Source organism: Enterobacter cloacae complex sp. SYL003 (assembly GCF_049236925.1).
Classification (GTDB): domain Bacteria; phylum Pseudomonadota; class Gammaproteobacteria; order Enterobacterales; family Enterobacteriaceae; genus Enterobacter; species Enterobacter intestinihominis.
Window position 1 is genome coordinate 111183 of record NZ_JBMKJK010000003.1, and the last position, 230197, is coordinate 341379.

The 230197-nt window shown below is 56.7% G+C and carries 206 protein-coding genes, 9 tRNA genes and 1 pseudogene (2 of these 216 only partly in view); 90 read left to right on the forward strand and 126 right to left on the reverse strand.

Annotation, left to right across the window (positions count from 1 at the left end; all coding sequences use genetic code 11):
• The 6 genes from ACOT1A_RS05110 to nudI form a co-directional block, all read left to right on the forward strand.
• Positions 1-197, forward strand: the 3' portion of a protein-coding gene (locus ACOT1A_RS05110; protein WP_058646216.1) for a LysR family transcriptional regulator. 721 nt of this gene lie to the left of the window's left edge; only the last 197 of its 918 coding nucleotides appear in the window; its start codon lies off the left edge, out of view; it ends in the stop codon at positions 195-197.
• A gap of 894 nt (positions 198-1091) precedes the next feature.
• Positions 1092-11891 (forward strand): BapA/Bap/LapF family large adhesin, encoded by a 10800-nt coding sequence (locus tag ACOT1A_RS05115; RefSeq protein ID WP_276169940.1) that lies wholly within the window; start codon positions 1092-1094, stop codon positions 11889-11891.
• Positions 11892-11973: 82 nt separating this feature from the next.
• Positions 11974-13377: a TolC family outer membrane protein gene (locus ACOT1A_RS05120; protein WP_046621232.1), complete on the forward strand. Its 1404-nt coding sequence runs from the start codon at positions 11974-11976 to the stop codon at positions 13375-13377.
• Positions 13374-15566, forward strand: coding sequence for a type I secretion system permease/ATPase (locus ACOT1A_RS05125; RefSeq protein ID WP_126290842.1), 2193 nt, complete (start codon positions 13374-13376; stop codon positions 15564-15566). The genes ACOT1A_RS05120 and ACOT1A_RS05125 overlap by 4 nt, the downstream gene beginning before the upstream one ends.
• Positions 15547-16746 (forward strand): HlyD family efflux transporter periplasmic adaptor subunit, encoded by a 1200-nt coding sequence (locus ACOT1A_RS05130; protein ID WP_063146930.1) that lies wholly within the window; start codon positions 15547-15549, stop codon positions 16744-16746. Before ACOT1A_RS05125 ends, ACOT1A_RS05130 begins: the two co-directional genes overlap by 20 nt.
• A gap of 133 nt (positions 16747-16879) precedes the next feature.
• The gene (gene nudI, locus ACOT1A_RS05135; protein ID WP_022649111.1) at positions 16880-17305 is read left to right on the forward strand and encodes a nucleoside triphosphatase NudI; all 426 of its coding nucleotides are present in this window, start codon (positions 16880-16882) and stop codon (positions 17303-17305) included.
• Here nudI and ACOT1A_RS05140 read toward each other — a convergent pair.
• A complete protein-coding gene (locus tag ACOT1A_RS05140; protein ID WP_063148627.1) occupies positions 17277-18008 on the reverse strand; it encodes a helix-turn-helix domain-containing protein in 732 nt (243 codons plus the stop codon). The two genes, nudI and ACOT1A_RS05140, sit on opposite strands and share 29 nt — an antisense overlap.
• A gap of 95 nt (positions 18009-18103) precedes the next feature.
• Here ACOT1A_RS05140 and ACOT1A_RS05145 point away from each other — a divergent pair, with 95 nt between their 5' ends.
• The gene (locus tag ACOT1A_RS05145; RefSeq protein WP_063152632.1) at positions 18104-18523 is read left to right on the forward strand and encodes a nuclear transport factor 2 family protein; all 420 of its coding nucleotides are present in this window, start codon (positions 18104-18106) and stop codon (positions 18521-18523) included.
• A gap of 54 nt (positions 18524-18577) precedes the next feature.
• On the opposite strand, the gene ACOT1A_RS05150 is transcribed toward ACOT1A_RS05145, so the two are convergent.
• Both ACOT1A_RS05150 and ACOT1A_RS05155 read right to left on the reverse strand, forming a co-directional pair.
• Positions 18578-19759: a PLP-dependent aminotransferase family protein gene (locus ACOT1A_RS05150; RefSeq protein WP_022649114.1), complete on the reverse strand. Its 1182-nt coding sequence runs from the start codon at positions 19757-19759 to the stop codon at positions 18578-18580.
• Positions 19760-19779: 20 nt separating this feature from the next.
• A complete protein-coding gene (locus ACOT1A_RS05155; RefSeq protein ID WP_022649115.1) occupies positions 19780-20667 on the reverse strand; it encodes a LysR substrate-binding domain-containing protein in 888 nt (295 codons plus the stop codon).
• Between the two features lie 97 nt (positions 20668-20764).
• Between ACOT1A_RS05155 and ACOT1A_RS05160 the strand changes: the two genes are divergently transcribed.
• A complete protein-coding gene (locus ACOT1A_RS05160) occupies positions 20765-21367 on the forward strand; it encodes a short chain dehydrogenase (RefSeq protein WP_023298436.1) in 603 nt (200 codons plus the stop codon).
• Here the strand turns inward: ACOT1A_RS05160 and ACOT1A_RS05165 are convergent.
• From ACOT1A_RS05165 to ACOT1A_RS05195, 7 genes are all read right to left on the reverse strand, one after another.
• Positions 21364-22095, reverse strand: a complete 732-nt coding sequence (locus ACOT1A_RS05165) for a class I SAM-dependent methyltransferase (RefSeq protein WP_023298437.1) — start codon at positions 22093-22095, stop codon at positions 21364-21366. The genes ACOT1A_RS05160 and ACOT1A_RS05165 overlap by 4 nt on opposite strands.
• A 125-nt stretch (positions 22096-22220) precedes the next feature.
• Positions 22221-23600, reverse strand: a complete 1380-nt coding sequence (locus tag ACOT1A_RS05170) for an amidohydrolase family protein (RefSeq protein ID WP_108367826.1) — start codon at positions 23598-23600, stop codon at positions 22221-22223.
• Position 23601: 1 nt separating this feature from the next.
• Positions 23602-24558, reverse strand: a complete 957-nt coding sequence (locus tag ACOT1A_RS05175) for a carbamate kinase family protein (protein ID WP_180239898.1) — start codon at positions 24556-24558, stop codon at positions 23602-23604.
• Positions 24555-26135 (reverse strand): hypothetical protein, encoded by a 1581-nt coding sequence (locus ACOT1A_RS05180; RefSeq protein WP_022649120.1) that lies wholly within the window; start codon positions 26133-26135, stop codon positions 24555-24557. The genes ACOT1A_RS05175 and ACOT1A_RS05180 overlap by 4 nt, the downstream gene beginning before the upstream one ends.
• An 11-nt stretch (positions 26136-26146) precedes the next feature.
• The gene (locus ACOT1A_RS05185; protein ID WP_023298441.1) at positions 26147-27562 is read right to left on the reverse strand and encodes a DUF1116 domain-containing protein; all 1416 of its coding nucleotides are present in this window, start codon (positions 27560-27562) and stop codon (positions 26147-26149) included.
• Entirely contained in the window at positions 27562-29103 is a 1542-nt protein-coding gene (gene fdrA / locus ACOT1A_RS05190; protein ID WP_276169939.1) for an acyl-CoA synthetase FdrA, read from the reverse strand. Before fdrA ends, ACOT1A_RS05185 begins: the two co-directional genes overlap by 1 nt.
• A 108-nt stretch (positions 29104-29211) precedes the next feature.
• On the reverse strand, positions 29212-29817 hold the full coding sequence (locus tag ACOT1A_RS05195) for an ankyrin repeat domain-containing protein (protein ID WP_022649123.1): 606 nt from the start codon (positions 29815-29817) through the stop codon (positions 29212-29214).
• 320 nt (positions 29818-30137) lie between these two features.
• On the opposite strand from ACOT1A_RS05195, the gene ACOT1A_RS05200 reads away from it, so the two are divergent.
• Positions 30138-31067 carry a LysR substrate-binding domain-containing protein gene (locus tag ACOT1A_RS05200; protein ID WP_276169938.1) on the forward strand — a complete coding sequence of 310 codons (930 nt, stop codon included), beginning with the start codon at positions 30138-30140 and terminating at the stop codon, positions 31065-31067.
• Here ACOT1A_RS05200 and ACOT1A_RS05205 read toward each other — a convergent pair.
• The gene (locus tag ACOT1A_RS05205) at positions 31064-31222 is read right to left on the reverse strand and encodes a YqaE/Pmp3 family membrane protein (RefSeq protein ID WP_003862203.1); all 159 of its coding nucleotides are present in this window, start codon (positions 31220-31222) and stop codon (positions 31064-31066) included. The genes ACOT1A_RS05200 and ACOT1A_RS05205 overlap by 4 nt on opposite strands.
• Positions 31223-31401: 179 nt before the next feature.
• On the opposite strand from ACOT1A_RS05205, the gene ACOT1A_RS05210 reads away from it, so the two are divergent.
• On the forward strand, positions 31402-31920 hold the full coding sequence (locus ACOT1A_RS05210) for a rhodanese family protein (RefSeq protein ID WP_022649125.1): 519 nt from the start codon (positions 31402-31404) through the stop codon (positions 31918-31920).
• Between the two features lie 82 nt (positions 31921-32002).
• Positions 32003-32182, forward strand: a complete 180-nt coding sequence (locus ACOT1A_RS05215) for a hypothetical protein (RefSeq protein ID WP_006811690.1) — start codon at positions 32003-32005, stop codon at positions 32180-32182.
• Between the two features lie 37 nt (positions 32183-32219).
• Here ACOT1A_RS05215 and stpA read toward each other — a convergent pair whose 3' ends face one another.
• Positions 32220-32624 carry a DNA-binding protein StpA gene (stpA, locus tag ACOT1A_RS05220; RefSeq protein WP_022649126.1) on the reverse strand — a complete coding sequence of 135 codons (405 nt, stop codon included), beginning with the start codon at positions 32622-32624 and terminating at the stop codon, positions 32220-32222.
• Positions 32625-33121: 497 nt separating this feature from the next.
• On the opposite strand from stpA, the gene alaE reads away from it, so the two are divergent.
• Complete coding sequence (alaE, locus tag ACOT1A_RS05225; protein WP_022649127.1) at positions 33122-33571, forward strand: L-alanine exporter AlaE; 450 nt, start codon at positions 33122-33124, stop codon at positions 33569-33571.
• 32 nt (positions 33572-33603) lie between these two features.
• Here alaE and ACOT1A_RS05230 read toward each other — a convergent pair whose 3' ends face one another.
• The gene (locus ACOT1A_RS05230; RefSeq protein WP_006811693.1) at positions 33604-33948 is read right to left on the reverse strand and encodes a DUF2002 family protein; all 345 of its coding nucleotides are present in this window, start codon (positions 33946-33948) and stop codon (positions 33604-33606) included.
• A gap of 158 nt (positions 33949-34106) precedes the next feature.
• Between ACOT1A_RS05230 and ACOT1A_RS05235 the strand changes: the two genes are divergently transcribed.
• The 13 genes and pseudogenes from ACOT1A_RS05235 to ACOT1A_RS05295 all read left to right on the forward strand — a co-directional run.
• Positions 34107-34433: a DUF883 domain-containing protein gene (locus tag ACOT1A_RS05235; RefSeq protein WP_017382769.1), complete on the forward strand. Its 327-nt coding sequence runs from the start codon at positions 34107-34109 to the stop codon at positions 34431-34433.
• A 243-nt stretch (positions 34434-34676) separates the two neighbouring features.
• Entirely contained in the window at positions 34677-34916 is a 240-nt protein-coding gene (gene nrdH, locus ACOT1A_RS05240; protein ID WP_017382770.1) for a glutaredoxin-like protein NrdH, read from the forward strand.
• Entirely contained in the window at positions 34913-35323 is a 411-nt protein-coding gene (gene nrdI, locus ACOT1A_RS05245) for a class Ib ribonucleoside-diphosphate reductase assembly flavoprotein NrdI (RefSeq protein WP_022649128.1), read from the forward strand. The genes nrdH and nrdI overlap by 4 nt, the downstream gene beginning before the upstream one ends.
• Positions 35296-37440 (forward strand): class 1b ribonucleoside-diphosphate reductase subunit alpha, encoded by a 2145-nt coding sequence (gene nrdE, locus ACOT1A_RS05250; protein WP_276169937.1) that lies wholly within the window; start codon positions 35296-35298, stop codon positions 37438-37440. The genes nrdI and nrdE overlap by 28 nt, the downstream gene beginning before the upstream one ends.
• Before the next feature lie 9 nt (positions 37441-37449).
• A complete protein-coding gene (gene nrdF, locus ACOT1A_RS05255) occupies positions 37450-38409 on the forward strand; it encodes a class 1b ribonucleoside-diphosphate reductase subunit beta (RefSeq protein ID WP_276169936.1) in 960 nt (319 codons plus the stop codon).
• 333 nt (positions 38410-38742) lie between these two features.
• Complete coding sequence (proV, locus tag ACOT1A_RS05260) at positions 38743-39945, forward strand: glycine betaine/L-proline ABC transporter ATP-binding protein ProV (RefSeq protein ID WP_022649131.1); 1203 nt, start codon at positions 38743-38745, stop codon at positions 39943-39945.
• Entirely contained in the window at positions 39938-41002 is a 1065-nt protein-coding gene (gene proW / locus ACOT1A_RS05265) for a glycine betaine/L-proline ABC transporter permease ProW (protein WP_022649132.1), read from the forward strand. Before proV ends, proW begins: the two co-directional genes overlap by 8 nt.
• 9 nt (positions 41003-41011) lie before the next feature.
• Complete coding sequence (proX, locus tag ACOT1A_RS05270; protein WP_276169935.1) at positions 41012-42007, forward strand: glycine betaine/L-proline ABC transporter substrate-binding protein ProX; 996 nt, start codon at positions 41012-41014, stop codon at positions 42005-42007.
• A gap of 209 nt (positions 42008-42216) precedes the next feature.
• The gene (locus tag ACOT1A_RS05275; RefSeq protein WP_017692795.1) at positions 42217-43401 is read left to right on the forward strand and encodes an MFS transporter; all 1185 of its coding nucleotides are present in this window, start codon (positions 42217-42219) and stop codon (positions 43399-43401) included.
• Positions 43402-43715: 314 nt separating this feature from the next.
• Complete coding sequence (gene emrR / locus ACOT1A_RS05280) at positions 43716-44246, forward strand: multidrug efflux transporter EmrAB transcriptional repressor EmrR (protein WP_017694792.1); 531 nt, start codon at positions 43716-43718, stop codon at positions 44244-44246.
• A gap of 128 nt (positions 44247-44374) precedes the next feature.
• Positions 44375-45547 carry a multidrug efflux MFS transporter periplasmic adaptor subunit EmrA gene (gene emrA / locus ACOT1A_RS05285; protein WP_022649133.1) on the forward strand — a complete coding sequence of 391 codons (1173 nt, stop codon included), beginning with the start codon at positions 44375-44377 and terminating at the stop codon, positions 45545-45547.
• A 16-nt stretch (positions 45548-45563) separates the two neighbouring features.
• On the forward strand, positions 45564-47111 hold the full coding sequence (emrB, locus tag ACOT1A_RS05290) for a multidrug efflux MFS transporter permease subunit EmrB (protein ID WP_022649134.1): 1548 nt from the start codon (positions 45564-45566) through the stop codon (positions 47109-47111).
• 229 nt (positions 47112-47340) lie between these two features.
• Positions 47341-47484, forward strand: a pseudogene (locus ACOT1A_RS05295) (hypothetical protein); the annotation flags it as partial.
• A 61-nt stretch (positions 47485-47545) separates the two neighbouring features.
• Here ACOT1A_RS05295 and luxS read toward each other — a convergent pair.
• From luxS to mltB, 19 genes are all read right to left on the reverse strand, one after another.
• Positions 47546-48061 carry an S-ribosylhomocysteine lyase gene (gene luxS / locus ACOT1A_RS05300; RefSeq protein WP_003862180.1) on the reverse strand — a complete coding sequence of 172 codons (516 nt, stop codon included), beginning with the start codon at positions 48059-48061 and terminating at the stop codon, positions 47546-47548.
• Positions 48062-48213: 152 nt separating this feature from the next.
• Positions 48214-49758: a glutamate--cysteine ligase gene (gshA, locus tag ACOT1A_RS05305; protein WP_038416576.1), complete on the reverse strand. Its 1545-nt coding sequence runs from the start codon at positions 49756-49758 to the stop codon at positions 48214-48216.
• A gap of 83 nt (positions 49759-49841) precedes the next feature.
• Positions 49842-50270, reverse strand: a complete 429-nt coding sequence (locus tag ACOT1A_RS05310) for a YqaA family protein (RefSeq protein ID WP_017692791.1) — start codon at positions 50268-50270, stop codon at positions 49842-49844.
• Complete coding sequence (gene yqaB, locus ACOT1A_RS05315; RefSeq protein WP_023306805.1) at positions 50267-50833, reverse strand: fructose-1-phosphate/6-phosphogluconate phosphatase; 567 nt, start codon at positions 50831-50833, stop codon at positions 50267-50269. Before yqaB ends, ACOT1A_RS05310 begins: the two co-directional genes overlap by 4 nt.
• Positions 50834-50959: 126 nt before the next feature.
• Positions 50960-51036 (reverse strand) — tRNA-Arg (locus ACOT1A_RS05320).
• Positions 51037-51100: 64 nt separating this feature from the next.
• A tRNA-Arg gene (locus ACOT1A_RS05325) sits at positions 51101-51177 on the reverse strand.
• A 64-nt stretch (positions 51178-51241) separates the two neighbouring features.
• A tRNA-Arg gene (locus ACOT1A_RS05330) sits at positions 51242-51318 on the reverse strand.
• 64 nt (positions 51319-51382) lie between these two features.
• Positions 51383-51459: transfer RNA gene (locus ACOT1A_RS05335), tRNA-Arg, on the reverse strand.
• 64 nt (positions 51460-51523) lie between these two features.
• Positions 51524-51600, reverse strand: a tRNA-Arg gene (locus ACOT1A_RS05340).
• A 4-nt stretch (positions 51601-51604) separates the two neighbouring features.
• Positions 51605-51697, reverse strand: a tRNA-Ser gene (locus tag ACOT1A_RS05345).
• Between the two features lie 342 nt (positions 51698-52039).
• The gene (csrA, locus tag ACOT1A_RS05350; RefSeq protein WP_000906486.1) at positions 52040-52225 is read right to left on the reverse strand and encodes a carbon storage regulator CsrA; all 186 of its coding nucleotides are present in this window, start codon (positions 52223-52225) and stop codon (positions 52040-52042) included.
• Positions 52226-52466: 241 nt separating this feature from the next.
• Positions 52467-55094 (reverse strand): alanine--tRNA ligase, encoded by a 2628-nt coding sequence (gene alaS, locus ACOT1A_RS05355; protein ID WP_022649139.1) that lies wholly within the window; start codon positions 55092-55094, stop codon positions 52467-52469.
• A 131-nt stretch (positions 55095-55225) separates the two neighbouring features.
• A complete protein-coding gene (gene recX, locus ACOT1A_RS05360; protein WP_017382782.1) occupies positions 55226-55726 on the reverse strand; it encodes a recombination regulator RecX in 501 nt (166 codons plus the stop codon).
• Positions 55727-55794: 68 nt separating this feature from the next.
• A complete protein-coding gene (recA, locus tag ACOT1A_RS05365; RefSeq protein WP_022649140.1) occupies positions 55795-56853 on the reverse strand; it encodes a recombinase RecA in 1059 nt (352 codons plus the stop codon).
• A gap of 89 nt (positions 56854-56942) precedes the next feature.
• Positions 56943-57440, reverse strand: coding sequence for a nicotinamide-nucleotide amidase (pncC, locus tag ACOT1A_RS05370; RefSeq protein ID WP_003862172.1), 498 nt, complete (start codon positions 57438-57440; stop codon positions 56943-56945).
• A 130-nt stretch (positions 57441-57570) separates the two neighbouring features.
• Positions 57571-58449, reverse strand: a complete 879-nt coding sequence (locus ACOT1A_RS05375; protein WP_045621630.1) for a metal ABC transporter substrate-binding protein — start codon at positions 58447-58449, stop codon at positions 57571-57573.
• Between the two features lie 14 nt (positions 58450-58463).
• Complete coding sequence (locus ACOT1A_RS05380) at positions 58464-59324, reverse strand: metal ABC transporter permease (RefSeq protein ID WP_045621628.1); 861 nt, start codon at positions 59322-59324, stop codon at positions 58464-58466.
• Complete coding sequence (locus tag ACOT1A_RS05385; protein WP_045621626.1) at positions 59321-59974, reverse strand: metal ABC transporter ATP-binding protein; 654 nt, start codon at positions 59972-59974, stop codon at positions 59321-59323. The genes ACOT1A_RS05380 and ACOT1A_RS05385 overlap by 4 nt, the downstream gene beginning before the upstream one ends.
• Positions 59975-60282: 308 nt before the next feature.
• Positions 60283-61383, reverse strand: a complete 1101-nt coding sequence (gene mltB / locus ACOT1A_RS05390; protein ID WP_022649145.1) for a lytic murein transglycosylase B — start codon at positions 61381-61383, stop codon at positions 60283-60285.
• Between the two features lie 251 nt (positions 61384-61634).
• On the opposite strand from mltB, the gene srlA reads away from it, so the two are divergent.
• The 7 genes from srlA (at position 61635) to gutQ (ending at position 66569) form a co-directional block, all read left to right on the forward strand.
• On the forward strand, positions 61635-62198 hold the full coding sequence (srlA, locus tag ACOT1A_RS05395; RefSeq protein ID WP_003862164.1) for a PTS glucitol/sorbitol transporter subunit IIC: 564 nt from the start codon (positions 61635-61637) through the stop codon (positions 62196-62198).
• Complete coding sequence (gene srlE / locus ACOT1A_RS05400; protein ID WP_023306809.1) at positions 62195-63154, forward strand: PTS glucitol/sorbitol transporter subunit IIB; 960 nt, start codon at positions 62195-62197, stop codon at positions 63152-63154. Before srlA ends, srlE begins: the two co-directional genes overlap by 4 nt.
• 12 nt (positions 63155-63166) lie before the next feature.
• Complete coding sequence (srlB, locus tag ACOT1A_RS05405; protein ID WP_063163523.1) at positions 63167-63529, forward strand: PTS glucitol/sorbitol transporter subunit IIA; 363 nt, start codon at positions 63167-63169, stop codon at positions 63527-63529.
• Positions 63530-63543: 14 nt separating this feature from the next.
• The gene (gene srlD, locus ACOT1A_RS05410; protein WP_023298456.1) at positions 63544-64323 is read left to right on the forward strand and encodes a sorbitol-6-phosphate dehydrogenase; all 780 of its coding nucleotides are present in this window, start codon (positions 63544-63546) and stop codon (positions 64321-64323) included.
• Positions 64324-64414: 91 nt separating this feature from the next.
• Positions 64415-64774, forward strand: coding sequence for a transcriptional regulator GutM (gutM, locus tag ACOT1A_RS05415; protein WP_069596895.1), 360 nt, complete (start codon positions 64415-64417; stop codon positions 64772-64774).
• A 63-nt stretch (positions 64775-64837) separates the two neighbouring features.
• On the forward strand, positions 64838-65611 hold the full coding sequence (gene srlR / locus ACOT1A_RS05420) for a glucitol operon DNA-binding transcriptional repressor SrlR (protein WP_015571676.1): 774 nt from the start codon (positions 64838-64840) through the stop codon (positions 65609-65611).
• The gene (gutQ, locus tag ACOT1A_RS05425; RefSeq protein WP_023298458.1) at positions 65604-66569 is read left to right on the forward strand and encodes an arabinose-5-phosphate isomerase GutQ; all 966 of its coding nucleotides are present in this window, start codon (positions 65604-65606) and stop codon (positions 66567-66569) included. Before srlR ends, gutQ begins: the two co-directional genes overlap by 8 nt.
• Here gutQ and norR read toward each other — a convergent pair.
• On the reverse strand, positions 66566-68080 hold the full coding sequence (norR, locus tag ACOT1A_RS05430; RefSeq protein WP_023298459.1) for a nitric oxide reductase transcriptional regulator NorR: 1515 nt from the start codon (positions 68078-68080) through the stop codon (positions 66566-66568). The genes gutQ and norR overlap by 4 nt on opposite strands.
• Before the next feature lie 187 nt (positions 68081-68267).
• On the opposite strand from norR, the gene norV reads away from it, so the two are divergent.
• Both norV and norW read left to right on the forward strand, forming a co-directional pair.
• Entirely contained in the window at positions 68268-69716 is a 1449-nt protein-coding gene (gene norV, locus ACOT1A_RS05435; protein WP_048966175.1) for an anaerobic nitric oxide reductase flavorubredoxin, read from the forward strand.
• Positions 69713-70846: an NADH:flavorubredoxin reductase NorW gene (gene norW / locus ACOT1A_RS05440; RefSeq protein ID WP_126490194.1), complete on the forward strand. Its 1134-nt coding sequence runs from the start codon at positions 69713-69715 to the stop codon at positions 70844-70846. The genes norV and norW overlap by 4 nt, the downstream gene beginning before the upstream one ends.
• 113 nt (positions 70847-70959) lie before the next feature.
• Here the strand turns inward: norW and ACOT1A_RS05445 are convergent, their stop codons facing one another.
• From ACOT1A_RS05445 to ACOT1A_RS05460, 4 genes are all read right to left on the reverse strand, one after another.
• Complete coding sequence (locus tag ACOT1A_RS05445) at positions 70960-71982, reverse strand: HoxN/HupN/NixA family nickel/cobalt transporter (RefSeq protein ID WP_126502707.1); 1023 nt, start codon at positions 71980-71982, stop codon at positions 70960-70962.
• A gap of 1 nt (position 71983) precedes the next feature.
• Positions 71984-74200, reverse strand: a complete 2217-nt coding sequence (gene hypF / locus ACOT1A_RS05450; RefSeq protein ID WP_276169933.1) for a carbamoyltransferase HypF — start codon at positions 74198-74200, stop codon at positions 71984-71986.
• 6 nt (positions 74201-74206) lie between these two features.
• On the reverse strand, positions 74207-74752 hold the full coding sequence (gene hydN / locus ACOT1A_RS05455) for an electron transport protein HydN (RefSeq protein ID WP_017382793.1): 546 nt from the start codon (positions 74750-74752) through the stop codon (positions 74207-74209).
• A gap of 133 nt (positions 74753-74885) precedes the next feature.
• Positions 74886-75899 carry a LacI family DNA-binding transcriptional regulator gene (locus ACOT1A_RS05460; RefSeq protein WP_276169932.1) on the reverse strand — a complete coding sequence of 338 codons (1014 nt, stop codon included), beginning with the start codon at positions 75897-75899 and terminating at the stop codon, positions 74886-74888.
• A gap of 214 nt (positions 75900-76113) precedes the next feature.
• On the opposite strand from ACOT1A_RS05460, the gene ascF reads away from it, so the two are divergent.
• Together ascF and ACOT1A_RS05470 are read left to right on the forward strand one after the other, a co-directional pair.
• The gene (ascF, locus tag ACOT1A_RS05465; protein WP_276169931.1) at positions 76114-77565 is read left to right on the forward strand and encodes a PTS cellobiose/arbutin/salicin transporter subunit IIBC; all 1452 of its coding nucleotides are present in this window, start codon (positions 76114-76116) and stop codon (positions 77563-77565) included.
• A gap of 18 nt (positions 77566-77583) precedes the next feature.
• Complete coding sequence (locus ACOT1A_RS05470) at positions 77584-79008, forward strand: 6-phospho-beta-glucosidase (RefSeq protein WP_206227608.1); 1425 nt, start codon at positions 77584-77586, stop codon at positions 79006-79008.
• A gap of 59 nt (positions 79009-79067) precedes the next feature.
• Here ACOT1A_RS05470 and hycI read toward each other — a convergent pair whose 3' ends face one another.
• From hycI to hycA, 9 genes are all read right to left on the reverse strand, one after another.
• The gene (gene hycI / locus ACOT1A_RS05475) at positions 79068-79553 is read right to left on the reverse strand and encodes a hydrogenase maturation peptidase HycI (protein ID WP_022649159.1); all 486 of its coding nucleotides are present in this window, start codon (positions 79551-79553) and stop codon (positions 79068-79070) included.
• Positions 79546-79956 carry a formate hydrogenlyase maturation HycH family protein gene (locus ACOT1A_RS05480; RefSeq protein ID WP_276169930.1) on the reverse strand — a complete coding sequence of 137 codons (411 nt, stop codon included), beginning with the start codon at positions 79954-79956 and terminating at the stop codon, positions 79546-79548. The genes hycI and ACOT1A_RS05480 overlap by 8 nt, the downstream gene beginning before the upstream one ends.
• Positions 79953-80720, reverse strand: a complete 768-nt coding sequence (locus ACOT1A_RS05485; RefSeq protein ID WP_022649161.1) for an NADH-quinone oxidoreductase subunit B family protein — start codon at positions 80718-80720, stop codon at positions 79953-79955. Before ACOT1A_RS05485 ends, ACOT1A_RS05480 begins: the two co-directional genes overlap by 4 nt.
• Positions 80720-81262, reverse strand: a complete 543-nt coding sequence (locus ACOT1A_RS05490; RefSeq protein ID WP_003862138.1) for a formate hydrogenlyase complex iron-sulfur subunit — start codon at positions 81260-81262, stop codon at positions 80720-80722. The genes ACOT1A_RS05485 and ACOT1A_RS05490 overlap by 1 nt, the downstream gene beginning before the upstream one ends.
• 9 nt (positions 81263-81271) lie before the next feature.
• Entirely contained in the window at positions 81272-82981 is a 1710-nt protein-coding gene (hycE, locus tag ACOT1A_RS05495) for a formate hydrogenlyase subunit HycE (RefSeq protein WP_022649163.1), read from the reverse strand.
• Positions 82982-82996: 15 nt separating this feature from the next.
• Positions 82997-83920 carry a respiratory chain complex I subunit 1 family protein gene (locus tag ACOT1A_RS05500; protein WP_032625965.1) on the reverse strand — a complete coding sequence of 308 codons (924 nt, stop codon included), beginning with the start codon at positions 83918-83920 and terminating at the stop codon, positions 82997-82999.
• A 1-nt stretch (position 83921) separates the two neighbouring features.
• Complete coding sequence (gene hycC, locus ACOT1A_RS05505) at positions 83922-85736, reverse strand: formate hydrogenlyase subunit 3 (protein ID WP_155025187.1); 1815 nt, start codon at positions 85734-85736, stop codon at positions 83922-83924.
• Positions 85733-86341 (reverse strand): 4Fe-4S dicluster domain-containing protein, encoded by a 609-nt coding sequence (locus tag ACOT1A_RS05510; protein ID WP_022649166.1) that lies wholly within the window; start codon positions 86339-86341, stop codon positions 85733-85735. The genes hycC and ACOT1A_RS05510 overlap by 4 nt, the downstream gene beginning before the upstream one ends.
• Before the next feature lie 73 nt (positions 86342-86414).
• Positions 86415-86879 (reverse strand): formate hydrogenlyase regulator HycA, encoded by a 465-nt coding sequence (hycA, locus tag ACOT1A_RS05515; protein ID WP_022649167.1) that lies wholly within the window; start codon positions 86877-86879, stop codon positions 86415-86417.
• Positions 86880-87089: 210 nt separating this feature from the next.
• Here hycA and hypA point away from each other — a divergent pair, with 210 nt between their 5' ends.
• From hypA to flhA, 6 genes are all read left to right on the forward strand, one after another.
• Positions 87090-87440, forward strand: a complete 351-nt coding sequence (hypA, locus tag ACOT1A_RS05520) for a hydrogenase maturation nickel metallochaperone HypA (protein ID WP_022649168.1) — start codon at positions 87090-87092, stop codon at positions 87438-87440.
• 3 nt (positions 87441-87443) lie between these two features.
• On the forward strand, positions 87444-88307 hold the full coding sequence (hypB, locus tag ACOT1A_RS05525; RefSeq protein ID WP_032625971.1) for a hydrogenase nickel incorporation protein HypB: 864 nt from the start codon (positions 87444-87446) through the stop codon (positions 88305-88307).
• Positions 88298-88570 (forward strand): HypC/HybG/HupF family hydrogenase formation chaperone, encoded by a 273-nt coding sequence (locus ACOT1A_RS05530; RefSeq protein ID WP_003862132.1) that lies wholly within the window; start codon positions 88298-88300, stop codon positions 88568-88570. The genes hypB and ACOT1A_RS05530 overlap by 10 nt, the downstream gene beginning before the upstream one ends.
• A gap of 3 nt (positions 88571-88573) precedes the next feature.
• Positions 88574-89695 (forward strand): hydrogenase formation protein HypD, encoded by a 1122-nt coding sequence (gene hypD, locus ACOT1A_RS05535; protein WP_045620860.1) that lies wholly within the window; start codon positions 88574-88576, stop codon positions 89693-89695.
• Complete coding sequence (gene hypE, locus ACOT1A_RS05540; RefSeq protein WP_276169929.1) at positions 89692-90702, forward strand: hydrogenase expression/formation protein HypE; 1011 nt, start codon at positions 89692-89694, stop codon at positions 90700-90702. The genes hypD and hypE overlap by 4 nt, the downstream gene beginning before the upstream one ends.
• A 63-nt stretch (positions 90703-90765) precedes the next feature.
• The gene (gene flhA / locus ACOT1A_RS05545; protein WP_063849446.1) at positions 90766-92838 is read left to right on the forward strand and encodes a formate hydrogenlyase transcriptional activator FlhA; all 2073 of its coding nucleotides are present in this window, start codon (positions 90766-90768) and stop codon (positions 92836-92838) included.
• Between the two features lie 130 nt (positions 92839-92968).
• Here flhA and ACOT1A_RS05550 read toward each other — a convergent pair whose 3' ends face one another.
• Positions 92969-93313 carry a nitrous oxide-stimulated promoter family protein gene (locus tag ACOT1A_RS05550; protein WP_022649174.1) on the reverse strand — a complete coding sequence of 115 codons (345 nt, stop codon included), beginning with the start codon at positions 93311-93313 and terminating at the stop codon, positions 92969-92971.
• A gap of 165 nt (positions 93314-93478) precedes the next feature.
• Between ACOT1A_RS05550 and ACOT1A_RS05555 the strand changes: the two genes are divergently transcribed.
• Positions 93479-93709 (forward strand): SymE family type I addiction module toxin, encoded by a 231-nt coding sequence (locus ACOT1A_RS05555; protein WP_022649175.1) that lies wholly within the window; start codon positions 93479-93481, stop codon positions 93707-93709.
• A 113-nt stretch (positions 93710-93822) separates the two neighbouring features.
• Positions 93823-96384 (forward strand): DNA mismatch repair protein MutS, encoded by a 2562-nt coding sequence (mutS, locus tag ACOT1A_RS05560; RefSeq protein WP_022649176.1) that lies wholly within the window; start codon positions 93823-93825, stop codon positions 96382-96384.
• Positions 96385-96524: 140 nt separating this feature from the next.
• Here the strand turns inward: mutS and ACOT1A_RS05565 are convergent, their stop codons facing one another.
• From ACOT1A_RS05565 to ACOT1A_RS05575, 3 genes are read right to left on the reverse strand one after another with little or no spacing between them, the layout of a single operon-like run.
• Complete coding sequence (locus ACOT1A_RS05565) at positions 96525-96746, reverse strand: non-oxidative hydroxyarylic acid decarboxylases subunit D (protein WP_003862116.1); 222 nt, start codon at positions 96744-96746, stop codon at positions 96525-96527.
• A 10-nt stretch (positions 96747-96756) separates the two neighbouring features.
• Positions 96757-98184, reverse strand: a complete 1428-nt coding sequence (locus ACOT1A_RS05570) for a non-oxidative hydroxyarylic acid decarboxylases subunit C (protein WP_157506817.1) — start codon at positions 98182-98184, stop codon at positions 96757-96759.
• Positions 98174-98776, reverse strand: a complete 603-nt coding sequence (locus ACOT1A_RS05575; RefSeq protein ID WP_276169928.1) for a non-oxidative hydroxyarylic acid decarboxylases subunit B — start codon at positions 98774-98776, stop codon at positions 98174-98176. The genes ACOT1A_RS05570 and ACOT1A_RS05575 overlap by 11 nt, the downstream gene beginning before the upstream one ends.
• 174 nt (positions 98777-98950) lie before the next feature.
• Between ACOT1A_RS05575 and ACOT1A_RS05580 the strand changes: the two genes are divergently transcribed.
• Complete coding sequence (locus ACOT1A_RS05580) at positions 98951-99358, forward strand: MarR family winged helix-turn-helix transcriptional regulator (RefSeq protein ID WP_022651767.1); 408 nt, start codon at positions 98951-98953, stop codon at positions 99356-99358.
• On the opposite strand, the gene ACOT1A_RS05585 is transcribed toward ACOT1A_RS05580, so the two are convergent.
• On the reverse strand, positions 99355-100242 hold the full coding sequence (locus ACOT1A_RS05585) for a LysR family transcriptional regulator (protein ID WP_023298477.1): 888 nt from the start codon (positions 100240-100242) through the stop codon (positions 99355-99357). The two genes, ACOT1A_RS05580 and ACOT1A_RS05585, sit on opposite strands and share 4 nt — an antisense overlap.
• Positions 100243-100351: 109 nt before the next feature.
• Between ACOT1A_RS05585 and ACOT1A_RS05590 the strand changes: the two genes are divergently transcribed.
• Together ACOT1A_RS05590 and ACOT1A_RS05595 are read left to right on the forward strand one after the other, a co-directional pair.
• Complete coding sequence (locus ACOT1A_RS05590; protein ID WP_276169927.1) at positions 100352-101554, forward strand: MFS transporter; 1203 nt, start codon at positions 100352-100354, stop codon at positions 101552-101554.
• Positions 101551-101928: a DUF4440 domain-containing protein gene (locus tag ACOT1A_RS05595; protein WP_045308747.1), complete on the forward strand. Its 378-nt coding sequence runs from the start codon at positions 101551-101553 to the stop codon at positions 101926-101928. Before ACOT1A_RS05590 ends, ACOT1A_RS05595 begins: the two co-directional genes overlap by 4 nt.
• Before the next feature lie 50 nt (positions 101929-101978).
• Here the strand turns inward: ACOT1A_RS05595 and rpoS are convergent, their stop codons facing one another.
• Positions 101979-102971, reverse strand: a complete 993-nt coding sequence (rpoS, locus tag ACOT1A_RS05600; protein ID WP_022649182.1) for an RNA polymerase sigma factor RpoS — start codon at positions 102969-102971, stop codon at positions 101979-101981.
• Between the two features lie 60 nt (positions 102972-103031).
• Entirely contained in the window at positions 103032-104105 is a 1074-nt protein-coding gene (gene nlpD, locus ACOT1A_RS05605) for a murein hydrolase activator NlpD (protein WP_306307778.1), read from the reverse strand.
• Here nlpD and ACOT1A_RS05610 point away from each other — a divergent pair.
• Positions 104047-104178: a peptidase gene (locus ACOT1A_RS05610; protein ID WP_306173474.1), complete on the forward strand. Its 132-nt coding sequence runs from the start codon at positions 104047-104049 to the stop codon at positions 104176-104178. The two genes, nlpD and ACOT1A_RS05610, sit on opposite strands and share 59 nt — an antisense overlap.
• Positions 104179-104272: 94 nt before the next feature.
• Here ACOT1A_RS05610 and ACOT1A_RS05615 read toward each other — a convergent pair whose 3' ends face one another.
• The 11 genes from ACOT1A_RS05615 to cysG all read right to left on the reverse strand — a co-directional run bounded on the left by ACOT1A_RS05615 (position 104273) and on the right by cysG (position 112981).
• Positions 104273-104899: a protein-L-isoaspartate(D-aspartate) O-methyltransferase gene (locus ACOT1A_RS05615; protein WP_022649184.1), complete on the reverse strand. Its 627-nt coding sequence runs from the start codon at positions 104897-104899 to the stop codon at positions 104273-104275.
• A complete protein-coding gene (surE, locus tag ACOT1A_RS05620; protein WP_157506808.1) occupies positions 104893-105654 on the reverse strand; it encodes a 5'/3'-nucleotidase SurE in 762 nt (253 codons plus the stop codon). The genes ACOT1A_RS05615 and surE overlap by 7 nt, the downstream gene beginning before the upstream one ends.
• Positions 105635-106684: a tRNA pseudouridine(13) synthase TruD gene (gene truD, locus ACOT1A_RS05625; protein ID WP_023298481.1), complete on the reverse strand. Its 1050-nt coding sequence runs from the start codon at positions 106682-106684 to the stop codon at positions 105635-105637. The genes surE and truD overlap by 20 nt, the downstream gene beginning before the upstream one ends.
• Complete coding sequence (ispF, locus tag ACOT1A_RS05630; RefSeq protein ID WP_003862097.1) at positions 106681-107160, reverse strand: 2-C-methyl-D-erythritol 2,4-cyclodiphosphate synthase; 480 nt, start codon at positions 107158-107160, stop codon at positions 106681-106683. Before ispF ends, truD begins: the two co-directional genes overlap by 4 nt.
• Complete coding sequence (gene ispD, locus ACOT1A_RS05635; RefSeq protein ID WP_000741569.1) at positions 107160-107870, reverse strand: 2-C-methyl-D-erythritol 4-phosphate cytidylyltransferase; 711 nt, start codon at positions 107868-107870, stop codon at positions 107160-107162. The genes ispF and ispD overlap by 1 nt, the downstream gene beginning before the upstream one ends.
• A gap of 19 nt (positions 107871-107889) precedes the next feature.
• Entirely contained in the window at positions 107890-108201 is a 312-nt protein-coding gene (gene ftsB, locus ACOT1A_RS05640; RefSeq protein WP_003862095.1) for a cell division protein FtsB, read from the reverse strand.
• A gap of 79 nt (positions 108202-108280) precedes the next feature.
• Positions 108281-108607, reverse strand: a complete 327-nt coding sequence (locus tag ACOT1A_RS05645) for a DUF3561 family protein (RefSeq protein WP_006811767.1) — start codon at positions 108605-108607, stop codon at positions 108281-108283.
• A gap of 58 nt (positions 108608-108665) precedes the next feature.
• Complete coding sequence (gene cysC, locus ACOT1A_RS05650; RefSeq protein WP_022649188.1) at positions 108666-109271, reverse strand: adenylyl-sulfate kinase; 606 nt, start codon at positions 109269-109271, stop codon at positions 108666-108668.
• The gene (cysN, locus tag ACOT1A_RS05655) at positions 109271-110695 is read right to left on the reverse strand and encodes a sulfate adenylyltransferase subunit CysN (RefSeq protein ID WP_022649189.1); all 1425 of its coding nucleotides are present in this window, start codon (positions 110693-110695) and stop codon (positions 109271-109273) included. Before cysN ends, cysC begins: the two co-directional genes overlap by 1 nt.
• A 9-nt stretch (positions 110696-110704) precedes the next feature.
• The gene (cysD, locus tag ACOT1A_RS05660) at positions 110705-111613 is read right to left on the reverse strand and encodes a sulfate adenylyltransferase subunit CysD (RefSeq protein WP_006811770.1); all 909 of its coding nucleotides are present in this window, start codon (positions 111611-111613) and stop codon (positions 110705-110707) included.
• Between the two features lie 9 nt (positions 111614-111622).
• Entirely contained in the window at positions 111623-112981 is a 1359-nt protein-coding gene (gene cysG, locus ACOT1A_RS05665) for a siroheme synthase CysG (RefSeq protein ID WP_276169926.1), read from the reverse strand.
• A 237-nt stretch (positions 112982-113218) separates the two neighbouring features.
• Between cysG and ACOT1A_RS05670 the strand changes: the two genes are divergently transcribed.
• Entirely contained in the window at positions 113219-114262 is a 1044-nt protein-coding gene (locus ACOT1A_RS05670; RefSeq protein WP_276169925.1) for an aminopeptidase, read from the forward strand.
• 93 nt (positions 114263-114355) lie between these two features.
• On the opposite strand, the gene cysH is transcribed toward ACOT1A_RS05670, so the two are convergent.
• The 3 genes from cysH to cysJ form a co-directional block, all read right to left on the reverse strand.
• The gene (gene cysH / locus ACOT1A_RS05675; protein ID WP_134348895.1) at positions 114356-115090 is read right to left on the reverse strand and encodes a phosphoadenosine phosphosulfate reductase; all 735 of its coding nucleotides are present in this window, start codon (positions 115088-115090) and stop codon (positions 114356-114358) included.
• Between the two features lie 76 nt (positions 115091-115166).
• The gene (cysI, locus tag ACOT1A_RS05680; RefSeq protein ID WP_023298486.1) at positions 115167-116879 is read right to left on the reverse strand and encodes an assimilatory sulfite reductase (NADPH) hemoprotein subunit; all 1713 of its coding nucleotides are present in this window, start codon (positions 116877-116879) and stop codon (positions 115167-115169) included.
• Positions 116879-118684 (reverse strand): NADPH-dependent assimilatory sulfite reductase flavoprotein subunit, encoded by a 1806-nt coding sequence (gene cysJ / locus ACOT1A_RS05685; RefSeq protein WP_276169924.1) that lies wholly within the window; start codon positions 118682-118684, stop codon positions 116879-116881. The genes cysI and cysJ overlap by 1 nt, the downstream gene beginning before the upstream one ends.
• Before the next feature lie 303 nt (positions 118685-118987).
• Here cysJ and queD point away from each other — a divergent pair, with 303 nt between their 5' ends.
• Entirely contained in the window at positions 118988-119353 is a 366-nt protein-coding gene (gene queD, locus ACOT1A_RS05690) for a 6-carboxytetrahydropterin synthase QueD (RefSeq protein WP_006811776.1), read from the forward strand.
• Here the strand turns inward: queD and ACOT1A_RS05695 are convergent.
• Positions 119338-121692 (reverse strand): helix-turn-helix domain-containing protein, encoded by a 2355-nt coding sequence (locus ACOT1A_RS05695; protein ID WP_276169923.1) that lies wholly within the window; start codon positions 121690-121692, stop codon positions 119338-119340. The two genes, queD and ACOT1A_RS05695, sit on opposite strands and share 16 nt — an antisense overlap.
• Positions 121693-121863: 171 nt before the next feature.
• Between ACOT1A_RS05695 and ACOT1A_RS05700 the strand changes: the two genes are divergently transcribed.
• Both ACOT1A_RS05700 and ACOT1A_RS05705 read left to right on the forward strand, forming a co-directional pair.
• Positions 121864-123033 carry a M20 aminoacylase family protein gene (locus tag ACOT1A_RS05700; protein WP_023306836.1) on the forward strand — a complete coding sequence of 390 codons (1170 nt, stop codon included), beginning with the start codon at positions 121864-121866 and terminating at the stop codon, positions 123031-123033.
• A gap of 27 nt (positions 123034-123060) precedes the next feature.
• Positions 123061-124458, forward strand: a complete 1398-nt coding sequence (locus ACOT1A_RS05705; RefSeq protein WP_063147442.1) for an MFS transporter — start codon at positions 123061-123063, stop codon at positions 124456-124458.
• Positions 124459-124475: 17 nt separating this feature from the next.
• On the opposite strand, the gene queE is transcribed toward ACOT1A_RS05705, so the two are convergent.
• The 3 genes from queE to ACOT1A_RS05720 are packed head-to-tail and all read right to left on the reverse strand — an operon-like array spanning position 124476 to position 127468.
• Positions 124476-125147 carry a 7-carboxy-7-deazaguanine synthase QueE gene (gene queE, locus ACOT1A_RS05710; protein WP_276169922.1) on the reverse strand — a complete coding sequence of 224 codons (672 nt, stop codon included), beginning with the start codon at positions 125145-125147 and terminating at the stop codon, positions 124476-124478.
• A 54-nt stretch (positions 125148-125201) separates the two neighbouring features.
• On the reverse strand, positions 125202-125909 hold the full coding sequence (locus ACOT1A_RS05715; RefSeq protein WP_063849457.1) for an N-acetylmannosamine-6-phosphate 2-epimerase: 708 nt from the start codon (positions 125907-125909) through the stop codon (positions 125202-125204).
• Positions 125909-127468 carry a maltose/glucose-specific PTS transporter subunit IIC gene (locus ACOT1A_RS05720; protein WP_276169921.1) on the reverse strand — a complete coding sequence of 520 codons (1560 nt, stop codon included), beginning with the start codon at positions 127466-127468 and terminating at the stop codon, positions 125909-125911. The genes ACOT1A_RS05715 and ACOT1A_RS05720 overlap by 1 nt, the downstream gene beginning before the upstream one ends.
• Positions 127469-127634: 166 nt before the next feature.
• Here ACOT1A_RS05720 and ACOT1A_RS05725 point away from each other — a divergent pair, with 166 nt between their 5' ends.
• Positions 127635-128459 carry a MurR/RpiR family transcriptional regulator gene (locus ACOT1A_RS05725; protein ID WP_015571725.1) on the forward strand — a complete coding sequence of 275 codons (825 nt, stop codon included), beginning with the start codon at positions 127635-127637 and terminating at the stop codon, positions 128457-128459.
• 52 nt (positions 128460-128511) lie between these two features.
• Here ACOT1A_RS05725 and eno read toward each other — a convergent pair whose 3' ends face one another.
• From eno to rlmD, 5 genes are all read right to left on the reverse strand, one after another.
• Positions 128512-129810 (reverse strand): phosphopyruvate hydratase, encoded by a 1299-nt coding sequence (eno, locus tag ACOT1A_RS05730; protein ID WP_022649201.1) that lies wholly within the window; start codon positions 129808-129810, stop codon positions 128512-128514.
• 82 nt (positions 129811-129892) lie between these two features.
• On the reverse strand, positions 129893-131530 hold the full coding sequence (pyrG, locus tag ACOT1A_RS05735; RefSeq protein ID WP_022649202.1) for a glutamine hydrolyzing CTP synthase: 1638 nt from the start codon (positions 131528-131530) through the stop codon (positions 129893-129895).
• Positions 131531-131753: 223 nt separating this feature from the next.
• Positions 131754-132545, reverse strand: coding sequence for a nucleoside triphosphate pyrophosphohydrolase (gene mazG, locus ACOT1A_RS05740; RefSeq protein WP_022649203.1), 792 nt, complete (start codon positions 132543-132545; stop codon positions 131754-131756).
• Between the two features lie 66 nt (positions 132546-132611).
• Positions 132612-134843, reverse strand: coding sequence for a GTP diphosphokinase (gene relA, locus ACOT1A_RS05745; protein ID WP_022649204.1), 2232 nt, complete (start codon positions 134841-134843; stop codon positions 132612-132614).
• Positions 134844-134894: 51 nt separating this feature from the next.
• Complete coding sequence (rlmD, locus tag ACOT1A_RS05750) at positions 134895-136193, reverse strand: 23S rRNA (uracil(1939)-C(5))-methyltransferase RlmD (protein ID WP_022649205.1); 1299 nt, start codon at positions 136191-136193, stop codon at positions 134895-134897.
• A gap of 57 nt (positions 136194-136250) precedes the next feature.
• Between rlmD and barA the strand changes: the two genes are divergently transcribed.
• Positions 136251-139010 carry a two-component sensor histidine kinase BarA gene (gene barA, locus ACOT1A_RS05755; protein ID WP_022649206.1) on the forward strand — a complete coding sequence of 920 codons (2760 nt, stop codon included), beginning with the start codon at positions 136251-136253 and terminating at the stop codon, positions 139008-139010.
• A gap of 49 nt (positions 139011-139059) precedes the next feature.
• Here the strand turns inward: barA and ACOT1A_RS05760 are convergent, their stop codons facing one another.
• The 7 genes from ACOT1A_RS05760 to ACOT1A_RS05790 all read right to left on the reverse strand — a co-directional run bounded on the left by ACOT1A_RS05760 (position 139060) and on the right by ACOT1A_RS05790 (position 146216).
• Positions 139060-140205, reverse strand: coding sequence for a glycerate kinase (locus ACOT1A_RS05760; RefSeq protein ID WP_022649207.1), 1146 nt, complete (start codon positions 140203-140205; stop codon positions 139060-139062).
• 77 nt (positions 140206-140282) lie between these two features.
• Positions 140283-141620 carry a glucarate dehydratase gene (gene gudD, locus ACOT1A_RS05765; protein WP_276169920.1) on the reverse strand — a complete coding sequence of 446 codons (1338 nt, stop codon included), beginning with the start codon at positions 141618-141620 and terminating at the stop codon, positions 140283-140285.
• Positions 141621-141635: 15 nt separating this feature from the next.
• A complete protein-coding gene (locus tag ACOT1A_RS05770; protein ID WP_421625509.1) occupies positions 141636-142976 on the reverse strand; it encodes an enolase C-terminal domain-like protein in 1341 nt (446 codons plus the stop codon).
• Positions 142976-144331 (reverse strand): galactarate/glucarate/glycerate transporter GudP, encoded by a 1356-nt coding sequence (gudP, locus tag ACOT1A_RS05775; protein WP_003862734.1) that lies wholly within the window; start codon positions 144329-144331, stop codon positions 142976-142978. The genes ACOT1A_RS05770 and gudP overlap by 1 nt, the downstream gene beginning before the upstream one ends.
• Positions 144332-144639: 308 nt before the next feature.
• Complete coding sequence (locus tag ACOT1A_RS05780) at positions 144640-145089, reverse strand: flavodoxin (protein WP_022649212.1); 450 nt, start codon at positions 145087-145089, stop codon at positions 144640-144642.
• A 15-nt stretch (positions 145090-145104) separates the two neighbouring features.
• Complete coding sequence (gene truC / locus ACOT1A_RS05785; protein ID WP_023298500.1) at positions 145105-145890, reverse strand: tRNA pseudouridine(65) synthase TruC; 786 nt, start codon at positions 145888-145890, stop codon at positions 145105-145107.
• Entirely contained in the window at positions 145887-146216 is a 330-nt protein-coding gene (locus ACOT1A_RS05790; protein WP_022649214.1) for a YqcC family protein, read from the reverse strand. Before ACOT1A_RS05790 ends, truC begins: the two co-directional genes overlap by 4 nt.
• Before the next feature lie 321 nt (positions 146217-146537).
• On the opposite strand from ACOT1A_RS05790, the gene ACOT1A_RS05795 reads away from it, so the two are divergent.
• The gene (locus ACOT1A_RS05795; RefSeq protein ID WP_154816618.1) at positions 146538-146714 is read left to right on the forward strand and encodes a hypothetical protein; all 177 of its coding nucleotides are present in this window, start codon (positions 146538-146540) and stop codon (positions 146712-146714) included.
• 134 nt (positions 146715-146848) lie between these two features.
• Here ACOT1A_RS05795 and syd read toward each other — a convergent pair whose 3' ends face one another.
• Complete coding sequence (gene syd / locus ACOT1A_RS05800; RefSeq protein WP_022649215.1) at positions 146849-147394, reverse strand: SecY-interacting protein; 546 nt, start codon at positions 147392-147394, stop codon at positions 146849-146851.
• A gap of 69 nt (positions 147395-147463) precedes the next feature.
• Here syd and queF point away from each other — a divergent pair, with 69 nt between their 5' ends.
• The 5 genes from queF to xni all read left to right on the forward strand — a co-directional run bounded on the left by queF (position 147464) and on the right by xni (position 153879).
• Complete coding sequence (queF, locus tag ACOT1A_RS05805; RefSeq protein ID WP_276169919.1) at positions 147464-148306, forward strand: NADPH-dependent 7-cyano-7-deazaguanine reductase QueF; 843 nt, start codon at positions 147464-147466, stop codon at positions 148304-148306.
• 116 nt (positions 148307-148422) lie between these two features.
• Positions 148423-149787 (forward strand): nucleotide 5'-monophosphate nucleosidase PpnN, encoded by a 1365-nt coding sequence (ppnN, locus tag ACOT1A_RS05810; RefSeq protein WP_023298502.1) that lies wholly within the window; start codon positions 148423-148425, stop codon positions 149785-149787.
• Positions 149788-150291: 504 nt separating this feature from the next.
• On the forward strand, positions 150292-151581 hold the full coding sequence (locus ACOT1A_RS05815) for an HAAAP family serine/threonine permease (RefSeq protein ID WP_022649218.1): 1290 nt from the start codon (positions 150292-150294) through the stop codon (positions 151579-151581).
• Positions 151582-151643: 62 nt separating this feature from the next.
• The gene (locus ACOT1A_RS05820) at positions 151644-153011 is read left to right on the forward strand and encodes an L-serine ammonia-lyase (protein ID WP_022649219.1); all 1368 of its coding nucleotides are present in this window, start codon (positions 151644-151646) and stop codon (positions 153009-153011) included.
• A gap of 112 nt (positions 153012-153123) precedes the next feature.
• A complete protein-coding gene (gene xni, locus ACOT1A_RS05825) occupies positions 153124-153879 on the forward strand; it encodes a flap endonuclease Xni (RefSeq protein WP_032626021.1) in 756 nt (251 codons plus the stop codon).
• 57 nt (positions 153880-153936) lie between these two features.
• Here xni and rlmM read toward each other — a convergent pair whose 3' ends face one another.
• From rlmM to ACOT1A_RS05845, 4 genes are all read right to left on the reverse strand, one after another.
• Positions 153937-155037: a 23S rRNA (cytidine(2498)-2'-O)-methyltransferase RlmM gene (rlmM, locus tag ACOT1A_RS05830; RefSeq protein WP_022649221.1), complete on the reverse strand. Its 1101-nt coding sequence runs from the start codon at positions 155035-155037 to the stop codon at positions 153937-153939.
• The gene (locus ACOT1A_RS05835; protein WP_003862756.1) at positions 155030-155425 is read right to left on the reverse strand and encodes a DUF423 domain-containing protein; all 396 of its coding nucleotides are present in this window, start codon (positions 155423-155425) and stop codon (positions 155030-155032) included. The genes rlmM and ACOT1A_RS05835 overlap by 8 nt, the downstream gene beginning before the upstream one ends.
• A 39-nt stretch (positions 155426-155464) precedes the next feature.
• The gene (gene gcvA / locus ACOT1A_RS05840; RefSeq protein WP_022649222.1) at positions 155465-156382 is read right to left on the reverse strand and encodes a glycine cleavage system transcriptional regulator GcvA; all 918 of its coding nucleotides are present in this window, start codon (positions 156380-156382) and stop codon (positions 155465-155467) included.
• Positions 156383-156732: 350 nt separating this feature from the next.
• Positions 156733-156960 (reverse strand): YgdI/YgdR family lipoprotein, encoded by a 228-nt coding sequence (locus ACOT1A_RS05845; RefSeq protein WP_015571738.1) that lies wholly within the window; start codon positions 156958-156960, stop codon positions 156733-156735.
• 192 nt (positions 156961-157152) lie between these two features.
• Between ACOT1A_RS05845 and csdA the strand changes: the two genes are divergently transcribed.
• Together csdA and csdE are read left to right on the forward strand one after the other, a co-directional pair.
• Positions 157153-158358 (forward strand): cysteine desulfurase CsdA, encoded by a 1206-nt coding sequence (gene csdA / locus ACOT1A_RS05850; RefSeq protein ID WP_276169918.1) that lies wholly within the window; start codon positions 157153-157155, stop codon positions 158356-158358.
• Positions 158358-158804 (forward strand): cysteine desulfurase sulfur acceptor subunit CsdE, encoded by a 447-nt coding sequence (csdE, locus tag ACOT1A_RS05855; RefSeq protein WP_023306844.1) that lies wholly within the window; start codon positions 158358-158360, stop codon positions 158802-158804. The genes csdA and csdE overlap by 1 nt, the downstream gene beginning before the upstream one ends.
• Here the strand turns inward: csdE and tcdA are convergent.
• Together tcdA and mltA are read right to left on the reverse strand one after the other, a co-directional pair.
• Entirely contained in the window at positions 158795-159601 is an 807-nt protein-coding gene (tcdA, locus tag ACOT1A_RS05860; protein WP_006811804.1) for a tRNA cyclic N6-threonylcarbamoyladenosine(37) synthase TcdA, read from the reverse strand. The two genes, csdE and tcdA, sit on opposite strands and share 10 nt — an antisense overlap.
• A 75-nt stretch (positions 159602-159676) precedes the next feature.
• Positions 159677-160774: a murein transglycosylase A gene (mltA, locus tag ACOT1A_RS05865; RefSeq protein WP_022649225.1), complete on the reverse strand. Its 1098-nt coding sequence runs from the start codon at positions 160772-160774 to the stop codon at positions 159677-159679.
• A 208-nt stretch (positions 160775-160982) separates the two neighbouring features.
• On the opposite strand from mltA, the gene ACOT1A_RS05870 reads away from it, so the two are divergent.
• The 3 genes from ACOT1A_RS05870 to ACOT1A_RS05880 all read left to right on the forward strand — a co-directional run bounded on the left by ACOT1A_RS05870 (position 160983) and on the right by ACOT1A_RS05880 (position 161301).
• Positions 160983-161059, forward strand: a tRNA-Met gene (locus ACOT1A_RS05870).
• A 44-nt stretch (positions 161060-161103) separates the two neighbouring features.
• Positions 161104-161180: transfer RNA gene (locus ACOT1A_RS05875), tRNA-Met, on the forward strand.
• A 44-nt stretch (positions 161181-161224) separates the two neighbouring features.
• Positions 161225-161301 (forward strand) — tRNA-Met (locus tag ACOT1A_RS05880).
• 89 nt (positions 161302-161390) lie between these two features.
• Here ACOT1A_RS05880 and amiC read toward each other — a convergent pair.
• Positions 161391-162644 carry an N-acetylmuramoyl-L-alanine amidase AmiC gene (gene amiC, locus ACOT1A_RS05885; protein ID WP_022649226.1) on the reverse strand — a complete coding sequence of 418 codons (1254 nt, stop codon included), beginning with the start codon at positions 162642-162644 and terminating at the stop codon, positions 161391-161393.
• Positions 162645-162871: 227 nt separating this feature from the next.
• On the opposite strand from amiC, the gene argA reads away from it, so the two are divergent.
• A complete protein-coding gene (argA, locus tag ACOT1A_RS05890) occupies positions 162872-164203 on the forward strand; it encodes an amino-acid N-acetyltransferase (protein ID WP_022649227.1) in 1332 nt (443 codons plus the stop codon).
• Positions 164204-164236: 33 nt separating this feature from the next.
• Here the strand turns inward: argA and recD are convergent, their stop codons facing one another.
• From recD to rppH, 12 genes are all read right to left on the reverse strand, one after another.
• The gene (gene recD / locus ACOT1A_RS05895; protein ID WP_276169917.1) at positions 164237-166057 is read right to left on the reverse strand and encodes an exodeoxyribonuclease V subunit alpha; all 1821 of its coding nucleotides are present in this window, start codon (positions 166055-166057) and stop codon (positions 164237-164239) included.
• A complete protein-coding gene (gene recB / locus ACOT1A_RS05900; protein ID WP_276169916.1) occupies positions 166054-169596 on the reverse strand; it encodes an exodeoxyribonuclease V subunit beta in 3543 nt (1180 codons plus the stop codon). Before recB ends, recD begins: the two co-directional genes overlap by 4 nt.
• A complete protein-coding gene (gene ptrA / locus ACOT1A_RS05905; protein WP_276169915.1) occupies positions 169593-172475 on the reverse strand; it encodes a pitrilysin in 2883 nt (960 codons plus the stop codon). Before ptrA ends, recB begins: the two co-directional genes overlap by 4 nt.
• Before the next feature lie 139 nt (positions 172476-172614).
• Positions 172615-175989, reverse strand: a complete 3375-nt coding sequence (recC, locus tag ACOT1A_RS05910; protein ID WP_063147432.1) for an exodeoxyribonuclease V subunit gamma — start codon at positions 175987-175989, stop codon at positions 172615-172617.
• A 12-nt stretch (positions 175990-176001) separates the two neighbouring features.
• Entirely contained in the window at positions 176002-176325 is a 324-nt protein-coding gene (locus ACOT1A_RS05915; protein ID WP_193131763.1) for a prepilin-type N-terminal cleavage/methylation domain-containing protein, read from the reverse strand.
• Positions 176310-176708 (reverse strand): DUF2509 family protein, encoded by a 399-nt coding sequence (locus ACOT1A_RS05920; protein ID WP_038416622.1) that lies wholly within the window; start codon positions 176706-176708, stop codon positions 176310-176312. The genes ACOT1A_RS05915 and ACOT1A_RS05920 overlap by 16 nt, the downstream gene beginning before the upstream one ends.
• The gene (locus tag ACOT1A_RS05925) at positions 176705-177265 is read right to left on the reverse strand and encodes a prepilin peptidase-dependent protein (protein WP_032626039.1); all 561 of its coding nucleotides are present in this window, start codon (positions 177263-177265) and stop codon (positions 176705-176707) included. Before ACOT1A_RS05925 ends, ACOT1A_RS05920 begins: the two co-directional genes overlap by 4 nt.
• Positions 177256-177720 (reverse strand): prepilin peptidase-dependent protein, encoded by a 465-nt coding sequence (locus ACOT1A_RS05930; RefSeq protein WP_045308825.1) that lies wholly within the window; start codon positions 177718-177720, stop codon positions 177256-177258. Before ACOT1A_RS05930 ends, ACOT1A_RS05925 begins: the two co-directional genes overlap by 10 nt.
• A gap of 184 nt (positions 177721-177904) precedes the next feature.
• Positions 177905-178699, reverse strand: coding sequence for a thymidylate synthase (gene thyA / locus ACOT1A_RS05935; protein ID WP_276169914.1), 795 nt, complete (start codon positions 178697-178699; stop codon positions 177905-177907).
• Positions 178700-178705: 6 nt separating this feature from the next.
• Complete coding sequence (gene lgt, locus ACOT1A_RS05940; protein WP_022649236.1) at positions 178706-179581, reverse strand: prolipoprotein diacylglyceryl transferase; 876 nt, start codon at positions 179579-179581, stop codon at positions 178706-178708.
• 227 nt (positions 179582-179808) lie between these two features.
• Positions 179809-182055: a phosphoenolpyruvate--protein phosphotransferase gene (gene ptsP, locus ACOT1A_RS05945; protein WP_023306854.1), complete on the reverse strand. Its 2247-nt coding sequence runs from the start codon at positions 182053-182055 to the stop codon at positions 179809-179811.
• Between the two features lie 12 nt (positions 182056-182067).
• The gene (gene rppH, locus ACOT1A_RS05950; RefSeq protein WP_032622373.1) at positions 182068-182598 is read right to left on the reverse strand and encodes an RNA pyrophosphohydrolase; all 531 of its coding nucleotides are present in this window, start codon (positions 182596-182598) and stop codon (positions 182068-182070) included.
• 684 nt (positions 182599-183282) lie between these two features.
• Between rppH and mutH the strand changes: the two genes are divergently transcribed.
• The 3 genes from mutH to ACOT1A_RS05965 all read left to right on the forward strand — a co-directional run bounded on the left by mutH (position 183283) and on the right by ACOT1A_RS05965 (position 185495).
• Entirely contained in the window at positions 183283-183975 is a 693-nt protein-coding gene (mutH, locus tag ACOT1A_RS05955; RefSeq protein ID WP_022649239.1) for a DNA mismatch repair endonuclease MutH, read from the forward strand.
• 128 nt (positions 183976-184103) lie between these two features.
• Positions 184104-184322, forward strand: a complete 219-nt coding sequence (locus tag ACOT1A_RS05960) for a YgdI/YgdR family lipoprotein (protein ID WP_003862794.1) — start codon at positions 184104-184106, stop codon at positions 184320-184322.
• A gap of 132 nt (positions 184323-184454) precedes the next feature.
• Complete coding sequence (locus ACOT1A_RS05965) at positions 184455-185495, forward strand: NADP(H)-dependent aldo-keto reductase (protein ID WP_015571754.1); 1041 nt, start codon at positions 184455-184457, stop codon at positions 185493-185495.
• A gap of 105 nt (positions 185496-185600) precedes the next feature.
• Here ACOT1A_RS05965 and lplT read toward each other — a convergent pair whose 3' ends face one another.
• Positions 185601-186794 carry a lysophospholipid transporter LplT gene (gene lplT, locus ACOT1A_RS05970; protein WP_276169913.1) on the reverse strand — a complete coding sequence of 398 codons (1194 nt, stop codon included), beginning with the start codon at positions 186792-186794 and terminating at the stop codon, positions 185601-185603.
• Positions 186787-188946, reverse strand: coding sequence for a bifunctional acyl-ACP--phospholipid O-acyltransferase/long-chain-fatty-acid--ACP ligase (aas, locus tag ACOT1A_RS05975; RefSeq protein WP_276169912.1), 2160 nt, complete (start codon positions 188944-188946; stop codon positions 186787-186789). Before aas ends, lplT begins: the two co-directional genes overlap by 8 nt.
• Positions 188947-189563: 617 nt before the next feature.
• Here aas and galR point away from each other — a divergent pair.
• Entirely contained in the window at positions 189564-190586 is a 1023-nt protein-coding gene (gene galR / locus ACOT1A_RS05980; protein ID WP_003862806.1) for an HTH-type transcriptional regulator GalR, read from the forward strand.
• Here galR and ACOT1A_RS05985 read toward each other — a convergent pair.
• From ACOT1A_RS05985 to ACOT1A_RS06000, 4 genes are all read right to left on the reverse strand, one after another.
• Entirely contained in the window at positions 190541-191017 is a 477-nt protein-coding gene (locus ACOT1A_RS05985; protein WP_038416627.1) for a GNAT family N-acetyltransferase, read from the reverse strand. The two genes, galR and ACOT1A_RS05985, sit on opposite strands and share 46 nt — an antisense overlap.
• Entirely contained in the window at positions 191014-191787 is a 774-nt protein-coding gene (locus ACOT1A_RS05990; protein WP_022649243.1) for a GntR family transcriptional regulator, read from the reverse strand. The genes ACOT1A_RS05985 and ACOT1A_RS05990 overlap by 4 nt, the downstream gene beginning before the upstream one ends.
• A 78-nt stretch (positions 191788-191865) precedes the next feature.
• On the reverse strand, positions 191866-193293 hold the full coding sequence (locus ACOT1A_RS05995) for a glycoside hydrolase family 1 protein (RefSeq protein WP_276169911.1): 1428 nt from the start codon (positions 193291-193293) through the stop codon (positions 191866-191868).
• Between the two features lie 7 nt (positions 193294-193300).
• Positions 193301-194626: a PTS sugar transporter subunit IIC gene (locus ACOT1A_RS06000; protein WP_276169910.1), complete on the reverse strand. Its 1326-nt coding sequence runs from the start codon at positions 194624-194626 to the stop codon at positions 193301-193303.
• Between the two features lie 299 nt (positions 194627-194925).
• Here ACOT1A_RS06000 and ACOT1A_RS06005 point away from each other — a divergent pair, with 299 nt between their 5' ends.
• Positions 194926-195963 carry a LacI family DNA-binding transcriptional regulator gene (locus ACOT1A_RS06005; protein WP_023298518.1) on the forward strand — a complete coding sequence of 346 codons (1038 nt, stop codon included), beginning with the start codon at positions 194926-194928 and terminating at the stop codon, positions 195961-195963.
• Here the strand turns inward: ACOT1A_RS06005 and lysA are convergent.
• A complete protein-coding gene (gene lysA, locus ACOT1A_RS06010) occupies positions 195933-197195 on the reverse strand; it encodes a diaminopimelate decarboxylase (RefSeq protein WP_276169909.1) in 1263 nt (420 codons plus the stop codon). The genes ACOT1A_RS06005 and lysA overlap by 31 nt on opposite strands.
• 120 nt (positions 197196-197315) lie before the next feature.
• Here lysA and ACOT1A_RS06015 point away from each other — a divergent pair, with 120 nt between their 5' ends.
• Positions 197316-198242: a LysR family transcriptional regulator gene (locus tag ACOT1A_RS06015; protein WP_022649247.1), complete on the forward strand. Its 927-nt coding sequence runs from the start codon at positions 197316-197318 to the stop codon at positions 198240-198242.
• Here ACOT1A_RS06015 and ACOT1A_RS06020 read toward each other — a convergent pair.
• Entirely contained in the window at positions 198237-198929 is a 693-nt protein-coding gene (locus tag ACOT1A_RS06020; protein ID WP_023306862.1) for an aspartate/glutamate racemase, read from the reverse strand. The two genes, ACOT1A_RS06015 and ACOT1A_RS06020, sit on opposite strands and share 6 nt — an antisense overlap.
• Positions 198930-199064: 135 nt before the next feature.
• Between ACOT1A_RS06020 and ACOT1A_RS06025 the strand changes: the two genes are divergently transcribed.
• Entirely contained in the window at positions 199065-199388 is a 324-nt protein-coding gene (locus tag ACOT1A_RS06025; RefSeq protein ID WP_045620839.1) for a cupin domain-containing protein, read from the forward strand.
• A 33-nt stretch (positions 199389-199421) separates the two neighbouring features.
• On the opposite strand, the gene wzz(fepE) is transcribed toward ACOT1A_RS06025, so the two are convergent.
• Entirely contained in the window at positions 199422-200558 is a 1137-nt protein-coding gene (gene wzz(fepE) / locus ACOT1A_RS06030; protein WP_058646262.1) for an LPS O-antigen length regulator Wzz(fepE), read from the reverse strand.
• Positions 200559-201101: 543 nt separating this feature from the next.
• On the opposite strand from wzz(fepE), the gene ACOT1A_RS06035 reads away from it, so the two are divergent.
• Genes ACOT1A_RS06035 through ACOT1A_RS06050 form a run of 4 tightly spaced genes read left to right on the forward strand, consistent with a single transcriptional unit; the run spans position 201102 to position 205327 of the window.
• Positions 201102-201992, forward strand: a complete 891-nt coding sequence (locus ACOT1A_RS06035) for a carbohydrate ABC transporter permease (RefSeq protein WP_003862825.1) — start codon at positions 201102-201104, stop codon at positions 201990-201992.
• Complete coding sequence (locus tag ACOT1A_RS06040; RefSeq protein ID WP_022649251.1) at positions 201985-202887, forward strand: carbohydrate ABC transporter permease; 903 nt, start codon at positions 201985-201987, stop codon at positions 202885-202887. Before ACOT1A_RS06035 ends, ACOT1A_RS06040 begins: the two co-directional genes overlap by 8 nt.
• 12 nt (positions 202888-202899) lie before the next feature.
• Positions 202900-204027, forward strand: a complete 1128-nt coding sequence (locus ACOT1A_RS06045) for an ABC transporter ATP-binding protein (protein ID WP_023306863.1) — start codon at positions 202900-202902, stop codon at positions 204025-204027.
• 13 nt (positions 204028-204040) lie between these two features.
• Positions 204041-205327: an ABC transporter substrate-binding protein gene (locus ACOT1A_RS06050; protein WP_023298522.1), complete on the forward strand. Its 1287-nt coding sequence runs from the start codon at positions 204041-204043 to the stop codon at positions 205325-205327.
• Between the two features lie 70 nt (positions 205328-205397).
• On the opposite strand, the gene ACOT1A_RS06055 is transcribed toward ACOT1A_RS06050, so the two are convergent.
• The 3 genes from ACOT1A_RS06055 to kduI form a co-directional block, all read right to left on the reverse strand.
• On the reverse strand, positions 205398-206813 hold the full coding sequence (locus ACOT1A_RS06055; RefSeq protein WP_023298523.1) for a sugar porter family MFS transporter: 1416 nt from the start codon (positions 206811-206813) through the stop codon (positions 205398-205400).
• A gap of 312 nt (positions 206814-207125) precedes the next feature.
• The gene (kduD, locus tag ACOT1A_RS06060) at positions 207126-207887 is read right to left on the reverse strand and encodes a 2-dehydro-3-deoxy-D-gluconate 5-dehydrogenase KduD (RefSeq protein WP_003862835.1); all 762 of its coding nucleotides are present in this window, start codon (positions 207885-207887) and stop codon (positions 207126-207128) included.
• A gap of 63 nt (positions 207888-207950) precedes the next feature.
• A complete protein-coding gene (gene kduI / locus ACOT1A_RS06065; RefSeq protein ID WP_017382863.1) occupies positions 207951-208787 on the reverse strand; it encodes a 5-dehydro-4-deoxy-D-glucuronate isomerase in 837 nt (278 codons plus the stop codon).
• A gap of 300 nt (positions 208788-209087) precedes the next feature.
• Here kduI and ACOT1A_RS06070 point away from each other — a divergent pair, with 300 nt between their 5' ends.
• Complete coding sequence (locus ACOT1A_RS06070; protein WP_022649254.1) at positions 209088-210263, forward strand: oligogalacturonate lyase family protein; 1176 nt, start codon at positions 209088-209090, stop codon at positions 210261-210263.
• 358 nt (positions 210264-210621) lie between these two features.
• Here the strand turns inward: ACOT1A_RS06070 and ACOT1A_RS06075 are convergent, their stop codons facing one another.
• From ACOT1A_RS06075 to ACOT1A_RS06085, 3 genes are all read right to left on the reverse strand, one after another.
• Positions 210622-211305 (reverse strand): oligogalacturonate-specific porin KdgM family protein, encoded by a 684-nt coding sequence (locus ACOT1A_RS06075; RefSeq protein ID WP_003862842.1) that lies wholly within the window; start codon positions 211303-211305, stop codon positions 210622-210624.
• Positions 211306-211622: 317 nt separating this feature from the next.
• Entirely contained in the window at positions 211623-212801 is a 1179-nt protein-coding gene (locus ACOT1A_RS06080) for an acetyl-CoA C-acetyltransferase (protein ID WP_022649256.1), read from the reverse strand.
• Positions 212802-212893: 92 nt separating this feature from the next.
• Positions 212894-213760, reverse strand: a complete 867-nt coding sequence (locus tag ACOT1A_RS06085; protein WP_038416634.1) for a LysR family transcriptional regulator — start codon at positions 213758-213760, stop codon at positions 212894-212896.
• Positions 213761-213861: 101 nt separating this feature from the next.
• On the opposite strand from ACOT1A_RS06085, the gene ACOT1A_RS06090 reads away from it, so the two are divergent.
• Positions 213862-214326: a multidrug/biocide efflux PACE transporter gene (locus ACOT1A_RS06090; RefSeq protein WP_032626069.1), complete on the forward strand. Its 465-nt coding sequence runs from the start codon at positions 213862-213864 to the stop codon at positions 214324-214326.
• A 116-nt stretch (positions 214327-214442) separates the two neighbouring features.
• Complete coding sequence (locus ACOT1A_RS06095; protein ID WP_022649259.1) at positions 214443-215672, forward strand: amino acid permease; 1230 nt, start codon at positions 214443-214445, stop codon at positions 215670-215672.
• A gap of 33 nt (positions 215673-215705) precedes the next feature.
• Here ACOT1A_RS06095 and ACOT1A_RS06100 read toward each other — a convergent pair whose 3' ends face one another.
• Together ACOT1A_RS06100 and ACOT1A_RS06105 are read right to left on the reverse strand one after the other, a co-directional pair.
• Entirely contained in the window at positions 215706-215978 is a 273-nt protein-coding gene (locus tag ACOT1A_RS06100) for a GNAT family N-acetyltransferase (RefSeq protein ID WP_006811846.1), read from the reverse strand.
• A gap of 10 nt (positions 215979-215988) precedes the next feature.
• Positions 215989-216219, reverse strand: coding sequence for a (4Fe-4S)-binding protein (locus ACOT1A_RS06105; RefSeq protein ID WP_276169908.1), 231 nt, complete (start codon positions 216217-216219; stop codon positions 215989-215991).
• Positions 216220-216671: 452 nt separating this feature from the next.
• Here ACOT1A_RS06105 and ACOT1A_RS06110 point away from each other — a divergent pair, with 452 nt between their 5' ends.
• The 7 genes from ACOT1A_RS06110 (at position 216672) to ACOT1A_RS06140 (ending at position 223025) form a co-directional block, all read left to right on the forward strand.
• Complete coding sequence (locus tag ACOT1A_RS06110; protein WP_022649261.1) at positions 216672-216860, forward strand: general stress protein; 189 nt, start codon at positions 216672-216674, stop codon at positions 216858-216860.
• A 90-nt stretch (positions 216861-216950) separates the two neighbouring features.
• On the forward strand, positions 216951-217448 hold the full coding sequence (locus tag ACOT1A_RS06115; RefSeq protein WP_421625508.1) for a ferritin-like domain-containing protein: 498 nt from the start codon (positions 216951-216953) through the stop codon (positions 217446-217448).
• A gap of 62 nt (positions 217449-217510) precedes the next feature.
• Positions 217511-218017, forward strand: coding sequence for a ferritin-like domain-containing protein (locus ACOT1A_RS06120; RefSeq protein WP_038416640.1), 507 nt, complete (start codon positions 217511-217513; stop codon positions 218015-218017).
• A 17-nt stretch (positions 218018-218034) separates the two neighbouring features.
• Positions 218035-218907: a manganese catalase family protein gene (locus ACOT1A_RS06125; RefSeq protein WP_022649263.1), complete on the forward strand. Its 873-nt coding sequence runs from the start codon at positions 218035-218037 to the stop codon at positions 218905-218907.
• A gap of 70 nt (positions 218908-218977) precedes the next feature.
• Complete coding sequence (locus tag ACOT1A_RS06130) at positions 218978-220381, forward strand: cytochrome ubiquinol oxidase subunit I (RefSeq protein WP_003862857.1); 1404 nt, start codon at positions 218978-218980, stop codon at positions 220379-220381.
• Entirely contained in the window at positions 220381-221391 is a 1011-nt protein-coding gene (gene cydB / locus ACOT1A_RS06135; RefSeq protein ID WP_022649265.1) for a cytochrome d ubiquinol oxidase subunit II, read from the forward strand. The genes ACOT1A_RS06130 and cydB overlap by 1 nt, the downstream gene beginning before the upstream one ends.
• A gap of 8 nt (positions 221392-221399) precedes the next feature.
• Entirely contained in the window at positions 221400-223025 is a 1626-nt protein-coding gene (locus ACOT1A_RS06140; protein WP_045622067.1) for an alpha-amylase family protein, read from the forward strand.
• Here the strand turns inward: ACOT1A_RS06140 and ACOT1A_RS06145 are convergent, their stop codons facing one another.
• The 4 genes from ACOT1A_RS06145 to ACOT1A_RS06160 are packed head-to-tail and all read right to left on the reverse strand — an operon-like array spanning position 223026 to position 225522.
• Positions 223026-224012 (reverse strand): SDR family oxidoreductase, encoded by a 987-nt coding sequence (locus tag ACOT1A_RS06145; RefSeq protein WP_023298529.1) that lies wholly within the window; start codon positions 224010-224012, stop codon positions 223026-223028.
• A gap of 16 nt (positions 224013-224028) precedes the next feature.
• On the reverse strand, positions 224029-224547 hold the full coding sequence (locus tag ACOT1A_RS06150) for a 2-oxo-tetronate isomerase (RefSeq protein WP_022649268.1): 519 nt from the start codon (positions 224545-224547) through the stop codon (positions 224029-224031).
• A 15-nt stretch (positions 224548-224562) separates the two neighbouring features.
• Positions 224563-225009 (reverse strand): DUF421 domain-containing protein, encoded by a 447-nt coding sequence (locus ACOT1A_RS06155; protein WP_276169907.1) that lies wholly within the window; start codon positions 225007-225009, stop codon positions 224563-224565.
• A 9-nt stretch (positions 225010-225018) separates the two neighbouring features.
• Positions 225019-225522, reverse strand: a complete 504-nt coding sequence (locus ACOT1A_RS06160; protein ID WP_023298530.1) for a hypothetical protein — start codon at positions 225520-225522, stop codon at positions 225019-225021.
• 139 nt (positions 225523-225661) lie between these two features.
• Between ACOT1A_RS06160 and ACOT1A_RS06165 the strand changes: the two genes are divergently transcribed.
• On the forward strand, positions 225662-226051 hold the full coding sequence (locus ACOT1A_RS06165; protein ID WP_022649271.1) for a YdeI family stress tolerance OB fold protein: 390 nt from the start codon (positions 225662-225664) through the stop codon (positions 226049-226051).
• A 61-nt stretch (positions 226052-226112) separates the two neighbouring features.
• Positions 226113-226997, forward strand: coding sequence for an SDR family oxidoreductase (locus ACOT1A_RS06170; protein ID WP_022649272.1), 885 nt, complete (start codon positions 226113-226115; stop codon positions 226995-226997).
• Between the two features lie 102 nt (positions 226998-227099).
• On the opposite strand, the gene ACOT1A_RS06175 is transcribed toward ACOT1A_RS06170, so the two are convergent.
• Entirely contained in the window at positions 227100-229082 is a 1983-nt protein-coding gene (locus ACOT1A_RS06175) for an alkyl/aryl-sulfatase (RefSeq protein ID WP_108367786.1), read from the reverse strand.
• Between the two features lie 171 nt (positions 229083-229253).
• On the opposite strand from ACOT1A_RS06175, the gene ACOT1A_RS06180 reads away from it, so the two are divergent.
• Positions 229254-229652: a hypothetical protein gene (locus ACOT1A_RS06180; protein ID WP_022649275.1), complete on the forward strand. Its 399-nt coding sequence runs from the start codon at positions 229254-229256 to the stop codon at positions 229650-229652.
• 58 nt (positions 229653-229710) lie between these two features.
• On the opposite strand, the gene ACOT1A_RS06185 is transcribed toward ACOT1A_RS06180, so the two are convergent.
• Positions 229711-230197, reverse strand: the 3' portion of a protein-coding gene (locus ACOT1A_RS06185) for an outer membrane beta-barrel protein (RefSeq protein WP_022649276.1). It continues 125 nt past the right edge of the window; the window shows 487 of its 612 coding nt (coding positions 126-612); its start codon lies off the right edge, out of view — the gene reads right to left on this strand; it ends in the stop codon at positions 229711-229713.

Genomic DNA, 230197 nt, shown 5'->3' on the forward strand with positions numbered 1-230197 from the left:
TTGCCACGGAGGACACCTTCACACCGTACATTGAATCAGGACAGCTGGTTTCCTTACTGGATGCGTTTCTTCCATCTTTTCCTGGTTTTTATCTCTATTTTCCCCAGCGCCACAATATGGCCCCCAAGCTCAGAGCCCTGATCGAGCACATCCGCCAGTGGCGACAGCTCCCCGCCACGCAACCCACACAGCGTTAAATGGTTCCAACCCTGAATGCAGATTTTCCTCAATCTACTGCATCCCTTTGATGAGCATCAACGACAGCACGTCATTACCATGGAAAATGACAACGGACACGATGGGCAGGACTTCACACAAGGATGGAACCTTAAAAATGTACAGACCAATAGTTGTTATCCTCTTTATTCTTTTGACATTAGCTGCCCTCGTGGAAATCGGCATAATTTCTTTAGGCTAATACCGATAGCCTCTGAAAGGCCACGCTTGCGGCCTTTTATTTATTAAACATGAGAAGAAAATACGTAATTTTTTTGAGTAGCAGAAATTAACCCGCCCGTAAAAATATATTTTATAAATGAGAGAGTTTTAAATATATCATACACCAGATATTTTACCCTAACTTAAACTACAATTAAGCAGCAATTAAACCTAACCAAAATTAGATATTTATCGCATATTATAATTATTAATATCGCCCCACCAGCACCGTTTTAAGGGTTGCACCTTTTACGCCGAAACCCTTTATCCACGCGCCCTCATAGCTAACGAAATATATTCACGCTATCAATTAATCTCCCCTGCAATAGCCGCGTTGGGTTTACGAACACTTAATTTGCGTATTCAGACATTTATAGCTATATCATTTTTATAACGAAATAATTTAATACCTGCACAAATAATAAGGCTTATAAATCGCAAACATATAAATAAACAACTATTTCCTGTGTAAATAATTAGCTTTGCCCTGAGGTTGCCACTTTTAATCCTGGCGGGCATCGGTCGCGCTAAAGAAAGTAACGGTAAATCCTGTTTATTAAACAGTATTTTCGCCGGGAGCGCGTTCATCCCTTCAGAAACGATGGCTTTGTTTGACACGCCGTAACCAATCACTCTGCTGGAGTAATAACTGTATGAGCCAAATATCTGTTATATCTAAATTAACTGGCGTGGAAACGACCACGGAAGGGACACAGATAACACTCGATCACTCCTCAATCGTTAAGCTTAACGTGGATCGAGCCAACATCGCAGATTACTCCCGCAGCGGAAACGATCTGGTGATTACCCTCAACTCGGGCGAAGTGATTACCCTCAAGAATTTCTACGTTACTGATGCGCAGGGCGTAAGCCAGCTGGTGCTTGAAGAGAGTGACGGAGCGCTGTGGTGGATTGAAGATCCAACCGGTGCCGCGACCTATGAATCCATCGCCTCCACCGATGCATTACTGGCGGCGTCAGGGAGTGATGCCGGCGGCGCCGCTGCGTGGCCCTGGGTGCTGGGTGGCCTGGCCGCCGCAGGTGGGATTGCTATTGCGGCGGGAACCGGCGGTGGAGGTGGCGGAGATGACGATAACAACAACCCGAATCCCGGTAATCCGGGAAATCCTTCCGAACCTGATACTACGCCTCCGAATGCTCCCACTAATCTTCAGGTCTCACCTGACGGCAAAACCGTAACAGGTACGGCTGAACCGGGCAGCACGATTACCCTTAAAGATGCCGATGGCAACACCATTGGAACGGGCAAGGTCGGCAGCGACGGCAAATTTACTATCGATCTCGGTACGCCGCTCACCAACGGGGAGCAGATCACCGCCACGGCCACCGACCCGTCCGGCAATACCAGCCAGGGTGGTCAGGTCACAGCACCGGATCTCACCGCGCCGGATGCACCTGCCAATCTGGAGGTTTCGCCTGACGGCAAAACCGTGTCCGGTACGGCTGAGCCGGGCAGCACCGTGACACTGAAAGATGCCGATGGCAACACCATCGGAACGGGCAAGGCTGGCAGCGACGGGAAATTTACTATCGATCTCGGCACGCCGCTCACCAACGGGGAGCAGATCACCGCCACCGCCACCGATCCGTCCGGCAATACCAGCCCGGGCGTTCAGGTCACGGCACCGGATTCAACCGCGCCGGCTGCCCCCGAGATTGTCACCGTCAATGATAACGTGGGCACCGAAGCGGGCCCGCTGAGCAACGGACAACGCACGGACGATGCACGCCCGACGTTCAGCGGCATCAGTGAAGCTGGCACCGTTATTACCTTCTATGACAACGGCAAGCCGATCGGCACCGCCACGGCCGATGCTACCGGGAAATGGAGCTTTACCCCGTCGACCAACCTGTCTGAAGGAAACCACGCCATTACCACCACCGCGACCGATGCAGCAGGCAACCAGAGCGGCCTGTCTCAGCCGATCAACTTTACCGTCGATCTTACGCCGCCAGACATGCCGGAGGCGACGCTCAATTCGACAGGCACGCAAATCACCGGTACTGCCGAGCCGGGCAGTAAAATTGTCATCACCAACAACGCCGGGGTGCAAATCGGGACCGCCACTGCCGACAGCAACGGCAACTACGTCGCCAACCTGAACCCTGCACAAGTGAACGGCGAGATCATCTCCGTGGTCGCCTCCGATGCCGCAGGCAACCAGAGTTCCCCGGCGCTGGTTAACGCAGCGGACATCACCGCGCCTGCCGCACCGGGTAACCTGGTGGTGGCGGAAGACGGGGCAAGCGTCAGCGGAACCGCCGAGCCAAACAGCACGATTATTATTAAAGCGCCGGACGGTACGATTATCGGCCAGGCCACCGCCGGTCCGGACGGCACCTTTACCATCCCGATTTCGCCAGCCCAGACCAACGGCGAAGCCCTTGAAGTGACGGCCACCGACGGCAGCGGCAACACCAGTCCGTCCGGCTTTGCCGACGCGCCAGACAGCACGCCACCGCTGGCACCGGAAAACGTGGTGATCTCTGCCGACGGCACCACGGTAACCGGTACAGCCGAGCCGGGCAGCACCGTCACCATTCGTGAAAATGGCGTTAAGGTCGGGGAAGCGGTCGCCGACGATCAGGGTAATTTCAGCGTTGATCTGATCCCGCCGAAAGCCAACGGCGAAGCCCTGACCGCAGATGCCACCGATACCGCCGGAAACACCGGCCCGACCGCGCCGTTTGACGCGCCGGACATCACCGCGGCACAAACCCCGGTCATCACAGGCGTGGAGGATGATGCGCTCGACGTCACCGGTCCTGTCAGCCAGAACGGTCTCACCAACGACAAAACCCCGACCATCAACGGAACGGGCGAGCCCGGCACGACGATCACCCTCTACAGCGGCACCACTGAAATCGGCACCGCGGTGGTTGGGCCTGACGGCCAGTGGTCCATCACGCTGGAAACGGATCTTCCCGACGGCGGGCACGTGCTGACGGCGACGGCGGTTGACGCCAACAATAACCTCAGCGGGACATCGAACACCTGGAGCATCACGGTGGATACCGCCGCGCCGGGCGCTCCAGCCATTACGCAGGTCATTGATGACGTACCGGGCCGCACGGGGCCGCTCGACAACAACCAAATCACCAACGACACGCTCCCGACGCTGAACGGTACCGGCGAGCCGGGCTCCACCGTGACGATCCGCCTGGACGGACAGGATATTGGTACTGCCATTGTGAACAACGGTGGCGCATGGACCTTCACGCCCACTACCGCATTAGGGAACGGGCAGCATACGTTCACCGTCGTCGCGAGCGATGCGGCCGGCAACACCAGCGCATCATCACCCGGCTTTACCTTTACCGTCGATACCACTCCGCCACCGGCGGCCACCCTTGACACCGTCTCCGATAAAATCGGCACTGTGCAGGTTCCGCTTAACAGCGGGGATACTACCGATGACACGCTGCCGCAGCTGCAGGGAACCGCACCGGAAGGCACCACCATCACTATCTATGATGGGACCACCCTGCTCGGCACGGCCGTGCTTGACGGTAGCGGCGGCTGGAGCTTTACGCCAACCACGCCGCTGACGGACGGCCCGCATTCGCTGACGGTCCACGCGACGGATGAGGCGGGTAATACCACCATCTCGCCACCGTTTGAGCTGGCGATCGACACGACCGCGCCTGCAACGCCGGATATTCCTGAGATCACCGTGAACCCGGACGGCGCCACACCGGGGACGGCTCTGAATCCTGGGGAGACCACCCGCGATACCACACCAACCCTGAGCGGCTCGGGCACGCCGGGAGATACCGTAAACATTTACGATGGCGCAACCAAAATAGGTGAAGCCGAGATCGATGGCGACGGTAACTGGAGCTGGACACCGGAGGATCCGCTCCCTGACGGCACCTACGATCTCTCCCTGACGGTGACCAATCAGGACAGCGCCGGGAACGAAAGCGCACCGTCCACGCCAGTGACCATTACCATTGATACCGACGCGCCGGGCCAGCCGGGGATCCCGACGGTGACAGACAGCGTAAGCCAGATCACCGGGCCAGTGGACAACGGCGGAACCACCAACGATCCGCGCCCGGTACTGAGCGGCACCGGTACGCCGAATGACGTCATTACCATCTATGACCAGGTGGGTACAGGCGAGCCGCAGGCCGTGGGCAGCGTCACGGTGGACGGTAGCGGTAACTGGAGCTGGCGTCCTGAGAGCAACATTGGCGAAGGGACGCACCAATACACGGCGACCGCCACCGATGAAGCCGGCAATGAATCTCTGCCATCAACCGGTATCACGATAACGGTCGACACCCTCGCCCCGGATACCCCGCTCATCGGTTCCATTGGCGGCGCTCAGAATGGAGGCTCAACCAACGATAATACACCTGTCATTGGCGGAGGCGGCACGACCGGCGAAACGGTGATTATCTACAACAACGGCGTGGAAGTGGATCGCGTTGAAATCGCCAATGGCGAGTGGTCATACACCCTGCCGACACAAACCGATGGCCCGCTGAATATCACCGTCGCCGCGGTGGACGACGCGGGTAACCTGAGCCCGGTCAGCCCGGTCTTTAGCGTGACGGTCGATACGCAGGCACCGACCGTGCCGCAAATTGACGCCGTCTCTGACAGCCAACTGACCAACAGCGTGCTTTACACCCGCGACGGTACCCCAACCCTCACCGGGATTGGCGAACCGGGTTCGAGCGTAACCGTTTCTGTTGATGGCACGCCGTCTCCGGTGGTCGTGGTGGTTCAGCCGAACGGGACATGGTCCTGGACAGCCGACCCCGCGCTTGCGGAAGGGCCGCACACCTTCTCGGTTGCCGCAAGTGACGCGGCGGGGAATACCTCCGCCAGCTCCGGCGATCTCAGCGTGACGGTGGATACGCTGCTTCCTGCAACGCCAACCAATATCACCATTGCCGCAGAGGGCACGCCGCTGACCGGTACGGCAGATGACGGAACCACGGTGACGGTGCGTGACGCCGGCGGCAATATCATCGGGACCGGGGTCGCGACGGGAGGCACCTTCTCCATCGCCCTCTCCCCGGCCCAACTGGATCCCGCGACGCTGACGCTGTTCGCCACGGACGCCGCAGGTAATGCAAGCCCGACAACCACCTTTGACGTACCGGACTCCCCGCTTATTCTGCCAGCGGTGCCGGTGATTACGGCAATCAACGATGATGCCGATCCCGTCACTGGCGATGTGAAAGATAAAACCACCAATGACACCACGCCTACCCTTACCGGCACCGCCGATCCGGGTAGCGTCATCACCATTTATCTGGATGGGGCGCTGGTTCCGCTGACCGAAATTGTTGCGGATACAGACGGCAACTGGAGCTACACGCCGCTGCTGCCGCTCGCGGAAGGCCCACACACCTTCGCCGTCACCGCCACGAATACCGGCACCGGCGCGACCAGCGGGCAGTCGCCGATCGCGACCGTCACCGTCGACCTCACCGATCCGACCGCACCAGCCATCGGTGCGGTGACCGATGACGTAGGCCCGGTCACCGGCCCAATCGCTGACGGGCAGAGCACCAACGACAACCGTCCTACCCTGACCGGAACAGGCACGGCCGGGGACACCATTACGGTGTACGATGACGGCGACCCGCTGGGCACCGTTGTTGTCGGTCCGACCGGCACCTGGAGCTACACGCCGCCTGCGCTGGACGACGGCAGCCACACCCTGACCGTGACCGCCACCGACCCGGCAGGCAATGAGAGCGCCCCGTCGGCCGGGATCACCATCGTTGTCGACACCGTTTCCACCACGCCGGTAATTACCAGCGTGACGGATAACGCAGGGAATGCGGCAACGCCTGTCCCAAGCGGCGATCCAACCAACGACACTACGCCAACCCTGACCGGTAGCGCCGAGCCGAACAGCGTCGTCGCCATTTTTGATGGCGCTACGCAAATTGGTACGGTGGCAGCAGACGGCACCGGTGCCTGGACATTTACCCCTGAAACCGCCCTCGGCGAAGGGACGCATGACTTTACTGTCAGAGCGACGGATCCGCAGGGCAACGTCAGCCAGCCGTCCAACGCCTGGAGCGTCGAAATCGATCTGACTGCGCCACAGGTGCCGACGATCGTTACGGTCAGCGACAACGCCCCGGGAGGCGCAACCGGCCCGCTTACCGCCGGGCAGGTGACCAATGACACCACGCCAACCCTCAGCGGCACCGGCCAGGCGGGTACCATCATTCACGTGCTGAATAACGGCGTGGAGATTGGCACCACCACGGTCGACGGCAGCGGCAACTGGACCTTTACGCCGGATCCGGTACTGACTGACGGGACGTATAACCTGCGCGTTAACGCCAGCGATGATGTCGGAAACGTCTCCGCCAACTCGCCAGTGTTCGCCTTTACGGTGGATACCGCCGGGCCTGCGGCCCCGGTGGTTACCACGGTAATAGACGATGTCAGCCCGGGAACGGGAACCCTCGCCAGCGACGGCTCCACGAACGACACCCGTCCAACCTTCAACGGTACGGGGGAAGTGGGCGCAACGGTACACGTTATTGTCGATGATGTGGAAATCGGCACGGCGGTCGTCAACGCCCAGGGTAACTGGACCTTCACGCCGACCACTGAACTGGGCGAAGGGCCGCACGTTATTACCTTCAACGCCACCGATGCCGCAGGCAATACCGGGGTCACCTCACCACCGTTCAACCTGACGGTGGATACCTCGGTGCCTGAGGCACCGGTCTTTACCCCGGCCACTGACGATGCTGGTACCGTGCTGGGCCCGGTCGCCTCGGGACAAAGCACAGACGACACCACGCCAACGCTGAACGGCACCGCGGCGGCCAACGCGACCATCACCATTTTTGAAAGTGGCCGTGAAGTGGGTACCGCCGTGGCGGACGCAAACGGCGTATGGAGCTTTACCACCGGTACGCTGGCAAACGGCAGCCACACCTGGACCGCCACGGTAACCGATGCCGCGGGCAACGTCAGCCCTGCCTCACCAGGCTTTACGCTGGTGGTAGATACGGCTGCGCCTGTCGCGCCGGTTATCACCCAGGCGATTGACGACGTTGGCACCATCACCGGGGCAATAGGTTCCGGCCAGACCACCAACGATCCTCTCCCGCGTCTGGTGGGGACCAGCGAGCCGCTGGCCACCGTGAATATTTATGAGGGCACCACGCTGGTGGGCACCGGTACTGCCGATGCCGATGGCAACTGGACCGTCGATATCACCGTGCCGCTGGACAGTGGGTCACACACCTTTACCGCAGAAGCAACGGATCAGGCGGGTAACACCAGCACGTCGTCCGCCGACTTCAGCCTGACCATTGACACCACACCGCCAGCGCTGCCGGTGCTGACCAGCATCACCGACGATGTCGGTAACGTCGCTGCGCCTGTCGCCAACGGCGGGTTAACCAACGACGCGCGGCCAACGCTCACCGGTACGGCAGAAGCCGGCGCGACGGTCACCATCTTTGATAATGGGGTACAGATTGGCACCGCAGTCGCCACCGGCGGCGCGTGGAGCTTTACGCCTTCCACCCCGCTGGCTGACGGGCCGCATAATCTGACCTTCTCCGCTACCGACGCGGTGGGCAACGCCAGCGCGCAGACCGGCGGTTACACCATTAATGTGGATGCCACCGCCCCTGTCGTACCGGCAATCACCTCGATTGAGGATGATGTGGGGACCGTCACCGGACCTGTTACTGGCACCAACCCAACCAACGACACCCGTCCGACCTTAAACGGTACGGCAGAAGCCAATGCCACCGTACGTATTTACGACGGCACGACGCTGGTGGGGACCGTCACTGCCGATGCCAACGGCAACTGGACGCTGCCGCAAACCAGCACCACGCTGACGGAAGGCGCGCATAACTTCACCGCAACCGCCACCGATGCCGCGGGCAATACCAGCGTGGCTTCACCGATTATCACGATTAACGTTGACCTGACGCCGCCACCAGCCCCAACCGGGCTGGCGGTGATCACCAACGGGACGCAGGTTACCGGTACAGCGGAAGCGGGAAGCACCGTCACCATCACCAGCAGCACCGGAACCGTGCTTGGAACGGCCGTCGCGGACGGTAGCGGAAGCTTCAGCGCCACCATCACCCCTGCACAGACCGCCGGTGAATCCCTGATCGTCTTTGCTACCGATAAGGCCGGTAACGCGGGTATCACCACCTCCGTGATTGCCCCGATCACCACAATCCCGAACGCGCCTGTTATCGCCAATATTGACGATAACGTTGGCACGGTGACGGGCAACCTGACCAACGGGAATACCACCGATGACACCACGCCAACCCTGAGCGGCACGGCGCAGCCGAACACGACCATCACCCTCTATAACAACGGGGTGCTGATGGGCACGGTCACCGCGAATGCCAGCGGCAACTGGAGCTTCACCACGCCGGTGCTGAGTGAAGGCCCGCATGCCTTCACCGCCACGGCGAGCAACGGCTCGGGCACCAGCCCGATTTCCACGTCAACCACCGTCATTGTCGATCTCACTGCGCCAACGGCTCCAACCGGGACCTTCAACGCAGACGGCAGCGTACTGACCGGTAGCGCTGAAGCGGGCAGCACCGTCACCATCCGCCTGGCGGATAATTCAACGGTCACCGCCACGGCGGACAGCAACGGTTCCTGGAGCTACACCTTCCTCAATAAACAGACGGAAGGTCAGACGCTGCAAATCACCGCCACCGATGCGGCAGGCAACGTTTCGCTGCCCGGCTCAGCCCTTGCGCCGGTGGTGCCGCTCTCTGCCAGCACCAACGCTGAAGAACTGGCGCTCACGACCACCGCCACGGTGACCAATTCGCAGTACAGCGACTATGGTTTCCTGCTGGTAGGCGCCTTAGGTAACGTGCTGACGCTGCTCGGCAACGACACCGCGCAGGTAGGTTTCACCGTCGGCAACGGCGGCAGTGCGGATATTGCCGTGAACGCCAACGCCACGGGTGCCGTTCTTTCCCTGCTCAATACCCTTGAGCTGGTGGTACAGCGCTTCGACGCCGCCAACAACACCTGGACCACCGTGGTCGATACCGGGCAGCCGCAGTTCGCTGACCTGTTGACCCTCGGCGCGACGGGGGTATCGCTGAACCTGAACGGGCTGGCGAATGGTCAGTATCGCGTCCTGAGCTACAACACTAACCTGCTGGCAACCGGCTCTTACACCAGCCTCGATGTGGCGGTGAAAGAGACCAGCGCAGGCACCGTGTCCGGCGAGACCAGCGTTGCCGGGAACGTCATCACTGACGTGGATCCAACCGCAGGCAGCGACAACGCCCCGGCGGGCACCACCGTCACTACGGTCACCAACGCCCAGGGCACCACCACCAGCGTTACGGCTGACGGCACGGTGATTCAGGGGCAATACGGCACGCTGACCATCAACCTGGACGGCAGCTATACCTATAACCTGACCAACACCAGCGCCGCCGTCATTGGCCGCACGGAGAACTTTACCTACACCATCACCCATAACGGCACCAGCGCCTCGGCAAATCTGGTTCTGTCGCTGGGCGAAGGCACTACCAGCAGCGGGATCGTGGCCGTGGACGATACCGCCTCGCTGACCTTCGACACCACTGTGGAGGCGATCAACAACGGCACCTCGTCGCAGGGCGGCTTTACCCTGGTGGGGATCAACCTTGGCAATACCCTGGGGCTGAACCTGCTGGACGATCTGGCCAACCCGATCATCTATAACGTGGAAGAAGGCACCACCCGCACCATGACCGTTCAGGCGTCCGTGGGCGGCGTCGCGCTGGCCTCGGTTTTCGACCTCTACATCTATAAGTTCAACAATGCGACGCAGACCTTCGAGCAGATGCGCGTTGAACCCGGCTGGCTGCGCGCGCCGCTGCTGGGCGGCACCTCCCCGCAGCTGACGTTGAACCTGCCCGCTGGCGAGTACCTGTTCCTGCTCAATACGGCGGCGGGGATCACCGCGCTGACGGCCTACACGCTGAACGTCTTGCAGGATCATGTCTACAGCGTGGCAAGCGTGAGCGAGAGCACGACCGGGGATGTGCTGGCGGATGATATTGCGCCAGCAGGTACCGTGGTCTCCGACGTTAACGGCGTGGCGGTGAACAGCAGCGGCCTGACGGAGATCACTGGCGAGTACGGTACGCTGCGGATCAACGCAGCCGGGGAGTACACTTACACCCTGGACAGCGGAGTCGGCGCTGACAACATCAGCACCCCGGATACCTTCGTCTACACCATCACCGCGCCGAACGGCTCGAAAGACACGGCATCGCTGAACATCACCCCGACCGCGCAGCCAATGGACGCGGTGAACGATGTCAGCACGGCGATGGACGTGAACTCGGTGCACCGCACCGCCGCATACTCGGATACCACCGTCGGGTCGGCGAGCTGGAACGCCGCGCTGCTTGCCTCAACCCAGGGCAGCGGAAGCGGGACCTTCGTGGTGGATCCTAATACTGCACTGCATAACGTGGTTCTGTCGTTTAACGTCGCCTCGCTGCTGACCCTTACCGGGTTAACGGTCGACTGGACGCTGACCAACGGCACCACCACCCTCAGATCCGGCTCATTTAACGGCGGGCTGCTGCTGGGCGGCACGGCGACCATCAACCTGACGGGTCTCGATCTGGAGGCGGGAACCTATACGCTGAACTATACCGGCAGAATGGGACCGCTGGGGGTGGGAAATATCACCGTTACCCCAAGCGTCACCGGGACCAGCTACTCCCTGTCGCAGTTTGACGCCACGGGCACCCACACCGTTGACGGCAATATCTTTGACGGCACCGGCTCCGCGGGCGCGATGGACCAGCTGCACTCGGTGGATACCCGTCTCAGCATTACCGGCTACGACGGCGTAACCACCACGCTGGATCCTTACACCGGCAGCACGCAGGTAAACATCACGGGCCACTACGGCACGCTGGCAATTGCCGCAGACGGCAGTTACACCTACACACTCAACCCTGGGATATCGTTCTCTACCATCACCAGCAAGGAGGTCTTTAACTACACCCTGACCGACGCCAACGGCACCCGGGATACCGCCTCGCTGACCATCAATATGGCACCGAAATTTGTCAGTTCGGAACATAACGATGTGATTAGCGGCACGGCCTACGGCGACACGCTGATTTATCAGGTGTTGAACACTACGGCGGGTAACGCCACCGCAGGTAACAGCACGGGTGACCACTGGACGAACTTCTCCCTGTCGCAGGGAGACAAGATCGACATTGGCGATCTGCTGGTGGGCTGGAACGGTAGCGCGTCGACGCTGGGGAACTATGTCTCTGTTTCACAAAGCGGTAACAATACTGTGATCTCCATCGACCGTGACGGCACGGGAGCCGCCTACACTAAATCTACGCTCGTTACGCTGGACAATGTTCAGACCACCTACGACGAGCTTGTAAACCAGCAACACATCATTACCTGATAGCACCTGCAAGAAATGACCCGGGCGCGCATAGCGCCCGGGCATAAACAATAAAGCAGTACTTTTTTATTAGGGACAAGACATGGGAAAGAAGATGCCTTACTGGTGGCTCTCGTGCTGCCTGATATCTGTGCCCGCTATCGCGGCAAACCCTGCGGCGATGATTAATACCGGACAATTAAGCGAAACGCAGGAACTCCCCTCTTTAAATGGCCGCGTGGCGCCCGTAGCCAGCAAAGCCGCCCCCGGCACGCTACAGCTGAATGAAGCGGTTAACCGCGCCGTGACCTGGCATCCGGCCATCAGTGAAGCCGTCGGCAAACTCTATCAGCAGAGCGAAAATGTGGACGTCGCCAAATCAAAATATTATCCGCAAATTAACGCTGGCATGGATAACGGCTATAGCCACGACGGCGACGATAATGGCTTTACCCCCTCGCTGGTGCTTTCGCTTTCGCAAATGCTTTACGACTTCGGCAAAGTCGCAAGCCAGGTGCGCGCCGAAAACGCGGGCGTCGCCCAGCAGCAGGCCAACGTGCTGGTGAGCATCGACACTATCGCCCACGATACCGCCATCGCTATGGTGCAGGTGCAGACCTGGCAGCAGATGGTCGAGACCGCTAAAGAACAGCTGGACGCCCTGACCTCCATCGGCACACTGACGAAGCTGCGTAATGACGAAGGCGCCACGTCGCTCTCTGACGTGGTGCAGACCGATGCCCGTATCGAAGGCGCGCGAGCGCAGCTGATGCAGTATCAGGCCAGCCTCGACAGCTCACGCGCCACGCTGATGAGCATGCTGGGCTGGGACGGCCTGAACGCGGTCAGCAATGAATTTCCGCAAAGTCTCGCCCGCAGCTGCGATATTGCCGAGCCGGACGATCGCCTGGTACCCTCGGTTTTAGCGGCCTGGGCGCAGGCCAACGTCGCGCAGGCCAATCTCGACTATGCCAACGCGCAGATGACCCCTACCGTCTCGCTGGAGCCGGAAGTCCGCCACTATCTTAACGACCGTTACTCAGGCAACGAAACGCGGGACCGCACCCAGTACTCCGCGTGGGTAAAAGTGCAGATGCCGCTCTATCAGGGCGGCGGCCTCACCGCCCGGCGTAATGCCGCCGGACACGCGGTGGAATCGGCCCAGTCCACCATTCAGCGCACCCGTCTTGAGGTGCGGCAAAAACTGCTGGAAGCGCGCAGCCAGGTGATGAGCCTGATGAGCACGCTTCAGATCCAGGGCCGCCAGGAAGCGCTCAGCGCCCGTACCCGCGAGCTGTATCAGCAGCAGTATCTCGATCTTGGTTCCCGCCCGCTGCTCGACGTGCTCAACGCCGAGCAGGAGGTGTATCAGGCGCGCTTTACCCAGCAGCAAACCGCCGGACAGCTCCGCCAGCTTCAGCTGAACTGTCTCTACCAAACCGGGCGCATACGTCAGGCGTTCGATCTTGAAAACCGCACCATCCAGACCGTGGAGATCCAGCCATGAAGCAACGCGATATTCCGCAGGGTGAAAACATGACGGATGAGGCGCTGGAGCAGTGGGCGCAGGCGTTTGGCTATGTGGCGACGCGCTATCGCGTTGCCTGCTCGCCAGGCTCGCTGATCGCGGGCGCGCCGTGGCTGAAAGGCAAACCGATGGTGCCCGCGCTGACGCAGCTCGCCCGTGAAGCCGGGCTGACGTTCCAGCTGCTGACGGCCGATCAGCACGCCATCAACAGCTGGCGTCTGCCGGTGGTGGTAGAGCTAAACGACGGTAAAATCGGCGTGATCGACAATTTCGACGGCGAGGATACGCTTGAGGTCAGCTTTTTCGACGACAACACGCACACCAACCGCCTGTCGATGAGTGCGATGCTGCCTGCCATCCGCCACGTCATCGCCCTGCGTCCGCTGGCGGCGCTGAAGGACAGCCGCGTGGACGCCTATATCTCAAAATACCGCCCGGACTGGCTCTACCGGCTGGTGATGCGCGACCTTCGCCCTTACAGCTGGGTGATGCTGGCGGCGCTGTTTATCAACGTGCTCTCCCTCTCCGGCATTGTCTTTTCCATGCAGGTGTATGACCGGGTGATCCCCGCCCAGTCCTACCCGACGCTCTACGTACTGACCATTGGGGTACTGATCGCCACGCTGTTTGGTTTTGTGCTGCGCGTGGCGCGCGGGCACATTATGGATCTGCTGGGCAAACGCTCGGATATGCGCGTCTCGGATCGGGTCTTCGGCCACGCGCTGCGGCTACGCCACAGCGCCATTCCGCGCTCCACCGGCAGCTTTATCTCCCAGTTGCGCGAGCTGGAGCAGATCCGCGAGATGGTCACCTCCTCCACCATTTCCACCATCGTCGATCTGCCGTTCTTTATCCTGTTTGTGATTGTGCTGGCGATCATCGCCCCGCAGCTGGCGTGGATCGCCCCGGTGGCGGCGGTGATTATGATCCTGCCTGGCCTGCTGCTGCAAAAGAAGCTGGCAGAGCTGGCGAAGCAGTCGGCGCATGAATCTACCCTGCGCAACGCGGTGCTGGTGGAGAGCGTGCAGGGGCTGGAGGACATCAAGCTGATGCAGGCGGAGAACCGCTTTTTGCAGCAGTGGAACAGCTATATCCAGATCACCGCCGAATCCGGCCTGCGCACCCGCGAACTGACGCAGAACCTGATCAGCTGGGGGATGACCATTCAGAGCCTGGTCTATGCCGGGGTGATCGTGGTGGGCGCGCCGATGGTGATCGACGGCACCTTAACCACCGGTTCAGTGGTGGCCGCCTCAATGCTCGCCTCACGGATGATCGCCCCGATGGCGACGCTGTGCGGCGTGCTGGCCCGCTGGCAGCAGGTGAAGGCGGCCAAAGAGGGGCTGGACAGCATTATGCAGCTGCCGACCGAGAATCAGCGCGAAGAGACGCCGATCCGTCAGGACGTGCTGCGCGGACATTACCTGTTCGAGCAGGCGCAGTTCCGCTATCACCCGGAAGATCCGCGCATGGCGCTGCGCATTAACCGCCTGGAGATCAAAGCGGGCGAAAAAGTGGCGATCCTCGGGCGCAACGGCGCGGGCAAATCAACCCTGTTGCAGGCGATGGCGGGCGGGATGGATCTGGCGGGCGGTGAACTGCGGCTCGACAACCTCAGCCTGCCGCATCTGGACGTGGCTGACGTGCGGAGAAACGTCGGCTTTATGACCCAAAACGCCCGGCTGTTTTACGGCACACTGCGCGAGAACATCACGCTCGGCATGCCCCGCGCCACCGATGAAGAGATCTTCGAGGTGCTGGAGATGTGCGGCGCGGCCAGCTTTGTGCAGAAGCTGCCAAAGGGGCTGGATTACCCGATTATGGAAAATGGCGTCGGGCTGTCCGGCGGGCAGCGGCAGTCTATTCTGCTGGCGCGGATGCTGCTGCGCGACCCGAATATCGTGCTGATGGATGAACCGACCGCCTCCCTTGATGAACATACCGAGCGGGAATTTATTCAACGTCTCGGGGCGTGGCTCGGCAACCGCACGCTGGTTGTCGCGACCCACCGCGTGCCGGTACTGGAGCTGGTGGAGCGCGTGGTAGTACTCAAAGATGGCATGCTGGTGATGGACGCGCCAAAAGCGCAGGCGCTGAACAACAGCCGTATGCAGCAACAGCAGCAGGCAACCGGACGGGAGTGGAACAATGAAAATCAATCAGCGTGACGTTGCCGCAGTAGAAGATCTGGATAACGCGCTCGACTCCGAGAGCGGTTATACCGGTGCCCGGCGCATCGTTTTCTTCTCCCTGCTGATGTTTGTGGTGCTCGGCGTCTGGGCGTGGCTCGGGGTGCTGGATGAAGTCTCAACCGGCACCGGAAAAGTGATCCCCAGTTCACGCGAGCAGGTATTGCAGTCGCTGGATGGGGGGATCCTCACCGAGCTGAACGTACACGAAGGGGATCAGGTGCAGGCCGGACAGGTGCTGGCGCGGCTGGATCCTACCCGCTCGGAATCTAACGTCGGCGAAAGCGCGGCGCGTTACCGCGCGTCGCTGGCCTCCAGCGTGCGCCTGTACGCCGAGGTGAACGATCTCCCGCTGAAATTCCCGCCTTCCCTGGCGAAATGGACCGACCTGACCGCCGCAGAAACGCGGCTTTACAACTCTCGCCGCGCCCAGCTGGAGGATACGCAGCGTGAACTCCGCTCCGCGTTAGCGCTCGCCAATAAAGAACTGGCGATCACTCAACGGCTGGTGAAAACCGGTGCCGCCAGCCACGTGGAAGTGCTACGCCTGCAACGGCAGAAAAGCGACCTGGAGCTGAAGCTCACCGACGTGCGTTCCCAGTATTACGTGCAGGCCCGTGAAGCGCTGTCGAAGGCCAACGCCGAGGTGGATATGGTGTCAGCGATCCTGAAAGGCCGCGAGGATTCCGTTACCCGCCTGACGGTGAAGTCGCCGGTGCGCGGGATCGTGAAAAACATCAAGGTGACCACCATCGGCGGCGTCATACCGCCCAACGGCGAGTTAATGGAAATTGTGCCGGTGGACGATCACCTGCTGATTGAAACCCGCCTCTCGCCCCGGGATATCGCCTTTATCCATCCTAATCAGGAGGCGCTGGTGAAAATCACCGCCTACGATTACGCGATTTACGGCGGGCTGCACGGGGTGGTGGAGACCATTTCGCCGGACACCATTCAGGACGAAGCGAAGCCGGAGGTGTTCTACTACCGTGTATTCATTCGCACCAGCCAGGATTATCTGGTGAACAAGGCGGGCAGGCACTTTTCGATTGTGCCGGGGATGATTGCGACGGTGGATATTAAGACCGGGGAGAAAACGGTGCTGGATTATCTGATTAAGCCGTTTAACCGGGCGAAGGAGGCGCTGAGGGAGCGGTAGTCAAACGCCGGGTGGCGGCTTCGCCTTACCCGGCCTACACCGCTGTTCCGAGTGATGAGGATCCAACACACCTAACATGATCTCCATCACCAATCTGCTATAGTAGCCCAAATTCATTTTTCAGGAAGAAATCATGCGCCAACGAACCATTGTCTGCCCCATCATCCAGAATGACGGAGCCTACCTGCTATGTAAAATGGCCGACGATCGCGGTGTATTCCCCGGTCAGTGGGCACTCTGCGGTGGTGGAATGGAACCAGGCGAAACCATGGAACAGGCGCTGCGCCGTGAAGTCCGTGAGGAGCTGGGCGACGCGCTGGACATTATCGACGTCAAGCCCTGGGCTTTTCGCGATGACATCAGGGTCAAAACTTACGCCGATGGTACCACCGAGGAAATTTATATGATTTATCTGATCTTCGACTGCATCAGCGCCAATCGGGATGTTACGTTTAACGACGAGTTTCAGGAGATCGCCTGGGTTTATCCGGAATCGTTAAGAGAGCTGGATCTCAACGAGGCCACGCGCATTACCTTTGCGCAAAAGGGCCTTCTTTAATCGCCCACTGCCCCGGCGTTTTACCGGTCCACGTTCTGAAAACTTCAATAAATGCGCTGACGCTGCTGTATCCGCACGAGAGCGCAATCCACCCCACCGGCTTCCCCGCCGCCAGCCACTCCATCGCCTGCATGACGCGCGCCAGCTGGCGCCAGTTGACGAAGTTCATCCCCGTCTCCGCGCTAAACCGCCGGTTGAATGTACGTACGCTCATCCCGGCACGGCTGGCATGGCTTTCCACCGTCTGATTATCATCGACGGATTGCAGCAGTTTTCTGACCACATTTTTCAGCCGGGGATCGGTCGGTACGGGCAGATAAAAGCGGACCTGAGACGCCAGAGCCAACTCCTCCAGCAGCAGGATGAGCTTTCGGGGATCGTATTCACTCCCGGCAACGCTTAAACGGGAAAACAGTGCATCGGTAAAATCGTCAGACTCGAAAAGCGTGGCCTCTTCCGGAAGCCCTTCACAATCGGCAGGGTCAAGATAGACAGCGCAACCTTCAATCGCACTTTCCGAAAAGGCAGCGTGCTGCTGACCAGGCGGGATCCAGCCGATATGTTTTGCGGGTACCACCGAACGCCCCAGCGGCGTCTCAATCACCAGCAGCCCCGCAGCAATGCGCCAGAGCTGGCCGGCATGATGGCTGTGCCACGGGGTGTGATAGCCGCCGGGATGAACAAGCCTCTCAGTTGTCAGCATGAATTTGACCGAAAATCGTTATTCTTCGACTTATTACAGAAACTACGCCTTATGCTGTCAAGGATAATAGCGGCTCAACATCACGAGGAGCTAACATGACCATCATTACATCCCTGATAAACCAGCCCGACAACACCGCGCAGCGCGAGCAAATGGCCTGTCTGTTAACCCGCTTATTCAATGGCAATGTAGATCCGGCAGAGGTGTTTACGCCCGATTACCAGCAGGTTACGGACGGTCACATGCTTGATTATCAGGGATTTATGAAACACCTGAACCATGTGCGTGCGCAGATCCGCGAGATTACGTTTAGCGTGGAAGCGTTATGTTGCCATAACGAATGTGTGGCAGACCGGCACAGAGTGGCCGTGACATATCCGGATGGTCGCCAGGCAGAATTAGAGGTGTATATGTTTGCCACGCTGCGCGAGGGGAAAATTTGTCGGATCCATGAAGTCACACAGGCGCCAGACGACGATGCATTTGACCGCACCCTCGCCCACGCCATGCAATAACCTTACCCTACACGGGAACAGCGCATAACGGCATCTGCCATTATGCGCATCCGCTTACAGGGAAATTTTCAGACGTCGAACCGCTTCTTTAAGCTGCTCATCCGTTGGGGTAACGAAAGACATGCGCAGCGTGGTGTGGTCCGGCTCGTTGCAGTAGAAGAACTCACCCGGCACAAACACGACGCCGTTGCTCAACGTTTTTTCCAGCCATTTCGTCGTATTGATGCCGTTATTCATTTTCGCCCACAGGAACATGCCGCCCTTTGGCTTGTGGAACGACATCACATCGCCCAGCTCCGCTTCCAGTTCACTGGCAAAGGTCTGGTATTTCTGGCGATAGGCTTCGCGGATCATTTTAATCTGATTCGCCAGACGACCGGTTTTCAGATATTCGTACGTCATCAGCTGCGACAGCGTGCTGGTGTGCAGATCGGTGGTTTGCTTGAGGTTCACCACCGCACGCTTCAGCCACTCCGGCACCAGCACCCAGCCCACGCGGGTGCCCGGCGCGAGGATTTTAGAGAAGGTGGAGGTGTACACCACGTTATCCTCATTGCCGATATCTTTGGCATGAGCAATCAGCGGGCGGAACGCTTCCTCGGTATAGTTGATTTCGCTGTACGGATCGTCTTCGATAATCACGAAGTCATAGCGCTTCGATAATTCCACCAGCTGTTTACGACGCGCCTCGGAGAGCGTCACGCCGCCCGGGTTACCAAAGGTTGGCACGATATAAACCGCTTTGATGGTTTTGGTTGCCACCAGCGCTTCAAGTTCATCTACTTTCATGCCGTCGCCGTCGGTGCCGACGGATTCAAAATTCGCCTGTGCCAGGCCAAAGACCTGCAACGCGGCGAGGTAGGTCGGACGCTCAACGACGACCGTATCGCCCGGGTTAATTAACGCACGCGCCAGCACGTCAAGCGACTGTTGAGAGCCGGATGTAATGACCACGTCATCGGCTTTACAGGCGATGCCGCGACCTTCACAGATGCGTTGGATCTCTTCGCGCAGCCCCGGGACGCCTTCCGTCAGGCCGTACTGGAACGCTTCGCCAAAATGCTGAGACAGCACGGCATCAGCGGCAATTTTTAAACCTTCATGATCGAACAGATCCGGGTTTGGAATACCGCCCCCCAGCGAAATCACGCCTGCCATTTTGCTATGTTTTAATAATTCACGGATGGCAGAGGATTGCAGGCCCTGCGCGCTGCTGGCGAGTTTGTTTGCAGACATTCTTTACTTACCTTCTTTTTTTATATTGTGCCCAATCTTAGCAGAATATGGGCAATAAATTCCGTTAGCTTAGGCAGCGGACGCAAATCCTGGCGCCACAATAAATGCACCGGCCTCGGCGCGGGCGTAAACGCTTCCAGAACCCGAACCAGCCTGCCGTTTGCCAGCTCTTCAGCCACCAGCACTTCCGGTTGCAGCAATAGTCCTGCCCCGGCTCGCGCCGCCATGCGTAAGCCGTAGCCGTCATTGCATCGTAAGACGGCATCACGCTTCCAGCGCACCTCGCCTTCCACACCGGGCAGCCGCCACTCGTTACGCGCCGTCCATACCGTGTGCGACAGACACAGGTGATCCACCAGATCGGCTGGCGTTTGCGGCGTACCGTGACGCGCCAGATATTCCGGCGCGGCGCAGATCGTCATGTTGTAGGGACACAGGTATTTCGCCACCAGATCCTCATTTCGGATCTCCCCGATGCGAATGGCCAGATCGACCCCTTCCTCCACCAGATCCACCATTCGGTTGGTGAGATCCAGTTCGATGCGCACTTGCGGGTAGCGCTGTAAAAACGTGGCCGTCAGAGGCGCGATAACGCAGCCGCCAAACGAGGTGGGTGCCGTCACGCGCAGGGTGCCGGCGGGCGTGGCTCGCAGACGTTCAACTGCGTTTTCAGCAATGGAGACCTGCTCCAGCACGCGCCTGGCCTCTTCGAAATAAACGCGTCCGGCGTCGGTCAGGCTCTGGCGTCGGGTGTTGCGTTCCAGTAGCCGCGTGCCGAGCTGCGATTCCAGCAGCGCAATATACTTCCCGACCATCACCGCCGACATCTCCAGCCGGGCCGCCGCGCCGGTGAAGCTGCCGCTTTCCACCACCGCGATGAACGTCTCCATCCCGCGAAGCTTATCCATATTCCAAACCTCTGGTTAGTAATCTTCTAACGTTAGCCCAGTTTATCTGAGTTTTTATTTATTAAAGAATGAAGACTCACAACATAAGGAGTCTGCTATGAAAATCGTCATTATTGGTGCCAGCGGTACGGTCGGTCGTGCAGTCACAGAAGAGTTAAGCCAACGCCACGAGACGATCCGCGTGGGTCGCACGCAGGGCGAGCATCAGGTGGATATCACCTCGCAGGCGAGCGTACAGGCGCTGTTCGAAAAGATCGGCCCGGTGGATGCGATTGTCTCCGCCAGCGGTGGGGTACACTTCGGCCCGCTCGCAACCATGACCGACGGCGAGTTCAACCGGGGCTTGCAGGATAAGCTACTGGGGCAGGTTCGTCTGGCGCTGACCGGCCAGCACTTCCTGAACGAAGGCGGCTCGATCACGCTGATAAGCGGGATTGTGGCGCACGAACCGATTGCTCAGGGCGTCAATGCCACCACCGTAAACGCGGCGCTGGAAGGGTTTGTGCGCGCCGCGGCCTGTGAACTGCCGCGCGGGATCCGCATTAACCTGATCAGCCCGACGGTGCTGACGGAATCCGTCGAAGCATATGATGGCTTCTTCCCGGGCTTTGAAAGCGTTCCCGCTGCGACCGTTGCGCAGGCCTACCGCCGCAGCGTGGAAGGGGTACAGAGCGGGCGGGTATATAAAGTCGGCTATTAAGCCTTACGGGCGGCGATCAGCACCAGCATCGGGCGTTCCGCCTCTTCGGCCAGCGCGGGCCAGGCGTCAACCTGCGCCTGCGTTGGTCCCCACTCATTGACTTCACTTATCGTCAATCCGGCCTTGATCAGCGCGTTAAGCGTGGTACCCAGCGTGCGGTGGTATTTGATTACCCCCTCTGCCAGCCAGTTGCTGACGCGCTTGCCTTCGTCCTGATAATGGTTCACGCCCCAGAACCGCTCACCGTTGTCGTCGGTGAGCCAGCCCTGACGGGTGGCGCAGGTATAAATCGGGTGCTCCATCGAGAAAACCAGGCTGCCGCCGGGTTTAAGCGCACGCTGCACCCTGGCGAATAACGCGTCCAGTTCCGGCAGATAGTGCAGCGCCAGCGAGCTGTAGACCAGATCGAGACTGTTTTCGCGAAGCTGAAGAGATTCCAGATCGCTACGCTGATAGTGGATCTGCGTGTCATCCGTCAGTTCTGCCGCGCGGGCGAGCATCTTTTCAGAGATATCGACGCCCGTGACGTCGCAAGCGCCCAGCTCGCGCGCCACGCGGCAGAACCAGCCGTAGCCGCACCCAAGATCGATAACCGATGTGCCGGTTAAATCCGGCAGCATCGCCTTAAGCGCAGGCCACTCTGGCGCGCCGTCCAGCCCCTGCACGGAGCGCGGAAGCTGGGCGTAGCCTTCGAAAAACGCCGGATTGTCGTAGATGTTTTGTGCCATGGCAGATCCCTGTTTAAGAATGTGCATAGCAGTATACTGCATTGTCGGGTGGCGGCTTCGCCTTACCCGACCTACAAAATCTCCGAACCGTAGGCCGGGTAAGCGCAGCGCCACCCGGCACCACATTAGCCCACAGAGCCCCAGACCAGATTCCCCTTGTGGAACGTCGCGGTACGCGGAGAGATACGCGCCACGGCCTCAGCGGAACAGGAGGCATCCACCAGCACGAAGCTGGCGTCGTCCTGCGCTTTAGGCCACACGCGCTCACCTTTGTCGTTCAGCGGCAGCACGTCGCCGGTGGCGATGCCCAGCGCCCGCGAAAGCGTCTGTTCGTTCGGGCGAATATAGAGCTGGGCGTAGAGGTTGGCTTTCTCCAGCATGTCCCCCAGACCGTACGGGGACCAGTGGTCAATCACGCTATCGGTACCGGTCATGACAAACACGCCTTTTTCACGCAGCTGCTTCAGCGGCATGTGCAGGGTGCCAATCGGCACGGTCGAGGCGATGGTCACCTGCTGCGCCGCCATGCGGGTGGAGATCTCATCCACCTGCTGTTCGTTAAGCGTCGCCAGCGCGAAGGCGTGGCTGATGGTCAGCTTCCCCTTCAGCGCCGGCGTTTTCTCCACGGTTTCTACCATGTAGTTCACCGCCGCCACGCCCGCCGGGCTGGTTTCGTGCAGATGGATATCCACCCCTTTGTCATAATCCAGCGCAATCTGGAACATGGTGTCGAGGGATTTCTCCATCGCGCCGTCGACGCTGGTTGGGTCCAGCCCGCCCACATAATGCGCCCCCGCCTGCATCGCCTCGCGCATCAGCTTTTCAGAATTCGACAGCAGCAGACCGTGCTGCGGGAAGGCAACGATTTCACAGTCAAAACCTGGGCTTCGGCGCGCCAGTACCGCCTGCAAATTTTCCAGGTTTTTCAGGCTGGAAACCGGCTCTATGTTGCAGTGGCTGCGGGCGATGGTGGACCCTTTGGACTGGATCAGGTCGATCAGCTTTTCGGCGCGTTCTTGCGTGTAAGGCTGTAATTCCGGCAGCAACTTCTGCTCCAGGCTGATCATGTCCTGAATGGTGGTACCCGCCGGACGGTTCAGGGAGCGCCACGGGCCGCCATAGAAGGTTTTGTCCAGATGGATGTGCATATCGCGCATCGCCGGGAGCATCAGCTTTTTGCCCGCATCGAAGTGCGGCAGGGCCGCGTCGGCGTGGCTGTTGTTATCGCGCAGGGCGACGATTTTCCCGTCTTTTATCTCAAGCGTTTTCAGCTCGGTGCGGGTACTTGTCACCACGCTGCCGTCGAAGTTAAACCCGGCTTCCAGCAGCACGTTGTCGAGATAGTAATGTTTTGCGGTGATGTTCATCGGTTTACCCGTCTCGCAGGTTGCCTTAGCAGAATCGGCAGCATACGCGACGGAACCCGTGGCGCCAAAAAGCGCGCAGGCGGTAACCATTTTACCGCTCTGGCTAATAAACTCGCGGCGGCTTTTATTCTCACTCATCTTATCTTCCTTCGTTAACAATGTGGGTACCCGTTTCACCGCGCAGCGCTGCGGGCAGGCATTCCGGCGAGGTGATGATCACGCGCCTGCCGCCATGGCGTAAAAATTCCAGCGAAGCGACGATTTTTGGCAACATGCTGCCCGCCGGGAAGTGGCCTTCATCCCTGTAGCGCGTCATCTGCGCCACGTTGACGGTATCCAGCGCCTGCTGGTTCGGCTTGCCGAAGTTCACGCACACTTTCTCCACGCCGGTGGTGATCACCAGCACGTCGGCGCCGATCTCGCGCGCCAGCAGCGCGGTGGAGAGATCTTTATCTATCACCGCGTCCACGCTCTGATAATCGCCCTGGTCACTGCGCACCACAGGAATGCCTCCGCCGCCTGCGCCGATCACCACAAATCCTTTCTGCGTCAGCGCCTTGATGGCATCCGCCTCAACAATGCGCCGCGGCTGCGGTGAAGCTACCACGCGGCGATAGCCCCGGCCTGAATCCTCGACAAAATGCCAGTCCGGATGCGCAAGTTGCAGATCGTCGCGCTGCGCCTCGCTGAAGAACGCGCCGATGGGTTTCGTCGGGTGCATAAAGCCAGGATCATTTTTATCCACCTCCACCTGCGTGACGACCGTGACCGCTTTTTGTTCCCCGCGCGCCGCCAGGCGGTTGTTGAGCGCCTGCTGGATCAGGTAGCCGATCCCACCCTGGGTATCTGCCACGCAGTTTGCCAGCGGGGTCAGCGGCAGCCCTTCCCGCTCGTGGGCGATCTCGGCGCGGCGCAGATCCAGCCCCACCTGAGGGCCGTTGCCGTGGGTGAGCACGATGTCATAGTCCGAGGCCAGCATTTCGAGCACCGACTCAGCCACCGCTTTGACCGCCTGCGCCTGATGCTCAATCGACTGGCTGGCGTTGTCTTTGATAATGCTGTTGCCGCCGATGGCAACGACCATAAGCTCTTTCATTTTGTTTCCTTTAGAAGGTGCGTTCTGGCGCCCTCACCCTGGCCCTCTCCCACTGGGAGAGGGGGATTAACAGAGATATCGAGAACATGCTTCACCACAAACATCCCGCCCATCATCAGGTAGGCCGTGACGAACATCAGGGAACTGCCCTCGGCAAAGCCCACCACCGGCGCGTGGATCACGCCAAACAGCGCCAGCAGCGCGCCACCGGCCGCCGCGACGGCCCCGCGCAGCGGTTTGTTGATGATGGCGAAGATGGCGATACAGCCCCAGAGCATGCTGGCGAGCGGCGCGCCGTTGCCGAGATGCATCAGGCCTTCGTAGTAGATCCCCTTGCTGTGCAGCACGTCGGTGCCAATTTTCGCCGCGCTGGTCCCCGCCGCGCTCATCACGCTGTTCATCATGGTCAGCGCCCAGTTGGCAATCCACGGGAACAGGCAGATGAAGATGACGGGCACCTCCACTTTCGGGGTTTCCCTCACCACCTGGTTGGCGGTGACGACGCCGATAAACACCAGAATCGGCACGATGGCGGTCATCGGGATGATGGCGAGCATAAAGGCCCCCAGCCCGAACAGCGGCACGATGAACATGGTCACGCCGGACGCCAGGGTGTAGCCGATGCTGGCGCCCATCGCTTTCCAGCCAGGATGGCCGACGTAGACCGTGACCGGGAACGGATTGCCCATCAGGCAGCCGAGCATGGAGGCCAGACCGTTCGCCAGCATTACCTTGCGGGTCGGGTATTCATCCCCCGCCGCATGGGCGCTTTCGATGTTCTCCAGGTCAAAGATGTAGTTCGCCAGCCCCAGCGGTACGGCGGACGCCAGATACGGCAGCGCATGCGGCAACCCCTGCATAAAGCTGTCCACATGCACTTCCGGCGGGTTAAAGCCGAAGGATGACATGGACGCTTTAATGGCATCCGGGCTTTGCAGGCCGGAGATCCACGCAAGCAGAGTACCGGCAATCAACAACAGCAGGCCGGTCGGGATGCGGGCGAAAATCGGCTTTTTACCGAACCAGTTAATGAAGATCAGCAGCAGGACGATAAACGACACGGTCGGCGCTTCGAACGCCTGCAACATCGGGTTCATCGCCAGCAGGAGCAGGCCAAGACCGGACAGGCACGACAGCAGCACGGTACGCGGGATCATCTTGCGGATGGTTTCCCCCAGGAAGGAACCGCCCGCGAGGATCATCGCTTCCACAAAGCACCACACCAGGCCAATCTGAATCGCGAAATCCGCATCGCCGGTTTGCTGGTAAACCGGCATTAAGACCAGGAAGGTCACGGTAAAAATCGACGGCGCGCTCGGGCCGGACGGCAGCGCGGTGACGTCCGTTCGTCCGGTGGCGCGCGCCATTTGCAGGCCAAACCACGTATAGCAAAGACTCGCCACCAGCACCGCCAGACCGAAGGCTGGCGCGATGCGTCCATAAACAATCTCCTTCGGGATGCCGACGACAAAAATGAGCAACCCCATCATGGTCAGCAAATTGGTCAGGTTGTTGGTCATCAACCCGAAATAAGCTGCCCAGTCACCTCTTTTCCACTCCAGTTTCATGTTTTTCATGGATGCATACCTTATAGAACGTAGCGATCGCGGAAGGTTAACAGCGCCTTTTCAAAACAGCTAAACGGCGGGTGAACGATGCCCGCCCCAATCATGCCGATACCGGCGTCCTTATGGGCAATGGCGGTATTAATGACCGGCAGAATGCCGCTGCCCGCGACCTTCGTGATGTCGATGGCGGACGGGATGCCCATAAACGACAGCAGCGGAATGGTGACGTTCGGGTTTTCGCCGAGAGTGATTTCGCGCATCTGGCGGGAGAAATCGATGGCTTCCTCCACCGTGCCGCCCACCAGCGCCACGATTGCCGGTGCCGTCGCCATCGCAAAGCCGCCGATGCCGTAGGTTTCGGTGATGGCGCTGTCGCCGATATCCAGCCCGGAGTCTTCCGGCTTATAGCCCGCGAACATCGGGCCGATCACCTGCTGCGCCGGGCCGGTGAACCACTGCCCCGGTAGGCCGGAGACGCGCAGGCCGAACTCGTAGCCGTTGCGCGCCATGGTGGTGACGACGGTGCTGTACTCAATGCCGTGGGCGGCATCCAGCGCGGCCTTACACATTGCCATCCACGTCGGACCGGAGAAGTAGTCGCTGCTGGCGACAAACTCGAACACTTCACGCTGCTGCGCCACCGGATAGCCCGCCTGGATCAGCCCCGGCGTCAGCGCCTGGATAAGCAGCGTGGTGCCCGCGTTGTTGCGGTTGTGGCACTCGTCGCCCATGTGCAGCGCCTGGGCCAGCATCAGGCGCAGGTCGATTTCGCCGATAATCTTCATCGCGTCGCGCAGCATTGGGCCGAGCACGTCGCGCATCCAGTTCAGGCGGTCGATCACGCTCTGATCGTTAGCCCCCATGCGCAGGATCTTCGCCATCTGCTCGCTGAGATTGGTGAAGGCGCGGTTGCCGTAGGTTTTGTTCTCAACGATGTGCATAAACATCGACGCGGAGGTGACGCCCGCCATAGAGCCCACACAGTCGTGCTCGTGGCACGGCGAGAAGGTGATCTTCCCTGAAGCCGCCAGCCTTGCGGCGTCCTCCAGATCCGTCGCCAGCCCTTCAAACACCAGCGCGCCGGTAACCGCGCCCTTCATCGCCCCACACATGTTTTCCCAGGTAACAGGCGGACCGGCATGCAGAATGGTGGTGCGAGTCATGCCCGGCACCACGTTGATGGCCTGGTCATAGCCCACCAGCACCGGATGGGACTGAATAATGCGCTCAAGGGCAATGTTGTTCGCGGCGGCAATTTTCTCCGCCAGCGGTTTTTCCGCCAGCCGGTCCAGCGCGTCCACCACCTGCATATTGCCCTGCCCCGGCGGCGTCCAGTCGAGCTGGGTCACGGGAACGTGCTGTTTTTTGAGGTCGTCGCTGAACATCGCAATCCCGACGTTAATCACGTTCAGCGGTTGGTTGAATAAGGTCGTCATTATGCTCTCTCCCCTTTGCAGACAAATTCGCGTGCCAGTAATCCGGTATTGGTGCTGCTGCTGGCCCAGATGACGCCTGCGTCGGTCAGCAGCTGGCACTGCTGGGCCAGCGACTGCGGATCCTGATCGGTGCCGAGCACGTAGCCGAGAATTTCCAGCGGACGGTTGTCGGCTTTCGCGATTGCCTGTGCCTCTTTGATCGCCTCGATCATCACCCCCACCGGATCCTCGTGTGCGCCAAAGCCCAGCACGAAGTCCATCACGATGACGCCCACCTGCGGATCGCGCGCCTCCTGTAGCAGGCGGCTGATGCGGTTGGTCGGGTCGATCATCGGGTGTGGTTTGCCGTTGGTGAAATCGTCGTCACCGAAATCAAGGAAGGTGTGGGCCTGGCTGACGCTGATGTCCTTCAGACGCCTGGCCGGATCCGGCTGGATGTTGCTGTAAACATCGTCAAACTTCTCCAGCGCGGCAAACATCGCTTCGTCGCACAGGGTGCCGCCGCAGAACAGGCCGCGAATGTACTTCTGCCGCGGCGTCAGGCGGGCGCGCACCTCTTCGATCAGCGGCCAGTTGAGCGGATGTAAATCCAGGGAGTCTTTTTTAATGCCGGTAAGCAGCACCGCTTTCAGGGCCGCCTCTTTGGTGCCACGAGCAAACTGCAAGCCGTCTTCATCGGCTGGCGGTTCGTTGCGGCCCAGGAAGCACACAACCACAGGTTTGCGGCAGGCGCGTGCCCGGGCCAGCACCTTCTCTGCCACCGCGGGTGCAGGCGGTTTGGAGATGAGCGCTATCACCCGGGTCGCGCCGTCCGCCTCCAGCATGTCGATGGCGTCGAGCATCATCAGGCCGCCAATCTTCTCGCTGAGATCGCGCCCGCCGGTGCCGATCAGCTGCGACACGCCGCCGCCGAACTCGTGAATGCGCACGCTCAGCTCCTGGCTACCGGTGCCGGAGGCGCCAACGATGCCAATCGGCCCGCGACGTACCGCGTTGGCAAAGCACAGCCCCGCGCCGTTGATAATGGCGGTGCCGCAGTCCGGCCCCATCATTAGCAATCCTTTGTCATGCGCCAGCTGCTTCAGCGCCAGCTCGTCGTCGAGCGACACATTATCGGAAAACAGCATCACGTTGAGATCGTTTTCCAGCGCCTGGCGCGCTTCGCGGGCGGCGAAGGTGCCGTTGACGGATATCACCGCAAGGTTGCTGTCCGGACGATGGGTTTTGGCGCTGGCAATCGTCGCGTAGCGTGCTTCATGGGAGCCAGCGCTCTCTTTACGCGTGAATAACGCTTCAATGGCGGCAAGGGTTTCCTCATTCGCCGCGTCGCCTTTAATAACGATCATCAGGTCGCCGTTTTTCGCGTCCGCTAATTCCGGCGTTAATAGCCCGAGGTTTTTTAATACCCCTTTGTTCATTTCCGTCGCCATCGCCACAAACGCCTGCTCGATGCCCGGCAATTTATTGGCTTTGGTGGAAACCGACATTAGGGAAACCGAATCGAAATACGTATTCTTTTTTATGACGATTTTGGTTGGCATTATTTTCACCTGTTTAAGATAAAAGGGGGCCGCCGTCGTGCTAAATGCACGTCGGTAACAATGCGTTTTTTGATTCACGGCCAGCCAGGGGAAGGCTGACCGAATGCGCTATGCGCCTGCCGCCAGCAGCAGGTCTGCGATCGCGTTGAAGCCTTTTTCCCGCGCCAGTTCGAGCGGGGTTTTGCCGTATTTATCAGTCATGTGCGGATTCGCGCCGTGATCCAGCAGCAGCTTCACAATTTCCTGCTGCTTTGCGCCGCCGTCGTTTAACACGATGGCCTCCAGCAGCGGCGTCCAGCCGACAAAATTGGTGTGGTTGACGTTAATGTCGGTTTTTTCCAGCAGCTCGCGCACGATTTCAACGTGCCCTTTTTCACTGGCAGGGGTAATGCCCACGCCGCCAAAGCGCGTCAGACGGTCGAGATCCGGATCCGCCGGAAGGACAATGCGCAGCAGGGTTAAATCATTGGTCAGGCAGCCGATCAGGAAGGGGTTAAAACAGGTCTGGTCCTGTTTATCAATATCCGCCCCGGCGGCAATTAAAAATTCCACACAGGCGTAATGCTTTTTCAGGCTGGCAATAATAATGGCGGTTCTTTTCTGGCGGTTGGTCGCGTTAATATCCACGCCTTTTTCCAGGCAGGCTTTTAGCGCGTCGATATTACCCTCTTCTGCCGCCAGCAAAAATTCTGTAACCAGTGCAGTTGCAGACATATTCAGACTCCCTATGTTTCACTTCTGATGACCTGAGAATAGCAACAGCCTGGTCATAAAAGAATCCGCTTAAAAATGATTCATCGACACGCAATTCATTGTTGAGTTAAATTCAACAGTCCGGCAAAAACGTGCGTCTGTGCAACCTTTTTCTTATGGTTTACCGCTTTTACGCGCCTCGGGCTGCATTATCCTTATGAATGAAAAAGCCTTACACAGCGCGGCTCTACGTAAAAACCCAGAACTGTGACCGACATCAACTATGATGTAACGCCGGTGTTAAAATATGTTCAAAACTGATGGTAACCAGGAGCCATAATATGAATTCCATCTTTACCGAAGAGAATTTGCTGGCCTTCACCACCGCGGCACGTTTTGGCAGTTTTAGCAAAGCGGCTGCCGAGCTGGGCGTCACCACTTCCGCCATCAGTTACACCATCAAACGTATGGAGACCGGGCTGGACGTGGTGCTGTTTGTACGCAACACGCGCAGCATTGAGCTGACCGAATCCGGTTTTTATTTTTATCGTAAAGCGACCGACCTGCTGAATGACTTTCATGCCATCAAGCGCGGGATTGATACCATTTCGCAGGGCATTGAGACGCGGGTGCGCATCTGCATTAATCAGCTTTTGTATACGCCACGCCATACCGCGCGTTTGCTCCAGGTGCTGAAAAAACAGTTTCCTACCTGCCAAATCACGGTGACGACCGAGGTGTATAACGGCGTCTGGGATTCCATCATTAATAATCAGGCCAACATCGCCATTGGCGCGCCGGATACGCTGCTGGATGGCGGGGGCATCGATTACACCGAGATAGGCGCGATCCGCTGGGTATTTGCCATCGCGCCCACGCATCCGCTGGCGTTCGCCCCGGAGCCCATTTCCGAAAGTCAGCTGCGTCTGTATCCCAATATCATGGTCGAGGACACCGCGCATACCATCAACAAGAAGGTCGGCTGGCTGCTTCACGGTCAGGAGGCGATTCAGGTACCGGACTTTAACACCAAGTGTCAGTGTCAGATCCTGGGGGAGGGTATTGGATTTTTACCGGAGTATATGACGCGTGAGGCGGTGGAGGACGGGCTGCTGGTAAAGCGGCGAATCAATAATCCGCGCCAGGACTCGCGCATGCTGCTCGCCACGCAGCATGCGGCGACCGGTCAGGTCACGCGCTGGATCAAACAGCAGTTTGGCCCCGAGGGCGCGCTGACCCGGATCTACAGTGATCTATTGTGGCGTACCTAGCTTTTCGTCTGAACCCAAAACGCGTGGATAAGACCCGGGAAGTAACCCAGGATGGTCAGAAGGATGTTCAGGATAAACGCCCAGCCCAGTCCCTTGCCAAGCAGCACGCCCAGCGGCGGGAGAATAATCGTAAAAACAACGCGCCAAAAACCCATAAATAACTCCGTGCAAGCTAACCAATTGAAAATTATAAAAGACACTTCTCTAAGCGTAGCCAGTTTACGGGTAACTGCCATTCGTCTCTCGCGCTTTTACCTGCCTTTACCCTCTTTACACTGGCTGAAACCCTGCCTTAAATGCTCTACTGTTCTGAAATTGACCGTAAGGAAACACAATGTCTCTTCCTCTTATTTCGCCGCAGCAGGCAAACGCGCTTATTGCTGAAGGCGCCAAACTTATCGATATTCGCGACCCCGACGAGTATGCCCGCGAGCATATTCCAGCGGCGCACTCCATTCCGCTGGATTCGTTACCCGGCGGGCTTAACGCAGCGCCGGGAGAAACGGTGATTTTCCACTGTCAGTCTGGCGCAAGAACCGCAAACAATGATGCTCGTCTTGCCCGGGCAGCGTCCCCTGCGAACGCCTTTGTGGTTGAGGGAGGCATTCAGGGCTGGAAGCAGGCCGGGCTGCTGACCGTTGAAGATAAATCGCAGCCGCTTCCGCTGATGCGTCAGGTGCAGATCGCCGCCGGGCTGCTGATTCTCTGCGGCGTGGTGCTGGGTTACAGCGTCTCCAGCGGCTTTTTCCTGCTAAGCGGTTTTGTGGGCGCCGGGCTGCTGTTCGCCGGAGTGACAGGTTTTTGCGGTATGGCGCGACTGCTGAAAGTGATGCCGTGGAACCGACGTACCTGATAAGGGGTATCTGAAAGATTAGGCTGTACCCCGCCCCGGACGTGGGCTATGGTGAAGATCGTGACAATGATGAGGAGGTGCTATGTTTTCTGTCGGTGATTATGTCCAACCGCGTCAGGGCGGTCCGAAACTGAAAGTGCTCGAAGTGAATGGTGAAAACATTGTGGCCGTACAGGCCAGCAATGAGCAGGGCGAGAAATATCACCTGAAAGCGGCGGACGTAGTTCTGTACTCCGAAGAAGGTGACTTTGGCGTCTGCTAAGTCAATAATCGGGCGGAATACACCGCCCGAATAATCATCAGATCAGGAAATCGTCCAGCGATTTACCGTTTGCCAGTGCGTTCGCAATTGGCTTTGGCGTACGTCCCTGACCGGTCCACGTTTTCTCTTCACCGTTCGCGTCGATGAAACGATATTTCGCCGCACGCGCTTTACGTTTTTTAGCCGGCTGGCCCGCATGAGCCAGTTCTCCGCCTAACAGATCGCTCGGGGAAATACCGTCTGCCTTCATCAGTTCCAGCAGAGCATTAATTTTATCCTGCTGTTCAGCGCGCTGGCGCTCTAATTCAGCCTGCTCGCTGCGTTTTTCTTCTGTGACAATCCGAACTTTTTCCAGCACTTCTTCCAGAACATCCATGGATAATTCACGCGCCAGCGCCCGGAGGGTACGGATATTATTAAGATTCTGTAACGTTAAAGCCATAATAATGAGAAACCTTTCTTCGTGTGTATAACATAAATCAGGCAACAGAATAATTGATTTTTGTTCTGATATCTACCCACTCTGTCGTTTTGACATTATTGTAAATGTTTTAGAATATCCCGTTAATATAACCCCGAATTACCTGTCAGTTTTAATGCGTAATATTCCGTCCTGCACCTGGTCAAAAATCCCTGTTTAATGCCGTTCAAAAAACCGCCCGGCATCCTCCGAATAACAAACGTTATACGCTTGCTCAGATAAGCTAATATTTTGATTTCGTTTAATAAAACGGTGAATGGGAAAGAAAATAACGACTCGCACAAAAAACAGCCAACTTTAGAGAATTTTATGGACAAAGCGCCCATAAATAAAAATTAATAACTACTTGTTAGTTAAAAGCCAGAGGGATACGCTATACACTCAAAACAAACCAACCTAAAGCACTAAACGCCGCAGGTAAAAACGCCACTTTTTTGTCCTGTTCGAGGAGTTCAGACATGTTCTCACCGCAGTCTCGCCTGCGCCATGCGGTAGCGGATACGTTCGCGATGGTCGTTTACTGTTCCGTCGTAAACATGCTGATTGAAATTTTCCTGTCCGGAATGACCTTTGAGCAGTCCCTCTCATCGCGCCTGGTGGCCATTCCGGTGAATATCATGATTGCCTGGCCGTACGGAATGTATCGCGATGCGGTGATGCGTTTCGCCCGGCGTATTAGCCCGGCAGGTTGGGTAAAAAACCTGGCGGACGTGCTGGCTTACGTGACGTTCCAGTCCCCGGTGTATGTGGTTATTTTGCTGACGGTGGGCGCAGACTGGCATCAAATCGCCGCCGCGGTAAGTTCAAATATCGTGGTATCTATGCTGATGGGTGCGGTGTACGGTTACTTCCTTGACTACTGCCGCCGCCTGTTTAAAGTCAGCCCTTATAGCCAGGCAAAAGCGTAAGATAAGGCGACTGGCTCATGCCAGTCGCTGATTTATTGTACGTCGCCAAACAGCCCTTTCAGGAAACGCTCCAGCGCCATACGCGAGCTGAAACCGTGCGGAATACCATAATGTTCATGCGTCTCGCCGCCTAAATAGAGCGGAAATTGCTGATAATGATCGCAGGTTTTAATATCCGAGGCGGGCTCAGCAAATGACAGGCTTCTGTCTTTGAGTGTCGGGTGAATAATGAGAGCAGTACGCCCCATTCTTGCTTCACGGTTGACGTAAACATAATTCTCACCACGGCGATATCCGTACGCTTTTGATGTTACCTCATCCATGGTGAACCCTTCTTTTTCAAGAACGCGCGCCACCTCATCGGGTCGTAAATACATATCTTTTCCTCATTATCATACCTGCCGGGCAACCTTACAGTATTCAGCATTAGCAGGGCTTTCAGAATATTCCATAAACTGCCCGATAAGCCGTGACTCGCTTCAGATATTACATTTCTGGACTAAACTAAACGGGAACACAAATTATGGAGGATCGTATGTTTAACAGACCGAACCGAAACGATATTAACGACGACACCCAGGATATCCGTAACGATGTCAGCCAATTAGCGGACACGCTGGAAGCCGTATTGAAATCCTGGGGCTCTGACGCGAAGGACGAAGCAGATGCCGCGAAACGTAAGGCTCAGTCTCTGCTGCGTGAAACGCGAGCAAGGATGAATGGCCGCTCACGTACCACTCAGGCGGCCTGCGATATGGCAAGCTGCGCCACCACCTTCGTACGTGAAAAACCGCTGTGTACGTTGGGAACGGTCGCGGCAGTCGGGATTTTTGTCGGCGCCCTGCTTAGCCTGCGTAAGTAAGCACACGTTTTCAGCCCCGGTAGCCTCAGGCGCCGGGGCTTTTCTTTGCCTGAAAGCCTGAAAAACCCGCGCAGTTCGCCCTGCCCCGCCAGGCTCATCATTGGGACCTTATCAATCTGAATTTCCCATATCTTGTGTGGTTGAAAGTTATCTCAACTACATCTAGTATTCCCTTTAGCAAGACAGATACAACATGACGCGTTTACTCGCGCCGTTCCCTCATTCTAAATGGAAATACGAATCATGAGCATTATTATTTACACTCGTAACGATTGTGTTCAGTGCCACGCCACGAAACGGGCGATGGAGAGTCGCGGCGTGGCATTTGAGATGGTCAATATAGATCAGGTGCCTGACGCGGCAGACACCCTGCGGGCGCAAGGTTTCCGTCAGCTTCCGGTTGTGGTTGCCGGCGACACCAGCTGGTCTGGCTTTCGTCCGGACATGATCAACCGCCTTGCCGCTCAGGGCGTCAGTGCATGAGCAGGCTGGTCTACTTTTCCAGCAGCTCGGAAAACACGCTTCGGTTTATGGAGCGTCTCGGGCTGCCCGCGATTCGCATTCCGCTGAACGAGCGGGAGCGTATTCAGGTAGACGAACCCTACATTCTGGTAGTGCCCAGCTATGGCGGTGGCGGCACCGCGGGGGCTGTGCCTCGTCAGGTGATCCGCTTTCTGAACGATCCCCATAACCGGCAGCTGATTCGCGGCGTGATCGCGGCAGGCAATCGTAACTTCGGCGAGGCCTTTGCCCGCGCCGGGGATGTCATCTCTCAAAAATGCGGCGTGCCGTATCTCTATCGTTTTGAACTGATGGGGACACAGCAGGACGTAGAGAACGTGCGTAAAGGAGTGAACGAATTTTGGCAACGACAACCGCAGAGCGCGTGATTCAGGCGACGCCGGATTACCATGCATTAAACGCCATGCTAAACCTCTATGACCGGGAGGGGCGCATTCAGTTTGGCAAAGATCGTGAGGCGGTGGACGCCTTTTTTGCCGCTCATGTACGCCCGAACAGCGTCGTCTTTGGCAGCCAGCAGGAACGCCTCGACTGGCTGGTAAAAGAGGGTTATTACGAAGAGCGCGTCCTGACCCGCTACGACCGCGCCTTCGCGGTGGCATTGTTTGAACGGGCGCACGCCAGCGGTTTTCGCTTCCAGACGTTTCTCGGCGCGTGGAAGTATTACACCAGCTACACCCTGAAAACCTTCGACGGCAAACGCTATTTAGAAAGCTTTGAAGATCGGGTGGTGATGGTAGCCCTGACGCTGGCGCAGGGCGATGAAGCCCTGGCCGAAAGACTGACGGAGGAGATCCTCTCCGGTCGCTTCCAGCCCGCCACGCCAACGTTCCTTAACTGCGGCAAAGCCCAGCGCGGCGAGCTGGTCTCCTGCTTCCTGCTGCGTATTGAAGACAATATGGAGTCGATTGGCCGTGCGGTAAATTCGGCGCTACAGCTTTCGAAACGCGGCGGCGGCGTGGCATTTCTGCTTTCGAACCTGCGGGAAGCGGGCGCGCCGATCAAGCGCATCGAAAATCAGTCCTCCGGCGTCATCCCGGTGATGAAGATGCTGGAAGATGCCTTCTCATACGCCAACCAGCTTGGCGCACGTCAGGGCGCGGGTGCGGTTTATCTGCACGCGCATCATCCGGACATTCTGCGTTTTCTGGATACCAAACGTGAAAACGCCGACGAAAAGATCCGCATTAAAACCCTGTCGCTCGGCGTGGTGATCCCGGATATCACGTTTAAGCTGGCCAAAGAAAATGCCGACATGGCGCTTTTCTCGCCGTATGACGTCGAGCGTATCTACGGCAATGCCTTTGGCGATGTGGCCATCAGCGAACTTTATGACGAACTGGTGACGGACGAGCGCATTCGTAAGAAATACATTAACGCCCGCGACTTTTTCCAGACGCTTGCCGAAATTCAGTTTGAGTCCGGGTACCCGTACATCATGTACGAGGATACGGTGAACCGCGCCAACCCGATTGCCGGGCGCATCAACATGAGCAATCTGTGCTCGGAGATTTTGCAGGTCAACAGCGCGTCCAGTTACGACGAGAACCTCGACTACGCGGATATCGGCAAAGATATCTCCTGCAATCTCGGTTCGCTGAATATTGCCCACACCATGGATTCCCCCGATTTTGGCCGCACGGTAGAGACCGCCATTCGCGGGCTGACGGCGGTATCGGACATGAGTCACATCCGCAGCGTACCGTCCATTGAGGCGGGCAACGCCGCGTCGCATGCCATCGGCCTTGGGCAGATGAACCTGCACGGCTATCTGGCGCGTGAGGGTATCGCCTACGGCAGCCCGGAAGGGCTGGATTTCACCAACCTTTATTTCTATACCATCACCTGGCATGCGCTGCATACCTCGATGATGCTGGCGCGCGAACGCAACCAGCGGTTCGCAGGCTTTGAGCAGTCCCGCTACGCCAGCGGAGAGTATTTCAGCCAGTATCTGGAAGGCGACTGGCAGCCGAAAACCGAAAAAGTACGCGCGCTTTTCGACCGCGCCGGCATTACCCTGCCGACGCGTGAGATGTGGCAACAGCTGCGTGAGGATGTGATGCACTACGGCATCTATAACCAGAACCTTCAGGCGGTTCCGCCAACCGGCTCCATTTCCTATATAAATCATGCCACGTCGAGCATCCATCCGATCGTGTCGAAGATTGAAATCCGCAAGGAAGGCAAAACCGGACGCGTCTACTACCCTGCCCCGTTTATGACTAACGAGAATCTGGCTCTGTACCAGGACGCCTATGAGATCGGCCCGGAAAAGATCATTGATACCTACGCCGAGGCGACCAGACATGTGGACCAGGGGCTGTCGCTGACGCTCTTCTTCCCGGACACCGCCACCACGCGGGATATCAATAAAGCGCAGATCTACGCCTGGAAGAGAGGCATCAAAACGCTGTACTACATTCGCCTGCGCCAGCTCGCGCTGGAAGGTACCGAAATTGAAGGCTGCGTGTCCTGCGCGCTGTAAGGAGAAAGGATGAAACTGTCACGCGTAAGTGCCGTTAACTGGAACAAAATTCAGGATGATAAAGACCTGGAGGTCTGGAACCGCCTGACCAGCAACTTCTGGCTGCCGGAAAAGGTGCCGCTCTCCAACGATATTCCGGCCTGGCAAACCCTGAGCCATGCCGAGCAGCAGCTGACAATCCGCGTCTTTACCGGCCTGACGCTGCTGGACACCATTCAGAATACCGTGGGTGCGCCCGCGCTGATGAGTGATGCGCTGACCCCGCACGAAGAGGCGGTAATGTCGAATATCAGCTTTATGGAGGCGGTCCATGCCCGCTCTTACAGCTCGATTTTCTCCACCCTGTGCCAGACCAGAGACGTGGACGCGGCCTACGCCTGGAGCGAAGAGAGCGCGTCATTGCAGCGCAAGGCAGATCTGGTGCTGGAATATTACCGGGCCGACGAGCCGCTGAAGAAGAAGATCGCCAGCGTGTTCCTGGAATCTTTTCTCTTCTATTCCGGCTTCTGGCTGCCCATGTACTGGTCGAGCCGGGGCAAGCTCACCAATACCGCCGATTTGATTCGCCTCATCATCCGCGATGAAGCGGTACACGGGTATTACATCGGCTATAAGTACCAGAAAGGACTGGAGAAAGTCACCCCGGAAAAACGCGAGGAACTCAAAGGTTTTGCCCTCGATTTACTGATGGATCTGTATGACAACGAGCTGAGCTATACCGAGGAGCTGTACGCCGGAACGGGCTGGGAAGAGGACGTAAAAGCCTTCCTCTGCTACAACGCCAACAAGGCGCTGATGAACCTGGGCTACGAAGCGTTATTCCCACCGGAAATGGCGGAAGTGAACCCGGCGATCCTCGCGGCGCTGTCGCCCAACGCCGATGAAAACCACGACTTCTTTTCCGGGGCCGGCTCGTCGTACGTGATGGGTAAAGCGGTGGAGACGCAAGACGAGGACTGGGATTTTTAATGAATGAATTAACGTTCATTAATTAACTCTACATTTCATTATTTCCAGCCGAATATTCCACTACGTACTACACTGTAATTTCCCCTTCATATTCGCCTGAATCACACCGATTCAGGCGAAATTCTCCCATGCAGTAGCAAAAAATTGAGAAAAATTCAAAGCGCCCTCAGCCCTTTATTCATGGGAAATTCAGCCGTTTCGCTTGCGGTAAAATTCCGACCTCAGGCAGGTCCAGGGTTGTCTCAGATTCTGAGTATGTTAGGGTAATGCCAGTTAACTATTTACCATGGTAATCATATCGACATAAACAAATAACAGGACACTCTCTATTGCATGGCAATTAAATTAGAAGTGAAAAATCTTTATAAAGTATTTGGCGAGCACCCGCAGCGTGCTTTCAAATATATTGAGAAAGGCCTTTCGAAAGAGCAAATTCTGGAAAAAACCGGGCTGTCGCTTGGCGTTAAAGACGCCAGTCTGGCCATTGAAGAAGGCGAGATTTTTGTCATCATGGGATTATCCGGTTCGGGTAAATCCACTATGGTTCGCCTTCTCAATCGCCTGATTGAACCCACCCGCGGACAGGTGCTGATTGACGGCGTTGATATCGCCAGAATATCAGACGCGGAACTCCGCGAGGTGCGCAGAAAGAAAATTGCGATGGTGTTTCAGTCATTTGCACTGATGCCGCACATGACGGTACTCGATAATACCGCCTTTGGCATGGAGTTAGCCGGCACGCCCGCTCAGGAACGTCAGGAAAAAGCCCTTGATGCATTGCGTCAGGTCGGGCTGGAAAATTATGCTCATGCGTATCCGGATGAGCTCTCCGGCGGTATGCGTCAGCGCGTAGGATTAGCGCGCGCATTAGCGATTAATCCGGATATTTTATTAATGGACGAAGCCTTCTCGGCGCTCGATCCCTTAATTCGCACCGAGATGCAGGATGAGTTGGTAAAATTACAGGCCAAACATCAGCGCACCATTGTTTTTATTTCTCACGATCTGGATGAAGCCATGCGTATTGGCGACCGTATCGCCATTATGCAAAATGGTGAAGTGGTGCAGGTCGGCACACCGGATGAAATTCTCAATAATCCGGCGAATGATTATGTGCGCACCTTCTTCCGCGGCGTGGATATTAGCCACGTATTCAGTGCGAAAGATATTGCCCGTCGAACACCAAACGGCATTATTCGAAAAACGCCAGGTTTTGGTCCGCGCTCCGCGCTGAAGCTGTTGCAGGACGAAGACCGTGAATACGGTTATCTGGTTGAACGCGGCAATAAATTTGTCGGCGTTGTCTCCATCGACTCCCTGAAAACCGCCCTGAGCGAAAACCAGGGAATCGATGCGGCGTTGATTGACGCTCCGCTTGCCGTGGACGCCGAAACGCCGCTCAGCGAGTTGCTCTCTCACGTGGGTCAGGCGCCGTGCGCCGTGCCGGTTGTCGGTGAAGAACAACAGTACGTTGGCATCATCTCAAAACGGATGCTGCTACAGGCTTTAGATCGCGAGGGGACAAACAATGGCTGATCAATCAAACCCATGGGGCACCACTGAAGCAGCGGACAGCGCGGCGCAATCTGCCGATGCGTGGGGGTCGACGCCTGCGCCTGCCGATGGCGGCGGCGCGGCAGACTGGCTCAACAGCGCACCGGCGCCTGCCCCAGAGCATTTCAATATTATGGATCCGTTCCACAAGACGCTGATCCCGCTGGATAGCTGGGTAACGGAGGGGATCGACTGGGTCGTTACCCACTTCCGTCCGGTGTTCCAGGGGATCCGTATCCCGGTGGATTACATCCTGAACGGCTTCCAGCAGCTGATGCTGGGCATGCCCGCGCCGGTGGCGATTATCCTGTTCTCGCTGATCGCATGGCAGTTCGGCAGCGCGGGTATGGGGATCGCCACGCTGATCTCCCTGATTGCCATCGGCGCGATTGGCGCGTGGTCTCAGGCGATGATCACCCTGGCGCTGGTGCTGACCGCCCTGCTGTTCTGCGTGGCGATCGGCCTGCCGATGGGGATCTGGCTGGCGCGCAGCCCGCGGGCCGCAAAAATTATCCGCCCGCTGCTGGATGCGATGCAGACCACGCCAGCGTTCGTTTACCTGGTGCCTATCGTGATGCTGTTCGGCATCGGTAACGTACCGGGGGTGGTCGTGACCATTATCTTTGCCCTGCCGCCGATTATTCGCCTGACCATTCTGGGCATTAACCAGGTGCCTGCGGATCTGATAGAGGCATCACGCTCGTTTGGCGCCAGCCCGCGTCAGATGCTGTTTAAGGTTCAGCTTCCGCTGGCGATGCCGACCATTATGGCAGGTGTTAACCAGACGCTGATGCTGGCGCTGTCGATGGTGGTGATCGCCTCAATGATTGCCGTTGGCGGGTTAGGTCAGATGGTACTGCGCGGCATTGGCCGTCTCGATATGGGGCTGGCGACCGTCGGCGGCGTCGGGATTGTGATCCTCGCCATCATTCTTGACCGCCTGACCCAGGCTGTCGGTCGTGATTCACGCAGTCGCGGCAACCGTCGCTGGTATACCACCGGCCCTGTCGGGTTACTCACCCGCCCATTCACAAAATAAGGAACAACGATGCGACATAACGTACTTTTTGCCACAGCGTTTGCGACCCTTGTCTCCTCCAGCGCAGTTGCCGCTGACCTGCCGGGCAAAGGCATTACCGTGCAGCCGGTGCAGAGCACCATTTCGGAAGAGTCCTTCCAGACCCAGATTGTCAGCCGTGCGCTGGAGAAACTGGGCTATACGGTGAATACCGCCAGTGAAGTGGATTACAACGTGGGCTATACCTCTATTGCCTCCGGCGATGCCACCTTTACCGCCGTGAACTGGCAGCCGCTGCACGACGATATGTATGCCGCCGCAGGCGGTGACAAGAAATTCTACCGCGAAGGCATCTTTGTGACCGGCGCTGCACAGGGATATTTGATCGACAAGAAAACCGCCGATAAGTATCACATCACCAATATTGAACAGCTGAAAGATCCGAAGATCGCCAAACTCTTTGATACCAACGGTGACGGCAAAGCCGACATGATGGGCTGCTCGCCGGGCTGGGGCTGTGAAGCGGTGATTAACCACCAGAACAAAGCCTTCGATCTGGCGAAGACCGTCGACGTGAGCCACGGCAATTACTCTGCGATGATGGCTGACACCATCGCCCGCTTTAAAGAAGGCAAGCCGGTGATCTACTACACCTGGACGCCGTACTGGGTGAGCGACGTGCTGAAGCCGGGCAAAGACGTGGTGTGGTTGCAGGTGCCCTTCTCCTCCCTGCCGGGCGAGCAGAAAGATATCGACACCAAACTGCCAAACGGCATGAACTATGGCTTCCCGGTGAATACCATGCATATCGTGGCGAACAAAGCCTGGGCCGAGAAAAACCCGGCGGCGGCGAAGCTGTTCTCGGTGATGAAACTGCCGCTGGCAGACATTAACGCCCAGAACGCGATGATGCATGCGGGTAAATCATCCGAAGCTGATATCAAAGGCCACGTGGATGGCTGGATCAAAGCCCACCAGCAGCAGTTCGATGGCTGGGTGAAAGAGGCGCTTGAGGCGCAGAAGTAAAAATACTACCCCTCACCCTGCCCTCTCCCCAAAGGGGAGAGGGTGTATAAAATCCCCTCTCCCCTTTGGGGAGAGGGATAGGGTGAGGGGATCAAACCGCACCCAACCTAAACCGCACAATCCACCACGTAACAATCCCCCAACATTCACAATCATTGGTTATTATGTTTCCGGAAAAATAATCACTTAACTTACGATTCCTGAAACAAATGACAAAAACAACTCAAGGGCTTAGCCCCGCACTCATCCTTTTAATGTCCGTGGCAACGGGACTGGCCGTCGCCAGCAACTATTACGCGCAACCTCTGCTTGATACTATCGCGCGTGCTTTCGATCTTTCAGCCAGCTCCGCCGGCTTTATCGTCACCGCTGCGCAGCTCGGCTATGCGGCCGGGCTGCTGTTCCTGGTGCCATTAGGCGATATGTTTGAGCGCCGGATGCTTATCGTCTCCATGACGCTGCTGGCCGCAGGCGGGATGTTGATCACCGCCAGCAGCCAGTCGTTAACGATGATGATTATCGGTACCGCGCTGACGGGGCTGTTCTCGGTGGTGGCACAAATTCTGGTTCCCCTCGCGGCGACGTTGGCTTCCCCGGAAAAACGCGGCAAAGTGGTTGGCACTATTATGAGCGGCCTGCTGCTGGGCATCCTGCTGGCGCGAACCGTTGCCGGGCTGCTGGCGAGCCTCGGCGGCTGGCGCACCGTTTACTGGGTGGCAAGCGTACTGATGGTTATCATGGCGCTGGCCCTGTGGCGCGGCCTGCCAAAGGTGAAGCAGGAGAATCACCTGAACTATCCGCAGCTCCTCGCCTCCGTTTTCAGCCTCTTCACCCGGGATAAACTCCTGCGCACACGCGCCGTTCTGGGGTGTCTCACCTTCGCCAACTTCAGCATCTTATGGACGTCGATGGCGTTTCTGCTCGCCGCGCCGCCGTTTAACTACTCAGAAGGCGTGATTGGCCTGTTCGGGCTGGCAGGCGCGGCTGGCGCACTGGGCGCGCGCCCGGCGGGTGGCCTGGCCGACAAAGGTAAATCTCATATGACCACCTCCGCAGGGCTGGTTTTACTCCTGCTCTCATGGGCGGCTATCTGGTACGGACACGTCTCAGTGCTGGCGCTAATTGTCGGTATTCTGGTACTCGACCTCACCGTGCAGGGCGTACATATCACCAACCAGACCGTGATTTACCGCGTGAAACCAGACGCCCGTAACCGTCTGACGGCCGGGTACATGACCAGCTACTTTATCGGCGGCGCGGCGGGCTCGCTAATCTCAGCCTCCGCCTGGCAGCATGCGGGCTGGACGGGCGTGTGCGCAATCGGCGCCATCGTGGCGGCGATAAATCTGCTGGTATGGTGGCGCGGCTATCACCGCCAGGAAGCAATTCACTAAGTTTTACATTGCTTTGGGCCCCCTGGGGTGTAAAGGGGGCCTGCATCTGTTAAGGTAACGGTAATCATTTATCCCAGAAATTTTACTGTGGGTGACATATTTACTACCGGCATGAATAGTTCAGACCCCTGTCCTCACATCCCCTCTTTCGCGGGTACACACCCCACACTTTCTGTGCTCACCGGGTCACGGATTTACCCGGCGCTTTCTGATGGTGACATACGTTTGGCGGATATAACCGCACAAATAATTCATTTACATTATTTGTCACTATCGTTACTATATCGGCTGTAATTAATGAGGTTATGCCCAAAATGGATAGTTCGTTTACGCCCATTGAACAAATGCTTAAGTTCCGCGCCAGTCGTCATGAGGACTTCCCGTATCAGGAGATCCTGCTGACCCGCCTGTGCATGCACATGCAGGGTAAGCTGCTGGAAAATCGTAACAAGATGCTGAAAGCGCAAGGGATTAACGAGACGTTGTTTATGGCGTTGATTACGCTTGAGTCTCAGGAAAACCACAGCATTCAGCCGTCTGAACTGAGCTGCGCGCTGGGTTCATCCCGTACCAATGCAACCCGTATTGCTGATGAGTTGGAGAAGCGCGGCTGGATAGAGCGCCGTGAGAGCGATAACGATCGCCGCTGCCTGCATCTGCAACTGACCGAGAAAGGTCACGAATTCCTGCGCGAAGTGCTGCCACCGCAGCATAACTGCCTGCACCAGCTTTGGTCTGCCCTCAGCACCGCCGAGCGCGACCAGCTTGAGCACATTACTCGCAAGCTGCTCACCCGTCTGGACCAGATGGATGAAGATGGCGTCATTCTTGAGGCGCTGCGCTAACGCGACGATCCGCTCAACATTCCAGATTGCAAAAGAAAAACTGACAGGCCAGCACGTGAAACTGCTGGCCTTTCTGACAACAGGTCGGCTCAGCCGATGTGAAAATAAAAAGATCGTGGAGAACAACAATGAGCGCAAATGCGGAGAACACCCCCCCGCAGCAACCGGTCAACAAGAAGGGCAAACGTAAGAGCGCCCTTATTCTGCTGACCTTGCTCTTTATTATTATTGCCGTGGCATATGGGATCTATTGGTTTTTAGTCTTGCGTCATGTTGAAGAGACAGACGATGCATACGTGGCAGGGAATCAGGTTCAAATCATGGCCCAGGTGTCAGGCAGCGTGACGAAAGTCTGGGCTGACAACACCGACTTTGTGAAAAAAGGGGATGTGCTGGTCACGCTTGATCCGACCGACGCCCAACAGGCGTTTGAAAAAGCACAGACGGCGCTGGCCTCCAGCGTTCGCCAGACCCGCCAGCTGATGATCAACAGCAAACAGCTTCAGGCCAATATCGACGTGCAGAAAACGGCCCTGGCCCAGGCGCAGAGCGACCTCAAGCGTCGTGTTCCTCTCGGCACCGCCAACCTGATTGGCCGTGAAGAGTTGCAGCACGCACGCGATGCGGTGGCAAGCGCACAGGCGCAGCTGGACGTGGCGATCCAACAGTACAACGCCAACCAGGCGATGGTGCTGGGCACCTCTCTGGAAAACCAGCCGGCGGTGAAACAGGCGGCGACCGAAGTGCGTAACGCATGGCTTGCCCTGCAACGTACCAAAATCGTCAGCCCGATGACCGGTTACGTTTCCCGTCGTTCCGTGCAGCCGGGTGCGCAAATTAGCACCACCACGCCGCTGATGGCGGTCGTTCCGGCGAACAACCTGTGGGTGGACGCGAACTTCAAAGAGACCCAGCTGGCGCATATGCGTATCGGCCAGACCGCAACCGTGGTCAGCGATATCTACGGCGATGACGTGAAGTACACCGGTAAAGTAGTCGGTCTGGACATGGGGACCGGCAGCGCCTTCAGCCTGCTGCCTGCACAGAACGCCACCGGCAACTGGATCAAAGTGGTACAGCGCTTGCCTGTACGTATCGAGCTGGATCCTAAGCAGCTGGCAGACCATCCGCTGCGAATTGGCCTTTCCACGCTGGTGACGGTCGATACCGCCAACCGCGACGGTCAGATCCTCGCAAGCCAGGTGCGCAGCACGCCAGCTTATGAAAGTAACGCCCGTGAAATTAGCCTCGATCCGGTCAATAAGCTGATCGATGACATCGTGAAGGCAAACGCCGGTTAAGCCGAAGGTGAGCGTTATGCAACAGCAAAAGCCGCAAAAACCGCTTGAGGGGGCGCAGCTGGTCATTATGACCATTGCGCTGTCGCTGGCGACATTCATGCAGGTGCTGGACTCCACCATCGCAAACGTGGCGATCCCTACGATCGCCGGGAACCTTGGCTCATCGCTGAGCCAGGGGACCTGGGTCATTACCTCATTCGGGGTGGCGAACGCCATCTCTATTCCCATCACCGGCTGGCTGGCGAAGCGCGTCGGTGAAGTGAAGCTGTTCCTCTGGTCGACGATCCTGTTCGTGCTGGCCTCCTGGGCTTGCGGCATGTCCAGCAGCCTGACGATGCTGATTTTCTTCCGCGTCATCCAGGGGATTGTCGCCGGGCCGTTGATTCCGCTGTCGCAGAGTTTACTGCTGAACAACTATCCGCCCGCCAAGCGCTCCATCGCGCTCGCGCTGTGGTCGATGACGGTGATTGTCGCCCCAATTTGCGGGCCAATCCTCGGCGGCTATATCAGCGATAACTATCACTGGGGCTGGATCTTCTTCATCAACGTACCCATCGGTGCGCTGGTGGTGCTGATGACGCTACAGTCTCTGCGTGGTCGCGAAACGCGGACCGAACAGCGGCGGATCGACGGCATCGGGCTGGCACTGCTGGTTGTCGGCATCGGCAGCCTGCAAATCATGCTCGACCGCGGCAAAGAGCTGGACTGGTTCGCCTCTACGGAAATCATCGTGCTGACGGTGGTCGCCGTGGTTGCCATCAGCTTCCTGATTGTCTGGGAACTGACGGACGAAAATCCGATAGTCGACCTCTCGCTGTTTAAATCGCGAAACTTCACCATCGGCTGCCTCTGTATCAGCCTCGCCTATATGCTCTACTTCGGCGCGATTGTTCTGCTGCCGCAGCTGTTGCAGGAGGTGTACGGCTATACCGCAACCTGGGCGGGGCTGGCCTCCGCGCCGGTGGGGTTAATTCCGGTTCTGCTGTCGCCGATTATTGGCCGTTTCGCCCATAAGCTCGACATGCGCAGGCTGGTGACGTTCAGCTTCATCATGTACGCCGTGTGCTTCTACTGGCGCGCGTATACGTTTGAACCGGGAATGGACTTTGGCGCCTCCGCGTGGCCGCAGTTTATTCAGGGCTTTGCTGTGGCGTGCTTCTTTATGCCACTGACCACCATTACGCTTTCCGGCTTGCCGCCTGAGCGGATGGCGGCGGCATCGAGCCTGTCGAACTTCACCCGTACGCTGGCGGGCTCCATCGGGACATCGATCACCACCACGCTGTGGACCAACCGGGAAGCGATGCACCATGCCCAGCTGACCGAAGCGGTGAACCCGTTCAACCCTAACGCTCAGCAGATGTATAGCCAGCTTGAGGGGATGGGGATGACGGAGCAGCAGGCGTCCGGCTGGCTTGCCCAGCAGATCACCAACCAGGGGCTGATTATCTCGGCAAACGAGATTTTCTGGATATCGGCGGGGATCTTCATCGTCCTGCTGGGGCTGGTGTGGTTTGCCAAACCACCGTTTGGTGCCGGTAGCGGGGGCGGTGGAGCGCACTAGCCCTGTGCACGGGTTGCCCGGTGGCGCTACGCTTACCGGGCCTACGAACGTAGGCCGGATAAGGCGTAGCCGCCATCCGGCAAAACACCGCACCGTGTCCAAAACGCGACAGCGATTGTCAGTTCCGATAAAGCAGCGCGCCTGAAATTGATTCACGAGAGTGAAAAGACAACAGGAGCGTACCATGCTGAACACACCCGCGCCACGCGCTGGCTCTCGACAGACTTACGTCGAAGTGAGCACGCCGAACGTCTATCTCGACCAGATCGAATATTTCTGCCACCACTTCAGCCGCCGCAGCGACGTCTGTATCAGCGTGCATCCGCAAAACGATCGCGATACCGGCGTCGCCAGCGCGGAGCTGGCCGTGGTTGTCGTCATCAGTATTGTAGGCCCGGTCAGCGAAGCGCCACCGGGCATCCACAGGCACAATACTAAATGTGCAGTTCCTGAAGTTTTTCTTTTGGCAGGGCCAGCTCGTCGTTGCTGTTTACACGAACATCACGTTCGATGATATGGCGGGCAATCTCCTGAGCTTCTTCCAGAGAGTGCATCTGGTAAGTACCGCACTGGTAAACGTTCAGCTCTGGGATCTGGTTCTGCTCTTTCACCTTCAGCACGTCTTCCATGGCCGCTTTCCACGCATCCGCGACGCGTTTCTCTTCAGGCTGACCAATCAGGCTCATGTAGAAACCGGTGCGGCAGCCCATCGGAGAGATATCGATGATCTCCACGCCGTTGCCGTTCAGGTGGTCGCGCATGAATCCGGCGAAAAGGTGTTCCAGCGTGTGAATGCCTTTCTCTGGCATCACTTCTTTATTCGGCACGCAGAAGCGCAGGTCGAAAACGGTGATCGTGTCGCCGTGCGGCGTGTTCATGGTCTTCGCCACGCGGACTGCTGGTGCTTCCATACGGGTATGGTCGACAGTAAAGCTATCTAATAACGGCATACGTCACCTCCGATAGTGATTTTTTTTAAAATAAACTGAACTCTTCTACAGAATGCGCGTCTGAGTATATGAAAGACGCGCATTTGTTATCATCATCCCTGAATTCAGAGATGTATATTTTGGCCACAGCGATGTGGCCTTTTTCTTTTGGTTCAGGCCTGCTTCGCCAGAAACGCCTCAAACGACTCCGTATCCGCCGCTTCGACCTCTTTCTGACGCACAACGGACGCATCGCGCTCTGCCACAAAATCCGCTTCGCTCAGGATCTCTAACGGCTCCTGCATCAGCATCTCACGGTACTCCGCTGAGAGTGAACGCCCTGTGCCACCAATTCCCTGTTCAATCATAGAACGCAGAATACGTGCTGAGAATGTCAGTTCCGGGTTATCAAAGCTTTCAATCAGTTCGTCGCAGACCTTCTGGTAAGCTTCGCCGCCGTACACGCTATCCAGCGTCTGGGCTACGCGCTTCAGGTCATGGAACAGATCCTTCCCTACCTTAGACAGTGGGAACTGGGCCGTTTCACAGCCAATACCTAACGTCAGACCCGGCTTGCGCCCTTCCAGAATCACGCGATTCCAGTTGGCACGAGTACACAGCAGTTCGTCGGAACTCATTTCCGGCGCATCCGCCAGTACGCACCAGACCATAAACAGGTCAAGGAAGCGAACCTGCTGCTCGTCAACGCCAATCGGTGAGAACGGGTTAATATCCAGTGAGCGCACTTCAATGTATTCGATCCCGCCGCGCTGTAGCGCATCAGACGGCGTTTCACCGCTGCGCGTCACGCGCTTCGGACGAATCGGCGCATACAGTTCATTTTCAATCTGCAATACGTTGGTGTTAATTTGCAGGCGCTTGCCGTCTTTTTCGAGGCCGATTTTTTCGTACTCTTCCGACGGGGTTTTTATCGCCCGCTTCAGGCCTGCCACATATTCGTGCAGATCGTTAAACGTAATTCCGAGATTGCTTTGCGACTTATTGGTATAGCCAAGGTCGCTCAGGCGCAGCGAGGTCGCGTACGGCAGATAGTACATGCCACACTCAGTCTTCTCGAACGGCAGCGTGGTCGGTTTCCCTTGCAGGAACGATGAACAGATAGCCGGGGACGCGCCGAACAGATACGGAATAACCCAGCCAAAACGGTAGTAGTTGCGGATCAGGCGGAAGTAGCCCGCGGAGATCGCTTCTTTATCCGTTTCACCGCACTTCGCCTGCCAGAACGCCATCGGCAGAGAGAAATTGTAGTGCACGCCAGAGATCGTCTGCATCAGTGCGCCGTAGCGGTTTTTCAGTCCTTCGCGATACAGCGTTTTCAGCCGTCCAATATTCGAGGTGCCGTACTGAGCCAGCTCGATATCCTGCCCCTGCTCGATATAGCACGGCATGCTGAGCGGCCACATACGCTCGTCGCCGAGGTTGCGGGCGGTGAAGCGATGCACGTCGCGCATGATCGTCAGCATATGATCAATATCACCGTCTACTGGCGTAATGAACTCCAGCAGCGCTTCGGCGAAATCGGTTGTGATCCATTTATGTGTCAGCGCCGAGCCTAACGCCTTCGGGTGTCCCGTAGTCGCTAAGCTACCATCCGCATTTACGCGCAGCGTTTCGCGCTCAAGCCCACGCTGAATCCCCTTCAGTGCCTGAGGGTGATTTTCCAGCCAGGCCAGCGCCTGTGATACGTCCGGGATCAATTTGACCTCCCGCCTGTCAAAAAATTGTCACTCAGCATAATTGTAATGGTTGACGATTGAAGGTCGCGAATTCATTCCACCAATTAGTGCCACCACGTCATACCCTGTAGTGTTACCCATGCCAGTAAAACATAGCGTAACGCCTTGCCAAGGCACAAAAAAAAGAGTACCGGTCCCCAGGAGATGCGCATCCATCCCGCCAGCAGACACAGTAAATCGCCTATTACAGGCATCCAGCTTAATAACAGCGTGGCAGCGCCATAGCGTTTTAGCCAGCCCACTGCCTTTTCCTGCCAGCGAGATTTTTCGCGTAGCGGAAAGAAACGTCCAAGAATAACGTTAGTCAGCCCTCCAAGGCTATTACCCATTGTTGCTATTAAGACCAGCAACCAGGGCTGACTCACGCCGGACAACAGCATCGCCACCAGCACCACTTCCGAATTCCCCGGTAAGAGGGTGGAGCTTAAAAAACTGCTGGCGAATAATGAAGCGAGTGACAGCGCGTCACTCACAGTAAGCGAACATCCACCGCCGCCATTCCGGCATCACGCGCGGCCTGAATGCCAAAATCAGCATCTTCAAACACCACGCATTTTGCAGGTGGTACACCCATTAATTCTGCACAGCGCAGGAAGGTATCCGGTGCGGGTTTGTGATGTTTAACATGATCGGCGGCAACGACGGCAGAAAAATAGTGGCGCAGGCCAAGGTGTTTGAGTAGCGCTTCAGCAATCGCGCTCTCGCTGCCCGTACCGACAGACATAGGACGAAGGCCGTGCCACTCCTTGACAACGTCAATGAGTGGTAAAGGCTGCACGGTGTCTAACAGTATGGCTTTTACCGCGTCGGTTTTTTCACGCGCGAGCTGGTGCGGGTCGAGATCGGCCTGATTCAGCTCAATCACGGCCTGTGCGATACGCCAGGTGGGCGATCCGTTGAGGGCAATCATCGCCTGTAAATCGAAGCGCATACCGTAACGGCCCAGGACTTCGGTCCAGGCCTGACGATGCGTGGGTTCGGTATCCAGGAGGGTGCCGTCCATGTCGAAGATCAAACCGTCATACTGTGCGTACATCGTGCTCTCGCTAAACGATTAACAAAGCATTACTTTATCGTAAAAGGGGATTTTTGTCGCTGATTGCGAAGTGATAACAATGAGAGTGATTAAGAACTAAACATCGAAGGGGATCACAAGAAGAGATGGTGCATCCGGGAGGATTCGAACCTCCGACCGCTCGGTTCGTAGCCGAGTACTCTATCCAGCTGAGCTACGGATGCATCGGGATTTGCTGCTGTACTTCTCGATACTCATATCACTTCAAAAGCAATATGAATTAAAAAATGGTGCATCCGGGAGGATTCGAACCTCCGACCGCTCGGTTCGTAGCCGAGTACTCTATCCAGCTGAGCTACGGATGCATCGGGATTTACTACTGTACTGCTCGATATTCATATCACTTCGAAAGCAATATGAAGTAATAGATGGTGCATCCGGGAGGATTCGAACCTCCGACCGCTCGGTTCGTAGCCGAGTACTCTATCCAGCTGAGCTACGGATGCATCGGGATTTACTACTATACTGCTCGATATTCATATCACTTCGAAAGCAATATGAAGTAATAGATGGTGCATCCGGGAGGATTCGAACCTCCGACCGCTCGGTTCGTAGCCGAGTACTCTATCCAGCTGAGCTACGGATGCATCGGGATTTACTACTGTACTGCTCGATATTCATATCACTTCGAAAGCAATATGAAGTAATAGATGGTGCATCCGGGAGGATTCGAACCTCCGACCGCTCGGTTCGTAGCCGAGTACTCTATCCAGCTGAGCTACGGATGCAAAATGGCGGTGAGGCGGGGATTCGAACCCCGGATGCAGCTTTTGACCGCATACTCCCTTAGCAGGGGAGCGCCTTCAGCCTCTCGGCCACCTCACCACACAACGCCTCTTTCGAGTGCTTCGAGCAACTCGTTAAGAGCTTCTCGTCGCTGCGTGGCGCATATATTACTTTCTGGGACTTATAAGTCAAACAATTTTCCACATGCTTTTTTCGTTTGCACAATTCGCACGCAATTCGCATGTAAAAGCCGCAAAGAGAGTGTTTTATAAGCGGATTTTGCAGGCATCTTCACAGACTTGTGTTGAGAGAAGCGTGTCATTTGGATGAGATAAGATTATGAGAGTGGTCAAAAACGAAGCGTTTGAAATAGAACGGTAACTTTATGCAGGAAAAATAGCGGGAGGGTTGCGTCTCGCCCGACAGCGAGACGCGACAATATCAGTAACTGGACTGCTGGGATTTTTCAGCCTGGATACGCTGGTAGATCTCTTCACGGTGGACAGATACTTCTTTAGGAGCGTTAACACCAATACGTACCTGGTTACCCTTTACCCCTAAAACTGTCACGGTGACCTCATCCCCAATCATGAGGGTCTCACCAACTCGACGAGTCAGAATCAGCATTCTTTGCTCCTTGAAAGATTAAAAGAGTCGGGTCTCTTGTATCCCGGCATTATCCATCATATAACGCCAAAAAGTAAGCGATGACAAACACGTAAAGTGTAAGCAGTCACGGCATCACATTCTGTTAAACGTAAGTTTAGCCGATATACACAAACTCAACCTGACTTTATCGTTATCGATAGCGCAGTGAGCAAGACGCCATAACGTTACCGCTATGGCGTCTGCTTGTGCTTTGTAGTTATTACAGTTTCGCGCTTACCCAGCTTTCAACGCTGGCTAATGCCGCGGGAAGTGCCGCCGCATCCGTACCACCGGCTTGCGCCATGTCCGGACGACCGCCACCTTTGCCACCCACCTGCTGGGCGACCATGCCAATCAGTTCCCCTGCTTTGACACGATCCGTCACATCCTTAGAGACGCCCGCAATCAGAGAAACCTTACCCTCTGCGACCGTTGCCAGCACGATAACCGTCGAACCAAGCTGGTTCTTCAGATCGTCGACCATGGTACGCAGCATCTTAGGCTCAACGCCCGCCAGGTCGCTGACCAGCAGTTTGACGCCCTTAATGTCTACCGCTTTGCTGGAGAGGTTTGCGCTCTCCTGCGCCGCAGCCTGTTCTTTCAGCTGCTGGAGTTCTTTTTCCAGCTGACGGGTACGATCCAGCGCGACACGCACTTTCTCGCCCAGGTTCTGGCTATCGCCTTTCAGCAGCTGCGCGATCTCGTGCAGCTGGTCGCTCTGCGCATGCAGGCTGGCAATTGCACCTTCCCCGGTCACCGCCTCAATACGACGCACGCCTGCCGCCGTACCCGACTCGGAAACGATGCGGAACAAGCCGATGTCACCGGTGCGGGATGCGTGAGTACCGCCACACAGTTCGGTAGAGAAGTCGCCCATGCTCAGCACGCGAACGCGGTCGTCATATTTCTCGCCAAACAGCGCCATCGCACCTTTCTTCTTCGCTGCCTCAAGATCCATGATGTGGGTTTCGATTGGCAGGTTGCGGCGGATCTGGGCATTCACCAGGTCTTCCACCGCACGAATTTCAGACGGCTTCATCGCTTCAAAATGCGAGAAGTCGAAACGCAGCACTTTGTCGTTAACCAGAGAACCTTTCTGTGCAACGTGCGTACCCAGCACTTCGCGCAGGGCTGCGTGCATCAGGTGGGTTGCCGAGTGGTTCAGACGGATGCGCGCGCGGCGAGCTTCGTCAACGTTGGCCTGAACGCCCTCGCCCACTTTCAGAGAACCGGAAACCAGTTTGCCCTGGTGACCAATTGCCTGACCGTATTTCTGGGTATCGCTTACGCTGAAGCTGAAGCCATTGCCTTTCAGTTCGCCTTTATCGCCAACCTGGCCGCCGGATTCCGCATAGAAAGGTGTTTTATCCAGGATAACAACCGCGTCCTGACCTGCGCTAATGCTGTCTACGGCTTTACCGTCAACAAACAGCGCGGTCACGTTGCTGGTCAGAGCCAGCTCTTCGTAGCCTTTAAATTCAGACGCGCTATCAACGCGGATCATCGCGTTGTAGTCCGCGCCAAAACCGCTGGATTCACGCGCACGACGACGCTGCTCTTCCATTGCGGCTTCAAAGCCTGCTTCGTCAACTTTGATGTTGCGCTCGCGGCAAACGTCCGCCGTCAGGTCAACCGGGAAGCCGTAGGTGTCGTACAGGCGGAAAGCGGTTTCGCCATCCAGCGTGTCGCCCTTGAGTTTCGCCAGCTCGTCGTCCAGCAGCGCCAGTCCGCGCTCCAGCGTACGGGCAAACTGCTCTTCTTCGGTTTTCAGAACCTGTTCAACCTGCGCCTGCTGGCGTTTCAGCTCGTCACCGGCAGAGCCCATCACGCCAATCAGTGGCCCAACGAGTTTATAGAAGAAGGTGTCCTTCGCGCCCAGCATGTTGCCATGACGGATCGCACGACGAATGATACGACGCAGCACATAGCCACGGTTTTCATTCGACGGGATAACGCCGTCAGCAATCAGGAACGCACAGGAACGAATATGGTCTGCGATAACGCGCAGTGATTTGTTGTTCAGATCGGTTGCGCCCGTCACTTCGGCAACGGCTTTGATCAGGGTGCTGAACAGGTCAATCTCATAGTTGGAGTTAACGTGTTGCAGAACGGCCGCGATACGCTCAAGACCCATACCGGTATCTACGGACGGTTTTGGCAGCGGCTCCATGGTGCCGTCGGCCTGACGGTTGAACTGCATGAAGACAATGTTCCAGATCTCAATGTAGCGATCGCCATCTTCTTCCGCGCTTCCCGGAGGGCCGCCCCAGATGTGGTCACCATGATCGTAGAAGATCTCGGTGCACGGACCGCAAGGGCCGGTGTCACCCATCTGCCAGAAGTTATCAGACGCGTAAGGCGCGCCTTTGTTGTCACCGATACGGATGATACGTTCGCGAGGGATACCCACTTCTTTTTCCCAGATGTCGAACGCTTCGTCATCGGTCTCATACACGGTCACCCACAGACGCTCTTTCGGCAGATTAAACCAGTTTTCACCGGTCAGCAGTTCCCACGCATATTGAATGGCGTCGTGTTTGAAGTAGTCGCCGAAGCTGAAGTTACCCAGCATTTCGAAGAAAGTGTGGTGGCGCGCGGTGTAACCGACGTTTTCCAGATCGTTGTGTTTACCGCCCGCACGCACGCAACGCTGTGAGGTTGTGGCGCGGGAATAATTACGCTTGTCGAGACCAAGGAACACATCCTTGAACTGGTTCATCCCGGCGTTGGTAAACAGCAGAGTCGGGTCATTGTTCGGTACCAGGGAGCTGCTGGCAACAACCTGGTGTCCCTTACTATGGAAAAAATCGAGAAACGCCTGACGGATCTCAGCGGTGCTCTTGCTCATAATTATCCTGAAATCAAGCTAACGAAATGTCGCAGCAGATCTGTATCTGTAAACAGTTGGACGGACCAGCTACTGGAAAAAGTGGGAATAAGATAAGTTTTCTTTAGTGGGAAGTAAAATCCCGCATGCGTTCAATCGGTAAAATTACGCCAGATATCCTGAATATCTTCCATCAGGAAGCCGCGGTAGAGTAAAAAGCGCTGGATTTTAACTTTTTCTGAAAATTCACGCGGCAGCGGCTCACCGTACTTTCGTACCGCCTGCTCACGCGCCAGTTCGCACCAGTCGATTTCACTTTCGCGCATGGCTTTTTCAATCGATTCACGGGCTACACCTTTCTGGTTCAGCTCCTGGCGGATACGCGCTGGCCCATAGCCTTTACGACCACGGCTGGCAAGAAAGCGAGCGGCAAAACGGCCATCATCCAGATAGTGATGCTCGTAGCACCAGGCAACCACGCGGTCATAATCTTCCGCGGTGGCATCAATGTCTTCCGGACCGTTTTTGCTCATGACGGGCGCTGACAGTTTCCGCCGCAGCTCCTGTTCGCTATGGTCACGCACGGCAAGAATACGCACGGCCCGATCCAGCAAGCGTGAGTAGGCTGGTCGGCGTGATGTCGGTTCACTCATAAAAAACCTGTCGATTCAGAAATGCAAAAAGGGCCGCATCAGCAGCCCTTCATTTTTATCCGAGAGGATTAAAAGTCTTCGTTGGTTTCTTCAGCATCCGCGCCGTCGACCACGAAATCAGGTTTAGAGTCCTGGTTGCTCAGCAGGAGTTCACGCACCTTCTTCTCAATCTCTTTCGCCGCCGCCGGGTTCTCTTTCAGCCAGGAGATAGCATTCGCTTTACCCTGACCAATCTTGTCACCGTTGTAGCTGTACCATGCGCCCGCTTTTTCAATCAGCTTCTCTTTCACGCCCAGGTCAACCAGCTCGCCGAGGAAGTTGATACCTTCGCCGTAGAGGATCTGGAATTCAGCCTGTTTGAACGGTGCTGCGATTTTGTTCTTCACAACCTTCACGCGGGTTTCGCTACCGACGACGTTATCCCCCTCTTTCACCGCGCCGATACGGCGGATATCCAGACGGACAGAAGCGTAGAATTTCAGAGCGTTACCGCCGGTGGTGGTTTCCGGGTTACCGAACATTACACCAATTTTCATACGGATCTGGTTGATGAAGATCAGCAGCGTATTGGACTGCTTCAGGTTACCCGCCAGCTTACGCATCGCCTGGCTCATCATACGTGCCGCGAGGCCCATGTGAGAGTCACCGATTTCACCTTCAATTTCCGCTTTTGGCGTCAGCGCCGCAACGGAGTCGACGATGATCACGTCAACCGCACCTGAGCGCGCCAGCGCGTCACAAATTTCCAGGGCCTGCTCGCCGGTGTCCGGCTGTGAGCACAGCAGGTTGTCGATATCAACGCCCAGTTTACGGGCATAGACCGGGTCCAGCGCGTGCTCGGCATCGATAAACGCACAGGTTTTACCTTCGCGCTGTGCCGCCGCAACAACCTGCAACGTCAGGGTGGTTTTACCCGAGGATTCCGGACCGTAGATTTCTACGATACGGCCCATCGGCAAACCGCCAGCGCCCAGTGCGATATCAAGAGAAAGCGAACCAGTGGAGATAGTTTCCACGTCCATGGAACGGTCTTCACCCAGGCGCATGATGGAGCCTTTACCGAATTGCTTTTCGATCTGGCCCAGTGCTGCCGCCAACGCTTTCTGTTTGTTTTCGTCGATAGCCATTATTACTCCTGTCATGCCGGGAGAAGCAACTGCGCTTCACCATGGACTTCTGTTCTGTTGAGGCAATTATACTGTATAATCATACAGTATCAAGTATTTTGTAGAAATTGTTGCCAGAGCGTTTTTAACGCGTATTCCGTTGCCTGACGACGCACGCTTTCGCGATCGCCGCTGAAGCATTCCCGGCGGGTGATCCCTTCACCTTTTGAGGTGGCAAAGCCAAACCAGACGGTGCCGACAGGCTTCACGTCGCTGCCGCCGTCCGGCCCCGCGATACCGCTGATGGAGATAGCGTAATCTGCGCGCGCCTCTTTCAGCGCGCCAATCGCCATTTCGATCACCACCGGCTCGCTGACCGCGCCATGCTGCTCAAGCGTGGCTTCACGCACGCCAATCATCTGCGCTTTAGCCTCGTTACTGTAGGTCACAAAGCCGCGTTCAAACCAGGCGGAACTGCCAGCAATATCGGTAATTGCTTTCGCCACCCAGCCGCCGGTGCAGGATTCTGCGGTCGTGAGAGTCGCGCCGCGCTGTTTCAGCGCCAGCCCCACCACTTCGCTTAGCTGCATCAATTCATGGTCAGTCATTCTCGCTCCAGGCCTTAGAAAAACATGCAGCACAAGATAGCACTTTCTCATCAAATATGGGGATGCGCGTCGGGTTTTACGAGGGGGCTTCAGAAAAAAGCCGATGCGGGCGCATCGGCCAGAGAGACGCTTATTTCATGCTGTTAGCGAGGGTATCCACATTGTGGCGAAACGCCTTGACGTAGGTGTCCGCCACGCCGCCCTTCGCGGACAGCGCTTCCGGGTAAAGTTCACCGCCCGGCTGGGCGCCCGTGGCGGTCGCAATCTGCTTCACCAGGCGCGGATCAAGCTGGTTTTCCATAAACCAGGTTTTCACACCGTCAGCTTTAATCTGATTGATGATCTCCGCTACCTGCGCCGCGCTGGCTTCACTCTCAGACGACAGCCCCTGCGGCGCCATAAACGTCACGCCGTAGGCGCGGCTGAAATAGCCGAAAGCGTCGTGGCTGGTCAGCACTTTGCGCTTCGCCTGTGGGATGTCGCTGAAACGCTTTTTAGCCCAACCGTCCAGCTGAGAGAGATGCGCAATATAGGGTTTACCGGTAGCTTCAAGCGCCGCCGTATCTTCAGGATCGGCCTTCACCAGCCCTGAGAGAATATTTTGCGCATACAGCGCGCCGTTCGCCGCGCTGTTCCACGCGTGCGGATCGGTCACGGTTTTACCGTCCTCTTCCAGAGTGTGCGTTTTCACGCCGTCCGAAGCAACCACCAGCTGGCCTTTGAATCCGGAGGCTTTCACCAGACGATCGAGCCAGCCTTCCAGCCCCAGCCCATTGACCACCACCACGTCGGCTTTACTCAGCGCCGCGCTGTCTTTGGGCGAGGGTTCGAAAGTATGGGGATCACCGTCCGGCCCCACCAGCGTCGTCACCTTCACACGATCGCCGCCAACCTGCTGCGTGATGTCTCCCAGGATGGAAAAGCTGGTCACCACATTAAGCGTTTTCGCCATTACGCCGTGCGTCATCATGCCGAGCGCGAGCGCCACGGCTAACCCTGTACGTTTCATCGTTTCCCCTTGCGTTAAAAAAGCGCCCGCAGGCTATCCGCCAGCCTGCTGCGCGTGCCAAATAAAACGGAAATAAAGAACAATGCGCTGGCGGTCAGCACAATGGAGGGCCCGGCGGGCAGACTCACTGCCCAGGAAAGGCTTAAGCCCAGCCACGCGCAAAAAATACCGCTGATACCCGCCATCAGAAGTAACCCTGGCAGGGTGCGCACCCAGCAGCGTGCCGCCACGGCGGGTAACATCATCAGCCCGACGGCCATCAACGTGCCGAGCACCTGAAAACCGGCCACCAGGTTGAGCACCAGCAGCGCCAGAAACAGACCGTGTAACATCCCGGGCAGCCAGCGCGCGTTCACCTGCAACCACGCGGTATCGAACGCTTCGCTGACCAGCCCACGATAAAACATCGCCAGCGTGAGGAGCGTGAACATGCAAACGCCCGTCACGAACAGGGCTGACGCGCTATCCACGGCGAGAATGGAGCCAAACAGAAGATGAAGCAGATCGACATTTGAACCGCGCAGCGACACCAGCGTGACGCCCAGCGCCAGGGAACCCAGGTAAAACCCCGCGAAGCTGGCATCCTCTTTAAGGGGCGTGCGGCGGCTGACCAGCCCGGCCACCAGCGCAACGGCGATCCCGGCAATAAACCCGCCGACAGTCATTGCCAGAAGCGACATACCGCTGAGCAGATAGCCCACCGCGACACCCGGCAAAATGGCATGAGAAAGGGCGTCCCCCATCAGGCTCATCCGACGCAGCTGAAGGAATACCCCCAGCGCAGTGGTGCTGACGGAGAGCGCCAGGCAAACCACCAGCGCGCGCCGCATAAAGCCGTACTCAATAAACGGCTGGAAGAAGAGATGCCAGATCATGCCACCCTCACCCGCTCGGTTTTCCAGTGCGGCGTATCAGCATCCAGCCGCAGCGTTTGTGGGAAGTGGCGCGAGACGCGTTCGCTGTCGTGCAGTACCGCCAGCAGGGTCTGCCCCTGCATATACATCTCCAGCATCAGATCCATCAGCACGTTGCAGGTCGCTTCATCGACGCCGGTGAAAGGCTCATCCAGCATCACCAGCGGCGCCTGCTGCACCAAAACGCGGGCAAACAGCATGCGCTGAAACTGGCCGCCGGAAAGTTCATCTATGGTAGAGAACGCCATGGACGCCAGCCCCACGCGCTCAAGCGCGCCGGCAATGCGCATGCGGGTATCCCGACGAAAACTGGCAAATAGCGAGATTGCTGGCCAGCAGCCCATGCTCACCACGTCCTGCACGGTCAGAGGAAATTGCGCCTCCAGCGCGTGACGCTGCGCCAGCCAGCCCACCACCGGACGTCTCCCCTGCCAGCGAAACGTACCGCTGACGGGCGGAAGAAAGCCAGCGAGCGTTTTCAGCAGCGTGGATTTGCCGCAGCCGTTGGCCCCGACGATGGCGGTCATGCTCCCGCGTTCAATCACGCCGGACAGTGCGCGCGTAACGGGCTGGCGATCGTAACCCGCCACCAGGTCGTTCATCACGATCATGGCAACGCCACCGCCCAGCGCACGGCCAGGCCGAGAAACAGAATGAGCACCAGCGCCAGCAGCAGCCGAAGCGAGGATGAGAGAGAAAACAGGGACATGGATATCTCAATTCAATAATGTTATAACATAACAATAATGAAAGGCGATTGAGATGTAAACGGCGGGAGTGAAATGAGAATGTGGCGAAATGTTTCTGCAAACTTCCCTCTCCCGTGGGAGAGGGTCAGGGTGAGGGCATCAGGCCGCACCGTGCGGGCAGCCATGCCGGGTGGCGGCGTTGCCTTACCCGGCTTACCCGTCGGGGTAACTTACTGGCTAAACGGTGACGCTGCCGGCACACGCGCCTGAGACACCGCCAGCCCCAGCTGCCACACCGCCATCGCATAGTGCGTGCTGTGGTTGTAGCGGGTAATGGTGTAGAAGTTCGGCAGTCCGAACCAGTACTGATAACCGGTTCCGACATCCAGGCGCAGCAGGCTCACCTGGTCAACATTGCCCAGCGGCTGCGACGGCGTTAAGCCTGCCGCTGCAAGCTGCGCAACGCTGTATTTGGTTTTAAATCCGTTTTCCAGACCAAACGCCTCGCCGTTCGCCTGCACCGCCACCTGGCCGCCCGGCGTCCAGCCGTGCGCTTTGAAGTAGTTGGCCACGCTGCCAATGGCGTCTTCGGGATCCCACAGGTTGATGTGACCATCCCCGTTAAAATCTACCGCGTACTGCTTATAGGAGGACGGCATAAACTGGCCGTAGCCCATCGCACCGGCGAACGACCCTTTCAGATCTAACGGATCGTCCTGTTCGTCTCGCGCCATCAGCAGGAAGGTTTCCAGTTCAGAGGAGAAATACTCGGCGCGGCGCGGGTAGTTGAAGGAGAGCGTCGCCAGCGCATCGAGGATGCGGGTTTTACCCATAATGCGTCCCCAGCGAGTCTCGACCCCAATAATACCGACGATGATCTCCGGCGGCACGCCATAGACCTGCCACGCACGATTCAGGGCGTCTTCATACTGATTCCAGAACACCACGCCATTTTGCACGTTGTCCGGGGTAATAAACTGTTTGCGATAGCGCAGCCACGCCCCGTTTGGCCCGGTCGGCACCTGGGCCGTCGGCGCCTGCCTGTCCATCAGGCGCAGCACGTAGTCCAGACGCTTCGCCTGAGACAAAATGGCATGCAGCTGCTGGCGATCAAAACCGTGCTTGCTCACCATTTTATCGATGAACTGTTCGGCCGCAGGGTTATTCGCGAAGTCGCCGCCCATCTGCATCATATTGTGCTGCGGCTCAAGCAGAAACCCGCCGGAAGGCGCGCCCGCCGTTTGTTGAACAGCTTCAGTCCTGGGTTTGCTACTACAGGCGGACAGGAGAATAAGCGCAGGTAACAGCGCTGCATAACGACGCTTGAACATGTGGCATCCATTTAACGAGTTCGGTAAGAACCCAGTATGGTAAAGCATCCGCAACACCTCAAGGAAGCGGTACACACCTCCCCAACGCAAATCCGCGCTTTTTTCCATCGAAAATCATTCGCCCCACCAATTATCTTTCAAATTAATCCATTTTTCTTTCATTGTGAGATCTAATTAACACTTTAAAAGCTTTCAATTTGATTATTATTAGCCCCGAACAGACAAAAACAAACGCCCTACAGGAGAGAAGAATGATAGAAACCATCACCCACGGCGCCGAGTGGTTCATCGGGCTTTTTCAGAAAGGCGGCGAGGTATTCACCGGCATGGTGACCGGGATCCTGCCCCTGCTGATCAGCCTGCTGGTAATCATGAACGCGCTGATTAACTTTATCGGCCAGCAGCGTATTGAACGCTTCGCCCAGCGCTGCGCCGGAAACCCGCTGTCCCGCTACCTGATCCTGCCCTTCATCGGCACCTTTGTGTTCTGCAACCCGATGACCTTAAGCCTCGGCCGCTTTATGCCAGAGAAGTACAAGCCGAGCTATTACGCCGCCGCCTCCTACAGCTGCCATTCCATGAACGGCCTGTTCCCGCACATCAACCCCGGCGAGCTGTTCGTTTATCTCGGGATCGCCAGCGGCCTTACCACGCTTGGCCTGCCGCTCGGCCCGCTGGCGGTGAGCTACCTGCTGGTCGGTCTGGTCACCAACTTCTTCCGCGGCTGGGTGACGGATCTCACCACCGCCATTTTTGAGAAAAAAATGGGCATCCAGCTTGAACAGAAAGTCCATCTTTCAGGAGCTACAGCATGAACCGGATCCGCATTGAGAAAGGCACGGGCGGCTGGGGCGGCCCGCTGGAGTTCGACGCCACCGAAGGCAAAAAGATTGTGTACATCACCGCAGGCACGCGCCCGGCGATCGTCGACAGGCTGCACGAGCTGACGGGTTGGGAAGCGGTCGACGGCTTCAAGGAAGGCGAACCGCCGGAAGCGGAAATCGGCGTGGCGGTGATCGACTGCGGCGGCACGCTGCGCTGCGGCATCTATCCGAAGCGCCGCATTCCGACGGTAAATATTCACTCCACCGGGAAATCCGGCCCGCTGGCGCAGTACATCCTTGAGGATATTTATGTCTCTGGGGTGAAGGAGGACAACATCACGCTGGTGAATGGCACATCCGCGCCGCAAAAAGCGGCCTCGCGCGAGTACGACACCAGCAAAAAAATCACCGAGCAGAGCGATGGCCTGCTGGCGAAGGTCGGGATGGGGATGGGGTCCGCCGTGGCGGTGCTGTTCCAGTCCGGGCGCGACACCATCGACACGGTGCTGAAAACCATTCTGCCGTTTATGGCGTTCGTCTCGGCGCTGATCGGTATCATCATGGCCTCCGGCCTCGGCGACTGGATTGCCCACGGCCTCGCCCCGCTCGCCAGCCACCCGCTCGGCCTGGTGACGCTGGCGCTGATCTGCTCCTTCCCGCTGCTGTCGCCGTTTCTCGGCCCGGGCGCGGTGATTGCCCAGGTCATCGGCGTGCTGATTGGCGTACAGATTGGTCTGGGCAACATTCCCCCGCACCTCGCTCTGCCAGCCCTTTTCGCCATTAACGCTCAGGCGGCGTGCGACTTCATCCCCGTCGGGCTGTCGCTGGCCGAAGCACGTCAGGACACCGTGCGCGTGGGCGTCCCCTCCGTGCTGGTGAGCCGCTTCCTGACGGGCGCGCCAACGGTGCTGATTGCCTGGTTTGTCTCCGGCTTTATTTATCAATAAGAGGTTCCTGCCATGACCGTGATTTACCAGACCACCATTACCCGCATCGGCCTGAGCGCGGCCGATGCGCTGAGCGACCAGATGCTGATCACCTTCCGCGAAGGGGCGCCTGCGGATATCGAAGAGTTTTGCTTTATCCACTGCCACGGCGAGCTAAACGGCGAGCTGAAGGCCGGGAGCCAGCTTGAGCTGGGCGAGGCGCGCTATGCCGTGACCGCCGTCGGCGACGTCGCTGAACAAAACCTGCGCGAGCTGGGGCACATCACCCTGCGTTTTGACGGGCAGCCGCAGGCGGAGTATCCCGGCACGGTTCACGTTGAGGGGCCGGTTCCGCAGGCTGTCACACCAGGCTGTACGTTAAAATTTGTTGCGTAATTAAGGAGAAACACATGAGTCAGGTTGCCGTTGTCATTGGTGGGGGACAAACCTTAGGCGAGTTCCTCTGCCGTGGGCTTGCCGCAGAGGGTTACCGCGTGGCGGTTGTGGACATTCAGAGTGAAAAAGCCGCCCGCGTGGCGGACGCCATCAACACCGAGTTTGGCGAAGGGATGGCGTACGGATTTGGTGCCGACGCCACCAGCGAGCAGAGCGTGATGGCACTGGCCCGCGGCGTGGATGAGATATTTGGGCGTATCGACCTGCTGGTCTACAGCGCGGGGATCGCGAAAGCGGCCTTTATCAGCGATTTCGAACTGGGGGATTTTGACCGCTCGTTGCAGGTGAATCTGGTGGGCTATTTCCTCTGCGCCCGTGAGTTTTCCCGGCTGATGATCCGCGATGGTATTCAGGGGCGCATCATTCAGATCAACTCGAAATCCGGGAAAGTGGGCAGCAAGCACAACTCCGGCTACAGCGCGGCGAAGTTTGGCGGCGTGGGGCTGACGCAGTCTCTGGCGCTGGATCTGGCCGAATACGGCATCACCGTTCACTCGCTGATGCTGGGTAACCTGTTGAAATCACCGATGTTCCAGTCCCTGCTGCCGCAGTACGCCTCCAAGCTCGGCATCAAAGCTGAAGAAGTGGAGCAGTACTACATCGACAAAGTGCCGCTCAAGCGCGGATGTGATTATCAGGACGTGCTGAACATGCTGCTGTTTTACGCCAGCCCGAAAGCCTCGTACTGCACCGGGCAGTCGATTAACGTCACCGGTGGGCAGGTGATGTTCTGAGTTTAATCCCCGGTGGCGCTGCACTTACCGGGGCTACAACCCCCGTAGGCCGGGTAAGGCGCAGCCGCCACCCGGCAATTAAGGAGTCGATATGGTAACCGCATTAATCACCTTCGCCGCCCTCGCCTGGATCTGCCAGATGGCGTTTGGCGGCTGGCAGATCCATCAGTTTAACCGCGCGTTTGACGCCCTGTGCCAGAAAGGCCGTGTGGGCGTCGGGCGTTCCGGCGGACGCTTCAAACCGCGGGTTGTCGTCGCTGTTGCGCTGGATGAAAACAATAAGGTCTGCGATTCCCTCATCATGCGCGGCATGACCGTCTTTGCCCGCCCGGTGAAAATCCAGGCGATCAACGGCATGTTGCTGCATGAATTACAACCTGATGTGATCTTCCCCCATGATTCACTCTGTCAGAATGCACTATCATTAGCGCTTAATCTGAAACATGGATAATTTCGTTGTGAAAGTTATAAACTTGCGGAATTATCATTTCGCAACGTAAGGAACGAAGCGCCTATGAAACCACGTCAGCGGCAGGCGGCCATACTTGAGCATCTGCAAAAGCAGGGAAAGTGCTCGGTAGAGGATCTGGCCCACTACTTTGACACCACCGGCACGACAATACGCAAGGACCTGGTGTTGCTCGAAAACTCCGGCGCCGTCATTCGTACCTACGGCGGCGTGGTGCTCAATAAAGACGAAGCCGACCCGCCTATCGATCACAAGACGCTGATTAATACGCACCAGAAAGCGCTGATTGCCGAAGCCGCGGTCAAATTTATCCAGGACGGCGATTCCATCATCCTCGACGCTGGCAGTACCGTCCTGCAGATGATCCCGCTGCTCAGCCGCTTTAATAACATCACCGTGATGACCAACAGCCTGCACATCGTCAATGCCCTGTCAGAGTTCGACAGCGAGCAGACCATCCTGATGCCCGGTGGCACCTTCCGTAAAAAATCCGCGTCGTTTCACGGGCAGCTGGCGGAGAATGCCTTCGACCACTTCAGCTTCGATAAGCTGTTTATGGGCACGGACGGCATCGACCTCAACGCGGGCGTGACCACCTTCAACGAGGTGTTCAGCGTCAGCAAAGCGATGTGCAACGCCGCGCGGGAAGTGATTTTGATGGCGGACTCGTCGAAGTTTGGCCGTAAAAGCCCCAACATTGTCTGTAGCCTTGAAAGCGTCGATAAGCTGATTACCGACGCAGGTATCGATCCGGCATTTAAAAAAGCGCTGGAAGCGAAGGGCATCGACGTGATCGTAACCGGAGAGAAAAATGAGTGATTTTCTGTTAAACGCAGGCCGCCAGACTCTGCTGCTGGAGCTACAGGAAGCCAGCCGCCTGCCGGAGCGTCTGGGTGAGGATTTTGTTCGTGCAGCCAACACCATTATCCACTGCGAGGGCAAAGTGATCGTGGCGGGTATCGGTAAATCCGGTCATATCGGCAAGAAGATTGCCGCGACGCTTGCCAGCACCGGCACACCGGCGTTCTTCGTGCATCCTGCCGAAGCGCTGCACGGCGATCTGGGGATGATCGAAAGCCGCGACGTGATGCTGTTTATCTCCTACTCCGGTTCAGCCAAAGAGCTGGATCTCATCATCCCTCGCCTGCAAGAAAAATCGGTGGCCCTGTTAGCGATGACCGGCAAATCCCGTTCGCCGCTGGCGCTGGCCGCGAAAGCAACGCTGGATATTTCCGTTGAGCGCGAAGCCTGCCCGATGCACCTGGCACCGACCTCCAGCACCGTCAACACGCTGATGATGGGCGACGCGCTGGCGATGGCGGTTATGCAGGCCCGCGGCTTTAACGAAGAGGATTTCGCCCGTTCCCATCCTGCTGGCGCGCTTGGGGCACGTCTGCTCAACAAGGTTCACCATCTGATGCGCACGGACGATGCCATTCCTCAGGTCAAACTCGACACCAGCGTGATGGACGCCATGCTGGAGCTGAGCCGCACCGGGCTGGGGCTGGTTGCGGTATGCGACAACGACCGCCAGGTGAAGGGCGTCTTCACCGACGGCGACCTGCGCCGCTGGCTGGTGGGCGGCGGCAAGCTGGAGGCGCGGGTATCCGAAGCAATGACCCGGGGCGGGCTGACGCTGAATGCCGACAGCCGCGCCATTGAAGCCAAAGAGGTGCTGATGAAGCGCAAAATCACCGCCGCGCCGGTGGTGGACGAGCACGGCAGGCTGTGCGGCGCGATCAACCTGCAAGACTTCTACCAGGCGGGGATTATTTAACCCTTAAGCCCCAGACGTTTCGCCAGCCTGTGAAGGTTGGCGACGTCCATCTCCAGCGCCCGCGCGCATGCCGCCCAGCTGCGGTTATTCTGCTCCAGGGCGCGGGTGATCATCTGACGCTGGAACGCATCCGTCGCCTCGCGCAGGTTTTCGTTCACGCTCTCAGGTATCACTGGCTTCACGGACGGCGTCGTTTCCTCATGCAGCGCGAAATGGCGCGCATGGATAACCACTTCATCCCCCGAACGCGTAGCCCGCGCCAGCACCACCGCGCGGTGAATCGCATGTTCCAGTTCACGCACGTTACCCGGCCAGCCGTAGCTCAGCAGGTGCGTCCTCGCGCCGGGGCTTAGCACCACGCGGGAAAGCCCCATTTTGAGCCGACACTGTTCGCAGAAAAAGCCCGCCAGCAGCACCACATCATCGCCCCGCTCGCGCAGCGGCGGCACCGTGAGCGGGAACACGCTCAGACGGTGGAACAGATCGGCGCGGAAATTGCCCGCCAGCACCTCTTCGCGCAGATCGCGGTTCGTCGCCGCCAGCACGCGCACATCCACGCGTAAGCTGCGATCGTCACCCACGCGTTGAATATCGCCATACTGCAACACCCGCAGCAGTTTGGCCTGGAGCGAAAGGGAGAGTTCGCCAATTTCATCGAGGAACAGCGTGCCGTTATCAGCCATTTCGAACTTGCCGCTGCGGTTGCTGATCGCCCCGGTAAAGGCCCCTTTGACGTGTCCGAACAGCTCGCTTTCCGCCACGCTTTCCGGCAGCGCCGCGCAGTTGAGATACACCAGCGGGTTCACCGCACGGGGCGAGGCTTCGTGGATCGCTTTCGCCACCAGCTCTTTACCGGTGCCGGTCTCCCCGAAGATCAGCACGTTCAAATCAGACGCGGCGACAATCTCAATCTCTTTTTTAAGCTGCGCCATGCCCGGCGAAAGGCCAATCATTTCGGTGTGCGCCACCTGCTCAAACGCCGTCGGGCTACCCGGAAGAATATTCTGGCTCTCCAGCTGTTCTATCAGCAGGGCGTTGTTCAGCGCCCCGGCCGCCAGCGCGGCAATCAGCCGTAGCTCTTCGTCGCTGAAGGTATCGAACTGATCCGGCGACATGCCATCGAGGGTTAACGCGCCAATCAGGTTCTGCCCGGCAAACAGCGGCAGGCCGATACAGGCGTGAACCTTCAGGCTCTCCTGGCCGGGGATCAGGCCGTCGTACGGATCGGGCAGATCGCTGTCTGCCGGGAAACGCACCACGTCACCCGCACGGGCGATGGTTTCCAGACGCGGGTGGCCCTCCAGGGTAAAGCGCCGCCCGAGTACGTCCTTCGCCAGACCGTCGATAGCCAGCGGAATAAACTGCCGCCCTTCGTAACGCAGCAGCGCCGAGGCATCGCAATCCAGCACGTGACGCAACGTGGAGATCAGCCGTTGAAAGCGGTCCTGATGACCAATACCGGTTTGCAGTTCTATGGCGATCTTCGCCAGCACATCTACGGAAAAGCTCATCTCTGCCTCACTGTCATTTTGACAATACATAGTGTCATATTGACAATTTTTAAGATAGTCAAAATGACTACCAATTAGGGAGAATCAAAACACAAATTCATTATTTTCAATAAGTTAAAAAACTGGCACGCAACTTGATATATGACAGTCATCTTATTTGAAAACGCCGTATTAAGTTGAGGTTGCTATGTCTATTCTGGTTAAAAATAACATTCATTGGGTGGGTCAACGTGACTGGGAAGTACGTGATTTTCACGGGACGGAATACAAAACGCTGCGCGGCAGCAGCTACAACAGCTACCTCATTCGCGAAGGTAAAAACGTCCTGATCGATACCGTCGATCACAAATTCAGCCGCGAGTTCGTGCAGAACCTGCGCAGCGAAATCGATCTGAACGACATCGACTACATCATCATCAACCACGCGGAAGAGGATCACGCCGGGGCGCTGACCGAGCTGATGTCCCACATTCCGGATACCCCGATCTACTGCACCACCAATGCCATTGACTCCATCAACGGCCACCACCACCATCCAGAGTGGAACTTCCACACTGTAAAAACCGGCGACACGCTGGATATCGGCAACGGCAAACAGCTGATCTTCGTGGAAACCCCAATGCTGCACTGGCCGGACAGCATGATGACCTACATGACCGGTGACGCGGTGCTGTTCAGCAACGACGCCTTCGGCCAGCACTACTGCGACGAACGTCTGTTCAACGACGAAGTGGATCAGACCGAGCTGTTCGAACAGTGCCAGCGCTACTACGCCAACATCCTGACGCCGTTCAGCCGTCTGGTCACGCCAAAAATCACCGAGATCCTCGGCTTCAACCTGCCGGTGGATATGATTGCCACCTCCCACGGCGTGGTATGGCGTGAAAATCCAACCCAGATCGTCGAGCTGTACCTGAAGTGGGCGGCGGACTATCAGGAAGACCGCATCACCATCTTCTACGACACCATGTCCAACAACACCCGCATGATGGCGGACGCCATTGCCCAGGGCATCAACGAAGTGGACCCGAACGTGGCAGTGAAAATCTTCAACGTGGCGCGCAGCGATAAGAATGAGGTATTGACCAACGTCTTCCGCTCCAAAGGCGTGCTGGTGGGTACCTCCACCATGAATAACGTGATGATGCCGAAAATTGCCGGACTGGTGGAAGAGATGACCGGCCTGCGCTTCCGTAACAAACGCGCCAGCGCCTTTGGTTCACACGGCTGGAGCGGCGGCGCGGTAGACCGTCTCTCCACCCGTTTACAGGATGCCGGTTTTGAGATGTCCCTGAGCCTGAAGGCGAAATGGCGTCCGGATCTCGACGCGCTGGAAATCTGTCGCCAGCACGGTCGCGACATTGCCCGCCAGTGGGCGCTTGCGCCGCTGCCGGAAACCGCACCCGCCGCGGCTGCTGCGCCGGAAGCCGTAGCAGAAGCCGCTCCTGCCGCTGCCGACCTCGGCCCCTGCATGCAGTGCAGCGTCTGCCAGTGGATTTACGATCCCGAGCTGGGCGAGCCGTTGCAGGATGTCGCGCCGGGTACACCGTGGAGCGAGGTGCCGGACAACTTCCTCTGCCCGGAATGTTCCCTCGGAAAAGACGTCTTTGATGTTCTGGCAACGGAGGCAAAATGAGCCACGGCATCGTCATTATCGGCTCGGGCTTTGCCGCCCGCCAGCTGGTGAAAAATATCCGCAAACAGGATGCTAACGTGCCGTTGACGGTGATCGCCGCCGACAGCATGGATGAGTACAACAAGCCTGATTTAAGCCACGTCATTAGCCAAAATCAGCGCGCCGACGATCTCACCCGCCAGACGGCGGGGGAGTTTGCAGAACAATTTAATCTGCGTCTGTTTCCGTACACCTGGGTCACCGATATCGACGCCGACGCCCACGTGGTGAACGCGAAAGATAAAACCTGGCAGTACGACAAGCTGGTGCTGGCGACGGGGGCATCGGCGTTTGTGCCGCCGGTTGAGGGCCGCGAGCTGATGGTCACGCTCAACAGTCAGCAGGAGTATCAGGCCAGCGAGACCCTGTTACGCGACGCCATGCGGGTGATGATTGTCGGCGGCGGGCTGATTGGCACCGAGCTGGCGATGGACTTCTGCCGGGCGGGAAAATCCGTCACCCTGGTTGACCACGCGGCCAGCATTCTGTCAGCGCTGATGCCGGCAGAAGTAAGCAGTCGCTTACAGCATCGTCTGACCGACATGGGCGTGCATCTGCTGCTGAAATCGCAGTTGCAGAGCCTGAGCAAAACCGAAACCGGCATTTGTGCGACGCTCGACCGCACCCGCAGGGTGGAAGTGGATGTGGTTATTGCGGCGACGGGGCTGCGCCCGGAAACCGCGCTGGCGCACCGCGCAGGCGCAGAGATCAATCGCGGCGTGAAGGTAGACAGCTACCTGCAAACCACCCAGCCGGACATTTATGCCCTGGGCGACTGCGCGGAAATTAACGGCCAGGTGCTGCCGTTCCTGCAACCGATTCAGTTAAGCGCCATGTTCCTGGCGAAAAACCTGCTCGGCGGCAACGCCCCGGTGAAATTACCCGCCATGCTGGTGAAGGTAAAAACGCCGGAACTACCGCTGCATCTCGCAGGTGAAACGCAGCGTCAGGATCTGAACTGGGAGATTGTCCTTTCGCCTCAGGGCATGGTGGCGCGCGGCACCGATACTGTCGGTCAGATGCGCGCCTTTGTGGTCAGCGAAGACAGAATGAAGGAGGCCTTCGCGCTGCTGAAATCGTTACCTGCTTAACCCTCGTCATGCCGGGTGGCGCTCCGCTTACCCGGCCTACTTAACACCATAACGGTAAACCTTGTAGGCCCGCGCAAGCGTAGCGCCGCCGGGTAAAAACAGGGCTGCGTGGTTCAGGACCGCACCACCAGCGCGTCATAACCGCGCCAGCGGTAGTTCGCCATTGAGATCAGCCAGCAGGCGACAAACAGCCCGACCACCACAAACCCGGCGTCGCCCAGGTTATCGTTCACCGCGCCAATCATATCCCACACGCCGCCGCTGAGGGCGAACTTGTCCATCAGCAGACCCAGCGCTTCCAGCCCGCCGATAAACAGCGCCACCACCACCGAAGTGCCGGTGATGGTCATGTTGTAGTACAGCTTGCGCTGTGGCTTGTTAAACGCCCAGCCATAGGCACCCACCATCAGCAGGTTATCGAGCGTATCCACCAGCGCCATGCCGCTGGCGAAGAGCGCCGGGAAGATCATGATCGACCACACCGACATCCCGCTGGAGGCGCTGGCGGCGGAGATCCCCAGCACGCCGATTTCGGTGGCCGTGTCAAAGCCGAGGCCAAACAGGAAGCCCACCAGATACATCTGCCAGCTTTTATTGACGAGGCGGAAGGTTTTGCCGAACAGCCAGTTCATGACGCCACCCTGGGCAGGCAGCGTGATGTCGCCCTGCACGGGCCTGCCGTGTTTCAGTGCCTGAAAACTGCGCCAGACGCCGCGCAGGATCACCATATTCACCAGCGCCATCGCCAGCAGGAAGGTGGCGGAGACGGCGGTGCCAATCAGGCTGCCGGTTTCGTGGAACCATTCCATATTTTTCTGAAACGCCGTGGCGGTGGCGGCGATGGCAATGGAGGCCAGCACCACGATGGTGGAGTGTCCGAGGGAAAACCATGCGCCCACGCCGGACGGGCGCTTGCCCTGCTGCATCATCTTACGCGTCACGGTATCAATCGCGGCGATATGGTCGGCATCCACCGCATGACGCAGTCCGTAACACCAGGCCAGCAGGCTGGCCGCCATCAGCGCCGTACTGCCGCTAAAGGTGTGCCACGCCAGCCCCCAGGCCAGCAGGTTAGCCATCACCAGAGCCAGCAGCAGGCACGCTGCACGAGGTTCATTGCGTAAAAGTCGTAACATTTTAAATCCTTTGTGAACATGATCGGGCGGCAGCAACCACCGCCTGCCCGAAGGAGATCGCTCCGTCGCCTGCGGGCAGGCGCGAAGGAAAAAGAAGCGTGAAATCAGAAAGGTAATGACGAAGGCGCGCGCGTAGCAGGCGGTTGTGAAGGACACCTCCGCTGAAGCACACCGTAGAGAGCGACCGTCGGCGCGCATGCGTTGCCGCCAGTTCGCTCAGCCCTTTTGCCAGCGCATCGTGAAAGGCCCAGGCGCGCTCGCCGGGCTCCGCCCGCCAGGCCAGCCACTGCTGCCAGAACAGCGCAAGGTTATCCGTCTTGAGCGTCACCGGATGATCAACCCCTGGACAGCGTTCGGCCAGCGCCTCCAGCCGGCATGCGGCTTCGCCCTCATAGCGTTGCGTTTCAATGCCCAGCGCACAGGCCACGGCGTCAAACAGACGACCACAGGAGGAGGCCCGCGGCGCATTGATACCGCGCGACACTGCCGTTGCCAGCAGCGGCCAGTTTTGACACTGTACCGCCTCTGTTTCCGGGTACTGCTGCCAGTCAGGTAGGAACGCCAGACAGTGGGCGAGCAAATTGCGCCACGGCTGTTTTGCCGCCAGATCGCCCCCCGGCAGCGCAACGGCTGGCAGACCGCCCAGCCGTTCGCAGTCGCGATAGTTCACCCGCAGGCACTCGCCGCCCCACATCGCGCCGTTCTCACCCATACCGATCCCATCCAGCGTCAGGGCAATAACATCCCCGCCGTCGAGCGGCCAGCCATTCTCCGCCAGACACGCCGCTGCATGCGCATGATGATGCAGCACGGTCTCAACGGGCAGCGCCTGCGCCCGGGCCCACTGTCGGGCGTGATATCCCGGATGGGCATCGCACACCACGCGCTCTGGCTGGAAGGCGTAGATGTCCTGCATCGTCGAGAGCGCACTGCGCCACTGCGCCTCTACGCCCTCGTCGCTCAGATCGCCAAAATGCTGGCTCGGCACCGCCTGGTTGCCACGTACCAGGCAGAAGGTATTTTTCATCTCCGCGCCGGTGCATAACATGGGCGAGATGTCGCGGAATCCGGCGGGCAATGTGATGGCATCCGGCACAAAACCGCGTGCGCGACGCAGCATCGCACCGTCCCGATCCATTACTGAATCATCCATCCGTTGAAGAATATCGCGGTTGTGCAGCAGGAAGCCGTCAGCGATGTCACTGAGTTCTTCCAGCGCCTGCTGGTTGCTTATGGCGGGTGGATGGCCGCTGAGGTTGCCGGAGGTCATCACCAGCGGGCGCTGGCAGTCCAACATCAGCAAATGCTGGAGCGGGTTCGCAGGTAGCATTACGCCGACCGTAGTCAGCCCCGGCGCAATCTCCTCAGGAAACGCAGGAAGGCAGGCTTTTGGCGTCAGCACAATCGGCGCAGCGGGTGAACGTAACAGCGTCTGGATGGCCTCCGGCAGATCGTTCGCATGCGGGATCATCACCGCCAGCGGCTTGGTCGGGCGCTGCTTGCGTGCCCGCAATTTCCGAATCGCCTGTGGGTTAAGCGCGTCGCAGACCAGGTGAAATCCGCCCAGCCCTTTGACCGCCACAATCCCGCCGTTTTTCAATCTCTCCACCGCCGCGCTTAACGCCGATTCGCGGGTGGTGGCAGCATCCCCGGCTTGCCACTCCAGCTGCGGCCCGCAGTCCGGGCAGGCCACCGGCTGGGCGTGAAAACGCCGGTCAGCCGGGTTGCGGTACTCCGTTTCACAGGGCACACAGAGCGGGAATGGCGCCATTGACGTGGCCGGGCGGTCATAGGGCATGGCGCGGATAATGGTAAACCGCGGCCCGCAGTGGGTGCAGTTGATAAACGGGTAGCGATAACGGCGCTCGCGCGGATCGCGCATCTCCGCCAGGCACGCGGGACAGGTGGCGGCATCCGGGACGATTTGCGTATCCATCGCCCCGCTCTCGCTGTGGCGGATGACAAACTCATCCGGCAGCGTATTCCAGCTGTACGGCTGCGTTTCAACGCGATCGATGCGCGCCAGCGGTGGGCAGTCCTGGCGCAGTCTCGCGGTAAAGTCACCCCCACTACCCGCGAGACGCACCAGGACACCCTCTCCGTCGTTGCACACGTCGCCCGCCAGCCCCAGCTGGTGTGCAAGCTGCCAGACGAAGGGACGAAATCCTACCCCCTGCACCTTGCCGCGCACCCGAAGCTGTACGCCGTTAACGCGCATTGCAGCTTAAAACAGCAGCGATGACGAGGTGTCGAACGCCGCACGGCGGCGTTTTTCGGCACTCATCTGTTCGAGCTTATCGCGATCGACGCAGACCAGCGCATGCGTCGGACAGGCTTCCATACACGCCGGACCGGCGTCGCGGTGGTAGCAGAGGTCACATTTATTGGCTTCGGCTTTCTCCGCGCGCACGCTGAGCCCGATACCGCTGTTGCGCACCACCGGGCGAACGACCACCTCCATCGCGCCATACGGACACGCCACCACACAGGTTTTGCACCCGATGCAGCGCTCCTGCATCACATGCACGAAGCCTTTCTCGCGCTTAATCGCCCCGTTCGGACAGACGTTGGCGCACGGCGCGTCTTCGCACTGGCGACAGATAGCGGCAGTGGAAATATTCACGCCTTTAATGACGTGGATGCGCGGCAGGAAGGTATCGGGGGTCAGGGAGGCGCAATCCTGCTCCGCCTGATGGGAAACCACGCACGCCACTTCACAGGTACGGCAACCAATGCATTTGCTGGCATCGGCCATAATAAAACGGTTCATCTGCTTCTCCGGCATAACTGTTATGCGCGAAGCTATTCATAAACCGTGCCAATATTTAATACATTGATTTTAAAGCGAAATAAAAAAGAAGAGGATCTGTCATCGTCATTTGTGACGATGACAGATGTCGACGTCAGCGATGCGGGCCGTCAATGACGGAGCCGCGCAGGATAAGCTCGCCGGAAAAAGTTTGCTGAGGCTTAAACTCACCGCCGTCGAGCATGAAGATCAGGCGGCTGATGGTCTCCTGGATCATCTCCGTTACCGGAATACGCACGCTGGAGAGGGACGGCACGATATAGGGCGCGATTGCCACGTCGTCAAAGCCGATGACGGACACCGCGCCCGGCGTGGCGACGCCGCTCTCGTGCAACTGCCTGATGGCACCAATCGCCATATCGTCGTTACTCGCCACCAGCGCGGTAAACGTTTCGCCGCGGGTGAGCAGCTGAGAGACCGCCGCCGCGCCGCTGGCCGGGCTCCACTTCCCTTCGGCGATCAGCGCGTCACGCAGGGCAATGCCGTGTTGCGCCAGCGCGTCCTTGTAGCCGGAAAGACGCTCCACCCCGGTGGGGGAATCCAGCGAACCGGTGATAAACGCAATCTCCCGGTGGCCTTTCTCAATCAGCTGCGATACTGCGTCCTGACACGACGCTTTATGATCGGACCAGACGCTGTGGCTGCTGTTTTTCCGCAAACGGCGGTTGAGCACCATAATCGGCTGCTCGCATTTCTCAATAATTTGGTCCAGCGCTTCCACGCTCAGAAAACGCGGGTAGATGATCACCGCGTCGCAGCGCATGTCGAGCAGGTACTGGATCGCCTCGCGCTCCTCTTCGGCGCTGTGCTTGCCGTCCGCCAGGATCAGCTGACGCCCCTTCTCTTCCGTCATCCGCGCGGCGTTAAACAGCAGCTCGCTAAAGTAGACCCCATGGTACAGGGTGTTTGTCACCACCAGCCCCAGGGTCTGGGTGCGTTTGGTCGCCAGGTTTCGCGCCAGCAGATTGGGGCGATACCCGCTCTCTTCGATGGCCTGAAACACGCGGTCTTTCGTCTCCTGGCTGACGTAACCGTTCCCCGACAGCACCCGGGAGACCGTCGCTTTCGACACGCCTGCCCGCTTCGCCACTTCCAGCATCGTGGTCATAGTGTTATTCCATTCAAAACCGATGAGCCGCAGTGTACTTCACCGCAGAAAAATTGTCGCAGCGGCGTTATCACGCTTTTTACGGCCACGAGTGATCGTCATCACGAAACGAAAAAATGCATAAAAAGTGGTCTTGTTTCATTAAAAGAAACTCATGATGATTGTGTGAAACCGGTTTCCTACACTTCTCACAACGATAACAGGATCACATCCGATGGCAAAAAATTACGCTGCGCTGGCAAATGACGTGGTTAGCGCGCTGGGCGGTAAAGAGAACATCGTCGCCGTCACCCACTGCATGACGCGCCTGCGCTTCGTTCTGAAAGACGAAAGCCTTACCGACGCCGCGCGTCTGAAAAGCATCAGCGGCGTGCTCGGCGTGGTGCGCAACGACAACCAGTGCCAGGTGATCATCGGCAACACCGTATCCCAGGCATACCGTGAAGTGGTGAGCCTGCTGCCCGCCAACCTGCAACCTGCCGTAGCGGAAGGTCCACAGAAGCTTACGCTGCGCCGGATTGGCGCCGGGATCCTCGACGCGCTGATCGGCACCATGTCTCCGCTGATCCCGGCGATCATCGGCGGGTCGATGGTCAAGCTGCTGGCGATGATCCTTGAGATGACCGGCGTGATGGGCAAAGGTGACCCGACGCTGACGATCCTGACCGTTATCGGCGATGGCGCGTTCTTCTTCCTGCCGCTGATGGTGGCGGCTTCCGCAGCGGTGAAGTTCAAAACCAACATGTCCCTGGCGATAGCCATTGCGGGCGTACTGGTTCACCCGAGCTTTATCGAGCTGATGGCGAAAGCGGCGCAGGGCGAGCATGTAGAATTCGCCTTAATTCCGGTGACGGCGGTGAAATACACCTATACCGTTATCCCGGCCCTGGTGATGACCTGGTGCCTGTCGTATATCGAACGCTGGGTGGATCGCATCACCCCGGCGGTGACCAAAAACTTCCTCAAGCCGATGCTGATCGTGCTGATTGCCGCCCCGCTCGCCATCGTACTGATTGGCCCGCTCGGGATCTGGATCGGTAGCGCCATCTCCGCGCTGGTCTACACCATTCACGGCTATCTGGGCTGGCTCTCCGTTGCCATTATGGGCGCGCTGTGGCCGCTGCTGGTGATGACCGGGATGCACCGCGTGTTTACGCCGACCATCATCCAGACCATTGCCGAAACGGGCAAAGAAGGGATGGTGATGCCGTCGGAAATCGGCGCCAACCTGTCGCTCGGCGGTTCATCGCTGGCGGTGGCGTGGAAAACCAAAAACCCGGAGCTGCGCCAGACGGCGCTGGCGGCTGCGGCCTCCGCCATCATGGCGGGGATCTCTGAACCGGCGCTGTACGGCGTGGCGGTACGCCTGAAGCGTCCGCTGATTGCAAGCCTGATCAGCGGCTTTATCTGCGGCGCGGTGGCCGGCATGGCCGGTCTTGCCAGCCACTCCATGGCGGCGCCGGGGCTGTTCACCAGCGTGCAGTTCTTCGACCCGGCCAACCCGATGACCATCGTCTGGGTGTTTGGTGTGATGGGTCTGGCGGTGGTGCTGTCGTTCGTGCTGACCCTGCTGTTAGGGTTTGAAGATATCCCGGTAGAAGACGAAGCCGAAAAAGCACGCGCCCTGCAAACCGCACCGGTACAGAACAAAGCAGCAGAAGCATAAACTGAAAGCGAGGTAAGAATGTCTGTTTTTCCACAAGGATTTTTATGGGGCGGCGCGCTTGCCGCCAACCAGAGTGAAGGGGCTTACCGTGAAGGCGGCAAAGGACTGACGACGGTCGATATGATCCCCCACGGCGCAAACCGTCTGGCGGTAAAAGTCGGCAAGGAAAAACGGTTTTCGTTGCGTGACGACGAATTTTACCCGAGCCACGAGGCGATTGATTTTTACCATCGTTACAAAGAAGACATTGCCCTGATGGCGGAGATGGGCTTTACGGTGTTCCGCACCTCGATTGCCTGGAGCCGCCTCTACCCGAACGGCGACGAACCGTTGCCAAATCGGGAGGGCATTGCCTTCTACCGCGCGGTGTTCGAGGAGTGCAAAAAGTACAACATCGAGCCGCTGGTGACCCTCTGCCATTTCGACGTGCCGATGCACCTGGTGACGGAGTACGGCTCCTGGCGCAACCGTAAGATGGTGGATTTCTTCGCCCGCTACGCCCGCACCTGCTTCGAGGCGTTTAACGGGCTGGTGAAATACTGGCTGACCTTCAACGAAATCAACATCATGCTGCACAGCCCGTTCTCCGGCGCGGGGCTGGTGTTTGAGGAAGGGGAAAACGAAGACCAGGTGAAATACCAGGCCGCGCACCACGAGCTGGTGGCGAGCGCGCTGGCGACCAAAATCGCCCACGAGGTGAACCCGGAAAACCAGGTCGGCTGCATGCTGGCGGGCGGTAACTTCTACCCCTACTCCTGCAAGCCGGAAGACGTGTGGATGGCACTGGAGAAAGACCGCGAGAACCTGTTCTTTATCGACGTGCAGGCGCGCGGCAGCTATCCGGCCTACTCCGCCCGCGTGTTCCGCGAGAAAGGGGTAGTGATTGTGAAAGACCCCGGCGACGACGACCTGCTGAAAAACACCGTCGACTTTGTCTCGTTCAGTTATTACGCCTCGCGCTGCGCGTCGGCGGATATGAACGCGGGCAACACCAGCGCGGCGAACATCGTGAAGTCCCTGCGCAACCCGCATATTCAGGTGAGCGAGTGGGGCTGGGGCATCGACCCGCTCGGGCTGCGCATCACCATGAACATGATGTATGACCGCTACCAGAAGCCGCTGTTCCTGGTGGAAAACGGCCTCGGGGCGAAGGACGTCATTGATGAAAACGGCGAGATCAACGACGACTACCGCATCAGCTACCTGCGCGAGCATATCCGTGCGATGGGTGACGCGATTGAGGACGGCGTCCCGCTGATGGGCTACACCACCTGGGGCTGCATTGACCTGGTCTCGGCCTCAACCGGGGAGATGAGTAAGCGCTACGGGTTTGTCTACGTCGACCGCGACGACGCCGGGAACGGCACGCTGGACCGCAAGCGCAAGAAATCGTTCTGGTGGTATAAGAAGGTGATTGCGAGTAACGGGGCGGATCTGGCGTAGCCTGTTTTGCCGGGTGGCGGCGTTGCCTTACCCGGCCTACACACTGCTCGATGCGGTTTTCACCCTCTCCCCTCTGGGGAGAGGGCCGGGGTGAGGGGCTGAAAACCCCCGTCCCCAACCCACCCTGCAAGCCGTGAATACACCACGTCCACCGCCTCTTTCACCGGCGGCGTCATCGGATAATAAAACCCGACGATGTCCGGCTGAATGCCCAGAAACAGCACCTCACCCACGTCGTCTTTAATTTGATCGACCAGGTAGTTCAGCGGCATGTTGTGGGTGGTCATCATAAACATCTCGGCGATGTCGTCCGGGTCAATCAGGCGGATCTCGCCGGGGTTGAGCCCCATATCGGTGGCATCGACGATTAACAACCTGTCCGGGCGCAGCTCGCGAATGGCCACCACGTCGTTTTCCGGCGCGCTGCCGCCGTCAATCACCACCCAGTTGCCCGGCGGGTTCGCGGCGCACATCTCCGCCAGCAGCGGGCCCGCGCCGTCGTCGCCCATCATGCTGTTGCCGACACACAGTAAAACGTCAGTCACGTAATCTCCTCACCATCAGGTAGATGGCGCTCTCCTGATGAATATCGTGCAGCATGCCGAGCAGCGTTTTGCTCCACGCCTGCTGCGCCGGGGTTTGTACGCTCAGCGCCGCGTCAAAGGCGTTGGCGAGCATCGTGATATGGTTGGCGTCGATGACGATCTCACCGTACTTAGGCACGCCCTCCATTTTGCGCCGCGCCGTGCTGCCCTCCTCCAGCGTGGCGATCCACGCCAGGTACTCGGGCCACGGGCAGCTTAACGCCGCCTCCAGGCAGTCGATCACCCCGAGGTGGTGCCCAATCGCCAGGCTGTAATAGACCACCTGCTGCGCCGCATCCGGCGTGGCATCGTTCTCATCAATAAACTTACGGCTCAGCTGGCTGAACACCACCTTTTCACTCATCGGATACGCGCCTCATCCACAATACTGTTCAGGTTTGCCACGATCTCATTGAGACGCGGATCGTTTTCCGCCTCCAGCCAGCGCGCCACCTGATGGTCGCCCTGGCTCAGCAGGCGCAGATAATCGTCGGCAATCTGACGGCCATAGCGGTAACCCGCCAGCCTGCGCGCCGTGCGGTCGATCTTCACACGCAGCGGCTGCACCATATCCGGGTGCAGGAGAGTGGCTGGCTGGTTGTCCAGCTCGCCCGGCTCGCGGGCGTGGATCTTCTGCTCCAGCAGGCCGAGCGCCATGGCAAAACCGTACAGCGTGGCGGCGGGCGTCGGCGGGCAGCCCGGAATGTAAACGTCCACCGGCACGATTTTGTCGGTGCCGCCCCAGACGCAGTAAAGATCGTGGAAGATGCCGCCGCTGTTGCCGCAGGCGCCGTAGGAGATGCAGATTTTCGGATCCGGCGCAGACTGCCAGGCGCGCAGCGCAGGCGAGCGCATCGCGCGGGTGACCGCGCCGGTGAACAGCAGGATATCCGCGTGGCGCGGGGACGGCACCACTTTGATGCCGAAGCGTTCGGCGTCAAACAGCGGCGACAGGGTGGCGAAGATTTCGATCTCACAGCCGTTGCAGCCGCCGCAGTCCACGCGATAGACGTAGGCCGAGCGTTTGATTTTTTTCAGCAGCGACGCCTTCATGCTGGCGATGGACTCCTCCACCGTCAGCGGTACCGGAATGCCGTTAGCGTCGCGCGGGCCGAGTAAGTTTTCCATCAGCTGGCCTCTCTCATATGACGGGTTAAATCGATGCGGTCAGACGGCAGCAGGCATTTCTGACGTTTGCACTCCGGGCAGGTTTCGAAGCTTTCACGGTGATGCTCCGCACGCACGTCGCCGTTGTGCTTCAGCAGCGCGATGGCGTAGTCGATCTCTTTTTGCACGGCGAACGGACGCTTGCAGACGCGGCAGTTGCACAGCGCAAAGCGCGACTGCTGGAGGAAATCCTCTTTTTTCCACACCGCCAGCTCGTACTCCTGAGACAGGCGAATGGCTACCGTCGGGCAGACCTCCTCGCAGCGGCCGCAGAAGATGCAGCGCCCGAGGTTAAACTGCCAGGCCAGCTCGCCGGTTTTCAGGTCCGTTTCCACCGTTAAGGCATTCGACGGGCAGGCGTTGACGCAGGCCGCGCAGCCGATGCACTGCTGCGGGTTGTGCTCCGGCTTGCCGCGAAAGTTTTTATCCACCGGGATCGGCTCCAGCGGATAACTGCTGGTCTGCGCGCCGGTTTTGATCACTTTTTTGATAAAGGTAAACATGACGAGTCCTTATTTCAGCGGCGAGTTCTTACGCTCGATGCTGTAGCGCTCAAGCTCTTTGTACGGCACCACCTGGCTTTTCTTCTTGCGCACGTCCACGACGGTCATGCGGTCGGTGCAGGAGTAGCACGGGTCGAGGCTGCCGATGATCAGCGGCGCGTCAGAGACGGTGTTACCGCGCAGCATGTAGCGCAGGGTTGGCCAGTTGGCGTAGGTCGCCGCACGGCAGCGCCAGCGGTAGAGCTTCTGGTTGTCGCCGGTCATGCTCCAGTGAATGTCATCCCCGCGCGGCGCTTCGGCGAATCCGAGGGCAAAGCGGTTTGGAATGTAGGTGAAGCCTTCCACCATCAGCGGGCCGCCCGGCAGGTTATCGAGGCCGTAGTCGATCATGTTCAGCGCGGTAAACACCTCGTTGATGCGCACCTTCAGGCGGGAGATGACGTCGCAGCCCTGCTCGCTGTGCACGGTCATCGGCAGCAGGCCGTAGCCGACGAACGGGTGATCGGCGCGGGTGTCGCGGGCGTGGCCGCTGGCGCGCACCATCGGGCCGACGTTGCTGAAGTCGCGGGCGATTTCCGGGTCAAGACGACCAATCCCGACGGTGCGCTGCTCGATGTTTGGCGTGCTGAGCAGCATGTCCACCAGCTCCTGCACGTCGCGGCGCATCTGCTGCGCCAGCTGGCGGGTCTGGATCATGTCGTCTTTCAGCAGGTCGCGGCGGATCCCGCCGATCAGGTTCAGGCCGTAGGTTTTACGCGCCCCGGTGAGGATCTCCGCCATCTTCATTGATGCCTCACGCACGCGGAAGAACTGCATAAACCCGGAGTCAAAGCCGACGAAGTGGCAGGCCAGGCCGAGGTTCAGCAGGTGTGAGTGCAGGCGTTCCACCTCCAGCAGAATGGCGCGGATCATCTGCGCGCGTTCCGGCACCACGATCCCCATGCCGTTCTCCACCGAGGTGGTGTAGGCGGTGCTGTGGGCAAAGCCGCAGATGCCGCACACGCGGTCAGAAAGAAACGTGACTTCGTTGTAGCCCATGCGGGTCTCCGCCAGCTTCTCCATGCCGCGGTGGACGTAGAACAGGCGGTAGTCGGCGTCGATAATGTTTTCGCCGTCGACGAACAGGCGGAAGTGGCCCGGTTCGTCAGAGGTGACGTGCAGCGGGCCGATCGGCACCACATTATTCTTCTTGCTGCCCAGCTCGTTGATGAACTCGTAGGTTTCGCTGTCGGTTGTCGGGGCCGGACGCTGGCGGTAGTCCATGCTGTCCTTGCGCAGCGGATAGAGTTCATCCGGCCAGTCGTCCGGCAGCACCAGGCGACGCTCGTCAGGCAGACCAACCGGCACCAGGCCGTACATGTCGCGCACTTCGCGCTCGCCCCAGACGGCGGCGGGTACGCGCGGCGTGACGGACGGGTACTCCGGCTTGTTCGGGTCAACTTCGACGCGCACGGTGAGCCAGCACTTCTCGCCCTGCTCCATCGACATCACGTAGTACACCGCATAGTTGCCGCACAGCTGACGCTCGTCGTTGCCGAACAGCACCGACAGCCAGCCGCCCTGCTGGTAGTAGAGAAACTCCACCACTTCCGGCAGGTAGTTCACCTTAATGGTGACGGTTACCTGGTCTTTGGTTTGCCAGGACTCCTCCAGCACCACGCCCGGGAAAGCCTGATGCAACGCGGCGAGATACTGCTGACCTTTCTTTTCTTCAGACATAAACACTCTCTTTAATCACGCCACCAGCAAGGAGACGAACGCTAAAAATGCAAAACCAAAACCAGCCCAGGTAATGCGTGACGTTTCGACAAAACGCAGGCGCGCCATGCTGTTTTCAAACAGGGCAATCACCAGCACGCCGATAAGCAGCTTGAGCGCAGCCACCACAACGGCCAGCAGCAGGCCGCCCGCAGAGAAGTGCGTCATCTGCCCCCACGGGAAGAAAACGCCGACGAACATCTGCAACACCACCAGCTGCTTGAGGCTGATGCCCCACTTCAGCACCGCAAAGCCGTAGCCGCTGTACTCGGTGAGTGGCCCCTCCTGCAATTCCTGCTCCGCTTCCGCGAGATCGAACGGCAGCTTGCCCATCTCGATAAAGGTGGCGAACGCGCAGGCGCAGAGCGCCAGCACCAGCGGGAGCGAACGTGAAACCGGCCAGTGGTAAACGGTGTCGGTGATGAAACTGATGTGGGTCGAGCCAGCAACCTGCGCGGCGACCCACAGCCCCAGCAGCAGAATTGGCTCAACCAGCACGCCGAGCATCGCCTCACGACTGGCGCCGATACCCGTAAACGGGCTGCCGGTGTCCAGGCCCGCAATCGCAAAGAAGAAACGCGCGATGGCGAAGAGGTAGATCAGCGTAATCAGATCGCCAAGCACGGGCAGCGGCGAGCCCACCGTCACTACCGGCAGCGCGGTGGCGATGGTCAGCATCACGCCGACCATCACGAACGGCGTCAGGCGGAACACCCAACCTGCGGCATCCGGAGCGACGCTCTGACGGGAGAGCAGCTTGAAGAGATCGCGGTACTCCTGGAGCACGCCAGGCCCGCGACGGTTGTGTAGCCGGGCGCGCGCCACGCGCGTGATGCCCGACAGCAGCGGCGCGGCGGCAAACAGCACCAGCGCCTGAAGAATTGCCAGTAACAAACTCATGTCAGGCTCCTCGTGAAATGACAATCACCACCAGCACCGCCAGCTCGATCAGCGCCAGGCGGCGGAACAGCACGGGCACGGCGGCACTCTGCCAGCCCGGCACCCAGCCCACCGGGTTCAGCCAGTGGCGCAGCTTCAGCACGGCGGCGAAGTTCTCCTTCACCGGCATGGCGAAACCGTGGGCGGTGATGACCATCGACTGCTCGTGTTCGTAGCCGCAGGCCCACGCCGCGCCGCGCGAGCGGGAGGCGAGACGGTCGCGTCTGAAGAACAGCATCAGCACGAACGGCAGGAGCGGCGCGGCAATCAGCAGCAGCGCCATCATCGGCTGGGACACGACGGTATGCGCCGTAGCCAGCGGCAGCGGAATGGCGTGGCCCAGAAGCGGCAGCAGCCACGGCGCGGCAACCCCACCTGCGATACAGCACAGCGCCAGCGCGACCACGCTGGTGGCCATCAGCACCGGGGCGCAACAGGCGTTTTCCGCTTCGCGGGTGCGCGGCGCGCCCAGGAAGGTGACGCCGTAAACCTTCGCCATACACATCACCGCCAGCGCCCCGGTAATCGCCAGCCCAACCGCCAGCAGCGGGCCGAGCAGCCGCGCGATAAACGCGTCGCTCTGGCCGAGCGCGAAGAAGGATTGATAGATCACCCACTCCCCGGCAAAGCCGTTCAGCGGCGGAAGCGCGGCCATCGCCATCAGCCCGACCAGCATCGCCAGCGAAATGACGGGCATTTTTTTGCCAATCCCGCCGAGCTTTTCAATATCGCGGTGACCGGTGCGGAACCAGATGCTGCCCGCCCCGAGGAACAGGGTGCTTTTAAACAGGCTGTGGTTGATAAGGTGATACAGACCGCCAATAAACCCGGCGGCAATCAGCGCCGGCTGGTTGAGCGCCAGCCCGCTGACGCCCGCGCCCATGCCGAGCAGGATGATGCCGATATTCTCCAGGGTGTGGTACGCCAGCAGGCGCTGGATGTTATGCTCCATCAGGGCGTACAGCCCGCCGACAAATGCGGTGATCATCCCCGCAATCAGCAGCGCCACGCCCCACCACAGCGGCGGCTGGCCGCCCGTCAGGGTTATCGTCAGAATGCCGAACAGACCGACCTTCATTACCACGGTGGAGAACAGCGCGGCAGCCGGGGCCGAGGCATTGGCATGCGCCTGCGGCACCCAGCCGTGCAGCGGGATAATCCCGGCCAGCAGGCCAAAACCGACTACGCCCAACAGCCAGACGTCATTCCCCAGCGGCTGGCCGTTAAGCACGGCAAAGTCCAGCGTGCCGAAACGCTGCCACACCAGCCAGCAGGCCAGCGCCAGCAGCAGCGTGCCGAGTCGTCCGAGCGCAAACCACAGCTTGCCGGAGGCACTGCATCCGGTCAGGAACACGCCGCACAGGGCCATGATTTCAGCCATCACCACCAGCGCGCCGAGGTTGCTGGCGACAACAGTGCAGACCGCGGCGGCCATCAACAGGTTGACCAGCAGGCCGTTGGCGTTGGTATGCTGATGGCGGTGCCAGTCGATATTAAACAGGCTGATAAACAGCCCACACAGACCAAAGGTGACCAGCCAGATGGCATTTAGCGGCGTAAGCTCAACGGCGTGGTGAATCAGCGGGATGAGGGTGTCGACGGATTGGCCGTCGATCAGGACAACGCCGCCCGCCGCCAGCGTCATCAGGCTGCCGACCGCCCCGCCGATACCGGCGATCCAGCCGCTCAGCGTTTTATGGAAGGAGAGGAGCAGCGCCAGGACAGCGGCGGCGGCAAACCAGGCCACGCCGCTGGTCATCATAACTATCGCGTTCATTTCGCCCCCTCGTTAAGCGCCCGCAGCAGCGAAAGATCGCCGACGTCAGTATTGATGGTCAGCTCGCGCTTGCGTTTGCTGGTGCGGGCGATGTCGCGAATATTAACCAGAATTAACGCTTTGGTCGGACAGGTGCGCACGCAGGCCGGACCTTGTTCATCGAAGCTGCACAGGTCGCACTTCACCGCGACGGCGCGAATGCCCGGCACCCAGTCCAGCAGCGTGCTCACGCGTGCCGGTGCCGGTGGCGCAGGCGGCGCTTTCGGGGTGTTGGCATTCGCCGGAATATGCAGCGGACGGCTGCCGGAAAACTCAATGGCACCGAACGGACAGGCGATGCCGCACAGCTTGCAGCTCACGCACAGGCTTTCGTTCAGCTGTACCGCGCCGTCAACGCGGGTGATGGCATTGACGGGACAGACGCCTGCGCATGGCGCGTCTTCACAGTGGTGACAGAGCTGCGGGGCAGACTCTTTCTCATTACGCATGACGCGCAGGCGCGGCATGGACTGTAGCCCGTGCAGGCGGTGCGTTTCCGAGCACGCCGCCTCACAGGTTCGACAGCCAATACAGACCGTCGAGTCAGCAATTACAAAACGGTTCACCGGGTCATCCTCTGGTGATGGTCATTTTTGACGAAAAAAAACTGTCTTATCGACACTTCTCGACACTCGCTCTTCAGGCCACGTTCGCGGAGGATTTTCCGTCGATCAGCTGTTTCAGGTTGATCGGCTGATCGTGCTCAACGGCAGCGTAGAGGCCGTTATAAACCGGCGCGATTTTCTCCAGATAGTGCTCCAGCACCTGCTGGCGATCGCGGGTGCTGACGTGACCGTCCACCATGCCGTCGGCCATCAGTTGGGCTTTCGCAATACACTGTTTTTCACCCTCTTTTGTCTCAACGTAATACTCAATGGTGTGGCTGTTGAAGCTCTCCGCCAGGGTGACAAAAATCGTGAAGTGTCCAAACAACACAAAGCGCATATCCCCCTGCGCCGCGCAGCTCATGGCATGGTGCAGACGGGCTTTTGACAGGGTGATCCCCTGAATCAGAGAGTTGCAGTAGAGGTGCCACTGATCCTGAAGCTGCTGATGACGTTGCGCGATGTAATCCGCTTTTTCGCTAATTTCCCAAATAGTCATAAAAGGTATCCGGTTAATGGAGTTAGCGGCTGTTAAGCAGATTTCGTGCCAGTTTTTAATTTATTGATTTAAATGGATTTTAAAGAGATGCACACTGTCACCGCTGCGGTGTCGACGTGTCATTTCGACAGCGTTGACATCGTCACGCCGTAACGCAAATCAAGCTGGCACTGTTATTGCATTAAAGGGGCAATTCATTAAGGAGGCGTCATGCACGAAATCACCCTCTGCCAGCGGGCACTGGAACTTATCGAACAGCAGGCTGTGCAGAACCATGCGAAGCGCGTGACCGGCGTCTGGCTGAAGGTCGGGGCGTTTTCCTGCGTCGAGACCAGCGCCCTCACCTTCTGTTTTGAGCTGGTGTGCCGCGGCACGCTGGCGGAGGGTTGCGCACTGCATATCGAGGAGCAGCAGGCGGAGTGCTGGTGCGAGCAGTGTCAGCAGTACGTCACGCTGCTGTCATCGAAGGTACAGCGCTGTCCGCAGTGCCAGAGCAGCGGGCTGCGCATCGTGGCGGATGACGGTATGCAGATCCAACGCCTCGAAATCGAGAAGGAGTAATGTATGTGTAGTACCTGCGGTTGCGCTGAAGGCAACCTGTATATAGAAGGGGATGAACACCGTCCCCACTCCGCGTTTCGCTCCGCGCCCTTTTCCCCTGCCCCGCGTCCCGCTGCGGCACTGACCGGCATCACCTTTGCGCCGCAGCGTTCAGACGCGGGCGACCTGCATTACGGCCACGGCGAAGCGGGCACCCACGCGCCGGGCATCAGCCAGCGCGAGATGCTGGAGGTGGAGATCAATGTGCTGGACAAAAATAACCAGCTCGCCGCCCGCAATCGTGCCCGCTTTGCCGCCCGTCAACAGCTGGTACTGAACCTGGTCTCCAGCCCCGGCTCCGGTAAAACCACCCTGCTGACCGAAACCCTCAAACGACTGAATAAACGAGTCTCCTGCGCCGTTATCGAAGGCGATCAGCAAACGGTAAACGACGCGGCGCGCATCCGCGAAACCGGTACGCCTGCGATTCAGGTCAACACCGGCAAGGGCTGCCACCTGGACGCGCAGATGATTGCCGACGCCGCCCCGCGCCTGCCGCTGGCGGATAACGGCATCCTGTTTATTGAAAACGTCGGCAACCTGGTCTGCCCGGCAAGCTTCGACCTCGGCGAGCGGCATAAAGTGGCGGTGCTCTCCGTGACCGAAGGGGAAGACAAGCCGCTGAAGTATCCACATATGTTTGCCGCCGCCTCCCTCATGCTGCTGAACAAAGTCGACCTGCTGCCGTACCTGAATTTCGACGTGGATAAGTGCCTGGCTTACGCCCGGGAAGTGAACCCGGACATTGAGATCCTGCTGGTTTCCGCCACGCGCGGCGACGGGATGGACGCCTGGCTGAACTGGCTGGAGAGCGAACGATGTGCATAGGCGTCCCCGGACAAATTCATTCCATCGACGGCAATCAGGCCAAAGTGGAGGTCTGCGGCATCCTGCGCGATGTCGATCTGACGCTGGTGGGCAGCCACGATGAGACCGGCGCATCGCGTCTCGGCCAGTGGGTGCTGGTCCACGTGGGGTTTGCCATGAGCGTGATTAATGAGGAAGAAGCACGCGACACGCTGGACGCGCTACAGAATATGTTCGACGTTGAGCCGGACGTGGGTGCCCTGCTGTATGGTGAGGAACGATAACACATGCGTTACGTTGATGAATATCGCGCGCCTGAGCAGGTGTTGCAGCTTATCGATCGCCTGAAAACCCGCGCGTCCCTGCTGGACTACACGAAAGAAAAACCGCTGCGGATCATGGAGGTGTGCGGCGGACACACCCACGCCATCTTTAAATTTGGCCTCGACCAGCTGCTGCCGGAGAACATCGAATTTATCCACGGCCCCGGCTGCCCGGTGTGCGTGCTGCCGATGGGGCGCATCGACAGCTGTCTCGACATCGCCAGCCGCCCCGGTGTGATTTTTTGCACCTTTGGCGACGCCATGCGCGTACCGGGAAAAAATGGCTCGCTGCTCCAGGCGAAGGCGCGCGGCGCGGACGTGCGAATCGTCTACTCACCGATGGATGCCCTTACGCTGGCGATGGCTAATCCTGAGCGTAAGGTGGTCTTTTTCGGGCTGGGTTTTGAAACCACCATGCCCGCCACCGCTATCACTCTCCAGCAGGCGAAAGCCCGCAACGTCACTAACTTTTACTTTTTCTGCCAGCACATCACGCTTATTCCCACGCTGCGTAGCCTGCTTGAAGCGCCGGACAACGGCATCGACGCCTTCCTGGCACCAGGACACGTCAGCATGGTGATCGGCACAGAAGCCTACGGTTTTATCGCTGAACAGTACAATCGTCCGTTAGTGGTGGCTGGTTTCGAGCCACTTGATCTACTGCAAGGCGTGACCATGCTGGTTGAGCAGAAAATAGCGGCCCTGAGTGTGGTGGAAAATCAGTATCGCCGCGTGGTGCCCGATGCAGGTAACAGACGGGCACAGCAGGCGATAGCCGACGTGTTTAGCGTCGAAGGCGACAGCGAGTGGCGCGGACTGGGGCTGATTGCCGAATCCGGCGTACACCTGACGCCCGCGTATCGCGCCTTCGACGCCGAAGCGCATTTCCGCCCGCAGCCGCAGAAGGTGTGCGACGATCCCCGCGCCCGCTGTGGCGACGTACTCACCGGCAAATGCAAACCTCATCACTGCCCGTTATTTGGCAACGCCTGTAACCCGCAAACCGCGTTTGGCGCGCTGATGGTCTCTTCCGAAGGGGCATGCGCCGCGTGGTATCACTATCGCAACCAGGAGTGTGAAGCATGAACACGGTGGAAATGGCGCACGGAAGCGGTGGACAGGCGATGCAGCAGTTGATTAACAGGCTGTTCATGGAAGCCTTTAACAACCCCTGGCTCGCCGAGCAGGAAGATCAGGCGCGTATTGACCTCGCGGCCCTGACTGCCCACGGCGACAGGCTGGCGTTCTCTACCGACAGCTACGTGATTGACCCGCTGTTCTTCCCGGGCGGCGATATCGGCAAGCTCGCCGTCTGCGGCACGGCAAACGACGTGGCCGTCAGCGGCGCGATCCCCCGCTACCTCTCCTGCGGGTTTATCCTCGAAGAAGGGTTTCCCATGGAGACGCTCACGGCGGTGGTCAACAGCATGGCGCACACCGCCCGCGAGGCAGGGATCGCCATCGTGACCGGGGATACCAAGGTGGTGCAGCGCGGCGCGGCGGATAAGCTCTTCATTAACACCGCCGGAATGGGGGCGATCCCCGCCGACATTCACTGGGGCGCGCAGCAGCTTTGTGCAGGCGACGTGCTGATTGTCAGCGGCACGCTGGGCTGCCACGGGGCAACCATCCTGAACCTGCGCGAAGGCTTAGGGCTGGATGGCGAGCTGCACAGTGACTGCGCGGTACTCACGCCGCTGATCCAGACGCTGCGCGACATGCCGGGTGTAAAAGCCCTGCGCGACGCCACGCGAGGCGGCGTGAATGCCGTCGTACACGAATTTGCCGCAAGCAGCGGCTGTGGAATTGAACTGACCGAGCGCGGCCTGCCCGTTAAGCCTGCTGTACGCGGGCTGTGCGAGCTATTAGGGCTAGACCCGCTTAACTTTGCCAACGAAGGTAAGCTGGTGATCGGCGTGGAACGCACGGCGGCGGAAGCCGTACTTGAACAACTGCGCGCACATCCCTTAGGGAAAGACGCGGCCATCATCGGCGACGTGGTTGAGCGCAAAGGGGTGCGCCTGACCGGGCTTTACGGCGTGAAGCGCACGCTGGATCTGCCGCACGCTGAACCGTTACCCCGAATTTGCTAGACCGCGCCAAAAGCGGTCAGCGCTGAATGTCTCTTTTTTGCCAGTTTCTATTGGAAAGCAATAATGCCGTATACACCGATGAGCGATCTTGGACAGCAGGGCCTGTTTGACATCACGCGCACACTTTTACAACAGCCCGACCTCGGCGCGCTGAGCGATGCCCTGACGCGGCTGGTCAGGCAATCAGCGCTGGCGGACAGCGCCGCCATTGTGCTCTGGCATAGCGCAACCCACCGCGCGAGCTATTTCTCAACGCGTGATAACGGCAAAATCTTCGAATATGAAGATGAAACGTTTCTGGCCCACGGTCCGGTGCGACGTATTCTCTCCCGCCCGGAAGCGCTGCACTGCAATTTTGACCAGTTTCGCCAGGCCTGGCCGAAGCTGGCAGAGAGCAACCTTTACCACCCGTTCGGCCACTACAGCATGCTGCCGCTGGCGGTGGAAGGGCAAATTTTTGGCGGCTGCGAGTTTATCCGTAATAACGACCAGCCCTGGACCGAGGCGGAGTACGAGCGGTTGCATACCTTCACGCAGATTGTGGCCGTCGTGGCAGAGCAGATCCAAAGCCGCGTCACCAATAACGTGGATTACGACCTGTTGAGCCGCGAGCGCGATAATTTCCGCATTCTGGTCGCCATCACCAATGCCGTGCTGTCGCGTCTCGATATGGACGAACTGGTGAGCGAAGTCGCCAAAGAGATCCATCACTATTTCAGGATCGATGCCATCAGCATTGCGCTGCGCGGCAACCGTAAGGGCAAGCTGAACATCTACTCCACCCACTACCTCGACGAAGCTAACCCGGCGCACGAGCAAAGCGAAGTGGACGAAGCGGGAACCCTGTCTGAACGGGTATTTAAAAGCAAAGAGATCCTGCTGTTAAACCTCAGCGAGCAGGATCCGGTAGCGCCCTACGAGCGGATGCTGTTTAACACCTGGGGCAACAAGATCCAGACCCTGTGCCTGCTGCCGCTGATGTCCGGCAACACCATGCTCGGCGTGCTTAAACTGGCGCAGTGCGATGAAGCCGTATTTACCACCGCCAACCTGAAGCTGCTGCGCCAGATCGCCGAACGTATCTCCATTGCGCTGGATAACGCCCTCGCCTATCAGGAGATCCACCGTCTGAAAGAACGGCTGGTGGACGAAAACCTGGCGCTGACCGAGCAGCTCAACAATGTGGACAGCGAGTTTGGCGAAATCATCGGACGCAGCGATGCCATGTACAACATCCTCAAGCAGGTGGAGATGGTGGCGCAGAGCGACAGCACGGTGCTGATCCTCGGTGAAACCGGCACAGGGAAAGAGCTGATTGCCCGGGCGATCCACAACCTGAGCAACCGCAACAGCCGCCGGATGGTGAAGATGAACTGCGCGGCGATGCCTGCGGGCTTACTGGAAAGCGACCTGTTCGGCCACGAGCGCGGCGCGTTTACCGGCGCCAGCAGCCAGCGGCTGGGCCGTTTTGAACTGGCGGATAAAAGCTCATTGTTCCTCGACGAAGTGGGCGATATGCCGCTGGAGCTTCAGCCTAAGCTGCTGCGCGTTTTGCAGGAGCAGGAGTTCGAGCGTCTCGGCAGCAACAAGCTGATCCAGACCGACGTGCGTCTGATTGCCGCCACCAACCGCGATCTGAAAAAAATGGTCGCCGACCGCGAGTTTCGCAGCGATCTTTACTATCGTCTGAACGTCTTCCCGATCTGCCTGCCGCCGCTGCGCGAACGCCCGGAAGATATTCCGCTGCTGGTGAAAGCCTTTACCGCGAAGATTGCCCGCCGGATGGGGCGAAATATCGACAGTATTCCTGCCGAAACGCTACGCACCCTTTCGGCGATGGAGTGGCCGGGGAACGTGCGCGAGCTGGAAAACGTCATTGAGCGCGCGGTCCTGCTGACGCGCGGGAACGTGCTCCAGCTCTCCCTGCCAGAGGTTACTCTCTCTGAAACGACCGTGGCCGCAAGCGAGCTTGCGAAAGAGGGAGAAGATGAATATCAGCTCATTATGCGAGTGCTGAAGGAGACCAACGGCGTGGTAGCCGGACCGAGAGGTGCGGCGCAACGGCTGGGGCTGAAGCGTACCACCCTGCTCTCGCGTATGAAGCGTCTGGGAATCGATAAAGAGAGCCTGAAATAACCCGTCATTCCGTCAGCGGGTACATATCGCTCCCGCGCTGGCGCAGGGATATTTGGTGCTCTTTTTCTGTCTGCCTGCGCCACGCCGTCGCCCTGAGCGTGATTTGTCGTCCACTGCGGCGCTGAGCCGGTTATTTTTTGGGCCGATACTTTTCCGGTAATTCCGGAACCGGACGACGATCGTCGATCAGATGTCGGATGGTCAGAATCGGATGACGCCATAACATACGTGGCCCTGCCCAGCGCATCACCTGCTTCATCTCTTCCCGTCGGGCGGGCTGATAACAGTGCACCGGGCACTGTTTGCAGGCAGGTTTTTCCTCACCAAATACGCATTTATCCAGCCGCTTATCGGCATAAGCCTTAAGCGCCGAATAGTGCCCCTCTTCCTTTATGGCGTGTGGACACCTGTTTTCGTACAGGGCGATCATTCTGGCGATCGTCTTTTTTTCTCGTGAAATACGTTTACCGGACATAACGTCGTCCTCAACAATAAAGTGTATTTATAATACCTTTTTATCCGCACATTTTCAGTTATTGCATTCCGTTTTCTGAAGCGTCCTTCCAGAATTACCCCTCCCCTCGCTGCGTTTTACTGGTATTTTATACAGGTGTAAATAACCGCATTCACCGGAGAGCTTATGCAACAGATCGCGATCGCCAAACCCTATCGGCACTTAAAAGTGGGTTACTTCAGAAAACGTCATGAAGACCGTAAAACGAAAATTCCAAAACGCTACAGCGTACACGCAGCGCTGAGCCTGAAAGGCGACTGGCTTGAACAAGCGGGATTTACCACCAACTCGCAAGTTCGGGTGGGCGTCGAGCACGGAAAAATCATCATTGAATTAATAGCGGAAGATGCCTCGTAAAGTCGTGACTTTTTTCTGCGCCGCACCTTTTTTTCATGCGACAATAGAAGGAACAATCGGCCATTGAGCCGCTCAAAGCGTAATATTTTCAAAGAAATGGATATCATAACTCCATGAGCACAATCGACAATTTCGACGCGCATACGCCGATGATGCAGCAGTACCTGAAGCTGAAGGCACAGCATCCGGAAATTCTGCTGTTTTACCGTATGGGCGATTTTTACGAGCTTTTTTATGACGATGCGAAACGTGCGTCTCAGCTGCTCGACATTTCTCTGACGAAACGTGGCGCGTCGGCAGGCGAGCCCATCCCGATGGCGGGTATCCCGCATCACGCGGTTGAAAACTATCTGGCGAAGCTGGTGAACCAGGGCGAGTCTGTCGCTATCTGCGAACAAATTGGCGACCCGGCCACGTCGAAAGGCCCCGTTGAGCGCAAGGTCGTACGCATCGTGACGCCGGGAACCATCAGCGATGAAGCCCTGCTTCAGGAGCGCCAGGATAACCTGCTGGCGGCGATCTGGCAGGACGGTAAAGGGTTTGGCTATGCCACGCTGGATATCAGCTCCGGTCGTTTTCGCCTGAGTGAACCGGCTGACCGTGAAACCATGGCGGCTGAACTACAGCGCACCAATCCGGCAGAACTGCTTTATGCAGAGGATTTCGCCGAGATGGCGCTGATTGAAGGTCGCCGCGGCCTGCGTCGTCGTCCACTGTGGGAGTTCGAAATTGATACCGCGCGCCAGCAGCTGAACCTGCAATTTGGCACGCGCGATTTGATTGGCTTTGGTGTGGAAAATGCCCCGCGCGGGCTATGTGCCGCAGGCTGTCTGTTGCAGTACGTGAAGGATACGCAGCGTACCGCCCTGCCCCATATCCGTTCAATTACCATGGAGCGTCAGCAGGACAGCATCATCATGGATGCCGCCACGCGCCGCAACCTGGAGATCACGCAGAACCTCGCTGGCGGCATGGAAAATACGCTGGCGTCGGTTCTTGACAGCACGGTTACCCCCATGGGCAGCCGTATGCTCAAACGCTGGCTGCATATGCCGATCCGCAACACCGAAACGCTGATTGGCCGTCAGCAAACCATTGCCGCATTGCAGGATCGTTACACCGAATTGCAGCCGGTGCTGCGTCAGGTGGGTGATCTTGAGCGTATCCTGGCGCGCCTGGCATTGCGTACCGCGCGTCCACGCGATCTCGCCCGTATGCGTCACGCTTTCCAGCAGTTGCCGGAACTGCGCGCTCAGCTGGGAGAGATTGACAGCGCGCCAGTGCAAAAGCTGCGCGAAACCATGGGCGAATTTACCGAGCTTCGCGAACTGCTGGAACGCGCCATCATTGATGCGCCGCCTGTTCTGGTGCGGGATGGCGGGGTTATTGCTCCGGGTTATAACGAAGAGCTGGACGAATGGCGTGCGCTGGCCGATGGCGCGACGGATTATCTGGATAAGCTGGAAATCCGCGAGCGTGAACGTCTGGGGCTCGACACCCTGAAAGTCGGCTACAACGCCGTACACGGTTACTATATCCAGATCAGTCGTGGGCAGAGCCACCTGGCACCGATTCACTACGTTCGCCGCCAGACGCTGAAAAATGCCGAGCGCTACATTATTCCCGAGCTGAAAGAGTACGAAGACAAAGTGCTCACGTCGAAAGGTAAAGCGCTGGCGCTGGAGAAACAGCTGTATGACGAGCTGTTCGACATCCTGATGCCGCATCTGGCTGACCTTCAAATGAGCGCCGCTGCGCTGGCCGAGCTGGATGTGCTGGTAAACCTGGCCGAGCGCGCCGAAACGCTGAACTACACCTGTCCTACCTTTACTGACAAGCCCGGCATTCGCATTACCGAAGGTCGCCATCCGGTGGTTGAGCAGGTGCTGAACGAGCCGTTTATTGCCAACCCGTTGAATCTGTCACCGCAGCGAAGAATGCTGATCATTACCGGCCCCAATATGGGCGGTAAAAGTACCTATATGCGCCAGACAGCCCTTATCGCGCTGCTCGCCTACATCGGCAGCTACGTTCCGGCGCAGAAGGTTGAGATTGGCCCTGTCGACCGTATCTTCACCCGTGTGGGTGCGGCGGACGATCTGGCGAGCGGTCGCTCTACCTTTATGGTCGAGATGACCGAAACCGCCAACATTCTGCATAACGCGACAGAGAACAGTCTGGTGTTGATGGACGAAGTAGGACGCGGTACCTCCACCTATGACGGCCTGTCCCTGGCCTGGGCGTGCGCGGAAAGTCTGGCGAATAAAATCAAGGCGCTGACGCTGTTCGCGACGCACTATTTCGAACTGACACAGCTGCCAGAGAAAATGGAAGGCGTGGCTAACGTCCACCTTGATGCGCTTGAGCACGGCGACACCATCGCCTTTATGCACACGGTGCAGGACGGCGCGGCAAGCAAGAGCTATGGCCTGGCCGTCGCCGCGCTGGCGGGTGTGCCGAAAGAGGTGATTAAGCGCGCGCGTCAGAAATTGCGTGAGCTGGAAAGTTTGTCACCGAATGCGGCAGCTACGCAGATAGATGGTACGCAGATGTCACTGCTGGCGGTGCCGGAAGAGACCTCTCCGGCTGTGGAAGCGCTGGAAAATCTCGATCCGGATTCGCTGACGCCGCGTCAGGCGCTGGAGTGGATTTATCGGTTGAAGAGTCTGGTTTAGTTCTCTGCGGTCTTTTTTGCCGGGTGGCGGCTTCGCCTTACCCGGCCTACAAAACCCGTAGGCTCGGTAAGCGTAGCGCCACCGGGCAAAAGACCGCACAATATTATCGCCCGGTAAGCGCAGCGCCTCCGGGCTTTTTATTACAGCAGCGGCGGGATCGTCGGCACCTGCGGTGCTTCATCAATATCCTTCTGCGTCATGCGGAACGCTTCCGGGTAATGCTCGCGGCTGGTACGGCGCAGCGGTTCGGTATCGCGCCAGGTATACAGACAGTGCTGACACTGGTATACCGTCCAGACACCTTTCACCGGTGATGTTGCCATCACCTCAATATGTTCATCGGCACAACGTGGACAAATCATTTTTTCCTCCTTATTGACGTGCCGCCAGCATCGCGGTCAGTTTTTCGGCCCAGGCTTTGGTTTCAGGGAGATCCTGTACCGGCTGGCTGTAGTGACCACGGTTGTCCGGAGCGACAGGGGTGGTGGCATCAATGATCAGCTTGTCAGTGATCCCCGCCGGGCTGGAGCCGGGGTCAAGCTCCAGCACAGACATATTCGGTAGCTGCACCAGATCGCCAGCCGGATTGACCTTCGATGACAGCGCCCACATCACCTGCGGCAGGTTAAACGGATCGACGTCCTCATCCACCATAATCACCATTTTCACGTAACCCAGACCGTGTGGCGTGGTCATGGCGCGGAGCCCGACCGCACGGGCAAAACCGCCGTATCGTTTTTTGGTGGAGATAATCGCCAGCAGGCCGTGGGTGTACATGGCGTTTACCGCCTGCACTTCCGGGAATTCCGCCTTCAGCTGCTGATAGAGCGGCACGCAGGTAGCGGGCCCCATCAGATAATCAATCTCGGTCCACGGCATCCCCAGGTAGAGAGATTCGAAAATGGGTTTTGTGCGGTAAGAGACTTTATCAATGCGCACGACCGTCATGTTGCGCCCGCCGGAGTAGTGTCCGGTAAACTCACCGAATGGCCCTTCAATCTCACGTTTTCGGCCTTCAATCACCCCTTCCAGGATCACTTCCGACCCCCACGGCACATCAAAACCGGTCAGCGGAGCCGTCGCAATCGGATACGGACTTTCGCGTAGCGCACCGGCCATCTCATACTCGGATTGATCGTATTTCAGCGGCGTGGCGCCCATCAGGGTGATGATCGGATCGTTACCCAACGTAATAGCAATGGGCAGATCTTCGCCGCGCTCTTCTGCTTTATGCAGATGCAGCGCGATATCATGCATCGGCACCGGTTGCAGGCCGAGCTTACGCTTGCCCTTCACTTCCATACGGTAAATCCCGACGTTCTGCTTGCCGAAGTGATCGGGGTCGAGCGGATCGCGGGAGACAACGCACGCTTTATCGAGATAAAAGCCCCCGTCACCGTCGTTCAGGCGGAACAGCGGCAGAATGTCGAACAGGTTGATGTCTTCCCCGTCCACCGTGTTCTGCGCCCAGGCCGGATGTGCACGACGCTCTGGCGAGACGGGGAATTTGTCCCAGCGACGAATAAACTCGTCGATCTGTTTTTTCACCGGGGTATTTGCTGGCAGCCCCATCGAAATAGCGTGGTTTTGCCACGAGCCGATAGTATTCATCACCACACGGGCATCGGTGAAGCCGCGAATATTATCGAACCACAGCGCAGGCGCACCATCGCCAATGCGTCCGGTAGCGTTGGCGGCGGCCGCTAAATCCGGCTCAGCGTTTACCTCTTCCTCAATTTTCAGCAGCTGCCCTTGCTCATCAAGCGCCTGCAAGAAGCTTCTCAAATCATCAAATGCCATCTTTATTCTCCTGTGAAAAATGTTTCGCTGCCTGCAAACCTTCCCAGCGTCGGGCTTTTTTATGCTCCAGACCAAACTGGTCGAGAACGCGGGTCACGATATGCTGGGTTATGTCATCGGCGGTTTGTGGGTGGTTGTAGTACGCAGGCATAGGTGGCACCATCGCCACGCCCATGCGGGAAAGGGCAAGCATGTTCTCAAGATGGATGGTGCTGAGCGGCGTCTCACGCGGAACCAGCACCAGCTTGCGTCCCTCTTTCAGCACCACGTCTGCCGCACGCCCTACCAGCCCTTCGGCGTAGCCCGCGCGGATACCCGCCAGCGTTTTCATGCTGCACGGAATGACGATCATGCCGTCGGTGCGAAACGAGCCGGAGGAGATGGTGGCAGCATGATCGGCCGGGCTATGGACGACATCCGCCAGTGCGGCAACGTCATGCGCAGTGAAGGGCGTTTCCAGCTCAATCGTGGTTTTTGCCCACTTCGACATCACCAGATGCGTTTCAACCTCCGGCATTTCCCGCAGCGCCTGCAACAACGCCACGCCTAATGGCGCACCCGTCGCGCCCGTCATTCCCACAATCAATCTCATTCAGCACCTCAATTAGTTTGTTCGTATACGAACATATTAACTAAACTACGCCTCGATCCTGCTGCTGACAAGATCGTTCGCATACGATCACACTATTCGCTAAAAAAACTCTCGCGTTAAAATTCAGCCCGAGAGCGGCTATCATAGAGGGAGTATTTTTCCGTCGGAGTGTCCATGGAGTTAAGACAAGAAGCTTTTCACCTGCTACGTCAGCTTTTTCAACAGCATACCGCCCAGTGGCAACACGCATTGCCCGAACTGACCAAACCACAATATGCGGTGATGCGGTCAATTGCTGAAAATCCTGGCATTGAGCAGGTTGCCCTGACTGAAGTCGCGGTGAGCACCAAAGCGACGCTGGCAGAAATGCTGAGCCGCATGGAAGCACGCGGCCTGGTCAGGCGCGAGCACGATCCGGCGGACAAACGCCGTCGGTTTGTCTTTCTGACGGCCGAAGGTGAGGCCCTGCTTGAGAGCAGTAAACCGATTGGAAATGAGGTGGATGAGGCGTTTTTAGGGCGCCTTAACGGCGCGGAACGAGAGCAATTTTCAGCGCTCATTAAAAAGATGATGCAGGGTTAAGTAACCCTGACGCGCATAAAATCAATAAATGTTCGCACTTTCGCGGGCACATGCCGGGCATCGGGATAAACAGCATAGATGCCCTGCTGAGCAAACGTGTACTCCGGTAACAGCGAGACCAGCTTCCCTGCATCCAGTGCGTTACGCACCAGCCACTCCGGCAACAGCGCCACGCCACATCCCGCGAGGGCAAAAGCCATCAACGCCTGGGCACTGTCTGCATACAGGCGCGGCGCTTTTCTGATCTCAAAGGAAACCGGATGCCGATCAACGCCTCTCACCTGCCAGCGCAGCGGCGACGTTAAACGCTCGTGAATGATCCAGTCCGCTTCCGCCAGCTGCTCCAGCGAGTCAACCGGATGGTTTGCCAGCCAGCATGGCGTCGCCACGGGCAGGATGGTGAAGGAGGTCATCAACGCGGCGTGGTAGCGCGAATCTGCAAGCGTGCCGAGCCGGATAGCGACATCGAAGCGCTCGGCGATAAGATCGGCATGCAAAGAGGACGAGACATGCCGCACGCGGAGATCAGGGTGCAGCTGGCTAAACTCAGCCAGCAAAGGCACCACCACCTGCGAGCCATACTCGGGCGTGGTGGTGATCCGCAGTTCTCCCGTCAGCCCGGCGTGGTTGGCGCGAACATCATCCTGCAATCGCTCTGCATCCCGTAACAGCATCACGCTTCGTTGATGAAAGAGCTTCCCCGCTTCGGTCAGCGTCAGGCGTCGGGTGGTTCGCAGCAACAGGGTGACGCCCAGCTCCTCTTCAAGCTGACGAATATGAAAGCTGACCACCGCTTTTGTCAGCCCCATCGCCTCCGCCGCGGCGGTGAAACTGCCGGTGTCCGCTACGGCGATAAACATCGCCGTACGCTGTAAATTAAGCATCGCTTGCCTGGTTAACTGTCAAAATAATGTTGACAGTATATCGTCCTTTGTCGCGTTTATCCGTAACGCGCGGGCCGATACGATACGCCACCTCACCGGAGGAACTTCCATGACGTATCGCAGCAAAATCGCCGTCGTCTTTCTGCTCGGCTTTTTCCTTGATTTGATAAACATGTTTATTGCCAGCGTCGCCTTTCCGGCGATGGCTCACGCATTCAATACCACACCTTCCGCGCTTGCCTGGGTAAGTAACGGATACATTGCCGGGCTGACGTTAGTCATCCCATTCAGCAGTATTCTGACGCGCCGCGTCGGGCCGAAGCGCGTTATTCTGCTCTCACTGCTTCTCTTTAGCGCGGCCTCCGTTGCGGCGGGTCTCTCATCTTCGCTGGAAAGTTTGATTGCCTGGCGCGTCGTGCAGGGCGCCGGAGGGGGTTTACTGATCCCGGTTGGTCAGGCGCTGACCTGGAAACAGTTTAAGCCTCATGAGCGGGCCAGACTCACCTCGGCGGTGATGCTGGTCGCGCTGCTTGCCCCCGCCTGCTCACCGGCTGTGGGCGGCATGCTGGTTCAGACATTCACCTGGCGCTGGATATTTTTTGCCACCCTGCCCGTCGCCATTGTCACCTTTGTTTTGGCCTGCGCGTGGCTTAAAACAGAACCGTCACCGATAAACACCACCAGAATAGTAAACCTGTCTTTGCTGACGGATCCGCTGTTGCGCTTATCCATGCTTATCTATGTATGCGTACCCGGCATCTTTATTGGCGTGAACGTAACGGGCATGTATTACCTTCAGAGCGAGGCCAATATGACGCCCACCGCAACGGGCATGCTTATGCTGCCGTGGTCTGTGGCATCGTTTTTGGCTATCACCGCGACAGGACGCTATTTCAACCGTATCGGCCCGCGGCCGCTGGTGGTCATCGGTTGCCTTTTGCAGGCAACGGGCATTCTGCTTTTAATCAACGTCGGCCCGGCTATGCTGTTACCTGCCGTTGCGTTTGCGTTAATGGGTGCGGGGGGAAGCCTTTGCAGCAGTACGGCTCAGAGCAGCGCGTTTTTGACAACGCGGCGGGAAGATATGCCTGATGCCAGTGCGCTATGGAATCTGAATCGTCAGTTGAGCTTTTTTGCGGGTACCCTGCTGCTGGCGCAGGCGCTGAGCTTCATGCAAGCTTATTTTACGCCGCTGGCCGCCTGGCACGGGATGTTTATTTTTGCCGCAGTTATCACTCTGCTGCCCGTACTGTACGTCTACCGTCTTAATAACACGCAGTTACTTGCGCAACTGCAACAGGAGCAACCATGACTCATTTCGAACAAGAGATCCTCGACATCCACGTCGCCCTTGAAAACTGGTTAGGTGCAGGCGAAGGCGATCGGGACACCCTGCTCGCCCGTTTTCGTCCGGATTTTCTGATGGTTCCACCGAGTGGCACCCATTTAGATCATCACGCTCTGGCCAAATTTTTATATGCGCAGCGGGGAACCCGACCCGGGCTCAGGATCGGCATTGATGCGCTAACGACGCTTCAGACATGGGACAACGGCGCGGTGCTCCATTACCGGGAGACGCAAACCCGGCCTGGCCAGCCCGTCAACGTGCGCTGGTCAACCGCGGTGCTTAATCAGGAAGGGGATAACATCACCTGGCGTTTGCTGCACGAAACGGCGCAATCGTAAGGCATAAAAAAGGCCCGTCTCACGACGGGCCTTTTCTGACGAATGGTTGCTTACTCGCGGAACAGCGCTTCGATATTCAGACCTTGCCCTTGCAGGATTTCACGCAGGCGGCGTAGCCCTTCAACCTGAATCTGACGAACACGTTCACGGGTCAGGCCAATCTCACGGCCGACATCTTCCAGTGTCGCAGCTTCATACCCCAGTAAACCGAAACGACGTGCCAGCACTTCACGCTGTTTGGCGTTCAGTTCGAACAGCCATTTGACGATGCTCTGTTTCATATCATCGTCCTGCGTGGTGTCTTCCGGGCCGTTGTCTTTTTCATCGGCCAGGATGTCCAGCAGCGCTTTTTCGGAGTCACCACCCAGCGGGGTGTCAACCGAGGTAATGCGCTCGTTGAGACGCAGCATACGGCTTACGTCATCAACCGGTTTGTCGAGTTGCTCTGCGATCTCTTCCGCACTTGGCTCGTGGTCCAGTTTATGGGACAACTCGCGCGCGGTACGCAGATAAACATTCAACTCTTTGACGATGTGGATCGGCAGTCGAATCGTACGGGTCTGGTTCATAATAGCCCGTTCGATGGTCTGACGAATCCACCAGGTCGCGTAGGTTGAGAAACGGAACCCGCGTTCCGGGTCAAACTTCTCAACTGCGCGGATGAGACCTAAGTTGCCCTCTTCAATCAGATCCAGCAGAGCCAGACCACGATTGCCGTAACGGCGGGCAATTTTCACGACCAGTCGCAGGTTACTTTCGATCATGCGACGACGCGAGGCAACATCACCACGCAAAGCACGACGTGCGAAATAGACTTCTTCTTCGGCCGTTAGCAGTGGGGAGTAACCAATCTCCCCAAGGTAAAGCTGAGTCGCGTCCAGCACACGCTGTGTGGCACCCTGCGATAACAGCTCTTCTTCAGCCAAATCGTTATCACTGGGTTCCTCTTCTACTAAGGCTTTTTCGTCAAAAGCCTCTGATCCGTTCTCATCAAATTCCGCGTCTTCATTTAAATCATGAACTTTCAGCGTATTCTGACTCATAAAGGTGGCTCCTACCCGTGATCCCTGGACGAGACACCCTGGCTGGCATGCCCCGTCAATTTATCGCTGCGGTAAATATTGCAGCGGGTTTACGGATTTCCCCTTGTAACGAATTTCAAAATGCAAGCGTGTAGAACTGGTTCCGGTGCTACCCATGGTAGCGATTTTTTGCCCCGCCTTAACTTCTTGTTGTTCCCGGACCAGCATAGTGTCGTTATGGGCGTAGGCACTCAGGTAATCATCGTTATGTTTGATGATAATAAGATTACCGTAACCGCGCAGTGCGTTACCGGCATAGACAACGCGTCCGTCTGCGGTCGCGATGATTGCCTGTCCTTTACTGCCTGCGATATCGATCCCTTTGTTGCCCCCCTCAGAGGTAGCGAAGTTCTCGATAATCTTGCCGTCAGTTGGCCAGCGCCAGGTGGTGATTGACGAGCTGGCATTCTGACTGCTTGCAGTCGGTACAGTAGAGCTAACCACAGGTGCCGTAGTCGGTGCTGTGACAACAGTCGCAGTACCTTTATTATTCGGCAACATTTTGTTAGCACTCTGATCACCTGAATCCTCAGAATACGTAATTACAGGTTGTGAAGCAACCACCGTGGTGGTTTTTTGTGCAGGAGTAACGCTGTTATTTTGCGCAGTTACGTCGGCCGCTGAAACGGTGTTGCCTGGCGTAAGCGGTGTCCCCGTCGCGTTGCCAACCTGAAGCGTTTGCCCGACTTCCAGAGCATACGGGGCCTGGACGTTGTTTCGCTGTGCAAGATCGCGGAAATCGTTCCCGGTGATCCAGGCAATATAGAACAGCGTATCGCCGCGCTTCACGGTATAGGTGCTGCCGCCGGTATAGCTACCTTTCGGAATGTTCCCATACTTACGGTTATACACTATGCGGCCATTTTCAGTCTGAACAGGCTGTTCCACTGCCTGAATCTGCGTAGGCTGCGTAACTGGACGCTGAACCGGCTGGATCTGCGGAGTTTGCTGCGCCGTTGAGGTGCCCATTTTAGGCGGAGGGGTGATCAACATTCCGCTGGACGTGTTACCCGAGCCGCTGGTTCCATTAACGGAACTGACGGGCGCAGGCGCGTTATTTGAACTTGTACAGCCTGCCAGCCAGAGCGAAACCAGTGATAATGCCGCAACACGGCTGATGGTGAATTTTGGGCTTCCCGCGCTCATTTATCCCCCAGGAATGTGTTAACTACCAGTGACTTAAAAATAACCGTGATGGCACGAATCTATCGCGCCACACCATACGCTGAATTTGCCTTAATAACCCTGGAAAAATCCGAGTCTCAGGCCAGTTCACCCTTAACCAGGGGCACAAAGCGCACGGCTTCCACGGTATCGATAATAAACTCGCCGCCGCGTCGACGAACGCGCTTCAAAAGCTGCTGCTCATCGCCGACGGGCAATACAAGAATGCCACCCTCGTCCAGCTGCGAAAGAAGCGCAGTGGGGATTTCAGGTGGCGCTGCCGTGACAATGATGGCGTCAAACGGGGCGCGAGCCTGCCAACCCTGCCATCCATCGCCGTGGCGTGTCGATACATTATGTAAATCAAGCTGTTTCAGGCGACGGCGCGCCTGCCACTGCAACCCTTTAATCCGTTCCACCGAACAGACATGGTGCACAAGGTGAGCCAGGATCGCGGTTTGATACCCTGAACCGGTGCCAATTTCCAGCACCCGGGACTCTGGCGTTAGCTCCAGAAGCTCCGTCATACGCGCCACCATGTAGGGCTGCGAAATCGTCTGGCCTTGCCCAATGGGCAGCGCCACGTTTTCCCACGCTTTGTGTTCAAACGCCTCATCTACAAACTTCTCACGGGGAACCTGGGCAAGCGCGTTCAGCACCTGCTCGTTGGCGATCCCCTGTGCGCGTAATTGTTCCAGAAGAGTTTGTACACGTTTACTTACCATTGCGCGTTCACTCCGACCCGCTCTAACCAGTCCGACACCACATCATGCGCGCTATAAGCGGTTAAATCTACGTGCAACGGCGTAACGGAAACGTACCCTTCATCCACCGCAGCGAAGTCGGTGTCTGGTCCGGCATCGCATTTAGCTCCCGGCGGGCCGATCCAGTACAGGGTATTGCCGCGCGGATCCTGCTGGGGAATAACCTGATCGGCAGGATGGCGACTGCCACAGCGCGTCACGCGGATCCCTTTGATCTCGTCCAGCGGGAGGTCCGGCACGTTAATATTGAGGATACGTCCGGTACGCAGCGGCTCGCGGCCAAGCGCACGGAGAATGGAGCAGGTCACCGCGGCGGCTGTGTCATAGTGGGTGTGACCGTTTAACGAGACCGCCAGCGCCGGAAACCCCAGGTGACGCCCTTCCATCGCCGCAGCCACGGTGCCGGAGTAAATCACATCATCGCCAAGATTTGGCCCGGCATTGATGCCGGAGACCACAACGTCCGGCCGCGGGCGCATCAGCGCGTTCACGCCCAGAAACACGCAGTCGGTCGGCGTCCCCATCTGGACGGCAATATCGCCATTCTCAAAGGTAAAGGTGCGAAGTGAAGACTCCAGCGTCAATGAGTTAGACGCGCCACTGCGGTTACGATCGGGAGCCACGACCTGCACATCCGCAAATTCGCGGAGGTGTTTCGCCAGCGTCTGAATACCTGGCGCATGGATCCCGTCATCGTTACTCAGCAATATTCGCATAATCACCCGACGTGTTGATAAGTTCCCTGACAACACTGGTGGCAAAGCTACCTGCCGGCAGCCAGAAGCGTAACTCGACGGTTACGTCATCCCACCAGTTCCAGCTCAGCTGTTGCGGGTAGAGGAGCATCGCACGACGTGCCGCCTCGACCTTTTCCCGCACCAGCAACGATTGTAATTCTGGCGCATCCGCCACCGCTGACTGCTCAGCGGCCAGCGCCTCGCCCTGGGTTCCCCAGTCGCCTGAACCCGGCAAGGCGGCGGTAATCATCAGCGTTTTAGCGTCCACGCGCGACTGGACATCGGCCATCTCTTCGGCCGTTGCCACAAACCAGCTTCCGCGTCCCGCTAATTGTAGCGCATCGCCGACAACAACTTGATTCGCGTCCGGTTTTTTCAGTCGCTCGCTCACAATCTGATTAAACAACGCACTGCGGGCCGCCGACAACCAAAAACTGCGTTTATTACGATCGCGCACCGGTGCACCGCTTTGCGCCCAGCGCAGCGCGCCCAGCAGGTTGCTGCCACCGATACCAAAGCGCTGAGCGCCGAAATAGTTTGGTACGCCGCGTTCGTTAATGGCCTTCAGGCGTTTTTCAACGTCCTCGCGTTCGGTCACTTCGCGCAACACCAGGGTAAAGGCATTACCTTTCAGTGCGCCCAGACGCAATTTGCGTTTATGGCGGGCGTACTCCAGTACCTTACAGCCCTCAAGCTCAAATTTGCTTAAATCGGGCATGGCATTGCCGGGCACGCGGGCGCAAAGCCACTGTTCGGTCACGGCATGTTTATCTTTTTGACCGGCAAAGCTCACTTCGCGGGCGTGAATATTGAGGAATTTTGCCAGCGCGTCCGCCACGAAGCGGGTGTTGCAGCCGTTTTTCAGAATGCGCACCAGGATGTGCTCGCCTTCGCCGTCCGGCTCAAAACCCAGATCTTCCACTACCACGAAATCTTCAGGGTTGGCTTTCAGCAGACCCTTGCCCTGCGGTTTACCGTGCAGATACGTCAGATTGTCGAAATCCGTCATTTGGCCGCCTTCACCAGCAGCGCCACGGCTTCACAGGCAATGCCTTCGCCACGACCGGTAAAGCCCAGCTTCTCCGTGGTGGTCGCTTTGACGTTGACGTCGTCCATATGGCAACCCAGATCTTCAGCGATAAACACGCGCATCTGAGGGATGTGCGGCAGCATCTTTGGTGCCTGAGCAATGATCGTCACATCAACGTTGCCGAGGGTGTAGCCTTTGGCCTGAATACGACGCCAGGCTTCGCGCAGCAGTTCGCGGCTGTCTGCGCCTTTAAAAGCAGGATCGGTGTCCGGGAACAGTTTGCCAATGTCGCCCAGCGCGGCGGCACCCAGCAGCGCGTCGGTCAGCGCATGCAGCGCCACGTCGCCATCAGAATGCGCCAGCAGACCTTTTTCGTAAGGAATGCGCACGCCGCCAATGATAATTGGGCCAACGCCGCCAAAGGCGTGTACATCAAAACCGTGTCCAATACGCATTATGCCTTCTCCTGAGGGGTCGTACGGGTAAGATAAAATTCCGCGAGCTGTAAGTCTTCCGGGCGCGTCACTTTTATATTATCAGCGCGTCCTTCAACAAGCGTGGGGTGGAAACCGCAATACTCCAGCGCCGAGGCTTCGTCCGTAATGGTCGCACCTTCTTTAAGCGCTCGCGTTAAGCAGTCGTGGAGTAATTCGCGGGGAAAAAATTGTGGCGTCAGCGCGTGCCATAGATCGACGCGCTCGACGGTGTGGGCAATCGCCGGTTTACCCGGTTCGGCACGCTTCATGGTGTCACGCACCGGGGCGGCCAGAATGCCGCCCACTTTACTGGTTTCACTCAGGGCCAGCAGACGCGACAGATCGTCGTGATGCAGACAGGGACGCGCGGCATCGTGCACCAGCACCCACTGCGCGTTCCCGGCAGCCTGAATGCCCGCCAGAACGGAGTCAGCCCGCTCTGCGCCGCCGTCAACGACGGTAATCTGAGGATGATTCGCCAGCGGGAGCTGCGCAAAACGTGCATCGCCGGGGCTGATGGCAATAACAACGCGTTTCACCCGGGCATGCGCCAGCAGCGCCGCCACGGCGTGCTCGAGGATCGTTTTATCGCCTATTGAGAGATACTGCTTAGGACATTCTGTCTGCATACGCCGGCCAAAACCTGCGGCCGGCACCACGGCACAGACGTCCGAAAAAGTTGCTGCCATGTCGTAATCCTGGGCCTGATTATCGATTGTTTTGTGCGGAGCCCTGATTGCGTTTAGACGCATCCGGAACCAGGCGATAAAACGTTTCGCCCGGCTTAGTCATACTAAGTTCATTGCGTGCGCGCTCCTCAATCGCCTCCTGGCCGCCATTGAGGTCATCAATTTCAGCAAAAAGTTGATCGTTACGCGCTTTAAGTTTGGCGTTTGTCGCCTGCTGTGCCGCGACGTCATCGCTCACCCGGCTGTAGTCGTGCAGTCCGTTTTTGCCGAACCACAGCGAATATTGCAGCCAGACCAGCAAAGCCAGCAACAGCAGCGTTAGTTTACCCATCCTGCCCCCTGAAAAAACGGCATCATCATCCCATAACTTTCCGCTGGACTCTACTGCGGGGTTTTAATTATGCCGTAAGTTAGCCCATCAGCCATAAAAACAGCAGGCCAAAGATGACCACAACGGTGGCGATAGTGATGAGCGTACTATACAGGAGCTTGCCGTTGAAAAGGGAGTGCAGCGCCACGCCCACCACAACCGCAACGGGCATCAGCGCGAGGAAGAAAGGCCAGGTATAGAGGAAGAAAAAGAGGGTGTTTCCACCGTAGATCAAGAACGGGATACCCAGCGCCAGTAGCCACGAAACAAAGCCGACAATCGCCCCAGGGAAGGACCAGGTCGTCTCGTCGTCGGTCGTTAACGGTTCCGACCCGGTGGTAATCATGTAGTTTTCACTGTTGCGCATAGCTAATCCTGTGACCGTGACTCATCGCTCGGGAAGACAGCTCCCGAACGATACCGTCTCAGGATCTGATAATATCGTCCCGTCTGAGCAGGTCTAATAATTGGCTTACTAAATTTGTTACCAATTGTTGACCTTCCAGATGAATCTCAGGGGATTCAGGCGCTTCGTAAACCGAGTCAATACCGGTGAAGTTTCGCAGCTCTCCCGCGCGGGCTTTTTTATACAGCCCTTTCGGATCGCGCGCTTCGCAGATTGCCAGCGGCGTATCCACAAACACTTCAATGAAGCGATTCCGGCCAACGCGCTCACGCACCATCTGACGTTCGGCGCGGTGCGGTGAGATAAACGCCGTCAGCACCACCAGCCCGGCATCCGCCATCAGGCTGGCGACTTCTCCCACCCGGCGAATGTTCTCTTTACGGTCTTCATCGCTGAACCCTAAATCGCTGCACAGTCCGTGACGCACGTTGTCGCCGTCCAGCAGGTAGGTGCTCACTCCCTGCTGATGCAGCGCTTCTTCCAGCGCGCCTGCCACCGTGGATTTACCGGAGCCAGACAGCCCGGTAAACCACAGCACAACCCCACGGTGACCGTGGAGCTGTTCGCGCTGGGCGACGGTGACCGGATGAGGATGCCAGACGACGTTCTCATCATGGGCAGCCATTACTTGCCTCCCAGCAAATCGCGTGCGCCCCAGTGCGGGAAGTGTTTACGCACCAGCGCATTCAGCTCAAGTTCAAACGCGCTGAACTCAGAGGCCACGGTAGCCTGCGCGTTTGGCTCACGGACCATCCCGGCGCCGACGGTGACGTTGGTCAGGCGGTCGATAAAGATCAGCCCGCCCGTCACCGGATTCTGCTGATACGGATCCAGCACCAGCGGCTCGTCGAAGGTCAGATCCACCAGACCGATGCCGTTCAGCGGTAGCTCGCTCACGTCACGGTGGGTCAGGTTGTTGATGTCCACCTGGAACTGAATGCCGTCCACGCGGGCGCGGGTTTTCTTGCCGGCAATTTTAATGTCATAGCTCTGGCCTGCGGTCAGGGGCTGTTCCGCCATCCACACCACGTCCACGGATGCGCCCTGCACCGCCGCCAGCGTTTCCTGCGCGTCGACCAGCAGATCGCCGCGGCTGATGTCAATCTCGTCTTTTAGCACCAGGGTTACCGCTTCACCTGCCCCTGCTTCGTCCAGATCGCCATCAAAGGTGACGATACGGGCAATGGTCGATTCCACGCCGGACGGCAGCACTTTCACGCGCTGGCCCACGTTGACCGAGCCGGACGCAAGGGTGCCGGAGAAGCCGCGGAAATCGAGGTTCGGACGGTTTACGTACTGCACCGGGAAGCGCATCGGCTGGGTCTCAACCACGCGCTGAATTTCAACGGTTTCCAGCACCTCCAGCAGCGTCGGGCCGCTGTACCACGGCATGTTCGCGCTCTGAGAGGCGACGTTATCCCCTTCCAGCGCCGACAGCGGCACAAAGCGAATATCGAGGTTGCCCGGCAGCTGTTCAGCAAAGGTCAGGTAGCTCTGGCGGATCTCGTCGAATCGCGCTTCGCTGTAGTCCACCAGATCCATTTTGTTCACCGCCACCACCAGGTGTTTGATCCCCAGCAGCGTAGAGATAAAGCTGTGACGACGCGTCTGATCCAGCACGCCTTTACGGGCGTCCATCAGCAGGATCGCCAGGTCACAGGTGGACGCGCCGGTCGCCATGTTACGGGTGTACTGCTCATGCCCCGGGGTGTCGGCGATAATAAATTTGCGCTTTTCGGTAGAGAAGTAGCGATAGGCGACATCAATGGTAATGCCCTGCTCGCGCTCCGCCTGCAAGCCGTCCACCAGCAGCGCCAGGTCGAGTTTTTCGCCCTGGGTGCCGTGGCGTTTACTGTCATTGTGCAGGGAAGAGAGCTGATCTTCGTAAATTTGTCGCGTGTCGTGCAGCAGACGACCAATCAGGGTACTTTTCCCGTCATCAACGCTGCCGCAGGTCAGGAAACGCAGCAGACTTTTGTACTGTTGGGCGTGCAGATAAGCTTCTACGCCGCCTTCATCGGCAATTTGTTGGGCAATAGTCGTATTCATGGCGGCTCCTTAGAAATAACCCTGACGTTTCTTCAGCTCCATGGAGCCTGCCTGGTCGCGGTCAATCACGCGGCCCTGTCGCTCACTGGTGGTCGACACCAGCATCTCCTCGATGATCTCCGGCAGCGTCTGCGCACTGGATTCCACCGCGCCGGTCAACGGCCAGCAGCCGAGAGTACGGAAACGGACCATCTGTTTTTTGATCACTTCACCCGGCTGTAAATCAATGCGATCGTCGTCGATCATCATCAGCATGCCGTCGCGCTCCAGGACCGGGCGCTCTGCTGCCAGATACAGCGGAACGATCTCAATATTTTCCAGATAGATGTACTGCCAGATATCCAGCTCGGTCCAGTTGGAGAGCGGGAAGACGCGAATGCTTTCGCCCTTGTTTATCTGGCCGTTGTAGTTGTGCCACAGCTCCGGACGCTGGTTTTTCGGGTCCCAGCGGTGGAAGCGGTCGCGGAAAGAGTAGATTCGCTCTTTGGCGCGGGATTTCTCTTCGTCACGCCGCGCGCCGCCGAAGGCCGCATCAAAACCGTATTTATTCAGCGCCTGCTTCAGCCCTTCGGTTTTCATGATATCGGTATGCTTGGCGCTGCCGTGCACGAACGGGTTGATGCCCATCGCCACCCCTTCCGGGTTTTTGTGCACCAGCAGCTCGCAGCCGTAGGCTTTGGCGGTACGGTCACGAAACTCGTACATCTCGCGGAATTTCCAGCCGGTATCCACATGCAGCAGCGGGAACGGCAGCGTTCCCGGATAAAACGCTTTACGCGCCAGGTGCAGCATGACGCTGGAATCTTTACCGATGGAGTACATCATCACCGGGTTAGAGAACTCGGCGGCCACTTCGCGGATAATATGGATACTTTCCGCTTCGAGCTGCCGCAGGTGAGTAAGTCGTTTTTGGTCCATAACCGTTCCTTAAGCCAAATTTACAACAGAAGCGCCGAAGCCTTCTGTGTCGGTTGTGTGTTGGAACCAGGCGAGCGAGCTGTGCAACTGCACCACTTCTCCCACCACGATCAGGGCGGGCATCGGGGCGTCTTTCGCCAGGGTTGCAAGGTCTTGTAAAGTGCCGATGGCGACATGCTGATCGACGCGTGTCCCGCGGGAGATCACTGCTACCGGCGTCGTCGCATCGCGACCGTGCTGAATAAGCTGTTCGCTGATGTCTGCCGCTTTCATCGTGCCCATATAAATCGCCAGCGTTTGTCGGCTCTGGGCGAGATGCGACCAGTCAAACGGCGTGCTGTCGGCTTTATAATGCCCGGTCACAAAGGTCACGCTCTGGGCGTAATCACGATGGGTCAGCGGAATACCGGCGTAGGCCGTGACGGCAGACGCCGCCGTAATACCGGGGACCACCTGGAACGGGACGCCCGCTTCGGCTGCCGCCTGCAACTCCTCGCCACCACGGCCGAAGATAAACGGGTCGCCCCCTTTCAGGCGCACCACGGTCTTGCCCGCTTTCGCGGCGGCAATCAGCATTTGATTGGTGTCGTGCTGCGGCACGGAGTGCTCGCCGGCACGTTTGCCGACGCAAATTTGCTCCGCGTCACGTCGGATCAGTTCGCGAATACCGTCGGTGACCAGATGGTCGTAGAACACGACATCCGCATCCTGAAGAACCTGGAGGCCACGCAGCGTGAGCAGCCCGGCATCGCCCGGCCCGGCGCCCACCAGAATGATCTCCCCGCCCGTACTGCCGGGGTTATCCAGTTCGTCCTCGAGAATTTGTTGCGCCGCCGTCTCGTTACCGGCATGCATCAGGCTGGCAAAGCGGCCGCGAAACACACGCTCCCAGAAGCGACGGCGTTCCGTCACGCTGGTCAGACGCGTTTTAAGGTGGTTGCGCCAGTAGCTGGCCTTCTCCGCCATGCGCCCGAGGCTGGTCGGCAGCAGCGCTTCGATTTTTTCCCGCAGCACGCGCGCCAGCACCGGTGCGGTGCCGCCGGAGGAGATCGCCACCAGCAGCGGCGAGCGGTCAACAATCGACGGGAAGATAAACGAGCACAGCGGCTGGTCGTCTACCACGTTCACCAGACGGTGACGGGCCTGGGCTGCGGCGGAGATTCGGCTGTTGAGCGCCCGATCTTCGGTTGCCGCAATCACCAGTACCACGCTGTCGATCTGAGACTCTGCAAAATCCGCCTCTGCAACGATCTGCACCTGCGCCCCGGCGCGTTGCAGGAAGGCGATTTTGCGATCGGCAATTTCACCCGTCCCGACAACCAATACCGGTCGGTCTTTTAAGGCAGCAAAAAGGGGGAGATAGTCCACAGGCAACAACTCACTAACAACCACGAATAAAGGGACTATAGGGGGCGGCTTAGATCGAATGAAATTACGAATTGGAATGAGTAGTTACTCAATGGAATAACGCAGTGGAAAAGCAAATATCAAAAAGTGCTTAACACGCGAAATTTCGGGCATTTAAGAGCAATTCAAATTGTGTCTACCCGATCACAGTTTCATACTATGCGGGTTAAAATTTTGCTCTGTTTTTAAGGACTCACTATGTTTTCCGCAATGCGCCACCGATTCGTTGCCCTGGCGCTCGGCGTTTGCTTTATCCTTCCGGCTCAGGCAAAAAATCCATCTTACGGTGAAATAGCCAGTATGCAGGCGCGGCATATTGCGACGGTCTTTCCGGGCCGTATGACCGGAACCCCAGCCGAGATGCTCTCGGCAGACTATATTCGTCAGCAGTTTGCGGATATGGGCTATGAAAGCGACATTCGCGCTTTCCACAGCCGCTACATCTATACCACTCGCAATAAAACGCAAAACTGGCATAACGTAACTGGCAGCACGGTTATTGCAGCGCACGAAGGAAAGGCGGCTGAGCAGATTATTATTATGGCGCACCTTGATACCTACACGCCGTTGAGCGATGCCGATGTCGATAATAATCTCGGCGGGCTGACGCTTCAGGGACTGGATGATAATGCGGCGGGTCTGGGCGTGATGCTTGAGCTGGCCGAACGCCTGAAGAATATTCCGACGAAATACAGCATTCGCTTTGTTGCGACCAGCGGCGAAGAAGAAGGAAAACTCGGCGCTGAGAATCTCCTTAAGCGCATGACCGCTGAGGAGAAGAAAAATACGTTGCTGGTGATTAACCTCGATAATCTGATCGTGGGAGATAAGCTCTATTTTAATAGCGGACAGAGCACGCCGAGCAGCGTACGTAAACTCACCCGCGACCGCGCGCTGGCGCTTGCCCGCACGCATGGCGTCTATGCCGCGACAAATCCGGGCGGTAACCCCGATTATCCCAAAGGCACGGGCTGCTGTAATGACGGTGAAGTGTTTGATAAGGCGGGCATTCCGGTGCTGTACGTCGAGGCGACTAACTGGGCGCTGGGCAAAAAAGATGGCTATCAGCAGCGCGCTAAATCGAAGGCGTTCCCAAACGGGACCAGCTGGCATGACGTGCGGCTGGATAACCAGCAGCACATTGATAAAACGCTGCCGCAGCGGATTGAGCACCGCAGCCGGGATGTCGTGAAAGTGATGCTGCCGCTGGTGAAGGAGCTGGCGAAAGCGGGGAAAGCCTGATGTCGTTAAGCCCGGTGGCGGCTACGCCTTACCGGGCCTACGTTTTGTGCCGTTGTAGGCCTGGTAAGCGCAGCGCCACCGGGCGAAAAAACATTACCCTTCGTGCAGCCCGCACTCGCGCTTCAGCCCAAAGAATCGCGTCTCTTCTTCCGCCATTCCCGGTTCCCATTTACGCGTGGTGTGGGTGTCGCCTACCGACAGGTAGCCTTGATCCCACAGCGGATGGTACTTCAGCCCGTGCTTTTGCAGATACTGGTACACCGTGCGGTTATCCCAGTCGATGATCGGCAGCACTTTGAACACGCCGCGCTGCACCGCCAGCACCGGCAGCGTTGCCCGGCTACCGGACTGCTCGCGGCGCAGGCCCGCGAACCAGGTCTGAGCGTTCAACTCTTTCAGCGCCCGGTTCATCGGCTCGACCTTGTTGATCTCATTGTATTTCTCGATGCCCTCAACGCCCTGCTCCCACAGCTTGCCGTAACGCGCCTCCTGCCAGGCCGCGCTTTCGGTTGCGCGATAAACCTTCAGGTTCAGCTTGAGCTTGTCCGTCAGCTCGTCGATAAACTGATAGGTCTCCGGGAACAGATAGCCGGTATCGGTGAGGATCACCGGAATGTCCGGACGGATCTGATTCACCAGATGCAGACTGACCGCCGCCTGAATGCCAAAGCTCGACGAAAGCACATAGTCTCCCGGCAGGTTTTCCAGCGCCCACGCCACGCGCCCTTCGGCGTCGAGTTTTTCCAGTTGGGCGTTGGTTTCTGCCAGGGCCAGAATGCGTTCGACTTTTGGCAGCTCATTAAGGGCGTTTAGATCGAGTACGGACATAAGAACCTCGTTTGCCTGTTTTGCCGGGCGGCACTGCGTTTGCCCGGCCTACAAAAGCGGTGAAACCGCCGGGATGTTATTCCCAGAAATCCCTTGCGGGATCGAGCACCGGGCGAATGATGCCCGCACGTACCGTAAAGTCGCCGAAGCCTTCACCCGCTTCGCGCTCTTTCGCCCAGCGTCCGATAAGCACGTCGAGGGAATCGAGAATTTCCGGCTCGGTGATGTTCTCGCGGAACATACGCGGAATACGTGTCCCGATACGGTTACCGCCCAGGTGCAGGTTATAGCGACCCGGCGCTTTCCCTACCAGACCGATTTCGGCCAGCATCGCGCGGCCGCAGCCGTTCGGACAGCCCGTCACACGCATAACAATATGCTCGTCCGGAATACCGTGTTTTTCCAGAATAGCCTCCACTTTATCAGTGAAGGACGGCAGGAATCGCTCGGCTTCGGCCATCGCCAGCGGACAGGTCGGGAACGACACGCAGGCCATTGAGTTTTCACGCTGCGCACTCACCGCATTCATCAACCCGTGCTCGCGGGCCAGCTCTTCAATTCTCGCCTTATCGCTTTCCGGCACGCTGGCGACGATCAGGTTCTGGTTGGCGGTAATACGGAACTCGCCTTTGTGGATCTTCGCGATTTCCAGCAGGCCGGTTTTCAGCGGACGGCCCGGATAATCCAGAATACGGCCATTTTCAATGAACAGCGTCAGGTGCCAGTTATTGTCGATGCCTTTCACCCAGCCGATGCGATCGCCGCGACCGGTGAATTCGTAAGGGCGGATCGGCTCAAATTTGATCCCCGCACGACGCTCCACTTCCTCTTTGAACGTCTCGACGCCTACGCGCTCAAGGGTGTATTTGGTTTTCGCGTTTTTACGATCGGTACGGTTACCCCAGTCGCGCTGGGTCGTGACCACCGCCTCTGCCACGGCCAGCGTGTGCTCCAGCGGCAGGAAGCCGAACTCGCTCGCGGTGCGGGCGTAGGTTTTCTTATTACCGTGCTCGATGGACAAACCGCCGCCCACCAGCAGGTTAAAGCCGACCAGCTTGCCGTTTTCGGCAATCGCCACGAAGTTCATGTCGTTGGCGTGCAGGTCGATATCGTTCTGCGGCGGGATCACCACCGTGGTTTTAAACTTACGCGGCAGGTAGGTCTGGCCGAGGATCGGCTCTTCATCGGTGGTGGCGACTTTCTCCTGATCGAGCCAGATCTCCGCATAGGCGCGGGTACGTGGCAGCAGATGTTCGGAGATTTTTTTCGCCCACTCGTACGCTTCGGCGTGCAGCTCAGATTCGTACGGGTTCGAGGTGCAGAGCACGTTACGGTTCATGTCGTTGGCAGTCGCCAGCGCGTCCAGACCCACGGAGTGCAGCATCTGGTGCACCGGCTTGACGTTCTTCTTCAGAATGCCGTGGAACTGGAAGGTCTGACGGTTGGTCAGACGAATGCTGCCGTAGATTGTGTTTTCACCGGCAAACTTGTCGATCGCCTGCCACTGTTTCGTAGTGATTACCCCGCCCGGCAGACGACAGCGCAGCAGCATCGCGTGACGCGGCTCCAGCTTCTGTTCGGCACGCTCGGCGCGGATATCGCGGTCGTCCTGTTGGTACATACCGTGGAAACGGATCAGCAGGAAGTTGTCGCCTTTGAAACCGCCGGTCAGGCCGTCATTTAAATCTTCGGCAATGGTACCGCGCAGGTAGTTGCTCTCTACCTTCATGCGCTCGGCATCAGTCAGTTTGCCTTCGACCACCAGTGGGCCAGGATGTTTTTCGCTCATTAGTAGACATCTCGCTGATAACGGCGCTCTACGCGCAGCTCACTTAAAAATTCATCCGCCGTTTCGGCATCCATACCGCCGAATTCGGCAATCACTTCCAGCAGTGCCTGCTCAACGTCTTTCGCCATGCGATTGGCGTCGCCGCAGACATAAATGTGGGCGCCGTCATTGATCCAGCGCCACAGCTCTGCGCCCTGTTCGCGCAGTTTGTCTTGTACGTATACTTTTTCTTTCTGATCGCGGGACCAGGCCAGATCGATGCGGGTCAGCACGCCCTCTTTGACGTAGCGCTGCCACTCAACCTGGTAGAGGAAATCTTCAGTAAAGTGCGGGTTGCCGAAGAACAGCCAGTTTTTACCCGGCGCGTCGTCTGCTGCACGCTGCTGCATAAAGGCGCGGAATGGCGCAATACCGGTGCCTGGGCCAATCATAATCACCGGCGTTTCGGGGTTCGCCGGCAGGCGGAAGTTGTCGTTGTGCTCGATAAAGACGCGAACTTCACCCTCTTCTTCCACGCGGTCTGCCAGGAAGCCTGACGCCCCACCCGCGCGCGCGCGGCCTTCGATGTCGTAACGCACCACGCCAACGGTGATGTGGACTTCGTTTTCCACTTCCGCCTGCGAGGAGGCGATGGAGTACAGGCGCGGGGTCAGCGGACGCAGCAGGCCGACCAGCGCGTCAGCATCCAGCTGTGTCGGAGAGAAACGCACCATATCGACAATCGGCGTTGTCGCCGCGTATTGCTGTAACTTCGCCTTATCCCCGACCAGCGGAAGGAGCGATTCGCTGCGGGTTAAGGTGGCGTAGTTTTCAACGATGTTGGCGGTATTCACCGTCAGTTCGAAATGCCACTGGAGCGCCTCGGAGATCGAGAGCGTTTTGCCATCCACGGTAACCGGTTCATCGCCTTTCAACCACAGCAGCTCGACCAGCTCTTTCACCAGCGCCGGATCGTTCTGATACCAGACGCCCAGCGCATCGCCAGGCTGGTAACGCAGGCCAGAGTCACCGAGATCGATTTCGATATGGCGCACGTCTTTTTCTGAATCACGGCCCGTGATTTTCTGGTTTACCGACAGGCTCGCCGTCAGTGGCGCCTCTTTCGTGTAAGGGCTGGTGTGGATTTCGTTAACGGTGCCGGCTGCGGTAACGGCGGCCTGCGCTGGCGTCTCTTTCGGGACGCGGGCCTTCAGCACCTCAACGATGCGCGCCCGCCATTCGGCGGCGGCAGCCTGGTATTCCACGTCAGCGTCTACGCGATCCAGCAGGCGCTCTGCGCCCAGCTCCGCCAGCTTGCTGTCGAAATCTTTACCGGACTGGCAGAAAAATTCATAGGACGTATCACCGAGGCCGAAGACGGCAAAGGCGGTGCCCTCGAGCTTTGGCGCTTTTTTCGAGAACAGGAACTTATGCAGCGCGACGGCTTCTTCAGCAGGCTCACCTTCCCCCTGCGTTGACGCCACCACCACCAGCAGTTTTTCTGACGCGATCTGTTTGAATTTATAATCCCCGGCGTTGACCAGGTTAACGTTCAGCTTCGCGGCGAGCAGGTCATCACGCAGCGCTTCGGCCACACGACGGGCATTACCCGTTTGCGAAGCGGAGATAAGCGTGATGGCAGGAATTTCAACGGCCGTTGGCGGTACGCCTGCCACAGCACCCGGCTGCTGGTTCAGCATTCCCCAGAAATAGCCGGAGACCCAGGCAAGCTGGGTGGGTGAAAAATCGGAAGTCGCGGCCTGGAGGCGCGCCAGTTGCTCCGGGTTAAGGGGAAGCAAATTTGAAGGTGGGGCCTGTGTTGTCATGCGTCGTTATGTTCCAGTAGCAAAGCGGACTTTAAGCGAATAAATCCAAACTGAAGATAAGGTTAACGGCGGGGATAATAACAATTAAAGAAGGGATGGAAATAATTAATAACCAAATGGACTAACCTGTTTTAGTTATCGTTCTTAACGATAAAAGCGATTAAATAACCATATGAAATAAAACAACAAAAATCGATAAACACCATGAATACGAGGCGGTGACCGTTCAGAGCCGTTTTAGTTAATGATAAAAATTGTGCTTTCCGGTACTATGCGGCGGTTTTTTCCGCATTCCTGAGAGCTATGATGTCCACCACACTGTTTAAAGATTTCACCTTCGAAGCCGCACACCACCTTCCACACGTTCCTGCCGGGCACAAATGTGGCCGCCTGCATGGACACTCGTTTATGGTGCGTCTTGAAATCACCGGTGAAGTCGATCCCCATACGGGCTGGATCATGGACTTTGCCGAACTGAAGGCCGCGTTTAAGCCGACCTACGATCGTCTCGATCACTACTATCTGAATGATATTCCGGGCCTTGAAAACCCGACCAGCGAAGTGCTGGCGAAATGGATTTGGGATCAGATGAAACCGCTTGTGCCGCTGCTGAGCGCGGTGATGATCAAAGAGACCTGCACGGCAGGCTGCGTCTACCGCGGGGAGTGAATCTCCTCCGTTTCGGCCTCAAGAGGCACGAGCGGCGTAAACTCATAGAGCACCAGCGCATTACTCTCCAGTGATTCTGTCAGTTGCCAGCCGTCATCAATGCGTTCATCGTACAGGGAAAGCGTTGGACGCGCTTTGTGCGCTATCCAGCGCCACATCTCTTCGTCAGGGCCGCTTTCGCTGCCTACCCCTTCAAGCAACGGATAGAGCGCGCCGTTATGCTGATCGAAAAGATGGCGTTTAATTCGCCAAATACCGCGCATTCCCTTCAGGTGTAAATGATACTGCTGGCGAAAACGCTGGATGAATGCTTCTTCACTGGAAAGGAGCGGATTAAAAACCACCACATTACGCAGCAGCAACTGGTAACCATTGTAATGGCGCGTGAGCAGAACACGCCCGTCGTTTACCAGCACCTCGCCCCGCAGGCGTTGCCAGAGCCAGAGTACCCAATAAACCGGCCGTGGGAGACCATGGTTGTACTGTAGCGCAAGGCTTGACGTATCGATGGTATTGTTCGCACGAGCTTCACCCTGAAGGCCCGAATTGAGCCAGAATCCCCCTAGCCAGACCTGCTCCGATAGCCCGAGCAGGCTCTGCATCAGCAGCGCCCCACGAAAAAACCAGCCGTTTGTCGCCCGCGTGTTCCCGGTGAGGGTATTCCAGGAGAGAAGCCAGACGGGAAGCGAACATTTGCGCAGACGAAGGGCGGCGATAATCTGGCGGATCTTCTGTACCGGATAATTTTCTGTAGAAGAGAGTTGGGCTGGCTCCCGCTGCGCAGGATCGAGAAGTTCATTGGCATCGGCTGAACAGGCAAGAAAATCGGCCTGCATCAGGATGGCTGAGCTGAACAGGGTATTGTCGCTCACGCCCGCGCTGTCGGGTGAAAATCGATGCCATAAACCAAACTTTGCCTGTGGCAGATAGTTGCGTATGACGTTTTGCTGCGCCAGCCAGACCTGCTCCCGGGTCTCCTCACTCGCCTGTGTTGACCAGTGCATGACAAAGTGCCAACCCGCGGTGATCTCGGGCGAAAAATGATTGACCGACCGTTGTAAAAAACGGGCAAGTAGATCGCGACGGGTCGTTACGCCGGTGTGCAGCAGCACCGTCCATTGCTTTTTTGCCAGCCAGGTGAAGAGCTGATGCAGATTGTACCAGCAGGCGTAGCCCGCCATCTGGGGGTCATCCCACCCGGTGGCAAACAGACGGCTGCTGAGAAAAGGTTCGGCGATATCAATTCCCTCTATGGGAATGGCCTCATTTATCGCTTCAAGATTCTGACGAACGTCCTCACGCAGTAAATCGTCGAGCTCACGCAGAGTAATGACTACCCGCATACGGCGCAGCGAGGTGGAGAGAGGATTAAGCTGCTCAAGATCCAGTGTCTGCTCCTGCTGCGGGCGATCGATAAGCGGGGAGGCTCCCCAGCCGCGCGCCACCGGTTCATTGAGCAGGCTAAACAGCTTATCCATGGCCACCGGATAGCGCTGCTCACACCTGTCCGTACGAACACGTGTGGCCTCCGGGTGCTGGCGTCGGGACTTACGAAACTCACCCGGGGACATATTGTGAACACGCCGAAACCGATCGGTCATCATACGCGTGCTGGCGAAACCCTGCTCAAGCGCAATCTGATGCAGCGGTCGGTTCGTCAGACGGAGCGCGTCAGCCGCCTTTTCCAGCCGCAGGGTGGTGATGTACTGCATGAAACTGATCCCCACCTCCTTGCGAAAGAGACGAGAGAGCCAGGCTTCAGAGACATATTCACTCGCGGCGATTTCCGCAAGCGTAATACGGCGAGAATAACTGGCATTGATCCGCTCTATCACCCGGGCAATGCGTTTGCTGTGCGCTGGGGAAAGTTCACGGGACAAAAACCGGGCGGGCTGCTGAAAGCGGCTGGTCAGCAACAGCAATATCTCGCTCAGCCAGCGGTACGCCTCCAGCCGGTAGCGGTGTGGGTCGTTGATGAGGGTGACCACAAGAAGCTGGCGCAGCAGATCGCGAAGCGCATCGCATTGGGGCCAGACGCCTCCGGCTTCTGCCGGTATAGCGTAATCATGGACAAAAAAATCATTGCAGAGCTGGACCACCCAGCGCCCGGAAAGGGACACGCGCAGGGTGATATTTGCCGTTTCGCTCGTGAACTGCCAGCACCGATGACGGTTGATGATGGCAAGGGTATTGGCCTCCAGGATGTCACGTCCCACATCGGTATTCAGCTCAGCCCGCCCTTCCAGCACCCAGAGCAACGTTAGCGTATCGCCTTCATCCTCCACGCAGTGGCGAATGTCCTGGATCTCCACCCAAAATTCATCTCCCCGCTGATTCATCTTTCCCCTCATCAAAGACAAATAATGACCGGCTCTTTTTTGTCATAACGGAATTGTATGAAAAACAATCAAAACAAAACCGTCGCTTTACAACAAAAAAATGCATTTTCTGGCAGTGCGATCGTCATAGACTCGAAATTATCACCGTTTGGCATAAAAAGGATAACAAAAATGACACATCCAATTATCGAAGCTCTGCGCGGCAAAGAGGCCCAGTTCACTGAATTACGTCGCTATTTTCATCAGCATCCTGAAATTGGTTTTGAGGAGCACAATACGAGCGATCGCGTTGCGGCGTTGCTTGAGGAATGGGGATATGAGGTTCATCGCGGCCTGGCGAAAACCGGTGTGGTCGGCACGCTGAAGGTGGGTAACGGGCCTAAACGCCTGGGTCTGCGCGCCGACATGGATGCGCTGCCTATGCAGGAAAACAGCGGCAAGGCCTGGAGCAGTACCGTTGAGGGTAAATTCCACGGCTGCGGTCATGACGGCCACACCACAACGCTCCTGTATGCAGCGGAGTACCTGGCACGCACCCGCAATTTTAACGGCACGCTGCACCTTATTTTTCAGCCTGCGGAAGAACTTCTGTATGGCGGACGCGTTATGGTAGAGGACGGTTTGTTTGACCTGTTCCCCTGCGACCACATTTTTGGTCTGCACAATATGCCGTCACAGCCCGTCGGAAAAATTGGTCTGCGCGATGGCGCCATGATGGCCTCTTCTGACACCCTTCATATTGAGGTTAACGGCGTGGGGGGTCACGGTGCGGTGCCAGAACATACCGTAGATGCCACCCTGGTTGCCTGTCATATCACTATCGCTTTGCAGTCCATTGTTTCGCGCAATATCACCCCTTTTCAGCCTGCCGTCGTTACCGTAGGCAGCATTCAGGCTGGACATGCCCCCAACATCATCAACGACAAAGTATTGATGAAACTTACCGTGCGCACGCTGGATGAAAGCGTGCGGCAAACCGTGCTACAGCGCATCCATGATATCGCCGTTGCGCAGGCGGAAAGTTTCAATGCCACGGCTACCATTCGACACATTAATGGCAGCCCGGTACTGAAAAACAATCCGCAAGCCAATGAGATGGTGCGCAACGTCGCCACCGATCTGTTCGGTCAGGATTCCGTCGCGGAGGTGAATGCGTTTATGGGCAGCGAGGACTTTGCGTTCATGCTCGAGAAAAATCCCAATGGCTGTTATTTCACCCTTGGCGCTGGCGATGAGCCTGACCGCTGCATGGTGCATAACCCGGGCTACGACTTTAACGACACTATTCTCCTCACCGGCGCGGCGCTGTGGGCCGCACTGACCGAACACTATCTGCGCTGATTCGCACCTTCCCGGGAGGGCTGCATTATGAGTACCGTTTCCCTGACAGACGCATCCGCCTACGCCGGTAACGATCGGCTGCTGGCGGGTATCGTCATGAGCGTTCTGACCTTCTGGCTGTTTGCCCAGTCGGTTATCAACGTGGTTCCGGCCATGCAGAATAGCCTCGACATTGCCCTCGAAACCCTTACGCTGGCCGTCAGCCTGAGCGCGTTGTTTAGCGGCTGTTTTGTCGTAGCCTGCGGTGGGTTTGCCGATAAGTTTGGGCGCATGCGCCTGACCATGACAGGCCTGATTTTGAGCATAATCGGAAGCGGTCTGCTGTTCATTTCATGGGAGCCCGTCCTGTTTCTGTTGGGAAGAGCGATACAGGGGCTATCCGCGGCCTGCATCATGCCCGCCACGCTGGCGCTGATTAAGACCTGGTATGAAGGTAAAGCACGCCAGCGCGCAATCAGCTTCTGGGTTATTGGTTCATGGGGCGGGAGTGGCCTGAGCTCGTTTGTGGGAGGCGCCATCGCCACCACGCTGGGCTGGCGCTGGATTTTTATTTTGTCGATAGTGGTGGCTCTGGTCGCGCTATTGCTTATCCGCGCCACGCCGGAAAGCCGCAGCCCTGATGCGTGTCGACACAAGCTGGATATCAGCGGCCTGGTGAGTTTTGTCCTTATGCTGGTGCTGTTCAATCTGTTTATCAGCAAAGGACACAGCTGGGGCTGGAGTAGCAGTTTATCGCTTCTTGTACTGTGTGGAGCCGTGATTGCACTGATGTGCTTTGTCGTTACCGGGCGGCGGAAGGGCGATGCGGCATTGATCGATTTCGCCCTGTTTAAAAACAGGGCCTATAGCGCCTCGGTATTCTCAAATTTCCTGCTCAACGGCTGCATTGGCACCATGATGATCGCCAGCATCTGGTTGCAGCAAGGCCATCATCTGTCACCGCTACAGACCGGCATGATGACGCTGGGGTATCTGGTTACCGTACTGGCGATGATCCGGGTGGGTGAAAAACTGCTTCAGCGCTATGGCGCCAGGCTGCCGATGATGACCGGCCCGCTGCTGACCGCAACAGGTATTACGCTGATTTCATGCACCTTCTTAAGCAAAGAGGTCTACATTGTCACCGTCTTTCTGAGCAATATTTTATTCGGGCTGGGGCTCGGATGTTACGCCACGCCCTCAACGGACACGGCGGTAATGAATGCCCCTGAAAACAAAGTGGGGGTGGCTTCAGGGATCTATAAGATGGGCAGTTCCCTGGGCGGCGCAATGGGGATCGCGGTCACCGCATCGCTATACGCCCTATGGCTGCCGATGGGAACGGCCAGTGCCGCGCAGTATGCCTTGCTTTTCAACAGTGCGATTTGTCTTGGGTCAGCCGTAGTGACCTGGGCTTTACTGCCAACAACAAAAGCCCCGCGTTAAGCGGGGCCACAAAAGTATCAGGCAATGTTCAGATATTTGTGCGTCTGCATCGACAGGCGCCAGTTGCGGGCGATACAGGTTTCAATGCACAGACGGGTTGCATCGTCTTTCTGGCTGATAGGCTGTAGCGCGATCACGCGCTGCTTCTCGTCCGTCAGCGTCGCCAGCAGTTCATCCAGCGCTTCGATGTCACGCACGCGCCCCACCGGATGTTTGATCTCATCCGCACGCTCAAGCGCCTGCGACAACACGTCATAACCGCCACGCATATTCACTTTCGGTGAAACCGTTACCCACGTTGAATGGGAGCAGCGCACTTCATGGGTACCGCTGGTTTCGATCTGACAGCTATAGCCGTTCTTCTCGAGCAGTTCGGTGAGGGGCATCAGATCGTGAATGCAGGGTTCCCCGCCGGTGATCACCACATGCCGCGCCGTCCAGCCCTGACGACCAATAATGGCAAGCAGATCTTCCGCGTTGCCCGCGCCCCATTTATCGCTCTCTTTGGTTTTCGCCAGAATGCTGAACAGCGACACTTCCCGATCTGCGAGCTTATCCCACGTATGTTTGGTATCACACCAGGCGCAGCCAACCGGGCATCCCTGTAAACGAATAAAGATAGCGGGAACGCCGGTAAAGTAACCCTCGCCTTGCAGGGTCTGGAACATCTCGTTAATCGGGTACTGCATAGTCAACTCTGTTAAGGGAATAAACGATAAGTATCGCAGATCCCCGTCAGATGATCATGCTCCATCGGTGCTTTGCGCGCCAATTGCCGCCATAAACCGTTCCGTAATTTGCTGCGGTCGGGTGATCGCCCCGCCGACGACAACCGTATGCGCCCCCAACTCCAGACACCTGGCCGCACGATCGGGGGTATCCACGTTACCTTCGGCAATCACGGGGATCGTGGCGGCAGACAGCACCTCTTTCAAAAACGCGCAGTCATTTTCCGGTAGCGAATGGCCCGCGGTCTCTGCCGTATAACCGTAAAGGGTGGTTCCGACACAATCAAACCCCAGCGCCTGCGCGGTCACGGCCTCCTGCACGGTGGCAATATCCGCCATCAGCAGCAGCGAAGGGTAACGGGTGCGGATCTGCGCGATCAGCATGTCCAGCGATACGCCACCGGGCCGTTTCCGGGCGGTCGCATCCAGCGCAACGATGTCCGGGGCGACCGCCATCAGCTCATCCACTTCTTTGAGCGTCGCGGTGATAAACACCTCGCTATCCGGATAGTCCCGTTTGATGATGCCGATGACCGGCAGTGAGACCAGCCCTTTGATAGCCTTGATATCCACCACGCTATTGGCGCGGATCGCAGCGGCACCGCCCTGGGCTGCCGCCAGCGCCATTCGCGACATAATAAACGGGCTGTGCAGCGGTTCATTTTCCAGCGCCTGGCAGGAGACGACCAGTTTTCCTTTCAGGTTATCCAGTACAGTTTTCATTACGATAAGATCTCTTCCACTTCGTTTTTGATAATGGTGACGTGCGGGCCATAGATGACCTGGACACCGTTGCCGCGGACGATAACGCCGCGCGCGCCGGTCGCTTTCAGTGCTGCTTCATTGACTTTGCTACCGTCTTTCACCGTGACGCGAAGACGCGTGGCGCAGCAGTCAACGTCATCCAGATTGTCTCTTCCACCCAATCCGGCGACCACCGCCGCGGCACGCTCGCTTTGCGGCAGGGTAGCCTCGTCAGCCAACGCCTCCTTTTCACGGCCCGGCGTGGCAAAATCAAAACGTTTAATCAGATAGCGGAAAGTACAGTAGTAAAGGAAGAACCACGGTACGCCTACCAGCGGGACGAACATCCAGTTAGTTTTCGCTTCACCCTGCAAAATGCCGAACAGCACGAAATCAATAAACCCGCCGGAGAAAGTTTGCCCGATGGTGATATGCAGCATGTGCGCGAGCATAAACGCCAGCCCGTCAAACAGCGCATGAATGACGTACAGCACCGGCGCAATAAACAGGAATGAGAACTCGATGGGCTCGGTAATGCCCGTCAGGAAAGAGGTTAACGCCGCTGACAGCAGCAGCCCGGCTACGCGCTTCTTGTTCTCGGGTTTAGCCGTGTGGTACATCGCCAGGCAGGCGCCGAGCAGGCCAAACATCATCGTGATAAAGCGCCCGGACATGAAGCGCGACGTGCCCTCATAGAAGTGCTGGGTGTTCGGGTCCGCAAGCTGAGCAAAGAAGATCCGCTGCGTGCCCTCAACCAGGTGACCGTTAACAATTTCACTGCCGCCAAGCGCGGTGGTCCAGAACGGCAGATAAAAGATGTGGTGCAGGCCAAACGGGCCAAGCATGCGCAGGATGAAGCCGTACAGCAATGTCCCCAGATAGCCGGTGGCATCCACCAGACCGCCAAGGCCAAAGATCAGCTTCTGAAAATGCGGCCAGACCACGGTCATCAGCGCGCCGACGAGTATCGCCGCCAGTGAGCTGATAATGGGAACGAAGCGCGAGCCGCCAAAAAAGCCCAGAAATTGCGGAAGCGCGATTTTATTAAACCGATGATGCAGTGCGCAGGTCACAAGCCCAATAACGACCCCACCAAACACGCCCGTTTCCAGCGTCTGAATACCCAACGTCATGCCCTGCCCTACGGCGCCCGGGTTCTCATACGCCAGTTTTCCGGTCAGGATCAGCAGCGCATTGATAGTGGCATTCATCACCAGATAAGCGAGTAATGCCGCCAGCCCTGCCGTACCTTTATCATTTTTTGCCAGCCCAACGGCGACCCCAACAGCAAACAGTACCGACAGGTTTGCGAACACAATCGAGCCTGCACTGCTCATGATGGTAAATATGGCCTGTAGCCAGCCAACGTCTAAAAATGGATACGCGGTAAGCGTATTCGGATTCGATAGCGCCCCGCCGATCCCCAACAACAGACCTGCTGCGGGCAGTATGGCGATAGGTAACATAAAGGATTTGCCAAAGCGCTGCGCTTTTTCAAACCATCCGCCGGAAGACGCTCCGCTGAACATTTGCATCATTTTTTTATCCCCCTGGTTGTTGATGAAAATTTTTACCACATATAATTTTAATTGTGAAAATTACCACCAAAAACCAGGACGCCGATCATACTTTTTCGAAATGACTGGCATCTCTCCCCCGCTTTCCGCCACACTAGTTGGCAGAGAAACGCATTAAGGATCTAGCATGTCGGACCATGAAAACCTGCTGCTGAAGCTACGCCAGGAGGCTTCCGGGTACAGCCCAACGCAACAAAAACTGGGGGAGTTTGTTCTCAACGATCCTGCCAGGGTGCTCTACCTGACGATCACCGAGCTGGCGCGTGAAAGCGGCACCAGCGAGGCCAGCGTCACACGCCTTTGCCGCACGCTGGGCTGTAAGGGATATAACGAATTTAAAATGGCGCTTGCGCTGGATATTCAGCAGGGTTTGCCGGAGCGTCAGGCAGGAGATGCGATAGATAACGTGGTGGATGAGTCTGTCCAGGCGCTGCAAGATACCGCAAAACTCCTCGACCGGGCCCAGCTTGAACAGGCGACACTGGCCTTGCATCAGGCGCAATCAGTGCAAATTTACGGGGTGGCGGCCAGCGCGATTCTGGGGGAGTATTTGCATTACAAGCTGCTGCGACTCGGCAAACCTGCACAGCTGTTTAGCGATATGCATCGCGCCGCCATGAATGCGACGACGCTCTCGAAAGAGACGCTGGTGGTGGCCATCTCAAGTTCTGGCTCTACACGGGATCTGCTTCACGTGGTGAAACTCGCCCGCAAGCGTGGCGTTAAGGTACTGGCGCTCAGCAATACACCCCGCAGCCCGCTGGCCTCCCTGAGCGATTTACAGCTGGTTGCAGCCAAGCCCGAGGGACCGCTGAGCGCGGGTGCGCTCAATGCCAAGGTTGGCGTGATGCTGCTGGTTGAACTGCTTACCACTTCCCTTATTGCAGTAGACAGCCATTACGGTGACGTAAGCCAGCAAACGGCCAGCGCCACGCTGCCGCTTCTGCTATAGAAAACAAAAAACCCGCCGAAGCGGGTTTTTTCATAAGAACGAAAGTTCAGGCTTATGCCTGGCCTTTGATCTCTTTACGACCGTTGTAAGGTGCTTTTTCGCCCAGCGCTTCTTCGATACGAATCAGCTGGTTGTATTTAGCAACACGGTCAGAACGGCTCATAGAACCGGTTTTGATCTGGCCAGCAGCGGTACCCACAGCCAGGTCAGCGATGGTAGCGTCTTCAGTTTCGCCAGAACGGTGAGAGATAACAGCGGTGTAGCCAGCGTCTTTCGCCATTTTGATCGCAGCCAGCGTTTCGGTCAGAGAACCGATCTGGTTGAATTTGATCAGGATGGAGTTAACGATGCCTTTCTCGATGCCTTCTTTCAGGATCTTGGTGTTGGTTACGAACAGATCGTCACCAACCAGCTGGATTTTGTCGCCCAGTACTTTGGTCTGGTATGCGAAACCATCCCAGTCAGACTCGTCCAGACCGTCTTCGATAGAAACGATTGGGTACTGTTTGGTCAGGTCTTCCAGGAAGTGGGTGAACTCTTCGGAGGTGAATGCTTTGTTGCCTTCGCCAGCCAGAACGTATTTACCGTCTTTGTAGAATTCAGATGCTGCACAGTCCATCGCCAGGGTGATGTCTTTGCCCAGCTCGTAGCCTGCTGCTTTAACCGCTTCAGCGATAACAGCCAGCGCTTCTGCGTTAGAACCCAGGTTTGGCGCGTAGCCACCTTCGTCACCAACAGCAGTGTTCATACCTTTAGCTTTCAGAACTTTAGCCAGGTTGTGGAACACTTCAGAACCCATACGCACCGCTTCTTTCAGGGATTTCGCGCCAACAGGCTGAATCATGAATTCCTGAATATCAACGTTATTGTCTGCGTGCTCACCACCGTTGATGATGTTCATCATTGGTACAGGCATGGAGTATTTGCCTGGGGTGCCGTTCAGTTCAGCGATGTGCTCGAACAGTGGCATACCTTTAGCAGCAGCGGCTGCTTTGGCGTTCGCCAGGGAAACTGCCAGGATTGCGTTCGCACCGAAGTTAGATTTGTTTTCAGTACCGTCCAGATCGATCATGATCTTGTCGATGCCAGCCTGATCTTTGGCATCTTTGCCAACGATAGCCTGAGCAATAGGACCGTTAACAGCGCCAACCGCTTTCAGTACGCCTTTGCCCATGAAACGGGATTTGTCGCCATCACGCAGTTCCAGCGCTTCGCGGGAACCTGTAGATGCGCCTGATGGAGCAGCAGCCATACCGACGAAACCACCTTCCAGATGAACTTCGGCTTCAACGGTCGGGTTACCACGGGAGTCGATGATTTCACGACCGATGACTTTAACGATTTTGGACATTAGATTTTCCTCAGTACAAGTTAAACTAAAACTCCAGACAAACAACGCGTACCAGGGGTACGCGTTGCCGTTCTAACTTTTTTTACTTCGCCTGACGCTTCTGGTACTCGCTGGCGGCTTTCACGAAGCCTGCAAACAGCGGATGCCCGTCACGCGGCGTTGAAGTAAATTCCGGGTGGAATTGGCAGGCCACGAACCACGGATGGTTTGGCACTTCGATGATCTCGACTAACTGATCATCCCCGGAACGGCCCGCAACACGCAGACCCGCAGCTTCAATTTGTTTCAACAACATGTTGTTGACTTCATAGCGGTGACGATGGCGCTCGGTAATCACCGGCTCGCCGTACAGCTTGCGAACCACGCTATCGTCTGACAGCTGGCAGGCCTGTGCGCCAAGACGCATGGTGCCACCCAGATCGCTCTTCTCGGTACGGACTTCGACGTTACCGTCTTCGTCGCGCCATTCCGTAATCAGCGCCACGACAGGGTACTTACAGTCTGGCACAAATTCCGTAGAGTTCGCGTTTTCCATTCCCGCTACGTTGCGCGCAAATTCAATCAGCGCAACCTGCATACCCAGGCAGATGCCGAGGTATGGAATATTGTTTTCACGCGCATAGCGTGCAGTGGCGATCTTGCCTTCAACACCACGGTAGCCGAAGCCGCCAGGGATGAGAATCGCATCCAGATCTTTGAGAATTTCGACGCCGCGCGTTTCAACATCCTGCGAATCAATCAGCTTGATGTTGACGGAGACGCGATTCTTCAGACCACCGTGCTTCAGCGCCTCGATAACTGACTTATAGGCATCCGGCAGTTCAATATACTTGCCGACCATACCGATAGTCACTTCGCCGCCCGGATTGGCTTCTTCGTAAATCACCTGCTCCCATTCAGACAGGTTAGCTTCCGGACAGTTCAAGCTGAATCGTTTACAAATATAATCGTCCAGACCCTGTGATTTCAACAGGCCCGGGATTTTATAAATGGAATCGACGTCTTTCATTGAAATAACGGCTTTTTCAGGCACGTTACAGAACAATGCAATTTTCGCGCGTTCGTTCGCCGGAATCGCACGATCGGAACGGCAAACCAGGATATCAGGCTGAATACCGATGGAGAGCAGCTCTTTAACAGAGTGCTGAGTCGGTTTGGTTTTCACTTCACCTGCTGCCGCCATGTAAGGCACCAGCGTCAGGTGCATGAACAGCGCGTTCTCACGACCAATATCTACCGCCAGCTGACGAATCGCTTCGAGGAACGGCAGGGATTCGATATCCCCTACGGTACCGCCGATTTCAACCAGCACAACGTCATGCCCTTCGCCACCGGCAAGGACACGCTCTTTAATGGCGTTAGTGATGTGTGGGATGACCTGCACGGTCGCGCCCAGGTAGTCACCACGGCGCTCTTTACGCAGAACGTCAGAGTAGATACGGCCAGTCGTAAAGTTGTTACGACGGGTCATTTTGGTACGGATGAAACGCTCGTAGTGGCCAAGATCCAGATCGGTTTCAGCGCCGTCTTCAGTAACGAACACTTCCCCGTGTTGGGTTGGGCTCATGGTGCCTGGATCGACGTTGATGTACGGATCCAGTTTCATCATGGTCACATTGAGGCCACGGGCTTCAAGAATGGCTGCGAGGGAGGCTGCGGCAATGCCTTTACCCAGAGAGGATACGACCCCGCCGGTCACAAAAATATAGTTCGTTGTCATGCTGAACCTGAGAAGTTAGGGTGAAACGATGGAATAACCAGGACGGGAAAGTAGTATACCCGAACACGACGAGCGCCACAAACTTTCATTCTCCGTCTCCTTCCCAGGCCATGACAAACATAAGGAGTGAGAAAATAGCCCCTTTTGGGTAAATGTTTTTGACGCAAATCAAGCGCTTGTCATTTAAAAAATCACACAAATTGCGCTTGATCGCAAAATTTCGTTAGAGATCATGTTCCTGGCGTTTTACTTCCTGCCAGACTTCTTCCATCGCCTCGAGGTCAATGCCGCTCATTTCCAGGCCGCGCGAGGCCACAATCCGCTCAACTTCGCGGAAGCGACGTTCGAATTTAATGTTCGCTTTTTGCAGGGCGGTTTCCGCTTTTACACCGAGGTGGCGAGAAAGGTTGACGGTCGCGAACAGCAGATCGCCCATCTCCTCTTCCAGCTTTGCTTCATCCACAACGGCCTGCTGCGCTTCATGCATCACTTCGTCGATCTCTTCGTGCACTTTTTCCAGCACCGGGCCGAGAGAGGTCCAGTCAAACCCTACCGCCGAGCAGCGCTTTTGAATTTTGTGCGCGCGCATCAGCGCAGGAAGGTTCAGGGGAATGTCGTCCAGCGCCGAGTGCTGGGATTTTTCAGCGCGTTCGGCGCTTTTGATCTGCTCCCAGCGCGCCAGCACTTCCGCACTGTTGCCTGCGGAGGCATCGCCAAAGATATGCGGATGACGGCGCTCCAGCTTGTCGCTGATAGCGGCGCAGATGTCGTCAAAGTTAAAGCGCCCCTCTTCCTGCGCCATCTGTGCGTAGAACACCACCTGGAACAGCAGGTCGCCCAGCTCACCGCGCAGGTCGTCGAAATCTTCGCGCGAAATCGCGTCCAGCACTTCGTAGGTTTCTTCCAGCGTGTAAGGCGCAATGGTGGCGAAAGTCTGCTCTTTATCCCACGGGCAGCCGTTTTCCGGGTCGCGCAGGCGTTTCATGATGCCAAGCAGGCGGTCGATTTGAGTCATAGTTCTGTCCTGATGTCAAAATGCCGGGTGGCAGCGTTGCCTTACCCGGCCTACAGAAGAGGATGTTTAGCCGCCGTGCAGACGACGCGCGTCAATCACATCCGGCACCTGGTTCAGTTTACCGAGCACCCGGCCCAGCACCTGCAGGTTATAGATTTCGATGGTCATATCGATGGTGGCAAGCTGCTCGCGGGTATCGCTGCGGCTGGCAACGCCCAGCACGTTGACCTTCTCGTTGGCGAGAATCGTGGTGATGTCGCGCAGCAGGCCACTGCGGTCGTTGGCAGTGACGCGCACCACCAGCGAGTAGCCAGCGGAGTAGCTTTCACCCCAGACGGCTTCCACGATACGTTCCGGCGCATGCGATTGCAGCTCAGCAAGCTGATCACAGTCGGAGCGGTGAATTGAGATCCCGCGCCCCTGGGTGATAAAGCCGACAATATCGTCACCCGGTATCGGCTGGCAGCAGCGGGCAATATGGTGCATGAGGTTACCCACCCCTTCAACCACCACGCGGCCATTGTCCTTGCTGCGCTGCTGCGGAGCGTAGGTTTTCTGCTGGAGCTGTTTCAGCGCTGCCGCATCCTGCTCTGCCGCGCTTGGCTTGTTGAACTGCGCTTGCAGGAAGTTCACCATCTGGTTCAGGCGGATATCGCCGCCGCCAATCGCCGCTAACAGTTCGTCGAGCTCGTTGAAGTTGTAGCGCGGCAGCAGGAACTTCTCCGCCTCTTTCAGGTTTATCCCGATATGCTCCAGCTCGTCGTCAAGGATCTGACGACCGGCAAGGATATTCTTGTCACGATCCTGCTTGCGGAACCAGGCGTGAATTTTAGAGCGCCCGCGGCTGGTGGTCACGTAACCGAGGTTTGGATTCAGCCAGTCGCGGCTTGGGTTTGGCTGCTTCTGGGTGATGATTTCAATCTGGTCGCCCATCTGTAGCTGGTAGGTAAACGGTACGATACGTCCGCCGATCTTCGCCCCGATGCAACGGTGCCCCACGTCGCTGTGAATGTGGTAGGCGAAATCGAGCGGCGTAGAGCCTGCCGGCAGATCAACCACATCCCCTTTCGGGGTAAAGACGTAGACGCGATCGTCGAAGACCTGACTGCGCACTTCGTCGAGCATTTCGCCGGAGTCGGCCATCTCTTCCTGCCACGCAATCAGCTTACGCAGCCAGGCGATACGGTCCTCGTGTCCGGAGCGCGCGCCGCCGGAAGTGCCTTCTTTGTACTTCCAGTGCGCGGCGACGCCCAGCTCGGCGTCTTCGTGCATCTGTTTAGTACGGATCTGAATTTCCACAGTTTTGCCGCCGGGGCCGAGCACCACAGTGTGGATGGACTGATAGCCATTCGGTTTGGGGTTCGCGACGTAGTCATCGAACTCATCCGGCAGATGGCGGAAGTGAGTATGTACTATCCCCAGCGCGGCGTAGCAGTCCTGGAGACGCTCCGCCACGATACGCACGGCGCGCACGTCAAACAGCTCGTCAAAGGCGAGGTGTTTCTTCTGCATTTTGCGCCAGATGCTGTAGATGTGCTTCGGACGCCCGTAGACCTCGGCGCGCACATTCTCCTCTTTCATCGACTGGCGCAGCCCGCTGACAAATTCCTCGATATAGTGCTCGCGGTCGATGCGGCGTTCGTGCAGCAATTTTGCAATGCGTTTGTATTCCGCCGGATGCAGATAGCGGAAGCAGTAATCTTCCAGCTCCCACTTCAGTTGCCCGATACCCAGACGGTTCGCCAGCGGCGCATAGATATTCGTACACTCTTTGGCGGCCAGGACGCGCTCGTCTTCCGGCGCATCCTTCACTTCGCGCAGATGGGCAACCCGTTCGGCCAGCTTGATCACCACGCAGCGAAAATCATCCACCATCGCCAGCAGCATGCGGCGGACGTTATCCACCTGCTCGGAAGAGACAGAATCCGTTTGCGCGGCTTTCAGTTGACGGATGGCGGCCATATCACGCACGCCGTGGATGAGCGCCACGACGGACTGGCCGACGCTTTCACGCAGCACGTCTTCCGTCACCACGTTAGCATCTGCCAGTGGGAACAGCAGTGCGGCCTGTAGCGTTTCGATATCCATGTTAAGCATGGAGAGAATTTCAACCATCTCCACGCCGCGCCACAACAGCAGTTCAGCGTCCGGATGCCCCTGCGTTGTGCGTAAACAATAGGCCCAGGTTTCGGTTAAGCGTTCACACGACTGCTGGCTGGAAATCCCCAGACTTGCGATCCATTTTTGAGGGTCAAACTCACCAGCTTTATTTAAATGTGCACTTCTTACCGCAACCATCGTCCTCTCCTTTAGGGACAAGGGCCTGTCGAAGTCGACAAGCCAAACTCATTAGATGTGCTCGAACAACACCATTGATTCCAGATGTCCAGTGTGCGGGAACATGTCCAGCATTGCCAGACGCCGAATCTGGTAACCCCCGCTCAATAATGCTTCGCTGTCACGGGCCAGCGTCGCCGGGTTACAGGAAACATAGACCACGCGTTCAGGCGCGAGTTTAATTATATGCTGCATCACGCCCGGCGCACCTGCGCGCGCCGGATCGAGCAGGATCTTATCAAAGCCCTGCTTAGCCCACGGTTGCTGAGTAACATCATCCTCAAGATTTTGATGAAAGAATGTCACATTTTGCAAGCCGTTCTGTTGGGCGTTCTCCTGGCCTTTCGCCACCAGCGCCTCAACGCCTTCCACCCCGACCACGCTTGCTGCTTTGCGGGCCAGCGGCAGGGTAAAGTTACCCATACCGCAGAACAGATCGAGCACCCGATCGGTGGGCTGGACGTCAAGCCACGCCAGCGCGTTCGCCACCATCTGCTGGTTCACGCCGTCATTGACCTGGATAAAATCCCGCGGGCTGAACGTTAAGCGTAGCCCGTCTGACGCATACCAGGGCGCGTCTCCGCTAACCTGCTCAAGTATCTCGCTTTGCGGCGCGAGGAAAAGCGCAAGCTCATGAGAATGCGAAAAGCGTTCCAGTTTTTCGCGATCTGCCCTGGACAGCGGTGCGGTGTGGCGCAGCACCATCAGCGGGCCGCCGTTGGCCAGCACCAGTTCGACATGGCCCAGCGAACGCACACCATCCAGCGATGCAAGACAGTGGTGCACGGCCGGGAGCAGTGCCTCAAGTTGGGGCACCAAAACAGGGCATTGCGTGATGGAGACGATATCGCTGGAGCTGGCTTTGCGAAAACCCATCTCCAGCCGTTCAGTTTTTGGCTGGTAGCTTAGACTCAGGCGAGCGCGGCGACGGTAGCCCCACGGCTGGTCAGCAACGATGTCACTGACGTCATGTTTTAGCAGGCGGGCCAGCGCGTTGCTTTTACTTTTTTGCTGTAATTCTGTGCTGGCATGCTGTTGCTGACAGCCTCCGCAAACGCCAAAATGGGGGCAGCGGGGCGTCACGCGCTCCGGGCTATCATTAAGACGGCGCTTGACCTGGCCGCGCGCATACTGGCGTTTGTCTTCCGTCAGCGTAATATCTGCGCGTTCTCCTGGCAGCAAACCTGTGATAAACAGTGTCTTACCCTTGTGACGCGCTACCCCCTGTCCAAAAGGATCGAGGTCAGAGGCTTCAACAGTTATGATCTGACGCGTCGTCACGCGTCGTTTTGCAGAGTAGAATTGCGCCATCGCCGAGATTGTTCTCAAATAAACATAATTAGCCTGATTGTCCCATAACGGAACTCCATGACCAACTACAGCCTGCGCGCGCGCATGATGATTTTGATCCTCGCTCCTACCGTTCTCATCGGTTTGCTGCTGAGCATTTTCTTTGTGGTGCATCGCTATAACGATTTGCAGAGACAGCTTGAAGATGCCGGGGCCAGCATTATCGAACCGCTGGCCGTCTCCAGCGAGTACGGAATGAACCTGCAAAACCGTGAATCCATTGGTCAGTTAATCAGCGTGCTGCACCGCCGTCATTCAGAGATTGTGCGCGCCATTTCCGTTTACGATGAGCATAACCGTCTTTTCGTCACCTCGAATTTCCATCTGGATCCCACGTCGCTGAAAATCCCGGAAGGTACCCCTTTCCCGCGTCATCTCACGGTCCTGCGGCGCGGCGATATCATGATCCTGCGCACGCCGATTATCTCAGAAAGCTATTCACCCGACGAATCCGCCCAGTCCGATGCGAAGTCCAGCAATAATATGCTGGGATATGTGGCGCTGGAGCTGGATCTCAAGTCGGTGCGGCTCCAGCAGTACAAAGAAATATTCATCTCCGGCGTGATGATGCTGTTCTGTATCGGCATCGCGTTGATCTTCGGCTGGCGGCTGATGCGCGACGTCACGGGGCCTATCCGTAACATGGTGAATACCGTTGACCGGATCCGCCGGGGTCAGCTGGACAGCCGCGTGGAAGGCTTCATGCTCGGCGAGCTGGATATGCTGAAAAACGGCATCAACTCAATGGCGATGTCGCTGGCGGCTTATCACGAAGAGATGCAGCACAACGTTGACCAGGCCACCTCTGACCTGCGCGAAACGCTGGAGCAGATGGAGATCCAGAACGTGGAGCTGGATCTGGCGAAAAAACGCGCTCAGGAGGCGGCCCGTATTAAGTCTGAGTTTCTGGCGAACATGTCGCATGAGCTGCGCACGCCGCTGAACGGGGTGATTGGCTTCACCCGTCTGACGCTCAAAAGCGAGCTCAACCCGACCCAGCGTGACCACCTGCATACCATTGAACGCTCAGCCAACAACCTGCTGACCATTATTAACGACGTACTGGACTTCTCGAAGCTGGAAGCGGGCAAGTTGATTCTGGAGAGTATCCCCTTCCCGCTGCGCAGCACACTGGATGACGTGGTCACGCTTCTCGCCCACTCCTCGCATGATAAGGGGCTGGAACTGACGCTCAATATCAAAAATGACGTACCGGATAATGTCATTGGCGACCCGCTGCGCCTGCAACAGGTCATCACCAATCTGGTGGGCAACGCGATTAAGTTCACCGAGAGCGGCAACATCGACATTCTGGTCGAAAAAAGGGCGCTCAGTAATAATAAGGTCCAGATTGAAGTTCAGATCCGGGATACCGGCATCGGCATTCCGGAGCGCGATCAGTCGCGTCTGTTCCAGGCGTTCCGCCAGGCCGATGCGAGCATTTCCCGTCGGCACGGCGGAACGGGCCTGGGTCTGGTGATCACCCAAAAGCTGGTGAAAGAGATGGGAGGCGATATCTCCTTCCACAGCCAGCCTAACCGGGGCTCGACCTTCTGGTTCCATATCAATCTTGATCTTAATCCGAACGTGCAAACCGACGGTCCGGTCACCGACTGCCTGAAAGGGATGCGTCTGGCCTATGTGGAACCGAACGCCGCCGCGGCGCAGTGTACGCTGGATGTATTAAGCAGCACGCCGCTGGAGGTGGTCTACAGCCCGACCTTCTCCGCGCTGGCGAACGATCATTACGATATTCTTTTGCTGGGGATTCCGGTGACATTTACCGGAGAACTGACCATGCAGCAGGAACGGCTGGCAAAGGCTGCCTCAATGACGGACTACCTGCTGCTGGCTCTGCCGTGCCACGCCCAAATCAACGCCGAAGAGCTTAAAAACGACGGGGCGGCGGCATGTCTGCTAAAACCCCTCACCGCCACACGGCTGTTACCTGCGTTGACCGAATATTGCCGTCTGACGCATCAGTCCCTGCCGCTGGAAAACGACGAACATAAGCTGCCGATGACAGTGATGGCCGTGGATGATAACCCGGCAAACCTTAAGCTGATTGGCGTGCTGCTTGAGGATCAGGTTCAGCACGTTGAACTGTGTACCAGCGGCGCCGAAGCCGTAGAACAAGCCAAACAGATGCAGTTTGACCTGATCCTAATGGATATTCAGATGCCGGGCATGGATGGCATCCGCGCCTGCGAATTAATTCGTCAGCTTCCGCACCAGCAGCAGACGCCGGTGATTGCCGTGACGGCGCACGCGATGGCGGGACAAAAAGAGAAACTGCTGGGTGCGGGCATGAACGATTATCTGGCGAAACCGATTGATGAAGAGAAGCTGCACAGCCTGCTGCTGCGCTACAAACCGGGGCACATTGGCGGGACGTACACCATTTCAGCTGAATCGCCGGAAATCAGCGTTAACCAGAATGCCACGTTTGACTGGCAACTGGCGCTGCGCCAGGCAGCAGGCAAAGCCGATCTGGCCCGCGATATGCTGCAAATGCTGGTGGACTTCCTGCCTGAGATCCGTAACAAGGTTGAAGAACAGCTGGTGGGCGAAAACCCTGAAGGGCTGCTGGAGGCCATCCATAAACTGCACGGTAGCTGCGGCTACAGCGGCGTGCCGCGGTTGAAAAATCTCTGCCAATTGCTTGAACAGCAGCTCCGCGCGGGTACGCCAGAATCCGATCTTGAGCCGGAGTTTCTGGAGCTGCTGGACGAGATGGACAACGTGACGCGGGAAGCGATGAAGGTGTTGGGAAGCTAAGAAAAAGCCCGGTGGCGCTTCGCTTACCGGGCCTACAGGAGCACGAACGTTAACGCGACATCCCCTGCCCCACCTTTATGGCCGCCGCAATATTCCTTGCGGCCATCTGTACATTCTGTTGCGCATTTTCCAGCGCATCCTCCAGCGAGCAGATGGTGTAAATCACGCTGAATACCGCATCCAGTCCGTGCTCGTGCACCACGCCAACATCCGCCGTCAGGCTGCCGGCAATGCCGATAACCGGTTTGTTATAGCGTTTCGCGACTCTCGCCACGCCAACGGGCACTTTGCCGTGGATCGTCTGGCTGTCGATACGCCCTTCGCCCGTGATCACCAGATCGGCGTCCGCGACCTGTTCATCGAGATGCAGGGCATCGGTGACAATCTCAATCCCCCGACGAAGCTGTGCCCCGCAAAATGCATACAGCGCCGCCCCCATTCCGCCAGCTGCTCCGCCCCCCGCCAGGTTTAAGACGTCAATGTCCAGATCCCTGGCGATAATGTTTGCGTAATGCGCAAGCGCGTTGTCCAGCGTCCTGACCATCTCCGGCGTCGCCCCTTTCTGCGGACCGAATACCGCAGAAGCGCCAGTCTCGCCAATCAGGGGGTTGGTCACATCGCAGGCCACTTCAATTCGACAGTCTGCCAGCCGCTCATCCAGCCCACTAAGATCGATATGCGCAAGGCTTGCCAGTTCGCCGCCGCCCGGCCCAACGGGCTGTGCTTTCGCATCCAGCAGTTTTACGCCCAGCGCCTGCACCATGCCTGCGCCACCGTCATTGGTCGCGCTGCCTCCAATGCCAATAATGATATGCTTAACGCCCGCATCCAGCGCATGACGGATCAGTTCCCCGGTCCCCCACGAGGTGGTGATTAACGGGTTACGCTTTGCAGGAGCAACAAGCTCCAGACCGCTCGCGGCCGCCATCTCGATAAACGCGCTTTTCCCGTCTCCGGATAACCCGAAAAACCCTTCCACGTGTTCTCCCAAAGGCCCGGTAACGGGAACATGGACAAGACGCCCATGGGTGGCTGCCACCATCGCTTCCACCGTCCCTTCGCCGCCATCGGCAACCGGTAATTTGACGTACTCCGCTGAGGGGAAAATTTCGCGAAAACCGACCTCTATCGCTGTCGCCACCTCCAGCGCGCTCAAGCTTTCCTTATACGAGTCCGGAGCGATAACAATTTTCATAAGCCATCCTTACGCATGTTAGTTACGTTAAGCATACACCACGTAAGGGACCGCCCATGGGAGCGGTCCCAGTTGGCTTATCGTACCATGCACGGACGTTTATTGTCGAATGACCACTCTGGGATCAGGTACTGCATCGCCAGCGCATCATCACGTGCGCCCAGCCCGTGTTTCTGGTAAAGCTCGTGCGCTTTCATGACCTGATCCATATCCAGTTCAACGCCCAGCCCCGGCGTAGCTGGAACCTGCACCATCCCCCCCTTGATCTCAAACGGCTGTTTGGTCAGGCGCTGATTGCCCTCCTGCCAGATCCAGTGGGTGTCGATAGCGGTAATGTTGCCCGGCGCAGCAGCCGCTACGTGGGTGAACATCGCCAGCGAGATGTCGAAGTGGTTGTTGGAGTGCGAGCCCCAGGTCAGGCCGAACTCATGGCACATCTGCGCCACGCGAACCGAGCCCTGCATCGTCCAGAAGTGCGGGTCTGCCAGCGGAATATCCACCGATTGCAGCGAGAGCGTGTGCCCCATCTGGCGCCAGTCGGTCGCGATCATGTTGGTGGCGGTTGGCAGCCCGGTGGCGCGACGGAACTCCGCCATCACTTCACGTCCAGAGAACCCCTGCTCTGCGCCGCACGGATCTTCCGCGTAGGCCAGCACGCCTTTGAGCTGCTTACCAATTTTGATCGCCTCTTCAAGCGACCAGGCACCGTTCGGATCCAGCGTGACGCGCGCCTCCGGGAAGCGCTTCGCCAGCGCGGCAATCGCCTCAGCTTCTTCTTCACCCGCCAGTACGCCGCCTTTCAGCTTGAAGTCATTAAAGCCATATTTTTCATACGCGGCTTCAGCCAGGCGCACCACCGCATCCGGGGTCATCGCTTCATCGTGACGCACACGATACCAGTCGCATTTTTCGTCCGGCTGGCTCTGGTACGGCAGCGGGGTGAGTTTGCGGTTGCCGATAAAGAACAGGTAGCCGAGCATTTCCACTTCGCTGCGCTGTTGGCCGTCGCCCAGCAGGGAGGCGACATTGACGCCCAGATGCTGGCCTAGCAGATCCAGCATCGCGGCTTCAATACCCGTGACCACATGGATAGTGGTACGCAGATCAAACGTTTGCAGACCACGGCCACCCGCATCACGATCGGCAAAGGTCGTACGCACGCTGGTCAGCACATTTTTGTACTCGCCCAGCGTTTTACCCACCACCAGCGGAATGGCGTCCTCCAGCGTTTTACGGATCTTCTCCCCGCCCGGGATTTCACCGACACCGGTATGCCCTGAGTTGTCCTTGATCACCACAATATTACGGGTGAAGAACGGCGCATGGGCGCCGCTCAGGTTCATCAGCATGCTGTCATGTCCCGCGACAGGAATGATCTGCATGGAGGTGACTACAGGGGTAGAAAATGTGCTCATCGTTCGATCCTTTTATCAGTGACGTCCAAATACAGGGCGCTTACGGTCAAATGTCCAGCCGGGGATAAGGTACTGCATCGGGCCTGCGTCGTTGCGCGCGCCGCCCGGCAGTTTTTTATACGCTTCATGCGCCTTGTGGATCTGATCCCAGTCAAGCTCCACGCCCAGCCCCGGCGCATCCGGTACGGCAATGGTGCCGTTTTTGATTTCAAGTGGATTTTTGGTCAGGCGCGCTTCGCCTTCCTGCCAGATCCAGTGCGTATCGATGGCGGTCGGGTTACCCGGCGCCGCCGCGCCAACGTGGGTAAACATCGCCAGCGAAATGTCGAAATGGTTATTGGAGTGGCAGCCCCAGGTGAGCCCCCAGTCATCGCACAGCTGCGCCACGCGCACCGCGCCGGAAAGGGTCCAGAAGTGCGGATCAGCCAGCGGTATGTCCACCGCATTCAGCATCACCGCGTGGCCCATTTCGCGCCAGTTAGTGGCGATCATGTTGGTCGCAACCGGCAGCCCGGTAGCGCGGCGGAATTCGGCCATCACCTCGCGGCCAGAAAAGCCCTGCTCGGCGCCGCACGGATCTTCCGCGTAGGTCAGCACGTCGCCCAGTCCTTTGCACAGCGCGATAGCTTCATCCAGCCGCCAGGCGCCGTTCGGATCGACGGTGATGCGTGCCTCCGGGAAGCGTTTTTTCAACGCGCGCACGCTGTCAATCTCCTGTTCGCCCGGCAGAACGCCGCCTTTCAGCTTGAAGTCTTTAAAGCCGTAGCGATCCTGCGCCGCCTCTGCCAGGCGTACCACAGCCTCGCCAGAGAGCGCTTCCTGATGACGCAGGTGATACCACGCGTGGCTGCCCGGCGAGCGTTCCAGATACGGCAGATCGGTTTTCGTCCGGTCGCCAACGTAGAACAGATAGCCCAGCACCGTTACCGCATCACGCTGTTTGCCTGGCCCCAGCAGTTCGCAGACCGGCACATTCAGCGCTTTGCCCAGTAAATCAAGGAGAGCCGCCTCCAGCGCCGCCACCGCGTTAACGCGCAGTTCAAACGTCCAGGCGCCTTTGCCGAAGGTATCAAAATCAGCCGACTGGTTGCCCTTATGCACCCGCTGAACCACCTTGTTCAGGCGGGCGACCTCCTGCCCAACCACCTGCGGGATGGCGTCGACCAGCGTCTGGTAAATCACCTCTCCGCCAGGCGCTTCCCCGACGCCGGTATTCCCTGCGTTGTCGGTCAGCACCACGATGTTGCGGGTGAACCAGGCGTTATGCGCGCCGCCAATGTTGAGCAGCATGCTGTCCTGACCCGCCACCGGGATGACTTTCATCTCCGTCACAATCGGGCTTGATTGCGTTGTCATCATCCGCGCTCCCCAACAGGTTTCAGTTCGATTCGTTTGATGTCCCCCACCAGCACCAGGTAACTGAGTACCGCCACCAGCGCATGGACGCCTACATAAATCAGCGCACCATTGAAGGAGCCGGTGGTGCCGACGATGTAACCGATAGCGATTGGGGTGACAATGCCGGAAATGTTGCCAAACATGTTGAACAGACCGCCGCTCAGGCCGCTGATCTCTTTCGGCGCGGTATCTGCCATCACCGCCCAGCCCAGCGCGCCAATGCCTTTACCGAAGAAGGCCATCGCCATAAAGCCGATAATCATCCACTCCGCGCTGACGTAGTTACAGAACACCATGGTCATGGAGAGCAGCATGCCGAGCACGATTGGCGTTTTACGCGCAATATTCAGCGAACCGGTGCGACGCATCAGCCAGTCGGAGATGACCCCGCCGAGCACCCCGCCCACGAAGCCGCAGATGGCTGGCACAGAGGCGACAAAACCCGCCTTCAGAATCGACATCCCGCGCGCCTGCACCAGGTAAACCGGGAACCAGGTGATGAAGAAGTAGGTTAAGGCGTTAATGCAGTACTGGCCGAGATAGATACCGATCATCATCCGTGAGCCGACGAGCTGTTTGATCTGCCCCCATTTCTGGCTGAACGGGACTTTTGCTTTCTGGGTTTTCTGATCCATGTTGATCAGCGCCCCGCCTTCAGCAATGTAGTCCAGCTCTTTCTTGTTCACGCCCGGGTGCTGGTTTGGTTCGTGGATCACTTTCAGCCAGATAAAGCTGATGACGATCCCCAGCCCGCCCATGAAGAAGAAGACGTGCGACCAGCCCACTTCGTGCGTCAGCCAGCCCATAATTGGCGCGAAAATAACCGTCGCAAAGTATTGCGCCGAGTTAAAGATTGCTACCGCCGTTCCCCTCTCCTGCGCCGGGAACCAGGCGGCCACAATGCGGCTGTTGCCCGGGAAAGATGGCGCTTCCGCTAAACCCACCAGGAAGCGGAGGGTAAAGAGCGCAATGATAATGCCGAAGCCGCTGAAGATATCCACGAAGCCCTGTAACAGGGTAAACATCGACCAGATGAAAATGGACCAGAAATAGACCCGTTTTGAGCCAAAGCGGTCCAGCAGCCAGCCGCCAGGGATTTGGCCGATTACGTAGGCCCATGAAAATGCGGAGAAAACATAACCCATACCCACCGGATCAAGTCCGATGTCCTTTGCCATCTCAGAGCCGGCAATGGATAACGTGGCACGGTCGCCGTAGTTGAAAGAGGTGACGATAAACAGCATCACCACTATCCAGTATCGGGCGTTGGTGCGCTTCTCAGCGCTGCTCGCCGCGTGGCTTAATGTACTCATTGTTGCACTCCTGAAACATAGCTTTCGCCTGGTTCATTCTGTACAGCACCTGTAGGGTAATCAGAATGAGAGATTTGTGTTTGGTTTTGGTACGGCCCGAAGCCGTTTTATAGTGACGGGAAAAGTATATGAAGGAGTGACCGGTTCTCTCACCGTGCAGAAACACAACATTGACGGGCGTGGGGAACGTGGATTGGGGCATAAGCCCAAAGTGGTGGAAGATACTTCACGGAATTGAGGATATGGTGCAGCTTCGTTGCCGGGTGGCGGCTACGCCCTACCCGGCCTACAGCTCGTATAGTACAGGGTTAGTTCAGGAGCGTGGCCCAATGTTCAACCCAGGGATTTGACTCGCTTTCCGGTTCGGGGTGCTCGCCAGCATCAATCAGTAACATCTCGCCGACCCGCTGAGCGTGCTGTTCCTGCAACAGCGCGTCGAACTGCTTACCGCCGCCGCAGAAATTGGCGTAAGAGCTATCGCCGAGGGCGATGATGCCATAGTGAACATCTGGCTGATAGCCAAGCTGGTCTTTAATGCCCTGGAAAAGCGGGACGATGCTGTCCGGGAGATCGCCCTGCCCGGTGGTGGAGGTCACCACCAGAATGTATTTATCTTTATACTTTTCCCAGTCCGCCAGCTCCGGGTCTTCATAGACCGTTGCTTTATGGCCCTGATTGACGAGGATTGCTTCTGCTTCCTCCGCAACCAGCAGCGAGTTGCCGTACATCGTGCCGACAAAAATACCTACTTCAGCCATGCTTTGCTCCCGTAATTATTGCGCTTGCTGTTCATCCTGAACGTTGCCTGCGGCAAACTCAACCCTTTCATTTTCGGGGAGTTGTCCCAGCCAGCCAAACTGTGACAGCGCCTGCATCCAGACCTCGTCCAGCCCCGCGCGAATAGTCAGCGGTTCGCCGGTAAACGGGTGCGTCAGGCTTAGCTCGCTGGCGTGCAGCATCAGTCGGTTACAGCCAAAGTGCTCTGCCGCGCTGCGGTTCTGCCGCAGATCGCCATGCTTGCTGTCGCCGATAATTGGGTGGCGCAGATGTGCAAGGTGGCGGCGAAGCTGGTGCTTGCGCCCGGTTTTGGGCAAAAGCTCAACCAGACTGTATCGCGTAGTGGGAAATTTGCTGGTCGCCACCGGCAGTTCTGTGGTCGCCATACCGCGATAGTCGGTCACCGCAGGCTGCGGACCTTTATCTTCGCGGGCAAATTTATCGGCGATTTTATCCAGTTCCTCCACCAGCGGATAATCCAGCGTGGCGGAATCCGTCAGCCAGCCGCGCACAATGGCGTGGTAGCGCTTCTGGATCTGGTGCTGTTCAAACTGCTGCGACAGCAGGCGCCCGGCCTCACTGGAAAGCCCCATCAGCAGAACGCCAGAAGTTGGCCGATCCAGACGGTGGGCAGTAAAGACGTGCTGACCGATTTGGTCGCGCACGGTTTGCATAACAACCACTTTCTCATCGCGATCGAGCCAGCTTCGGTGTACCAGCCAGCCGGACGGTTTATTCACCGCCACCAGCCACTCATCCTGATACAGGATCTCAAGCGTCATGCATCGTCACCGGCGAAAAGCGTATCCAGCTTTTCCAGCTCAACCAACATAACGTCGCGCGCCGGGTGAGTCGCCTCCAGCGCCATTTCGTAATAGGGAGAGACGGCAAACGCCTGGGGCAACGCGTGTCCCCCTTCCAGCAGCGCGTGCATGCGCGGAATTAATACCCACTGGAGCCATTCAAATGGAGACAGCGTATCCAGACAAAACGGCTGGGTGCTGGCGAACGCGTCTGGCTGCGGCGCACTTTCCTGCCACAGCTGATGCTGGCGCATAAGGGCTTCGATGGCGTGCAACTGCGCACGAACGCTATCGTGATGCGTCATAGTAACCTCAACTGAAAAACGGAATGGCGCGAAGCATAGCATTGCGGAAGACAGAAATAAAAAAAGGGAGCACTGTAAAAACAGTGCTCCCGGTTCGTTTCGCAGCATTCCAGCTACAATACGTGCTCCCTGCTCATCCGTGACAACTTTTCCTGATGCCCGAAGGCCTGGTCATCCCTTTACCTTTTGCTTCCTGCTCACATCATCCTGACGTGTAGGTTTCGTCCTGAAACGTCCTGGCCATCCTGACCCACCGACCATCCTGACCGGCTCACGTTCTCCTTCCTGGAGGTGTCCCTTACGCATCCTGCGTGATCCACTTTGCTTCATCCTGAAGCCTTCCTGCGGCGTCGTCCTGACGTGTTCCTGGTGAGAAACGCCATCATCCTGATGTTCGTTTCTCGCGTCGGCATCCTGTCGACACAGATAGAATCCGCTATTCTGCCTCGTCTTACAACCCACCCTGTGAGCAAGGTAAGCCTGGCGAAACGGGGATAATCGTTTCAGGAAATCGCTAACCTGTTGAAAGGGAAGTTAATATTAATCTGAAATCTCTAAGACAATGCTAATTGTTTCGGCGATGTCTCACAGTGCGTGTAAGAGATCTCTCACACGTCCAGTAGCATCATGGATTACAGAAGCGGCTCAAGTCGGGTAAGAAAATCCGCAAGAGAAGGCGCGAGAACGTCGCGATTGCGGGTGCCGAGCGTCTCTTTAATGACCTCGCCAGACAGGTTGCAGACTGAAATGACGTCCAGTTCACTGTCGAGCGTCGCAATAAAGAGAGTCGGGGAGAGCTTAAGGCGTTTTTGCGTGACCAGGTGACCAATGAGGTTTTCCTGAACGCGTTGAAGATCGTCTTCGCTCCAGGTTTGCAGCAGCGTCAGCGGCTGTCCTGCAAAACATGCAGTCATATCCCCGGCAAACTGCGTGGTATAAATTGCATGAAGCGCAGGTTGTATCACAATGTCCATTGCGCGTTCAACCGCATTTACATTCTGCTCGCCCGTGAACGGTTTCGGTTGCCAGATAACGTAATCATCCTGCGAAGCGATAATGCACGGTGACGGCACGCCATATAAGTCAGTACTTTGCGGCCACGTCCCCCGCTTTTCATGCCAGGCATCGCAATAGCGGGTCGTGAAGGACGTCAGGGCATTTGCAGTTTCGATATCCACCGATTTCTCTCTTCTTGTAAGACAGGATAAACTCAGCCCCTAAGTGTACCTGTAAAGTGGCTATGAAACATGTCTTACGAAAATCATCAGGCGTTAACGGGCTTAACGCTGGGTAAATCGACCGATTACCGCGACACCTACGACGCAAGCCTGCTTCAGGGTGTGCCGCGCAGTCTGAACCGCGATCCGCTTGGCCTTCATGCCGACGCGCTGCCGTTCGTCGGCGGCGACATCTGGACGCTGTACGAACTCTCCTGGCTGAATGCGCGCGGTCTGCCGCAGGTGGCCGTGGGCCATGTCGAGCTGGATTACGCCAGCGTAAACCTGGTCGAATCCAAGAGCTTTAAGCTCTATCTCAACAGCTTTAACCAGACCAAATTTAACAGCTGGGACGAGGTACAACAGACGCTTGAACGTGATTTAAGCGCGTGCGCGCAGGGGAACGTAACCGTCTCGTTATACCGTCTGCATGAGCTGGAAGGTCAGCCCATCGCCCATTTCCACGGCACCTGCATCGACGATCAGGACATTGATGTGGAGAGCTACGATTTTAGCACCGACTATCTGGAAAACGCGGCGGGCGGAAAAGTGGTCGACGAAACGCTGGTAAGCCATCTGCTGAAATCCAACTGCCTTATCACCCATCAGCCGGACTGGGGCTCGGTACAGATCCAGTATCGCGGCCCGCAGATTGACCGGGAAAAGCTGCTTCGTTACCTGGTGTCATTCCGTCATCACAACGAATTTCACGAGCAGTGCGTGGAACGCATCTTCAATGACATCCAGCGTTTCTGCCAGCCCGAAAAGCTGAGCGTTTATGCCCGCTATACCCGTCGCGGAGGCCTGGACATTAACCCATGGCGCACCAATACCGATTTTGTGCCTGCCACCGGACGGCTGGTGCGCCAGTAAGATAAATATTTTCACAATATGCGGGCGGTATTCCGCCCGAAGTGTTGTGAAACGTCATAAGCCAGGGCTATTGTAATCAACAGGGAAAGACGATAATCGTCCCATAAGGAGCTCACTTGATTACACATATTAGCCCGCTTGGCTCTATGGATATGTTGTCGCAACTGGAAGTGGACATGCTTAAACGCACCGCCAGTAGCGACCTGTATCAACTGTTTCGTAACTGTTCACTTGCTGTACTGAACTCCGGAAGCCTGACCGACAACAGTAAAGAGCTGCTGTCCCGCTTCGAAAGTTTTGATATCAATGTGCTGCGCCGCGAGCGCGGGGTGAAGCTGGAAGTGATCAACCCGCCGGAAGAGGCGTTTGTCGATGGGCGTATTATTCGCTCACTTCAGGCCAACCTTTTTGCCGTGCTGCGCGACATCCTGTTTGTTAACGGACAGATCAGCAACGCCGGTCGTTTCCAGCATCTCGATCTGGAAAGCTCCGTTCATATCACCAACCTGGTTTTCTCCATTCTGCGTAACGCCCGCGCCCTGCACGTTGGCGAAGCGCCGAACATGGTCGTCTGCTGGGGTGGTCACTCTATTAACGAAACCGAATACCTGTACGCCCGCCGCGTGGGTAATCAGCTCGGCCTGCGCGAGCTGAACATCTGTACCGGCTGCGGTCCTGGCGCGATGGAAGCGCCGATGAAAGGCGCGGCAGTAGGACACGCGCAGCAACGCTATAAAGAAGGCCGTTTTATCGGCATGACCGAGCCGTCGATCATCGCCGCTGAGCCGCCTAACCCGCTGGTTAACGAACTGATTATTATGCCTGATATCGAAAAACGTCTTGAGGCGTTTGTCCGTATCGCGCACGGCATTATCATCTTCCCGGGCGGCGTAGGTACGGCGGAAGAGCTGCTTTATCTGCTCGGGATCCTGATGAACCCGGCCAACAAAAATCAGGTTCTGCCGCTGATCCTGACCGGCCCGAAAGAGAGCGCCGACTATTTCCGCGTGCTGGACGAGTTTATCGTGCATACGCTGGGGGAAGACGCGCGCCGTCACTACCGCATTATTATTGACGATGCCGCAGAAGTGGCCCGTCAGATGAAAAAAGCGATGCCGCTGGTGAAAGAGAACCGTCGTGATACCGGGGATGCCTACAGCTTTAACTGGTCCATCCGTATCGCACCGGATCTCCAGATCCCCTTCGAGCCGTCGCATGAGAACATGGCGAACCTCAAACTCTATCCGGATCAGCCGGTGGAGGTACTGGCAGCTGACCTGCGTCGCGCCTTCTCTGGCATCGTGGCGGGGAACGTGAAGGAGGTGGGGATCCGCGCGATTGAGGAGTTCGGGCCGTATAAAATCCACGGTGACCCGGAGATGATGCGCCGCATGGATGACATGCTGCAGGGCTTTGTGGCTCAGCACCGCATGAAACTTCCGGGTTCTGCCTATATTCCCTGTTACGAAATCATCAAATAAAGCGTCCTTTCCCTCCTCTCAAGCCGGATTGTCATCCGGCTTTTTTATTAGTGATGTAATTCATAGCGATCTTCAATGTTATTAACAAATCTGGCGCCCGCGCAAACGATTACCTCGTTTTTGAAACCGTAAATAATCAGCCTTAATCGAAATTACCTGCCAGAAAATCCTAAAATCCTATTTCTTTACAGCGAAAGACACCTATCTCGCGGGTCAGCCTTTTCGAAAACATGTCGTTAATGGTAGCCTTCGCGCCCGTAAATCCTCTTTGATGTTTTTTTAACAGATAAATGGTCTAAATATGCCCACATCATAAGTGGATTATTGCATTTGGGATCGCGATCACTGATAGATTCATAACGAGAATGTATCTTTCCGCCCGCCAATAGTTACGGGCAAAAATTATTAAAAAACCGTCACTGAACGAATTTCATATTACCGTCAGGCACTTTTTCATCGGATTTGACTAAAAACCTGACAATTTGCTTCCTCCAGGAGATACAGATGGAAACCACTCAAACCAGCACCGTTGCTTCGATTGAATCCCGAAGCGGTTGGCGCAAAACGGATACCATGTGGATGCTTGGCCTGTACGGCACGGCAATCGGCGCTGGTGTACTGTTCCTTCCTATCAACGCAGGTGTCGGCGGTCTGATCCCGCTGATCATCATGGCCATCATCGCCTTTCCGATGACCTTCTTTGCACACCGCGGCCTGACCCGCTTCGTGCTGTCCGGTAAAAACCCGGGCGAAGACATTACTGAAGTCGTTGAAGAACACTTCGGCGTCGGCGCAGGTAAGCTGATTACCCTGCTCTACTTCTTCGCGATTTACCCGATTCTGCTGGTGTATAGCGTTGCTATCACCAACACCGTTGAAAGCTTCATGATGCACCAGCTGCAGATGACCCCGCCGCCGCGTGCGATCCTGTCCCTGATCCTGATCGTCGGTATGATGACCATCGTGCGCTTTGGCGAGCAGATGATTGTCAAAGCGATGAGCGTGCTGGTATTCCCGTTTGTTGCAGCCCTGATGGTGCTGGCGCTGTACCTGATCCCACAGTGGAACGGCGCTGCGCTGGAAACTCTGTCTCTGAGCAGCGCATCCGCAACCGGTAACGGCCTGCTACTGACCCTGTGGCTGGCGATCCCGGTAATGGTGTTCTCCTTCAACCACTCGCCAATCATCTCCTCCTTCGCGGTGGCGAAGCGTGAAGAGTACGGCAATGGTGCAGAGAAGAAGTGCTCCAGCATCCTGGCTCGCGCACACATCATGATGGTACTGACAGTTATGTTCTTCGTGTTCAGCTGCGTGCTGAGCCTTTCCCCGGCGGATCTGGCGGCGGCGAAAGAGCAGAACATCTCTATTCTGTCCTACCTGGCAAACCACTTTAACGCACCGCTGATTGCGTGGATGGCACCGATCATCGCGATTATCGCCATCACCAAATCCTTCCTGGGCCACTACCTGGGCGCACGTGAAGGCTTCAACGGTATGGTGATTAAATCTCTGCGCGGTAAAGGCAAGAGCATTGAAATCAACCGTCTGAACAAAATCACCGCGCTGTTCATGCTGGTGACCACCTGGGCGGTAGCCACCCTGAACCCAAGCATTCTGGGCATGATTGAAACCCTGGGCGGCCCGATTATCGCGATGATTCTGTTCCTGATGCCGATGTACGCGATTCAGAAAGTGCCAGCGATGCGTAAATACAGCGGCCATATCAGCAACGTGTTCGTTGTTGTGATGGGTCTGATTGCCATCTCCGCTATTTTCTACTCGCTGTTCAGCTAATACCTCCTGCGCCGTCTTCGGATGGCGCACTCCTCCCCTCTGACTGAAGCAATGGACGCATCATGATTAGCGTATTCGATATCTTCAAAATCGGTATTGGTCCTTCCAGCTCTCACACCGTCGGACCAATGAAAGCCGGTAAACAATTCACGGATGACTTGATTGCACGCGGCATTTTGCACGACATCACCCGCGTGGTTGTCGATGTATACGGTTCCCTTTCCCTGACCGGTAAAGGCCACCATACCGATATTGCCATTATCATGGGGCTGGCGGGTAACCTGCCGGATACCGTTGATATTGACTCCATTCCTGGCTTTATCCAGGACGTGAACACCCATGGTCGTTTGCTGCTGGCCAACGGCGAGCACGAAGTTGAATTTCCGGTTGACCACTGCATGAATTTCCATGCGGATAACCTGTCGCTGCACGAAAACGGCATGCGCATTACCGCGCTGGTCGGCGATAAAGCGGTTTACAGCCAGACGTATTACTCCATCGGCGGCGGGTTTATCGTCGACGAAGACCATTTTGGTCAAACCAACGGCTCCGCCGTTGAGGTGCCGTACCCGTACAAAAACGCGGCCGATTTACAGCGTCACTGCCAGGAGACAGGCCTATCTCTCTCCGGCCTGATGATGAAAAATGAGCTGGCCCTGCACAGCAAAGAGGAGCTGGAACAGCACTTCGCAAACGTCTGGGAAGTGATGCGCAGCGGCATTGAGCGCGGGATCACCACCGAAGGCGTGCTGCCGGGGAAACTGCGTGTTCCACGTCGTGCGGCTGCGCTGCGCCGCATGCTGGTCAGCACCGACAAAACCACCACCGACCCGATGGCCGTTGTCGACTGGATCAACATGTTCGCGCTGGCGGTGAACGAAGAGAACGCCGCGGGTGGCCGCGTCGTCACCGCGCCAACCAACGGGGCGTGCGGCATTGTTCCGGCGGTCCTGGCGTATTACGACAAGTTTATCCGTGAAGTGAATGCAAACTCACTCGCGCGGTATATGCTGGTCGCCAGTGCGATTGGCTCACTGTACAAGATGAACGCCTCGATTTCCGGCGCGGAAGTGGGCTGTCAGGGTGAAGTGGGCGTAGCCTGCTCTATGGCGGCGGCGGGTCTGGCCGAACTGCTTGGCGCAAGTCCTGCGCAGGTTTGTATTGCGGCGGAAATCGGCATGGAACATAACCTGGGGCTGACCTGCGATCCGGTCGGCGGACAGGTCCAGGTGCCATGCATCGAGCGTAACGCCATCGCCTCTGTGAAAGCGGTGAACGCGGCCCGTATGGCGCTGCGCCGCACCAGCGAACCGCGCGTGTGTCTCGACAAGGTTATCGAAACCATGTACGAAACCGGTAAAGATATGAACGCCAAATACCGCGAAACCTCCCGCGGTGGCCTGGCGATGAAGATCGTTACCTGCGATTAAGCCTCTCAGGAAGCCTCGTTTTGCGAGGCTTCTTCCTGTTTTCCCCACCATTCATAGTTTCATGCTGCGCTCAGTGTTACCCTTCCCCCATTAGACAGAAGGGAGATTATCTGTGGCCGTTCATTTGCTTATCGTCGATGCACTTAACCTGATTCGCCGTATTCACGCGGTACAGGGCACCCCCTGCAAGGACACCTGTTTACACGCGCTGGAGCAGCTCATTCGCCATAGCGAACCCACCCACGCTGTTGCCGTATTCGACGATGAAGCACGCAATACCGGCTGGCGGCACCAGCGCCTGCCGGACTACAAAGCCGGGCGTGCGCCGATGCCGGACGATCTGCACGCCGAAATGCCCGTTATACGCGCGGCCTTTGAACAGCGCGGCGTTCCGTGCTGGGGCGCACACGGTAATGAGGCTGACGATTTAGCCGCAACGCTGGCGGTTAAAGTCGCGAGCGCCGGGCATCAGGCGACTATCGTTTCAACCGACAAAGGCTACTGCCAGCTGCTCTCTCCAACGGTCCGCATCCGCGACTACTTCCAGAAACGCTGGCTGGACGCGCCATTTATTGCCAGCGAGTTTGGCGTATCGCCTGAGCAATTGCCGGATTACTGGGGGCTGGCGGGGATCAGCAGCTCCAGAGTGCCGGGTGTCGCCGGTATTGGACCCAAAAGTGCCGCACAGCTGCTGACGGAGTTTCAGAATCTGGAAGGGATTTACGCAAGGCTTGAGGAAGTGCCGGAAAAATGGCGCAAGAAGCTGGAGGCGAATAAAGAGATGGCGTTTATCTGCCGGGAAATCGCAACGCTACAGACGGATTTACAGCTGGACGGGAATTTACAGCAGTTAAGGTTAGAACGTTAAAACAACTACACGATTTTGTAGGCCCGGTAAGCGCAGCGCCACCGGGCGTTACAAACGTTATCGCTCGTCGCGACGCCCACCCACGGCCGCCCACCAGCGACGGATATGCACCGTCACTTCTTCACGGTCGTGATACAGCTGACGCGCCTGGATTTCCGCGTTAATCCCGTGTTCGTCCAGTTGCTGCTGAATATAAGCCAGGTTCTGCGACACCTCTTCGTAACGCTTTTTCATCGGCAGCTTGAGGTTGAAAATCGTCTCACGACACCAGCCGTTCACCAGCCAGGAGGCCATCAGCGCCGCGACTTTCGCCGGTTTTTCTACCATGTCGCACACCATCCAGGAGATGTTGTTACGGGTAGGACGGTAGCGGAAACCATCTTCACGCAGCCAGGTGACCTGCCCGGTGTCCATCAGGCTTTGCGCCATCGGGCCGTTATCCACAGACGAAACCCACATGTTGCGTTTCACCAGCTGATAGGTCCAACCGCCCGGGCACGCGCCAAGATCGACGGCATACATGCCGTTTGCCAGACGTTCGTCCCACTCGTCCGCCGGGATAAAGACGTGGAACGCCTCTTCCAGCTTCAGGGTTGAACGGCTCGGCGCGTCTGACGGGAAGCGCAGACGCGGGATCCCCATAAAGAACGGCGAGTTATTGGTGGTATACGAGTAGCCGGTGTAGCAACATCCTGGCGCAATAAAGAAGATATGCACGACTGGACGCTTTGGCGTTTCGTAGTTTGTCAGCACACCCGCATCACGCAGTGCCGCGCGGAGCGGCACGGTAAACTTACGGCAGAACTTCATCAGCTCTTTGCTTTCATTGGTGTCAGCCACTTCCACGCGCAAATCGCCGCCCTTCTCCACCACGCCCTGCAACAGGCCAACAATCGGCGTGATGCGATCCTCCGGCGGAAGATCTTTCAGCAGTTCGCCCGCGACAAACATCTGACGGGCGAAAATCAGCGAGCTGAACGGCAGTTCGCGCGCCAGCTTGTCGGCATCATCAGGCTGATAGCATTCAAATACCACATAACCCGCGTTCTCTTTGACGCGAGCGAATCCGAAGACTTCACGCTTCGCCGCTTTATCGGTGATTTCCGCGGCGCACTCTTTCTCAAACCCCGGGCGACAATATAAAACAACCTTATTCATGAACAACGCCCTTGCGTTTCAGACGGATAGCTCCGATAAACATTAACACCCAACCCGCCAGGAAGCTGACGCCGCCGACAGGTGTAACAAACGCCCACAGGCGTAAATGCGACAGCGCCAGACAGTAGAGACTGCCGCTGAACAGTACGGTACCCAGCGCCAGAAAGACGCTGCTCCAGTAAAACCAAATGCTGATACGGCGCTGCATCGCCACCGCCAGCCCAAAAATTGCCAGCGTGTGGAACGCCTGATATTCAAGGCCGGTCTGGATCCAGCCCATCTCCACAACGCCCAAAGACTTGCTTAAGACATGCGCGCCAAACGCGCCCAGAGCTACAAAAATAAAGCCACTCACCGCGGCGAAAATCAGCATGAATCGGCTGGTCATGTTTAAGTCCTGAATTAATGCGTGCCCGGCACACAAACGTTATTGTTCATACCTGAAGCGGAATTTTTCTTGCTCGCTTGCCGCTTTCGCCAGTATCCACTGCCGGAAAGCGGCTATTTTACCCAGTTCTGCCTGACTGTCATGACAAACCAGATAAAATGCATTCTTGCTAACCAGTACATCGTTAAATGGGCAAACCAGACGGCCTGCCTCAATTTCGGACTGCGCCATGACGTTATTCGCTAATGCCACGCCCTGCCCGTGAATGGCAGCCTGTAACACCATCGCGCTGTGGCTAAAAATGGGCCCCTGCTGCACGTTTATATGATTAAGACCTAACTGGCGGGTATAAGTTTGCCAGTCGCGACGCGAGGCATCGTGCAAAAGCGTGTGTTGCGCCAGATCGGCGGGCGTTTTGAGCGCTTTCTCCCCCGTCAGCAGCAGTGGTGAACAGACCGGCAGCAGATATTCTGCGTATAATTTTTCAACACGCAAGCCCGGCCAGTTACCACGACCGTAAAAAATCGCCACATCCACATCGTCTGCAAGCTTGTCTTCCTGACGGTCCACCGCCTGGATTCGGACATCGATTCCCGGATAAGTTGAGTTAAAGCTTGAGAGTCGCGGCACCAGCCACTGAATGGCAAAACTGGGCAATAAACTCACAGTCAGGGCGCCTTTTGCGCTCCGTGCCTGAAGCTTACGGGTGGCTTCCGTCAGCTGGGAGAAAATCTCTTTAATATCCTGAAAATAGCTCTGCCCTTCTTCGGTCAACAGCAACGAACGGTTACGGCGACGGAACAGCTTAAGCCCCAGAAAATCCTCCAGAGACTTGATTTGATGACTTACTGCGGCCTGTGTCACAAAAAGCTCATCGGCTGCGCGGGTGAAGCTGAGGTGGCGTGCTGCTGCATCAAAAACACGTAATGCATTTAGGGGTGGCAATCGCTTGGACATGGTTATCTGGCTTAGATGTTAACGAAATTTAACATATAGGAAACAACGTTTAACCTATTAGTTTTTTTTATCTGAGCCATTATAATTTGTCCGTTGAGGAACTACCAGCAAATACCTATAGTGGCGGCACTTCCTGAGCCGGAACGAAAAGCTTTTTTTGGAATGCGTGTTCTGAAGGGCTTTTGGCTTACGGTTGTGATGTTGTGTTGTTGTGTTTGCAATTGGTCTGCGATTCAGACCACGGTAGCAACGCTACCAATTTTTCACTTCCTGTACATTTACCCTGTCTGTCCATAGTGATTAATGTAGCACCGCCAACTTGCGGTGCTTTTTTTTCGCTTATCTAACTGTTAATGCTCGATTTCCTTCATCTCTTTCACGTCACTGCGATTGATCTGCTGTTTGTTCCCGTTAGCATCTTTATATGAAATCATCCCGGTATCATTATCGGTTGTCGGTTTCCCTTCAGAGACGATAGATCGACCATCGTTGGTATGCATTACGTAGTTATTTCCAGAACATGCGCTCAGGGCAAAGGTCAACGCACAGGCAGAAATGATTGCAGCTGTCTTTTTCATGATTATTCTCCTTTAGCAATTAATGCTATTCAAACCTCGATTTATAACAGGCTAAAACATCCGCCTAACACTATTTAGCATAACCTGCTTTTTCAGACTCGCCAGGATAAGCAGACAAATCTGATAGATATCAACTTCCTTGCCCTGCCGATGAATTTGCGCGACGATCGTAGAATCGATATGAGGAATTCCATGAACGCTTTCAGTCCTGCGCAGTTTCGCGCACAATTTCCTGCGCTGGCCGATGCCGGCATTTATCTTGATAGCGCCGCCACGGCCCTTAAGCCGCAAGCGGTGATTGAGGCAACCCGCCAGTTTTACAGCCTGAGCGCCGGGAACGTGCATCGCAGCCAGTATGCCGACGCGCAGCGCTTAACGGCGCAATACGAAGCCGCACGGGATAAGGTCGCGCGCCTGATCAATGCTGACAGCGGTAAGAACATCGTCTGGACTCGGGGCACTACCGAGGCCATTAACATGGTGGCGCAATGTTACGCGCGTCCGCTGTTGCAGCCCGGGGATGAGATCATCGTCAGCGAGGCGGAACACCACGCCAACCTGGTGCCCTGGCTGATGGTGGCCGAACAAACCGGGGCACGGGTTGTAAAACTCCCGTTGGGTACAGACTTCCTGCCTGACGTGGCGCGTCTGCCTGAGCTGATTACGCCGCGCAGCCGTATTCTGGCGCTGGGGCAGATGTCCAACGTCACCGGCGGCTGTCCGGATCTGGCGCGCGCCATTGAGATTGCCCATGCCAGCGGCGTGGTGGTAATGGTCGACGGTGCGCAGGGTGTGGTGCATTTTCCGGCTAACGTTCAGGCGCTGGATATCGACTTCTATGCCTTCTCAGGGCATAAATTGTACGGGCCAACCGGTATCGGCGCGCTGTACGGCAAACCTGAACTGCTGGCCCGGATGACGCCGTGGCTCGGCGGCGGCAAGATGATTACCGAAGTCACCTTCGACAGTTTCAAAACGCAGGATGTGCCTTACCGCCTGGAAGCCGGTACGCCGAACGTGGCAGGGGTTATCGGTCTGAGCGCAGCGCTCGAATTTCTCGCAGATACGGACGTGGCTCAGGCTGAAAGCTGGAGCCGGGGCCTGGCGACGCTGGCAGAAGAAGAGCTTAAGAAACGCCCCGGGTTTCGCTCGTTCCGCGTCCAGGACTCCAGCCTGCTCGCCTTTGATTTTGCGGGCGTACACCATAGCGACATGGTGACGCTGCTTGCCGGATACGGCATTGCCCTGCGCGCAGGACAGCACTGCGCACAGCCGCTGCTGGCGGCCATGGGGGTGAGCGGTACCCTGCGCGCCTCGTTTGCACCGTACAACACAAAAAGTGACGTCGACGCGCTGGTTTCCGCCGTCGACCGCGCCCTGGAATTACTGGTGGATTAATGACAAGTTCAGCCTTAGCCGGGCATCCGTTCGGCACCGTTATCACTGAAGAGACGTTAAAACAGACCTTCGTCCCGCTCACGCAGTGGGAAGATAAATATCGTCAGTTGATCCTGCTGGGCAAACAGTTGCCCACGCTGTCAGACGAACTGAAATCGCAGGCGAAGGAGATAGCTGGCTGCGAGAACCGCGTCTGGCTTGGGTTTAGCATATCCGGTGAGAAACTGCATTTCTTCGGCGACAGCGAGGGACGCATTGTTCGCGGTCTGCTGGCGGTGCTGTTGACCGCAATCGAAGGGAAAAGCGCCGCAGAGCTGCTGGCGCATTCTCCGCTGGCGCTGTTTGATGAGCTGGGACTTCGCACGCAGCTTAGCGCCTCGCGCGGTCAGGGACTGATTGCGCTAAACGACGCGGTGCTGGATGCCGCCCGTCAGGCTCAGGCCTGACGTTCCGCCTTCGCCATCATCTTCTTCAGGGCGTGAGAGACCGCCACAAAGCCGAAGGAGGCGGTCACCATGGTGGCCGCTCCAAACCCTGAGGCACAATCCATCCGCTTTGGCCCTTCCGCTGTGCTTTTCATTGCACAGACCGAACCATCCGCCTGCGGATAAACCAGCGCTTCTGTCGAGAACACACAGTCCACACCCAGCTTGCCTTTACTGTTCTTCACCACGTTGAAGTCGCTTTTTAAGCGCTCGCGCAGCTTAGCAGCCAGTGGATCCTGAATGGTTTTCGCCAGATCTGCCACCTGGATCTGCGTCGGATCAATTTGTCCACCCGCGCCGCCCGTTGTCACCAGCGGCACCTTGTAACGACGACAGTAAGCGATCAGCGCCGCTTTTGGCCGCACGCTGTCGATGGCGTCAATCACATAGCTGTAGCCTTTGCTCATGTACTCCGCGACGTTATCTGCCGTCACAAAGTCGTCAATCACCGTTACGCGGCACTCCGGGTTGATGAGACGAATACGCTCCGCCATCACCTCGGACTTCGCCAGACCGACGTTATCACGCAGGGCGTGGATCTGACGGTTAGTGTTAGTGACGCAGACGTCATCCATATCAATCAACGTAATTGCGCCAATGCCGGTTCTCGCCAGCGCTTCTGCCGCCCACGAACCCACGCCACCAATGCCCACCACGCAGACATGCGCATCCGCGAACAGTTGCAGGGCTTTTTCACCGTATAACCGTGCCGTGCCGCCGAAACGCTGGCGCCAGGCATCGCTGATTACCACAGACATAAAACCTCAGATGTAAAAAGGGTGAGGTATTCCTCACCCTGAACCGTAATCCGTCTTGCGCTCAGAATACCACACTCAGCCGCTAAATACGTTCCCGGTACCCGGCGCTGTCTTCAGCACCCACACGCGCCCGTAGTGGTTATACCAGCCTGCACGATGCCCTGCATCCGGGCCGATGCCCTGGTAAATATCGAAGTGCTGACCTTTAATCGCCCCGCCCACGTCCAGCGCCACCATCAGGCGTAATTCATACTTGCCGTTGAATTTGCCGTTGTTGTCGAGGAGAGGAACTTCCGCCAGCAGCGTGGTACCCGCCGGGATAATCGAACGATCCGATGCCACAGAAGCGCGGCCAATCAGCGGGACGGCGCTCGCCCCTTTCACCGGCGCAAAGTTCTGCGGTTTGAAGAAGACAAACGATGGATTCTGCTCAAGCAGCTCACGCACTTCCGCTTCGCTGTGTTTTTCGCCCCACTCGCGGATCGCCTGCATCGACATATCTTCTCGTTTCACTTCACCACGGTCGATGAGCACCTTACCGATGCTGCGATAGGCATGGCCGTTTTTCCCGGCATAGCTAAAGAAGTTCAGCGGCGAGCCGTCGCCAAAATCAATATAGCCGCTGCCCTGCACGTCCATGATGAAGTTATCCATCAGCGAGTTGCTGTAGGCCAGCACGTAATTTTCGCTAAGCGCACCGGCATAGATTTCAGCGCGGGACGGGAGACGACCGCGTTTTGGCGGCATGCGGTAAATCGGATACTGGAATTCGCCCTGACGCGTGTGTCGTGCCTGGACAACCGGGGTGTAGTAGCCGGTAAACTGAACGTTACCGTAGTTATCCGCCCCTTCCATCTGCCACGCGTCAATACCAAACTGGCGCATATTGCGCGTATCACCGCCAGCACGCAGCCAGTCCTGCACTGCACTATAAACGTTGTTCTGTGAGCCATACAGGCGTGGCGACGCTTTGCGGATCTGGTATACCTGCTCGGAGAAATCCCCGGCATTGATTGGAGCACCCACGGCATCTGGCTGGTTAACTAAAGAGAAAGGCTGGGATAACTTCCCGTCTTTATACTGTTGACCGCGATCGGTCGGTTTGGAAGAGCAGGCCGCAAGAATCGCTACCATTGCGCCTGTCATCAGATACTTCACCCAACGTCCTTTCATTATATCTCGTCTTTTAGTTGCCCAATTCCGCGTGATGAAGATAACAAACCCACCGTGGTAATGAAATGCGATCGCCTTCCCTTTGGCAAATTCTGGACAAAAAATAGTCCAAAGTGGCTATTCCCGTTCATTTTGCATACAAAATAATGAATTATGCGAAAAAGGGGTTGCATCACAAACCTATCCGAGTATAGTGCGCTTCCACGGACGCGGGGTGGAGCAGCCTGGTAGCTCGTCGGGCTCATAACCCGAAGGTCGTCGGTTCAAATCCGGCCCCCGCAACCAATTAAAATTTGATGAAGTATCTTCTACGACTGTAGAAAGACGGACGCGGGGTGGAGCAGCCTGGTAGCTCGTCGGGCTCATAACCCGAAGGTCGTCGGTTCAAATCCGGCCCCCGCAACCAATTAAAATTTGATGAAGTATCTTCTACGACTGTAGAAAGACGGACGCGGGGTGGAGCAGCCTGGTAGCTCGTCGGGCTCATAACCCGAAGGTCGTCGGTTCAAATCCGGCCCCCGCAACCAACACTTCTTAAAACAATAAACACCCTTAAGGGTGTTTTTTTGTATCTGCCGTTTGTGAAAGTGCCGGGCGAGATACCCGGCGTAATACCCTATCCCCGCCGCGCCAGCGTTTCCCCGTCTGAGAAATAGGCCCGAATACCCGCCAGAATCGACTCCGCCACTTCCTGCTGGAATTTAGCCGTCTTGAGCTTGCGTTCCTCTTGCACGTTACTGATAAACGCGGTTTCGACCAGAATGGACGGAATATCTGGCGCTTTCAGTACTGCAAATCCGGCCTGCTCGACGCTGTTTTTGTGCAGCTTGTTGACCCGGCCCAGTTTGCCCAGCACCGCTTTACCAAACTTCAGACTGTCGGTAATGGTCAGCGACTGCACCATATCAAACAGCGTATGGTCGACGTAACGATCCCCGCTTTTACTCACGCCACCGATTAAATCCGAGGCGTTCTGCGTGTCCGCCAGGTATCTCGCGGCGGTACTGGTCGCCCCTTTCGTTGACAGGGCAAACACCGACGATCCGCTCGGCTGGCGGCTGGTGAAGGCGTCCGCATGAATAGAGACAAACAGATCCGCGCGCTGCTTCTGCGCTTTCGCCACGCGGACCTTCAGCGGGATAAAGACATCTTCGTTGCGCGTCATGTAGGCGCGCATATTGCCCTCTTTGTCGATTAACGCCTTCAGACGACGGGCAATTTGCAGCACCACATCTTTTTCACGGGTGTGATATTTCCCAACGGCGCCGGAATCTTCTCCGCCGTGGCCAGGATCGAGCATGATCACAATCGGACGATCGCGCCCCGCCCTGCCCGGCTTAGGACCACTTTGCGCAGGTGGGACCTGCCGCTGGAGATCGCCTTTGTTGTAATCTTCAAGTAACGCCAGGAGCGGATCCTGAATATCCGTTGCATTCGCCGGATAGAGATCCATTACCAGGCGCTCCTTAAAGGCAGCAACAGGCGCAAGGGCAAAGAGCTGCGGTTTCACGTTCTGCTTCAGCTCAAACACCATGCGCACGGTTTGCGGATCGAACTGCCCGACGCGCGCCGATTTGATAAAAGGATCGTCGCCACGGATCTGCGCCGCCATGCCTTTAAGCACGGAGTTGAGATTCACACCTTCGAGATCAACCACCACACGTTCAGGATTGCTGAGGGCAAATTGTTTGTATTTCAGCACGCGGTTGGACTCGACCGTCACGCGCGTATAGGTCGACGACGGCCAGACGCGCACCGCGACTACCTGGCTTGTGGCGGCAAGACCCACCTGGCTGACGCTAAGCAACCACATCGCCCCGGCCCCTTTTAACAGGCGGCGGCGGCTTATTGCTGAATTGGATCCCGACATGCTTCTCCCGAGCAAGAAATCTGATTGATGAACAAAACGCCCAAATTGACCGAAAACTTTAACGAATGACGCATAAACTGTCATCTATAAAAGGGTAAACAATCATACGTTAACGCACGGATTACTTATTATTTTCTGTGTGTCGCAGAAAATTTTGGCTTGCACACGCGGCCACAATCGAATAAAAATACATAAATAACGAATAAACATTCATTAAGGGTTGTGTCATGGTTAAGGAACGCAGAACCGAACTGGTCCAGGGATTCCGCCATTCTGTTCCCTATATCAACACCCATCGGGGGAAAACCTTTGTCATCATGCTTGGCGGCGAAGCCATTGAGCATGAGAACTTTTCCAGTATCGTCAATGATATCGGCCTGCTGCACAGCCTCGGCATCCGTCTGGTGGTGGTGTATGGCGCACGTCCGCAAATCGAAGCCAACCTGGCCGCCCATCACCATGAGCCGATCTACCACAAACATACCCGCGTGACGGATGCGAAAACCCTCGAACTGGTCAAACAGGCGGCGGGTCTGTTGCAGCTCGATATCACCGCCCGCCTGTCGATGAGCCTGAGTAATACGCCGCTGCAGGGCGCGCACATCAACGTGGTGAGCGGCAACTTTATCATCGCTCAGCCGCTCGGCGTGGACGATGGCGTGGATTACTGCCACAGCGGCCGCATCCGGCGCATTGATGAAGAAGCCATTCACCGCCAGTTAGACAATGGCGCGATCGTCCTGATGGGACCCGTTGCCGTTTCCGTAACGGGTGAAAGTTTTAATCTGACCTCAGAAGAGATTGCCACCCAGCTGGCCATCAAGCTGAAAGCGGAAAAAATGATCGGCTTTTGCTCCTCACAGGGTGTCGTGAACGATGAGGGCGTGATTGTGCCAGAACTTTTTCCGAATGAAGCCCAGGCGCGCGTCGAAGCGCTGGAAGCACAAGGCGATTACTATTCCGGTACCGTGCGTTTTCTGCGCGGCGCCGTCAAAGCGTGCCGCAGCGGGGTACGCCGCAGCCACCTGATCAGCTATCAGGAAGACGGCGCGCTGTTGCAGGAACTGTTCTCCCGGGACGGGATCGGTACGCAGATCGTAATGGAGAGCGCCGAGCAGATCCGCCGTGCCACCATCAATGACATCGGCGGCATTCTGGAGCTGATCCGTCCGCTGGAACAACAGGGCATTCTGGTTCGCCGCTCCCGCGAGCAGCTGGAGATGGAGATCGACAAGTTCACCATCATCCAGCGAGATAACCTGACCATTGCCTGTGCGGCGCTTTATCCGTTCCCGGAAGAGCAGATTGGCGAAATGGCGTGCGTTGCCGTGCACCCGGATTACCGTAGCTCCTCGCGGGGGGAACTGCTGCTTGAACGCGTGGCGGCACAGGCGCGCCAGATGGGTCTGAGCAAGCTGTTCGTGCTCACCACGCGCAGCATTCACTGGTTCCAGGAGCGCGGCTTCACGCCGGTGGATATTGATTCTCTGCCGGAAAGTAAGAAAGAGATGTACAACTACCAGCGCCGCTCGAAGGTGTTAATGGCGGACCTGGGATAACAATCACCCTCTCCTGTCGGAGAGGGTGATTACTCAGACAGATTCAAAAATCGCGCTTAATCCGCTTCTGCGCTCGGTGCGAGTGGCAATCGCCTGACCCAGCACGCGCTCATCCGCATACAGCGACAGACGCTGGCGCGCACGGGTAACGGCGGTGTAGACCAACTCACGGGTTACGACCGGCGAAAGCTGAGTCGGCAGGATCAGCGCCGCATGGTTGAACTCTGAGCCCTGAGACTTGTGTACCGTCATCGCCCATGCCGTTTCATGCTCTGGCAGACGGCTGGGCTGGACGGACTTCACGCTGCCGTCCGGCAGCTGAAACCAGACGCGCAAACCGTTACCGCGATCGAGCGCAATACCGATATCCCCGTTGAACAGCCCCAGCGTACTGTCGTTGCGGGAGATCATCACTGGCCGGCCTTCATACCATCGCGAATGCTGCTGACGGTTAATTTTGCGTTTCTGCACAAGCAGCTGCTCCAGCCTGTCGTTCAGGCCCGCAACGCCGAACGGCCCTTCCCGCAATGCGCACAGAAGCTGGTATTCGCCAAATGCGGCAATGACCTGCCCGGGCTGACTGCGCTGCTGCACGCAGCTCAGAAAACGCTGGTATCCCTGGAGAGCCTCCTCAAGCATAGCCTGATACTCTTCCCCGCTTTGCAGCGATTTCTTTTCAATGTCAGTGAAAGAGCCGTCAAACACTGTGCGCGTGGCATGCCGATCGCCACGGTTGACCGCCGCAGCCAGCTGGCCGATGCCGGAGTCGCTACCGAAACGGTAGCTTTTTTGCAGCAGGCACAGGCTGTCACGCAGTGCGCCTGCGACTGGCGAGTGATCGGGTTCAAGCGAGCAGCCGGTCAGGCGGGCAAGCTCCTGCGCCCGCGCGGCGGTATAACCGTAGCTGGCGTAGGTACAGATATCCCCCAGTACCGCCCCGGCTTCCACGGAGGCGAGCTGGTCGCGATCGCCCAGGAAAACCACGCGCGCATGCGGCGGCAGAGCATCGATCAGGCGCGACATCATGGTCAGGTCAATCATGGAGGCTTCATCCACCACCAGCACGTCCAGATGCAGCGGATTACCCGCATGGTAGCGCAGCCGCTGGCTACCCGGCTGCGCGCCGAGCAGACGGTGCAGGGTACTCGCTTCACCCGGGAAAAGCGTAAGCTGCTCCTGAGTGAGCGGCAGCTGTTGCATCGCACCGCCCAGTGATTCGGTCAGTCGCGCCGCTGCTTTCCCGGTGGGCGCCGCCAGACGAATACGACATCGCTGCTCGCCTGATAGCTGGATCAGGGCTGCCAGCAGCTTTGCGACGGTCGTGGTTTTCCCGGTCCCCGGGCCACCTGAAATCACCGAAATCCGCCGCGTCAGGGCGACGGCCGCCGCCACTTTCTGCCAGTCTGTAGTCTCACCGGAGTCAAACAGCCTGTCCAGTGTCTGGCGAAGCTGCGCTTCGTCGCAGGGAAGCGGCGCGTTGGTCTCACTAAAGAAACGCGCTACCGTCAGTTCGTTTCGCCACAGACGGTTCAGATATAAGCGCTCCCCCGTCAGGATCAGCGGCGCCTGGTTTTCTCCCGGCCCGACGGCCGACGATTCGCGCAAAATTTTCTGCCAGTCCACCCTCTCCCCCAGCAGCGCAAAGCAGGACTGGAGGACAGGCGGCATTTTCTCGTCAACAACCAGACGCGAGAGCGGCAGACACACATGCCCCTCTCCGGCGTCTTTACTCAATAGGGCAGCGGCAAGCATCACGGCGGGCTGGTCAGCGGCAATCATCATGGCAAACTGCACATCCAGCTGACGCAGCACGCGTTGCTCTACCGCTTCCAGCAATAAGTCCTGCATCGTCATGCCATCTCCTCCGTGTTTGCTGCAAACAGGTTATCCATTTTATTAATCAATTCCGCATCCGGACGGGTGCTGAAGATCCCGGAGCGCGGATCGGCAGCGTCGACCCCGCGCAAGAAGAGGTAGATGACGCCACCAAAATGATCGTCGTAGCGGTAATCCGCAATACGGTGGCGCAAATAGCGGTGCAGCGCTAGCGTGTAGAGCTGATATTGCAGATCGTAGCGATGCATTTGCATGGCTGCCGCCATCGCCTGCTGGGTATAGGCTTCGCTGTTCTCGCCCAGCCAGTTCGATTTGTAATCCAGCAGGTAGTACCGTCCTTCGTGACGGAAGACCAGGTCGATAAAGCCTTTCAGCATGCCCTGCACTTGACGGAAGTTCAGCGGCGGGCAACCGGCTGAGAGCGGATCGTACTGACGGATAAGCGCATCGAGCGCGTCGGCCTTAAGCGGGCCTGCGACAGGCAGATAAAACTCCATCTCAACCTGTTTATTTCTGGCCGTTAGCTGACGAAGAGCGAAGCCCTGCTCAGTCAGCGGTGCCTGCAAAATGGCGTTGATCCAGTCAGTGAGAACGGGCTGCCAGTGCGCGTCATAGCCCCCGCTCTGTAGCATCTTCAGCACCCACTCCTCACTGACAGGCTGAGTAAAATCAAGCTCTTCAAAGAGGCTGTGCAAAAAGGTGCCCGGCGACGCGCCGCGTGGGAACTGATGCGGAGTTAACGTCGGTTCAACCGGAATATCACCCACCCCTGCGGCATCCACGTCCAGCTTCGGCATGAGATCCAGCGCAATACTTTGCCCGTGCTGTTGCAGGCCAGAATAGCTGGTGACGCGCCAGTCGTCGGCAAGCACCCGCGTGATCTGGCGCGCATTAAGGTCGGTCGCGGGCTCTTGCGCCATTTGCCAGCGGCTATTGTCTGGCAGAGATGGGATATGCAGTGCGATATCGTCACCGCAGAGCGACTCAATGCAGAGGCGCAACCCCGCCGCATCTTTCGGCTCGCCACGCTGAATAAGCCGCCCTAACGCGCTTAAATGGAAATCGCTTTCCCCTGTTTTCTCCCCGCGACGGCGGAAAACCGGGGCGACGCCCAGGCTGCAATGCCAGACAGAACGGGTCAGCGCCACGTAAAGCAGGCGCAAATCCTCCGCCAGACGCTCCGCTTCTGCCAGTTCAACGCTGGTCTCCGCCTTGCTGAGATCGAGCACCGCATCGAAAGTCTCGCGGTCATGGTAAAAGGCCTGATCCTGAACCCGGTAGTTCGCGATGAAAGGCAGCCAGACCAGCGGATATTCGAGACCTTTGGATTTGTGAATGGTGACGATTTGCACCAGATGCTTATCGCTCTCAAGACGCATCTGCTGGCTTGAAGAGTTACTGTTTGGATCCGCGATTTGCTGCGCCAGCCAACGCACAAGGGCATGTTCACTTTCAAGCTGGGTACCCGCTTCCTGTAACAGTTCGCTGATGTGTAAAATATCGGTCAGACGCCTTTCACCGCCGGATGTCGCCAGCATATTTTCGGCAATCTGACGCCATGTCATCAGCTCGCGCAGCATCGCCATGACGCCGCGCTTTTGCCAGCGTTCACGGTAATGGACAAACTCTTCTACCACCGCATCCCATGCGTTTTCGTCATGGTTGAGTTCATCAATATCCCGTGCGTTCAACCCCAGCATAGAACTGGCCAGCGCGCTTCGAAGCGTATTTTCGCGCTCCGGCGCCAGCACCGCCTGAAGCAACCAGAGCATTTCCTGGGCTTCCAGCGTGTCGAACACGCTGTCGCGGTTAGAGAGATACACTGACGGAATATCCAGCAACGTTAGCGCATCGCGGATTAACGCCGCTTCCTGACGACTGCGCACCAGCACGGTAATATCAGAGGCCTTTACAGGATATGCCTGTTCCCCCTTCCACAGCAGTGCCTCGCCGCGCGCGCCTGCGCTTAGCCAGTCACGGATTTGCGCGGCGCAGTGCTGGGCCATCGCCGCCTGATAATCGGTAACGCCATAGCCTTCCCCCTCAAGCAGCCAGAAGGTCATGGCGGGTTGCACCGCACCGCTGACTTCGAAGCGCAGGGATGCGTTTTTTGGGGCGGATTTCACCGGCAGGAATGGGATTTCATTGAACATGAATGCCGTCTCCATACGGCTGAACAGCGCATTGACGCTCTCAACCATCCCCGGAGCGGAGCGCCAGTTGGTATCTAACGTGTAATGCGCGACAACCTCACTACGGGCTTTCATATAGGTGAAGATATCTGCCCCACGGAAGGCGTAAATGGCCTGTTTAGGGTCGCCTATCAGCAGCAGGGCAGTGTCGGGCTGCTGTCGCCAGATGCGGCGAAAAATGCGGTACTGCTGGGGGTCGGTGTCCTGAAATTCGTCAATCATCGCCACCGGAAAACGGGTACGGATCGCGCTGGCGAGCGCTTCACCATTCTCGCTGGACAGGGCTTCGTCCAGGCGGCTCAGCATGTCATCAAACCCCAGCTCGCCCCGGCGACGTTTTTCGCGCGCGACGGCCTGGCGGATCTCCGTCATGGCGCGGGTGATCATCAGGTCATTGAGCGTTAATGGCTCCGCAAGCAACGCTTCAATCGCCACAAACAGGGGATGCTCAGGCACAATACCGTCGGCTTTGGTTCGCTCGGTCAAAAAGCGCTGCGAAAATTTTTCCAGTGCGTCCGGAAGCTGGTAACCCCGCGTCTCCTCCTGGGCCCAGGCGCTGATCTTTTCGATCCACTTCCCCTGGTTCCCACGGTTGAACTTGCGTCTGTCGATGCCTGAGTTTTCGATGATTGCATCAATTTCACCAACCGACTCATTCCACTTCTGCTTAAGCGCGGTAATTTTGGCGACGATCTTTTCATGGCGCGAGGCCAGCGTTTCATCGGCAGGCGGAGGAGATTTAATGACCGGCGCTTCGCCTTGCAGGTAACGGTCGATGGCGCGAAGAAGCTCTTCCGGACCTTTCCACAGGGCGTGAACCGCTTCAGCAATGTCGCGCTGCAACGGATAACAGTGACGACGCCAGAAATCCGCACAGGCCTGATAGCGAAGCTCGGATTCATCTTCAATAAGCTGCTGCTCAAAGAGCATGCCGGATTCAAACGCATTCAGGCTCAGCATGCGCTGACAAAAACCGTGAATGGTGAAGACGGACGCTTCATCCATTTGCCGTTCGGCCAGCAGCAGCCATTGCGCAGCCTGTTGCTTATCCGCAATCTCGTCCAGCAGGCTCGCATAGAGGGGGTTATCCGTCGTCTGACGCAGACAGGCGATGCGCAGCTCATGAATGTTGCTGCGAATACGGCCACGCAGCTCGGCAGTGGCCGCTTCGGTGAAAGTTACCACCAGCAGCTCTTCCACGCTTAACGGGCGCGAAAAAGCGGCGTTGCCGCCGAGCCCCAACAGCAGACGCAGATAGAGCGCGGCGATGGTATAGGTTTTTCCCGTTCCCGCTGAGGCTTCAATCAGTCGCTCACCCTGTAGAGGTAAACTTAGGGGATCAAGCGGCTCAGCGGTATGGGTCATTCTTTCTTACTCCAGGGCATAGTTTGTTGCAGCGCGCTGACGCTCTTCCAGACGGTCCACTCTTTTGATTTTACGTAGTCCGTTTTCCCGTTCTGGCTGCCAGAAACCTGAGACAGGATGGCCATACCCTGCGGTTTTACTACCGCCTGATGGAAGAAATCGGCAACTTTTTGTGGCGTCAGCTGTTTTATTTCGGCCACTATTTTATCACGCGAATCAAATTTCATATTACCGCGATCAAAATCTTTGCTCAGCTGCGAGGCCTCTTCACCCAGCGTCTGCGGCGGTTGCATCACCTGGGCGATAACCGCCTGCTGGATCTGGGCAAACTCTTCCGGCTTCATGGCGCGCAGTTTTGCTTCCGCCTGCGGGAAGAATGCCTGATAACGTTGCCACAGGTAAGCAGGTTGTTTGTCGCTGCTTTGCAGAAGGAAGCCCACCCCCCACTGACGGCCCACATTCATCGAGAAAGCGAATACCGCATAACCCAGCTGCTCTTCGGTGCGCAGCTGGTTGTAAAACCACGGCTGAATAATTTGACCGAGCACCGCACTCTGGGCAGAGCTGGTAAATTCGTCATATCCGACAGGGACAAACACCGCGGCCAGCGCGGAATCCGTGCTGCTTCCCGCTTTTTCGAAGATCGCATTCTGCTTTTTCTCTACCAGCACATCCTGGTTACGGCACCACTCATCGCCTTTTGAACCCAGTTGCGCACGCACGTTTTGTGCCAGCGTTTTAGCCTGATCTTCGCTCATGTTCCCTACAACCAGGAACTCCGGACGAGTATTGGTTTTCAGCGAATCACGGTAAGCCAGCACCTCTTTTAAGGTGACTGAGGGCAATAACGCGCGGCGATCTTCGCGCTGGAAATAAGGAATTTGGGACAACATCTGTGCTGGCATAATCGCCTGATCGTAGGCTTTACCCTTCTCGGCAGAATCCATCATCTGGGCATACCAGGACTTAGCCTGCTCGAGCTGTTCTTCCGTAGGCGTATAGCTGAAATAACCGTCCAGCAGCGCCTGGAACAGCTGCGGCAAACGCTGGGTATAGCCGTTGGCATTCACCATCAGACCGTTATTGGCATTGGTGGAGAAACTGATACCGCCAACGGCAGCCTGGTTGCTGAGCTGATCGAGGGCAATACCGGCCAGATAATCGTTAAGCGCAAACAGCACCTGGTTTCTGGCGCTGTCCATTGCTTTAGGATTACGCAGCACTACGCTGACATCCGCTTTTGGCTCGTCGCCGAAATAGCGGCTTGGGGTGTAGACCACGCGCAGCGTCGGCTCATCAACAATCAGCTCCGGATGCGGATAGGCCTTTGCGGGTTTGATCAGCGAGAAATCGTCCGGGATGTAGGGGTTAAGCTCCGGTAACTTCAGCGCAATTTCCCCCGCCTTTTTCTGCCAGCCCGCGAAGGTCTGTTCGCTGATTTTTTCAACCTGATACGGGGCATCAACGAAGTAGGCCATTTTGTTATGCGGTTCGTTCGGGCTGATATACCAGACGCGGGCATTCTGCGGAGTCATCATCGCCAGACGCGCTTTGAGCGCCCCGGCGTCATACTGATTGGCAATATTTACCGCATCCAGCGTATGTTCCACCGGCACGCGGATCATGGTATCTGCCAGCCACTCGACGTAGTCCATATCACGCGTAATAGAGGGATAGCGGAAATCGAGATCCAGCACGTGCGCCAGCTCGTCGAAGTAGCGTTTATCGACGCCTTTGTCGCGCAGCAGAGAGAGATAACTGAAAATGGCCGCAACGACGTCGTCACGGTGAGCCAGCCCTTTATCGGTCAGCGTCGCGGAGATGGCCAGCACGCCGCTATTCCCGTTTACGACGGGATCGGAGTCAGCGCGAATACCTTCCACCAGCCCCTGCTTTTGCAGCCAGTCGGAGAGCGTACCCGGGCTGCGGTTACCGATAAGATAAGTCACCAGCTCGTCGGTTTTGCTGCGGAACTGCGCCGTGTTGTTATCAATACGGAATTCAACGCGTAACACCTTGCGCGGCAAGGCCGGCACATAGTGAATAACAATGCCTTTTTGCGCGTCCGTGACAACCGGCACGTTAATCTGCGGCAGATCGATATTTTTATTTGGCACCCTGCCATAGGTCTGCGCAGCCATGTTTGCCAGCGTCGGCAACGGTTTATTGCTGTAAATAACCGCTTTCATCAGATTGGCGGAATAGTATTTTTCACGAAACGCATGCAGCGCATCGAGCACCGGGCTACCCGGCTTGTCGCTCAGCGTTTCAAGGTTGCCGCCTGAGAAGCGCGAACCCGGATGCGCCGGATTGATGGTTTCAGCGCTAACCTGCGCCATGCGCATACCGTCTCGCGTGCGCGCCATCGTCAGTTCGGCGTTTACGGCGTTGCGTTCCCGGTCAGCATATTTTTTATCCAGCAGCGGTGCGGCGATGGCATCCGCCAGACGGTCCACCGCCCCGTCAAGCGCATCATTTTCCACTTCCAGGTAAAACGCGGTACGATACGGCGCAGTGCTGGCGTTGTGGCTGCCGCCATGCATTTTCAGAAATTCGGACAGGCTGTCAGGCTGTGGGTATTTTTTAGACCCCATCAGCGTCATGTGCTCAAGGTAGTGCGCCAGTCCCGGATGGGCGTCAGGATCTTCCAGCGACCCCACCGGCACAACCAGTGCGGAGAGCGATTTAACCGCCTGAGGATCGGAAACCAGCAGCACGGTCATCCCGTTATCAAGACGAATCGCCTGATACTGACGGGTGTCCTTATCGCTCTTACGGATTGTTTCCTGGACAGGTTGCCAACCGGAATCGGCCTGAGTGACGGGAGCCCAAAGGGCGATAAACAAAACAAATGCTTTGAACAAGGTGCTGCCTGGCATTACGACCTCTTTATCACGGCTACATCATTAACAACGTGCGTGCTGGACACGCCAGCATCTCTTTCTTTGGGTACATCAGTCCGTGATAAGAGGTGCATCATAAATGAACACCCCGTGCTGTGCAATTTTTATACAGCACTCAGGACTGCTTAAATTTGAACAACGGTAACAGGTAGCGTTGCGCCTCTTCCGTGATAATGTCGAAATATTCTGGCTCCAGCGTTCGCCATAAACGTTGATACCAGACATCGTCGCCCTCGCCACGTACCATCATGTTCCCTTCGTAGGCCTGCAAAAACTTGCTGCGCGCTTTCTGGAGCGAAGCCTCATCCGTTAACATGGCATCATTCTGCGCGTCGTAACAGGCTTTTATCCATGCCCCCCCACTTTCAGGCAGCAAAAGCAGAGGCTTGTTCATGCCCTGACGATAACCTTCAATATAAAGCGACAGATACGTCAACGCCTGCTCAGGCTCCATCGGCGGGAAGCGCCACTCGCCGTCCTTACGTACAAACAACCGGCTTTCGCCTTCGTGACCACTCGCACTGTAGACAAGATGTTCGAGCCAGAGTTGCAGGCCATGTGAAACGCTGAGCATAGATGGGCGCCAGCGTAGCAGCCCGTCAGACTGCACGTGCGTGAGCCAGCCGCTGAGGTGCATACCGTTACAATCGAGATCAATTTCAATGCTGCTCGCCGGTTGCCGACACGCGATAACCCGGTCAGCAAGCGCTTGCATCTCCTCACACTGGGCATCCCAGACGATTTCGCCGAACGCACCATACGGCAGTAATCCCGACGCCCTGTAACGTCGGAACAGTTTACTGGCGTCTTCTTCGTCAACCAGCGCATTCAAAAGCTGGGAATTAAGCTTAAAACGCTCCAGTCCATCAAGAATAAACGGTTCCGCATCAGGGATTTCGCTCTCTTCCGAGCGGAAGTTCACCTGCAAGCGTTGCTGGAAAAAAGCCCGAACCGGATGGGCCCAAAAGCGCTGCAGCTGCTCAAACGTAAGGGTGTCTATGGCGCGCGGTTCGAGCGCCTGAATGAAATCGGTTTGCGGTGTGCCCGCGTTCTTCGCAGCGGGAAGCCACTCGCGGGCGTAGCTTTGCAGTTCATCAGGAACGTAATTGACAGGATCAAACGGCATACGGCTATGGTGACAGGTAATATGCGCTTTCACCCGACGTTCGCTTTCGTCGCAGTTACAGGCCTCATCGCCCGGCAGATAGTGACTCTGCCCGATGTAGTCCACCAGCTCCTGCACCAGCACGGACGGGAAACGCTCGCTGTTGTCCTGAATTGAACGGCCGATATAGCTGATATAAAGCCTGCTTTGCGCAGACATCAGCGCCTCAAGGAAGAGATAACGGTCATCATCGCGGCGGCTGCGGTCGCCCCGCTTCGGCTGTGCGCTCATGAGATCAAAGCCAAGGGGTGGCAGCGCACGTGGATAAATACCGTCGTTCATGCCAAGCAGACAGACTACTTTGAACGGGATTGAACGCATCGGCATCAGGGTGCAGATATTCACCGGCCCAGCAAGGAAGCGCTGGCTGATGCGCTCCTGATCGAGACGTTGCGTCAGCTCATCACGCAGAAGCGAAAGGGGAACCGCCTCGTGATAGTGCGAATTAACCCCCTCATCAACGATGGCCTGCCACTGCTTCTCGATAAGCGCCATGGCGGCTTCCGTTTCGCTGTCCGGCAGGAAGAAGTCATTTAGCATTTCGCGGCAAATCGGCAGCCACTCTTCGAGTGGGCGGGGCTGCATCAATGCACGGCGCCAGCGGTTGAGCTGCATCAGCAGCGAGGCTAAGTGACCAACCAGTTCCGCAATTAACCCACTGGACTCATCGTACGGCAGCACGTCATTCCATTCGCCGTGGATGCTCTCCATCGCATACCCCAGCAGCATACGCGTCAGGCCAAACTGCCAGGTATGCTGGCCAGTCGCGGGCAGCTCAAACTCCTGGACGTTATCATCGTCGATTCCCCAGCGGACGCCGGATTCGTTGACCCACTGGCGCAGGTAGCGCAAGCCCTCTTCGTTAATGCTGAACCGTGCGGCCAGAACAGGCACATCCAGTAATGCCAGCACATCCTCAGAGATAAACCGACTATCAGGCAGCGAAAGCAGGCTGATAAAGGCCTGTAGCGCCGGGTGTGACTGACGAGCACGGCGGTCAGAGATCGCGTAGGGAAGATAGCGGTCGCCCGTTGCGCTGCCAAATACAGCCTGAATAAACGGGCTGTAGCTGTCGATATCCGCCACCATCACCACGATATCGCGGGGTGTCAGGGTTGGGTCGTCCTGCAACATGGCCAACAGGCGGTCATGAAGAATTTCAACTTCACGCTGTGGGCTGTGGCAAACGTGGATCGCGATACTGCGATCGTCAGGATCCAGTTTTCGCTTCTTATCGCTTCGCGCAAACTCCTCGGCAGTGATCCCGGCCACGGCACGGTTTTCTAAATCCAGAATATCAAGCTGAATATTGTGCAGCAGGCTGTCCGGCGTAATATCCGCAAACGCGTCCACGTCCCCCTCTCCCGAGGAGGTGATATCTGAAAGCAGATAAATATAGTCGCGCCCCAGCTTGCCCCACGAGGCAAGTAGCGGGTTCGGCAGGTTCTGAATCCCCTCTTCATCGAAAAGCTGCGCCGCGTTTTCAGTGTCTTTAAACAGCGGCACGGCGCGTTCCTCAAAGAGGCGTTTACGCTGGCGGGTGACCAGCCGTGAAAGCCAGCGCGGATCCTGAATATCTCCCCAATAGTGCCGACATGGGTTGGTAAAGAGGATATGGATATCAATGTGCTTACCGAGCGCTTTTAGCGCGTTCAGGTAGACAGGCGGCAGCGCGGAGATACCGCAAATGAACACGCGTGACGGCAAACGGGCTGGCCGTTCTGCGGTGTTCTCAAGTGTTGAGATAAAGCGATCGTACAAGTTAGCACGGTGCCATTTAGGCTGACCGAGCTGCCCGGTATGCTCGACCAGCGCTTTCCAGAGCGGCGCCTGCCAGATTTGCGCTTCCGGTAACCCATCGACTAATTCTCCCGCTTCCCAGCGAATCAGCCATTCTGCGCGGTAAACCAGATACTGGTCATAGAGGTCAGCAGTGCGTGAGGCCAGCTGAAAAAGTTTGCGCTTGTCGGTGTCGTCATTCAGATAGTGGCGCAGCATGGCGAACTCATCATGCGCCAGCATGTCCGGCAGCAGCGTCATCAGTTTCCAGGCCATGCTTTGTTTGTTGAAGGCACTCTGCTCAGGAATATCCGGCAGGACGCGTACAAACATCTCCCAGATAAAGCTCGCGGGCAGCGGAAAATCGATATTCGCCGCAATGCCAAACTTCTGCGAAAGGGACATTTGTAGCCACTGCGCCATACCGGTGCTCTGCACCAGCACCATTTCTGGCTCAAACGGATCGTCAAGACGCTCTTGCTCAACGATATACTCCATCAGTGCTTCCAGCACATCCAGACGATTTGAGTGGTAAACCCTTAGCATAAACGCTCCCGACTAGCGGCTAACCGGGCAATGCAGACGCGTCAACGCGCCCTGCCGCCCCAGAGGAGAAATAAGTGTGACCGTGATGCTGACACATCCGGACTGTGTTGTCTGCCCCCGACTGACCTGCCAGCCCGGCGGGAGCGTTAATGTTGAGATCTGCGACTGATTCCACGCATGATGCCATAGCTGGCGATACTGGCTAAGCGCCGCATACCGGGCTGCCAGCGCGCGATGATATCCGGATAACGCCGTCACAACTACAACCAGCAACATCATTGCCAGCAAAGCCTCAACCATGCTAAATCCTTTTTGTCTGCTCAGGGTAACTGACATAGCGCACTTTCCTTAAGGGGGCAGAAGTCGCTCCAGCCGTGGGCAGAAAAGCGTATTTGTCCTTCCGCGATATCCCCGCCTCGCCATAGCAACAGATCGTCATTTCCGGCAATAAGCAAAACACGCTCCTCAAACAGCCTTACACAGACCCGCAGACCTTGTGTCTGCTTGCACTGAACCTCTGGCCGTAAAGCCCAGTCCTGAACGCGTCCCCACTCCAGTGCAGATTGCAAGGCAGCCTGCTGGCGAACAGACAAACTCTCGCCATTCACCAACGTACTAAAGGTTTGCAACTGCTGGTTTAATCCGGTGAGGATCAGCGTGCCGAGCACCAGCAATAGCAAGACCAGCGCCAGCGATGACATGCCCCGCTGACGATTCACAGATTAAACCCCGTTACGGTGTGGCGAGCCGAAAAGGGTGCAGTCAGTTCACCTTTGCGGCGGGCACGCAGCTCGATACTGATGACCGGCGCAAAGCCAGCACGATCGGTTTTAGTGACCATAAACTGCTCTATCAGGACCCGATCCGGGTCAGTGAGCTTATCCCATCCCTTACCTTCACAGGATGTCGCGCCCCGCAGCGTTTCGAGCGTTCCGGACTCAAGCCGAAATCCCGTGCTGTCATTTTCTGACGCGGTGCTATCCCACTGGCCGTTGCTGTTTGCATCCCATTGCACAATTGCACATCGCCCTTGCCTGCCGATAATTAACCCTTGCCCCTGACAATGCCCTGCACAGTATCCTGCTCGCTGGAGCTGTTTACCCATCGCAAGCAGGCGTTGCCACACCTCATCTTCCAGCTCCCGTTGCCCGGATTGCAGTAAAACACCCCGCTGTAGCCCCGGTAAAAAACGTGACGTGCTGAGTAACAGAATACTGCTTATCGTCATCGCAATCAGGACCTCCAGCAGGGAGAACCCTTTTTGTTTTACTGGCATGCACCTTCTCCTGCGGCATCACACAGCCTGATACGTCCGCCATTTGAGACAATAACCCACCACGCACCGGCGCGGCTCTGCACGCGAATATGTCCGGCCCATGCGGTATCCCTTAAGCCGTAAAATCCCAGCGCAGGCGTTACGTCGCTCAGCGTGACCTCCGGCCATAACGGTTTCATCACGAACGGGCCGCCGCTGTCGCAGCCCGGGACCACAGCGCTGACAAGGCAGGCCTGATTCCCGTCAGCGTGAAGCGCGATCCTGTGCTCGCTGTTGTGACGATTTGCGTCGTTTCGCAAGAACGCCAGGTAATCCCGCACCTGACAGGCTGTCTGCCAGAGCCGCTGCCGCTGTTGCCAGCTGTCCCAGCCATAAAGACCCGTCGCGCTGAGGATCACAACCAGCGAGATGGCGAAAAGGGTTTCGATAAGCGTAAAGCCATGTTCGTTTTTCATGGCGGGAGTGTGGCGGAATGGTAGAAAAGGCGCGAGCGTTAAACCAGAACATTACGAGCCGCTTTCCGGAGATTTTCACCCGTTGCAACGCGTTACATCGTCTCTGGAAACAGGCTCGAAGAACAAAACGAGCGCGAAAAAAAACCGGCGCTAAAGAGCACCGGTTGTGTCAGGATTCGCCGTATCAGATGGCGACAGGAGCTTTGATGCCAGGATGCGGGTCGTAGCCTTCAATCTCGAAGTCATCAAAACGGTAATCGAAGATCGAGTCCGGTTTGCGTTTGATCACAAGCTTCGGCAATGCACGCGGTTCGCGCGTCAGCTGGAGATGCGTCTGTTCCATATGATTGCTGTAGAGGTGGGTATCACCGCCCGTCCAGACAAAATCGCCCACTTCAAGATCGCACTGCTGCGCCATCATGTGCACTAACAGCGCGTAGCTGGCGATGTTAAACGGCAGGCCGAGGAACACGTCGCAGGAGCGTTGATACAGCTGGCAGGAGAGTTTGCCGTCCGCCACGTAGAACTGGAAAAACGCGTGGCAAGGCGCCAGCGCCATTTTATCCAGTTCACCCACGTTCCAGGCAGAAACAATGATACGGCGCGAGTCCGGGTCATTTTTCAGCTGGTTCATGACGGTCGTGATCTGGTCGATATGGCGGCCGTCCGGGGTAGGCCACGCGCGCCATTGCTTGCCGTAAACCGGCCCCAGGTCGCCGTTCTCATCTGCCCACTCGTCCCAGATGGAGACATTGTTTTCATGCAGATAAGCAACGTTGGTATCGCCTTGCAGGAACCAAAGCAGTTCATGAATGATCGAGCGCAGATGGCAGCGCTTCGTCGTCACCAGAGGGAAGCCTTCTTGCAGATTGAAGCGCATCTGGTGGCCAAAAATGGAGAGCGTACCGGTGCCGGTGCGGTCGTTTTTCGGCGTGCCCTCGTCGAGCACTTTTTTCATCAATTCAAAATACTGTTTCATGATTCCTCAGGAAAGTTGTTGCTGTGGACGACGACGATACGCCCAAATCATCATAATGGCACCCGCGACAATCATCGGAATGGAGAGGATCTGCCCCATGCTGATGTACTGTACCCACTCGCCGGTAAACTGTGCATCCGGCTGGCGGAAGAACTCGACGATGATACGAAACGCGCCGTAGCCAATCAGGAACAGACCAGATACTGCCCCCATTGGGCGCGGTTTGCGGATATACAGATTCAGGATGATAAACAGCACCACACCTTCCAGCGCCAGCTCATAAAGCTGAGACATATGACGCGGCAGAACGCCGTAGGTATCGAAAATGGACTGCCACTCAGGATGCGAAGGCAGCAGCGCGATATCCTCTGCGCGGGAGCCCGGGAACAGCATGGTAAACGGCACGCTCGGATCGACACGCCCCCAGAGTTCACCGTTGATGAAGTTGCCCAGACGCCCTGCACCCAGCCCAAACGGGATTAATGGCGCAATAAAATCAGCCACCTGGAAGAAGTTACGTTTGGTGCGTTTGGCGAAGATCACCATCACGAGGATCACACCAATCAGTCCGCCGTGGAAGGACATGCCGCCGTCCCAGACGCGGAACAGATAGAGCGGGTCGTTCAGGAATACCGGGAAGTTGTAGAACAGGACATAGCCGATGCGCCCGCCCAGGAATACGCCAAGAAAGCCAGCATAAAGCAGGTTTTCCACTTCGTTCTTCGTCCAGCCGCTGCCCGGACGACTGGCGCGACGACCAGCAAGCCACATGGCAAAGACGAAGCCCACCAGGTACATCAGTCCGTACCAGTGAAGCGCTACAGGTCCTATTGAGAAAATAACCGGATCGAATTCCGGAAAATGCAGATAACCACTGTTCATCTGTCACCACAAGATGTTGTTATTCCGCTGAAAGTGGACAGCGGCTGAATTGCATTCCCGCCGTTGGCAGGTGCTCCAAAGTTGCGAATCATAGCATAAGGCAGGCGCGGAGGATGCGCCTGAGATGTAAAAGATGTGTATAGGGTTTTATGCGCGCTGTTCCCCCTCACCCCATACTCTTCCTCAAGGGAGAGGGGGACGTCCGAGCAGTCATTATTTTGTGGGGATCAGCGGCCGCCGCGGATCAAACCGCCCATGCCGCGTCGCTCCATAAACGCCGCCACCTGATGGCGCACTTCGGCTGCCAGCTGTGCCTCCAGGCTTCGCGCGGCCAGCTCATGCGCCTCATCTTGTTCGATGTGACGTAACAGGTATTTCACACGCGCAACGGAACGTCCGTTCATTGACAGGTGACGGAAACCGAGGCCAATCAGGATCGCCACGCACATCGGATCGCCGGCCATTTCACCGCACAGGCGCAGGTCGATATTATGCTGCTCGGCTTCGCGGGCGATCATCGCCAGGGCACGAAGCATCGCCGGATGCAGGCTGTCGTAGATACTGGCCACGCGCGTATTGTTGCGATCGACCGCCAGAATGTATTGCGTTAAGTCGTTGGTGCCAACGGAGATAAAATCAACGCGGGTCGCCAGCTGCGGTAACATAAAGACCATCGAAGGCACTTCCAGCATCACGCCAATACGGGGTTTAGGGATCGCGTAGCCGATCATCTCTTCCACTTCGCGCCCTGCACGTTCAATCAACCGCCGCGCTTCGTCGATCTCGTCAATACTGGTGACCATCGGCAGCAAAATGCTGAGATTCCCCGTGGCCGCGTTGGCACGCAGCATCGCACGAACCTGGATAAGGAAAATTTCCGGCTGATCGAGGGTAATGCGGATCCCACGCCAGCCGAGGCAGGGATTCTCTTCACTGATGGGCATATAGGGCAGTTGCTTATCCGCGCCGACGTCGAGGGTGCGCAACGTGACGGGTTTGTCGTTAAACATCTGCAACATGCCCTGATACTGCGCAACCTGCTCCTCTTCTGACGGGAAGCCGCTTTGCAGCATGAACGGTATTTCGGTGCGGTAGAGACCAATGCCATCGATGCGGCTGCCGAGCTTCTCTTCATGCTCGGGGCTTAACCCCGCGTTGAGCATCACCTTCACCCGCTCACCGCTCTTGAGCTGCGCGGGCAGGTTGACGTCATCTTCCGCCAGCTTGCTTAATTCATTCTCTTCGCTGATAAGACGCTGGTACTCCTGAAGAAGAACCGGCTCAGGATCCACCAGCAACTCACCGCGATATCCGTCCACCACCAGCGTGCGGCGATGCAGTACGGAGGGCTGAATATCCGCCCCCATCACGGTCGGAATACCGAGCGCACGCACCATAATGGCGGCATGAGAGTTAGCTGCGCCATCGCGCACCACCACGCCCGCCAGCCTGTCCTGCGGTAATTCCGCCAGCGTCGTCGCCGAGAGTTCATCGGCCACCAGCACAAACCGGTTCGGCCAGGCATTCGCCCCCTGAATAGTATCATCGAGGTGGAACAGCAGACGTTGCCCAAGCGCGCGTAAATCGCCGGCGCGCTCTTTCAGATAGCCGTCAGTCAGTACCGCAAACTGCTCGGCAAATTTTTCAATGACCTTTTTAACCGCCCACTCTGCCACCGACCCCTTATCGACCTCGGCAAATAACTCACGACGCAAACGCGCATCGGAAAGCAGGTGTGAGTAGAGATCGAAAATGGCCGCCGTCTCTTTTTGCGCGCCAGCGGCAAAGCGTTTGCTGTAGCGACGAAACTCATTCGCCGCCTCTTCCAGCGCAGCGGTGAGCCGTTCGCGCTCAAGCGCCTCATCCAGCGTCGAGGCTTCGTAGACCTGCTCCATCAGCGGGAGCGTGGCATCCATCCAGCCTTCGGCAATAGCGACCCCCGGCGAGGCCGGAAGCGCGCGAATACGCGTATGACGATACTGACCAAAAAGGGCTGTCAGTTGGGACTGAGAGAGGATCGCCGCCATCTGCGTTGCCAGCGTGACGAGGAAGGACTCCTCGCTTTCATCGTACTGGCGTAGCTCGCGCTGCTGAACAACAAGCACGCCAAGCAGCTGGCGGCGCTGAATAATCGGTACGCCAAGAAACGCGCGGAAACGCTCTTCTTTGACGGAAGGGATATATTTGAAGCTGGGGTGTTTTTGCGCATCGGCAAGGTTGATTGGCTCCGCCAGTCGCCCGACCAGGCCAACAATACCTTCATCAAACGCGAGCGTGACGGTACGTCCCCGTGGTTTTTTTAATCCGCGGGTTGCCATAAGGTAGTAGCAACGTCGGTCATGGTCGGCCAGGTAGACCGAACAGACCTCGGTTTCCATCGCAAGACAGATGTCCGTCACCAGAATATTCAGCGCCTCGTTGAGGCGAGGCGCACTGGCGACCTTTTCAACTATTTCTCGCAAGCGGGTGAGCATGATTTGCGTAGCTTAACCTCTTTTACGTCGCCAGGCAGGTGCGCTCTGTGGCTTCGGAGTCGTCTCCTGAAGCTGCATCACGACACTTGCGAACTCTTTCATCACCCTACGGTATACATCGCGCTTGAATGACACGACCTGACGAACCGGATACCAGTAGCTTACCCAGCGCCAGCCATCAAACTCTGGCGTGCTGCTGGTTTGCATATTGATATCTGAATCGTTGCCCACCAACTGCAAAAGAAACCACTTCTGTTTCTGGCCGATACAAACCGGCTTTGTGTCCCAACGCACCAAACGTTTCGGTAACTTGTAACGCAACCAGTTGCGGGTCGAAGCCAGGATGCGAACATCTTTTCGGCTTAAACCAACCTCTTCAAACAGCTCCCGGTACATCGCTTGTTCTGGGGACTCTCCAGGATTGATCCCGCCTTGCGGGAACTGCCAGGAGTGCTGACCATATCGCCTGGCCCACATCACCTGGCCCTGACGATTACAAATTACTATTCCTACGTTTGGGCGGTAGCCATCGTCATCAATCACCGGACTACCCCAAACTAAATCTGATATATGAATGATTGTTTCACACTACAGGGAGGCGGTAAACCACTCTCTTACAGGCCTGCAACCTAATAACATTTGAATAACTCACAATTTTGTGAGGAGTTATAAACAGATGAGGGCGACTGAGACCATTTTTATTCACCTTTTCTGTGGATATAGTTGTGAAGAAGTATGGAATTACCAATGAACAACCTTGTGGCCCGGCGAATCGGCAACTTTCATCACTTAAAATAAATTATTTAAATTCATCTAGTTAAACGTAAATTTAGGGTATCAGAGGCGATTAACGTGACGATCGTCACATCAAAGATCTTCCTGGTGATGAAAGATCGAACAGCGTCGATTTTATCCACAGATTGTGCCAATAAGTTAGGCACAATTTGTGTGAAAATTCGATTTTCATCGCACGTCAAGGCTGTAAATTGAAACAGTAGTGGCGGTTATTCGCAGTTATCCCATTTTTCTGTGGATAACATGGTGTAAGATCCTGTTTATTGTCAGTGACCAGAATTGCACAACCTGTTTTTTAGCCATGGCGCGACGGGATACATTCCTAAAAAACATAATATAAATCATCCACATGGAATATGTACTCAGAAAAAAGTAAACTCTATCCACAAGGGATAAAATATCAGTTCATTTTTTAACCAAAAGGTTGTCAGCATGCATTCTCTCGCCCCACTGCTCTCTCCTCCCGTCAGTGAAGCCCAGTTGCTCCAGCAGGCACAACGTCTGGCAGGCTATGCACTGGGCGAGCTGGCCGTGATGGCGGGGTTGACGATACCCAACGATCTGAAGCGCGATAAAGGCTGGATCGGCGTGTTGCTTGAACGTTGGCTGGGCGCAAGCGCGGGCAGTAAACCCGAGCAAGATTTTGCGGCGCTGGGGGTGGAACTGAAGACGATCCCCATTGATAGCCTGGGGCGGCCACTGGAAACTACCTTTGTCTGCGTTGCGCCGCTAACGGGTAATAGCGGAGTGACATGGGAAACCAGCCACGTCAGGCATAAGCTGAAGCGGGTGTTGTGGGTACCCGTTGAGGGTGACAGGCAGATCCCGCTGGCAGAGCGTCGCGTTGGCGCCCCGCTGCTCTGGAGCCCGGATGAAGAAGAAGAGAGACAGCTTTCCCAGGACTGGGAAGAGCTGATGGACATGATTGTGCTAGGACAGGTTGAGCAGATCACCGCCCGGCATGGCGAAGTGCTGCAACTCCGTCCCAAAGCCGCCAACAGCAAAGCGCTCACTGAAGCGGTAGGTGCACAGGGCGAACCGATCCTGACGCTGCCGCGCGGCTTCTATCTTAAAAAGAATTTCACCGGTGCACTGCTGGCACGACACTTCCTGTTGAAAACATAGTTTTTTACCAATTTTGCGCTCCGGCTAGCATAATCTCCTCCTTTTTAAGATTTCCCCCCTTTCACCTGTCGTAATATCAGGTTATTACTACACTATGATTTGATACGAGCCAGGTGAGGATGAGAACGATGAAAAAATGGGCAGTAATTATCTCAGCAGTCGGTTTAGCGTTTGCGGTATCGGGTTGTAGCAGCGACTATGTCATGTCAACGAAAGATGGTCGTATGATCCTGACCGATGGCAAACCCGAAGTCGACGACGATACCGGTCTGGTGAGTTACCGCGATCGCGAAGGCAATCAAATGCAAATTAATCGCGACGAAGTCTCCCAGATCATCGAGCGTTAAACAGATAAAGGTCAGTAGCTTGCTGGCCTTTTTGATTTTTTCCTTCCCCTTTTGCCTTCCCTCTGCCATGTTTATATTCCTTTGTCGGGAGGTTCCTGACGCGGTCTGTATGTCTAAAAAAGGAAACCGGCTATGCATTATCACCGTATCCCCCATAGCGCTCTGGAGATCAGCCAGCTGGGGTTAGGCACCATGACATTTGGTGAACAAAACAGCGAAGCCGATGCCCATGCACAACTCGATTACGCCGTCAGCCAGGGCATTAACCTGATTGACGTGGCGGAGATGTACCCAGTTCCTCCCCGCCCGGAAACTCAAGGTCTTACCGAAACGTATGTCGGCAACTGGCTGGCGAAACGCGGCAATCGCGAAAAGCTGGTCATCGCTTCTAAGGTTAGCGGCCCTTCCCGTAATAACGATGCCGGGATCCGCCCTAACCAGATCCTCGATCGCAAGAATATCCGTGCTGCGCTGGATGCCAGCCTCAAGCGCCTGCAAACCGACTATCTCGATCTTTATCAGGTGCACTGGCCGCAGCGTCCGACGAACTGCTTCGGTAAGCTTGGCTACACCTGGAACGAGAGTGCTCCGGCCGTCACCCTGCTGGAAACACTGGAGGCGCTCACGGAATGCCAGCGCGCGGGTAAGATCCGCTACATCGGCGTTTCCAACGAGACGGCGTTTGGCGTAATGCGCTATCTGCATCTGGCCGATAAACACGACCTGCCGCGGATCGTGACCATCCAGAACCCGTACAGCCTGCTGAACCGCAGTTATGAAGTGGGTCTCGCGGAAGTGACGCAGTACGAAGAGGTGGAGCTGCTCGCCTACTCTTGCCTGGGCTTCGGAACCCTGACGGGCAAATACCTGAACGGCGCGAAACCGGCTGGCGCGCGTAACACGCTTTTCAGCCGCTTCACCCGCTATAGCGGCGAGCAGACACAAAAAGCCGTGGCGGCCTATGTGGATATCGCGAAGCGTCACGGACTCGATCCGGCGCAGATGGCGCTGGCCTTCGTGCGTCGTCAGCCGTTTGTGGCAAGTACCCTGCTCGGCGCAACGACAATGGATCAGTTAAAAACCAATATTGAGAGTTTCCACCTGAACCTGAGTGAAGAGGTCTTAGCGGAGATTGAAGCGGTGCATCAGGTTTATACTTACCCGGCACCTTAAGTTGACGATTTGCCCGGTGGCGGCTCCGCCTGACCCGGCCTACGTTTCGTGATGTTGGCGGATTTTGTAGGCCCGGTAAGGCAACGCCGCCACCGGGCAAAGATATCACCGCCGACGCTGCCAGACCCACAGCCCGGTAATCGCCAGCGCAAACAGTGCGCCAAACCCCATCCCGATTGCCACAACCGGCGCACCTGCTTTTACCGCCAGCGAGTAAATCCCCAGCATCAGCAGCATCGCCATGTTTTCGCCAAGGTTTTGCACCGCAATGGCGTTGCCTGCCCCGACGGTCTGCTTGCCGCGCTCCTGCAAAAGCGCGTTGAGCGGCACCACAAAGAAACCGCCTAATACGCCGATCAGTAACAACAGGGCATAGGCTGGCAATATGGCATGTTGCAGGGAGAAGAACAGAACGCCGACGCCGATCAGGATCCCTGCAGGCATGCAGCGCGCAACGGTTTCAAGCGTTACCAGTTTGGCCGCAGCCCCGGCCCCGACCACAATCCCGACGGCGACCATGGCATTCAGGTAGGTCGGCGTGGCGTTGTCTGTTATACCCAGCGCCACCGGCACCCACAGCACCAGCAGGAAACGCAGCGTAACGCCGGCCCCCCAGAACATGCTGGTGCCCATCAGCGAGAAGCGTGTTTCACCGTTACGCCACAGTACGCGGCAGGCGTTGAAGAAGCTGCCGGTCATTGGCCCGAAGCGCCAGGATTGTCCCGGACGCGCCACGGCCAGTTTGGGGATAAACAGGTTGGCGATCACCGCGCCACCGTACATCAGGGCACAGATGCCAAGCGCGGCGAGTACATGCCAGTCTGCCAGTACACCTCCCGCCACCGAACCCAGGAGAATAGCCGCAATGGTGGAGGACTCCATCAGGCCGTTGGCCTTCACCAGCTTATCGCCGGTGGTGAGCTCACCCAGAATGCCGTACTTCGCCGGGGAGTAAGCTGCCGCGCCAATGCCCACCAGCGTGTAGCCGACAAACGGGTTGATACCAAAGCAGATGCTTGCCGCGCCCAGAAGCTTAAGGCTGTTGGCAAACATCATGACCCGACCTTTGGGGAAGCTGTCCGCCACCTGGCCAACAAACGGCGCAAATACAATGTAAGCACCCACAAACACCATCTGTAGGATCGGCTGGCTCCAGTCGGGATAAAACTCAGCTTTCAGCAACGCCAGCGTAGCAAACAGCAACGCGTTATCGCCGAACGCGGAAAGAAACTGGGCGGCGATAACCGCCATCATGCCTTTCGACCAGATTGAAGTGTTAGTGTGTACTGACTCACGCATTATGCTGTTCCGCCTCTTCAACCATGCCCTTCAGGGTCACAAAATCGGGTTTACCGCTGCCCAGCACCGGTAACTGTTTGAGGTAACGAATATCGCGGGGGACCGCCAGCTCGGGGATACCATGTTCGCGCGCATACCTGAGAAGCGCATCACGCTTCAGTTCACCGTCAGTAGTAAAGAGCACCAGCGCCTCGCCTTTACTGGCATCACTTTTCACCACGGTCGCATGCATTTTCTCCGCCGAGACTGCGGTCGCCAGCGTCTCGACCATTTCAAGAGAGACCATTTCCCCGGCGATCTTGGCGAAGCGTTTTGCACGTCCCTGGATCTGCACGAAGCCCTGATTGTCGAAGCGCACGATATCGCCCGTGTCGTACCAGCCCGTTTCAACCTCGCCATTGACGTTCTCGGCCGTCGGCGCCTCAAGCACGCCCGGGTTTTCCACACGCAGATAGCCGTTCATGACGTTCGGCCCTTTCAGTTGAAGACGTCCGCCGTCTTCAATACCCGGCACCGCCAGCAGACGCGCGTCCAGCCCCGGCAGAATGCGGCCAACCGTTCCCGGTTTTGCCGCCATCAGAACGTTGATGGAGACCACCGGCGCGCACTCCGTCACGCCATAGCCTTCCAGAATCCGCAGGCCAAACTTGTCCTGCCAGATCTGGCGCGTACTGTCCTGGAGTTTTTCCGCCCCCGCCACCACGTAGCGCACGCGGAAGAAATCATACGGGTTGGCGAAGCGCGCGTAATTTCCGAGGAAGGTGGACGTCCCGAACAGCACCGTGCAGTTACGGTCATAAACCAGCTCCGGCACAATGCGGTAGTGCAGCGGGCTTGGGTAGAGGAACACCTCGGCACCGGTCAGCAGCGGCGTAAAGAGACCCACGGTCAAACCAAATGAGTGGAACAGCGGCAGCGCCGACATAAAGCGATCGTTGGCGGTAAAGTCAGCGATGGTTTTAATCTGTTCGACGTTTGCCAGAATGCTTTTGTGGCTATGAACCACACCTTTCGGGTTGCCTTCAGAGCCGGAGGTAAAGAGGATAATGGCATCATCCTCCGGCTGCTGCTTAACCTGCGCCAGACGCGGCATCAGCAGGTGCGCGAAAATCCACAGCTTGTCGGCGGTCGTGACGTCTGCTTTCAGATCTTCCAGGAACACCCAGCGCACCTGCGTCAGCTGTTCCGGCAGGTGCCACAGCTTGCCTTTATCCAGGAACTGGCGGGAGGTAAAGATGGTGTTGATTTGTGCTGCGGTAATCGCGCTGGAGAGCCCTTTCACGCCCGCCGTGTAGTTCATCATCGCCGGAATGCGGCCCCGGGAGACGGCACCAAAGATCACCGCCGCGCTAATACCCGCGTTTGGCAGCATCAGGCCGATCTTTTCGCCCTGTTTGCTGTACTTTTCCAGGATACGCCCGACAAACAGCGTTTTGGTCAAAAGCTTACGGTAGGTATCCGGCGTAAAGTTGATGTCTTCGATGCAGTTTTTCTTCGCACCGTAGCGATACTGCGCCGACAGCAACGATTCATACAGCGTTTCGCGCGGGCGTACGGCCATGCGCGCTTCCATCATAATCTGGTGCAGCATTTCCCCGGCGATTTTACGGCGGTCACGCGCGCGCGGCGCCTCGGGCATCGGCAGTGACGTCGGCGGTAATATATGCAGCGTAATTTTCGGGAACAGACGCTGCTTCACCAGCCCTTTCAGACGGCTGAAAAAGGTCAGCTCAGCCCCGTCGATGCGTAGCGGCACGACGGTGGCCTGAGACTTCGCCGCGACAAAACCGGCGCCGTCGTAAATTTTCATCAGGGAGCCCGTCACTGAAATCCGCCCTTCCGGGAAGATAACCACCGGACGCCCCTGCCCAATCAGACGCACCAGATGTTTAATCATCATCGGTTTGGTAGGGTCGAGCGGGACAAAATCAATCAGCGGCCTGAGCCAGCGCATGTACCATTTTTCACTGATGGAGCTGTACACCGCAAAGACGGGCCGCACGGGCAAAAAAAGCGCCAGCAATACGCCATCAAGAAAAGAGACGTGATTCGGTGTGATAAGAACACGCTCGCCATAGAGTGCCTGCGTATCGCCAGTCACGCGAATGCGAAACAGGACACGAAACAGTGTGCGGAAGAACCCAAAAAGCATTTCAACTCCCTTTGCCAGCCAGTGTGAAAGGTATAAATGGTGGCAGATTACACGAGAAGTAGTGAGGGAGCGATAGCAAAAACAGAGGCGAAAAAAAACCTGCGCATCCGCGCAGGTTGGTGCAAGTGAAGAGTACGAAAACGTACCAGGAATTCTCACCAATCAATACCTCTGGGATCTTGATTGTGGCCTCCGGCGACAGGCTTCGCCAGCAGGAAAACGCAAGGGAATGAGCCGAAGTGCAACCAGGTGTGAATAATCTCTTTTGCTGTTACAGGTTGAACTTACAGGCAAAAAAAAACCTGCGTAAAACGCAGGTTGGTGTAAATCGTGTTAATCAACCGAAGTTGATTCCACCTATCAATACCTCTGGGATCTCGACTCTAGCAATTCACAACGCATCGTTGCCAACGGACAATCGCAACAGCCTGAGGCAAAGTGTAACTAAAGGTTCAGATTGACATTATTCAGACATGACTGGCCGTGTAACGATTACACCGCGAGGGATGTTCTGCTTCACGTTTGCAGAGGACGCTCACCCGCTCCCCTTGAATGCGCGCCGCTTTTCCGCAACACTAGTTAGTGTGTAAACGCTTACCCCTATAAGAAGGTATTGAATGGCGACAATTAAGGATGTGGCTCGTCTGGCCGGTGTTTCCGTCGCGACCGTCTCCCGCGTGATCAACAACTCCCCTAAAGCGAGTGATGCATCACGCCAGGCCGTGCAGGACGCCATGGAAAACCTGAATTATCACCCTAACGCCAACGCACGCGCCCTTGCCCAACAGTCGACAGAAACCATCGGGCTGGTGGTCGGGGATGTATCCGATCCGTTTTTCGGTGCGATGGTCAAAGCCGTAGAACAAGTTTCTTATCACACCGGTAATTTCCTGCTGATTGGTAATGGCTACCACAATGAACAGAAAGAACGCCAGGCCATTGAGCAGTTGATCCGTCATCGCTGTGCGGCGCTGGTGGTCCATGCCAAAATGATCCCCGACGCCGAGCTGATCCATCTGATGAAACAGATGCCGGGGATGGTGATTATCAACCGTATTATTCCCGGATTTGAAACCCGCTGCGTGGCGCTCGACGACCGTTACGGCGCATGGCTCGCAACCCGTCACCTGATCCAGCAGGGCCATACCCGAATTGGTTATCTGTGCTCCAACCACCCAATTTCCGATGCGGAAGATCGCCTTCAGGGCTATTACGACGCGCTGCGCGAAGCCGGTCTGCCGTGCAACGATCGTCTTGTGGCGTACGGAGAACCGGATGAGAGTGGCGGCGAGCAGGCGATGACGGAGCTGCTGGGCCGCGGGCGGAATTTCACCGCCGTGGCCAGCTATAACGACTCCATGGCCGCCGGCGCGATGGGCGTGCTGAATGATAACGGGATTGACGTCCCGGCAGAAATTTCGCTGATTGGCTTTGATGATGTGCTGGTGTCGCGCTACGTGCGCCCTCGCCTGACCACCGTGCGCTACCCGATTGTGACCATGGCAACGCAGGCGGCAGAACTGGCGTTAGCGCTGGCCGAGCATCGCCCGCCACCGGAAATTACCCACCTGTTCAGCCCAACCTTAGTGCGCCGTCACTCGGTGGTATCGCCCGCGGAAGCCGTGAGCGAACAGCGATAGAGATGGACGGTTTTATCCGGGTATTCCAGCGCATCACCGATGTAGTGCCAGCCGTAACGTTCGTAGAAGTCGCGGCAGGCAGACCAGAGATGAAGCTCGTGATACCCGGCGCGTCGCGCGTAGCCGATAACATGCTGCTGAAGTTTTCCCGCCAGCCCGTTTCCCCGCGCGGCTTCATCGACATACAGCGCAGCCAGCCAGGGATGGAGATCCTGCCGGGAAATTAAATCGCAACGCCACAACCCAATGGTGCCCAGCAGTTGGTCATCCTCAACGGCAATAAAGGTGAGCGGTAACTCGCCTGGCGTCAGGCTGTGCTCGACAATGCTCTGGAAAAAGGCACGCGGCATACCTTCACCAAACGCGTTCCAGATCCAGTCGATCACCTGCTGTGTAAACTGCGGCGCAGCGTGAAGCGGCAGTATATTCACACCAGCTTCCCCTGGAAAAGAGGGACCGATTCGAAGAGATAGCCGTCAAAATCGGGCGCGTCTTCGTCTGACAGCTCGAGCAGGCTCTTTTTGACGTTTTCAAGATGCTGGAACATCGCCTGCCACGCCCCCATCACGTCGCGGCGGCGGAGCGCAGCGAGAATGGTTTGCCTGTCTCCGAGCCACTTCAGGCGCCAGGCGCGGCTGGCGATATGGCCATTGAACTGCTGCCACAGCGGACTGCTGTCCATGTGATGCCAGACGCTCTCAACCGTCGCCAGCAGCATCTGGTTTTGTGTGGCCCCAGCCAGCACCAGGTGGAACATTTTGTTGTTGTCCTGGCTGCGATCGTCGACGGCAATCGCCCGTTGCTCTTGCTCGATAATGCGGCGCAGGTTGTCGATGTCCGCCCGTGTCGCCATTTTTGCGGCAAAGGCAGCGATGTTGCTTTCAAGCAGTTGACGCGCCTGGAGAATTTCAAACGGCCCAACGTCACTGTTCAGAAAACGCTCTTCCTCGTTTTCATGCTCTTCCGGAATGCGCATCACGTACACGCCTGACCCCTGGCGAATATCCACCGTTCCCTGAAGCTCAAGCATCAGCAGCGCCTCGCGCACGATAGTGCGGCTGACGCCATACGTCTCGGCGATGTTGCGCTCCGGCGGCAGACGCGATCCCACGGGATAATGCCCCTGGATAATCTGCGCCCGTAAATCCTCGCCAATCTCCTGGTACTGTTTTTTTTCCGGCAGGATGACAGCCTTATCCACGTTTTCACCTGTGTTTTTCAGTTAATGCGCGGGCCGGACGTCCTCCCGGCCAGTTTGTGCGCTATTTTACCAGAAGGCTTACTTCCATTCATCGTCTACCCTGAGCGTCAGCACACGCTTATCGCGCAGCTGGCGGAACCAGGACGCTGATTTCTTTGCCCGCCGTGCGCGTTGATTTTCAAGGTCGATCTCAATCAGCCCGTAGCGGTTTTTAAACGCGTTCATCGGGGAGACATTGTCGGTGAAGGCCCACAGCATATAACCGTGACAGTTCGCCCCCGCCTCCCGCGCCAGCAGCGTGTAGTAGAGATGTTCGCTGATAAACGCGATGCGGTACGTGTCGTCAATGACGCCGTCACGATTGCGATACTGCGCTTCGTTCTCCACGCCCATCCCGCTTTCCGCCACAAACCAGTCAATGTTGCGATAGTCGTTTTTAATCCGCATCGCCATGTCGTAAATAATGCGCGGAAAGATCTCCCAGCCGCGGGAGGTGTTCATACGCCGTCCGGGCAGCTCAAACGGCTCGTAGTAGTACGCCGGATGGAACGGCGTCTCCGGGTGCCAGGCGCGGGACGGGGCTTTGACGCGATGCGGGTAATAGAGGTTAATGCCCAGCTCATCGACGGTGTTGTCGGCAATCAGCGCCAGCTCGTCAGCCGTGTAGTCCCACTGCACCTGATGCTGCGCCAGCAGGGTAAAGAGCGCCTGCGGATAGCGCCCGTGCACCAGCGGGTCGAGAAAGACGCGGTTGTAGAACAGATCGTACATCTCTGCCGCTCGCACGTCATGCGGCGCGCGGGAGCGCGGATAGGTCACTTCCGGGTTAAGAATACAGCCCACCGTGCCGTCATACCCTTTCTCGCGAAACAGCTTCACCACTTTCGCCGTCGCCAGCACCTTATGGTGGTTCCACTGCATCCAGGTGCTGGTGCTCTGCTCATAGGGCCAGCGCAGCGCGTCAAGGTAGACGCGCGTCTGGACCACAATCGGTTCGTTGAAGGTAAACCAGCGGGTGACTTTGCCGTGAAAGCGCTCAAACACTTTTTCCGCATAGCGAACGAACAGCTCGACGACGTGCTTTGACGCCCAGCCGCCGTAGGTCTCCAGCAGCACGCCCGGCAATTCGTAGTGTTCCAGGCAGATCATCGGCTCAATGCCCTGACGGTGCATTTCATCGAACAGCGCGTCGTAATATGCGGCGTACTCTTCATCTACCGTCGCATTCTCATAGTCGGTTAAAAAGCGCGACCAGTTGATCGAGGTGCGATAGTGCGTCAGTCCCGCCTGCTTCATCAGCGCTACATCTTCGCGGAAGCGATTGATAAAGTCGGTTGCCACCGCCGGACCATAGCCGTTGTGCCAGACGTGACGATCGTTCATGTACCAGAGATCGATCCACGAATCCTGCCCCGGCTTTTTGCCGCTCCAGCCCTCGGTCTGCCAGGCCGATGCCGCCGCACCCAGAATAAAATCTTGCGGTATGGCTATCTGTTTTGTGCTCATCGTATCCTCATGCGTTATCGGTGGCTTGTTGCAGTGCGGCCTGCTCTGCGCGGCGTGAAGCAATTTTCACAAACGGCAGATAGATAATCACCGCGGTCACGATGCAGATAAACTGGGTGATGACCGCCCCTATGGAGCCCGCCGTTGACAGCCAGGCGTTGATCAGCGGCGGCGTGGTCCAGGGCACCATCACCACGGCTTTCCCGGCAAATCCGGTCACGGTAGCAAAGTAGCCAATCGAGCCCGTCACCAGCGGCGTGATGATGAAGGGGATAGCCAGGATCGGGTTGAGCATGATTGGCATACCGAAGATCACCGGCTCATTGATATTAAAAATACCCGGCCCGATGGAGAGCTTGGCTATCTCCTTCATCTCTTTACGTTTGGTGGCAATCATGACGGCTATCAGCAGGCCGATGGTCAGGCCGGAGCCGCCGATGCTCATATAGACGTCCCAGAACGGCATGGTGATGATGTTTGGCACCTCTTTGCCCTGCTCGAACGCGCTCATGTTAACGGTGATTGCCCCCAGCAGCAGCGGCTCGCGGATCGGCTTGATCATCTGGTTGCCGTGAATACCAATCACCCAGAACAGCTGGGCGACAAACATCAGCAGCAGGATCCCCGGCAGGCTTTGCACCACGCGCTCCAGCGGCTGTTGTACCACCTGATAAACCGCGTCGTAGAGATACATGCCGGTAACCTGATGAAACACGAAGCCAAAGGTGGCGATGGCGGTGGTGGTGATAATGGCCGGGATCAGCGCAGAGAACGACGCGGCAACGTTCGGCGGCACCGTGTCCGGCATCCTGATTTTCAGCCCCTTGCGGTTTTCCAGCCAGCAGTAGATCTCCACCGACAGGATGGCGATAAACATACCGAGGAACAGGCTGCGGGTATCTGAGAACTGGCGCAGCAGCACATCTTTCACCACGTGCATCTCACCGTCCACCAGCATTTCCACCGTGGTCGGCGTCACGCAGATAAAGCAGATCACCGCCAGCAGGCCGGGGAACAGGGACTTAATGCCGTTAATACGCCCCAGCTCAATGCCGATTAAAAACACCGCGCCGATGTTGAGAAAGTTCAGCGTGGCATAGTTGAGCGCGCTGGTGATCGGCTTTAAGGCCGCGAGAAACGACAGCGACTGAAAGCTCGCCAGACCGTTTTTCGGATCCAGCACCATATTGGAGATCAATACCGAGAACGCCCCCACTATGATGACTGGCATTAAGGTAATAAACGCAGACTTGATCGCCTGGATATAGCGATAGCTGTTGAAGGTAGTGGCAAAACTGCCCAGAGCGTCGATCAGTTTTTCCTGAAATGCCATAGGGTAATACCTCAGTAAAAGGGCTTTTATTGAATAAGGTGTACAGCCGGATACTATTGGTATGCCAAAAATAGCGTCCACAGGCGATTTGTTCTGTGATTAAGCTCCCAACGCCGTTAGAGGTATTCCAGATTATGATTTATCACCATTTTGGTATACCAATGACAGGCATTTATTCCGCGGGCGAGGATCGTTACTGAAAAGCGTGATCGTTATGGGGTTTTGTCCTTCCCACGTCGCTTATGCGCCGGATGGTCTGTGTTAAACTGCAAACCATTACGTGGAAACAGGAATTTCGAATGGCAACAATGCTGGATGTCTCACTGCGTGCGGGCGTGTCGAAGGCCACCGTTTCGCGCGTGCTGAACGGCACAGGTCAGGTTAAAGAGAGCACGCGCCAGCAGGTATTTCGCGCGATGGAGGAGCTGGGCTATCGTCCGAACTTTCTCGCGCGCTCGCTGGCTAACCAGACCAGCAACAGCATCGGTCTGGTCGTCTCGACGTTCGACGGTTTTTACTTTGGTCGTTTGCTACAGCAGGCGTCACGGCAGACCGAAACGCACGGTAAACAGCTGATTGTTACCGACGGTCACGATGCCCCTGAACAGGAAGAACTGGCGGTGCAGATGCTCGCCGACCGCAAGTGCGACGCTATCGTGCTGTACACGCGTTACATGAGCGAAAAGACGATCCTGAAGCTGATCAACAGCGTGCAGACGCCGCTGGTGATCATTAACCGCGAAGTGAGCCAGGCGGCGGATCGCTGCGTCTTCTTTGAACAGCAGGACGCAGCCTTCAAAGCGGTGGATTACCTGATAAGCCAGGGCCATCGGGAGATCGCCTGTATCACCGTCCCGATCCACACCCCAACGGGTAAAGCGCGGCTGATGGGCTACCGTAAGGCGCTGGAGAAGCACGGTATTCGTCTTGACGAGCGGCGGATTAAATACGGCGATGCCGGCATGACGCGGGGTTACGAGCTGTGCAAGGAGCTGATTGCGGAAAAGACATCGTTCAGCGCCCTGTTTGCCTGTAACGATGACATGGCCCTGGGCGCCTCCAAAGCATTACACCAGGCCGGGCTGAAGATCCCGCAGGATATTTCGCTGTTTGGTTTTGACGATGCCCCCAGCGCAAAGTGGCTGGAGCCTGCCCTGTCGTCGGTGTATTTGCCGATCGACAACATGATCGTCACGGCGATCGACCAGGCGATCCGGCTGGCAAAAAACCAGCCGGTTGAAGCGATCCCACCGTTCACCGGCACGCTGGTATTACGCGATTCCGTGACAACAGGCCCCTGGTTTAATCAGACCAGCTCTAACGCCAGCAGCTCCTGAATGGTCTGGCGACGGCGAATCAGCCGCGCCACGCCGTTATCAAACAGCACTTCCGGCAGCAGCGGACGGCTATTATAGTTCGAAGACATAGACGCCCCGTACGCACCGGTATCATGCAGCACCAGATAATCTCCCGGTTTTACCTCTGGCAGCGAACGGGTTTCGACTTTCCCGCCTTCCTGCTGAGTAAAGACGTCACCGGATTCACACAGCGGGCCGGCAACAACGGTCTCGATGCGCGGGGCGTTGACCAGATCGCGGCCATCGGCGGCAAGCGCGGTGATGTGATGATAGCTGCCGTACATGGACGGGCGCATCAGGTCGTTGAAGCCAGCATCAATCAGCACAAAGTGACGGCTTCCCATCTCCTTCACGCTCCGCACCTGCGCCACCAGCACGCCAGCTTCGGCGACCAGGAAACGACCCGGCTCAATCTCCAGCTTCACCGCATGGCCCAGATGAGCGGCGATGCTGTCACGCGCGGCGCTCCACAGGCCGTAATAGTGATCCGTGTCGATCGCCTCCTCCCCTTCGCGGTAAGGGATCGAAAGCCCTCCCCCGGCGGAGATCGCCTCCAGATCCTGACCAAAATCGATAACCTGACGCACCATCGCGCCACAGACCTGCTCAAGATGGCCATAATCCACGCCGGATCCGATATGCATGTGAATACCCACCAGCTTAAGGTTGTAACGTTGTAAAACCTCCAGCGCCGCAGGCATATCGGCATACCAAATCCCGTGCTTGCTGTTTTCGCCCCCGGTGTTGGTTTTCTGACTGTGACCGTGACCAAAGCCCGGGTTGATGCGCAGCCAGACGCGATGGCCCGGGGAAACCTGCCCAAGCTGTTCCAGCATATCCACCGAACCGGCATTCACCGGGATTTGCAGCTCGTGCACGCGCGCCAGCGTGGCGTCGTCTATCAGGTCAGCGGTGAAGACGATCGCGTCGCTATCGGCCTTTGGATCAAACCCGGCCGCCAGCGCACGTTCGATTTCACCCAGCGATACGGAGTCAACCTTCACGCCCTGCTCGAGCATCATGCGCAAAATATGAATATTGGAGCAGGCCTTCTGCGCAAAACGCACCACGTCAAACTGATGCAGCGCGGCGATTTTCTCGCGAACAATCTGCGCATCGTAGACCCACACCGGACAGCCGAATTCGGCAGGCAGGCGCAGCAGGTTATCGGCGTTTAAATCGGTTTCGGTCTGGTTGAGCGGGCGTGGCATGGTCGTCTCCGGTATTCTGTTTTTTATCATTACGCCATAGCCTGAAGAGAATAAAAAATATCGTTTTATCGTGAGTCTATGCAAAAATGATATGGACCACGCTCAGCCATCAGGTGCCCTATGCCCGCCGTTAACCTACGCCATATCGAGATTTTTCATGCGGTGATGACCACCGGCAATCTCACTGAAGCCGCGCAGATGCTGCACACCTCGCAGCCGACGGTCAGCCGCGAGCTGGCGCGTTTTGAGAAAGTGCTGGGGCTGAAGCTGTTTGAACGCACCCGCGGCAGGCTGCATCCAACGGTGCAGGGTTTACGTCTTTTTGAGGAGGTTCAGCGCTCCTGGTACGGGCTGGACAGGATCGTGAGCGCGGCGGAGAGCCTGAGGGAGTTTCGCCAGGGCGAGCTGTCCATCGTCTGCCTGCCGGTCTTTTCTCAGTCATTCCTGCCGGTACTGCTACAGCCGTTTCTGGCCCGCTATCCGGAGGTCAGCCTGACCATCGTGCCGCAGGAGTCGCCGCTGCTGGAGGAGTGGCTTTCGGCCCAGCGCCACGATCTGGGTCTGACCGAAACCCTCGTCACGCCAGCGGGAACGGAACGCACGGAGCTGCTCTCGCTGGATGAGGTCTGCGTGCTGCCTGCCAGCCACCCGCTTGCTTTCAAAGCAGTTCTGACCCCGGCAGATTTTCACGGTGAGAACTATATCAGCCTGTCGCAGACCGACAGCTACCGGCAGCTTCTGGATGGCCTGTTTGCCGAACATCAGGTGAAGCGGCGGATGGTGATGGAAACGCACAGTGCGGCATCAATTTGCGCGATGGTGCGCGCGGGCGTGGGTATTTCGGTGGTGAACCCGCTCACGGCTATGGACTACGCCAGCAGCGGCGTGGTTCTGCGCCGTTTTAGCGTTTCCGTTCCCTTTACCGTAAGCCTGATCCGCCCGCTGCACCGGCCCGCCTCAGCGCTGGTTGATGCCTTTAGTGAACACCTGATTGCGCACGCGCGTCAGGTGGCGCTTCGCTTACCTGACCTGCAAAAACCTTTATGACAGCATAAACTCCACCGCATCCGCGGCATGGATGGCGGCGGTATCGAAGACCGGTATCGGGCTTTGGTCTGCCGGCACCAGCAGGCCAATTTCGGTACAGCCGAAGATGACTCCTTCCGCCCCCTGCTGCGCCAGTTTCTCAATCACGCTGACGTACCAGGCGCGCGAAGCTTCGCTGAAGGTGCCGAGGCACAGTTCATCAAAAATAATCTGGTTAATGCGCGCCCGGTCTGCCTCCTCCGGGATCAGGCTTTCAATCCCGAACTGGCTACTCAGCCGCCCGCGGTAAAAATCCTGCTCCATGGTGTAGCGCGTCCCCAGCAGCGCCACGCGCGTCATGCCGGCGGCACGTATGGCACGCCCGGTGGCATCCGCGATATGTAAGAACGGCAGCGAACAGCGGTCTTCAATATGCGACGCCACCTTATGCATGGTGTTGGTACACAGCAGAATACCCTGCGCGCCCGCACGCTCCAGGCCAAGTGCGGCGTCCGCCAGCATTTGCCCGGCTTTGTCCCACTCCCCGCTCGACTGGCAGGCTTCTATTTCATGGAAATCCACGCTGTGCAGCAGCAGGCTGGCCGAATGCAGACCGCCCAGACGCTGTTTGACGCCTTCATTAATCAGGCGGTAGTACGGGATCGTTGATTCCCAGCTCATGCCCCCTAACAGACCGATCGTTTTCATCTTTCCTCCTGTACGTTTCACCCAGTGAAGCAAACTTGTGATCGCCTTTCCAGTTATTTGGCTAAACGTTTTCTTTTCGCTGCGGCTGAGATAAGTTAAATGAAACAATGTTTCATTACATAACAGGGCGAAAATATGTTTATTTTCCATAAAGAGACCACGCTTGACGATTTGGGCAACGGCGTGACGCGTCGTATTCTGGCGCACGATGGCAGGATGATGGCGGTGGAAGTGAATTTCGAGCAAGGTGCGATTGGCCCGCTGCATAACCACCCGCATGAGCAGCTCACCTACGTTCTCTCGGGGGAATTTGAGTTCACCATTGGCGAGGAAAAGCATGTGGTGACGGCGGGCGACACTCTCTATAAAAAGCCGCACGTGATGCACGGCTGCGTTTGCCTCAAACCCGGCACCTTGCTAGATACCTTTACGCCGGTACGCGAGGATTTCCTGAAATAAAAAAAGGCGCTCATCAGAGCGCCTTTTTTCATGTTATTCCGTAACCGGCTCAGGAAGTTGTTCCGGCAGCGGGTTGCGGGAGCGCATTGCTTCGCGCAGCAGCACGCTGCCACAGGCGAACAGCCCACCCAGAATACCCGCCAGCAGCACGATCAGTGCTTTGCCCGGGCCATCTTTTTTCACAGGTATAGAAGGAGAGAGCTGGTATTTGAAAGGCTCCAGGCTCACGTCTTCGAAGGAGAGTTTTTGCAGCTGCGCCAGATAGTATTCGCGGTTCTGGAAATCGGCGTTCAGCTCAGAAACATCCTTCAGATTTTTTTCAATTTGCAATTTCTGCGCAATCCCGTCCGCGCCGAGCGCGACGGAGTAATCCGGATCGTCTTTCACCGCCTGTCCGTTACTGTAAACCGGCTTTTTGATCCCTGCCGCGTTCGCCACTTCCAGCGAGTAGTTAAGGCGTTGCAGGTTGGTATTGTGGATATTGGTCAGTCGAACCCGATCCAGCTCCAGCTGCTGCTGAACCGTTTTGGTTCTCAGGATCAGCTGATCGCGGATGTTTTGCATGGTCTCCTGCTCGACGATGCGGGAAATGTACTGAATGTAACCATTCAACACTTTCTGCGCGTCCTCTGCCGTTGGGGCAGTGAAGCTTAACGTCCAGGAGAGATACGGTGCTTTATCAGCATTTTTTTCCTGGGTGTTATCAATAGCCTTCATCTTTTCGGCGATATTGACCACCGCGCGGTGCAGCTCCAGCGGGTCAACCTCGGCGCCATCGAGCTGAGCCATCACGTAAGGAGAGCTCTTCATGTACTCTTCAAGCAGGGACTGAGACTGAAACTTTTTGATAAACAGATTAAATACATCTGCACGGGTAACTTTAACGTCCACATCAAGCACCTGCAGCGTCACCATCATCTGGCGCAGCGAACTCCACTGCGTCTGTTCCGCTGGCGTAATGACCGCTTTACTGGTCCATTTTTGCGGTATCAGGAAGGCGATTGCCAGGCCGACCAGTGCAAATGCAAACACAATGGTAATGATGCGTTTTTTTGCTGCCAGCAGGACGTCCAGCAGACCCAGGAGATCTATTTCTTTAGCGCTGACCGCCGGGGGAGCATAGTGAGGAAAGTTGAGATCCGTATGTTGTTTGAAATCCATTGCTGACATAACTGTTCTTCTTTTAAGGATGCAGTGAAATTCTGCCTGACTGGTTCCGGTTTAAGAAATCATACAAGAATGTAAGAATTATCTGAATGCCGAATTGGTACATCTGTAGACCTGCTATCAGATCTGGTAGTTAGCCACGCTGCGTGACTATTGTTTTTCCCGTTTCCACTTGTGCTTCGTCTCGCCTCCTCGCAGCCCCGACGAACGTCCGTTAAAAGGCAAAAATGCCACCTCCCTCACTATATTGAAACAGCGTTTCGACGCTGATCACATTTCCATCATTAAGCGAATGACGCAGAAATAAATCGCAATAATATAAAATAAAACGATGTTTTAGTATCCAAGAACGGCGGTTCAGCTCTTTTGAAACCCAACGCGTTTAGCGCAAAGAGGAAGGCAAAAAAGCGTTAAAAAACAATTTTATATTTAGCCGACGCCAGATATTGCACCCTAAAACTCAGCTCTCATGCCGCGCGATGCTGGCCTGAGAAGATGTAACAAAGCAGATTCCGTTTTAAACCATTGATCGCCAGGTAGGTATGTATGAATGAAAACAAGCTGCTGGGGCTCGCATGGATATCACCCTACATCATCGGGTTGATACTCTTTACGGCATTCCCCTTCGTCTCATCATTTTTCCTCAGCTTTACGGATTACGATTTGATGAGCCCGCCGGTGTTTAACGGCATCGAAAACTATCGCTACATGTTTACCGAAGACACGCTCTTCTGGAAATCAATGGGCGTGACCTTTGCATACGTATTTTTAACCATTCCGTTAAAGCTCGCCTTCGCATTAGGGATTGCCTTTGTCCTGAACTTTAAATTACGCGGCATCGGATTTTTCCGTACTGCCTACTATATTCCGTCGATCCTCGGCAGTTCCGTCGCCATTGCCGTATTGTGGCGCGCCTTATTTGCGATCGATGGCCTGCTGAACAGCTTTATCGGCGTATTTGGTTTTGACCCGGTGAACTGGCTGGGTGAACCGTCACTGGCACTAATGTCCGTTACCCTGCTGCGCGTCTGGCAGTTCGGTTCCGCGATGGTCATCTTCCTGGCCGCGCTGCAAAACGTACCGCAGTCCCAGTATGAAGCGGCGATGATCGATGGCGCATCGAAATGGCAGATGTTCATGAAGGTGACCGTGCCGCTGATTACGCCGGTGATCTTCTTCAACTTCATCATGCAGACCACGCAGGCGTTCCAGGAATTTACCGGGCCGTACGTGATCACCGGCGGCGGGCCGACCTATTCGACCTACCTGTTCTCGCTCTACATCTACGACACCGCGTTTAAGTATTTCGATATGGGTTATGGCGCGGCGCTGGCGTGGATCCTGTTCCTGGTGGTGGCCGTCTTCGCCGGTATCGCCTTTAAGTCGTCGAAATACTGGGTGTTCTACTCCGCCGATAAAGGAGGCAAAAATGGCTGATATTCAACAACTCTCCACGGCAAGAAGCATCGCCGAACGCGAAGTAGCCCGCACGCTGCGCAGAGAGAAAATCAATGCCACCGTTCGCTATGCGATCCTGCTGTTTGTCGGCCTGCTGATGCTTTACCCGCTGGTGTGGATGTTCTCCGCGTCGTTCAAACCGAACCACGAGATCTTCACCACCCTGAGCCTGTGGCCTGCCCATGCCACCTGGGACGGCTTCATCAACGGCTGGAAAACCGGCACCGAGTACAACTTCGGCCACTACATGCTGAACACCTTTAAGTATGTGATCCCGAAAGTGATCCTGACCATTATCTCCTCCACCATCGTGGCGTATGGCTTTGCCCGCTTCGAGATCCCGTGGAAGAAGTTCTGGTTCGCCACGCTCATTACCACCATGCTGCTACCCAGCACCGTGCTGCTGATCCCGCAGTACCTGATGTTCCGTGAAATGGGCATGCTGAACAGCTATATGCCGCTGTACCTGCCGCTGGCCTTCGCCACCCAGGGGTTCTTCGTCTTCATGCTGATCCAGTTCCTGCGCGGCGTCCCGCGTGACATGGAAGAGGCGGCGCAGATTGACGGCTGTAACTCCCTTCAGGTGCTGTGGTACGTGGTTGTGCCGATCCTTAAACCGGCCATTATCTCCGTCGCCCTGTTCCAGTTCATGTGGTCCATGAACGACTTTATCGGGCCGCTGATTTATGTCTACAGCGTGGATAAATACCCGATTGCACTGGCGCTGAAAATGTCCATCGACGTCACCGAAGGGGCGCCGTGGAACGAAATTCTGGCAATGGCGAGCATCTCCATTCTGCCATCCATCATTGTCTTCTTCCTGGCACAGCGCTACTTCGTACAGGGCGTCACCAGCAGCGGAATTAAAGGTTAAGAGGGAAATACCATGGCTGAAGTTATTTTCAACAAGCTGGAAAAGGTCTACTCCAACGGTTTTAAAGCGGTACACGCTATCGATCTTAAAATCGCCGAAGGGGAATTCATGGTGATCGTCGGCCCATCCGGCTGCGCCAAATCCACTACTCTGCGCATGCTGGCGGGACTGGAAACCATCAGCGGCGGCGAGGTACGTATCGGCGACAAGATCGTGAACAACCTCGCGCCGAAAGAGCGCGGGATTGCGATGGTGTTCCAGAACTACGCCCTCTATCCACACATGACGGTGCGCGAGAATCTGGCCTTTGGCCTCAAGTTGAGCAAGCTGCCGAAAGATCAGATTGAGTCCCAGGTGAATGAAGCCGCTAAAATTCTTGAGCTTGAAGAGCTGCTCGACCGCCTGCCGCGCCAGCTTTCCGGCGGCCAGGCGCAGCGCGTGGCGGTAGGCCGTGCGATTGTGAAAAAACCGGATGTGTTCCTGTTCGATGAGCCGCTTTCAAACCTCGACGCCAAACTGCGCGCCTCGATGCGTATCCGTATTTCCGACCTGCATAAGCAGCTGAAGAAATCCGGAAAACCGGCCACCACCGTTTACGTGACCCACGACCAGACCGAAGCGATGACCATGGGCGACCGCATCTGCGTGATGAAGCTCGGCCATATCATGCAGGTGGATACGCCGGACAATCTCTACCACAAGCCGAAGAACATGTTCGTGGCGGGCTTTATCGGCGCGCCGGAGATGAATATACGCAAAAGCGTGCTGGTCGAAAAAGCGGGACAGCTGCACATCGCCATTGGTGATGAAAGCATGCCGCTGAACGCGGAGAAGCAGGAGAAAGTCGCCGCTTACGCGGGTCAGGAGATCTTCTTCGGCGTGCGCCCGGAATTTGTGTCGCTCTCTGATGAGCCCTTCCCGAACGGCGGCTGTAGCGGGGAGATGGTGCGCGTTGAGAACATGGGCCACGAATTCTTTGTGTACCTGAAGGTCGCGGACTACGAACTGACCGCCAGAATCCCGTCCGATGAAGCTAAACCAATGATTGATAAGGGACTTCATCGTAAGGTGTATTTCACGTTTGATATGAATAAGTGTCATATTTTTGACGCAAAAACTGAACAGAACCTCTCTCTCTGATGGAGTGATAAAAATGAAAAAAGTGCTTTTAAGCGCAGCTATCTCCGCGACCCTGGGCCTTACCGCTTTGCCATCGATGGCGCAGAATGTGGATTTACGGATGTCCTGGTGGGGCGGCAACGGCCGTCACCAGGTCACCCTGAAAGCGCTGGAGGAGTTCCATAAGCAGAACCCGGACATCAACGTGAAAGCGGAATACACCGGCTGGGACGGTCACCTCTCCCGTCTGACCACCCAGATTGCGGGTGGAACCGAGCCAGACGTAATGCAGACGAACTGGAACTGGCTGCCGATCTTCTCCAAAACCGGTGACGGCTTCTACGATCTGAACAAGTTGAAGGAGGTGATCGACCTGTCGCAGTTCGATCCCAAAGAGCTGCAAACCACCACCGTGGATGGCAAGCTGAACGGCATTCCGATCTCGGTGACGGCGCGGGTGTTCTACTTCAATGACGAAACCTGGAAAAAAGCGGGTATTGCGTACCCGAAAACCTGGGACGAGCTGATGGCGGCCGGTAAAACCTTCGAGAGCAAGCTCGGTAAGCAATACTATCCGGTGATCCTGGAGCACCAGGATACGCTGGCGCTGCTGAATTCGTACATGATCCAGAAGTACAACATTCCTGCGGTGGATGAGAAAACCAAAAAGTTCAGCTACACAAAGGAACAGTGGGTGGAGTTCTTCCAGACCTACAAAAAGCTGATCGACAGCCACGTCATGCCGGACACCAAATATTATGCCTCATTTGGTAAGAGCAACATGTATGAGATGAAGCCGTGGATCCAGGGAGAATGGGGCGGCACCTATATGTGGAACTCCACCATCAACAAATATTCCGACAACCTGAAGCCACCGGCGAAACTGGAGCTGGGCAGCTACCCAATGCTGCCGGGCGCCACCGACGCGGGCCTGTTCTTCAAACCGGCGCAAATGCTGTCGATTGGTAAGTCGACCAAAAACCCGGAAGCGGCGGCGAAGCTGATTAATTTCCTGCTCAACAGCAAAGAAGGGGTCGATACGCTGGGCCTTGAGCGTGGCGTACCGCTGAGCAAAGTAGCGGTGCAGTATCTGACCGAAGACGGCACCATTAAAGAGGACGATCCTTCCGTGGCAGGCCTGCGTCTGGCGCAGTCGTTGCCGGCGAAACTCACCGTCTCGCCATACTTTGACGACCCACAGATTGTGGCGCAGTTCGGTACTTCTTTGCAGTATATCGACTACGGCCAGAAAACCGTGGAAGAGACGGCCGCTGACTTCCAGCGTCAGGCGGAGCGTATTTTGAGACGTGCGATGCGGTAAACACTAAGCCGCTTACCGGGCCTACACGGTATCGTAGGCCCGGTAAGCGAAGCGCCACCGGACAATTACATTACACGCCGATATTACGTAGTTTCTCCCCTCTCATCAGCTTGCGTTCAATATGCTCCAGGGTCACGCCCTTGGTTTCGGGGATCAGCCAGAAGGTCACACCGATAAACGCCACGTTCAGCACCGTATAGAGCCAGAAGGTGCCTGCCGCGCCAATCGCATCCAGCAGCGTCAGGAAGGTCGCGCCAATGATCATGTTCGACACCCAGTTGGTGGTGGTGGAACAGGTGATACCAAAGTCGCGGCATTTCAGCGGCTGTATTTCAGAGCACAGGATCCACACCACCGGCGCGGCGCTCATCGCGTAACCGGCGATACACATCATGGTCATGCCCACGGAGAGCCAGGAGAGGCCGCTTGACGCCGTGCCATTATCGAACTGCATCAGGCAGTAGCCAAGGATTAAGGTGCCGAGCGCCATCACGCTAAAGCCAATTTTCAGGGCGGGTTTACGTCCGGCCTTATCAACGGTGAACACCGCGATAAAGGTGGCGAACATAAAGGTCAGCCCCACCACCAGCGTGGCGATCATCTGCTGTTCGGTGGTGGTAAAACCGGCCATTTTAAAAATGCGCGGGGCGTAATACATAATGATGTTCATCCCCGTAAACTGCTGCATCGCCTGTAACAGCATGCCGAGGAACACCGCGCGGCGCACGTTGCGGTTCGCCTTAAACAGGGACCAACCGCCCTGCTTCAGCTTCAGGCTTTCGCGGATTTCGTTCAGCTCTTCACGCGCTTTTTCAGACGTGTCGCGCAACATGCGCAGCACCTCTTCCGCCTCCACGTGACGCCCTTTTTGCGCCAGCCAGCGCGGGCTGTTCGGCAGGAAAATGACTAACACAATCAGCAGCAGCGCAGGCAGCGCCAGCACGCCAAGCATTGCCCGCCAGTTGCCGCTGTAGCTAAAGTACGTATCCGACAGAAACGCCAGCACGATACCGAGCGTCACCATCAGCTGATACATACTGATCATCTTCCCTCGCACGTTCTCACTTGCCATTTCAGAGAGATAAAGCGGCGCGGTGTAGGACGCGATACCCACCGCTACGCCAAGCAACACGCGTGAAAGCAGCAGCACTTCTATGTTTGTCGCAAACGCGGAGCCGATGGAGCCTGCGACGAACAGGATCGCCCCAACCATCAGGCTGTATTTGCGCCCGAGACGGAACGACAGCCAGCCGTTAAACAACGCGCCGATGGCCGCGCCCAGCATCATGCTGCTTACCACCCACTCTTGCAGGCGGTTGCTTAACGTAAAGTGGTCGGTAATAAAGGGCAGTGCGCCAGCGATAACGCCGATATCCAGACCAAACAGTAGACCGGCTACGGCGGCCGCAACAGAAACAAACTGGTTCATGCGTCGGGTATCGCGCAGCGCAGCGGGCATAAGGGTAGAGTCATTTATAGATGTCATAGTTTCCTGCCTCAACAGCGAAATTCGTTAAGTGAAATTACGAGATACCGGAAGAAAGTGTCAGGTCGGAACTGGTGAAGATATGGATTATTTCGCTACGACATACCGTTCTGTGATGGACATTACAATTTCAAATCAGGGTGGTTTAACCTTATTTTTTATTAATTAGTTAATATTTAAGCAATAAATGTGTGATACCCGTCATTTATTCCTTTTTAGTATGGATTTTTCATCTTTAAGGATATGGATAAAGCCAATTTTGGCGCAAAAAAAACCTCCACCCGAGGGCAGAGGTTCTTTATTAAGGCTGAATTAACGTGCCAGCCAGCCGCCGTCAACGGCGACGGTATAGCCGTTAATGTAATCCGAAGCCGGAGAAGCCAGGAACACAACCGGGCCCATCAGATCGCTCGGCAGACCCCAGCGACCCGCTGGAATACGTTCCAGAATTGCCGCGCTGCGCTCTTCATCAGCACGCAGCTGCTGGGTATTGTTGGTGGCCATGTAGCCCGGCGCAATCGCGTTGACGTTGATATTGTGCTGCGCCCACTCGTTCGCCAGCAGACGGGTCACGCCCATCACGGCGCTCTTCGATGCGGTGTAAGACGGTACGCGGATGCCGCCCTGGAAAGAGAGCATGGAGGCAATATTGATGATCTTGCCGCCTTTCCCCTGCGCGATGAAGTGCTTCGCAGCCGCCTGGGACATAAAGAACACGCTCTTGATGTTCAGGTTCATCACGTCGTCCCAGTCCGTTTCGCTGAAGTTAATCGCGTCTTCACGGCGAATCAGGCCCGCATTGTTGACCAGAATATCGATATGCCCGAACTCCGCCACCGCGCGATCCAGCAGTTCAGGGATCGCATCGATTTTGCGCAGGTCCGCGGTCAGGCTCAGGAAACGACGGCCCAGCGCGGTGACGCGCTCGATGGTTTCCGTTGGCTCTACGATGTTAATCCCGACGATATCACAGCCCGCTTCCGCCAGACCTAACGCCATACCCTGCCCCAGCCCGGTGTCACACCCGGAAACCACAGCCACTTTACCCTGCAGAGAAAATGCATCCAGAATCATGTTTGTTCCTTAATCGTTCAGCGCCTGTCACCAACAGGCAGATGTATGCTTAACTGCCTGCGACTAGCGCAGATCCTTAACAGCGACGTGGTCCATGTCATCGAAGACCTGGTTTTCACCGACCATACCCCAGATAAAGGTATAAGCTTTCGTTCCCACGCCAGAGTGGATGGACCAGCTTGGCGAAATGACCGCCTGCTCGTTGTGCATCACGATATGGCGAGTTTCCTGCGGCTGTCCCATCATGTGGAACACGCAGGCATCTTCATCCATGTTGAAGTAGAAATAGACTTCCATACGGCGCTCGTGGGTATGGCACGGCATGGTGTTCCACAGGTTGCCCGGCGCAAGCTCGGTCAGCCCCATGCTGAGCTGGCAAGTTTCCAGCACATCCGGTACGAAGTATTTATTGATGGTGCGGCGGTTGCTGGTGAGGTTGTCACCAAGGGTCACCGGGGCAACGTCCGCTGGCGTGACTTTTTTGGTTGGGTAAGTCGTATGAGCCGGGGCGCAGTTGTAGTAGAACTTCGCCGGTTTGCTGCCATCGATGCTGGCGAACACCACTTCTTTCGCGCCTTTTCCGACGTACAGCGCGTCACGGTGACCAATTTCGTAGCACTGGCCATCGACGGTTATGGTGCCCGGCCCGCCAATGTTAATCACGCCCAGTTCACGGCGTTCGAGGAAGTAGCTCACGCCCAGCTGTTTGCCCACTTCACCGCCCACGGACACGGTTTTCGCCACCGGCATAATCCCGCCCACAATAATGCGGTCAATATGGCTGTAGACCATGGTGTACTTGTCGGCTTCGAACACTTGCTCAACTAAAAACTCACTGCGCAGCCCCTGAGTATCCAGCGTTTTTGCGTGCGCACTGTGGATGCTTTGTCTGACGTCCACGTAAACCTCCAGAATTGATCGTGCCCGAAGGCAAAGATGAATAACGAAACAATGTTCCGTTTTCGTGATGAACACATATTATCCCCTGTACATGGGGTTTTCAATTACATTTAAAACAACGTTTCATTTTTTCTGTATGTTTATGCCAGAAATGGTGTTTCGATCACGATAAATCTTTAAGCCCCTCAATCTGGCTAAAGAAACTGAGAATTTGCGCTGTCAGTCACACACAATGAAACGATGTTTTGATAATTTAACACCTAGTTTTCAACCTATATTACGCGTTCAAAGGAGTGCATTATGGCTAAAGGTATGCGGGTCAAGCTGAACTACGAGGTCAGCCGCGATCCGGATACAGGCGTGGAAGTTACCCGCCTGACCCCACCGGAAGTAACCTGTCATCGCAACTACTTTTACCAGAAGTGCTTCTTTAACGATGGCAGCCACCTGCTGTTCGCCGGGGAGTTCGACGGTCACTGGAACTATTACCTGCTGGATCTGAAAAACGCCGAAGCGGTGCAGCTGACCGAAGGCGCGGGCGATAACACCTTTGGCGGGTTCCTCTCTCCGGACGATCAATCCCTCTACTATGTGAAGAACGATCGCACCCTGCTTGAGGTGGATTTAAAGACGCTGGCAGAGCGCGAAGTGTACCGTGTCCCGGAAGAGTGGGTTGGCTACGGCACCTGGGTCGCGAACAGCGACTGCACCAAACTGGTGGGTATTGAGATTGCCAGACGTGACTGGACGCCACTCAACGACTGGAAAATTTTCCACGACTTCTTCCACAAAGGGCCGCACTGCCGCCTGCTGCGCGTTGATCTAAAAACGGGTGAAAGCACCACCATCCATGACGAGAAGATCTGGCTGGGACATCCGATTTATCGCCCGTTCGATGACAATACCGTGGCCTTCTGTCATGAAGGGCCACACGACCTGGTTGACGCCCGCATGTGGCTGGTCAACGAAGATGGCAGCAACGTGCGGAAAGTGAAAACGCACGCGGAAGGGGAAAGCTGCACGCATGAATTTTGGGTGCCGGACGGGTCCGCGCTGATCTACGTCTCTTACCTGAAAGGTCAGCAAGGGCGCACCATCTCCCGCTTCAATCCGGACACCGGCGTGAATGAAGCGGTAATGAACATGCCCGCCTGTTCGCACCTGATGAGCAATGTTGACGGCACCATGCTGGTTGGCGACGGTTCCGGCACGCCTGTCGATGTGAAAGACACCGGCGGCTACACCATTGATAACGATCCTTATCTGTATGCCTTTGACGTGGCGAAGAAAGCCTATTACCGCATTGCCCGTCATGACACTTCCTGGGCTACGGTGGCGAACAGCCGCCAGGTAACCCACCCGCATCCGTCCTTCACGCCGGACGAAAAAGCGGTGCTGTACAGTTCCGATAAAGACGGCAAACCGGCCCTCTATATCGCGAAACTCCCCGAGCAACCTGAAATGTTGCATGCCTGAATGAGTTAGTGTTTCTGTAACTGGCCTTGCCCTCCGATTCGGAGGGCTTTTTTTTGGGTGATTGCGGCGCTTTTTGCCGGGTGGCGCTAACGCTTACCCGGCCTACGAAACGACTGATTGGAGAGAAAGTGTAGCCGGGTAAGCGCATCGCCATCCGGCATACGAAACGACGGAGTGGAAGGAAAGTGTAGGCCGGGTAAGCGCATCGCCATCCGGCATACGAAACGACGGAGTGGAAGGAAAGTGTAGGCCGGGTAAGCGCAGGGCCAGTCGGCATACGAAACGACGGAGTGGAAGGAAAGTGTAGGCCGGGTAAGCGCAGCGCCACCCGGCGGTTTTTAGCGAAGAGGCTGGATTATCAGAAGGAGTACGCCACGCCTAAACGGAAACGGGTCTGGCGTTCGTCAGTGTCTTTAACCCCCACGTTGCCCACCTCAACATACGGTGCCCAGTTTTTATCCCATTTGTAGGCCAGCTTGGCGTTATATTCATTGGAATAATCTTTATTGTTATTTCGGGCCACGCCTTCAGAGCTTTTCGCGTAAACATAGTTCAGCTCGGTACGCCAGTCACCTAATACCCAACCGACCCACGCATCACCACGGTTAACTTTATCATCGTCCTTATTTGAGCTTGACGGGTAGCGGGTATATTCATAACGGTAACGCGCGGCCACGTAGAAGCCATTATCGAAACTATATTGCACATGCAGATTCGGTTTATAAATGGTACGACTGTCTGTGCTTTCAATCGTAAACGCAGGCGTCAGGGCGATATTGTCTGTCGCTTTCCAGCGCCAGCTAATCTGATCTTCGTGACCGTTCCCCACCACATCCGCGAATGGCTGATCTGCCTTGTCCCCGCCTGATTTCCACTTCGCCTCGACTGAAAAACCGAAGCCATTATCAAAGCGGTGCGAGACGGCAACACGGTCGGCATTCGAGCCGCTGTCAATATATTCGTGACGCAGATCGACGGTAACGGCGCTAGCCGCAAAAGAGGCACTAATAAGGGAAGCAAGGAGCAGAGATTTCTTAAACATGAAAAAACCCTCGATTAAAATAACGTTTCGTTTTTATGAAACTTGAGTTTATTTTTTATGCACCGTTATTTTAGTGACAAGGATCGAAATTATTTGTTTCATTTTTTTTGGCAAAGATCGACGTGAACCTCATCAACAAAAAAGGCGTATAACGCATAAATTCCAGGCGTGAGATCACACTAAGAACTTCACAAAGCGAATAATTCACCGCGCAATAATTATTGTGGGCTTAAGAAAGAACGCAGAAGTGTTAAAAAAGGATTCTGCGGACATAAAAAAACCTCCCGAGGGAGGCTTTCTGTGCGCAGAGGGGGAAATTACCGTTCGATAGCCAGGGCTACCCCCTGCCCTCCGCCAATGCAGAGCGTTGCGATCCCTTTTCGGGCGTTACGCTTTTTCATTTCGTGGACTAGCGACACCAGAATGCGGCAGCCGGAAGCGCCAATAGGATGACCGAGCGCGATCGCACCGCCGTTGACGTTGACCCGCAGCGGATCCCATTCCAGCATTTTCCCGACCGAGATCGCCTGTGCAGCAAAGGCTTCATTGACTTCAATCAGATCTACATCGTTCAGCTGCCAGCCCGCCCGCTCAAGACAGCGGCGCGTGGCATAGACCGGGGCGATCCCCATTAACGCAGGATCAACACCCACGCTGGCAAACGCTTTGATGCGCGCCAGTACCGGCAGCGCCAGCTCCTGGGCTTTGCTTTCACTCATCATCATCACCGCCGCCGCACCGTCGTTAATGGAGGATGCGTTACCTGCCGTTACAGAACCGAGCGTTTCGAAGGCCGGATCGAGTTTTGCCAGCCCTTCTGCGCTGGCATCGGTGCGCGGCTGCTCGTCGGTATCAACGATGAGCGCTTCGCCGTTCTGGCGTTGGGTACTGACCGGGACAATTTCATCGCGAAAACGGCCGGAGTCGATCGCTGCACGCGCTTTTTGCTGCGAGCTAAGCGCATACGCATCCTGAAGCTCGCGGCTGATGCCGTATTCCCGCGCCAGGTTTTCCGCCGTTACGCCCATATGGTAGTCGTTGAAGGCGTCCCACAGCCCGTCATGAACCAGGCTGTCAAGCAGTTGACTGTTCCCGAGCTGCGCGCCGGTCCGGCTGTCGGTCAGGACATGCGGGGCGCGGCTCATGTTTTCCTGCCCTCCGGCAATGACCACGTCCGCTTCACCGCACTGGATGGCCTGCGTCGCAAGATGGAGCGCTTTCAAACCTGAACCACAGACGTCGTTGATGGTAATCGCCGAAACGGTATTAGGCAGGCCGCCCTTCAGCGCCGCCTGGCGCGCAGGGTTTTGTCCCGCGCCAGCGGTCAGCACCTGGCCGAGGATCACCTCATCAATTTCATGTGCGGCAACCCCGCTGCGTTCCACCAGCGCTCTTACCACCACGCTGCCGAGATCAACCGCAGAGTGACGCGCAAGCGCTCCCTGAAAACAGCCGATAGCCGTACGTAACGCACCCACTATAACGACATCTTTCATCACGACCTCTGTGCAAAATGACATGACGATAGTAGAGGATTGTTATCAACAATTGACGCAAATGTTTAAAATTAGTGAGTTTAGTCACAGGATTATCGTGCGTCCTGCAAGTACTGGCGCAGCCAGCTTCCGGCGACGCCGGGCGGGGTTCTTTTGTTCCATACCAGATCGATGGCAATCGACCTCGGCCAACCCGGCACGTTCAGCTGCACCAGCGATTTCGATGCTGCAAATTCGTCGACCAGCGCGCAGGGTAACGCGCACCAGCCAAAGCCCTGTACCGCCATGCTTAGCAGCAGCAGGTAGTTCGGCGCAGACCAGACCGGCCCGCGCGCAAGGGGCGCTTCCCGTTCAAGATAGGTACTCAGCCGCAGCTCGCGCCAGCCATGCAGCTCGTCCGCCTGCGTCTCATGTTGCCCTGCCAGAGGATGTCCGGCAGAAACGTAAATAGCCATACGCGTCTGCATAGGCAGGCGGGTCGCGCCAATATCGGTCGGGTAGCTGTCGCGTGCTTCCGTCAGGCCAATTTGCGCCCGCTCCTTTTGCAGCAGATCGATCACGTCCTCCTCTTCCCCAATCAGACACTCGAATTCGGTGTGCGGAAAACGCTGGTCGAACTGGCTCATCATCTCTTCCAGCACGGCCGGGTTAAGCGTATCGGAGAGAACAAAGGTAAAACGCGCCTCCGTTTGCGCCGTTAAGGATACGGCCAGCTCATCAAGGCGCGCGCTGGCGGCGAGGATTGACTGGACATAGCCCAGCACCTGTTCACCCTGGGCGGTTAACACCGGGTGACGCGCCGAGCGATCAAACAGCTCAAAGCCAAGGTCAGCTTCAAGGTTGGCGATGGAGGTGCTGATGGTGGACTGGCTTTTACGCAGCCGTCGTGCCGCAGCTGAAAACGAACCTGCGGCGACAGTTTCAACAAACGCGGTCAGTGCTTCGGGAGAATAACGCATGATGTATCTACTTTATCGATGGATACCATCTTTTATATATCACCTTAAGCGATAAGAATAGGCCGCATCAACGCCCATACTGGCGTCTATATGAGGTAAATATGCAACATCAGGATGCACTCCAACGTAAATTGCCGGAGCGGATCTTCCATGCCGTCTGTTTTGAAGGTATTGCTACGGCGATCCTCGCCCCTACGGCCGCGTGGCTAATGCAGCGCTCGGTGGTTGAAATGGGGGGTCTCACCATTATTCTGGCGACCACGGCAATGCTCTGGAACATTATCTATAACTTTGGCTTCGACCGTTTCTGGCCCGTCCAGCGGGTGAAGCGCACGGCAAAAGTGCGCGCCCTGCATGCGCTGGGTTTTGAATGCGGCTTTATTGTGATTGGCGTAACCATCGTTGCCGCCGTGCTGGGCGTGACGCTGCTCCAGGCCTTCACGCTGGAGATTGGTTTCTTCCTGTTCTTCCTGCCGTACACCATGCTCTACAACTGGGTGTATGACACCCTGCGGGAGAAAATTATCAAGCGCCGCCAGCAACGTCGCGCCCTGGCAAGCGAATGACCTTCCGGCCGGAGACCTTCTCCGGCCCAACCCCAGCGAAGCAACGGCGACCTCAACGCATAATTATGGTAAATTGCACTCCTTTTTGTTCGTTTTATAGTTGATACGTTGCTCTAATGTCGAAAATTTGGTCAAAAGAAGAGACTCTCTGGAGTTTCGCCCTCTACGGCACTGCCGTGGGCGCAGGAACCCTGTTCTTGCCCATTCAGCTCGGCTCTGCTGGCGCAATTGTCCTGCTGATCACCGCCCTTGTGGCGTATCCCTTAACCTACTGGCCGCATAAAGCGCTGGCGCAATTTATTCTGTCGTCGAAGACGAAAGGCAACGAAGGGATCACCGGTGCCGTTTCCCATTACTACGGCAAAAAGATCGGCAACCTCATCACCACGCTCTATTTCGTGGCCTTCTTTGTGGTGGTTCTGATTTACGCGGTGGCGATAACCAACTCACTTACTGAACAGCTGGCGAAACGGATGACGGTGGATACCAGCGTGCGGATGCTGGTGAGTTTTGGCGTGGTGCTGATTTTGAATCTGATCTTCCTGATGGGACGGCACATCACTATTAAGGTGATGGGATTCCTTGTCTTTCCGCTGATCGCCTATTTCCTGTTTGTCTCGCTGTATCTGACGGGCAGCTGGCAGCCGTCGCTGCTGACCAGCCAGATGGCCTTCGACCAGCATACGCTGCACCAGGTGTGGATATCGATCCCGGTGATGGTTTTCGCTTTTAGCCATACCCCGATCATCTCGACCTTCGCCGTAGATCGTCGCGAGAAATACGGTGAAGAGGCTATGGGTAAATGCAAAAAAATCATGAAAGTGGCGTACCTGATCATCTGCCTCAGCGTGCTGTTCTTTGTGTTCAGCTGCCTGCTTTCGATTCCACCGTCCTATATCGTGGCGGCAAAAGAGGAAGGGGTGACGATCCTGTCCGCGCTGTCGATGATGCCTTCGTCCCCGGCATGGCTGGGCATTTCCGGCATTATCGTGGCGATTATTGCGATGTCGAAATCGTTCCTCGGCACCTATTTTGGCGTGATTGAAGGGGCAACGGAAATTGTGAAATCGTCGCTGAATCAGGTGGGGGTGAAGAAAAGTCGTGCCTTTAACCGCGCGGTTTCGATTCTCGGCGTGTCGCTGATTACCTTTGCGGTCTGCTGCATCAACCCGAATGCGATCTCCATGATTTACGCCATCAGCGGTCCGCTTATCGCCATGATCCTGTTCATCATGCCGACGCTGTCGACGTACCTGATCCCGTCGTTAAAACCGTACCGCTCCATCGGCAACCTGCTGACGCTGATTGTGGGTGTGCTGTGTGTGTCGGTGATGTTTGTCGGTTGAGTGTGCTGCCCGGCGCAATGCCGGGCATCTGTTTTACGCCCGAATATCGTCATACTCCCGCGTATTATCAAACTCATGTTTCGCAAACGGACACAGCGGGATAATTTTACGGTTCTCCCCGCGCATCTTCTCTACCACCTTTGCCACCAGCTGTTTACCCACTCCCTGCCCTTTCAGGCTCGGATCCACATCGGTGTGCTCGATGATGCTCAGATGCTCGCCGGTCGGGACAAAGACGATCTCCGCAACCTGATTGCCTTCGGCGTCGTTGACATAAAACTTGTTATGGCCTTCAAGAATATCCATGGTTCCTCACTTATTTTAGGCGGTACTTCAGCGCACCGCTCGGGCAGGTATCAATTACGCGCGCAACAGTTTCTGCATCCACATCATCCGGTGCGATCCAGGGTTTACGCTTCAGGTCGAACAGCGCCGCGCTGCCGCGTACGCAGTTGCCCGAGTGTTTGCAGATCCCTGTGTTGAAGTAGACATCGATTTTCTCACCGGTATAGGCCCGGTACCCTGCATCCAGTAGCTCCTGATCCATGACATTGCCTCTGTAATTATTGTGGTGACAAATGCAGCATACCCTCACCCGATCCGCCTGACCACGTCAAAAACGACGATCGGATACACTGTTTCGGCTCGTTATTTTACTTCTCGCTTAAGACTATTCCGATTATAAAGACTCAGGTCGGTAAGATATATTTTTGCGCTACGTCAATTCTTGTAATCATTTCCGCCGCGTTCACATTAAGATTATTAGCTAAGCGGAATCCTAACGACACAATTTATTTCCCCCTAAGCAATGGATTTACTTCCGATTTTCAAAAATCGTAACGAAGCGGTATTTCCCCCGCATCTCTGGAAATGGTGCAAAACAACCCAGACAGGAAATTTGACTCTTCTCACATAACGACTAATGTTAATTTCTGAACGACAACTGATACGAATTACTTATCGTATCACCTGACATAAACGCAACATGAGGGTTGATATATGGCAGAGCAACATCGTGGTGGTTCCGGTAATTTCGCGCAAGACCGTGAAAAAGCATCAGAAGCTGGACGTAAAGGCGGCCAGCACAGCGGCGGTAATTTCAAAAACGATCCGCAACGCGCATCTGAAGCGGGTAAGAAAGGGGGACAGAACAGTCACGGCGGGGGCCGTAAATCTGATAACTCCTGATCTTATTTAAAGCTCTTATAAATATACCGAGAGCATGCTGCGGGCCTGTCGGCTCGCAGTACCTTCCCTTTATTTCACTGGAGCGAATATATGAATATGAAAACTGTTGAAGATGTATTTATTCACCTGTTATCCGATACCTATAGCGCTGAGAAGCAGCTGACCCGCGCGCTGAGCAAGTTAGCCCGCGCCGCATCAAGCGAGAAGCTGAGCGCTGCCTTCACGGCTCACCTTGAGGAGACGCAGGGACAGATCGAACGTATCGATCAGATTATTGAGCAGGAATCCGGCCTCAAGCTGAAGCGCATGAAATGCGTTGCAATGGAAGGCTTAATTGAAGAAGCCAACGAAGTTATTGAGAGCACTGAGAAAAACGAAGTGCGTGACGCTGCATTAATTGCCGCCGCACAGAGAGTCGAGCACTACGAAATTGCCAGCTACGGCACCCTGGCCACCCTGGCTGAACAATTAGGCTATAAAAAAGCCGTTAAACTTCTTGCAGAAACACTGGAAGAAGAAAAAGAAACCGATCTCAAATTAACCGATCTGGCTGTCGGCAATATTAATCAAAAAGCCCAGAAAGGATAAATAAAAATTTGATGAGCATCAGCACCAACAATTAACCAGAAAACAAATCACAGGAGTTAATTATGAATCATGTAGAACACTACCATGATTGGCTACGCGATGCCCATGCGATGGAAAAACAAGCCGAATCCATGCTGGAATCAATGGCCAGCCGTATTGATAATTATCCCGACTTACGTGCACGAATTGAACAACACGTTAATGAAACTAAACATCAAATTACCGTGCTGGAAGAAATTCTCGACCGCAATGATATTTCCCGTTCGGTCATAAAAGATTCCATGAGCAAAATGGCGGCGCTCGGCCAGTCCATTGGCGGCATGTTCCCTTCCGATGAAATTGTTAAAGGCTCCATTAGCGGCTACGTTTTTGAGCAGTTTGAAATTGCCTGCTACACCTCTCTGTTGGCCGCGGCCAAACAAGCGGGCGATACCGCCTCCATTCCAGCCATTGAATCCATTCTGGAAGAAGAGCGCCAGATGGCGGACTGGCTGATTCAACATATTCCACAGACGACGGAACAGTTCCTGCTGCGCTCCGACGCGGACGGCGTTGAAGCGAAAAAATAACGGAAGAGGGAGAAACTATGTTTCGACACGTAAAACAGCTGCAATACACGGTACGCGTAGCCGAACCGAATCCGGGTCTGGCTAATCTTCTGCTTGAGCAGTTTGGCGGGCCACAGGGCGAACTTGCCGCGGCATGTCGTTACTTTACGCAAGGATTGAGCGACGACGATCCCGGTCGTAAAGATATGCTGATGGATATCGCGACCGAGGAGTTAAGTCACCTGGAAATTATCGGCACCCTGGTGGGTATGCTTAATAAGGGTGCGAAAGGTGAACTGGCGGAAGGCGTTGAAAATGAAGCGGAGCTGTACCGGTCCATGACCGAAAACGGCAACGACAGTCATATCACTTCCCTGCTCTACGGGGGCGGTACTCCGCTCACTAACTCCGCAGGCGTACCGTGGACGGCGGCGTACGTGGATACCATTGGCGAACCCACCGCGGATCTGCGCTCTAACATTGCGGCCGAGGCGCGCGCCAAAATTATCTACGAACGGCTTATTAACGTAACGGACGATCCAGGTGTTAAAGATGCGCTGGCGTTTTTAATGACGCGTGAGGCAGCACACCAGCTTTCGTTTGAGAAGGCGCTCCAGTCGATCCGTAACAACTTCCCACCGGGTAAATTGCCGCCAATCGAAGAGTACACCAACAAGTACTACAATATGTCTGAGGGGGGAGAAGTTCGCGGAAGCTGGAACAGCGACAAGCACTTCGACTACGTGGAATCTCCTCAGCCAGCGGTCGATGGCGGTGACGGCGGCGCAAGCGTAACGCTCACAACAGAGCAGGCTACGCTGGTCAAAGCAATGTGCGCACGTACGAAATCCGATCCTAAAGCCGATCCGCTTACCGGTGCCGAGCTTGGCGCGGGTAAGAAAAAACCGTAACCGGTTTTGCCAGGCAGCCTGAGGCTGTCTGGCAATGCCTTGTGGGCTATCAGTTCCAGAGGTACGGAGCATGTTCGAGCTTGATGCGTTTCATCTGGCCAGGATACAGTTCGCCTTTACCGTCTCTTTCCATATTCTCTTTCCGGCAATCACCATCGGGCTTGCGAGCTATCTGGTGGTTCTCGAGGGCATGTGGCTTCGCACAAAAAATGATGTCTGGCGCTCGCTTTACCATTTCTGGCTGAAAATTTTCGCCGTTAACTTTGGTATGGGCGTGGTTTCCGGGCTGGTAATGGCTTACCAGTTTGGGACTAACTGGAGCGGATTTTCCCAGTTCGCAGGCAGCATAACCGGCCCTCTGCTCACTTATGAAGTCTTAACCGCCTTCTTCCTCGAAGCCGGTTTCCTGGGCGTGATGTTGTTCGGCTGGAACAAGGTCGGGCCCGGCCTGCACTTCTTTGCCACCTGCATGGTAGCGCTGGGCACGCTGATGTCCACCTTCTGGATCCTCGCCTCCAACAGCTGGATGCACACCCCGCAGGGCTTCAGTATTCAGAACGGTCAGGTCATTCCCGAAGACTGGCTGGCCATTATTTTTAACCCCTCATTCCCATACCGTCTGATCCATATGTCCATCGCCGCCTTCCTGTGCAGCGCCTTGTTTGTGGGCGCGTCCGGGGCATGGCATCTGCTGCGCGGCAACGACACGCCCGCTATTCGCAAAATGTTCTCCATGGCCATGTGGATGGCGCTGCTGGTCGCGCCCATCCAGGCAGTCGTTGGGGATATGCACGGCCTGAATACGCTTGAGCATCAGCCTGCCAAAATCGCCGCGATTGAAGGCCACTGGGAAAATCCGCCCGGCGAGGCTACCCCGCTGCTGCTGTTCGGCGTACCGGATATGGAGGAGGAGCGCACCAAATACGGGCTTGAAATTCCGGCGCTCGGCAGCCTGATCCTGACGCACAGCCTGGATAAACAGGTCCCGGCGCTGAAAGATTTCCCGAAAGAGGACCGCCCGAACTCGCTCATCGTCTTCTGGTCCTTCCGCATTATGGTCGGCATGGGGCTGCTGATGATTACGCTTGGTGTGCTGAGCGTCTGGCTGCGCTATCGCCGCCGACTCTATCACTCGCGACCATTCCACTGGTTTGCCCTGTGCATGGGGCCAGCCGGACTGCTTGCGCTGCTCGCCGGGTGGGTCACCACCGAAGTGGGCCGCCAGCCGTGGGTCGTCTACGGCTATCTGCGCACGATAGATGCGGTGTCTCTGCACAGCACGTTGCAGATGAGCATCAGCCTGCTGGCCTTTATCGTGGTCTACTGTTCGGTATTTGGCGTGGGTTATGTTTATCTCGCCCGGTTGATAAAGAAAGGGCCGCAGCCTGTCGGCACGCTAACGTCTAATACGTCGGGCACCCCTGCCCGTCCGCTGTCCGCCGCCGAGTCTGTTCCGGAAGAGGAGAAGATCTGATGGGCGTCGATATCCCGGTCATCTGGTTTGCCATTATTGTCTTCGCCACGCTGATGTACATCATCATGGACGGTTTCGATCTCGGTATCGGCATGCTGTTCAGCTTTGTGGGCGATGCCAAAGAACGCGACGTAATGGTAAACAGCGTCGCTCCGGTATGGGACGGAAATGAAACCTGGCTGGTTCTCGGCGGCGCAGGGTTGTTCGGCGCGTTTCCGCTGGCCTACGCGGTGATTATCGATGCCCTGACCATCCCGCTCACGGCCATGCTGATCGGGCTTATTTTCCGCGGCGTGGCATTTGAGTTTCGCTTTAAGGCGACCCCTTCCCACCGCAAATTCTGGGACTATTCTTTTGCTGGCGGTTCCCTGCTGGCAACCTTCAGCCAGGGGATCGTGGTCGGCGCGATGATCAACGGCTTTGACGTGGAAGGGCGACGCTTTGTGGGCTCCTCGCTGGACTGGTTAACCCCGTTTAACCTGTTCTGCGGGCTGGGTTTGATTGTCGCCTATACCCTGCTGGCTACCACATGGCTGATCATGAAAAGCGAAGGCGCGCTGCAAAACCGGATGCGTGAGCTGACCCGCCACGTGCTGCTGGCACTGATCGCCGTTATTGCGGTGGTGAGTATCTGGACCCCGCTCGGCTGGCAGTTTGTCGCCGAGCGCTGGTTTACACTGCCTAACTTCTTCTGGTTCCTGCCGGTTCCGGTTCTGGTGGCGGTATTCAGCCTGTGGATCTGGCGGCTGACGCGCAATCCCGACAGCCATGCCCGTCCGTTCCTGTTAACGCTGGGCCTGATTTTCCTCGGCTTTAGCGGACTGGGCATCAGCCTGTGGCCACACATTATCCCGCCGCACATCACCCTGTGGGAAGCCGCCGCGCCGCCTGCCAGCCAGCTGTTTATGCTGATCGGCACGCTGTTAATCATCCCGGTGATCCTGGTTTACACCGCCTGGAGCTACTACGTCTTCCGGGGCAAAGTGTCTGATACCGAAGGTTATCACTAAGGATTACTATGGCAGGCTGGCATACACGCGCCATTATTTACCAGATTGATACCGCCCTGTTTTACGATCTTAACGGCGATGGTTGTGGCGACATCGCCGGGATCGCCGCGAAGTTGCGCTACATCCGCCGGATGGGCGCGACGGTTATCTGGATCACCCCGTTTTACCTCACCCCTTTTCTCGATGAAGGCTATGACGTAAGCGACCATTTGCAGGTCGATCCCCGCTTCGGCAAGCTCAACGATATCATCGCCTTTATTGAACAGGCGCGGGAGCTGGGGATGAAGGTCATTATTGAGCTGCTGATCCAGCACACCTCGGATGCGCATCCCTGGTTTCAGCAGGCCCGCCGCAACCCGCAGTCACCCTACCGTGACTATTATCTCTGGTCTGACACGGACGAGGACGATACGCCACCGATGTTCCCCGGCGTGGAAAAGAGCGTCTGGACATGGGACGACGAAGCGGGGCAATACTACCGGCATATGTTTTATCACCACGAGCCGGATCTCAATCTGGCCTCCCCGGCGGTGCTGAAGGAGGTTGAGAACATCATCATCTTCTGGCTAAAGCTCGGGGTTTCGGGCTTTCGCCTGGATGCAGCGTCGCACCTGACAAAACAGGCCGGGCGTGGAGATGAAAAACGTGGCCTGTGGATCCTGGAGCATCTGCGCCGTCTTATCGAACAGCGCAATCCGGACGCGATCCTGCTCGGCGAAGTCGACGTGGAGGTCGACGCCTACAAAGATTATTTTGGTCAGAATGACCGGCTCAACCTGGTGCTGAATTTCTGGCTCAATAAGTACTTTTACGTCAGCCTTGCAGAGAAGAGCGCACGACCGCTGCGCAACGCAGTGAAGAAGATGATCGTGCCGCCGGACTCCTGCTGCTTCGCCAACTGGCTGCGCAATCATGATGAGCTGGATCTGGAAGGGATAGGCAAAAAAGCGAAGCAGACCGTCATTGATGCCTTCGCCCCTGATGAAGAGATGAGCGTGTATCAGCGAGGGATCCGCCGCCGTCTGGCGCCGATGCTTAAGGGCGATCGAAAGCGGCTGGCCTTTTGCCATGCGGTCTTGTTTTCGCTGCCGGGCGTACCGGTCATGCGCTACGGGGATGAAATTGGAATGGGCGATGATTTAGATCTGGAGGAGCGTTACGCCGTACGCACCCCGATGCAGTGGGCCGGATCGCAGGGCGGCGGTTTCTCAGATGCCGACCCGGAAACCTTTATCGCCCCAATGATAGACCATGGTCCGTACCGCTATCAAAAAATCAACGTGGCGGATTCGCTGTTGCATCGCAACTCACTCCTGCACTGCATTATCGATATCGCCAATACGCGCTCGGAGTTTCCTGAGATCGGCGTCGCGCCGTTTCGTCTTATTACTATCGACAACGATGCGGTACTGGGGATCTATTACGAAACCGACACGCGCAGCATTCTGACCTTCGTTAACTTCAGCGATAAGCCCGTTAATTTTACCGCCAGAGGGATCCGGCATGCGACCTGGACCGCATGCCTGGCGGACAAACGCTACGACGACGCGCTGGTATGCGGCAAAACCGTCGCGCTTAACCTCAGCGGCTATGGCTACCGCTGGTTCTGGACCGATCGTACCGCACTGCGCTGATTATCGTCTCCGCGAGAGCAGCAGACGCGCCACGATCGCGCCCGTGACGGCGAGGGAGCCGAGCAGCACTTTCCCCGGCATGCCGGAGGTAACGCTGGTGGCGCGCTCTTTTGCTTCGTCGGTGAAATGCCCGTGGATTTTATGCAGATCGTTAACCGGCTGATCCAGATAGTCCTGACGGTCATCCGCATTTAGCGTATCGGTCATCTGCCCTTCCCAGGCCTTTTTAACCATCAGCCGGTCCAGAAAACCGGGGAAAAGAAACTGCCCGACAATCGACTGGACAGTGCTGCTGCCCACCCACAGCTCCCGCACCGGTTTCTGCGCCACCTTAAAAATAGCGCTGGCAGCCACTTCCGGCTGAAACACGGGGGGGACCGGGCGCATCGCCCAGGCAAATTTATTCCTCGCCCACTCGAACTGCGGCGTATTGAGGCCCGGCATCTGTACCATTGCGATCTGCACCCGGCTGTTTTCATGCATCAGCTCGGTGCGTACGGCATCGGTAAATCCACGGATCGCGGCCTTCGCGCCACAGTAGGCTGACTGCAAGGGAATGGAACGGTAGGCCAGCGCGGAGCCAACCTGAATAATCGTTCCGCGATCGCGAGGGGTCATTAACTCCAGCGCGGCGCGGGTGCCGTTAACATAGCCCAGATAGGTCACCTCGGTGACGCGGCGAAACTCCTCCGGGGACATGGTGCGAAACGGCGCCAGCATCCCGCCCATGGCGTTATTCACCCACACATCGATGGCTCCAAGCCGGTATTCAATTTCGTTAGCAGCATCGGTCACCGCCTTGCTGTCCGCCACGTCGGCCTGAACGGCACACGCATTGATCCCGAAACGGCGCAACTCCTCTTCTGTGGAGCGCAGGCTCTGCTCATCGCGGGCAATAATGCCTACATCGTAGCCCGCTTTAGCAAAGTGCAGCGCCGTGGCTTTCCCCACGCCCGCCGTACCGCCGGTAATAACGATAACAGCCATAGCCTTTCCCCTTGTCTCAGACGTTATCCCATCCGGAGAGTATTTCGATCAGTTCAGACAGCGAATAACGCACCGCTTTTTCCACCACATCCTGACATTCACCGGAAAACAGCACGGTGCGGGTTTCCGTCTGTCCGCGAATATTCCAGCCGAAGCAGACCGTACCGGCTGCCGTGCCATCGTCTCCGCCTTCCGGTCCCGCATAGCCGCTGATGGCAACACCAATATCCGCCTCGGCAATATCGCGAATTTTAGCGGCCATCTCAGTAACCGTTTGTTCACTGACGGCGGTGAAGCGCTCAATCGTTTCGTGCCGCACGCCGAGGATCCTCTCCTTCGCCGCATCGCTGAACACCACCATGCCAACATCATAAAATTCCGCCGTGTTCTCTTCGGCACAAAGCGCAACCGCGAGATTACCGCCGGTGCAGGACTCCGCCGTGGTTAGACGCAGTCCTCTTTCTGTGAGCGTCGTGGCAAGCTTTTTCGTCAGCTCGCTGATGGTCGTATTATTATCGTGAATAAGGTTGCTCATGGATGTGCCCCTTAGTTAATTTTCTTCAGGAATAATTGAAATATGGCCGTTACGCTCAAGGATCGCGTACTTAATATCCTTTAATTCCGTTATGCCGTGGTTCTGCCGTGCTGAAACCAATATATCATCGCAGGATACATCGACTTTTTTCAGTTTATCCGCAATGGGAATACCATTCTCTACCAATATCACCGGGGTGCCATCAAGAACATCCTCAACAGAAGAAGAATATTTTTTAATCAGGCCAAAAATAATATCCACCACCACCAGCGTTGTTATTGTAATCATCGCACCGGTGACGGAAAAATCTTCGCCCAGTAGCGCCTGCTGTGTCGCCTCACTGATAATTAAGAGCAAAATAAGGTCAAAGCTGGTCATTTGCAGCAGGGCGCGCCGTCCGGCGACTTTAAACACGATCACCAGAAACAGGTATATTGCCAGGGCACGAAAAACCATGTCCATATTCGACTCCTAGGGGTAAATAAACTGCCAGAAGCGGATATCTGGCCCGTTGTTTACGCGGATGCTGTTTGTCCATTTCCCTGCTTTTGTCGGCGTGATGAACAGCAGGACGGTGAACTTATCGCTCTGTTTCAGATTGTCGTAAACGAGAAACAGGGTGTTCCCCCGGCTATACATGCTGTCCGGCTGCGGCCAGACGCTGCCCGGCTCATATACGTCGCTGCTTTCGCTGGTCAGGCTGAGAATATATTTACCCTCAGACGTCACCGGAAACGTCAGCGTCATCCGCGATTCGGTCTGGCGGCGGCCGAAGCGCTCATAGCTCAGGTTCAGGGATTTTGCTTCGTTTGTTTTCTCCACGTCGCTAACCGCACCGCTGGAAAACAGGCCGGCTAACGCGGCCACGATAATACCTAACAGTACAATAAAACCCACCTGACGAAATGCATACTCAAACGTCAGTAAACGATAACTCTCTTTTATCCCAGGCACTTTTTCATTTTTTGGTTCCATGGCTTTTGTCACCGTTTCGCTTAATTGCCGAACTTTTTGATTTTTCTACGCAAATGCTTTTAAGACTTATCACATTTGCCACATAAAGGAATAGCAACAATACTTAATAAGTCAAGACATCCAAAATGAAGGATATCAGATGAAATTATCAGTGATTTCAGCCTTGTTAATATTAATTATCCCTTCCGCATGGGCAGATAATAACGGCGGGTTACAAAAGGGTGAAGCGCCGCCACCGCCGCACGCCCTGGACAGTGGTTATCGTGGTACCGATGATGCACGCATTATGACCATTACTCAGGCAAAAGAGATGCATGATGGCGCCTCTATTTCACTGCGCGGCAATCTTATTGATGGCAATGGCGATAAATACGTATTCCAGGATAAAACCGGGAAAATCGACGTTATTATCCCGAAAGCCGTATTTGACGACAGAACCGTGGAACCTGACAACATGATCAGTATTAGCGGCTCGCTCGATAAAAAATCATCCCCACCCGTAGTGCGGGTCAGCCACTTGCAAAAATAATTCAGCGAAGCGTTAACGCTGTAACTATCCATCAAATCTCACCCCTAACAAGGAGTTAGCTATGAGTGATAATGAACAACGTACGAACGCTTACCCAACGCCACCTTTCCCGGAGCAGCCTCAGACGCCACCGGGCCTGGCCTCTGAAATGGACCCTGTTCCCGATCACGGCGAGACAAGCTACAAAGGGCATGGCCGGCTTACCGGTAAGAAGGCGCTAATTACCGGGGGCGATTCCGGCATCGGACGCGCAGTAGCCATTGCCTATGCCCGCGAAGGGGCAGATGTCGCCATTAACTATTTGCCGGAAGAGGAAGAAGACGCTGCGGAAGTGATCGCCCTGATTAAAGCGGAAGGACGGAATGCCGTCGCGCTTCCGGGCGATGTGCGGGACGAAACTTTTTGTCAGAACCTGGTGGAACAGGCCGTCGGAAAACTGGGCGGGCTGGACATCCTGGTGAATAACGCAGGCCGCCAGCAGTACCGTGAGACGCTGGAAGAACTGACCACGGAAGATTTTGACGCGACCTTTAAAACCAACGTCTATGCGCCTTTCTGGATCACAAAGGCGGCGTTGCGCCACATGAAAGCTCCCGCTTCCATCATTAACACCTCATCTGTACAGGCGGTAAAACCGAGCGCCGTACTGCTTGACTATGCGCAGACCAAAGCCTGTCTCGCGGTGTTTACCAAAGCGCTGGCGAAACAGCTGGGTCCGAAAGGGATCCGCGTGAACGCGGTAGCGCCCGGACCTTACTGGACCGTGCTCCAGCCCAGCGGGGGGCAGCCACAGGAAAAAGTGAAACATTTTGGCGAGAGTACCCCTCTGGGACGCCCGGGACAGCCCGTGGAGATCGCACCGCTGTATGTCACTCTGGCCTCGGATGAGTGTTCATACACCTCCGGGCAGGTCTGGTGTTCAGACGGCGGGGATGGCGTCATCTAGCGCTCAAGCAGCGCAGAGTGTAGGCCGGGTAAGGCGAAGCCGCCACCCGGCAAATTGTTGCAGGCGAATGCTAAAGGGCTGCGAAAGCAGCCTTTCTTACATTTAAGGGGTGACGACAGGAAACCAGAAACTGAAGCTCTCCATGCAGCGCAGCATTTCGTCTACCTTCGCGGCGTTGCCGACGATCGTCACCTCTCCTGCCTGTTGCGCCTTTTTCAGCGTGGTCTCCTTAAGGATGATTTTGTTCAGCGTTTCGCGGCTGAGCATAATGGTTGCATCCGGATCTTCTGCCTGGATATTGGCACTGTGGTTTAGCACGCCATTCTCCAGCTCCAGCTTATACCTGCCGCCCTCGCGGCCTAAATCAACGTTAAAAACGCCTCTGGCATTCGCCGCTCTGACGCCGTTAAGGTGAACGCCGAAGTAGTCAAAAATCATCTCAGTCGACATGGCACGGACCGCATCCGGGCTGGCGGTTTTGGGCGTCGGCTTTATCTTCACGCCGTTACGCAACTCTTGCGCACCGGTGAGGTAGGCGTTACGCCACGGCCCTGACTCCGCATGGTATCCCAGCTGTTCAAACGCATCGGCTTCCAGTTCGCGCGCCGCTTTATTATTCGGATCGGCAAAAACGACTTTACTGACCACCTGAGCCACCCAGCGATAATTCCCCCGGGCATAATCGACACGGGCTTTTTCAAGGATCGCGCGGGCTCCGCCCATGTAATCGACATACTTTTTCGCCGCCTCGACCGGAGGCAGTTCATCGAGCGTCGCCGGATTGCCGTCGAACCAGCCAAGATAGTAGACATAGGTGGCTTTGACGTTGTTGCTTACCGAGCCGTAATAGCCACGGCCTGCCCAGGATTTAGCCAGCCCGTAAGGCAGGGCGAAATTAGCGGCTATTTCATCCCTCGTCAGCCCCTTATTCGCCAGTCTGAGCGTCTGGTCGTTGATATAGCGGTAGATATCACGCTGGCTTTTCATCAACTTCACCACTTTTTTGTTACCCCACGTGGGCCAGTGGTGCTGCGCGATAATGATTTCCGCTTTATCACCCCAACGATCAATGGCGTTATTGATGTACTTTGACCATGCCAACGGATCGTGTATTTTCGCCCCACGCAGCGAGTAGGTATTGTGCAGGGTGTGAGTGACGTTCTCTGCTGCTTCGATCAGCTTTTTCTCTTCCACATACCAGAGCATTTCAGACGGTGCTTCCGATTCCGGCGTCAGCATAAAGTCATAGGTGAGACCGTCAATGACCTCTTTCTGCTCCTCTTCGGTAATAGAGTGAGTGGGCGCGATGAGCGTGACCGTTCCGGCTGAGGTGGTAGTCCCCAGACCTGCCCCCACCTGCCCCTTCACACCGGGCTTCAGCAGGTTTCCGTGGATATAGCTGGCACGGCGACTCATGGCGTTTCCGGCCATGATATTTTCCGATACCGCCTCTTCCATAAAACCGGCTGGCGCATAGACTTTCACTTTGCCGGACATTACCCCGGCTTCATCAATTACGCCACGCACGCCGCCATAATGATCGACGTGGCTATGGGTATAAATAACGGCAACAACCGGACGTTTGCCGCGATGCTTAACGTAAAGATCCATGCCCGCTTTAGCCGTTTCCGCAGACACCAGCGGATCGATAACCGTGATCCCCTCTTTGCCCTCTATGATTGTCATATTCGACAGATCGAGGTTGCGGATCTGGTAGACGCCTTCCGTGACTTCAAACAGACCGCCGATATTATTCAGCTGCGCCTGACGCCACAGGCTCGGGTTGACGGTATCCGGCGCTTTTTGCCCTTCTTTGATAAAAGCGTATTTCTGGGGATTCCAGATAACGGCGCCTTTTTCACCTTTAATCACCGCAGGTGGCAGCGGGGCAATAAAGCCTTTATGCGCATTTCGGAAATCGGTTTTATCAAAGAAGGGCAGTTGACCATAAAGCGCATCATTCATTTGTTTCGTATGGGCAGTGGCTTCCTTCACCTCCTTTTGTGCCAGGACAGGCAATGAGATCAACGAGGCCAATAGCAGACCAGCAACGGCCATCGCACTAACGAGAGTTTTAAATTTCATACATCCTCGAGGCGTCATATTCACGCTGGCGGTACATGGGGGGAAAGGAGGCTATCACCGGGCTTTTCTTTTACCTATGGAAATAACGTTTATAAATAAATAAGTTTATTCTTTCGTCGCTGCGGCCTTCAGGGATAATGCTGAGTCCAATTATTTCCCCGGAGTGATTCGATGAAGAGCCTGCCGTTCTTTTTCGCTATATTAAGTCTGAGCACATTAACAGCATGTAGCTCTCCACCACCAGACAACGTTGAAAAGATTAATCATCTGCAAATTCCGCTGGTATTACCGGGGGAAAAACCGCCGCAGGCACAGATATCTCATATCGCGTCTCTTTATCAGGAAAATAAACAGCAGATCGATAACTTAACGCGCAGCGTAAAATCACAGTATCTTCAGGACACTACCGCAAAAGAAATTTTTGTTGCGGACAGCGCTGTTCAACGCGTTTACGCCTCGCTGACCAAACTGGAACAGTTAGATATGGTTAATCAGCAATACCTGAAAGACAATAATGTCACGGGCCTGCAAAATATTCATATTATGCTTGAACCGTTATTCGCCAGCTGACAACAAAAAACCCGGCAACATAGCAGCCGGGTTTTTCTTAATCGCCATATCACATGCATCAGTCGTACTGACCAAAGCGATAGCTAAGCCCTGCGGTGACGGAACTCAGGTCGCTGCTCACACCGATCTGGTTTGCATTACCCACATTGCTTACCCACTGATATTCCAGGCGGCCAGCCCAGTTTTTATTGAAGGCGTATTCAGTACCCACAGCTGCAAGCGGGCGCACACCGGTTTCAAAACGATTGTGACCACTTACATCGGATTCAGCGCGATAGCCCATCGCCCCGGCACGGCCGTAGATATCCCAGTCATTGGTCAAGGCATAGCTGGCCTTCAGGGACATTTGCAGACCCTGCGTCTTCATTTGCGCCCCTGCGCCATGCTGACCCTTGATCTGCATGTTGCCTAAATAATCATAACCGCCTTCTACCGCAAGCCATGGGGTAATCTGGTAACCCGTATAAACACCCCCACCGACATTATCATGGTCAAAATCGAAGTGGTCGGAATTATTGTTATCAAACGCTTTTGAACCCATATTG

Excerpts from the sequence above, each read along its gene's own strand:
- ACOT1A_RS05115 (WP_276169940.1), top strand. The coding sequence starts at position 1,092 with ATGAGCCAAATATCTGTTATATCTAAATTAACTGGCGTGGAAACGACC.
- ACOT1A_RS05120 (WP_046621232.1), top strand. The coding sequence starts at position 11,974 with ATGGGAAAGAAGATGCCTTACTGGTGGCTCTCGTGCTGCCTGATATCT.
- ACOT1A_RS05125 (WP_126290842.1), top strand. The coding sequence starts at position 13,374 with ATGAAGCAACGCGATATTCCGCAGGGTGAAAACATGACGGATGAGGCG.
- ACOT1A_RS05130 (WP_063146930.1), top strand. The coding sequence starts at position 15,547 with ATGAAAATCAATCAGCGTGACGTTGCCGCAGTAGAAGATCTGGATAAC.
- nudI (WP_022649111.1), top strand. The coding sequence starts at position 16,880 with ATGCGCCAACGAACCATTGTCTGCCCCATCATCCAGAATGACGGAGCC.
- ACOT1A_RS05140 (WP_063148627.1), bottom strand. The coding sequence starts at position 18,008 with ATGCTGACAACTGAGAGGCTTGTTCATCCCGGCGGCTATCACACCCCG.
- ACOT1A_RS05145 (WP_063152632.1), top strand. The coding sequence starts at position 18,104 with ATGACCATCATTACATCCCTGATAAACCAGCCCGACAACACCGCGCAG.
- ACOT1A_RS05150 (WP_022649114.1), bottom strand. The coding sequence starts at position 19,759 with ATGTCTGCAAACAAACTCGCCAGCAGCGCGCAGGGCCTGCAATCCTCT.
- ACOT1A_RS05155 (WP_022649115.1), bottom strand. The coding sequence starts at position 20,667 with ATGGATAAGCTTCGCGGGATGGAGACGTTCATCGCGGTGGTGGAAAGC.
- ACOT1A_RS05160 (WP_023298436.1), top strand. The coding sequence starts at position 20,765 with ATGAAAATCGTCATTATTGGTGCCAGCGGTACGGTCGGTCGTGCAGTC.
- ACOT1A_RS05165 (WP_023298437.1), bottom strand. The coding sequence starts at position 22,095 with ATGGCACAAAACATCTACGACAATCCGGCGTTTTTCGAAGGCTACGCC.
- ACOT1A_RS05170 (WP_108367826.1), bottom strand. The coding sequence starts at position 23,600 with ATGAGTGAGAATAAAAGCCGCCGCGAGTTTATTAGCCAGAGCGGTAAA.
- ACOT1A_RS05175 (WP_180239898.1), bottom strand. The coding sequence starts at position 24,558 with ATGAAAGAGCTTATGGTCGTTGCCATCGGCGGCAACAGCATTATCAAA.
- ACOT1A_RS05180 (WP_022649120.1), bottom strand. The coding sequence starts at position 26,135 with ATGAAAAACATGAAACTGGAGTGGAAAAGAGGTGACTGGGCAGCTTAT.
- ACOT1A_RS05185 (WP_023298441.1), bottom strand. The coding sequence starts at position 27,562 with ATGACGACCTTATTCAACCAACCGCTGAACGTGATTAACGTCGGGATT.
- fdrA (WP_276169939.1), bottom strand. The coding sequence starts at position 29,103 with ATGCCAACCAAAATCGTCATAAAAAAGAATACGTATTTCGATTCGGTT.
- ACOT1A_RS05195 (WP_022649123.1), bottom strand. The coding sequence starts at position 29,817 with ATGTCTGCAACTGCACTGGTTACAGAATTTTTGCTGGCGGCAGAAGAG.
- ACOT1A_RS05200 (WP_276169938.1), top strand. The coding sequence starts at position 30,138 with ATGAATTCCATCTTTACCGAAGAGAATTTGCTGGCCTTCACCACCGCG.
- ACOT1A_RS05205 (WP_003862203.1), bottom strand. The coding sequence starts at position 31,222 with ATGGGTTTTTGGCGCGTTGTTTTTACGATTATTCTCCCGCCGCTGGGC.
- ACOT1A_RS05210 (WP_022649125.1), top strand. The coding sequence starts at position 31,402 with ATGTCTCTTCCTCTTATTTCGCCGCAGCAGGCAAACGCGCTTATTGCT.
- ACOT1A_RS05215 (WP_006811690.1), top strand. The coding sequence starts at position 32,003 with ATGTTTTCTGTCGGTGATTATGTCCAACCGCGTCAGGGCGGTCCGAAA.
- stpA (WP_022649126.1), bottom strand. The coding sequence starts at position 32,624 with ATGGCTTTAACGTTACAGAATCTTAATAATATCCGTACCCTCCGGGCG.
- alaE (WP_022649127.1), top strand. The coding sequence starts at position 33,122 with ATGTTCTCACCGCAGTCTCGCCTGCGCCATGCGGTAGCGGATACGTTC.
- ACOT1A_RS05230 (WP_006811693.1), bottom strand. The coding sequence starts at position 33,948 with ATGTATTTACGACCCGATGAGGTGGCGCGCGTTCTTGAAAAAGAAGGG.
- ACOT1A_RS05235 (WP_017382769.1), top strand. The coding sequence starts at position 34,107 with ATGTTTAACAGACCGAACCGAAACGATATTAACGACGACACCCAGGAT.
- nrdH (WP_017382770.1), top strand. The coding sequence starts at position 34,677 with ATGAGCATTATTATTTACACTCGTAACGATTGTGTTCAGTGCCACGCC.
- nrdI (WP_022649128.1), top strand. The coding sequence starts at position 34,913 with ATGAGCAGGCTGGTCTACTTTTCCAGCAGCTCGGAAAACACGCTTCGG.
- nrdF (WP_276169936.1), top strand. The coding sequence starts at position 37,450 with ATGAAACTGTCACGCGTAAGTGCCGTTAACTGGAACAAAATTCAGGAT.
- proV (WP_022649131.1), top strand. The coding sequence starts at position 38,743 with ATGGCAATTAAATTAGAAGTGAAAAATCTTTATAAAGTATTTGGCGAG.
- proW (WP_022649132.1), top strand. The coding sequence starts at position 39,938 with ATGGCTGATCAATCAAACCCATGGGGCACCACTGAAGCAGCGGACAGC.
- proX (WP_276169935.1), top strand. The coding sequence starts at position 41,012 with ATGCGACATAACGTACTTTTTGCCACAGCGTTTGCGACCCTTGTCTCC.
- ACOT1A_RS05275 (WP_017692795.1), top strand. The coding sequence starts at position 42,217 with ATGACAAAAACAACTCAAGGGCTTAGCCCCGCACTCATCCTTTTAATG.
- emrR (WP_017694792.1), top strand. The coding sequence starts at position 43,716 with ATGGATAGTTCGTTTACGCCCATTGAACAAATGCTTAAGTTCCGCGCC.
- emrA (WP_022649133.1), top strand. The coding sequence starts at position 44,375 with ATGAGCGCAAATGCGGAGAACACCCCCCCGCAGCAACCGGTCAACAAG.
- emrB (WP_022649134.1), top strand. The coding sequence starts at position 45,564 with ATGCAACAGCAAAAGCCGCAAAAACCGCTTGAGGGGGCGCAGCTGGTC.
- luxS (WP_003862180.1), bottom strand. The coding sequence starts at position 48,061 with ATGCCGTTATTAGATAGCTTTACTGTCGACCATACCCGTATGGAAGCA.
- yqaB (WP_023306805.1), bottom strand. The coding sequence starts at position 50,833 with ATGTACGCACAGTATGACGGTTTGATCTTCGACATGGACGGCACCCTC.
- csrA (WP_000906486.1), bottom strand. The coding sequence starts at position 52,225 with ATGCTGATTCTGACTCGTCGAGTTGGTGAGACCCTCATGATTGGGGAT.
- alaS (WP_022649139.1), bottom strand. The coding sequence starts at position 55,094 with ATGAGCAAGAGCACCGCTGAGATCCGTCAGGCGTTTCTCGATTTTTTC.
- recX (WP_017382782.1), bottom strand. The coding sequence starts at position 55,726 with ATGAGTGAACCGACATCACGCCGACCAGCCTACTCACGCTTGCTGGAT.
- recA (WP_022649140.1), bottom strand. The coding sequence starts at position 56,853 with ATGGCTATCGACGAAAACAAACAGAAAGCGTTGGCGGCAGCACTGGGC.
- pncC (WP_003862172.1), bottom strand. The coding sequence starts at position 57,440 with ATGACTGACCATGAATTGATGCAGCTAAGCGAAGTGGTGGGGCTGGCG.
- ACOT1A_RS05375 (WP_045621630.1), bottom strand. The coding sequence starts at position 58,449 with ATGAAACGTACAGGGTTAGCCGTGGCGCTCGCGCTCGGCATGATGACG.
- ACOT1A_RS05380 (WP_045621628.1), bottom strand. The coding sequence starts at position 59,324 with ATGATCTGGCATCTCTTCTTCCAGCCGTTTATTGAGTACGGCTTTATG.
- ACOT1A_RS05385 (WP_045621626.1), bottom strand. The coding sequence starts at position 59,974 with ATGATCGTGATGAACGACCTGGTGGCGGGTTACGATCGCCAGCCCGTT.
- mltB (WP_022649145.1), bottom strand. The coding sequence starts at position 61,383 with ATGTTCAAGCGTCGTTATGCAGCGCTGTTACCTGCGCTTATTCTCCTG.
- srlA (WP_003862164.1), top strand. The coding sequence starts at position 61,635 with ATGATAGAAACCATCACCCACGGCGCCGAGTGGTTCATCGGGCTTTTT.
- srlE (WP_023306809.1), top strand. The coding sequence starts at position 62,195 with ATGAACCGGATCCGCATTGAGAAAGGCACGGGCGGCTGGGGCGGCCCG.
- srlB (WP_063163523.1), top strand. The coding sequence starts at position 63,167 with ATGACCGTGATTTACCAGACCACCATTACCCGCATCGGCCTGAGCGCG.
- srlD (WP_023298456.1), top strand. The coding sequence starts at position 63,544 with ATGAGTCAGGTTGCCGTTGTCATTGGTGGGGGACAAACCTTAGGCGAG.
- gutM (WP_069596895.1), top strand. The coding sequence starts at position 64,415 with ATGGTAACCGCATTAATCACCTTCGCCGCCCTCGCCTGGATCTGCCAG.
- srlR (WP_015571676.1), top strand. The coding sequence starts at position 64,838 with ATGAAACCACGTCAGCGGCAGGCGGCCATACTTGAGCATCTGCAAAAG.
- gutQ (WP_023298458.1), top strand. The coding sequence starts at position 65,604 with ATGAGTGATTTTCTGTTAAACGCAGGCCGCCAGACTCTGCTGCTGGAG.
- norR (WP_023298459.1), bottom strand. The coding sequence starts at position 68,080 with ATGAGCTTTTCCGTAGATGTGCTGGCGAAGATCGCCATAGAACTGCAA.
- norV (WP_048966175.1), top strand. The coding sequence starts at position 68,268 with ATGTCTATTCTGGTTAAAAATAACATTCATTGGGTGGGTCAACGTGAC.
- norW (WP_126490194.1), top strand. The coding sequence starts at position 69,713 with ATGAGCCACGGCATCGTCATTATCGGCTCGGGCTTTGCCGCCCGCCAG.
- ACOT1A_RS05445 (WP_126502707.1), bottom strand. The coding sequence starts at position 71,982 with ATGTTACGACTTTTACGCAATGAACCTCGTGCAGCGTGCCTGCTGCTG.
- hypF (WP_276169933.1), bottom strand. The coding sequence starts at position 74,200 with ATGCGCGTTAACGGCGTACAGCTTCGGGTGCGCGGCAAGGTGCAGGGG.
- hydN (WP_017382793.1), bottom strand. The coding sequence starts at position 74,752 with ATGAACCGTTTTATTATGGCCGATGCCAGCAAATGCATTGGTTGCCGT.
- ACOT1A_RS05460 (WP_276169932.1), bottom strand. The coding sequence starts at position 75,899 with ATGACCACGATGCTGGAAGTGGCGAAGCGGGCAGGCGTGTCGAAAGCG.
- ascF (WP_276169931.1), top strand. The coding sequence starts at position 76,114 with ATGGCAAAAAATTACGCTGCGCTGGCAAATGACGTGGTTAGCGCGCTG.
- ACOT1A_RS05470 (WP_206227608.1), top strand. The coding sequence starts at position 77,584 with ATGTCTGTTTTTCCACAAGGATTTTTATGGGGCGGCGCGCTTGCCGCC.
- ACOT1A_RS05480 (WP_276169930.1), bottom strand. The coding sequence starts at position 79,956 with ATGAGTGAAAAGGTGGTGTTCAGCCAGCTGAGCCGTAAGTTTATTGAT.
- ACOT1A_RS05485 (WP_022649161.1), bottom strand. The coding sequence starts at position 80,720 with ATGGAAAACTTACTCGGCCCGCGCGACGCTAACGGCATTCCGGTACCG.
- ACOT1A_RS05490 (WP_003862138.1), bottom strand. The coding sequence starts at position 81,262 with ATGTTTACCTTTATCAAAAAAGTGATCAAAACCGGCGCGCAGACCAGC.
- hycE (WP_022649163.1), bottom strand. The coding sequence starts at position 82,981 with ATGTCTGAAGAAAAGAAAGGTCAGCAGTATCTCGCCGCGTTGCATCAG.
- ACOT1A_RS05500 (WP_032625965.1), bottom strand. The coding sequence starts at position 83,920 with ATGAGTTTGTTACTGGCAATTCTTCAGGCGCTGGTGCTGTTTGCCGCC.
- hycC (WP_155025187.1), bottom strand. The coding sequence starts at position 85,736 with ATGAACGCGATAGTTATGATGACCAGCGGCGTGGCCTGGTTTGCCGCC.
- hycA (WP_022649167.1), bottom strand. The coding sequence starts at position 86,879 with ATGACTATTTGGGAAATTAGCGAAAAAGCGGATTACATCGCGCAACGT.
- hypA (WP_022649168.1), top strand. The coding sequence starts at position 87,090 with ATGCACGAAATCACCCTCTGCCAGCGGGCACTGGAACTTATCGAACAG.
- hypB (WP_032625971.1), top strand. The coding sequence starts at position 87,444 with ATGTGTAGTACCTGCGGTTGCGCTGAAGGCAACCTGTATATAGAAGGG.
- ACOT1A_RS05530 (WP_003862132.1), top strand. The coding sequence starts at position 88,298 with ATGTGCATAGGCGTCCCCGGACAAATTCATTCCATCGACGGCAATCAG.
- hypD (WP_045620860.1), top strand. The coding sequence starts at position 88,574 with ATGCGTTACGTTGATGAATATCGCGCGCCTGAGCAGGTGTTGCAGCTT.
- hypE (WP_276169929.1), top strand. The coding sequence starts at position 89,692 with ATGAACACGGTGGAAATGGCGCACGGAAGCGGTGGACAGGCGATGCAG.
- flhA (WP_063849446.1), top strand. The coding sequence starts at position 90,766 with ATGCCGTATACACCGATGAGCGATCTTGGACAGCAGGGCCTGTTTGAC.
- ACOT1A_RS05550 (WP_022649174.1), bottom strand. The coding sequence starts at position 93,313 with ATGTCCGGTAAACGTATTTCACGAGAAAAAAAGACGATCGCCAGAATG.
- ACOT1A_RS05555 (WP_022649175.1), top strand. The coding sequence starts at position 93,479 with ATGCAACAGATCGCGATCGCCAAACCCTATCGGCACTTAAAAGTGGGT.
- mutS (WP_022649176.1), top strand. The coding sequence starts at position 93,823 with ATGAGCACAATCGACAATTTCGACGCGCATACGCCGATGATGCAGCAG.
- ACOT1A_RS05565 (WP_003862116.1), bottom strand. The coding sequence starts at position 96,746 with ATGATTTGTCCACGTTGTGCCGATGAACATATTGAGGTGATGGCAACA.
- ACOT1A_RS05570 (WP_157506817.1), bottom strand. The coding sequence starts at position 98,184 with ATGGCATTTGATGATTTGAGAAGCTTCTTGCAGGCGCTTGATGAGCAA.
- ACOT1A_RS05575 (WP_276169928.1), bottom strand. The coding sequence starts at position 98,776 with ATGAGATTGATTGTGGGAATGACGGGCGCGACGGGTGCGCCATTAGGC.
- ACOT1A_RS05580 (WP_022651767.1), top strand. The coding sequence starts at position 98,951 with ATGGAGTTAAGACAAGAAGCTTTTCACCTGCTACGTCAGCTTTTTCAA.
- ACOT1A_RS05585 (WP_023298477.1), bottom strand. The coding sequence starts at position 100,242 with ATGCTTAATTTACAGCGTACGGCGATGTTTATCGCCGTAGCGGACACC.
- ACOT1A_RS05590 (WP_276169927.1), top strand. The coding sequence starts at position 100,352 with ATGACGTATCGCAGCAAAATCGCCGTCGTCTTTCTGCTCGGCTTTTTC.
- ACOT1A_RS05595 (WP_045308747.1), top strand. The coding sequence starts at position 101,551 with ATGACTCATTTCGAACAAGAGATCCTCGACATCCACGTCGCCCTTGAA.
- rpoS (WP_022649182.1), bottom strand. The coding sequence starts at position 102,971 with ATGAGTCAGAATACGCTGAAAGTTCATGATTTAAATGAAGACGCGGAA.
- ACOT1A_RS05615 (WP_022649184.1), bottom strand. The coding sequence starts at position 104,899 with ATGGTAAGTAAACGTGTACAAACTCTTCTGGAACAATTACGCGCACAG.
- surE (WP_157506808.1), bottom strand. The coding sequence starts at position 105,654 with ATGCGAATATTGCTGAGTAACGATGACGGGATCCATGCGCCAGGTATT.
- truD (WP_023298481.1), bottom strand. The coding sequence starts at position 106,684 with ATGACGGATTTCGACAATCTGACGTATCTGCACGGTAAACCGCAGGGC.
- ispF (WP_003862097.1), bottom strand. The coding sequence starts at position 107,160 with ATGCGTATTGGACACGGTTTTGATGTACACGCCTTTGGCGGCGTTGGC.
- ispD (WP_000741569.1), bottom strand. The coding sequence starts at position 107,870 with ATGGCAGCAACTTTTTCGGACGTCTGTGCCGTGGTGCCGGCCGCAGGT.
- ftsB (WP_003862095.1), bottom strand. The coding sequence starts at position 108,201 with ATGGGTAAACTAACGCTGCTGTTGCTGGCTTTGCTGGTCTGGCTGCAA.
- ACOT1A_RS05645 (WP_006811767.1), bottom strand. The coding sequence starts at position 108,607 with ATGCGCAACAGTGAAAACTACATGATTACCACCGGGTCGGAACCGTTA.
- cysC (WP_022649188.1), bottom strand. The coding sequence starts at position 109,271 with ATGGCTGCCCATGATGAGAACGTCGTCTGGCATCCTCATCCGGTCACC.
- cysN (WP_022649189.1), bottom strand. The coding sequence starts at position 110,695 with ATGAATACGACTATTGCCCAACAAATTGCCGATGAAGGCGGCGTAGAA.
- cysD (WP_006811770.1), bottom strand. The coding sequence starts at position 111,613 with ATGGACCAAAAACGACTTACTCACCTGCGGCAGCTCGAAGCGGAAAGT.
- ACOT1A_RS05670 (WP_276169925.1), top strand. The coding sequence starts at position 113,219 with ATGTTTTCCGCAATGCGCCACCGATTCGTTGCCCTGGCGCTCGGCGTT.
- cysH (WP_134348895.1), bottom strand. The coding sequence starts at position 115,090 with ATGTCCGTACTCGATCTAAACGCCCTTAATGAGCTGCCAAAAGTCGAA.
- cysI (WP_023298486.1), bottom strand. The coding sequence starts at position 116,879 with ATGAGCGAAAAACATCCTGGCCCACTGGTGGTCGAAGGCAAACTGACT.
- cysJ (WP_276169924.1), bottom strand. The coding sequence starts at position 118,684 with ATGACAACACAGGCCCCACCTTCAAATTTGCTTCCCCTTAACCCGGAG.
- queD (WP_006811776.1), top strand. The coding sequence starts at position 118,988 with ATGATGTCCACCACACTGTTTAAAGATTTCACCTTCGAAGCCGCACAC.
- ACOT1A_RS05695 (WP_276169923.1), bottom strand. The coding sequence starts at position 121,692 with ATGAATCAGCGGGGAGATGAATTTTGGGTGGAGATCCAGGACATTCGC.
- ACOT1A_RS05700 (WP_023306836.1), top strand. The coding sequence starts at position 121,864 with ATGACACATCCAATTATCGAAGCTCTGCGCGGCAAAGAGGCCCAGTTC.
- ACOT1A_RS05705 (WP_063147442.1), top strand. The coding sequence starts at position 123,061 with ATGAGTACCGTTTCCCTGACAGACGCATCCGCCTACGCCGGTAACGAT.
- queE (WP_276169922.1), bottom strand. The coding sequence starts at position 125,147 with ATGCAGTACCCGATTAACGAGATGTTCCAGACCCTGCAAGGCGAGGGT.
- ACOT1A_RS05715 (WP_063849457.1), bottom strand. The coding sequence starts at position 125,909 with ATGAAAACTGTACTGGATAACCTGAAAGGAAAACTGGTCGTCTCCTGC.
- ACOT1A_RS05720 (WP_276169921.1), bottom strand. The coding sequence starts at position 127,468 with ATGATGCAAATGTTCAGCGGAGCGTCTTCCGGCGGATGGTTTGAAAAA.
- ACOT1A_RS05725 (WP_015571725.1), top strand. The coding sequence starts at position 127,635 with ATGTCGGACCATGAAAACCTGCTGCTGAAGCTACGCCAGGAGGCTTCC.
- eno (WP_022649201.1), bottom strand. The coding sequence starts at position 129,810 with ATGTCCAAAATCGTTAAAGTCATCGGTCGTGAAATCATCGACTCCCGT.
- pyrG (WP_022649202.1), bottom strand. The coding sequence starts at position 131,530 with ATGACAACGAACTATATTTTTGTGACCGGCGGGGTCGTATCCTCTCTG.
- mazG (WP_022649203.1), bottom strand. The coding sequence starts at position 132,545 with ATGACTCAAATCGACCGCCTGCTTGGCATCATGAAACGCCTGCGCGAC.
- relA (WP_022649204.1), bottom strand. The coding sequence starts at position 134,843 with ATGGTTGCGGTAAGAAGTGCACATTTAAATAAAGCTGGTGAGTTTGAC.
- rlmD (WP_022649205.1), bottom strand. The coding sequence starts at position 136,193 with ATGGCGCAATTCTACTCTGCAAAACGACGCGTGACGACGCGTCAGATC.
- barA (WP_022649206.1), top strand. The coding sequence starts at position 136,251 with ATGACCAACTACAGCCTGCGCGCGCGCATGATGATTTTGATCCTCGCT.
- ACOT1A_RS05760 (WP_022649207.1), bottom strand. The coding sequence starts at position 140,205 with ATGAAAATTGTTATCGCTCCGGACTCGTATAAGGAAAGCTTGAGCGCG.
- gudD (WP_276169920.1), bottom strand. The coding sequence starts at position 141,620 with ATGAGCACATTTTCTACCCCTGTAGTCACCTCCATGCAGATCATTCCT.
- ACOT1A_RS05770 (WP_421625509.1), bottom strand. The coding sequence starts at position 142,976 with ATGACAACGCAATCAAGCCCGATTGTGACGGAGATGAAAGTCATCCCG.
- gudP (WP_003862734.1), bottom strand. The coding sequence starts at position 144,331 with ATGAGTACATTAAGCCACGCGGCGAGCAGCGCTGAGAAGCGCACCAAC.
- ACOT1A_RS05780 (WP_022649212.1), bottom strand. The coding sequence starts at position 145,089 with ATGGCTGAAGTAGGTATTTTTGTCGGCACGATGTACGGCAACTCGCTG.
- truC (WP_023298500.1), bottom strand. The coding sequence starts at position 145,890 with ATGACGCTTGAGATCCTGTATCAGGATGAGTGGCTGGTGGCGGTGAAT.
- ACOT1A_RS05790 (WP_022649214.1), bottom strand. The coding sequence starts at position 146,216 with ATGACGCATCACGATAGCGTTCGTGCGCAGTTGCACGCCATCGAAGCC.
- queF (WP_276169919.1), top strand. The coding sequence starts at position 147,464 with ATGTCTTACGAAAATCATCAGGCGTTAACGGGCTTAACGCTGGGTAAA.
- ACOT1A_RS05815 (WP_022649218.1), top strand. The coding sequence starts at position 150,292 with ATGGAAACCACTCAAACCAGCACCGTTGCTTCGATTGAATCCCGAAGC.
- ACOT1A_RS05820 (WP_022649219.1), top strand. The coding sequence starts at position 151,644 with ATGATTAGCGTATTCGATATCTTCAAAATCGGTATTGGTCCTTCCAGC.
- rlmM (WP_022649221.1), bottom strand. The coding sequence starts at position 155,037 with ATGAATAAGGTTGTTTTATATTGTCGCCCGGGGTTTGAGAAAGAGTGC.
- ACOT1A_RS05835 (WP_003862756.1), bottom strand. The coding sequence starts at position 155,425 with ATGACCAGCCGATTCATGCTGATTTTCGCCGCGGTGAGTGGCTTTATT.
- gcvA (WP_022649222.1), bottom strand. The coding sequence starts at position 156,382 with ATGTCCAAGCGATTGCCACCCCTAAATGCATTACGTGTTTTTGATGCA.
- ACOT1A_RS05845 (WP_015571738.1), bottom strand. The coding sequence starts at position 156,960 with ATGAAAAAGACAGCTGCAATCATTTCTGCCTGTGCGTTGACCTTTGCC.
- csdA (WP_276169918.1), top strand. The coding sequence starts at position 157,153 with ATGAACGCTTTCAGTCCTGCGCAGTTTCGCGCACAATTTCCTGCGCTG.
- csdE (WP_023306844.1), top strand. The coding sequence starts at position 158,358 with ATGACAAGTTCAGCCTTAGCCGGGCATCCGTTCGGCACCGTTATCACT.
- tcdA (WP_006811804.1), bottom strand. The coding sequence starts at position 159,601 with ATGTCTGTGGTAATCAGCGATGCCTGGCGCCAGCGTTTCGGCGGCACG.
- mltA (WP_022649225.1), bottom strand. The coding sequence starts at position 160,774 with ATGAAAGGACGTTGGGTGAAGTATCTGATGACAGGCGCAATGGTAGCG.
- amiC (WP_022649226.1), bottom strand. The coding sequence starts at position 162,644 with ATGTCGGGATCCAATTCAGCAATAAGCCGCCGCCGCCTGTTAAAAGGG.
- argA (WP_022649227.1), top strand. The coding sequence starts at position 162,872 with ATGGTTAAGGAACGCAGAACCGAACTGGTCCAGGGATTCCGCCATTCT.
- recD (WP_276169917.1), bottom strand. The coding sequence starts at position 166,057 with ATGACGATGCAGGACTTATTGCTGGAAGCGGTAGAGCAACGCGTGCTG.
- recB (WP_276169916.1), bottom strand. The coding sequence starts at position 169,596 with ATGACCCATACCGCTGAGCCGCTTGATCCCCTAAGTTTACCTCTACAG.
- ptrA (WP_276169915.1), bottom strand. The coding sequence starts at position 172,475 with ATGCCAGGCAGCACCTTGTTCAAAGCATTTGTTTTGTTTATCGCCCTT.
- recC (WP_063147432.1), bottom strand. The coding sequence starts at position 175,989 with ATGCTAAGGGTTTACCACTCAAATCGTCTGGATGTGCTGGAAGCACTG.
- ACOT1A_RS05915 (WP_193131763.1), bottom strand. The coding sequence starts at position 176,325 with ATGTCAGTTACCCTGAGCAGACAAAAAGGATTTAGCATGGTTGAGGCT.
- ACOT1A_RS05925 (WP_032626039.1), bottom strand. The coding sequence starts at position 177,265 with ATGCCAGTAAAACAAAAAGGGTTCTCCCTGCTGGAGGTCCTGATTGCG.
- ACOT1A_RS05930 (WP_045308825.1), bottom strand. The coding sequence starts at position 177,720 with ATGAAAAACGAACATGGCTTTACGCTTATCGAAACCCTTTTCGCCATC.
- thyA (WP_276169914.1), bottom strand. The coding sequence starts at position 178,699 with ATGAAACAGTATTTTGAATTGATGAAAAAAGTGCTCGACGAGGGCACG.
- lgt (WP_022649236.1), bottom strand. The coding sequence starts at position 179,581 with ATGAACAGTGGTTATCTGCATTTTCCGGAATTCGATCCGGTTATTTTC.
- ptsP (WP_023306854.1), bottom strand. The coding sequence starts at position 182,055 with ATGCTCACCCGCTTGCGAGAAATAGTTGAAAAGGTCGCCAGTGCGCCT.
- mutH (WP_022649239.1), top strand. The coding sequence starts at position 183,283 with ATGCATTCTCTCGCCCCACTGCTCTCTCCTCCCGTCAGTGAAGCCCAG.
- ACOT1A_RS05960 (WP_003862794.1), top strand. The coding sequence starts at position 184,104 with ATGAAAAAATGGGCAGTAATTATCTCAGCAGTCGGTTTAGCGTTTGCG.
- ACOT1A_RS05965 (WP_015571754.1), top strand. The coding sequence starts at position 184,455 with ATGCATTATCACCGTATCCCCCATAGCGCTCTGGAGATCAGCCAGCTG.
- lplT (WP_276169913.1), bottom strand. The coding sequence starts at position 186,794 with ATGCGTGAGTCAGTACACACTAACACTTCAATCTGGTCGAAAGGCATG.
- aas (WP_276169912.1), bottom strand. The coding sequence starts at position 188,946 with ATGCTTTTTGGGTTCTTCCGCACACTGTTTCGTGTCCTGTTTCGCATT.
- galR (WP_003862806.1), top strand. The coding sequence starts at position 189,564 with ATGGCGACAATTAAGGATGTGGCTCGTCTGGCCGGTGTTTCCGTCGCG.
- ACOT1A_RS05995 (WP_276169911.1), bottom strand. The coding sequence starts at position 193,293 with ATGAGCACAAAACAGATAGCCATACCGCAAGATTTTATTCTGGGTGCG.
- ACOT1A_RS06000 (WP_276169910.1), bottom strand. The coding sequence starts at position 194,626 with ATGGCATTTCAGGAAAAACTGATCGACGCTCTGGGCAGTTTTGCCACT.
- ACOT1A_RS06005 (WP_023298518.1), top strand. The coding sequence starts at position 194,926 with ATGGCAACAATGCTGGATGTCTCACTGCGTGCGGGCGTGTCGAAGGCC.
- lysA (WP_276169909.1), bottom strand. The coding sequence starts at position 197,195 with ATGCCACGCCCGCTCAACCAGACCGAAACCGATTTAAACGCCGATAAC.
- ACOT1A_RS06015 (WP_022649247.1), top strand. The coding sequence starts at position 197,316 with ATGCCCGCCGTTAACCTACGCCATATCGAGATTTTTCATGCGGTGATG.
- ACOT1A_RS06020 (WP_023306862.1), bottom strand. The coding sequence starts at position 198,929 with ATGAAAACGATCGGTCTGTTAGGGGGCATGAGCTGGGAATCAACGATC.
- ACOT1A_RS06025 (WP_045620839.1), top strand. The coding sequence starts at position 199,065 with ATGTTTATTTTCCATAAAGAGACCACGCTTGACGATTTGGGCAACGGC.
- ACOT1A_RS06035 (WP_003862825.1), top strand. The coding sequence starts at position 201,102 with ATGAATGAAAACAAGCTGCTGGGGCTCGCATGGATATCACCCTACATC.
- ACOT1A_RS06040 (WP_022649251.1), top strand. The coding sequence starts at position 201,985 with ATGGCTGATATTCAACAACTCTCCACGGCAAGAAGCATCGCCGAACGC.
- ACOT1A_RS06045 (WP_023306863.1), top strand. The coding sequence starts at position 202,900 with ATGGCTGAAGTTATTTTCAACAAGCTGGAAAAGGTCTACTCCAACGGT.
- ACOT1A_RS06050 (WP_023298522.1), top strand. The coding sequence starts at position 204,041 with ATGAAAAAAGTGCTTTTAAGCGCAGCTATCTCCGCGACCCTGGGCCTT.
- ACOT1A_RS06055 (WP_023298523.1), bottom strand. The coding sequence starts at position 206,813 with ATGACATCTATAAATGACTCTACCCTTATGCCCGCTGCGCTGCGCGAT.
- kduD (WP_003862835.1), bottom strand. The coding sequence starts at position 207,887 with ATGATTCTGGATGCATTTTCTCTGCAGGGTAAAGTGGCTGTGGTTTCC.
- ACOT1A_RS06070 (WP_022649254.1), top strand. The coding sequence starts at position 209,088 with ATGGCTAAAGGTATGCGGGTCAAGCTGAACTACGAGGTCAGCCGCGAT.
- ACOT1A_RS06075 (WP_003862842.1), bottom strand. The coding sequence starts at position 211,305 with ATGTTTAAGAAATCTCTGCTCCTTGCTTCCCTTATTAGTGCCTCTTTT.
- ACOT1A_RS06080 (WP_022649256.1), bottom strand. The coding sequence starts at position 212,801 with ATGAAAGATGTCGTTATAGTGGGTGCGTTACGTACGGCTATCGGCTGT.
- ACOT1A_RS06085 (WP_038416634.1), bottom strand. The coding sequence starts at position 213,760 with ATGCGTTATTCTCCCGAAGCACTGACCGCGTTTGTTGAAACTGTCGCC.
- ACOT1A_RS06090 (WP_032626069.1), top strand. The coding sequence starts at position 213,862 with ATGCAACATCAGGATGCACTCCAACGTAAATTGCCGGAGCGGATCTTC.
- ACOT1A_RS06095 (WP_022649259.1), top strand. The coding sequence starts at position 214,443 with ATGTCGAAAATTTGGTCAAAAGAAGAGACTCTCTGGAGTTTCGCCCTC.
- ACOT1A_RS06100 (WP_006811846.1), bottom strand. The coding sequence starts at position 215,978 with ATGGATATTCTTGAAGGCCATAACAAGTTTTATGTCAACGACGCCGAA.
- ACOT1A_RS06105 (WP_276169908.1), bottom strand. The coding sequence starts at position 216,219 with ATGGATCAGGAGCTACTGGATGCAGGGTACCGGGCCTATACCGGTGAG.
- ACOT1A_RS06110 (WP_022649261.1), top strand. The coding sequence starts at position 216,672 with ATGGCAGAGCAACATCGTGGTGGTTCCGGTAATTTCGCGCAAGACCGT.
- ACOT1A_RS06115 (WP_421625508.1), top strand. The coding sequence starts at position 216,951 with ATGAATATGAAAACTGTTGAAGATGTATTTATTCACCTGTTATCCGAT.
- ACOT1A_RS06120 (WP_038416640.1), top strand. The coding sequence starts at position 217,511 with ATGAATCATGTAGAACACTACCATGATTGGCTACGCGATGCCCATGCG.
- ACOT1A_RS06125 (WP_022649263.1), top strand. The coding sequence starts at position 218,035 with ATGTTTCGACACGTAAAACAGCTGCAATACACGGTACGCGTAGCCGAA.
- ACOT1A_RS06130 (WP_003862857.1), top strand. The coding sequence starts at position 218,978 with ATGTTCGAGCTTGATGCGTTTCATCTGGCCAGGATACAGTTCGCCTTT.
- cydB (WP_022649265.1), top strand. The coding sequence starts at position 220,381 with ATGGGCGTCGATATCCCGGTCATCTGGTTTGCCATTATTGTCTTCGCC.
- ACOT1A_RS06140 (WP_045622067.1), top strand. The coding sequence starts at position 221,400 with ATGGCAGGCTGGCATACACGCGCCATTATTTACCAGATTGATACCGCC.
- ACOT1A_RS06145 (WP_023298529.1), bottom strand. The coding sequence starts at position 224,012 with ATGGCTGTTATCGTTATTACCGGCGGTACGGCGGGCGTGGGGAAAGCC.
- ACOT1A_RS06150 (WP_022649268.1), bottom strand. The coding sequence starts at position 224,547 with ATGAGCAACCTTATTCACGATAATAATACGACCATCAGCGAGCTGACG.
- ACOT1A_RS06155 (WP_276169907.1), bottom strand. The coding sequence starts at position 225,009 with ATGGACATGGTTTTTCGTGCCCTGGCAATATACCTGTTTCTGGTGATC.
- ACOT1A_RS06160 (WP_023298530.1), bottom strand. The coding sequence starts at position 225,522 with ATGGAACCAAAAAATGAAAAAGTGCCTGGGATAAAAGAGAGTTATCGT.
- ACOT1A_RS06165 (WP_022649271.1), top strand. The coding sequence starts at position 225,662 with ATGAAATTATCAGTGATTTCAGCCTTGTTAATATTAATTATCCCTTCC.
- ACOT1A_RS06170 (WP_022649272.1), top strand. The coding sequence starts at position 226,113 with ATGAGTGATAATGAACAACGTACGAACGCTTACCCAACGCCACCTTTC.
- ACOT1A_RS06175 (WP_108367786.1), bottom strand. The coding sequence starts at position 229,082 with ATGAAATTTAAAACTCTCGTTAGTGCGATGGCCGTTGCTGGTCTGCTA.
- ACOT1A_RS06180 (WP_022649275.1), top strand. The coding sequence starts at position 229,254 with ATGAAGAGCCTGCCGTTCTTTTTCGCTATATTAAGTCTGAGCACATTA.